Source organism: Streptomyces sp. NPDC058279 (assembly GCF_042881255.1).
In the GTDB taxonomy this organism is placed as follows: Bacteria; Actinomycetota; Actinomycetes; order Streptomycetales; family Streptomycetaceae; genus Streptomyces.
The window spans coordinates 223584-451949 of record NZ_JBHVYA010000004.1; the positions used below are offsets into that span (position 1 = coordinate 223584).

At 70.8% G+C, this 228366-nt stretch carries 199 protein-coding genes, 17 tRNA genes, 1 other RNA gene, 4 pseudogenes and 1 riboswitch (2 of these 222 running past the window's edge); of the genes and pseudogenes, 107 read left to right on the plus strand and 114 right to left on the minus strand.

The genetic code is table 11. The features are described 5' to 3' along the window. From ACFVXJ_RS10780 to ACFVXJ_RS10790, 3 genes are all read right to left on the minus strand, one after another. On the minus strand, positions 1-1663 hold the 5' portion of the coding sequence (locus ACFVXJ_RS10780; protein WP_389661570.1) for a sensor histidine kinase. Its footprint begins 2 nt before the window's first position; the window shows 1663 of its 1665 coding nt (coding positions 1-1663); it begins with the start codon at positions 1661-1663; its stop codon straddles the left edge of the window (only 1 of its three bases is visible, at position 1). A 28-nt stretch (positions 1664-1691) separates the two neighbouring features. Further along, the gene (locus ACFVXJ_RS10785) at positions 1692-2381 is read right to left on the minus strand and encodes a hypothetical protein (protein ID WP_389661371.1); all 690 of its coding nucleotides are present in this window, start codon (positions 2379-2381) and stop codon (positions 1692-1694) included. Positions 2382-2662: 281 nt separating this feature from the next. Next, a tRNA-Leu gene (locus ACFVXJ_RS10790) sits at positions 2663-2745 on the minus strand. Between the two features lie 292 nt (positions 2746-3037). Between ACFVXJ_RS10790 and ACFVXJ_RS10795 the strand changes: the two genes are divergently transcribed. From ACFVXJ_RS10795 to pknB, 6 genes are all read left to right on the plus strand, one after another. Then, a complete protein-coding gene (locus ACFVXJ_RS10795; RefSeq protein ID WP_389661373.1) occupies positions 3038-3874 on the plus strand; it encodes an FhaA domain-containing protein in 837 nt (278 codons plus the stop codon). A gap of 10 nt (positions 3875-3884) precedes the next feature. Then, positions 3885-4382, plus strand: coding sequence for an FHA domain-containing protein (locus ACFVXJ_RS10800; RefSeq protein WP_389661375.1), 498 nt, complete (start codon positions 3885-3887; stop codon positions 4380-4382). 144 nt (positions 4383-4526) lie between these two features. Beyond that, complete coding sequence (locus tag ACFVXJ_RS10805; protein ID WP_389661377.1) at positions 4527-5990, plus strand: PP2C family protein-serine/threonine phosphatase; 1464 nt, start codon at positions 4527-4529, stop codon at positions 5988-5990. A gap of 31 nt (positions 5991-6021) precedes the next feature. Further along, complete coding sequence (locus ACFVXJ_RS10810) at positions 6022-7446, plus strand: FtsW/RodA/SpoVE family cell cycle protein (RefSeq protein WP_389661379.1); 1425 nt, start codon at positions 6022-6024, stop codon at positions 7444-7446. Next, positions 7443-8903 (plus strand): peptidoglycan D,D-transpeptidase FtsI family protein, encoded by a 1461-nt coding sequence (locus ACFVXJ_RS10815; RefSeq protein WP_389661381.1) that lies wholly within the window; start codon positions 7443-7445, stop codon positions 8901-8903. The genes ACFVXJ_RS10810 and ACFVXJ_RS10815 overlap by 4 nt, the downstream gene beginning before the upstream one ends. A 155-nt stretch (positions 8904-9058) precedes the next feature. Next, the gene (pknB, locus tag ACFVXJ_RS10820) at positions 9059-11083 is read left to right on the plus strand and encodes a Stk1 family PASTA domain-containing Ser/Thr kinase (protein ID WP_389661383.1); all 2025 of its coding nucleotides are present in this window, start codon (positions 9059-9061) and stop codon (positions 11081-11083) included. A 77-nt stretch (positions 11084-11160) separates the two neighbouring features. On the opposite strand, the gene ACFVXJ_RS10825 is transcribed toward pknB, so the two are convergent. The 6 genes and pseudogenes from ACFVXJ_RS10825 to ACFVXJ_RS10850 form a co-directional block, all read right to left on the minus strand. Further along, the gene (locus tag ACFVXJ_RS10825; RefSeq protein ID WP_389661385.1) at positions 11161-11874 is read right to left on the minus strand and encodes a class E sortase; all 714 of its coding nucleotides are present in this window, start codon (positions 11872-11874) and stop codon (positions 11161-11163) included. A gap of 13 nt (positions 11875-11887) precedes the next feature. Then, a pseudogene (locus tag ACFVXJ_RS10830) lies at positions 11888-12571 on the minus strand (class E sortase); the annotation flags it as partial. A 137-nt stretch (positions 12572-12708) separates the two neighbouring features. Beyond that, entirely contained in the window at positions 12709-13347 is a 639-nt protein-coding gene (locus ACFVXJ_RS10835) for an aminodeoxychorismate/anthranilate synthase component II (protein ID WP_361312817.1), read from the minus strand. Beyond that, positions 13344-13520 (minus strand): hypothetical protein, encoded by a 177-nt coding sequence (locus ACFVXJ_RS10840; RefSeq protein WP_389661388.1) that lies wholly within the window; start codon positions 13518-13520, stop codon positions 13344-13346. The genes ACFVXJ_RS10835 and ACFVXJ_RS10840 overlap by 4 nt, the downstream gene beginning before the upstream one ends. A gap of 90 nt (positions 13521-13610) precedes the next feature. Continuing rightward, positions 13611-14372, minus strand: coding sequence for a class E sortase (locus tag ACFVXJ_RS10845; RefSeq protein WP_389661390.1), 762 nt, complete (start codon positions 14370-14372; stop codon positions 13611-13613). Further along, positions 14329-15117 carry a DUF881 domain-containing protein gene (locus ACFVXJ_RS10850; protein WP_389661392.1) on the minus strand — a complete coding sequence of 263 codons (789 nt, stop codon included), beginning with the start codon at positions 15115-15117 and terminating at the stop codon, positions 14329-14331. The genes ACFVXJ_RS10845 and ACFVXJ_RS10850 overlap by 44 nt, the downstream gene beginning before the upstream one ends. A gap of 91 nt (positions 15118-15208) precedes the next feature. Between ACFVXJ_RS10850 and crgA the strand changes: the two genes are divergently transcribed. Further along, positions 15209-15463, plus strand: coding sequence for a cell division protein CrgA (crgA, locus tag ACFVXJ_RS10855; protein WP_136210290.1), 255 nt, complete (start codon positions 15209-15211; stop codon positions 15461-15463). 162 nt (positions 15464-15625) lie between these two features. Here the strand turns inward: crgA and ACFVXJ_RS10860 are convergent, their stop codons facing one another. Both ACFVXJ_RS10860 and ACFVXJ_RS10865 read right to left on the minus strand, forming a co-directional pair. After that, on the minus strand, positions 15626-16507 hold the full coding sequence (locus tag ACFVXJ_RS10860; protein ID WP_389661395.1) for a rhomboid family intramembrane serine protease: 882 nt from the start codon (positions 16505-16507) through the stop codon (positions 15626-15628). A gap of 118 nt (positions 16508-16625) precedes the next feature. After that, a complete protein-coding gene (locus ACFVXJ_RS10865; RefSeq protein WP_389661397.1) occupies positions 16626-17153 on the minus strand; it encodes a peptidylprolyl isomerase in 528 nt (175 codons plus the stop codon). Between the two features lie 176 nt (positions 17154-17329). Between ACFVXJ_RS10865 and ACFVXJ_RS10870 the strand changes: the two genes are divergently transcribed. Further along, complete coding sequence (locus ACFVXJ_RS10870) at positions 17330-18022, plus strand: DUF5324 family protein (RefSeq protein WP_389661399.1); 693 nt, start codon at positions 17330-17332, stop codon at positions 18020-18022. 124 nt (positions 18023-18146) lie between these two features. On the opposite strand, the gene ACFVXJ_RS10875 is transcribed toward ACFVXJ_RS10870, so the two are convergent. After that, a complete protein-coding gene (locus ACFVXJ_RS10875) occupies positions 18147-18584 on the minus strand; it encodes a LysM peptidoglycan-binding domain-containing protein (RefSeq protein ID WP_389661401.1) in 438 nt (145 codons plus the stop codon). A gap of 274 nt (positions 18585-18858) precedes the next feature. Continuing rightward, positions 18859-18931 (minus strand) — tRNA-Ala (locus tag ACFVXJ_RS10880). 160 nt (positions 18932-19091) lie between these two features. Here ACFVXJ_RS10880 and ACFVXJ_RS10885 point away from each other — a divergent pair. Both ACFVXJ_RS10885 and ACFVXJ_RS10890 read left to right on the plus strand, forming a co-directional pair. Then, a complete protein-coding gene (locus tag ACFVXJ_RS10885) occupies positions 19092-19640 on the plus strand; it encodes a helix-turn-helix domain-containing protein (RefSeq protein ID WP_389661403.1) in 549 nt (182 codons plus the stop codon). 33 nt (positions 19641-19673) lie between these two features. Then, positions 19674-20858, plus strand: a complete 1185-nt coding sequence (locus ACFVXJ_RS10890) for a serine/threonine-protein kinase (protein WP_389661405.1) — start codon at positions 19674-19676, stop codon at positions 20856-20858. Positions 20859-20885: 27 nt separating this feature from the next. On the opposite strand, the gene ACFVXJ_RS10895 is transcribed toward ACFVXJ_RS10890, so the two are convergent. The 12 genes and pseudogenes from ACFVXJ_RS10895 to dnaA (ACFVXJ_RS10950) form a co-directional block, all read right to left on the minus strand. Further along, the gene (locus tag ACFVXJ_RS10895) at positions 20886-22199 is read right to left on the minus strand and encodes a hypothetical protein (RefSeq protein WP_389661406.1); all 1314 of its coding nucleotides are present in this window, start codon (positions 22197-22199) and stop codon (positions 20886-20888) included. A gap of 147 nt (positions 22200-22346) precedes the next feature. Next, entirely contained in the window at positions 22347-22481 is a 135-nt protein-coding gene (locus ACFVXJ_RS10900; protein WP_208809277.1) for a DLW-39 family protein, read from the minus strand. A gap of 198 nt (positions 22482-22679) precedes the next feature. Continuing rightward, a tRNA-Ile gene (locus ACFVXJ_RS10905) sits at positions 22680-22753 on the minus strand. Between the two features lie 93 nt (positions 22754-22846). Next, positions 22847-23479 (minus strand): DUF3566 domain-containing protein, encoded by a 633-nt coding sequence (locus tag ACFVXJ_RS10910; RefSeq protein ID WP_389661408.1) that lies wholly within the window; start codon positions 23477-23479, stop codon positions 22847-22849. A 3-nt stretch (positions 23480-23482) separates the two neighbouring features. Continuing rightward, entirely contained in the window at positions 23483-26104 is a 2622-nt protein-coding gene (gene gyrA / locus ACFVXJ_RS10915; protein ID WP_389661410.1) for a DNA gyrase subunit A, read from the minus strand. Between the two features lie 40 nt (positions 26105-26144). Next, on the minus strand, positions 26145-28205 hold the full coding sequence (gene gyrB / locus ACFVXJ_RS10920; protein WP_361312839.1) for a DNA topoisomerase (ATP-hydrolyzing) subunit B: 2061 nt from the start codon (positions 28203-28205) through the stop codon (positions 26145-26147). Between the two features lie 501 nt (positions 28206-28706). Then, on the minus strand, positions 28707-29234 hold the full coding sequence (locus ACFVXJ_RS10925) for a DUF721 domain-containing protein (protein WP_389661413.1): 528 nt from the start codon (positions 29232-29234) through the stop codon (positions 28707-28709). Further along, positions 29231-30367, minus strand: coding sequence for a DNA replication/repair protein RecF (gene recF / locus ACFVXJ_RS10930; RefSeq protein WP_389661415.1), 1137 nt, complete (start codon positions 30365-30367; stop codon positions 29231-29233). Before recF ends, ACFVXJ_RS10925 begins: the two co-directional genes overlap by 4 nt. Positions 30368-30463: 96 nt before the next feature. Continuing rightward, on the minus strand, positions 30464-31339 hold the full coding sequence (gene gnd, locus ACFVXJ_RS10935; RefSeq protein WP_136210316.1) for a phosphogluconate dehydrogenase (NAD(+)-dependent, decarboxylating): 876 nt from the start codon (positions 31337-31339) through the stop codon (positions 30464-30466). Between the two features lie 168 nt (positions 31340-31507). After that, positions 31508-32638 (minus strand): DNA polymerase III subunit beta, encoded by a 1131-nt coding sequence (gene dnaN, locus ACFVXJ_RS10940; RefSeq protein WP_136210318.1) that lies wholly within the window; start codon positions 32636-32638, stop codon positions 31508-31510. A 945-nt stretch (positions 32639-33583) separates the two neighbouring features. After that, positions 33584-34759 (minus strand): annotated as a pseudogene (gene dnaA / locus ACFVXJ_RS10945) (chromosomal replication initiator protein DnaA); the annotation flags it as partial. A gap of 107 nt (positions 34760-34866) precedes the next feature. Continuing rightward, positions 34867-35374, minus strand: a pseudogene (gene dnaA / locus ACFVXJ_RS10950) (chromosomal replication initiator protein DnaA); the annotation flags it as partial. A gap of 360 nt (positions 35375-35734) precedes the next feature. Between dnaA (ACFVXJ_RS10950) and rpmH the strand changes: the two are divergent. From rpmH to ACFVXJ_RS10995, 9 genes are all read left to right on the plus strand, one after another. Next, on the plus strand, positions 35735-35872 hold the full coding sequence (rpmH, locus tag ACFVXJ_RS10955) for a 50S ribosomal protein L34 (RefSeq protein ID WP_007265229.1): 138 nt from the start codon (positions 35735-35737) through the stop codon (positions 35870-35872). Between the two features lie 20 nt (positions 35873-35892). Then, positions 35893-36267 carry a ribonuclease P protein component gene (gene rnpA, locus ACFVXJ_RS10960; protein ID WP_389661416.1) on the plus strand — a complete coding sequence of 125 codons (375 nt, stop codon included), beginning with the start codon at positions 35893-35895 and terminating at the stop codon, positions 36265-36267. Next, entirely contained in the window at positions 36264-36545 is a 282-nt protein-coding gene (gene yidD, locus ACFVXJ_RS10965) for a membrane protein insertion efficiency factor YidD (RefSeq protein ID WP_389661417.1), read from the plus strand. The genes rnpA and yidD overlap by 4 nt, the downstream gene beginning before the upstream one ends. Positions 36546-36548: 3 nt before the next feature. Further along, positions 36549-37655, plus strand: coding sequence for a membrane protein insertase YidC (gene yidC / locus ACFVXJ_RS10970; protein WP_389661418.1), 1107 nt, complete (start codon positions 36549-36551; stop codon positions 37653-37655). A gap of 44 nt (positions 37656-37699) precedes the next feature. Beyond that, the gene (locus tag ACFVXJ_RS10975) at positions 37700-38212 is read left to right on the plus strand and encodes a R3H domain-containing nucleic acid-binding protein (RefSeq protein WP_136210325.1); all 513 of its coding nucleotides are present in this window, start codon (positions 37700-37702) and stop codon (positions 38210-38212) included. 108 nt (positions 38213-38320) lie between these two features. Beyond that, complete coding sequence (rsmG, locus tag ACFVXJ_RS10980; protein ID WP_136210327.1) at positions 38321-39037, plus strand: 16S rRNA (guanine(527)-N(7))-methyltransferase RsmG; 717 nt, start codon at positions 38321-38323, stop codon at positions 39035-39037. 265 nt (positions 39038-39302) lie between these two features. Continuing rightward, positions 39303-40412, plus strand: coding sequence for a ParA family protein (locus tag ACFVXJ_RS10985; RefSeq protein ID WP_389661419.1), 1110 nt, complete (start codon positions 39303-39305; stop codon positions 40410-40412). Continuing rightward, the gene (locus ACFVXJ_RS10990) at positions 40409-41497 is read left to right on the plus strand and encodes a ParB/RepB/Spo0J family partition protein (protein WP_389661420.1); all 1089 of its coding nucleotides are present in this window, start codon (positions 40409-40411) and stop codon (positions 41495-41497) included. Before ACFVXJ_RS10985 ends, ACFVXJ_RS10990 begins: the two co-directional genes overlap by 4 nt. A gap of 90 nt (positions 41498-41587) precedes the next feature. Further along, positions 41588-42211 (plus strand): GNAT family N-acetyltransferase, encoded by a 624-nt coding sequence (locus ACFVXJ_RS10995; protein WP_389661421.1) that lies wholly within the window; start codon positions 41588-41590, stop codon positions 42209-42211. 66 nt (positions 42212-42277) lie between these two features. Here the strand turns inward: ACFVXJ_RS10995 and trxA are convergent, their stop codons facing one another. From trxA to ACFVXJ_RS11030, 7 genes are all read right to left on the minus strand, one after another. Further along, positions 42278-42619: a thioredoxin gene (gene trxA, locus ACFVXJ_RS11000; protein ID WP_389661422.1), complete on the minus strand. Its 342-nt coding sequence runs from the start codon at positions 42617-42619 to the stop codon at positions 42278-42280. 55 nt (positions 42620-42674) lie between these two features. Beyond that, positions 42675-43634, minus strand: coding sequence for a thioredoxin-disulfide reductase (trxB, locus tag ACFVXJ_RS11005; protein ID WP_361312853.1), 960 nt, complete (start codon positions 43632-43634; stop codon positions 42675-42677). A gap of 125 nt (positions 43635-43759) precedes the next feature. After that, a complete protein-coding gene (locus ACFVXJ_RS11010) occupies positions 43760-44671 on the minus strand; it encodes a hypothetical protein (RefSeq protein WP_389661423.1) in 912 nt (303 codons plus the stop codon). Next, the gene (gene sigM / locus ACFVXJ_RS11015) at positions 44668-45369 is read right to left on the minus strand and encodes an RNA polymerase sigma factor SigM (RefSeq protein ID WP_389661424.1); all 702 of its coding nucleotides are present in this window, start codon (positions 45367-45369) and stop codon (positions 44668-44670) included. The genes ACFVXJ_RS11010 and sigM overlap by 4 nt, the downstream gene beginning before the upstream one ends. A 128-nt stretch (positions 45370-45497) precedes the next feature. Further along, a complete protein-coding gene (locus ACFVXJ_RS11020; RefSeq protein ID WP_389661425.1) occupies positions 45498-47240 on the minus strand; it encodes a protein kinase family protein in 1743 nt (580 codons plus the stop codon). A gap of 126 nt (positions 47241-47366) precedes the next feature. After that, positions 47367-49547 carry a murein biosynthesis integral membrane protein MurJ gene (murJ, locus tag ACFVXJ_RS11025; protein ID WP_389661426.1) on the minus strand — a complete coding sequence of 727 codons (2181 nt, stop codon included), beginning with the start codon at positions 49545-49547 and terminating at the stop codon, positions 47367-47369. Between the two features lie 47 nt (positions 49548-49594). Continuing rightward, complete coding sequence (locus tag ACFVXJ_RS11030) at positions 49595-51859, minus strand: DUF6049 family protein (RefSeq protein ID WP_389661427.1); 2265 nt, start codon at positions 51857-51859, stop codon at positions 49595-49597. Positions 51860-52046: 187 nt separating this feature from the next. On the opposite strand from ACFVXJ_RS11030, the gene ACFVXJ_RS11035 reads away from it, so the two are divergent. Then, positions 52047-53513, plus strand: coding sequence for a CCA tRNA nucleotidyltransferase (locus ACFVXJ_RS11035; protein ID WP_389661428.1), 1467 nt, complete (start codon positions 52047-52049; stop codon positions 53511-53513). A gap of 101 nt (positions 53514-53614) precedes the next feature. Here the strand turns inward: ACFVXJ_RS11035 and ACFVXJ_RS11040 are convergent, their stop codons facing one another. The 3 genes from ACFVXJ_RS11040 to ACFVXJ_RS11050 all read right to left on the minus strand — a co-directional run bounded on the left by ACFVXJ_RS11040 (position 53615) and on the right by ACFVXJ_RS11050 (position 56771). Then, positions 53615-54898 carry an MFS transporter gene (locus ACFVXJ_RS11040; protein ID WP_389661429.1) on the minus strand — a complete coding sequence of 428 codons (1284 nt, stop codon included), beginning with the start codon at positions 54896-54898 and terminating at the stop codon, positions 53615-53617. Positions 54899-55036: 138 nt separating this feature from the next. After that, positions 55037-56119, minus strand: a complete 1083-nt coding sequence (locus ACFVXJ_RS11045; RefSeq protein WP_389661430.1) for an inositol-3-phosphate synthase — start codon at positions 56117-56119, stop codon at positions 55037-55039. 49 nt (positions 56120-56168) lie between these two features. Continuing rightward, a complete protein-coding gene (locus ACFVXJ_RS11050; protein WP_358891489.1) occupies positions 56169-56771 on the minus strand; it encodes a helix-turn-helix transcriptional regulator in 603 nt (200 codons plus the stop codon). A gap of 272 nt (positions 56772-57043) precedes the next feature. Between ACFVXJ_RS11050 and ACFVXJ_RS11055 the strand changes: the two genes are divergently transcribed. Next, positions 57044-59617: a transglycosylase domain-containing protein gene (locus ACFVXJ_RS11055; RefSeq protein WP_389661431.1), complete on the plus strand. Its 2574-nt coding sequence runs from the start codon at positions 57044-57046 to the stop codon at positions 59615-59617. A gap of 88 nt (positions 59618-59705) precedes the next feature. After that, a complete protein-coding gene (locus ACFVXJ_RS11060) occupies positions 59706-61166 on the plus strand; it encodes a glycosyltransferase family 87 protein (protein WP_389661432.1) in 1461 nt (486 codons plus the stop codon). Between the two features lie 6 nt (positions 61167-61172). Here ACFVXJ_RS11060 and ACFVXJ_RS11065 read toward each other — a convergent pair whose 3' ends face one another. The 3 genes from ACFVXJ_RS11065 to ACFVXJ_RS11075 all read right to left on the minus strand — a co-directional run bounded on the left by ACFVXJ_RS11065 (position 61173) and on the right by ACFVXJ_RS11075 (position 63836). Further along, positions 61173-62204 carry an alanine racemase gene (locus ACFVXJ_RS11065; protein ID WP_389661433.1) on the minus strand — a complete coding sequence of 344 codons (1032 nt, stop codon included), beginning with the start codon at positions 62202-62204 and terminating at the stop codon, positions 61173-61175. 70 nt (positions 62205-62274) lie between these two features. Next, entirely contained in the window at positions 62275-63393 is a 1119-nt protein-coding gene (locus ACFVXJ_RS11070; protein WP_190185563.1) for a peptidoglycan bridge formation glycyltransferase FemA/FemB family protein, read from the minus strand. Positions 63394-63521: 128 nt separating this feature from the next. Then, positions 63522-63836 carry a hypothetical protein gene (locus ACFVXJ_RS11075; protein WP_361312873.1) on the minus strand — a complete coding sequence of 105 codons (315 nt, stop codon included), beginning with the start codon at positions 63834-63836 and terminating at the stop codon, positions 63522-63524. A 250-nt stretch (positions 63837-64086) separates the two neighbouring features. Between ACFVXJ_RS11075 and rpsF the strand changes: the two genes are divergently transcribed. From rpsF to rplI, 4 genes are all read left to right on the plus strand, one after another. Beyond that, entirely contained in the window at positions 64087-64377 is a 291-nt protein-coding gene (gene rpsF, locus ACFVXJ_RS11080) for a 30S ribosomal protein S6 (protein WP_004950685.1), read from the plus strand. 72 nt (positions 64378-64449) lie between these two features. Next, positions 64450-65049: a single-stranded DNA-binding protein gene (locus tag ACFVXJ_RS11085; protein WP_361312874.1), complete on the plus strand. Its 600-nt coding sequence runs from the start codon at positions 64450-64452 to the stop codon at positions 65047-65049. Positions 65050-65092: 43 nt separating this feature from the next. Continuing rightward, positions 65093-65329: a 30S ribosomal protein S18 gene (rpsR, locus tag ACFVXJ_RS11090; protein ID WP_005315025.1), complete on the plus strand. Its 237-nt coding sequence runs from the start codon at positions 65093-65095 to the stop codon at positions 65327-65329. 18 nt (positions 65330-65347) lie between these two features. Continuing rightward, on the plus strand, positions 65348-65794 hold the full coding sequence (gene rplI / locus ACFVXJ_RS11095; RefSeq protein ID WP_361312876.1) for a 50S ribosomal protein L9: 447 nt from the start codon (positions 65348-65350) through the stop codon (positions 65792-65794). Positions 65795-65912: 118 nt separating this feature from the next. Here rplI and ACFVXJ_RS11100 read toward each other — a convergent pair whose 3' ends face one another. Further along, positions 65913-67250: an MATE family efflux transporter gene (locus tag ACFVXJ_RS11100; protein ID WP_389661434.1), complete on the minus strand. Its 1338-nt coding sequence runs from the start codon at positions 67248-67250 to the stop codon at positions 65913-65915. Between the two features lie 440 nt (positions 67251-67690). Between ACFVXJ_RS11100 and dnaB the strand changes: the two genes are divergently transcribed. Then, positions 67691-69166: a replicative DNA helicase gene (gene dnaB, locus ACFVXJ_RS11105; protein ID WP_389661571.1), complete on the plus strand. Its 1476-nt coding sequence runs from the start codon at positions 67691-67693 to the stop codon at positions 69164-69166. Between the two features lie 9 nt (positions 69167-69175). Further along, entirely contained in the window at positions 69176-70561 is a 1386-nt protein-coding gene (locus ACFVXJ_RS11110) for a serine hydrolase domain-containing protein (RefSeq protein WP_389661435.1), read from the plus strand. A gap of 45 nt (positions 70562-70606) precedes the next feature. On the opposite strand, the gene ACFVXJ_RS11115 is transcribed toward ACFVXJ_RS11110, so the two are convergent. From ACFVXJ_RS11115 to ACFVXJ_RS11125, 3 genes are read right to left on the minus strand one after another with little or no spacing between them, the layout of a single operon-like run. Beyond that, on the minus strand, positions 70607-71782 hold the full coding sequence (locus tag ACFVXJ_RS11115) for a winged helix DNA-binding domain-containing protein (RefSeq protein WP_389661436.1): 1176 nt from the start codon (positions 71780-71782) through the stop codon (positions 70607-70609). A 54-nt stretch (positions 71783-71836) separates the two neighbouring features. After that, the gene (locus ACFVXJ_RS11120) at positions 71837-72298 is read right to left on the minus strand and encodes a GNAT family N-acetyltransferase (protein ID WP_389661437.1); all 462 of its coding nucleotides are present in this window, start codon (positions 72296-72298) and stop codon (positions 71837-71839) included. Between the two features lie 14 nt (positions 72299-72312). Then, positions 72313-73200: a GNAT family N-acetyltransferase gene (locus ACFVXJ_RS11125; RefSeq protein ID WP_389661438.1), complete on the minus strand. Its 888-nt coding sequence runs from the start codon at positions 73198-73200 to the stop codon at positions 72313-72315. A gap of 125 nt (positions 73201-73325) precedes the next feature. On the opposite strand from ACFVXJ_RS11125, the gene ACFVXJ_RS11130 reads away from it, so the two are divergent. Both ACFVXJ_RS11130 and ACFVXJ_RS11135 read left to right on the plus strand, forming a co-directional pair. After that, complete coding sequence (locus ACFVXJ_RS11130; protein ID WP_389661439.1) at positions 73326-73976, plus strand: HAD family hydrolase; 651 nt, start codon at positions 73326-73328, stop codon at positions 73974-73976. Between the two features lie 139 nt (positions 73977-74115). Further along, positions 74116-75300 carry a globin domain-containing protein gene (locus ACFVXJ_RS11135; protein WP_389661440.1) on the plus strand — a complete coding sequence of 395 codons (1185 nt, stop codon included), beginning with the start codon at positions 74116-74118 and terminating at the stop codon, positions 75298-75300. 33 nt (positions 75301-75333) lie between these two features. On the opposite strand, the gene ACFVXJ_RS11140 is transcribed toward ACFVXJ_RS11135, so the two are convergent. The 4 genes from ACFVXJ_RS11140 to ACFVXJ_RS11155 all read right to left on the minus strand — a co-directional run bounded on the left by ACFVXJ_RS11140 (position 75334) and on the right by ACFVXJ_RS11155 (position 78576). Then, positions 75334-75813: an NUDIX hydrolase gene (locus tag ACFVXJ_RS11140; RefSeq protein WP_361312890.1), complete on the minus strand. Its 480-nt coding sequence runs from the start codon at positions 75811-75813 to the stop codon at positions 75334-75336. 100 nt (positions 75814-75913) lie between these two features. Further along, the gene (locus ACFVXJ_RS11145) at positions 75914-76819 is read right to left on the minus strand and encodes a LysR family transcriptional regulator (protein WP_389661441.1); all 906 of its coding nucleotides are present in this window, start codon (positions 76817-76819) and stop codon (positions 75914-75916) included. 176 nt (positions 76820-76995) lie between these two features. Continuing rightward, entirely contained in the window at positions 76996-78153 is a 1158-nt protein-coding gene (locus ACFVXJ_RS11150) for a cystathionine gamma-lyase (RefSeq protein ID WP_389661442.1), read from the minus strand. 39 nt (positions 78154-78192) lie between these two features. Further along, positions 78193-78576: a phage holin family protein gene (locus ACFVXJ_RS11155; RefSeq protein WP_389661443.1), complete on the minus strand. Its 384-nt coding sequence runs from the start codon at positions 78574-78576 to the stop codon at positions 78193-78195. A gap of 86 nt (positions 78577-78662) precedes the next feature. Between ACFVXJ_RS11155 and ACFVXJ_RS11160 the strand changes: the two genes are divergently transcribed. The 4 genes from ACFVXJ_RS11160 (at position 78663) to ACFVXJ_RS11175 (ending at position 80905) form a co-directional block, all read left to right on the plus strand. After that, positions 78663-78980, plus strand: coding sequence for a cupin domain-containing protein (locus ACFVXJ_RS11160; RefSeq protein ID WP_389661444.1), 318 nt, complete (start codon positions 78663-78665; stop codon positions 78978-78980). A gap of 125 nt (positions 78981-79105) precedes the next feature. Next, positions 79106-79333, plus strand: a complete 228-nt coding sequence (locus tag ACFVXJ_RS11165; RefSeq protein WP_389661445.1) for a DUF5326 family protein — start codon at positions 79106-79108, stop codon at positions 79331-79333. A gap of 276 nt (positions 79334-79609) precedes the next feature. After that, positions 79610-80356, plus strand: coding sequence for an IclR family transcriptional regulator (locus tag ACFVXJ_RS11170; RefSeq protein ID WP_389661446.1), 747 nt, complete (start codon positions 79610-79612; stop codon positions 80354-80356). Positions 80357-80455: 99 nt separating this feature from the next. Then, a complete protein-coding gene (locus tag ACFVXJ_RS11175; protein ID WP_389661447.1) occupies positions 80456-80905 on the plus strand; it encodes an SsgA family sporulation/cell division regulator in 450 nt (149 codons plus the stop codon). 69 nt (positions 80906-80974) lie between these two features. On the opposite strand, the gene ACFVXJ_RS11180 is transcribed toward ACFVXJ_RS11175, so the two are convergent. Next, positions 80975-82381 carry a YibE/F family protein gene (locus tag ACFVXJ_RS11180; RefSeq protein ID WP_389661572.1) on the minus strand — a complete coding sequence of 469 codons (1407 nt, stop codon included), beginning with the start codon at positions 82379-82381 and terminating at the stop codon, positions 80975-80977. A gap of 82 nt (positions 82382-82463) precedes the next feature. Beyond that, positions 82464-82611: riboswitch (TPP riboswitch) on the plus strand. Here ACFVXJ_RS11180 and thiC point away from each other — a divergent pair. Next, on the plus strand, positions 82605-84392 hold the full coding sequence (gene thiC / locus ACFVXJ_RS11185; RefSeq protein WP_389661448.1) for a phosphomethylpyrimidine synthase ThiC: 1788 nt from the start codon (positions 82605-82607) through the stop codon (positions 84390-84392). It overlaps the preceding riboswitch by 7 nt. 121 nt (positions 84393-84513) lie before the next feature. Here thiC and ACFVXJ_RS11190 read toward each other — a convergent pair whose 3' ends face one another. The 3 genes from ACFVXJ_RS11190 to ACFVXJ_RS11200 form a co-directional block, all read right to left on the minus strand. Then, positions 84514-85335: a hypothetical protein gene (locus ACFVXJ_RS11190; RefSeq protein ID WP_389661449.1), complete on the minus strand. Its 822-nt coding sequence runs from the start codon at positions 85333-85335 to the stop codon at positions 84514-84516. Positions 85336-85483: 148 nt separating this feature from the next. Continuing rightward, entirely contained in the window at positions 85484-86722 is a 1239-nt protein-coding gene (locus ACFVXJ_RS11195) for a metallophosphoesterase (protein ID WP_389661573.1), read from the minus strand. Between the two features lie 232 nt (positions 86723-86954). After that, positions 86955-88070: a LacI family DNA-binding transcriptional regulator gene (locus ACFVXJ_RS11200; RefSeq protein ID WP_190185544.1), complete on the minus strand. Its 1116-nt coding sequence runs from the start codon at positions 88068-88070 to the stop codon at positions 86955-86957. A gap of 362 nt (positions 88071-88432) precedes the next feature. Here ACFVXJ_RS11200 and hisC point away from each other — a divergent pair, with 362 nt between their 5' ends. Beyond that, positions 88433-89515 carry a histidinol-phosphate transaminase gene (gene hisC / locus ACFVXJ_RS11205; RefSeq protein WP_389661450.1) on the plus strand — a complete coding sequence of 361 codons (1083 nt, stop codon included), beginning with the start codon at positions 88433-88435 and terminating at the stop codon, positions 89513-89515. An 80-nt stretch (positions 89516-89595) separates the two neighbouring features. Here hisC and ACFVXJ_RS11210 read toward each other — a convergent pair whose 3' ends face one another. After that, entirely contained in the window at positions 89596-89964 is a 369-nt protein-coding gene (locus ACFVXJ_RS11210) for a cyclophilin-like fold protein (protein WP_389661451.1), read from the minus strand. A gap of 194 nt (positions 89965-90158) precedes the next feature. Here ACFVXJ_RS11210 and ACFVXJ_RS11215 point away from each other — a divergent pair, with 194 nt between their 5' ends. The 4 genes from ACFVXJ_RS11215 (at position 90159) to ACFVXJ_RS11230 (ending at position 98106) form a co-directional block, all read left to right on the plus strand. Continuing rightward, positions 90159-91664, plus strand: coding sequence for a cytochrome ubiquinol oxidase subunit I (locus ACFVXJ_RS11215; protein WP_389661452.1), 1506 nt, complete (start codon positions 90159-90161; stop codon positions 91662-91664). 18 nt (positions 91665-91682) lie between these two features. Further along, positions 91683-92684: a cytochrome d ubiquinol oxidase subunit II gene (cydB, locus tag ACFVXJ_RS11220; protein ID WP_389661453.1), complete on the plus strand. Its 1002-nt coding sequence runs from the start codon at positions 91683-91685 to the stop codon at positions 92682-92684. 97 nt (positions 92685-92781) lie between these two features. Continuing rightward, positions 92782-96345, plus strand: coding sequence for a thiol reductant ABC exporter subunit CydD (cydD, locus tag ACFVXJ_RS11225; RefSeq protein ID WP_389661454.1), 3564 nt, complete (start codon positions 92782-92784; stop codon positions 96343-96345). Between the two features lie 24 nt (positions 96346-96369). Further along, positions 96370-98106: a GAF domain-containing sensor histidine kinase gene (locus ACFVXJ_RS11230; RefSeq protein WP_389661455.1), complete on the plus strand. Its 1737-nt coding sequence runs from the start codon at positions 96370-96372 to the stop codon at positions 98104-98106. Between the two features lie 83 nt (positions 98107-98189). Here the strand turns inward: ACFVXJ_RS11230 and ACFVXJ_RS11235 are convergent, their stop codons facing one another. After that, complete coding sequence (locus ACFVXJ_RS11235) at positions 98190-99068, minus strand: Cof-type HAD-IIB family hydrolase (protein ID WP_389661574.1); 879 nt, start codon at positions 99066-99068, stop codon at positions 98190-98192. A 179-nt stretch (positions 99069-99247) separates the two neighbouring features. On the opposite strand from ACFVXJ_RS11235, the gene ACFVXJ_RS11240 reads away from it, so the two are divergent. Further along, the gene (locus ACFVXJ_RS11240) at positions 99248-100153 is read left to right on the plus strand and encodes an LLM class flavin-dependent oxidoreductase (protein ID WP_389661456.1); all 906 of its coding nucleotides are present in this window, start codon (positions 99248-99250) and stop codon (positions 100151-100153) included. A 96-nt stretch (positions 100154-100249) separates the two neighbouring features. Here the strand turns inward: ACFVXJ_RS11240 and ACFVXJ_RS11245 are convergent, their stop codons facing one another. The 3 genes from ACFVXJ_RS11245 to ACFVXJ_RS11255 form a co-directional block, all read right to left on the minus strand. Further along, a complete protein-coding gene (locus ACFVXJ_RS11245) occupies positions 100250-103339 on the minus strand; it encodes a tetratricopeptide repeat protein (RefSeq protein ID WP_389661457.1) in 3090 nt (1029 codons plus the stop codon). Then, a complete protein-coding gene (locus ACFVXJ_RS11250) occupies positions 103336-105222 on the minus strand; it encodes an HSP90 family protein (protein ID WP_389661458.1) in 1887 nt (628 codons plus the stop codon). The genes ACFVXJ_RS11245 and ACFVXJ_RS11250 overlap by 4 nt, the downstream gene beginning before the upstream one ends. Positions 105223-105332: 110 nt before the next feature. Next, entirely contained in the window at positions 105333-105884 is a 552-nt protein-coding gene (locus tag ACFVXJ_RS11255) for an RNA 2'-phosphotransferase (RefSeq protein ID WP_389661459.1), read from the minus strand. Between the two features lie 134 nt (positions 105885-106018). Between ACFVXJ_RS11255 and ACFVXJ_RS11260 the strand changes: the two genes are divergently transcribed. Beyond that, a complete protein-coding gene (locus tag ACFVXJ_RS11260) occupies positions 106019-106936 on the plus strand; it encodes an aquaporin (RefSeq protein ID WP_389661460.1) in 918 nt (305 codons plus the stop codon). Between the two features lie 104 nt (positions 106937-107040). Here ACFVXJ_RS11260 and ACFVXJ_RS11265 read toward each other — a convergent pair whose 3' ends face one another. From ACFVXJ_RS11265 to ACFVXJ_RS11275, 3 genes are all read right to left on the minus strand, one after another. Then, complete coding sequence (locus tag ACFVXJ_RS11265) at positions 107041-107958, minus strand: MerR family transcriptional regulator (protein ID WP_389661461.1); 918 nt, start codon at positions 107956-107958, stop codon at positions 107041-107043. 183 nt (positions 107959-108141) lie between these two features. Next, entirely contained in the window at positions 108142-109914 is a 1773-nt protein-coding gene (locus ACFVXJ_RS11270; RefSeq protein ID WP_389661575.1) for an SDR family oxidoreductase, read from the minus strand. A gap of 14 nt (positions 109915-109928) precedes the next feature. Beyond that, positions 109929-110819, minus strand: a complete 891-nt coding sequence (locus tag ACFVXJ_RS11275) for a M24 family metallopeptidase (protein WP_389661462.1) — start codon at positions 110817-110819, stop codon at positions 109929-109931. A 244-nt stretch (positions 110820-111063) separates the two neighbouring features. Between ACFVXJ_RS11275 and ACFVXJ_RS11280 the strand changes: the two genes are divergently transcribed. From ACFVXJ_RS11280 to ACFVXJ_RS11300, 5 genes are all read left to right on the plus strand, one after another. Then, positions 111064-112050 (plus strand): ABC transporter ATP-binding protein, encoded by a 987-nt coding sequence (locus ACFVXJ_RS11280; protein ID WP_389661463.1) that lies wholly within the window; start codon positions 111064-111066, stop codon positions 112048-112050. Further along, positions 112040-112927 (plus strand): ABC transporter permease subunit, encoded by an 888-nt coding sequence (locus tag ACFVXJ_RS11285; protein ID WP_389661464.1) that lies wholly within the window; start codon positions 112040-112042, stop codon positions 112925-112927. Before ACFVXJ_RS11280 ends, ACFVXJ_RS11285 begins: the two co-directional genes overlap by 11 nt. Next, positions 112924-113835: an ABC transporter ATP-binding protein gene (locus tag ACFVXJ_RS11290; protein ID WP_389661465.1), complete on the plus strand. Its 912-nt coding sequence runs from the start codon at positions 112924-112926 to the stop codon at positions 113833-113835. Before ACFVXJ_RS11285 ends, ACFVXJ_RS11290 begins: the two co-directional genes overlap by 4 nt. Positions 113836-113848: 13 nt before the next feature. After that, positions 113849-114568 (plus strand): ABC transporter permease, encoded by a 720-nt coding sequence (locus ACFVXJ_RS11295; protein WP_389661466.1) that lies wholly within the window; start codon positions 113849-113851, stop codon positions 114566-114568. 80 nt (positions 114569-114648) lie between these two features. Next, positions 114649-115314 carry a rhomboid-like protein gene (locus tag ACFVXJ_RS11300; RefSeq protein ID WP_389661467.1) on the plus strand — a complete coding sequence of 222 codons (666 nt, stop codon included), beginning with the start codon at positions 114649-114651 and terminating at the stop codon, positions 115312-115314. 162 nt (positions 115315-115476) lie between these two features. Here the strand turns inward: ACFVXJ_RS11300 and ACFVXJ_RS11305 are convergent, their stop codons facing one another. From ACFVXJ_RS11305 to ACFVXJ_RS11345, 9 genes are all read right to left on the minus strand, one after another. Beyond that, positions 115477-116289, minus strand: a complete 813-nt coding sequence (locus ACFVXJ_RS11305; protein ID WP_389661468.1) for an HAD family hydrolase — start codon at positions 116287-116289, stop codon at positions 115477-115479. Next, on the minus strand, positions 116286-117563 hold the full coding sequence (gene serS, locus ACFVXJ_RS11310) for a serine--tRNA ligase (protein WP_361312933.1): 1278 nt from the start codon (positions 117561-117563) through the stop codon (positions 116286-116288). The genes ACFVXJ_RS11305 and serS overlap by 4 nt, the downstream gene beginning before the upstream one ends. Positions 117564-118097: 534 nt before the next feature. Beyond that, a complete protein-coding gene (gene pheA, locus ACFVXJ_RS11315) occupies positions 118098-119033 on the minus strand; it encodes a prephenate dehydratase (RefSeq protein ID WP_389661469.1) in 936 nt (311 codons plus the stop codon). A gap of 42 nt (positions 119034-119075) precedes the next feature. Continuing rightward, positions 119076-120362, minus strand: coding sequence for an iron uptake transporter deferrochelatase/peroxidase subunit (gene efeB, locus ACFVXJ_RS11320; RefSeq protein ID WP_389661470.1), 1287 nt, complete (start codon positions 120360-120362; stop codon positions 119076-119078). Between the two features lie 5 nt (positions 120363-120367). Next, positions 120368-122443 carry a copper resistance protein CopC gene (locus ACFVXJ_RS11325; protein ID WP_389661471.1) on the minus strand — a complete coding sequence of 692 codons (2076 nt, stop codon included), beginning with the start codon at positions 122441-122443 and terminating at the stop codon, positions 120368-120370. A gap of 22 nt (positions 122444-122465) precedes the next feature. Further along, positions 122466-122951 (minus strand): copper chaperone PCu(A)C, encoded by a 486-nt coding sequence (locus ACFVXJ_RS11330; RefSeq protein WP_389661472.1) that lies wholly within the window; start codon positions 122949-122951, stop codon positions 122466-122468. After that, positions 122948-123601, minus strand: a complete 654-nt coding sequence (locus tag ACFVXJ_RS11335) for an SCO family protein (RefSeq protein WP_389661473.1) — start codon at positions 123599-123601, stop codon at positions 122948-122950. Before ACFVXJ_RS11335 ends, ACFVXJ_RS11330 begins: the two co-directional genes overlap by 4 nt. Before the next feature lie 66 nt (positions 123602-123667). Continuing rightward, positions 123668-124378, minus strand: coding sequence for a YcnI family protein (locus ACFVXJ_RS11340; RefSeq protein ID WP_389661474.1), 711 nt, complete (start codon positions 124376-124378; stop codon positions 123668-123670). Positions 124379-124484: 106 nt separating this feature from the next. After that, a complete protein-coding gene (locus ACFVXJ_RS11345; RefSeq protein WP_389661475.1) occupies positions 124485-125276 on the minus strand; it encodes a hypothetical protein in 792 nt (263 codons plus the stop codon). 306 nt (positions 125277-125582) lie between these two features. Between ACFVXJ_RS11345 and ACFVXJ_RS11350 the strand changes: the two genes are divergently transcribed. After that, entirely contained in the window at positions 125583-126065 is a 483-nt protein-coding gene (locus tag ACFVXJ_RS11350; protein WP_389661476.1) for an ATP-binding protein, read from the plus strand. 85 nt (positions 126066-126150) lie between these two features. Here the strand turns inward: ACFVXJ_RS11350 and ACFVXJ_RS11355 are convergent, their stop codons facing one another. Together ACFVXJ_RS11355 and ACFVXJ_RS11360 are read right to left on the minus strand one after the other, a co-directional pair. Next, entirely contained in the window at positions 126151-127617 is a 1467-nt protein-coding gene (locus ACFVXJ_RS11355) for an aminopeptidase P family protein (protein WP_389661477.1), read from the minus strand. Positions 127618-127708: 91 nt separating this feature from the next. Next, positions 127709-129325: a PP2C family protein-serine/threonine phosphatase gene (locus tag ACFVXJ_RS11360; protein WP_389661478.1), complete on the minus strand. Its 1617-nt coding sequence runs from the start codon at positions 129323-129325 to the stop codon at positions 127709-127711. Positions 129326-129754: 429 nt separating this feature from the next. On the opposite strand from ACFVXJ_RS11360, the gene ACFVXJ_RS11365 reads away from it, so the two are divergent. Together ACFVXJ_RS11365 and ACFVXJ_RS11370 are read left to right on the plus strand one after the other, a co-directional pair. After that, positions 129755-130471, plus strand: a complete 717-nt coding sequence (locus ACFVXJ_RS11365; protein ID WP_389661479.1) for a bifunctional DNA primase/polymerase — start codon at positions 129755-129757, stop codon at positions 130469-130471. Positions 130472-130593: 122 nt separating this feature from the next. Next, positions 130594-131163: a hypothetical protein gene (locus ACFVXJ_RS11370; protein WP_389661480.1), complete on the plus strand. Its 570-nt coding sequence runs from the start codon at positions 130594-130596 to the stop codon at positions 131161-131163. 185 nt (positions 131164-131348) lie between these two features. Here ACFVXJ_RS11370 and ACFVXJ_RS11375 read toward each other — a convergent pair whose 3' ends face one another. The 3 genes from ACFVXJ_RS11375 to ACFVXJ_RS11385 all read right to left on the minus strand — a co-directional run bounded on the left by ACFVXJ_RS11375 (position 131349) and on the right by ACFVXJ_RS11385 (position 134012). Continuing rightward, entirely contained in the window at positions 131349-132323 is a 975-nt protein-coding gene (locus ACFVXJ_RS11375; RefSeq protein WP_389661481.1) for a DUF5926 family protein, read from the minus strand. Positions 132324-132523: 200 nt separating this feature from the next. Further along, positions 132524-133126: an ATP-binding protein gene (locus ACFVXJ_RS11380; RefSeq protein WP_389661482.1), complete on the minus strand. Its 603-nt coding sequence runs from the start codon at positions 133124-133126 to the stop codon at positions 132524-132526. 85 nt (positions 133127-133211) lie between these two features. Continuing rightward, positions 133212-134012 (minus strand): glycerophosphodiester phosphodiesterase, encoded by an 801-nt coding sequence (locus ACFVXJ_RS11385; RefSeq protein WP_389661483.1) that lies wholly within the window; start codon positions 134010-134012, stop codon positions 133212-133214. Between the two features lie 235 nt (positions 134013-134247). Between ACFVXJ_RS11385 and ACFVXJ_RS11390 the strand changes: the two genes are divergently transcribed. The 14 genes from ACFVXJ_RS11390 (at position 134248) to ACFVXJ_RS11455 (ending at position 147578) form a co-directional block, all read left to right on the plus strand. Beyond that, positions 134248-135798: a S1C family serine protease gene (locus ACFVXJ_RS11390; RefSeq protein ID WP_389661484.1), complete on the plus strand. Its 1551-nt coding sequence runs from the start codon at positions 134248-134250 to the stop codon at positions 135796-135798. 114 nt (positions 135799-135912) lie between these two features. Beyond that, positions 135913-136818 carry a LysR family transcriptional regulator gene (locus tag ACFVXJ_RS11395; protein ID WP_389661485.1) on the plus strand — a complete coding sequence of 302 codons (906 nt, stop codon included), beginning with the start codon at positions 135913-135915 and terminating at the stop codon, positions 136816-136818. A gap of 99 nt (positions 136819-136917) precedes the next feature. Then, positions 136918-137472: a cysteine dioxygenase gene (locus tag ACFVXJ_RS11400; protein ID WP_389661486.1), complete on the plus strand. Its 555-nt coding sequence runs from the start codon at positions 136918-136920 to the stop codon at positions 137470-137472. A gap of 119 nt (positions 137473-137591) precedes the next feature. Then, positions 137592-138563, plus strand: coding sequence for a YeiH family protein (locus ACFVXJ_RS11405; RefSeq protein WP_389661487.1), 972 nt, complete (start codon positions 137592-137594; stop codon positions 138561-138563). Positions 138564-138647: 84 nt separating this feature from the next. Then, a tRNA-Ser gene (locus tag ACFVXJ_RS11410) sits at positions 138648-138732 on the plus strand. 201 nt (positions 138733-138933) lie between these two features. Next, positions 138934-139353, plus strand: a complete 420-nt coding sequence (locus ACFVXJ_RS11415) for a DUF6344 domain-containing protein (protein ID WP_389661488.1) — start codon at positions 138934-138936, stop codon at positions 139351-139353. A 479-nt stretch (positions 139354-139832) separates the two neighbouring features. Next, positions 139833-140144: a hypothetical protein gene (locus ACFVXJ_RS11420; RefSeq protein WP_389661489.1), complete on the plus strand. Its 312-nt coding sequence runs from the start codon at positions 139833-139835 to the stop codon at positions 140142-140144. Positions 140145-140302: 158 nt separating this feature from the next. Next, positions 140303-141463: an acyl-CoA dehydrogenase family protein gene (locus ACFVXJ_RS11425; RefSeq protein WP_389661490.1), complete on the plus strand. Its 1161-nt coding sequence runs from the start codon at positions 140303-140305 to the stop codon at positions 141461-141463. Continuing rightward, positions 141460-142395, plus strand: coding sequence for a bifunctional MaoC family dehydratase N-terminal/OB-fold nucleic acid binding domain-containing protein (locus ACFVXJ_RS11430; RefSeq protein ID WP_389661491.1), 936 nt, complete (start codon positions 141460-141462; stop codon positions 142393-142395). Before ACFVXJ_RS11425 ends, ACFVXJ_RS11430 begins: the two co-directional genes overlap by 4 nt. Beyond that, a complete protein-coding gene (locus ACFVXJ_RS11435) occupies positions 142395-143519 on the plus strand; it encodes an acyl-CoA dehydrogenase family protein (RefSeq protein WP_389661492.1) in 1125 nt (374 codons plus the stop codon). The genes ACFVXJ_RS11430 and ACFVXJ_RS11435 overlap by 1 nt, the downstream gene beginning before the upstream one ends. Further along, a complete protein-coding gene (locus ACFVXJ_RS11440) occupies positions 143506-143904 on the plus strand; it encodes a MaoC family dehydratase (RefSeq protein WP_389661493.1) in 399 nt (132 codons plus the stop codon). Before ACFVXJ_RS11435 ends, ACFVXJ_RS11440 begins: the two co-directional genes overlap by 14 nt. Beyond that, on the plus strand, positions 143901-145067 hold the full coding sequence (locus tag ACFVXJ_RS11445) for a lipid-transfer protein (protein ID WP_389661494.1): 1167 nt from the start codon (positions 143901-143903) through the stop codon (positions 145065-145067). Before ACFVXJ_RS11440 ends, ACFVXJ_RS11445 begins: the two co-directional genes overlap by 4 nt. A 133-nt stretch (positions 145068-145200) precedes the next feature. Then, on the plus strand, positions 145201-145734 hold the full coding sequence (locus ACFVXJ_RS11450) for a SigE family RNA polymerase sigma factor (protein WP_389661495.1): 534 nt from the start codon (positions 145201-145203) through the stop codon (positions 145732-145734). 194 nt (positions 145735-145928) lie between these two features. Next, on the plus strand, positions 145929-147578 hold the full coding sequence (locus ACFVXJ_RS11455) for a long-chain fatty acid--CoA ligase (RefSeq protein ID WP_389661496.1): 1650 nt from the start codon (positions 145929-145931) through the stop codon (positions 147576-147578). 19 nt (positions 147579-147597) lie between these two features. On the opposite strand, the gene ACFVXJ_RS11460 is transcribed toward ACFVXJ_RS11455, so the two are convergent. The 3 genes from ACFVXJ_RS11460 to ACFVXJ_RS11470 form a co-directional block, all read right to left on the minus strand. After that, a complete protein-coding gene (locus tag ACFVXJ_RS11460) occupies positions 147598-148173 on the minus strand; it encodes an antibiotic biosynthesis monooxygenase (protein ID WP_389661497.1) in 576 nt (191 codons plus the stop codon). A 13-nt stretch (positions 148174-148186) separates the two neighbouring features. Beyond that, a complete protein-coding gene (locus tag ACFVXJ_RS11465) occupies positions 148187-151669 on the minus strand; it encodes a PAS domain-containing protein (RefSeq protein ID WP_389661498.1) in 3483 nt (1160 codons plus the stop codon). Positions 151670-151788: 119 nt separating this feature from the next. Further along, complete coding sequence (locus tag ACFVXJ_RS11470) at positions 151789-152214, minus strand: SSI family serine proteinase inhibitor (RefSeq protein ID WP_389661499.1); 426 nt, start codon at positions 152212-152214, stop codon at positions 151789-151791. Positions 152215-152486: 272 nt separating this feature from the next. Between ACFVXJ_RS11470 and ACFVXJ_RS11475 the strand changes: the two genes are divergently transcribed. Both ACFVXJ_RS11475 and ACFVXJ_RS11480 read left to right on the plus strand, forming a co-directional pair. Then, positions 152487-152577 (plus strand) — tRNA-Ser (locus tag ACFVXJ_RS11475). Positions 152578-152808: 231 nt separating this feature from the next. Next, positions 152809-152881, plus strand: a tRNA-Arg gene (locus tag ACFVXJ_RS11480). A gap of 55 nt (positions 152882-152936) precedes the next feature. Here the strand turns inward: ACFVXJ_RS11480 and ACFVXJ_RS11485 are convergent. After that, positions 152937-153854, minus strand: a complete 918-nt coding sequence (locus ACFVXJ_RS11485) for an SMP-30/gluconolactonase/LRE family protein (protein WP_389661500.1) — start codon at positions 153852-153854, stop codon at positions 152937-152939. A gap of 108 nt (positions 153855-153962) precedes the next feature. Here ACFVXJ_RS11485 and ACFVXJ_RS11490 point away from each other — a divergent pair, with 108 nt between their 5' ends. The 9 genes from ACFVXJ_RS11490 (at position 153963) to ACFVXJ_RS11530 (ending at position 163188) form a co-directional block, all read left to right on the plus strand. Then, complete coding sequence (locus ACFVXJ_RS11490) at positions 153963-154397, plus strand: Lrp/AsnC family transcriptional regulator (protein WP_389661501.1); 435 nt, start codon at positions 153963-153965, stop codon at positions 154395-154397. Further along, on the plus strand, positions 154394-155275 hold the full coding sequence (locus tag ACFVXJ_RS11495; RefSeq protein ID WP_389661502.1) for a DUF2797 domain-containing protein: 882 nt from the start codon (positions 154394-154396) through the stop codon (positions 155273-155275). Before ACFVXJ_RS11490 ends, ACFVXJ_RS11495 begins: the two co-directional genes overlap by 4 nt. 183 nt (positions 155276-155458) lie before the next feature. Beyond that, entirely contained in the window at positions 155459-155800 is a 342-nt protein-coding gene (locus ACFVXJ_RS11500) for an antibiotic biosynthesis monooxygenase family protein (protein WP_389661503.1), read from the plus strand. Next, positions 155781-156662: an amidohydrolase family protein gene (locus ACFVXJ_RS11505; RefSeq protein ID WP_389661504.1), complete on the plus strand. Its 882-nt coding sequence runs from the start codon at positions 155781-155783 to the stop codon at positions 156660-156662. Before ACFVXJ_RS11500 ends, ACFVXJ_RS11505 begins: the two co-directional genes overlap by 20 nt. A 92-nt stretch (positions 156663-156754) precedes the next feature. Continuing rightward, entirely contained in the window at positions 156755-157522 is a 768-nt protein-coding gene (locus tag ACFVXJ_RS11510) for a response regulator transcription factor (protein ID WP_389661505.1), read from the plus strand. After that, on the plus strand, positions 157522-159117 hold the full coding sequence (locus tag ACFVXJ_RS11515; protein WP_389661506.1) for a sensor histidine kinase: 1596 nt from the start codon (positions 157522-157524) through the stop codon (positions 159115-159117). The genes ACFVXJ_RS11510 and ACFVXJ_RS11515 overlap by 1 nt, the downstream gene beginning before the upstream one ends. A 25-nt stretch (positions 159118-159142) precedes the next feature. Further along, a complete protein-coding gene (locus tag ACFVXJ_RS11520; RefSeq protein ID WP_389661507.1) occupies positions 159143-160435 on the plus strand; it encodes a glycosyltransferase in 1293 nt (430 codons plus the stop codon). Then, positions 160432-162588, plus strand: coding sequence for an ArnT family glycosyltransferase (locus ACFVXJ_RS11525; RefSeq protein ID WP_389661508.1), 2157 nt, complete (start codon positions 160432-160434; stop codon positions 162586-162588). Before ACFVXJ_RS11520 ends, ACFVXJ_RS11525 begins: the two co-directional genes overlap by 4 nt. A gap of 372 nt (positions 162589-162960) precedes the next feature. Then, complete coding sequence (locus ACFVXJ_RS11530) at positions 162961-163188, plus strand: hypothetical protein (protein ID WP_389661509.1); 228 nt, start codon at positions 162961-162963, stop codon at positions 163186-163188. A 44-nt stretch (positions 163189-163232) separates the two neighbouring features. Here ACFVXJ_RS11530 and ACFVXJ_RS11535 read toward each other — a convergent pair whose 3' ends face one another. The 10 genes from ACFVXJ_RS11535 to ACFVXJ_RS11580 form a co-directional block, all read right to left on the minus strand. Continuing rightward, on the minus strand, positions 163233-164039 hold the full coding sequence (locus tag ACFVXJ_RS11535; RefSeq protein WP_389661510.1) for a hypothetical protein: 807 nt from the start codon (positions 164037-164039) through the stop codon (positions 163233-163235). A 60-nt stretch (positions 164040-164099) separates the two neighbouring features. Then, complete coding sequence (locus ACFVXJ_RS11540) at positions 164100-164939, minus strand: RNA polymerase sigma factor SigF (protein WP_190185484.1); 840 nt, start codon at positions 164937-164939, stop codon at positions 164100-164102. Positions 164940-165163: 224 nt separating this feature from the next. After that, positions 165164-166195, minus strand: a complete 1032-nt coding sequence (locus tag ACFVXJ_RS11545; RefSeq protein WP_389661511.1) for an RNA polymerase sigma factor SigF — start codon at positions 166193-166195, stop codon at positions 165164-165166. 216 nt (positions 166196-166411) lie between these two features. Beyond that, a complete protein-coding gene (locus tag ACFVXJ_RS11550) occupies positions 166412-166573 on the minus strand; it encodes a hypothetical protein (RefSeq protein ID WP_361317311.1) in 162 nt (53 codons plus the stop codon). 436 nt (positions 166574-167009) lie between these two features. Further along, on the minus strand, positions 167010-167297 hold the full coding sequence (locus ACFVXJ_RS11555; protein WP_389661512.1) for a hypothetical protein: 288 nt from the start codon (positions 167295-167297) through the stop codon (positions 167010-167012). Between the two features lie 343 nt (positions 167298-167640). After that, a tRNA-Ser gene (locus ACFVXJ_RS11560) sits at positions 167641-167727 on the minus strand. Positions 167728-167804: 77 nt separating this feature from the next. Further along, entirely contained in the window at positions 167805-168233 is a 429-nt protein-coding gene (tadA, locus tag ACFVXJ_RS11565) for a tRNA adenosine(34) deaminase TadA (protein WP_389661576.1), read from the minus strand. Between the two features lie 65 nt (positions 168234-168298). Beyond that, the gene (locus ACFVXJ_RS11570) at positions 168299-168847 is read right to left on the minus strand and encodes a hypothetical protein (protein WP_389661513.1); all 549 of its coding nucleotides are present in this window, start codon (positions 168845-168847) and stop codon (positions 168299-168301) included. A 578-nt stretch (positions 168848-169425) separates the two neighbouring features. Continuing rightward, positions 169426-169638 (minus strand): hypothetical protein, encoded by a 213-nt coding sequence (locus tag ACFVXJ_RS11575; RefSeq protein WP_389661514.1) that lies wholly within the window; start codon positions 169636-169638, stop codon positions 169426-169428. An 86-nt stretch (positions 169639-169724) separates the two neighbouring features. Beyond that, on the minus strand, positions 169725-170711 hold the full coding sequence (locus tag ACFVXJ_RS11580; protein WP_389661515.1) for a universal stress protein: 987 nt from the start codon (positions 170709-170711) through the stop codon (positions 169725-169727). A 188-nt stretch (positions 170712-170899) separates the two neighbouring features. Here ACFVXJ_RS11580 and upp point away from each other — a divergent pair, with 188 nt between their 5' ends. Further along, positions 170900-171535, plus strand: a complete 636-nt coding sequence (gene upp / locus ACFVXJ_RS11585) for a uracil phosphoribosyltransferase (protein WP_389661516.1) — start codon at positions 170900-170902, stop codon at positions 171533-171535. A 79-nt stretch (positions 171536-171614) separates the two neighbouring features. Here upp and ACFVXJ_RS11590 read toward each other — a convergent pair whose 3' ends face one another. Next, positions 171615-172259 (minus strand): LytR C-terminal domain-containing protein, encoded by a 645-nt coding sequence (locus tag ACFVXJ_RS11590; protein WP_389661517.1) that lies wholly within the window; start codon positions 172257-172259, stop codon positions 171615-171617. A 123-nt stretch (positions 172260-172382) separates the two neighbouring features. Then, a complete protein-coding gene (locus ACFVXJ_RS11595) occupies positions 172383-172679 on the minus strand; it encodes a type II toxin-antitoxin system VapB family antitoxin (RefSeq protein ID WP_008740979.1) in 297 nt (98 codons plus the stop codon). A 122-nt stretch (positions 172680-172801) separates the two neighbouring features. On the opposite strand from ACFVXJ_RS11595, the gene ACFVXJ_RS11600 reads away from it, so the two are divergent. Continuing rightward, the gene (locus tag ACFVXJ_RS11600) at positions 172802-174415 is read left to right on the plus strand and encodes a helicase HerA-like domain-containing protein (RefSeq protein ID WP_389661518.1); all 1614 of its coding nucleotides are present in this window, start codon (positions 172802-172804) and stop codon (positions 174413-174415) included. 86 nt (positions 174416-174501) lie between these two features. Then, positions 174502-175434: a glucose-6-phosphate dehydrogenase assembly protein OpcA gene (opcA, locus tag ACFVXJ_RS11605; RefSeq protein WP_389661519.1), complete on the plus strand. Its 933-nt coding sequence runs from the start codon at positions 174502-174504 to the stop codon at positions 175432-175434. Here the strand turns inward: opcA and ACFVXJ_RS11610 are convergent. Further along, complete coding sequence (locus ACFVXJ_RS11610) at positions 175383-175856, minus strand: cupin domain-containing protein (protein WP_389661520.1); 474 nt, start codon at positions 175854-175856, stop codon at positions 175383-175385. The genes opcA and ACFVXJ_RS11610 overlap by 52 nt on opposite strands. A gap of 55 nt (positions 175857-175911) precedes the next feature. Further along, positions 175912-176565, minus strand: a complete 654-nt coding sequence (locus ACFVXJ_RS11615; protein ID WP_389661521.1) for an HhH-GPD-type base excision DNA repair protein — start codon at positions 176563-176565, stop codon at positions 175912-175914. Positions 176566-176726: 161 nt separating this feature from the next. Here ACFVXJ_RS11615 and ACFVXJ_RS11620 point away from each other — a divergent pair, with 161 nt between their 5' ends. Together ACFVXJ_RS11620 and ACFVXJ_RS11625 are read left to right on the plus strand one after the other, a co-directional pair. After that, positions 176727-177539 (plus strand): VOC family protein, encoded by an 813-nt coding sequence (locus ACFVXJ_RS11620; protein ID WP_389661522.1) that lies wholly within the window; start codon positions 176727-176729, stop codon positions 177537-177539. Positions 177540-177832: 293 nt separating this feature from the next. Continuing rightward, positions 177833-178252 (plus strand): molybdopterin-binding protein, encoded by a 420-nt coding sequence (locus ACFVXJ_RS11625; protein ID WP_389661523.1) that lies wholly within the window; start codon positions 177833-177835, stop codon positions 178250-178252. 100 nt (positions 178253-178352) lie between these two features. Here the strand turns inward: ACFVXJ_RS11625 and ACFVXJ_RS11630 are convergent, their stop codons facing one another. The 4 genes and pseudogenes from ACFVXJ_RS11630 to ACFVXJ_RS11645 form a co-directional block, all read right to left on the minus strand. Further along, positions 178353-179099: a hypothetical protein gene (locus ACFVXJ_RS11630; protein ID WP_389661524.1), complete on the minus strand. Its 747-nt coding sequence runs from the start codon at positions 179097-179099 to the stop codon at positions 178353-178355. Between the two features lie 55 nt (positions 179100-179154). Further along, a complete protein-coding gene (locus tag ACFVXJ_RS11635; protein WP_389661577.1) occupies positions 179155-180000 on the minus strand; it encodes an ATP-grasp domain-containing protein in 846 nt (281 codons plus the stop codon). Positions 180001-180081: 81 nt separating this feature from the next. Beyond that, a pseudogene (locus tag ACFVXJ_RS11640) lies at positions 180082-180550 on the minus strand (HNH endonuclease); the annotation flags it as partial. A 91-nt stretch (positions 180551-180641) separates the two neighbouring features. Continuing rightward, a tRNA-Ser gene (locus ACFVXJ_RS11645) sits at positions 180642-180729 on the minus strand. A gap of 108 nt (positions 180730-180837) precedes the next feature. Here ACFVXJ_RS11645 and ffs point away from each other — a divergent pair. From ffs to ACFVXJ_RS11675, 6 genes are all read left to right on the plus strand, one after another. After that, an RNA gene (gene ffs / locus ACFVXJ_RS11650) (signal recognition particle sRNA small type) lies at positions 180838-180936 on the plus strand. A gap of 65 nt (positions 180937-181001) precedes the next feature. Beyond that, positions 181002-183230, plus strand: a complete 2229-nt coding sequence (locus ACFVXJ_RS11655; RefSeq protein ID WP_389661525.1) for a DNA polymerase III subunit gamma and tau — start codon at positions 181002-181004, stop codon at positions 183228-183230. 60 nt (positions 183231-183290) lie between these two features. After that, positions 183291-184544, plus strand: coding sequence for a phosphoribosylamine--glycine ligase (gene purD, locus ACFVXJ_RS11660; protein WP_389661526.1), 1254 nt, complete (start codon positions 183291-183293; stop codon positions 184542-184544). Positions 184545-184822: 278 nt separating this feature from the next. Then, positions 184823-186496, plus strand: coding sequence for a hypothetical protein (locus ACFVXJ_RS11665; protein WP_389661527.1), 1674 nt, complete (start codon positions 184823-184825; stop codon positions 186494-186496). A gap of 177 nt (positions 186497-186673) precedes the next feature. Continuing rightward, the gene (locus tag ACFVXJ_RS11670; RefSeq protein WP_389661528.1) at positions 186674-188149 is read left to right on the plus strand and encodes a N,N-dimethylformamidase beta subunit family domain-containing protein; all 1476 of its coding nucleotides are present in this window, start codon (positions 186674-186676) and stop codon (positions 188147-188149) included. Between the two features lie 138 nt (positions 188150-188287). Next, positions 188288-189232 carry a phosphoribosylaminoimidazolesuccinocarboxamide synthase gene (locus ACFVXJ_RS11675; protein WP_389661529.1) on the plus strand — a complete coding sequence of 315 codons (945 nt, stop codon included), beginning with the start codon at positions 188288-188290 and terminating at the stop codon, positions 189230-189232. A 47-nt stretch (positions 189233-189279) separates the two neighbouring features. Here the strand turns inward: ACFVXJ_RS11675 and ACFVXJ_RS11680 are convergent. From ACFVXJ_RS11680 to ACFVXJ_RS11705, 6 genes are all read right to left on the minus strand, one after another. Beyond that, positions 189280-189352: transfer RNA gene (locus ACFVXJ_RS11680), tRNA-Gly, on the minus strand. A 22-nt stretch (positions 189353-189374) separates the two neighbouring features. After that, positions 189375-189986, minus strand: coding sequence for a response regulator (locus ACFVXJ_RS11685; RefSeq protein WP_389661530.1), 612 nt, complete (start codon positions 189984-189986; stop codon positions 189375-189377). Next, positions 189983-191230 (minus strand): sensor histidine kinase, encoded by a 1248-nt coding sequence (locus ACFVXJ_RS11690; RefSeq protein WP_389661531.1) that lies wholly within the window; start codon positions 191228-191230, stop codon positions 189983-189985. The genes ACFVXJ_RS11685 and ACFVXJ_RS11690 overlap by 4 nt, the downstream gene beginning before the upstream one ends. A 112-nt stretch (positions 191231-191342) precedes the next feature. Next, positions 191343-191415 (minus strand) — tRNA-Gly (locus ACFVXJ_RS11695). An 81-nt stretch (positions 191416-191496) separates the two neighbouring features. After that, a tRNA-Gly gene (locus tag ACFVXJ_RS11700) sits at positions 191497-191568 on the minus strand. Positions 191569-191656: 88 nt separating this feature from the next. After that, on the minus strand, positions 191657-191974 hold the full coding sequence (locus tag ACFVXJ_RS11705; RefSeq protein WP_389661532.1) for an Lsr2 family protein: 318 nt from the start codon (positions 191972-191974) through the stop codon (positions 191657-191659). A 327-nt stretch (positions 191975-192301) separates the two neighbouring features. Here ACFVXJ_RS11705 and purS point away from each other — a divergent pair, with 327 nt between their 5' ends. The 5 genes from purS to ACFVXJ_RS11730 all read left to right on the plus strand — a co-directional run bounded on the left by purS (position 192302) and on the right by ACFVXJ_RS11730 (position 196928). Further along, on the plus strand, positions 192302-192547 hold the full coding sequence (gene purS, locus ACFVXJ_RS11710; protein ID WP_389661533.1) for a phosphoribosylformylglycinamidine synthase subunit PurS: 246 nt from the start codon (positions 192302-192304) through the stop codon (positions 192545-192547). 2 nt (positions 192548-192549) lie between these two features. Continuing rightward, positions 192550-193230: a phosphoribosylformylglycinamidine synthase subunit PurQ gene (purQ, locus tag ACFVXJ_RS11715; RefSeq protein WP_389661534.1), complete on the plus strand. Its 681-nt coding sequence runs from the start codon at positions 192550-192552 to the stop codon at positions 193228-193230. Continuing rightward, a complete protein-coding gene (gene purL / locus ACFVXJ_RS11720; protein WP_389661535.1) occupies positions 193227-195476 on the plus strand; it encodes a phosphoribosylformylglycinamidine synthase subunit PurL in 2250 nt (749 codons plus the stop codon). Before purQ ends, purL begins: the two co-directional genes overlap by 4 nt. 81 nt (positions 195477-195557) lie before the next feature. Further along, entirely contained in the window at positions 195558-196349 is a 792-nt protein-coding gene (locus ACFVXJ_RS11725; RefSeq protein ID WP_389661536.1) for a sterol carrier family protein, read from the plus strand. Between the two features lie 60 nt (positions 196350-196409). Further along, a complete protein-coding gene (locus ACFVXJ_RS11730; protein WP_389661537.1) occupies positions 196410-196928 on the plus strand; it encodes an META domain-containing protein in 519 nt (172 codons plus the stop codon). A 4-nt stretch (positions 196929-196932) separates the two neighbouring features. Here ACFVXJ_RS11730 and ACFVXJ_RS11735 read toward each other — a convergent pair whose 3' ends face one another. Next, positions 196933-198378, minus strand: coding sequence for a sulfatase-like hydrolase/transferase (locus ACFVXJ_RS11735; RefSeq protein WP_389661538.1), 1446 nt, complete (start codon positions 198376-198378; stop codon positions 196933-196935). Between the two features lie 164 nt (positions 198379-198542). Then, positions 198543-198638 carry a putative leader peptide gene (locus tag ACFVXJ_RS11740; RefSeq protein ID WP_324617183.1) on the minus strand — a complete coding sequence of 32 codons (96 nt, stop codon included), beginning with the start codon at positions 198636-198638 and terminating at the stop codon, positions 198543-198545. Positions 198639-198785: 147 nt separating this feature from the next. Between ACFVXJ_RS11740 and purF the strand changes: the two genes are divergently transcribed. Both purF and purM read left to right on the plus strand, forming a co-directional pair. Beyond that, positions 198786-200303, plus strand: a complete 1518-nt coding sequence (purF, locus tag ACFVXJ_RS11745) for an amidophosphoribosyltransferase (protein ID WP_136210585.1) — start codon at positions 198786-198788, stop codon at positions 200301-200303. 142 nt (positions 200304-200445) lie between these two features. Next, positions 200446-201516, plus strand: a complete 1071-nt coding sequence (purM, locus tag ACFVXJ_RS11750; protein WP_389661539.1) for a phosphoribosylformylglycinamidine cyclo-ligase — start codon at positions 200446-200448, stop codon at positions 201514-201516. A gap of 96 nt (positions 201517-201612) precedes the next feature. Here the strand turns inward: purM and ACFVXJ_RS11755 are convergent, their stop codons facing one another. Continuing rightward, a complete protein-coding gene (locus ACFVXJ_RS11755; protein ID WP_136210589.1) occupies positions 201613-201876 on the minus strand; it encodes a DUF3073 domain-containing protein in 264 nt (87 codons plus the stop codon). Positions 201877-202186: 310 nt separating this feature from the next. Further along, positions 202187-203296, minus strand: coding sequence for a Leu/Phe/Val dehydrogenase (locus tag ACFVXJ_RS11760; RefSeq protein ID WP_389661540.1), 1110 nt, complete (start codon positions 203294-203296; stop codon positions 202187-202189). A gap of 195 nt (positions 203297-203491) precedes the next feature. Here ACFVXJ_RS11760 and ACFVXJ_RS11765 point away from each other — a divergent pair, with 195 nt between their 5' ends. Together ACFVXJ_RS11765 and bldC are read left to right on the plus strand one after the other, a co-directional pair. Next, the gene (locus ACFVXJ_RS11765) at positions 203492-204346 is read left to right on the plus strand and encodes a hypothetical protein (protein WP_389661541.1); all 855 of its coding nucleotides are present in this window, start codon (positions 203492-203494) and stop codon (positions 204344-204346) included. A gap of 660 nt (positions 204347-205006) precedes the next feature. After that, positions 205007-205213, plus strand: a complete 207-nt coding sequence (gene bldC / locus ACFVXJ_RS11770; protein WP_003949541.1) for a developmental transcriptional regulator BldC — start codon at positions 205007-205009, stop codon at positions 205211-205213. Positions 205214-205874: 661 nt separating this feature from the next. Here the strand turns inward: bldC and ACFVXJ_RS11775 are convergent. Continuing rightward, positions 205875-205948 (minus strand) — tRNA-Asp (locus ACFVXJ_RS11775). A 70-nt stretch (positions 205949-206018) separates the two neighbouring features. After that, positions 206019-209942, minus strand: a complete 3924-nt coding sequence (gene hrpA, locus ACFVXJ_RS11780; RefSeq protein ID WP_389661542.1) for an ATP-dependent RNA helicase HrpA — start codon at positions 209940-209942, stop codon at positions 206019-206021. A gap of 118 nt (positions 209943-210060) precedes the next feature. Here hrpA and ACFVXJ_RS11785 point away from each other — a divergent pair, with 118 nt between their 5' ends. Genes ACFVXJ_RS11785 through ACFVXJ_RS11795 form a run of 3 tightly spaced genes read left to right on the plus strand, consistent with a single transcriptional unit; the run spans position 210061 to position 212099 of the window. Continuing rightward, a complete protein-coding gene (locus tag ACFVXJ_RS11785) occupies positions 210061-210468 on the plus strand; it encodes a hypothetical protein (RefSeq protein WP_389661543.1) in 408 nt (135 codons plus the stop codon). 60 nt (positions 210469-210528) lie between these two features. Further along, on the plus strand, positions 210529-211254 hold the full coding sequence (locus ACFVXJ_RS11790) for a DsbA family protein (RefSeq protein ID WP_389661544.1): 726 nt from the start codon (positions 210529-210531) through the stop codon (positions 211252-211254). Beyond that, on the plus strand, positions 211251-212099 hold the full coding sequence (locus ACFVXJ_RS11795) for a cytochrome c biogenesis CcdA family protein (RefSeq protein WP_389661545.1): 849 nt from the start codon (positions 211251-211253) through the stop codon (positions 212097-212099). Before ACFVXJ_RS11790 ends, ACFVXJ_RS11795 begins: the two co-directional genes overlap by 4 nt. 36 nt (positions 212100-212135) lie before the next feature. Here ACFVXJ_RS11795 and ACFVXJ_RS11800 read toward each other — a convergent pair. The 3 genes from ACFVXJ_RS11800 to ACFVXJ_RS11810 all read right to left on the minus strand — a co-directional run bounded on the left by ACFVXJ_RS11800 (position 212136) and on the right by ACFVXJ_RS11810 (position 212419). Then, positions 212136-212212 (minus strand) — tRNA-Phe (locus ACFVXJ_RS11800). A gap of 22 nt (positions 212213-212234) precedes the next feature. Next, positions 212235-212308: transfer RNA gene (locus tag ACFVXJ_RS11805), tRNA-Asp, on the minus strand. Between the two features lie 38 nt (positions 212309-212346). Beyond that, positions 212347-212419 (minus strand) — tRNA-Glu (locus ACFVXJ_RS11810). A gap of 111 nt (positions 212420-212530) precedes the next feature. On the opposite strand from ACFVXJ_RS11810, the gene ACFVXJ_RS11815 reads away from it, so the two are divergent. From ACFVXJ_RS11815 to ACFVXJ_RS11835, 5 genes are all read left to right on the plus strand, one after another. Further along, positions 212531-212881, plus strand: coding sequence for a metallopeptidase family protein (locus ACFVXJ_RS11815; RefSeq protein ID WP_030012899.1), 351 nt, complete (start codon positions 212531-212533; stop codon positions 212879-212881). Further along, positions 212878-213351, plus strand: coding sequence for a CrcB family protein (locus tag ACFVXJ_RS11820; protein ID WP_389661546.1), 474 nt, complete (start codon positions 212878-212880; stop codon positions 213349-213351). The genes ACFVXJ_RS11815 and ACFVXJ_RS11820 overlap by 4 nt, the downstream gene beginning before the upstream one ends. After that, on the plus strand, positions 213348-213722 hold the full coding sequence (gene crcB, locus ACFVXJ_RS11825) for a fluoride efflux transporter CrcB (RefSeq protein WP_389661547.1): 375 nt from the start codon (positions 213348-213350) through the stop codon (positions 213720-213722). The genes ACFVXJ_RS11820 and crcB overlap by 4 nt, the downstream gene beginning before the upstream one ends. Positions 213723-213812: 90 nt before the next feature. Further along, entirely contained in the window at positions 213813-214409 is a 597-nt protein-coding gene (locus ACFVXJ_RS11830; RefSeq protein WP_389661548.1) for a hypothetical protein, read from the plus strand. Positions 214410-214680: 271 nt separating this feature from the next. Continuing rightward, positions 214681-217014, plus strand: a complete 2334-nt coding sequence (locus ACFVXJ_RS11835) for a DEAD/DEAH box helicase (protein WP_389661549.1) — start codon at positions 214681-214683, stop codon at positions 217012-217014. A gap of 183 nt (positions 217015-217197) precedes the next feature. On the opposite strand, the gene ACFVXJ_RS11840 is transcribed toward ACFVXJ_RS11835, so the two are convergent. Continuing rightward, positions 217198-217270, minus strand: a tRNA-Lys gene (locus ACFVXJ_RS11840). A gap of 324 nt (positions 217271-217594) precedes the next feature. Between ACFVXJ_RS11840 and ACFVXJ_RS11845 the strand changes: the two genes are divergently transcribed. The 3 genes from ACFVXJ_RS11845 (at position 217595) to ACFVXJ_RS11855 (ending at position 220454) form a co-directional block, all read left to right on the plus strand. Further along, a tRNA-Met gene (locus ACFVXJ_RS11845) sits at positions 217595-217668 on the plus strand. Positions 217669-217847: 179 nt separating this feature from the next. Then, positions 217848-219020, plus strand: coding sequence for a PP2C family protein-serine/threonine phosphatase (locus tag ACFVXJ_RS11850; RefSeq protein ID WP_389661550.1), 1173 nt, complete (start codon positions 217848-217850; stop codon positions 219018-219020). A gap of 330 nt (positions 219021-219350) precedes the next feature. Then, a complete protein-coding gene (locus tag ACFVXJ_RS11855; protein WP_389661551.1) occupies positions 219351-220454 on the plus strand; it encodes a M23 family metallopeptidase in 1104 nt (367 codons plus the stop codon). Here ACFVXJ_RS11855 and ACFVXJ_RS11860 read toward each other — a convergent pair. The 4 genes from ACFVXJ_RS11860 to ACFVXJ_RS11875 all read right to left on the minus strand — a co-directional run bounded on the left by ACFVXJ_RS11860 (position 220444) and on the right by ACFVXJ_RS11875 (position 225964). Continuing rightward, positions 220444-221781, minus strand: coding sequence for a PrsW family intramembrane metalloprotease (locus ACFVXJ_RS11860; RefSeq protein WP_389661552.1), 1338 nt, complete (start codon positions 221779-221781; stop codon positions 220444-220446). The two genes, ACFVXJ_RS11855 and ACFVXJ_RS11860, sit on opposite strands and share 11 nt — an antisense overlap. 43 nt (positions 221782-221824) lie before the next feature. Next, entirely contained in the window at positions 221825-222637 is an 813-nt protein-coding gene (gene trmB / locus ACFVXJ_RS11865; protein ID WP_389661553.1) for a tRNA (guanosine(46)-N7)-methyltransferase TrmB, read from the minus strand. A 404-nt stretch (positions 222638-223041) separates the two neighbouring features. Next, complete coding sequence (gene lhgO, locus ACFVXJ_RS11870; RefSeq protein WP_389661578.1) at positions 223042-224244, minus strand: L-2-hydroxyglutarate oxidase; 1203 nt, start codon at positions 224242-224244, stop codon at positions 223042-223044. 67 nt (positions 224245-224311) lie between these two features. Then, the gene (locus ACFVXJ_RS11875; protein WP_389661554.1) at positions 224312-225964 is read right to left on the minus strand and encodes a sporulation protein; all 1653 of its coding nucleotides are present in this window, start codon (positions 225962-225964) and stop codon (positions 224312-224314) included. 655 nt (positions 225965-226619) lie between these two features. On the opposite strand from ACFVXJ_RS11875, the gene ACFVXJ_RS11880 reads away from it, so the two are divergent. Continuing rightward, a protein-coding gene (locus ACFVXJ_RS11880; RefSeq protein ID WP_389661555.1) for an asparagine synthase-related protein crosses the window boundary here: on the plus strand, positions 226620-228366 show its 5' portion. 524 nt of this gene lie beyond the right edge of the window; the window shows 1747 of its 2271 coding nt (coding positions 1-1747); it begins with the start codon at positions 226620-226622; the stop codon falls past the right edge of the window.

Genomic DNA, 228366 nt, shown 5'->3' on the forward strand with positions numbered 1-228366 from the left:
ACTGTTCGACCTCGTACGCCTGCTTGTCGACGAGCTTGCCGTCCTTGAAGCAGAACCGGAAAGCGGTATCGGTCGTCAGGTGTGAATCCTCCTCGGACAGGAGGACCAGGCAGTGGCTGTCCTCCGGCCGCGGCGGGCCCTTCTGTTCCATGCCCGAGGTCACGAAGTTCTGCCCGTCCGGCAACCGGTCGCGGACCGCCTGCTCCGACTCGCCCACGCGCACCGCGTCGAAGTCGGCGCGGCTGATCATCGCGTCCGTCGCCGAACCCACCACGAGCGCCACGCCGGCCCCGATGACGATGACGAGCGACACCACGGCCGCGAAGGCGATACCGCACCCGAGGGCGACACCCCCGGTGCGGCTGCGGCCACGCACCTCCAACTCGCGGTCCACCGCCGCCCAGTCCAGCTCCGGCGCGGCCTGCGACGCCGGTGGACGGGCCTGTTGGCCGAAGTCGTCGGCGACTTCCTCCGCCCCCGCCGGCTCCGCCCCGTACGGCAGCACACCGGCCACCCGGAACCCCCCGCCGTCGGCGGCGCCCGCGTAGACCATTCCGCCGACCAGCCGGGCCCGCTCCCGCAACCCCGTCAGCCCCTGCCCGCCCGACACCACCTCGGCGCCGCCCGCTCCGGCCGCCGGTCCGTTGGCGATCTCCACCACCAGCGAGTCGTCCTCGTACCGCAGCTCCACCGTGATCCGCGCGCCCGGGGCGTGCTTGTAGGCGTTGGTCAGCGCCTCCTGCACGATCCTGTACGCCGCGTGGTCGCAGGCCGCCGCCAACGGCCTCGGCTGGCCCGAGGTGGTCAGCCGTACGTCGGTCCCGGCGCCCCGGGCCGCCTCCACGATCCCGGCGATGCCCGCCACCCCGCGCGCCGCGGGCTGCGCCACCTCCTCGACCGGGACCGGGGCCTCGACCCCGTCGCGGAGGATGCCGACGACCTCGCGCAATTCATGCATCGCCGCGACCGAGGCGTTCCGCAGCACGCCCACCGCCTCGCGCTGGCGGTCGGTGAGCTTCGGGTCCACCTCCAGCGCTCCCGTGTGCACCGAGATCAACACCAGATGGTGCCCCAGGCTGTCGTGCATGTCCTGCGCGATGCGCTGCCGTTCCCGCAGCCGGGCCTGCCCGGCGACCATCGCCCGCTCGCGCAGCAACTGCCCGTTGCGTTCCTGTAGGGCGCGCAGCAGGGTGCGGCGCTGCGACCAGTAGCGGCCGGCCAGGCCCGGCATCACGGTGGTCGCCAGGAACACCAACGTCGAGAAGACGATCACCAGCAACGGCCGCATGGACGCCCCTTGCCGCACCACGCTCAGGCCGACCTCCGCGACGAAGGCCGCGGTGAAGGCGCCCAGGGCCCGGCCCACCCCGACGATCCTGCGTCCCGCCGACCAACCCAGCAGGCTCGTCACCAACAGGGTTCCGGGCAGGAACGGGGACACGGCCGCCGCCACGACCAAGGTCGCCACCGGCAGCCGGCGCCGCAGCAGCACCAGCAGCGCCACGACGAGGGCGCCGGCCACCATCCGCCGCGGGGAGCCGTGGTCGAGTTCCTCCACCCCGAGGCCGAGCACCACCAGCACTCCCACGAGCGCCAGATCCACCGCCAGGGTGCGCCGGGTCCACGGCTCGGGCCCCTTCAACCAGTCCCGGGCCGCCCGCATTCTCGCCGTCGCATCCACGCGCCCGACCCTAGACACCCCGGCGCTCCGCAGACCGTCCTCTTTCGTCGCGCGCCGCACGCCGAAAGTCGAGGCCGCCCGGACCGGCCACCCGCGCCACCTCCGCCGCGATCAGGCGGGCGGCCTCCGCCGGCCGGTCGGCGGTGAACCGGACCCGACGGGCCATGACGGGCCCACCCCGCCGCAACCGCACCTCCACCGGCGCCGCCAGGACGAGGAGCACGGTGGTGGCGCTGCTCACCGAGCACGCCACCGCCTCGACGTCGTCCGGCGACCGCCGCAGTCCGTGTCCGACCGTCAATCCGTGCTCGACCCGTACGCTCACCACCTCCGCCAGCGGAAGGGTCAGCGCCCGAAAGGGTCCGGTCCGCAGCCGCAACACCCGCCCGTCCAGGAGGTGGGGAGTACGGGCGGTCATCGCGCACACCCCCACACAGAGCACGAACGCGCACCCGACCCACAGCAGGTGGAACACCCGCAGCGCCGCCGGTACCACCGCGTCGACGACGGCTTCGACGACGAGGTCCACCCCGGTCACCGCCCAGATCGCCAGGCGCGCGTCCGCGGAATGGGAGATCGCCCGACCCCCCTCGGGCACCGGCACCGGCGCCCGTCGCAGCCAACCCGCCAGATCCCTCAACAGGGTCGCCGCCCACATCACGGCCGGTCTTCCCGCCGTACCCCCACAGTCCGCGCTCATGCGCCCAGCCTGCCCGCGGCGCCACCGGGCCCGGGGTCACGCATGTCACCGATTTCCGTGGGAATCGCACGGCGCCCTCCATGACGTACGTCACCGGCGCCCGCGCCTGACGCACCCTCATGGAAGCGGTCGGGAACGCGGGCGCCCCACGCGGCCGGTGAGGGCGAAAACCCCGCGAGGGCGAAGCGAAACGAAACGGGCAAAGCGAAACGGCCGCCATCGCTTTCGCGATGACGACCGTTTCGTCGTTGCCAAGAACACCGTTTCATCGGCGTTCTCAGTGGGCGAGGGGGGATTTGAACCCCCACGTCCCGAAGGACACTGGCACCTGAAGCCAGCGCGTCTGCCGTTCCGCCACTCGCCCGAGCAGCTCCCCAGCGGTTCTTCCCTTTCGGGCCGTTCCCCTGGCGACGTCGAAACATTAGCACGTCGGACGGGGTGGAATCACATCGCTTTCCGACCGCCCCCGACCACCGCCACGACGGTCCCCTCCCGCACTCCGCTCCCGGTGCGGGACACTGTTCCCGGAGCGCCCCTACGATCCTTGTGAGCACCAACACTCCTGGGCACAGGACCGGAGGGGAACCACCCGAATCCGCCACGCGTGGATACGATCAGTAAGCAGTACAGGGCGACAACGACGGAGGAGGTGCCCCATGGGAGTTCTGAAGCGGTTCGAGCAGCGACTCGAAGGTCTGGTGAACGGCACCTTCGCCAAGGTCTTCAAGTCCGAAGTACAGCCGGTGGAGATCGCCGGCGCCCTCCAGCGCGAGTGCGACAACAACGCCACGATCTGGAACCGCGAGCGGACCGTCGTCCCCAACGACTTCATCGTGGAACTCAGCACCGGTGACTACGACCGCCTGAGCCCCTACTCCGGCCAGCTCGGCGACGAGCTCGCGGGCCTCGTCCGCGACTACGCCAAGCAGCAGCGCTACAGCTTCATGGGCCCCATCAAGGTGCACCTGGAGAAGGCCGACGACCTGGACACCGGTCTCTACCGCGTCCGCAGTCGCACCCTCGCCTCCAGCACCTCCCAGCCGGGCGCCCCGCAGGGGCAAGGGCAGGGGCAGGCTCCCCAGAGCCCGCAGCAGGGCGGATACGGGTACCCCCCGGTCGCCGCCCCGCCCATGCCCAGCGCCCCGCCGCCCGGCGGTCCCGCCGCACGCCGGGGCGGGCCCGGAGCCGGTCCCGGAGCGGGCGCACCCGGCACCACGCGCCGCTGGATCGAGATCAACGGCACCCGCCACCAGATCTCGCGCCCCACGCTCGTACTCGGCCGAAGCACCGAGGCCGATGTGCGGATCGACGACCCCGGCGTATCGCGCCGGCACTGTGAGATCCGGACCGGAACACCCCCGACGATCCAGGATCTCGGGTCCACCAACGGCATCGTGGTGGACGGGCAGCACACCACCCGCGCTACGCTCCGCGACGGCTCGCGGATCGTCGTGGGCAGCACCACCATCATTTACCGGCAAGCCGAAGGGTGAAGCGGGGGCAATGTCAGAGCTGACCCTGACGGTCATGCGGTTGGGTTTCCTGGCCGTTCTGTGGCTGTTCGTCATCGTGGCCGTCCAGGTCATCCGTAGTGACCTCTTCGGTACGAGAGTCACGCAACGCGGCTCGCGCCGCGGCGGCGCGGGCGGTGCCCCGCAGCAGACGGGGCGCCCCACCGCGCCCCCGCAGCAGCGGCAGCGCCGCGGGGCGCCGACCAAACTCGTCGTGTCCGAGGGCACCCTCACGGGAACCACGGTCGCCCTCTCGGGGCAGACGATCACCCTGGGCCGCGCCCACGACTCCACGATCGTGCTGGACGACGACTACGCGTCCAGCCGTCATGCCAGGATCTACCCCGACACGGACGGCCAGTGGATCGTCGAGGATCTCGGGTCCACCAACGGCACCTATCTCGACCGGACCCGGCTGACCACCCCGACGCCCATCCCGCCGGGCGCCCCGATCCGCATCGGCAAGACCGTCATCGAGCTGCGGAAGTAGTACGAGAATGAGCGAGCGGAGCGAGCGAGCCGCGGCGGTCCGTCCCATCGGGGACACGGAACCGAGCGCGCTCCCGACCGGAGGGTGGGCAGTGTGGCTCGAGACCGGTTGTACCCGGAGGCAGCGTCGACAGGGCAGGTGCGCATGAGTCTGTCCCTGCGGTTCGCCGCCGGATCGCACAAGGGCATGATCCGCGAGGGCAACGAGGACTCCGGTTACGCCGGCCCCCGCCTGCTCGCGATCGCCGACGGCATGGGTGGCCAGGCCGCCGGCGAGGTCGCCAGCTCCGAGGTGATCTCCACCCTCGTGCAGCTCGACGACGACGTCCCGGGCTCCGACATCCTCACCGCCCTCAGCGTCGCCGTGCAGCGCGCCAACGACCAGTTGCGCGTCATGGTCGAGGAGGACCCACAGCTCGAAGGCATGGGCACCACCCTGACCGCCCTGCTGTGGACCGGCCAGCGCCTCGGCCTCGTCCACGTCGGCGACTCCCGTGCCTACCTGCTGCGCGACGGCGTCCTCACGCAGATCACCCAGGACCACACCTGGGTGCAGCGCCTCGTCGACGAGGGCCGCATCACGGAAGAGGAAGCCACCACCCACCCGCAGCGCTCGCTGCTCATGCGGGCCCTCGGCAGCGGCGACATCGTCGAACCGGACCTCTCCATCCGCGAGGTCCGACCCGGCGACCGCTACCTGATCTGCTCCGACGGGCTGTCCGGCGTCGTCTCCCACCAGACGCTGGAGGAGACCCTCGCCGACTACCACGGTCCGCACGAGACCGTGCAGTCCCTGATCCAGCTCGCCCTGCGCGGCGGCGGCCCCGACAACATCACCTGCATCGTGGCCGACGTCCTCGACACCGACAGCGGCGACACCCTCGCCGCCCAGCTCAACGACACCCCGGTCGTCGTCGGCGCGGTCGCCGAGAACCAGCACCAGCTCTTCGACGGCAACGCCATGCAGACCCCGGCCGGCCGCGCCTCCGGGCTCGGCCGCCCGGCCGCACCGCCCGCCGGCGCCTTCGGGCCGCCCGGCAGCGGCGACCACCCCGGCTACGGATACCCCGACCAGGGCCAGGGCGGCGGGTACGGCGGTTTCGGCGACGCCGACAGCGGCGCCTACGACTCCGACTCCGGCTACGAGGACACGTACGACAAGCCCCGCAGGCGCCGCGGCAAAGGGCGCAAGTGGACCACCAGGACCCTGCTCCTGCTCCTCGTCGCGGGTGTGATCGGCGGCGGCGTGTACGCCGGACACCGCTGGACCCAGACCCAGTTCTACGTCGGCGTCAAGGACGAGCACGTCGCGCTGTACCGCGGCATCAGCCAGAATCTCGCCTGGATCCACCTCTCGCAGGTGGAGACCGACCACCCCGACATCGAACTGAAGTACCTGCCGTCCTTCAAGCGCAAGCAGGTCGAGGCCACCATCGGCGAAGGCAGCCTCGACACGGCCCGCAAGAAGATCGACGAGCTCGGCGCCCAGGTGTCCGCCTGCAAGAAGGACGAAGCCCGCCGCGCCGCCGAGGCGCAGAACAGCCCGACACCCGGCCCCAGCCTGACTCCGGCGGAGCAGCAGCTGGCCGCCCAGTGCGAAAAGCCGTAGCCACACGCGGGCGCAGGGGGCCTGCCACACCATGAGCGTTGTCACCAACACGACCACCATCGGCGCGATCGAGCTGCCGAGCCGGCGGAACACCGAGCTCCTGCTGCTCGCCTTCGCCGTGGTCATCCCGATCTTCGCCTACGCCAACGTGGGCCTGTCGATCCACGGCGAGCTGCCCCCGGGCATGCTCACCTACGGGCTCGGCCTCGGCGTGCTCGCCGGTCTGGCGCACCTCGTCGTACGCCGCTACGCCAAGTACGCCGACCCGTTGCTGCTGCCGATCGCCACGCTGCTCAACGGACTCGGGCTCGTGATCATCTACCGGCTCGACCAGTCCGAGCGGCTCCAGAACCTCGCCAAGCGCCAGTTCGGCACGTTCACCGAGTCCGCGCCCCGGCAGATGATGTACACGGCGCTCGCCCTCGCCCTCTTCGCGGTGGTGCTGCTGGTCCTGAAGGACCACCGCGTGCTCCAGCGGTTCACGTACATCTCCATGGCCGCCTCGCTGGTCCTGCTGATCCTGCCCGTCGTCCCGGGCCTGGGCGCCGATGTCTTCGGCGCCAAGATCTGGATCAGCGTCGGCGGTTTCTCCATCCAGCCCGGCGAGTTCGCGAAGATCGTGATCGCGATCTTCTTCGCCGGCTACCTGATGGTGAAGCGCGACGCCCTGGCCCTGGCCAGCCGCCGCTTCATGGGTCTCTACCTGCCGCGTGGCCGCGACCTCGGACCGATCCTGATGATCTGGGCGATGAGCCTGCTCGTCCTGATCTTCGAGAACGACCTGGGTACGTCGCTGCTCTTCTTCGGCATGTTCGTGATCATGCTGTACGTGGCCACCGAGCGCACCAGTTGGATCGTGATCGGTCTGCTCATGTCGGTCGGCGGCGCCGTCGTCGTCGGCACCACCGCCAGCCACGTCAAGGTCCGCGTCACCGCCTGGCTCGACCCGTTCGCCTGCTACAGCAAGTCCGGCGCCTGCGAGCAGGTCGGCCAGTCGATCATGAGCTTCGGTTCCGGTGGGGTCCTCGGCACCGGCTGGGGACAGGGCAACTCGGACCTGATCGGCTTCGCCGCCAACTCCGACTTCATCTTCTCCACCGTCGGCGAGGAGCTCGGGCTCTGTGGCGTCATGGCCTTCCTCCTGCTCTACGGCCTGATCATCGAGCGCGGTGTCCGCACCGCCCTCGCCGCCCGCGACCCGTTCGGCAAGCTGTTCGCCATCGGCCTCTCCGGCGCTTTCTCCCTGCAGATCTTCGTCGTCGCAGGCGGAGTCATGGGCCTCATCCCCCTCACCGGCATGACCATGCCCTTCCTCGCCTCCGGCGGTTCCTCCGTCCTCGCGAACTGGGTGCTCATCGCCATCCTGATCCGGATCAGCGACACCGCGCGCCGCCCGGCCCCGGCTCCCGCCCCGTCCCCCGACTCCGAGATGACCCAGGTGGTCCGCCCGTCATGAACAAGCCCCTGCGCCGCATCTCGCTGTTCTGCGGGCTGCTCGTCCTCGCGCTGCTGATCCGAACGAACTGGCTGCAGTACGTCCAGGCCGAGGAACTCAGCACCCGCAAGGAAAACCGCCGGGTCCAGATCGCCCAGTACGCCACCGAACGCGGCAACATCATCGTCCAGGGCCAGCCCATCACCGGCTCCAAGGTCACCGACGGCAGCGACTTCAAGTTCAAGCGGACCTACACCGACGGCCCCCTCTGGGCGCCGGTCACCGGCTACGCCTCGCAGGCGTTCGGCTCGACGCAGCTGGAGAACATCGACGACGGCATCCTCACCGGCAACGACGACCGGCTCTTCTTCGACCGCACCGTCGGCATGTTCACCGGCGAGAAGAAGCAGGGCGGCAACGTCGTCACCACCCTGAACGCCGCCGCCCAGAAGGCCGCGTACGAGCAGCTCGGCACCAAGAAGGGCGCCGTCGCGGCGATCGACCCGCGGACCGGCGCCATCCTGGCCCTGGTCAGCACGCCGTCCTACGACCCGTCCAAGTTCGCCGGGTTCTCGAAGGACGACGGCAAGGCCTGGCGCGAGCTCAATGACAGCGAGGACAAGAACCTCGTCAACCGCGCCCTGCGCGAGACCTACCCGCCGGGCTCCACCTTCAAGGTCGTCACGGCCTCCGCCGCGCTGGAGAACGGCGTCGTCACCGACATCGACGCGCCCACGGACACCCCCGAGCCGTACATCCTGCCGGGCACCAAGACCCCGATGGTCAACCACGCCAGCGGCTGCGAGAAGTCAAGCCTGAACAACGCGCTGCGGGTCTCCTGCAACTCGGTCTTCGCGAACATGGGCGACAAGGTCGGCCGCGACAAGATGGTCGACATGGCCCAGAAGTTCGGGTTCAACAGCACCATCGACACCCCCGTGCGCGCCTTCGCCAGCGTGTACGACAAGACCATGGGCCGGGACGGCAACGCACAGAGCTCCATCGGTCAGTTCAACACCGCCGCCACCCCGCTCCAGATGGCCATGGTGACCGCGGCCGTCGCCAACGACGGCAAGCTGATGAAGCCGTACATGGTCGACCAGCTGACCGCGCCGAACCTGGACGTGATCGAGAAGCACGAGCCGCAGGAGATGAGCCGGCCCCTCTCCGCCGCCAACGCGCAGAAGGTCCAGCAGATGATGGTCAACGTCGTCGAGAACGGAACCGGCACCCCGGCCAAGATCCCGGGCGTGATCGTCGGCGGCAAGACCGGGACCGCCCAGCACGGCGAGAAGAACGCCAAGCGCCCGTACGCCTGGTTCATCTCCTACGCCAAGCTCCCGGACGGTTCCTCCCCCGTCGCCGTCGCCGTCGTCATCGAGGACAGCGCCGCCGACCGTGAGGACATCACCGGTGGCGGCCTGGCGGCGCCGGTCGCCAAGGCGGTCATGGAAGCCATCGTGAAGAGCAAGGGATGAGAAGCGGAGACAGGATCCGAGCGCTCGGTACCGGTCTCGTATCAGCCTGTGGTCACGAGACGATCACCTCCGATCGGCCGGTAGCCTTTGCGCGAACAGCACACCGCCGGACCACACACAGGTGCGGTCGGGACTGACGGAGAGGGCTGCAAGTTATGGAAGAGCCGCGTCGCCTCGGCGGCCGGTACGAGCTGAGCCACGTGCTCGGCCGTGGTGGCATGGCCGAGGTCTACCTCGGTCACGACACCCGGCTCGGCCGTACCGTCGCCGTCAAGACCCTGCGCGCCGACCTCGCCCGCGACCCGTCCTTCCAGGCCCGGTTCCGCCGCGAGGCCCAGTCGGCCGCGTCGCTCAACCACCCGGCGATCGTCGCCGTCTACGACACCGGCGAGGACTACGTAGACAACATCTCCATCCCGTACATCGTGATGGAGTACGTCGACGGGTCCACCCTGCGCGAACTGCTGCACTCCGGGCGCAAGCTGCTGCCCGAGCGCACCCTGGAAATGACCATCGGCATCCTCCAGGCCCTCGAGTACTCGCACCGCGCCGGCATCGTGCACCGCGACATCAAGCCCGCCAACGTGATGCTGACCCGCACCGGCCAGGTCAAGGTCATGGACTTCGGCATCGCCCGCGCCATGGGCGACTCCGGCATGACCATGACGCAGACCGCCGCCGTCATCGGCACCGCCCAGTACCTCTCCCCCGAGCAGGCCAAGGGCGAGCAGGTCGACGCGCGCTCCGACCTCTACTCCGCCGGCTGCCTGCTCTACGAGCTCCTCTGTGTCCGGCCGCCGTTCGTGGGCGACTCCCCGGTCGCCGTCGCCTACCAGCACGTGCGCGAGGAACCGCAGCCGCCGTCCAACTTCGACCCCGAGATCACGCCGGTGATGGACGCCATCGTCCTCAAGGCGCTGGTCAAGGACCCCGACTACCGCTACCAGTCCGCCGACGAGATGCGCGCCGACATCGAGGCGTGCCTCGACGGGCAGCCCGTCGCCGCGACCGCCGCCATGGGCGCCGTCGGCTACGGCTACGGCGACCAGGGCCACGGGTACGGCCCCCAGGGCTACGACCAGCCCACCACCGCCCTGCGCAGCCCCGACCCCGGCCAGACCTCGATGATGCCCCCGACGGCCCCCGGCGACGGCGGCTACGGGTACGGCGACCAGGGCCACGGCGGCTACGACCAGGGCGGCCACGGCCGGCGACCGCAGAAGAAGAGCCGCGCCTCGACGGTCCTGCTGGCCGTCGCCGCCGTCCTCGTCCTGGTCGGCGCCATCCTCATCGGCCGCACCCTGTTCACCGGTGGCGCCGACAACCGGCCCTCCGTCCCGAAGCTGACCGGCGAGACCTTGGCCTCGGCCCAGGAGCGGGGCAAGAACGTCGGTCTCTCGGTGGTCCAGGACGGCGAAATGGAGTGTGCCGACCAGCCCAAGGGGCGCGTCTGCCAACAGAGCCCGGCGCCGGACACCAAGGTCGACAAGAACTCCCCGGTCAAGGTCAAGATCTCCTCGGGCGCGCCCAAGGTGGGGGTCCCGGACGTCCTGCGGCTCAAGGTCGAGGTCGCCGAGTCCATGTTGACGGGCAAGGGCTTCCAGGTCGACAAGAAGCTCGTCGAGTCCGACCAGTCGCCCGGCATCGTCATGGACCAGGACCCCAAGTCCGACGTCTCGGCGGAGAAGGGTTCGGTCGTCACCCTGACCGTCTCGAAGGAGATCGCGAAGGGCACCGTCCCGGACCTCACCGGCAAGACGCAGGACGTGGCGGCCAAGCTGCTCTCCGACGCCAAGCTCAAGCTCGGCAGCGTCACCGAGGTCGACGCTCCCGCCGGCACGGCGCCGAAGACGATCGTGCAGCAGCAGTACGCGCCGGGCCAGGAGCTGGCCAAGGGCACCACGGTCAACGTCAGCATCGCCAAGGCCGCCCCGGCGACGCCGACGGTGGTGCCGCCGCTGACCGGTCAGACCGTGGCCCAGGCCAAGCTGACCCTCCAGGCGAGCGGCCTCGCATTCGGCTCGGTCCTGGCCGGTCCGACGGACGACAACGCGGTGGTCCTGGACTCGAACCCGGCGGTCGGCGCTCCGGTCCCCACCGGCACGGTGGTCAACGTCCGCACCGCCAAGGGCCAGGACGGGGGCTTCTTCGGCGGCCTCACGGGCGGTACCCGCCGCTGAGCCCGGCCCCGGGCGCCGGCCCGGTTCCACGACAACGGCCCGGTCCTCCCCCTCGGGGGAGGACCGGGCCGTTCCCGTCAGCGCAGTTCCGCGGGCGGGGTGCGCCCGGCGTCCACCTTCTCCGTGCGCACCAGCTCGCCCCACACCACGTACCGGTACTTCGAGGTGTAGACGGGCGTGCAGGTCGTCAGCGTGACGTAGCGTCCCGGGGCGGTCTTGCCCGACTCCTTGGGGACCGGATTGATCACGTCCACGTCGTACTTCGAGGTCTGCCGCAGCTCCGCGAAGACCTTGTAGACGTACCAGGTGTCGCGCGTCTCGAAGACGATCGCGTCGCCGTTCTTCACCTTGTCGATGTCGTGGAACTTCGCGCCGTGTCCGTCGCGGTGCGCCGCCAGCGTGAAGTTGCCCTTCTCCTCCCACGGCAGCGCCGCCTTCACCGGCTCCGTGTAGTACCCGGCGACCCCGTCGTTGAGGACCTCCGGCGAGGTGCCCGGTTTGACCAGCACCTCGCCGTTGTCCATCGCCGGTACGTGCAGGAACCCGACGCCCCCCTGGGTGTCCAGCGCCCCCGGCGCCTCGGGCCCGTTCGTCCCCGGGGCGGTCTGCCACTGCCGGCGGATCTCGTCGGCGCGGGCCGAAGCCTGCCGGTCCGCGAGCACGTTCGTCCACCACAGGGAGTACGCCACGAACAGGCCCAGCACCAGGCCCACGGTGATCAGGAGCTCGCCCAGCAGGCTCAGGAACCCGGCGAGCACACTGCGGCTCTGGGGCGGCGCGGCACGTGACACTGCTTGTTCGTCCTTACGGGCTGGTCAGCGCGGGCGGAGCACCCTTGCTGCGGGGGCGTTCGTCGGTCATCCTGCCCCATACGATCATCCGGTAGGTGCTGGTGAACTCCGGCGTGCAGGTCGTCAGCGTGATGTACCGGCCGGGTCCGGTGAACCCCGAACCCTGGGGGACCGGCTTGATCACCGACACATTGGCCGGCGAGGTCTGCGGCAGCGCGGAGGTCATCTCGTAGGTGTAGTACGCGTCCCGGGTCTCCACCACGATCGGGTCACCCGGCACCAGCCGGTTGATGAAGCGGAACGGTTCGCCGTGGGTGTTGCGGTGACCGGCCAGCGCGAAGTTGCCCTGTGCGTCGGACGGCATCGCCGTTTTCAGCGGCCCCTCGCCGTAGTGACCGACCATCCCCTTGTCGAGCACCTGTGTCTTGCTGACGCCCTCCGCCACCGGCACCTTCACGTCCAGCTTCGGGATGTGCAGGATCGCGAAGCCCTGGCCGGGCTCGAAGGCCGCCGGCGGCGGCGCGGCCGACCCGGCGGGCGCGTGTTCCCAGTTCTGCCGCAGCGAGCCCGCGGCCCCGTCCGCCGTCCGCCCCGCCAGTACGTTGGTGTACCAGAGCTGGTAGGTGACGAACAGCAGCATCACCACCCCGACGGTGATGAACAGCTCCCCGAAGGCCCGGCTCAGCACCACCAGCGGACCGCCCGAGCGCGGGCGCCCGCGGCGACGTCCGCCGCCCCCCTTGCGCGCCCGCGCGTGCGTACGCTTCGCGGCCGCCTGTGCCGCCTTGCGCCGCGCGGCCCGGCCCCCCGTGGGGGCGGACGGCGCGACGGTCGTCACGCGACGGCCTTGCCCACCACCGGGGCCAGCCCCACCGACCGCTCGACGGCGCCGGCGTCACCGCAGCGCACGAGCCAGTTCGCGAGCATCCGGTGACCCCACTCCGTGAGCACGGACTCGGGATGGAACTGGACGCCCTCGACGTCGTGTTCCCGGTGCCGCAGCCCCATGATGATGCCGTCCTCGGTGCGTGCGGTGACCTCCAGCGCGTCGGGCAGGGTCAGCGGCTCGGCCGCGAGCGAGTGGTAGCGGGTCGCGGTGAACGGCGAGGGCAGCCCCGCGAACACGCCGAGCCCCTCGTGCACCACGGGCGAGGTCTTGCCGTGCAGCAGCTCGGGCGCCCGACCGACGACCCCTCCGTAGGCGACGGCCATCGACTGCATGCCGAGGCAGACACCGAAGACCGGGACGCCCGTACCGGCGCAGTGCCGCACCATGTCGACGCAGACGCCCGCCTCCTCCGGGGTTCCCGGGCCGGGCGACAGCAGCACGCCGTCGAAGCCGTCCTGGGCGTGGGCGAGCTCCACCTCGTCGTTGCGCAGGACCTCGCACTCGGCGCCGAGCTGGTAGAGGTACTGGACCAGATTGAAGACAAAGCTGTCGTAGTTGTCGACAACCAGAATGCGCGCGCTCACGGAGCAGCTCCCGATCCCTCGTCCACCGTCACGTCGTTGAACGGAAGGAGCGGCTCGGCCCACGGGAAGACGTACTGGAACAGTACGAACACCACCGCGAGGACCAGTACGAGCGAGATCAGCGCGCGCACCAATGCGTTGCCGGGCAGGTGCCGCCAGATCCAGCCGTACATCGCGCCTGCTTCCCTCTCGTTCCACGTTCCTCCCACGCACCGCGGGAGCGGTACCGCAACAGACTAAAGCCAGCGGCCGTAAGAGGGGGGTCACCTCGGTAATCCCTCCGGCGGCCCCTGGCCGGCCGGCCGGGCCCCGGTGAGCTCCGCCCACACCACCAGGCGGTGGCTGTGGCCCCATTCCGGCTCGCAGGTGGTCAGCGTCAGGTACCGGCCGGGGGCGGTGAAGGGGGAACCGCCCGGCACCGGGTCGATCACCCCGGTCTCGGTGGGCAGGATGCGCAGTGGCTCCACCCGGACGGTGTACGTGTACCAGGCCGCGGAGTCCTTGACGATCACGGCGTCGCCGGGGCGGAGCTCCGGCACGTCCTTGAAGGGGTCTCCGTACGTCCGCCGGTGCCCGGCCACCGAGAAGTTCCCGGTCTCCCCGGGGCGGGCCGTGCCCGGGTAGTGGCCGAGGCCCTTCTTGAGGGTGTCCGGGCCGGTGCCCTCCAGCACGGGCTTGTTCCAGTCCGCGCCGAAGCGGGGGACGTACATCTCGGCGAAGGGCCGCCCGTCGGTCAGCGGCGACCGGGCGGCGGGCGTGGGTGGTGCGGCGGGTGCGGGGGCGGGTGCGGACGGCGCCGCGTGCCCGGCGGGCCGTTCGGGGGCCGACCAGCTCTCGCGCAACCGGGCCATCTCGCCGTCCATGGCACGATCGGCCCGGACGCCCGTCCACAGCAGCAGGTACGCCACGAACAGCACGATCAGCGTGCCGACCGTCAGGCACACCTCGCTGAACGTCCGTACGAGCAGGCGCAGTACGGCGTCAGGGCGTCGGCGTGGACGTGGCGGGTTCCACCGGCTTCGCATAGTGGAGGTCCACTGTGCCGGAGTAGCCGGGCAGTGTCAGTGCCTTGTGCTCGTCCACTTTCCAGCCGAGGCCGTACGCGGTGACGTACAGCTGGTAGTTCTGCAGGGCCGGCGAGGCCGCCAGCGCCTTGCGCAACGCGCCCGGGTCGCCGACCGCCGAGACCTTGTACGGGGGCGAATAGACCCGACCCTGGAGGATCAGCGTGTTGCCGACGCAGCGCACGGCGCTGGTGGCGATCAGGCGCTGGTCCATGATCTGGATGCCCGTCGCGCCACCCTGCCACAGCGCGTTCACCACGGCCTGGAGGTCCTGCTGGTGGATGACCAGGTCGTTGGGCTGGGGATCGGGCACATTGGGGATGCGGGGGGCGGCGTTCGGGGGAGCGTCGTTGAGGGTGACCGTCAGCCCCTTGCCGGAGATCTCCTCGGTGCCGGAGGCGGCGCGCAGGGCGGCCAGTTTGGCGTCCTCGGCCTTGGTGCTGCCGTCGTCGCGCTCGGCGAGGGCGTCCACCTGGGCCCGGACGGCCGCGGTCGTCTTCTCCAGCTCGCCGTTGTTCTGGCTGCGTTCGTGGATGAGGTCGGAGAGTTTGAGGAGCGAGGCGTCCGTGCGGATGTTCGTACCCTTGGACGTGTTGAAGCTGGTGACGAAGATGAGGCCCGCGAGGGCGAAAACGGCGGCGGTCAGCAGCCGGACCGGCCGGAGCCGGCGGCGGGGACCCGCGGAGGAGTCGTCGGAATCGCTCAACGTACCCTTCTCCTTCAACGCCACAGGTCCACTACGCTAACGGACGCCCGGGGCAGGCAAGGTCCCCAGCGCATCGACAGGAGAGCCCCTCGTGCCGAAGTCACGTATCCGCAAGAAGGACGACTACACGCCGCCGCCGACGCGGCAGCCGCAGGCGATCAGGTTGACGAACCGCAGCTGGGTCGCCCCGGTCATGCTGGCCTTCTTCCTCATCGGCCTCGCCTGGATCGTCGTCTTCTATGTGACCGACACCCAGTTGCCCGTCGAATCACTGGGCAACTGGAACATCGTGGTCGGTTTCGGCTTCATCGCGGCGGGCTTCGGCGTCTCGACGCAGTGGAAGTAGCCCGGCGGGCATAGCGCACTTCCGCCACCGAAGGAAGCTCTCCCCATGAGTTATCCACAGCGTCATCCACACCTGAGGAAAAGGCAGAAGATCTGTGGATAACTCTGTGGAGAGTTGACGCCGGTGTGATCAGGTGAGCGGCTCCGGCAGGTCGGGCGGCGCTCAGCCGAGCGCTGTCAGCTGGGCCGTTCTGATCACGATCAGCAGCACTGCCAGCAGGAACACCGCGGCGCAGCTCCCCCACTGGACGAGGGCCCGCTTGCGGCCGGCGGCCGGCGCGAGCAGCCCCAGGGTGACCAGCGCCCCGGTCACCAGGCCGCCCACGTGCGCCTGCCAGGACACGCTCATGCCGCCGATCCGGACGAAGGTCAGCACCAGCATCAGGGCGACCATGACGAGCACCGGTCGCATCTCGTACCGCATCCGCCGCGCGAGGACGGCCGTGGCGCCGAGCAGGCCGAAGACGGCGCCCGACGCGCCCAGCGTCGCCGTGTTCGGGGCGGTCAGCAGATAGACGAGGGCACTGCCGCCCACCCCCGACAGCAGGTACACGGCCAGGTAGCGGGCCCGGCCCAGGGCCGCCTCCAGCGGGCCGCCGAGCACCCACAGACCGATCATGTTGCCGATCAGGTGCCACCACTCGGTGTGCAGGAACACCGACGTCAGCAGCCGGTGGTACTCGCCGGTCGACACCCCCTCCAGGGGGGCTCCGTAGAACTCCACGTAGCGGCCGAGAAGCTCCAGCCGTAGGGGCAGGCCGGGGACCAGTTGCGCGAGGAGGAACACCGCGACGTTGAGGCCGATCAGGATCTTGGTGACCAGGTGCGGATCGGCGGCGACCGCGCCGCCCGCCAGGGTCCGCGGCGCGTTCGCGGCGGGACGGTGACCGGTGCCCGAACCCTCCCGGACGCACTCGGGGCACTGGAAGCCGACCGAGGCGCTGATCATGCACTCCGGGCAGATCGGGCGCTCGCAGCGGACACAGCGAATCCCCGTGTCGCGATCCGGGTGGCGATAACAGCCCGGCAGGCGGTCGGTGTCCATCGATCCCCTCGGTCTTCGGCGGGACCGGCGCGGGCGCCGCCCCACCGGTCCGGTCACGGTACGTATCGAGGACGGACGGGCGGGGCGGAAAGGTTCCCGACGCGGCGCCGGGGCGGGGTCAGCGCTTCTCGACGACCACACTGCGGATGATCACGTCGTCCTGCGGCCGCTCGGTGCGCGGGTTGGTCGGCAGGGCGGCGATCTCGTCCACGACCTTCCGGCTGGCCTTGTCGGTGACCTCGCCGAAGATGGTGTGCTTGCGGGTCAGCCAGGCGGTGGGCGCGACGGTGATGAAGAACTGCGAGCCGTTGGTGCCCGGGCCGGCGTTGGCCATGGCGACCAGGTACGGCTTGGTGAAGGCCAGGTCCGGATGGAACTCGTCGGCGAACTGGTAGCCGGGGCCTCCGGTGCCGTTGCCGAGCGGGTCGCCGCCCTGGATCATGAAGCCGCTGATGATGCGGTGGAACACCGTGCCGTCGTACAGCGGGTCCGTGGTCTTCTGACCGTCCGTCGGCCTGGTCCACTCGCGCTCGCCGGTGGCCAGCTCCACGAAGTTCCGTACGGTCTTCGGAGCGAAGTTCGCCAGCAGCTCGATCTCGATGTCGCCGTGGTTCGTCTTCAACGTGGCGTAGAGCTTCTCGGCCAACGGGATCTGCCTTCCCTCGTGCTCACTGTGGTTCCCGATCCTCCCACGGTGCGGCCCGGCGCACAGAAACCCTCCACCCGTATGCCCTGTCACACATGCCCGTTGGTGTCGGGGCAGGCATGATCCGACAAAGGGTGGAAAGGTGAACTGTGTCCGCCACCGAGGAGGAGGATCCCGTGACCCGCAAGGACAGCGTGCGCCTGGCAGCCGAGAACGCCAGGGAGAGCATGCGGCACGCAGCGGAAGTGGTGGCGCCGTACGCAGGAACCGCCAAGGACGCGGCTGTGCAATACGCGCACGAGGCGAACGAGCGGCTGGCGCCGAAGGTCTCGTACGCGGCCGGTGAGGCCGCACGCCAGGCCCGCACGACCTACGACAGCCATCTGCACCCGCGGCTCAAGGCAGCGCGGGCGCACGTGCCGCCGCCGGTCGACCGCGCCGCCTCGACCGCGGTGCACCAGACGCGCCGGGTGGCGCGCCAGGCCGCCGACTACACGCAGCCCCGACTGGAAAGCGCGCTCGCGGCCGCCCAACCCATGGCGGAGGAGGCCGCGTCACGTTCCGCGGCGGCGTTCGCGGCGCTGCGCGGCCAGGTGACGGCCGAGGAGGTGCGGCGGCTGGTGCGCAAGCACGAGCGACGGGCACGCGCGGGCCGACTGCTCAAGGGCCTCGCGGTGGCCGGTGTCCTCGCGGGCGCCGCCTACGCGGCATGGAGGTGGTGGGACCAGCAGTCCAACCCGGACTGGCTGGTGGAGCCGCCGGCCGCCACGGAGCTGTCGGGGCGCGACGCGGAACCGGCCGACTTCGACGACGAACTGGCGGCCAAGGAGAACGAGGCGAACTCGAACGGCGAGTCGCAGCAGCCGTAGCCGACCACCCGAGCACGGTGAAGGGGCCCGGATCCAGCCGATCCGGGTCCCTTCACCGTGTCCGCGGGCCCTGCTGTTCCCGGGTCCCGCCCCGCCCCCTCGGCTCAGCTCGGCTCGGCTCAGCTCAGCTCGGGAGCATGAGCACCATGCCCGGACGGATCATGTCCGGGTTCGGGCCGACGACCGACTTGTTCATGGCGTAGAGCTCGCGCCAGCGCCCCTCGTTGCCCAGCTCCCGCCGGGCGATCGCGGAGAGGGAGTCGCCCGTCTTGACGATGTAGGTGCGCTGCGCCTCGGACGGCGGCTTCGGCGCCGCCGGAACCGCCTTGTGCGCGGCCGAGGCCGGAGTCGGCGTCTTGTGCTGCACGTGCCCGGGCGCCGGCTTCGGCGGCGCCGGTGCGGCCGCCGCCCTGGCGGACGAAGCGGCGTCGGTGTACTTCCCGCCCATGTCGTTGGGGCCCGTCGGCCTGGCCGGGGTCTGCTGCTCGACCTGCTCCTTCGCCTTCTCGGCGGCCTCTTCCTGCCTCTTCTTGTCGGACTTCAGGAAGTCGAAGATTCCCATGGTGTGTGCGCCTCCGGCGTGGTTTCGCCCCCCTGCTCACAGTGCCTCACCCCACTCTCGGCCACCATCCGCGCCCCGGCCCGATGACTGCCCCGTCCGGGCGACGCGGCCGCCCGCGCGGAGCGGTCCGCGAAGCCCGCCTCCCGGCCCGGGCGATGTTTCACGTGAAACAGCCGCCCGGGCGGCTGCGCCCGCCGCCGGACGGTACCCGCCCACAGCGACAAAAAGACCCCCTTGACCAGCGTTTCCGCAGGTCAAGAGGGTCTTCTAAAGGTGGAGCCTAGGAGATTCGAACTCCTGACATCTGCCTTGCAAAGGCAGCGCTCTACCAACTGAGCTAAGGCCCCGAAAACGGATACGCCCGTCCCCCGGTGAAGGAGTGGTCGTTCCGCAGAACAGAGTACCGGGTGTACCCCCTCATCCCGCAAAATGATAGGGACTCCCGCCCCGCGACCACGCTCCGTAAGATGCTCGCGAGGTTCGCACCAGCGAAGGGGAGTTGTCAGCGTGGACGCAGTACAGCAAGAGGCCACCGCCAGAGCCAGGGAGCTCCAGCGCAGTTGGTACGGCGAGCCTCTGGGAGCGCTCTTCCGCCGGCTCATAGACGACCTGGGGCTGAACCAGGCCCGCCTCGCTGCCGTTCTCGGCCTGTCGGCCCCGATGTTGTCCCAGTTGATGAGCGGCCAGCGCGCCAAGATCGGAAATCCGGCCGTGGTCCAGCGGGTCCAGGCGCTCCAGGACCTCGCCGGCCAGGTCGCCGACGGCAGCGTCAGCGCGGCCGAGGCCACCGACCGCATGGACGAGATCAAGCGGACCCAGGGGGGCTCCGTGCTCAGCAACAGCGGTCAGACGACCACCGGTTCGGGCGCTCCCACGGTCAAGCGGGTCGTGCGCGAGATCCAGTCCCTGCTGCGGTCGGTGTCCGCGGCCGGCGACATCATCGACGCGGCGGACACGCTCGCCGCCAGCCATCCGGAACTCGCCGAGTTCCTCCGGGTCTACGGAGCCGGCCGCACCTCCGACGCGGTCGCCCACTACGAGGCCCACCAGAACTGACCGCGCGAGCGACGACGGGGGACGGGCACAGCGATGGGTGAGGTCTTCGCCGGCCGGTACGAACTGGTCGACCCGATCGGACGGGGCGGCGCCGGCGCCGTCTGGCGGACCTGGGACCACCGCCGTCGCCGGTACGTCGCCGCGAAGGTCCTCCTCCAGGGTGACGCCCACACCCTGCTGCGCTTCGTGCGCGAGCAGGCCCTGCGGATCGATCACCCCCACGTCCTGGCCCCGGCCAGTTGGGCGGCGGACGACGACAAGGTCCTGTTCACCATGGACCTCGTCGGCGGCGGTTCCCTGGCCCATGTGATCGGGGACTACGGACCGCTGCCGCCCCGCTTCGTGTGCACCCTGCTCGACCAGCTCCTCTCGGGGCTGGCGGCGGTGCACGCGGAGGGCGTCGTCCACCGCGACATCAAACCGGCCAACATCCTGATGGAGGCGACCGGGACGGGCCGACCCCACCTGCGGCTGTCCGACTTCGGTATCTCGATGCGCAAGGGTGAGCCCCGCCTCACCGACACCCACGTCGTCGTGGGAACGCCGGGGTACTTCGCCCCCGAGCAAATGCTGGGCGCCGAGCCGGACTTCCCCGCCGACCTCTTCGCCGTCGGTCTGGTCGCGCTGTACTTGCTGCAAGGGAGCAGGCCCGATGCCCGGGAGCTCGTCGAGCACTTCCTGACCCGGGGAACACCCGTCGCACCCGAGGGCGTCCCCGCAGCCCTGTGGGGCGTCATCGCGAACCTCCTGCACCCGAACCCGGAGAAGCGGTTCCGGACCGCCACAGGGGCCCGCAAGGCCCTTGCCGAGGCCGTCGAGCTGCTGCCGCCGGCTCCGCCGGACGAAGAACCCGTCGACGTGTTCGACCAACTCGGGCCGCTCCCGGCCGGTTTCGGCCCCCTCGGGCCCGAAACCCCCCAGAGTCCGGGAGCGCCCCACACTCCACAGACACCGCGGACCGCGCCGCCCCCGGTCGCCGTCACCCCCGAAGCCGCCCCGACCCCGACCCCTGCCCCGCCGCACCCGGTGTTCGGACCCCCGGTGGGCTACGGCCCCTCGGAGACCGGGAGCTTCCACCTCCCCCCGCCCGCCGCGCCACCTCAACCGCCGCGGGGCCGCCGCGGGATCACCCCGCCCCCGCGCCGCGTCACGGCCGCCGTTCTCACCGCAGCCCTGCTCTGCTTCGCGGTCGGCACCTGGGCACTGACCCGGATCTAGCGGGTGTCCGACGAGAGAGGTCCACCACTAGCCGCCGGGCCTCGCGGCACCGCTGCGCCGGGCCAGCAGGAACCAGCCTCCGAGCCCGAGCAGCAGCAGCGCCCCGGTGCCGAAGCCCGCGCCCGCCACCACCCGCAGCACCGAGCGGTCGGCCTCCGCCGCGACGGCCTCCGGACCGGTGAGCCCCTCCTTCGCGGCGCTCCGGTCGGCGGGTCCCACCCCGAACCCGGCCGCGTCCAGGCTCTCCCGGTACGCGGGCGCCTTCCCCGGGGCGCCGATGACGTCCATCCGCAGCGTCAGCGGCACCGGCGTCGCGTCCCGCGTGAACTCCGCCACCTTCCCGCCCAGCGTGACCGCGAGGTAGTACCAGCCGGCCACTCCCGTCCCGCGCTCCTCGGCGTCGTCCGCGTAGCGGTTCTCGTACGCCACCGGCGCCGTCTTCGGAAGCGTGACGGCCGCCTGCTTCCCGTCGTAGGAGGTGTCCTTGGAGTCGACGAGGCCCCGGTACGGGGTGTACAGCGAGACGGTGAGCCCGCCGGCGGCGGAGCCGTACGGCTTGGTCATCTCGGCGGCCGCGATCTCCGCGCCGATCCCCAACTGCTGTCCCCAGTCAAGCGGGACGCGGTAGTACCGGGTCTGCCCGGGCCGCAGGTCGTCGCGCCACACCCCGCTGCCCACGGCGCGCGCGTCGTTGAAGCCGGTCCCGCCGGTACGGGCCACCGCTTCCGTACCCGGCAGCGTCGGCGAGGCCGAGGGCCACACACTGGGCGCGACCGTGGGCGCGGCGCCGCCCAGGCCGGGCTCGCGTCGGACCAGGAGTTCCACCGGCCAGGGCCCCTGGGCGGAGTCCTTGGCCGCGGTCCGGGTCACCTTGGCGTAGTAGATGCCGGCCGCCTGGCAATCGGCGTCCTCCCGGACCCGGCGGACGGCCGCCGCCGCGATCGGGACGGGGTCGTAACCGAAGCCCGCGCGGCCCGGGTTGGGGCAGCGCCGGCCCTCCTTCGTCATGACCTCGACCTCGATGCCGTCGCTGTTGCCCACCTTGGCGCCCTTGGCGGGCCGGACCACGGCGGAGACGTAGACATCGGACGTGTCGTCGAGGGTCAGCCGGTAGAAGCGTTCGCCGGGGGAGACGGTGTCCTCGTAGAACGTCCCGGGCTCCAGCAGCGGGGCGTCCGCGCTGGAGGGTTTGCCCCGCACGGTCCGGGCCCCGTCGGCCGCGCGGTACTCCGGCAGCGGCCCCGGCGCGGCTCCGGCCGCGAACGCGGCCCCCGACGCCCCGATCCCGATCCCCGGCGCCGCCCCGACCGCCAACCCCACGGCCACCGCCCCGACCAGCACCGTTCTCCGTACCCGGCCCCTCACGCGCACCCACACCCCGGATTCACTCCCGCAAGCCCGAACTTTGCGTACCGCAACTTTTCCCCCCGGAACAGCACAAAGCCCCGGCAGCAGCGGCAGCCGGGGCCTTATGGGAAACGGTGGGTCTCACACGCCGGAACCAGAAGGCACGGAGTCGGTTGCCTCCGTCCACAGGTCCTGCTCGGCGCGGTCCGCCTGGATCTGGCGGTACACGAGGAGCCCGCCGATGGCGGCCAGTGCGACCAGGAGCAGCTTCTTCACCGCGCGACCTCGTCTTTCGTTGACGTTGGGTACTTCTGACGGCCAACAATACACACCGACCGATACCGATCGGTTATCTGAGGTCCCTCCTCCGGCGTCACCCGACCGGCCCAACGAGGAGGCCCCCGGCGCACCCGAAGCCCCGGCCGCACAACGCGAAGACCCCCGACCGTGATCGGTCGGGGGTCTTCCACACTGTGGGGCTAACAGGATTTGAACCTGTGGCCTCATCCTTATCAGGGATGCGCTCTAACCAACTGAGCTATAGCCCCATCCGCGCTGCGCGCTGACTCCTGAAGGTTAGCGCACAGACCCGGCAGGTCCCAAATCCGTTCCGCAGGGGCGTCCCCGCAGGTCAGTCAGGCTCACTCGTCCTCGGCGAGCGTGAGCTCCACACCGCCCACGAACCCGGCGGAGACGTTGTAGATGAACGCGCCCAGCGTCGCGAGCGCCGTCGCGAGCACCACGTCGATCACCGCGATCACCGAAGTGAAGATCAGTACGCGCGGCAGCGACAGGAACGACTGGAGGTCGAAGCCGTTGCTCTCGTTGGACCCGGTCGCCTCGCTGATCGTGCCGCCGACGGTCGAGAAGACGCCCATCGCGTCCATGACCATCCACAGCACCACGGCCGCCACGACCGTGCAGATGCCCAGCGCGATCGACAGCAGGAAGCTGACCTTCATCACCGACCAGGGGTCGGCCTTCGCCACCCGCAGCCGCGCCTTGCGCGTGCGGGGCGCCGTACGGACCCCCGGGCGCGCCGTCCGCTGCGCGCCCGGACCGGTGGGCGCCGTGTACGCCGCCGGCGGCTTGTACGGCTGCGCGCCCGGATCCTGGCCCGCGCCGCCCTTCGGCTTGGGCTTCGGCCCTCGGGTGTCCGTCACCGTGCTCCCCCTGCCCTTCGCGGCGGCGCCTCCGCCTTCCGAGTCCGCGGCGGGGCCACGGGCACCGTTCGCTCCAGTCTTGGCCGGTCCGGCGCCCGTGGCTCCACTCACGACTTACTCCTCGTGCTCCCCAGCCGAAGGCTGCGTGCCCTCGGCGGCCTCAACGGCCTGTCCTTCGGCTTCCTCGGTCACCGACGGGTTCTCGTCGTCGACCTCGTCGGCATCCTGACCGGCCTCGGCGTTGCGCGCGATACCCACCACGGCGTCCCGCTTGCCCAGGTTGATCAGCTGGACGCCCATGGTGTCACGGCCGGTCTCCCGGACTTCATTGACGCGCGTACGAATCACACCACCGCTGAGCGTGATCGCGAGAATCTCGTCCGTTTCGTCGACCACCAGCGCGCCGACGAGCGAACCGCGGTCCTCCACGATCTTCGCCGCCTTGATGCCCAGACCACCACGGCCCTGGACGCGGTACTCGTCCACCGGCGTCCGCTTGGCGTAGCCGCCGTCGGTCGCGGTGAAGACGAAGGTACCCGGCCGGACCACGCTCATGGAGAGCAGTTCGTCGCCTCCGCGGAAGCTCATGCCCTTCACACCGGAGGTGGCACGGCCCATCGGACGCAGCGCCTCGTCGGTCGCGGTGAAGCGGATCGACTGCGCCTTCTTGCTGATGAGCAGCAGGTCGTCCTCGGCGGACACCAACTCGGCCCCGATCAGCTCGTCGGCGGTACCGTCGCCGCCGTCGGCGCCCGTCTCACGGAGGTTGATGGCGATGACACCACCCGAACGGGGGGAGTCGTAGTCCTTGAGCGCCGTCTTCTTCACCAGGCCGCCCTTGGTGGCCAGGATCAGGTACGGCGCCGCCTCGTAGTCGCGGATCGCGAGGATCTGGGCGATCTTCTCGTCCGGCTGGAAGGCCAGCAGGTTCGCGACGTGCTGACCGCGCGCGTCGCGACCGGCGTCCGGGAGCTCGTACGCCTTGGACCGGTAGACCCGGCCCTTGTTGGTGAAGAACAGCAGCCAGTGGTGCGTGGTGGACACGAAGAAGTGGTCGACCAGGTCGTCCTGCTTCAGCTTCGTGCCGCGCACGCCCTTGCCGCCGCGCTTCTGCGAGCGGTAGTCCTCGGTCTTGGTGCGCTTGACGTAACCGCCGTGCGTGATCGTGACGACGATGTCCTCTTCGGCGATCAGGTCCTCGATGGACATGTCACCGTCGAAGGGCACCAGCTTGGAGCGCCGGTCGTCGCCGAACTTCTCGACGATGGCCGCCAGTTCCTCGCTGACGATGGAGCGCTGACGCGACTCGGAGGCGAGGATCGCGTTGTACTCGTTGATCTTCGCCTGGAGCTCGTCGTGCTCGGCGACGATCTTCTGCCGCTCCAGCGCGGCGAGGCGGCGCAGCTGCATCTCCAGGATCGCGTTCGCCTGGATCTCGTCGATCTCCAGCAGGCCCATCAGGCCCTCGCGCGCGATCTCGACCGTGTTGCTGCGCCGGATCAGCGCGATGACCTCGTCGATCGCGTCCAGCGCCTTGAGCAGACCGCGCAGGATGTGCGCGCGCTCCTCCGCCTTGCGCAGGCGGAAACGGGTGCGCCGGACGATGACCTCGATCTGGTGCTGCACCCAGTGGCGGATGAACGCGTCGATCGACAGGGTGCGCGGCACCCCGTCCACCAGCGCCAGCATGTTCGCGCCGAAGTTCGTCTGGAGGTCGGTGTGCTTGTACAGGTTGTTCAGCACGACCTTGGCGACCGCGTCCCGCTTGAGGACGATGACCAGACGCTGGCCGGTCCGCGAGGAGGTCTCGTCGCGGACGTCGGCGATACCGCCGACCTTTCCGTCCTTGACCAGGTCGGCGATCTTCTGCGCGAGGTTGTCGGGGTTGGTCTGGTACGGGAGTTCGGTGACCACCAGGCACTGGCGGTTCTGGATCTCCTCGACCTCGACCACCGCGCGCATCGTGATGGAGCCGCGACCGGTCCGGTACGCCTCCTCGATGCCCTTGCGGCCCACGACGAGGGCGCCGGACGGGAAGTCGGGGCCCTTGATCCGCTCGATGAGAGCGTCCTGGAGCTCCTCGTGCGAGGCGTCCGGGTGTTCCAGCGCCCACTGGGCGCCGGCCGCGACCTCGCGCAGGTTGTGCGGCGGGATGTTGGTCGCCATGCCGACCGCGATCCCGGCGCTGCCGTTGACCAGCAGGTTCGGGAAGCGGGCCGGGAGGACCGTCGGCTCCTGGTTGCGGCCGTCGTAGTTGTCCGTGAAGTCGACGGTCTCCTCGTCGATGTCCCGGAGCATCTCCATGGCCTGCGGCATCAGCTTGCACTCGGTGTAGCGCATGGCCGCGGCCGGGTCGTTGCCCGGCGAGCCGAAGTTGCCGTTGCTGTCCACCAGCGGCATCCGCATCGACCACGGTTGGGCCAGGCGGACCAGGGCGTCGTAGATCGAGGAGTCGCCGTGCGGGTGGTAGGTGCCCATGACGTCGCCGACGACGCGGGCGCACTTGTAGAAGCCCTTCTCGGGCCGGTAGCCGCCGTCGTACATCGCGTACAGCACGCGACGGTGGACGGGCTTGAGTCCGTCCCGTACGTCGGGCAGGGCGCGGGAGACGATGACGGACATCGCGTAGTCGAGGTAGGAGCGCTGCATCTCCGTCTCGAGCCCGACGGGCTCGATGCGCAGCTGCTGGTCTTCCTCTTCGGTGTTCTCGGCGGTCGGGGTGGTTTCGTCGGCCATTGCTGGTCAGAAGTCCTTTCAGGCAGTCAGCTGAGCCGACTCAGATGTCGAGGAAGCGGACGTCCTTGGCGTTGCGCTGGATGAAGGAGCGTCGGGCTTCGACGTCCTCACCCATCAGCACCGAGAACAGGTCGTCGGCCTGCGCGGCGTCGTCCAGGGTGACCTGGCCGAGCACGCGGTGGTCCACGTCCATGGTGGTGACGCGCAGTTCCTCGGCGTTCATCTCGCCCAGACCCTTGAAGCGCTGGATGGAGTCTTCCTTGATCCGCTTGCCCTGCCCCTTGCCGTGCTCGACCAGGGCGTCGCGCTCGCGGTCCGAGTAGGCGTACTCGAAGTCGTCCCGACCCCACTTGATCTTGTACAGCGGGGGACGCGACAGGTAGACGTGCCCGGCCTCGACCAGCGGACGCATGAAGCGGAAGAGGAAGGTCAGCAGCAGGGTGTTGATGTGCTGGCCGTCGACGTCGGCGTCCGCCATCAGGATGATCTTGTGATAGCGGAGCTTCTCGATGTCGAAGTCCTCGTGCACACCGGTTCCGAAGGCACTGATCAGCGCCTGGACCTCGGTGTTCTGGAGGATCTTGTCGATACGGGCCTTCTCGACGTTCAGGATCTTGCCGCGGATCGGCAGGATGGCCTGGTACATCGGGTTGCGGCCGGACTTCGCGGAGCCGCCGGCCGAGTCGCCCTCGACGATGAAGATCTCGCACTTGGTCGGGTCGTTCGACTGGCAGTCGGACAGCTTGCCGGGCAGCGAGGCGCTCTCCAGCAGGCCCTTGCGACGGGTGAGGTCGCGGGCCTTGCGGGCCGCGACGCGGGCCGTGGCCGCCTGGATCGACTTGCGGATGATGTCCGCCGCCTCGACCGGGTTGCGGTCGAACCAGTCGTTCAGGTGCTCGTGGACGACCTTCTGGACGAAGGTCTTCGCCTCGGTGTTGCCCAGCTTGGTCTTCGTCTGGCCCTCGAACTGGGGCTCGCCCAGCTTGACCGAGATGATCGCCGTCAGACCCTCGCGGATGTCCTCGCCGGCGAGGTTGTCGTCCTTCTCGCGCAGCAGCTTCTTGTCGCGGGCGTAACGGTTGACCAGACCCGTCAGCGCGGCGCGGAAGCCCTCTTCGTGGGTACCGCCCTCGTGCGTGTGGATCGTGTTCGCGAAGGAGTAGACACCCTCGGTGTACTGCGAGTTCCACTGCATCGCGATCTCGACCGAGAGCATGCGCTCCTTGTCCTCGGCCTCGACGTCGATGACGGTCGGGTGGATCAGCTCGCCCTTGCGCGAGTTGAGGTACTTCACGAAGTCGACGATGCCGCCCTCGTAGTAGTACTTCACCGTGCGCGCCGTCGGCTCGGCCGCGTCCGCCTCCGGGTCGTCCGCGCCGACCGTCGCCTTGGCGGACTCGCGCTCGTCGGTCAGCGTCAGGGTCAGGCCCTTGTTGAGGAAGGCCATCTCCTGGAAGCGCCGTGAGAGCGTCTCGAAGGAGTACTCGGTCGTCTCGAAGATGTCCGGGTCGGCCCAGAAGGTGACCGACGTACCGTGCTGGTCGGTCTCCTCGTTCTTGGCGAGCGGGGCCGTCGGGGCGCCGAGCTTGTAGTCCTGGCTCCAGCGGAAGCCGTCCCGCTTGACCTCGACCGCGACCTTCGTCGACAGCGCGTTCACGACGGAGACGCCGACGCCGTGCAGACCGCCGGAGACGGCGTAGCCGCCGCCGCCGAACTTGCCGCCCGCGTGCAGGACCGTCAGCACGACCTCCAGCGCCGGCTTGCCCTCGGAGGGCACGATGTCGACGGGGATGCCGCGGCCGTTGTCGACCACGCGCACGCCGCCGTCGGCGAGGATCGTGACGTCGATGGTGTCCGCGTGCCCGGCCAGGGCCTCGTCGACGGAGTTGTCGACGACCTCGTAGACGAGGTGGTGCAGGCCACGCTCACCGGTCGAGCCGATGTACATGCCGGGCCGCTTGCGGACCGCGTCCAGACCTTCGAGGACCTGGATGTTGCTGCCGGTGTAAGAGGACTCACCGGCCTCGCCGCCGGCGGTGGACTCGTTCTTCTCGTTGGGGTTGCCGGAATCGGCCACGAAGCGCCCTTTCTGGCACAGCACAGGCCGTACTCCGGGCCAGCAGGCATGCAAGCAGGAGCGGCTGCGTCGATCTGCGTTGTCAGCGTTTGTCAGCGGATCCCGCAAGCGGGCGGGATTCGCTTCAGTCTACCGGTACCACGGACATGAATGGGGGTTTGCCGGTACCTGAGTCCGCATGTGCCGCCCTGAACCTCCTCTCTCCGACTCCCCATATCCGGGGAGGGGCCCAAAGAGGCTCACACGGGCATTGAGCGCTTCGGCCTGTCAACCTCTCACTACCGTGAGGGACACCACCCGCGGCGGCGCACCGGGGCGGGGCCGCGACCCGGCCGAAACCGTCCCGTCGCCGGCCCGTGATCAACATGCCGCAGGGCGGGCGCGACGCACCGCTCAGCGGGCGTGCGGGAGCGCGTCCGGGAGGGGACGGGAGGGGCGAGGAGGGTTTCCGGCGCGGTTCCGGAAGGGTCCGGAGGGATCGGGGGGACTTCGGGGACTTCGGGGGGATCCGGAGGTCCGGGGGAGTCAGCCGTACGTATCGCCCGGGCCGGTGCCGCCCGGCACCCGCCACGGCCCGTACTGCTTCGGCCGGCCGCCGGGGCCGTGCACCTTGATCATCTGTACGGTGCCCTGCCCCAGCTCCGCGTTCAGCCGGGCGACCAGCTGCGGCGCCAGCAGTTTCAGCTGCGCCGCCCACGCCGAGGAATCGCACCGGACCACCAGCTCGCGGTCCTCGTAGCGCTCGGGCACGCAGTGCGTGGCGATCTCCGGGCCGACGATCTCGGGCCAGCGCTCCATCACGCCGGCCACCGCCATCGGCATCTCCCAGCCGTGCTCCGTCCGCAGCCGGGCCAGCGCCGCCATCAGCGGCATCGGGTCCCGGCCGTCGGCGCGTGCGCCGGACCGCAGCCCCGGCTGCCGGTGCTTCTTGCCCGGCGCCGCGTTGCCCCGCGCCCGGGCCTGCTCACGCGCCGCCGCCAACGCCTGTCGTGCCAGGTCCACCCCGGACAGCGGCGGGGCCTTGCGCTCCGGGTGCTCGTCTCGATCGCTCACAGCAGGGTCACCTCACCGCCGGACACCCCGAACCGCACCCCCGCCAACACGTCCGGAACGTCATCGTCCACAGCCGCCGTCACCAGCACCTGCTCTCCCGGGGCCACCAGCTCCGCCAGCCGTTCCCGGCGCCGCGCGTCCAGTTCCGCGAACACGTCGTCCAGGATCAGCACCGGCTCGTCGCCCTCCGCGCGCAGCAGCTCGTACGAGGCCAGCCGCAGCGCGAGCGCGTACGACCAGGACTCGCCGTGGCTCGCGTACCCCTTGGCCGGCAGCTCGCCGAGCCGCAGCAGCACGTCGTCGCGGTGCGGGCCCACCAGCGTCACGCCCCGCTCGATCTCCTGCTTGCGGACCTCCGCCAGGGCCGCCAGCAGCACCTCGTACAGCGCCTCCCGGGTGCGCGCCGCTCCGCTGTCCACGGCCTCGCCCGCCGAGGACCGGTACGCCAGCCCCAGCGGGCCACCGCCCGGCGCGAGTTGCTCGTACGCCTTGTCCGCCAGCGGCAGCAGGGTCGCGATCAGGTCCAGCCGCTGCGCCAGCAGCTCCGCGCCCGCCCGCGCGAGGTGTTGGTCCCATACGTCGAGGGTCGAGAGGTCCATGGAACGTCCGCCGTGCCGGCGGGCCATCGCCGCCGACTTCAGCAGGGTGTTGCGCTGCTTGAGGACCCGCTCGTAGTCCGAGCGGACCGCGGCCATCCGCGGTGAGCGGGCCGTGACGAGCTCGTCCAGGAAGCGGCGCCGCTCACCCGGGTCGCCCTTCACCAGCGCCAGGTCCTCCGGCGCGAACAGCACCGTACGGACGATGCCCAGCACGTCGCGCGGTCTGACCTGCGAGGACCGGTTGATCCGGGCGCGGTTCGCACGCCCGGGGTTCAGCTCCAGCTCGATGAGCTGCCGGCGTTCGCCCTGCGCCACGGCCGCGCGGATGATCGCCCGGTCGGCGCCCATCCGCACCAGCGGGGCGTCCGAGGAGACCCGGTGGCTGCCCAGCGTCGCAAGGTAGCCGATCGCCTCGACGAGGTTGGTCTTGCCCTGGCCGTTGGGGCCCACGAACGCGGTGACGCCCGGACCGAGGGGAACCTCGGCCCGGGCGTACGAGCGGAAGTCGGCCAGTGAGAGATGCGAGACGTGCATTCGGCGCCGACCTCCCCCGGCTTCCTGCTGCTTGCTGTGGTGCTGGTGTGTTGCTGCGGTGCTGTCTTGCGGGGTGCCTGTGGCGCCGTGTGCGGGTTACTTCTTCTCGACCGCGTGGCCGCCGAACTGGTTGCGCAGCGCGGCGATCATCTTCATCTGCGGGGAGTCGTCCTGGCGGGACGCGAACCGGGCGAACAGCGAGGCGGTGATGGCGGGCAGCGGAACGGCGTTGTCGATCGCCGCCTCGACCGTCCAGCGGCCCTCGCCCGAGTCCTGCGCGAAGCCGCGCAGCTTCTCCAGGTGCTCGTCCTCGTCCAGCGCGTTCACGGCGAGGTCCAGCAGCCAGGAACGGATGACCGTGCCCTCCTGCCAGGACCGGAACACCTCGCGGACGTCGGTGACCGAGTCGACCTTCTCCAGCAGCTCCCAGCCCTCGGCGTACGCCTGCATCATGGCGTACTCGATGCCGTTGTGGACCATCTTCGCGAAGTGGCCGGCGCCCACCTTGCCCGCGTGCACGGCGCCGAACTCGCCCTCCGGCTTGAGGGCGTCGAAGATCGGCTGCACGGCGGCGACGTGCTCCTTCTCACCGCCGTACATCAGCGCATAGCCGTTCTCCAGGCCCCACACGCCGCCCGAGACACCGCAGTCGACGAAGCCGATGCCCTTGGCGGCCAGCTCCTCGGCGTGCTTCTCGTCATCGGTCCAGCGCGAGTTGCCGCCGTCGACGACGATGTCGCCGGGCGAGAGCAACTCGCCCAACTCGTCGACGGTGGACTGCGTCGCCGCACCGGCCGGGACCATCACCCACACCACGCGGGGGGCCTGCAGGCCGTCCACAAGTTCCCGCAGGCTGTGGACATCCGCGAGGTCCGGGTTGCGGTCGTATCCGATGACGGTGTGGCCTGCGCGGCGGATGCGCTCGCGCATGTTGCCGCCCATCTTGCCGAGACCGATGAGACCAAGCTCCATCAGGTGCTTCCTTAAGCGTTGTGGCCGTCTGTGCCGGGCTCCCCGGGATCCGGGGCCGTCCCCGGATCCGAGCCTACGCCGGGCCGTCGGGCGGTACCCCACCCAACGTGCCGGGTACGCCGTCGGGCCCGGTCCGCGCGCTCGCGAGACCGGGCCCGACGGGACGGCTCAGCCGGACAGGCGCACCGGCATGATCAGGTACTTGTAGGCCTCGTCCGCCTCGGCGTCCACCGCGGGACGGCCGCTGAGCAGTGCGGGCTTGGTGGAGGTGGTGAAGCTCAGCTGGGCGGCGGGCGAGTCGATCGCGCTGAGGCCGTCGAGCAGGAACGTGGGGTTGAAGGCGATCGAGATGTCGTCGCCCTCCAGCTTCGCGTCGACGCGTTCCACAGCCTGTGCATCGTCGCTGGAGCCGGCTTCCAGGATCAGCACGCCCTGCTCGAAGCTCAGGCGGACCGGGGTGTTGCGCTCGGCGACGAGGGCCACGCGCTTGACGGCCTCGACGAACGGGGCGGTCTCGATCACGGCGATGGAGTTGAACTCCGTCGGGAAGAGCGTGCGGTACTTGGGCAGGTCGCCTTCGAGCAGGCGGGTCGTGGTGCGGCGGCCCGCGCCCTCGAAGCCGATGAGGCCCTCGCCCGCGCCGGAGCCGGAGAGCGCGAGGGTGACGGTGTCACCGCTGGTCAGGGACTTGGCGGTGTCCAGGAGCGTCTTCGCGGGGACCAGGGCCACGGCGGAGGCGTCGGGGTTCTCCGGCTTCCACAGGAACTCGCGGACCGCGAAGCGGTAGCGGTCGGTGGAGGCGAGGGTGACCCGGTCGCCCTCGATCTCGATGCGGACGCCGGTCAGCACGGGCAGGGTGTCGTCACGGCCGGCGGCGATGGCGACCTGGGCGGCGGCGGACGCGAAGACCTCGCCGGGAACGGTGCCGGTCGCGGTCGGCATCTGCGGCAGCGCCGGGTACTCCTCCACAGGCAGGGTGTGGAGGGTGAAGCGGGAGGAGCCGCAGACCACGGTCGCCCGTACACCGTCTGTGGAAATCTCCACCGGGCGGTTGGGGAGGGCGCGGCAGATGTCGGCGAGGAGCCGGCCGGAGACGAGGACCGTGCCGTCCTCCTCGACATCGGCCTCGACGGAGACGCGGGCCGAGACCTCGTAGTCGAAGCCGGAGAGGGACAGCGTGCCGTCCTCGGCCTTGAGCAGCAGGCCCGCGAGCACGGGCACCGGCGGCCGGGCCGGGAGGCTGCGGGCAGCCCAGGCCACCGCCTCCGCGAGTACGTCGCGCTCCACCCGGATCTTCACCGGAACCGCCTCCTGCTGTTGCTCGCTCGTCTGCCGGCTTTCGTCGTCGGCTCCCGGCCCGGGTTCTCGACGGACCGAGGCCGCGGTGCCGGGAACCAGTCTGACGTACGGCGCCGACAGTCGGTGCTGCCGGCGGTCAAGTCGGGAGCACGGCGTCGGGGCGGCCGGACGACGAGTTGTGCACAGGACCTGCTTGAAAACCGAATCCGGCCTAAATCTCTATGGGGGTAGTAGTAGGGCCTGTGGAAACGGTGGATAAGCCCGTCTTCGCAGGTCAGCCCCGGTTTTTTATCCCCACACCCTGTGGGCGGCACCGGTGGACAACACGGTGTCTCTGTGGAGAACGAAAAGTTCTGCACAGGCCGTCCCCAGACGACCCCCACTACTCCACAGGTGTGTCCCCAGCTTTTCCCCAGTACTCCACAGACCAAACATCGGTCTGCGTGTGACGGCTTTCACTCGGGGCGGTGATGGAGGTGTCCGGGTTGCCGAACAGTGGACAACGGTGTGGAGAAGTCAGCGCATCCTGTGCACAGGATGCGGGAACCTGTGAGTGGGCGGTGGACAGAGCGGTGGACGGCCCTGTGGACGATTTTTCTGTCCACAGGCTGTGGACAGCAGTTGTGCACAATTCCACAGGCGCCTGAACTGGCCTGATGACCTCTCACCCGGCACACCTGTGGACAGATTGTGGGCGACCGAACCCTTCCCCAGGGTGTGGACGGAAGAAAGTGGCCCAATCTGTGGATGAGTTGGCCCGCAGGGGGCGTATTCGAACAGAGCAACAGCGCGCGCACGAAGAAGGGCGCCCCCGGTTCGAGCCGGAAGCGCCCCTGTAGACGAGCGTGGGAGGGCCGTGAGAGGGCGTGGCAGGGTGTGCCAAGGCGTGCCGAGGCCCCGAAGTGCCTTCCTCGGGGCGGCCACACACGGGCCCGGAAGCCCGGCTCAGCCGTTCTTGATGCGGTTGGTGAGTTCCGTGACCTGGTTGTAGATCGAGCGCCGTTCCGCCATCAGGGCCCGGATCTTGCGGTCCGCGTGCATGACGGTGGTGTGGTCCCGGCCGCCGAACTGGGCCCCGATCTTCGGCAGGGAGAGGTCCGTGAGCTCCCGGCACAGGTACATGGCGATCTGCCGGGCCGTGACCAGGACGCGGCTGCGCGAGGAGCCGCACAGGTCGTCCACGGTGAGACCGAAGTAGTCGGCGGTGGCGGCCATGATGTCCGAGGCGGTGATCTCCGGCGCGCTGTCCTCGCCGCCGGGGATCAGGTTCTTCAGCACGTCCTCCGTCAGACCGAGGTCCACCGGCTGCCGGTTGAGGCTCGCGAACGCCGTGACGCGGATCAGCGCCCCCTCCAACTCGCGGATGTTGCGCGAGATGCGGGAGGCGATGAACTCCAGTACCTCCGGCGGGGCGTTGAGCTGCTCCTGGACCGCCTTCTTGCGCAGGATCGCGATCCTGGTCTCCAACTCGGGCGGCTGGACGTCGGTGATCAGACCCCACTCGAAGCGGTTGCGGAGCCGGTCCTCCAGGGTGACGAGCTGCTTGGGCGGCCGGTCGGAGGACAGCACGATCTGCTTGTTGGCGTTGTGGAGGGTGTTGAAGGTGTGGAAGAACTCCTCCTGCGTCGACTCCTTGCTCGCCAGGAACTGGATGTCGTCGACGAGCAGGATGTCCATCTCGCGGTAACGCTTGCGGAACGCGTCGCCCTTGCCGTCGCGGATCGAGTTGATGAACTCGTTGGTGAACTCCTCGGAGCTCACGTACCGCACCCGGGTGCCCGGGTAGAGGCTGCGCGCGTAATGCCCGATGGCGTGCAGCAGGTGCGTCTTGCCGAGGCCCGACTCCCCGTAGATGAAGAGGGGGTTGTACGCCTTGGCCGGTGCCTCGGCGACGGCCACCGCGGCGGCGTGTGCGAAGCGGTTCGAGGCACCGATGACGAAGGTGTCGAAGAGGTACTTGGGGTTCAGCCGGGCGGTCGGCTCCAGCGGGCCCGAGGTCGAGCCGCCGGACGGGGCCGGGGGCGCGGGGCGGTGGGGGGCCGGCCGCGGGGCGGGCTGGTCGTACTGCTGCTGCTCGTATTGGTGCTGCTGGTGTTGCTGCTTCTCGTACGGGGACTGCTCGTACTGCTGCTGGTCGAAGGAGCCCTGCTCGTAGGAACCCTTCTCGTAACCGCCCGGCTCCGACTGCTGGAGGTAGCCGGGCTGCGGGGAGGCGTAGGGGTCCCGCTCCGGGAAACCGCCGAGACGCTGCTGCTGCCAGCCGTAGTCGTCCTGCTGGCCGCCGCGGGGCCAGGAGCCGGGCTCGGGACGCTGTTGCTGGTAGTCCGGGTAGGCGGGGCGCGCCGTGGGCAGCCGTTCGTCGTCGGCGCCGCCGGGCCCGGTGTGCCCGCCGGGCCGCTGGCCGCCGTAGGGCTCGTAGGACTCGCGCTGCTGCCCGGAGGGCGCCGGCGGCGTCGGCTCACCCGCGGAGTCGTCCACGGTGATCGCGATCCGGATGGGCCGGCCGCACTCGCGGCTGAGCGCGTCGCTGATCAGCGGGGCGAGCCGGCCCTCCAGGACGCGCTTGCCCCATTCATTGGGGACGGCGAGCAGAGCGGTGTCCGCGACGAGGGCCAGGGGCTGGCAGCGCTCGACCCATTGCTTGTCCTTGGGCTCGATGCCCGGCTGCCCCTCCCCCAGGAGTACGTCGAGCACGCGTGGCCACACTGCGGCAAGATCGGCAGGTACGTCAGCCACAGAGCACGCTCTCTCACAGGTCCCGGTTCCACGAATGTGTGGTTCTTTGGGACGGTCGGGACAAAAAATCCGGGATCAGACAACGGTAGTCAGGCCGGTGGGTACGGTTCAAGTCGTTGTCCACAGCCTGTGCACAGTGTGCGGCAGCGAGAGCTCGGTTTGACCGGATGGCGTAGCCGCGCGTACCGTAACGAGGTCGAGTTGTCGATGGCTGCTGCCGCCTGCCTACCGATGGGCGAAGATCACTGGTTGTGATCATGTAGCGGTGCCACTCGGGCGAACACGCGAGTTTCCTTCGTGGGCGCACGGTGACAGCCAGGCGATGTCCCGCCACAACGATTCATTCTCTGGAGCCCCCGAGTGAGCAAGCGCACCTTCCAGCCGAACAACCGCCGTCGTGCCAAGACCCACGGCTTCCGCCTGCGGATGCGTACCCGCGCCGGTCGCGCCATCCTGGCGAACCGCCGCAGCAAGGGCCGCAGCGCCCTGTCCGCGTAACACGCGCGGGTCGTGACGTCGTGCTGTCTCCCGAAAATCGGCTGAGGCGGCGCGAGGACTTCGCGAGCGCGGTACGACGAGGGCGCCGGGCCGGTCGCCCGCTCCTCGTCGTCCACCTACGTACAAGCGGTGCAACGGACCCGCACGAGCCGGGGGAGATCGATCCCTCGACGCGTGCGGGTTTCGTCGTCAGCAAGGCTGTCGGCAACGCCGTCGTACGGAACCGGGTCAAGCGCCGTCTGCGCCATCTCGTCCGGGAGCGGCTGTCCCGCCTGCCCGCCGGTAGCCTGGTGGTGGTGCGGGCTTTGCCCGGTGCGGGTGACGCCGGCCTCGACGAGCTGGCCCGTGACCTGGACGTCGCTCTGGAGCGGCTCCTGGGAGGCGCGGCTCGATGAAGTACCCGCTGCTCGCTTTGATCAAGCTGTACCAGTGGACGATCAGTCCGCTGCTCGGACCGGTGTGCCGGTACTACCCGTCGTGCTCGCACTACGGGTACACGGCCATCGACCGGCATGGTGCGGTGAAGGGGACGGTTCTTACCGCTTGGCGGATCCTGCGGTGCAATCCGTGGACCCCGGGCGGTGTGGATCATGTCCCACCCCGGAAACGCCCGCGTTGGCACGAGCAGCTGCGCAGTGCGTTGCGTAGATCTCGCAATGCTCAAGGAGCCTGATTAGTGGACACGATTGCCAGTCTGTTCAGTTTCATCACCACACCCGTCTCGTGGGTCATCGTCCAGTTCCACTCGCTGTACGGCGCGATCTTCGGCCCGAACAGCGGATGGGCCTGGGGCCTGTCCATCGTGTCCCTGGTGGTCTTGATCCGCATCTGCTTGATCCCGCTCTTCGTGAAGCAGATCAAGGCGACGCGTGGCATGCAGGCGCTCCAGCCGAAGATGAAGGCGATCCAGGAGCGCTACAAGAACGACAAGCAGCGCCAGTCCGAAGAGATGATGAAGCTGTACAAGGAGACGGGTACCAACCCGCTCTCCTCGTGCCTGCCCATCCTGGCGCAGTCCCCGTTCTTCTTCGCGCTGTACCACGTGCTCTCGGCCATCGCCAACGGCAAGACGATCGGCGTCATCAACCAGTCGCTGCTGGAGAGCGCGCGGCAGGCGCACATCTTCGGTGCCCCGCTGGCCGCGAAGTTCACGGACAGCTCGGAAAAGGTCGCCGCGCTCGGCGCCTCCCTGACCGACGTCCGCGTCGTGACCGCGGTCATGATCGTCATGATGTCGCTGTCGCAGTTCTACACGCAGCGCCAGCTGATGCAGAAGAACGTCGACCTCTCGGTCAAGACGCCGTTCATGCAGCAGCAGAAGATGCTGATGTACATCTTCCCGCTGATCTTCGCCTTCATGGGCATCAACTTCCCCGTCGGCGTCCTCGTCTACTGGCTGACCACCAACGTGTGGACCATGGGCCAGCAGATGTACGTGATCAACCAGAACCCGACGCCGGGCAGCAAGGCCCAGGACCAGTACCTGACCCGTTTGCTCAAGCACGTCAGCACGCACGGTGAGCTCAAGGGCCGGGGCAAGAAGAAGATCGTCGCGGCGATCGTCGCCAAGGGCCCGGACCGCAACGACAACGAGCGGAAGTTCATCACCGCGCTGACGAAGCAGGGCATGGCCGCGCAGCCGGACGGCTCCGTGATCAGCAGTGTCGAGGCGACGGCCGACGCGGACGCGGCGAGCGGCGGTGTCGCCACCAAGCGGCAGCAGCCGAAGCGGCAGACGAAGGCGAAGCGTCAGACGCCTCCCAGCAAGCCCACCAAGAAGTAGCCCTCTCTCCAAGACCCTCCAAGAAGCAAGAAGGAGCCCCTCCCGTGACGGAAGGCACCACCACCGCCGCCGCTGAGGGCGGCGACACCTTGACCCGCCTCGAGCAGGAGGGCGAGATCGCGGCCGACTACCTTGAGGGCCTGCTGGACATCGCCGACCTGGATGGCGACATCGACATGGACGTCGAGGCCGACCGGGCCGCGGTGTCGATCGTCAGTGACTCCGCCGGTCGTGACCTGCAGAAGCTCGTGGGTCGCGACGGTGAGGTCCTGGAGGCTCTGCAGGAGCTGACGCGCCTCGCCGTGCACCGCGAGACCGGGGACCGCAGCCGGCTGATGCTGGACATCGCCGGATTCCGCGCCAAAAAGCGTGAGGAACTGGCGGCACTGGGCGCCCAGGCGGCGGCCGATGTGAAGGCCTCGGGCGAGCCGCTGAAGCTCGCGCCGATGACGCCCTTCGAGCGGAAGGTCGTCCACGACGCCGTGGCGGCCGCCGGTCTCAAGAGCGAGTCGGAGGGCGAGGAGCCGCAGCGCTTCGTCGTTGTGCTCCCCGCCTGACCGGAAGAGCGTGTGGTCGGCCCCGTCTGTCTCGCAGGCGGGGCCGATGTTTGTAAGCCTGGCAGTGCCCGTTGTATGAAAAGTGTTCTGTACGGAAGGACGGTCCCCGTGACGGAGGCAGCAGAGCTTCCCCCGGCGCCTGAAGAGGCGCGCGCGGTATTCGGCGAATTTTTCCCGGAAGCCGTGCGGTACGCGGAGCTGCTGGCGGACGCGGGGGTCAAGCGCGGTCTGATCGGCCCGCGCGAGGTGCCGCGGCTCTGGGAGAGGCACCTGCTGAATTGCGCGGTGCTGTCCGAGGCGGTGCCGGAAGGCGTCTCGGTGTGCGATGTGGGCTCGGGTGCCGGGCTGCCGGGCATTCCGCTGGCCCTGGTGCGCAGGGATCTCAAGATCACCTTGCTGGAGCCCCTGCTTCGGCGCACCAATTTCCTCCAGGAGGCCGTGGAGCTGCTGGGCCTGGACCATGTGACGGTGGTGCGCGGTCGGGCCGAAGAGGTGCTCGGCAAGCTCCAGCCCGTCCATGTGGTGACGGCGCGCGCGGTGGCTCCGTTGGACCGGCTGGCCGGCTGGGGCGTGCCGCTCCTGCGTCCCTACGGTGAGATGCTCGCGCTCAAGGGCGACACCGCCGATGAGGAGCTGGTGGCGGCCAAGGCCGCGCTGACGAAGCTCGGTGTGGTGAAGACCTCGGTGCTCCATGTCGGAGAGGGTGTGGTGGACCCGCTGACCACGGTGGTGCGCGTGGAGGTGGGCGAGAGCCCCGGCGGGGTGCGGTTCGCGGCCAAGCGGGCGAAGGCGGCCCGAGTGGGGCGGACCCGGCGCCGCCGCTGATGATCGTCCTTTTGGGTCCGGACCCGGCTGTTTCAGGCGTGTTCGGCCCTATAGGTATGGATTTCGGAGTGTCGTAGCGGGCGGAAGTCTGTGTCCGGGCATCGTGTTTCACGTGAAACGTCGCTCCCTGCTGCACGGAATCATCAGCCGCGGTCGTGCGGCCGCGTCCCCCCGCCCGCGTGACGGCGTGGGGGTGACGGAGTTGTCCACATCGGTGGATTCATCCACAGGAGTTCGGGCCCCGCTGGTTCGTGACCCCGGTGACATGGCAGGCTCTGTTCATCGCGAGCCTGATGTCGAGGAGAGTGACACCGTGCGGTCCGACGCCAACCTCGCGGGGCCGATGGCCGACCCGGTCCCCGGTCCCCGCTCTGAATCGCCGGGCGAGGATGTCTCTCCCCCAGCCACCGCTGGGGGAGAAGCAGCACCTCCGCCCCTGGTGGACAACGACGACACCCCCATCGGCCGAGCCACCCGGCCGGCGGTCGACGCCCTGGGACACGCCGGTGGACCGCTGCCGCGGCCGGCGCAGACCCGGGTGATGGTGGTGGCCAACCAGAAGGGCGGCGTCGGGAAGACCACGACGACCGTGAACCTGGCGGCGTCACTGGCCCTGCACGGGGCCAAGGTCCTGGTGATCGACCTCGATCCGCAGGGCAACGCCTCCACGGCACTCGGCATCGACCACCACGCGGACGTGCCCTCCATCTACGACGTGCTCGTGGACAGTCGACCGCTGCTGGAGGTCGTCCAGCCGGTGGTGGACGTGGAGGGGCTCTTCTGCGCCCCGGCCACGATCGACCTGGCGGGCGCGGAGATCGAGCTGGTCTCGCTCGTGGCCCGGGAGAGCCGGCTCCAGCGGGCGATCCAGGCCTACGAGCAGCCGCTCGACTACATCCTGATCGACTGCCCGCCGTCGCTGGGGCTGCTCACGGTGAACGCTCTGGTGGCGGGCGCGGAGGTGCTGATCCCGATCCAGTGCGAGTATTACGCGCTGGAGGGGCTGGGTCAGCTGCTGCGCAACGTCGATCTGGTGCGGGCCCATCTGAACCAGTCGCTGCATGTGTCCACGATCCTGCTGACGATGTACGACGGCAGGACCCGATTGGCCTCGCAGGTGGCGGAAGAGGTTCGCACGCACTTCGGCAAGGAAGTGCTGCGGACTAGCATTCCGCGCTCGGTGCGCATCTCGGAGGCGCCCAGCTACGGGCAGACGGTGCTCACCTATGACCCGGGTTCCAGCGGCTCCCTCTCCTACCTGGAAGCCGCGCGGGAGATCGCGCTGCGGGGGGCCGGAATCCATTACGACGGCCGGCACGCCCATCTGGGCGCCGGCATGAACAGCACGCAGAGTATGGCGGAGGGGATCCAGTGAGTGAGCGACGTAGGGGTCTGGGGCGGGGGCTCGGCGCGCTGATTCCCGCCGCTCCCCAGGAGAAGACGCCCGCGGTGAGTGCCGGGTCGACGTCACCGTCGGCGGTGCCGGTGCTGACGGCGGAGCGCGGTATCGCCGCGGCGAAGCTGGCGGCGCTGGCGCAGGCGGACGGCTCGCTCGAGGCGCCCCAGGCGGTCGCCCCGGTGGGCGTGCCGGAACCGGTGGCGCCGGCGGCCGAAGGGGTGGCAGGGGCGACGTTCGCCGAGCTCCCCATGGACGCGATCACGCCGAACCCGCGGCAGCCCCGTGAGGTGTTCGACGAGGACGCGCTGGCGGAGCTGGTGACCTCCATCAAGGAGGTGGGTCTGCTCCAGCCGGTCGTGGTGCGCCAGTCCGGGCCGGGACGCTATGAGCTGATCATGGGTGAGCGCCGCTGGCGGGCGTGCCGTGAGGCCGGGCTGGACCGGATTCCGGCAATCATCCGGGCGACGGACGACGAGAAGCTGCTGCTGGACGCCCTCTTGGAGAACCTGCACCGGGCACAGCTCAACCCGCTGGAGGAGGCAGCCGCCTACGACCAGCTGTTGCAGGACTTCAACTGCACGCACGATCAGCTGGCGGACCGGATCGGGCGGTCGCGTCCGCAGGTGTCGAACACCCTGCGGCTGCTGAGGCTGTCCGCGCCGGTGCAGCGCCGGGTGGCCGCGGGCGTGCTCTCGGCGGGTCACGCCCGTGCCCTGCTGTCGGTGGAGGATTCCGAGGCGCAGGATCGGCTGGCGCACCGGATCGTGGCCGAGGGGTTGTCGGTGCGCGCGGTCGAGGAGATCGTGTCGCTGATGGGTTCGGAGCCGGAGAGCCCGGTGAAGCCGAAGGGTCCTCGGGCGGGTGCTCGGGTGGCTCCGGCGCTCAGTGAGCTGGCGACGCGGCTTTCGGACCGGTTCGAGACCCGCGTGAAGGTGGATCTCGGTCAGAAGAAGGGCAAGATCACCGTCGAGTTCGCCTCGATGGAGGATCTGGAACGGATCCTCGGGACGCTGGCGCCGGGCGAGGGTCGGGTGCTGGAACAGGGTCTGTCCGGGGAGTGACCCGGGAGTCCGACCGGAAAGCCGGGAGGCGGGTCGTACGGCGTGAGCCGGTACGGCTCGCCTCTTTGTCGTAGCGGATACGATGCGTGTATGGGTCGTCGGTTGGTACCGCTCACGCTGGACAACCTCCAGGACCTGCCCCGGCGTTGCCGGACCTGTGTGTTCTGGGAGCTGGATCCGGTCAGTGGTGAGGCCGCCGTGCAGGCGGGAAACGCTGAGCTGGAGAAAGAGGCGTGGATCTCCGCCGTCCTGTTGGAGTGGGGATCGTGCGGCCGGATCGTCTATGTCGACGACGTTCCCGTGGGTTTCGTGCTGTACGCGCCGCCTGCCTACGTGCCGCGTGCGACGGCGTTCCCGACCAGCCCGGTCTCTCCTGACGCGGTCCAGCTCATCACGGCGTGGATCATGCCGGGCTATCAGGGGCAGGGCCTGGGACGCGTGATGGTCCAGACGGTGGCGAAGGACCTGTTGCGGCGGGGGTTCCGGGCGATCGAGGCGTTCGGCGACGCGCGATGGGAGCGACCGGCCTGTCTGCTTCCGGCGGACCATCTACTGTCGGTGGGCTTCAAGACGGTCCGGCCGCATCCGGTGCACCCCCGGCTCCGGTTGGAACTGCGCTCGACGCTGTCCTGGAAGGAAGATGTGGAACTCGCCTTGGACCGCCTGCTGGGCGGGGCACGGGCGCGCAAGGAGCCGGCGCTGCGTCCGCTGTGAGGCAGGGCCGTCGGATATGCGAACGGGGCCGCTCCCGGTGGGAGCGGCCCCGTTTCACGTGAAACGTCAGACGGTCTTGGCTACGACGAAGCCGTCCAGGTCACGCAGGATGGCGGCCTTCGGCTTGGCACCGACGATGGTCTTGACGACCTCGCCGCCCTGGTAGACGTTCAGCGTCGGGATGGACATGACGCCGTACTTGGCGGCCGTGTCCGGGTTCTCGTCGATGTTGAGCTTGACGATCTCGATCTGGTCGCCGTACTCGGCCGCGATGGCTTCCAGGGACGGGGCGATCTGGCGGCACGGGCCGCACCAAGCCGCCCAGAAGTCAACCAGGACCGGCTTGTCGGCGGCGAGGACGTCGGCGTCGAAGCTGGCGTCGGTTACGTTCTTGAGGGTGCCGGCCACAGCGGCCTCCTTTTTCCTGCGGGGTGTGGGTGAAGGGGTGGGGGTGGTGCGAGGGTCAGACGGTCGCGTGCGCCTGCTCGGCGTCCGCGAGGGCGGCGAGATAGCGCTCCGCGTCGAGGGCGGCGGAGCAGCCCGTGCCGGCGGCGGTGATCGCCTGACGGTAGGTGTGGTCCACGACGTCGCCCGCACCGAAGACGCCGGTGAGGTTGGTACGCGTGGAGGGGGCGTCGACCTTGAGGTAGCCCTCGTCGTCCAGGTCCAGCTGGCCGGTGAACAGCTCGGTGCGCGGGTCGTGTCCGACGGCGATGAAGAGGCCGGTCACGGGCAGCTCGGAGGTCTCGCCGGTCTTGGTGTTGCGCAGGGTGAGACCGGAGAGCTTCTGCTCGCCGTGGATCTCGGCGACCTCACTGTCCCAGGCGATCGAGATCTTCGGGTCGGCGAAGGCGCGGTCCTGCATGGCCTTCGAGGCGCGCAGGCTGTCACGGCGGTGGACGATGGTGACCGACTTGGCGAACCGGGAGAGGAAGGTCGCTTCCTCCATCGCGGTGTCGCCGCCGCCGACGACGGCGATGTCCTGGTCCTTGAAGAAGAACCCGTCGCAGGTGGCGCACCAGGAGACGCCGCGTCCGGAGAGGGCGTCCTCGTTGGGCAGGCCGAGCTTGCGGTGCTGGGAACCGGTGGTCACGATCACGGCCTTGGCGCGGTGCACGGTGCCGGCGGTGTCGGTGACGGTCTTGATCTCACCGGTGAGGTCCACGGCCACGACATCGTCGGGGACGAGCTCCGCGCCGAAGCGCTCGGCCTGACCCCGCATGTTGTCCATGAGGTCGGGGCCCATGATGCCGTCCTGGAACCCGGGGAAGTTCTCGACCTCGGTGGTGTTCATCAGCGCACCACCGGCGGTGACGGCACCCTCGAAGACGAGGGGGTTGAGCGAAGCGCGTGCGGTGTACAGGGCGGCCGTGTAACCGGCCGGCCCGGAGCCGATGATGATCACGTTTCGGACGTCGCTCACGGGTTCGTTCCTCGTCTCTGCGGACTGCGTGCTGCTTACCGGGGGGCCGGTGTGGACTCTCACCCCACCCAACGGATCCTACGGCGCGCGCATTCCCGGCCGGGTGCGGCTCGGACCTGAACGAGTCAAGGACGGGCGTACGTACCGCTGAGCAGTGGTGTGCCCGGGGCCGTCGAAGGGGTGTCGGCGCAGCCGCTCGGAACGACGAGGGCGTCCACTCGGGCGGGGTCCCCGGCGTGTGGGAAGACGACGAGATAGACGTCGGTGCCCTGGTAGGTGCTGTGTTCGGCGGCGAGCGGGGCGTCGGCGCGGCCGGTGGCCCGCTGGACGCAGGGCGGAACGGGAGGGGCCCGCCGGTCGTCGGGGGCGATGTTGGGGGAGACGTTCTGTGTCCCCTCCGTGTTGTTCCTCTCTTCCGGCTTGCTCTGCGGCTTCGCGCCGGACGCGAGGAGGCGCTGGACGCTGTCCTGGAGCCCTTGGGCGGAGAGAGCGTCGTCGGAGGGGCGGGGGCCGGTGGTGGCCGAGGTGCCGGTGCGGGCGGCGGTGTCGTGGTGCGAGCTGCCGTCCAGGGCGCCGGACAGGAAGAGTCCCACGGCGCAGGCGGCGGCTCCGACGAGACCGCCGAGCACCGCGATCCGTCGCCGGGCCCGGCGACGGCCCGGCCCGGTGGGGCCGGTCGGGTGACCCACGGGTCGGACGGGGGCCGACGGCGATGTTTCACGTGAAACATCGCGCTGCGGGGGCGCGGGCGCCGGCGCGGTACGTCGGGAGGTGGAGTCCAAGAGGGCCTCGGCGGCGAGAGCGGCGTCGATACGGCCCGCGATGTCGGAGGGCATCCGGCTCGGCCCGGGCAGGGTGCCGAGCAGGGCGCGGATCTCCTGGAGGGAGGTGAGGACGTCGGCGCACAGGGGACAGCCGTCGACGTGGCCGCGTACGGCGGCGGTGCGGGCCGGGGAGAGCAGCCCCTCGGTCAGGTCGGAGATCTCCGCGACGTCCGGGTGCCGGGTCGTGCCAGTCGTGCCGGTTGTGGGGCTCACGGTCGTCCACCTCCGCCCTTCAATGCGTCTGGGTCTGACTGCCTGGCTGCTGCCGCTGGTGGGACGGATGGCCCCGGCGTCCGGTTCCTTCCCCGCTCGGCGGCGGTGTTATCCACGGCATTCGAGCGCAGATGAGTGAGCAGCGGGAGCAGTTTCGCCCGGCCGCGCGCACAGCGGCTCTTGACCGTCCCCACGGCGACGTCGAGGACGCGCGCGGCTTCGGCGACGGGATATCCCTGCATGTCGACCAGGACGAGCGCGGCCCGCTGCTCGGTCGGGAGGGTGGCGAGGGCGGCCAGTAGCTGGCGGTGGAGGTCTTGGCGTTCGGCGGGAGCCTCGGCGGACTCGTGGGGCTCCAGGAGCCGCTCCAGCCGGTCTGTGTCATCGAGGGGCGCCGTCCGGCGGGAGGCCGCTTTACGGGCCCGGTCGAGGCAGGCGTTGACGGTGATCCGGTGCAGCCAGGTGGTGACGGCGGAGTCGCCGCGGAACGTGTGCGCGGCCCGGTAGGCGGAGACGAGCGCGTCCTGTACGGCATCGGCGGCCTCCTCCCGGTCCCCGAGCGTGCGCAGCGCCACGGCCCACAACCGATCGCGGTGCCGGCGCACGAGTTCGCCGAAGGCATCGGGGTCCCCCGCGACGTGTGCTGCCAACAGCTCTCGGTCCTCGGCCCGCTCGGGGTCGTCAGCCGCAGGCTTCATGTTCCCCTCCTGGTGGGAGCCGTGCCCAGAGTGAAGCGTGTGGAGCAGGCGTTGCGGTACGGCACGCTAGCGGACAGGACCGCGAGGGGGGTCGCCCTCACGGTCCTGTCCGCGCACCCGGGTCCGGGTCAGGAGCTTTTGGGCCCGGAAAGGACGACGTTGGTGATGGCCTGCTTGTAGCCGGCGCCACTGTATTCGTACGCCCCCGACTTCGGCATGGCGGTGATCCACAGGAGCACGTAACGCGTCTTGACCGGGGCCTCGGCGTTGAGGGTGAGCTGGGTGCCGGACGTCGTACCGCCGGCGATCTTGTGCATGGACTTGAGCGGAGTCGACGAGGACATGTTCGGTGCCGCGTAGATCGCGGCAGTGGTGTGGTCGCCACCGAACTTGAACGCTATCGAGGCGACGCTGACCTGCTGCTCGGACCCGAGGTCGTAGACGAGGCCGACGCCCGCCTTGTACGACCCCAGATCGGGGCCGTCGTTGAACGCCTTGGTGCGCCAGTACGAGGAAGGGTCGCCGTCGTAACTGTTCCCGGCGCCGTCCGTGTTCTGGGGGAAGCCGTCCGGGTAGTACTCCTCGGCGGTCTTGATCTGCAGCGGGACGGGGTCGGGGTTCTTCTTGGTGTCGCCCGTCCCGGACGACTGCGAATTGCCGGTGCTGCCGCCGTTGCCGCCCTGGTTGCCGCGGTGGTCCAGGAGGGTGTCGGCGAGCTGCCAGCTGCCGAGGCCGAGGGCGGCGATGAGCAGCGCCGCGACACCCCACTTGAGGGCGCGGCCCGTACGGCTCTGCAACGGTGGCGGGGGCGTGACGGGGAGGCTCTGCACGGTCGGCAGGCCGGTCGCCGGGTGCCGGCCGTAGCTGCCCTGCTGATAGGTGGTGTGCTGGTACTCGGGCGGGGCCGTGAAGGCGGGCTCCGGCGGCCGGATGCGGGGCATCGCGGCGACGGCCTTGGCCAGCTCCTCCGGGGTGGTGCAGGCGGGTTCCTGGCGCGAGGCGGTGGCCCCGTCATTGGCCAGGGCGCGCATGGCCAGTTCCCCCAGACCCCGGTGCACTCCGGCGCGCACCTGGTCGGGGGCGATCAGGCCGACGCCCTTGGGCAGGCCGGTGAGACCGTAGGCGTCCGTCTCGTACGGCCAGCGCTGGGTGAGGGACGCGTACAGCAGTGCGCCGATCGCCTCCGTGTCCGCCTGTTGCGGGGTGTCGCTGGTGATGCCCCGCAAGGCGGCGTTCACGGCGAGGCCGCGGATGCGGTACTGGCCGGTGGAGGTGCGCAGTATCGCGCTGGGGGTCAGGCGCAGGTGCGCCAACCCTTCGCGGTGGGCCGCCGCCATGGCCTGCGACACCTGGCTGACGAGTTGGTACGCCTCGTGGGGCTCCAGGGGCCCCACGGCGAGGATGGCGGTGAGTTCGGTGGCATCGGGCAGCCACTCGTGCACGACGTAGACGAGGTCGTTCTCCTCCACGGCGTCGAGGACCTGGACGAACCGGGGGTCGCCGAGCAGTGCCGAGGAGCGGGCCGCGGCCAGGACGGCCCGGGCGCGGGGGTGGTCGGCGGGCAGCAGATGGACTCCGACGGCACGACGCAGCTTCTCGTCCATCGCACGCCAGCTGCTGAATCCGTCCAGACGGGTGACGCACTCCTCGAGGCGGTAGCGCCGGGCGAGCTTGTGGCCGCTGTGCAGTTCGGGCGCTGCCACGGGAGCGGCTGTTCTGCGTTCGCCGTCCGTTTCGCGCATGGATCCGTCCGCGGCTCGGTCGTTCTGGGTGTCCACCCCGTCGGCCGTGGCCTTGCCCGCTTCCGCGGTCAGCGGCTCATCGCCGCTGTTGTCGGCCACGTCGACGGCAGCTGTGCTACGTTCCGCCACCGTCGTCCCTGCCTCCCCATCCGTTGCGCGCTGTCGGCCAGTCTGCGAAGCCATGCCAATTGTGCCCACAGTCCGGCGCTCCGCACGACACGCGAAGGAGGGTCGGACCGCCGGCGGCTCTGCGCATCAGCGCCCCAGACGTCCCCGGACCATACCGACCATCGCGTTGAGTTCCTCCACGCGCATGCGCTTGGCGGCGGCGAGGAAAACGGCCGCCAAGGCGATGAAGCCGGCCACGAGGGCGGCGAGCGACCCGATGGCGCCGCTGCCCAGCCACTGGGTGACCCCGTACGCGGCCGCGCCCGCCACGACCGCGGCCGGGACACAAGCGCCGATCAGACGGGTGTAGGTGCGCATCACGTGCGCCCCGTCCAGGTCACCGCCGAGGCGGGCGCGCAGCCGCCGCCAGGCGACGCCGACACCGACGGTGTATCCGAGACCGTAGGCGGCGCCCATGCCGACGACGGCCCAACGCTCGGGGAGGACGAAGAAGGCCAGGGCCGAGACGCCCGCGTTGACGGCGGCGACGATCACGGTGTTGTAGAAGGGCGTCCGGGTGTCCTCGTAGGCGTAGAAGCCGCGCAGGACGACGTACTGCACGGAGTACGGGATCAACCCGAGGCCGAAGGCCATCAGGATGTAGCCGATGTTCTGGGCCGTCGCCGCGCCGGACCCGGCGTAGAGCAGGGTGGACATCGGGACGCCCAGCGCCAGGAACGCGAAGGCGCAGGGCACGATCGCGACGGCAGAGGTGCGCAGGCCGTAGGAGATGTCGTCGCGGACGGCGGCGACGTCGCCGTCGTGGGCCGAGCGGGAGATACGGGGCAGGACCGCCGTCATGACCGAGACGGTGATGATGGCCTGGGGCATCTGCCACAGCAGCAGCGCGTAGTTGTAGGCGGCGATGCCGGTGCCGTCATGGCCCTGGGAGTGGGCGACGTCGCCCGCCCAGGTCGCGAGCTGGGTGACCACGATGAGGCCCAGCTGGTTGGCCAGGACGAAGAAGAACGTCCACTTGGCAAGACCGGCGGCCTTGCCGAGTCCGTGCCCCTTCCAGTCGAAGCGCAGGCGCGGCTTGAATCCGGCGTCACGCAGGTAGGGGATCATCGCCAGGGACTGGACGGTGAGGCCGAGCAGGGTGCCCAGGCCGAGCAGCCGGACGCCCTCGGGGGTGATGCTCGCCTCGTCGATGCCGGTGCTGGTGAAGCCGCCGAACGCCCAGATGAACGCTCCGAACGTGGCGATGACGACGATGTTGTTGAGGACGGGGGTCCACATCATCGCGCCGAAACGGCCGCGAGCGTTGAGGATCTGACCGAGCACCACGTGCACGCCCATGAAGAACATGGTGGGCAGGCAGTAATGGGCGAAGGCGACCGCCACCTCCATCCGGTGCGGGTCGTCGGCGATCTTCTGCGACATCATGCCGATGAACAGCGGGGCGGCGAGCACACAGACCGTGGTGACCGCGCCGAGCAACACCACGACCAGCGTCAGGAGCCGGTTGGCGTACGCCTCGCCGCCGTCGTCGTCGTTCTTCATCGCCCGGACCAGCTGCGGGATGAAGACGGCGTTCAGCGCGCCGCCGCCGACCAGCACGTAGATCATCGTCGGCAGCGTGTTGGCGACCTGGTAGCTGTCGTTGAGGGTGGTGACACCGATCGCGGTGCCGATCACGAGCGTGCGCAGGAAGCCGGTGATGCGGGACACGATCGTGCCGGCGGCCATCAGGGCGCTGGACTTCAGCAGGCCGGAAGCCTTCCCGGCCGGCTTGGCGGGCGCCGGGACGGCGACGGGGGGCTCCTCCGCGGGGATCTGCGGGGCCGCCTCCTGGTCCCGGTAGAGGTGTGCGAAGGCATCCGGTGCCGGCTGCTCGTCGGCGGCCTTGGTCACCAGGGAGTCCACCCCGACGAACTCGGTCGTCGTGGGGCGGTCGCCGTAGGGCAGGTGGCGGGACGGGCCGTCCGGCTCGGGCGGCGGGGTCTGGGCCCAGACGCGCGCGTCCGGACCGCCGTACGAGGGCGGCTGGGGAGCGGCGTAGAGGGGCCCCGGCTCGCGGTAGGTGCCCGGCGGCGGCGGGGGGTGCGCGGCCCGGTCGTACAGGACCTCCGCCACCGGGTCCTGAGCCGACAGGTCCTGCGACCGGTACGGGTCGTAGTCGTAGGCGTCCTGGACATACGGGTCGTGATCCGGCGCGGACGCCGGCGCTGACGCCTGCCCGGGTACCGGGGCGCCCGGCGCGGTGCCCTGGGAGGGCGCCGGCCCACCAGTGCCCTGCGCGCGGTCACCGTCGTACGGCGCGTTCATCGAAACCCCACCTCATCGTCCCCAGGCCGACCGGCCACGGCATCGCTTTAACGGTCCACTGTCTCACCCGTGCCGGACCCGCTTGTGCTTTGCGGTCCGGTGTCCGGGGACTCGTCACTCGGCTGCGTGCTCTCCTCGGTCGCCGCCCGGGCCGCCGCGCGCTTGCGGCTCGCGTACATCTTGATGCCCGCGAGTACGAGGAGGAGAACGCCGCCCGCGATGACGAGCATGACGGTGGGAGTGACCTCGGTGGCCTCCACGGTGAACTTCTGTTCCTTGCCGTAGGGGACGCCGTCCTTCGTGAACAACTGCGCGGTGACCTCGACGGGACCACTCGCGGTGGCGTTCGCGGGGAACTTCAGGGTCTGACTGTGATCCGCCTGGACGGTCACGTCCTGCTCGGACACTCCGCTGTCACCGAACATCAGGCGGGTGGGATTGGCCGACTTCACCCGCAGGACCAGGTTGTGGACGTCCTGCACGAGGCTGTTCTGGACGCTGACCGGGATGATCGCGCTGTGCCCGGACAAGGTGGCGTCGGACTTGGGCACGACCTTGACCTTCTCGGTGAGCCCGATCAGGTAGTCCTGCACCTGGTCGCGATAGCGCTCGGCCTCGTCGGGCCGGCCGCGCCAGGAGGTGGACATCTCCCGGTTCGTGGTGTTGCCGAAGGGGATCTCGACGCGCTCGGGCGCGGCGAGGATCACCTTGAAGCGGTCGAGGGTGTCCTGTGTGGTCCGGATCTTCTCGAACGCCGACACCGGGAGTTCCTGACGGCTCAGGGCCTCCGGGTACTGGCCGGCGCCCGGTACCTGCGTGGCCGCGCCGGGGTCGGGCTTGGCGGAGGCCGCGGCCTCCAGGTCGGCGGGCTGGGTCCAGCGGCCGCCTTGGAGGCCCCGGAGGGCGGCTGCCATGGAGTCGGCCTGGCTGGCGGTCGGCATCCGCTGCGGGGTGACGACGAAGCTGCGCTGCTCGTCACCGCCCTGGAGGTTGAGGGCGAGACTGTGGGCCAGGAACCTCTGCACGGCGAGCGTGGAGTCCCTCGCGTTGAGCATGTCGCCTTCGAAAGCCGTCGACAGTTCGGCGTCGGCGACGATCGCGGTCGCGCCCGCGCCGATGGGACGGGCGGCCGTCGGGGTGTATCCGAGGGCGCCCGTCTCCTGCAGGCTGTCGCTGCGGGTGAGGACGTTGTGGGCGCCGGCAGAGGTGGCGACATTGACGATCGACGGGTCGATCGCACCGTTCACCGGCCAGGAGAAGTCGGTGGACGGGGTGACGTGCAGGACCGTCTCCACGGCCTGCTTCGCCTTGTCGGTGGCGGGTCGAAGCTGGCCGAGGGTGCCCGAGACGTCCTTGCCGTGGTGGGCGAGGGACGCCAGGTCGGGGTCGGCGTAGGGCAGCGCGACGACCTTCTTGCCCTGGACCGCGGTTTCCAGGGCGCTCAGCCACTGCTCGGCCACGGCCCTGCTCCTGCCGGGCAGGGGCTTTCCATCGGGGTCGGGGTTGCGGACCCGGTAGCCCTTGGCCATGGCGTCGACCGTGTAGAGCAGGTCCGGATCGATGACCCAGGTGATCGGCAGGTCCTTGCCGAGGGAGACCATTCGCTCCAGGCGGCCTCCCGGCGCCAGCTCCTTGGCCAGGGAGTCGTCGAGGAAGACGGGCGTCTGCGACTCGTCGGAGCCGGTTTCCGCCGTGACCCTGGTGGTGGAGATCAGGGGCCACACGTAGGTGAGGGAGGAACGCTTCGCGGCGGCCTCGGGCTGCCACGGCAGGAACGTCCGCCGGATACCGAGCACCTGCTCGTACGGTCGGCTGTCGGTCTCACCCGACAGTGAGACGCCCAGCTGGTACACGCCGTCCGTGCCCAGGTCCAGCTTGGCGACCGGGACGCTGATGGTGAACTGCCGGCCGGCCTTCGAGGGCAATGAGTCGATCTTGACCGCGTATGCCGGGTCGATCTCCCCCGGATCCACGCCGGCCCGGAAGCCGGTACGGTCCGCCACCTCGTCGATGGACGCCCGGTCACCCACGACGGGACCGACGCGCAGTCCGACGTGTGCGCCCTTGATCGCCTCGCGGCTGTTGTTGACCACGCTGCCGGAGATGGTGAGGGTGTCGCTCTTCACAGGAGCGTTGGGTGACACCTCGAGCAGTTGGACGTCGACGGGGGAGTCGGCGGCCTGGGCCGGCGGGGCGGGGGCATAGACCAGTGCGGCGAGAACCGGCGTGCCGGCGAGCAGGACGACTGCCCGCCGCAGCCAGCGGCGCCGGGCAGGGGCGGCTGCCCCCTGGATGTCTGCCGCCTCGGCCACGCGTTCGCCCGTCCCTCGAAGTGTCAGTGGTCGTCGGTTGTGCGTCCACGCATGGTAACGAGACGCGCTGTGCGCGAGTGCCGCGCCTTGCTCCACATGATCGGCTCCGGGGCGTGGGCGAGGTGGGGCGGGGTGGCCGCAAAAACGCGGCGGCCCGCGCCGGGCGGGCCACGTACCCTTTTCTGTTGTGCCGAACGCCAATGAAGACACCCCCAGTGCCCTGAGTCAGGTGCAGCGCCGAGCGGTCAGTGAACTGCTGCGCGTCGCCCCTGTCGCCGACGAGCTCGGCCGCCGCTTCCAAGAGGCCGGATTCCGCCTCGCCCTGGTCGGTGGCTCCGTACGCGACGCGCTGCTCGGGCGTCTCGGCAACGACCTCGACTTCACCACGGACGCCCGCCCCGAGGATGTGCTGAGGATCATGCGGCCCTGGGCCGACTCGGTGTGGGACGTGGGTATCGCCTTCGGCACGGTCGGTGCGCAGAAGCTGGCCCGCGTCGAGGACACCGACCGGAACTTCCAGATCGAGGTGACCACGTACCGCTCGGAGTCGTACGACCGCACCTCGCGCAAGCCGGAGGTGTCCTACGGCGACTCCATCGAGGAGGATCTGGTTCGCCGCGACTTCACGGTGAACGCGATGGCCGTCGCGCTGCCGGAGAAGGAGTTCGTGGACCCGCACGGTGGCCTGGAGGACCTCCGGGAAGGCGTCCTGCGCACTCCCGGCACCCCCGAGGACTCCTTCTCGGACGACCCGCTGCGGATGCTGCGCGCGGCCCGCTTCGCCGCGCAGCTCGACTTCGAGGTCGCCCCGGAGGTCGTGACGGCGATGAAGGCGATGTCCGAGCGGATCGAGATCGTCTCGGCGGAGCGGGTGCAGGGCGAGCTGAACAAGCTCCTGCTCTCGGCGCACCCCCGCAAGGGCCTCGGGCTGCTGGTGGACACCGGTCTGGCGGACCGGGTACTGCCCGAGCTGCCGGCCCTGCGGCTGGAGAGTGACGAGCACCACCGGCACAAGGACGTGTACGAGCACTCCTTGACGGTGCTGGAGCAGGCGATCGACCTGGAGGAGGACGGGCCGGACCTCGTGCTGCGCCTCGCCGCCCTGTTCCACGACATCGGCAAGCCCCGGACCCGCAGGTTCGAGAGCGACGGCCGGGTCTCGTTCCACCACCACGAGGTGGTGGGGGCGAAGATGACCAAGAAGCGCATGACCGCCCTGAAGTACTCCAACGACATGGTCAAGGACGTGTCCCGGCTGGTGGAGCTGCACCTGCGCTTCCACGGGTACGGCGACGGGGAGTGGACCGACTCGGCGGTGCGCCGCTATGTCCGTGACGCGGGTCCGCTGCTGGAGCGCCTGCACAAGCTCACCCGGTCCGACTGCACCACGCGCAACAAGCGCAAGGCCGGAGCGCTCTCCCGGACATACGACGGCCTTGAGGAGCGGATCGCGCAGCTCCAGGAGCAGGAGGAGCTGGATGCGATCCGGCCCGACCTGAACGGCAACGAGATCCAGCAGGTGCTGGGTGTCGGCCCCGGCCCGGTGATCGGCAAGGCGTACGCGTTCTTGCTGGAGCTGCGGTTGGAGAACGGGCCGATGGGACATGACGCGGCGGTGGCGGCACTGAAGGAGTGGTGGGCCTCGCAGTCGTGAGGCGGTGTCCGGACCGATGTTTCACGTGAAACGGCGGATGTTTCACGTGAAACATCGCGACCGTTTCACGTGAAACATCGGGCGACCCCGTTCCCTCGTGGCTACTGGGGAGCGCCCGGGGCGGGGCGTCGGCCCTGCCGCAGGAGAAGCACCGCCGTGGCGGCGTAGAGGGCCGCCACACCCACCACCAGGGGAACGGACCGGCCGTCGGCGGGGAGCATCAGTGACGCGACCGCTGCCGCCGCCACGAACGCGGCGTTGAACAGCACGTCGTAGACGGAGAAGACCCGGCCTCGGAACTCGTCGTCGACCTGGAACTGCACGACGGTGTCGGTGGAGATCTTGGCGCCCTGGGTCGCGATGCCCAGGGCGAAGGCGGCGACGAGCATCGGTCCGGGTGCGAAGAACAGGCCGAGCGTCGGGACCAGGAAGGCCGCGCCTCCGGCGCAGAGGGTCATCCAGCCGCGGGTGCCCAGCCGGTTCACCATCCACGGCGTGACGACGGCGGCGGCGAAGAACCCCGCGCCCGAGGCGCCGATCGCGACGCCCAGCAGCGCCAACCCGGTGGACTCGTCGTCCGACCAGGAGTAGCGGCAGAGCATGAGCAGGGTGACGAGCAGCGCCCCGTAGCAGAACCGCATCAAGGTCATCGCGGTGAGCGCCTGGGATGCTTCACGGCGGCCGGCCAGGTGCCGGAGTCCTTCGGCCATGCCCCGCACGGTGAGGGTCACTGCCTGGGCGAGCGAGGGGTGTGACCTGCCAGGGGGGTGATCGGGGCCGAGGAGACCGACGGCCAGGCGTAGCGAGACGAGCGCGGCGCACAGGTACAGCACGGCGCCGAACAGTACGACCAGCGCGTCGGAGTCGGCGGCCAGGAGTCTGATCAGGAAGGCCAGTCCCCCGCCCGCTGTCGCGGCCAGGGTTCCCGCGGTGGGCGAGAGGGCGTTCGCGGTCACCAACTGACCGGACCCGACGACGCGGGGCAACGAGGCGGCCAGCCCGGCGAGCACGAAGCGGTTGACGGCGGTCACGGACAGGGCCGACGCGTAGAACAGCCAATCGGGGACGTGGGCGACGATCAGCATGCCGGTGACGCAGGCGAGAAAGGCCCGCAGGAGGTTGCCGTAGAGGAAGACCTGTCTGCGGCGCCAGCGGTCCAGCAGCACTCCGGCGAACGGCCCGATGACGGAGTAGGGCAGGAGCAGCACCGCCATCGCGGAGGCGATGGCCGCGGGTGAGGTCTGCTTCTCCGGCGAGAACACCACGTAGGTGGCGAGCGCGACCTGGTAGACACCGTCGGCGGCCTGGGAGAGCAGCCGTACGGTCAACAGATTGCGGAAGTCCCTCAGGCGCAGGAGTACGCGCAGATCACCTACGACAGGCATGAGGGCAAGGGTCACACACGCCGAGGGTCCCCGGGCACAATTGCCCGGGGACCCTCGGCGGAAGAACAGTCGACGACCAGGGGTCCCGGAGGAGTCGGACGTCGCGTGCTCCTTGTGAACGCGTGGGGCCGCAGCCGGTTAGCGCTCGACCTCGCCCTTGATGAACTTCTCGACGTTGGCGTACGCCTCGTCGTCGAAGTACTGCACCGGCGGCGACTTCATGAAGTAGCTCGACGCGGACAGGATCGGGCCACCGATGCCGCGGTCCTTGGCGATCTTCGCGGCGCGCAGGGCGTCGATGATGACACCGGCGGAGTTCGGGGAGTCCCACACCTCGAGCTTGTACTCGAGGTTCAGCGGGACGTCGCCGAAGGCACGGCCTTCGAGGCGGACGTAGGCCCACTTGCGGTCGTCGAGCCAGGCGACGTAGTCGGACGGGCCGATGTGGACGTTCTTCTCGCCGAGCTCACGGTCGGGGATCTGCGAGGTGACGGCCTGCGTCTTGGAGATCTTCTTCGACTCGAGGCGGTCGCGCTCGAGCATGTTCTTGAAGTCCATGTTGCCGCCGACGTTGAGCTGCATGGTGCGCTCGAGACGGACACCGCGGTCTTCGAACAGCTTCGCCATCACGCGGTGCGTGATGGTGGCGCCGACCTGGGACTTGATGTCGTCGCCGACGATCGGGACACCGGCCTCGGTGAACTTGTCCGCCCACTCCTTGGTGCCGGCGATGAAGACCGGGAGGGCGTTGACGAAGGCGACCTTGGCGTCGATGGCGCACTGGGCGTAGAACTTCGCCGCGTCCTCGGAGCCGACGGGCAGGTAGCAGATCAGGACATCGACCTGGCGGTCCTTGAGGATCTGGACCACGTCGACCGGAGCCTCGGCGGACTCCTCGATGGTCAGGCGGTAGTACTTGCCCAGACCGTCCAGGGTGTGGCCGCGCTGCACGGTGACGCCCGTGTTCGGGACGTCACAGATCTTGATGGTGTTGTTCTCGCTGGCGCCGATGGCGTCCGAAAGGTCGAGGCCGACCTTCTTCGCGTCGACGTCGAACGCGGCGACGAACTCGATGTCACTCACGTGGTAGTCGCCGAACTGGACGTGCATCAGACCGGGGACCTTGGCCGCCGGGTCGGCGTCCTTGTAGTACTCGACGCCCTGCACCAGCGAGGCGGCGCAGTTGCCCACGCCGACGATGGCTACGCGAACCGAACCCATTCCGGTTGCTCCCTGTTTGTTCTCGGACGAGGTCTGCGAGATGCAGACCTCACTTTGCAGTTTCGTCGGGCGGCCCGGGTCGTCTCTGATCCCGTCCCGCCCGCTCGCTCTCGATGAGCTCGTTCAGCCAGCGCACTTCGCGCTCCACGGATTCCATTCCGTGCCGCTGCAGCTCAAGGGTGTAGTCGTCGAGCCGCTCCCGCGTGCGTGCGAGCGAGGCGCGCATCTTCTCCAGACGCTCTTCCAGCCGGCTGCGGCGGCCCTCCAGCACGCGCATGCGCACTTCCCGCTCGGTTTGACCGAAGAAGGCGAACCGGGCGGCGAAGGACTCGTCTTCCCAGGTGTCCGGGCCGGTGTGGGAAAGGAGCTCCTCGAAGTGCTCCTTGCCCGCGGCCGTCAACCGGTAGACGATCTTGGCGCGGCGGCCCGCGAGCGAAGCGGCGAGCGCGTCTTCCGGGGCGTTGCCCGGTTCCTCGATCAACCAGCCGTTGGCGACCAGCGTCTTGAGGCAGGGGTAGAGCGTCCCGTAGCTGAACGCTCTGAAGACTCCCAGCGAGGTGTTGAGCCGCTTGCGCAGCTCGTAACCGTGCATGGGGGACTCGCGGAGCAGGCCGAGGACGGCGAACTCGAGGATGCCTGAGCGCCTGCTCATCCCGCCTGCCCTCCTCCGGCTCCGAGTTTATGTCGAGCTGATGTATCGACTCGATACATCCAGACGATAGAGCGGGCGGCTCGCGGCGACAAGTGGTGGGGTGGTGACCGGCGTCACATCACCAATTCGTACGATGCAAGTTGCCGGATTTGGGGTGAACTTCGGCACTGATTGGGTTTTGACCCTGCGTACTCTTTGCCGCATGACACCGGGGGAACCGGAATGTAACCGCCGCTTCCAGGCCACTCGCCTGCCCGAGGAGTAGTCGTTCGATGAGCGAGCACCGCCGCAAACCGCCGCAGCAGCCCCAAGGCGGCGGGCGTGCCGCGTCCCGCCGGGCCGCGCAGCAGCGCCCGGGCCATGGTCCCGCGGCCGGACGTGACGTCCCCATGGCCTCACGCAGTGGCCCAAACGGAGGAGCCCAGCCTCCCCACGGCAGCCGGGCCGACGCGCGCAGAGCCACCCAGAGAGGGCCCGCGGGCCGCGGGCGTGCGGGAGGCAAGGGACGGCCGGACAAGCGGCTCGTCAACTACCCACGCTCCGACAAGGACGGCTGGCTGCGCTTCATGCCGTCCTGGAAGTTGGTGAGCGGTACGATCCTCGGCTTCTTCGCGGTGATCATCGCCGGCGCCGGCATCGGTATCGCCATGGTCAACACCCCTGACGAGAACAAGGCGGCGCAGGCACAGAACAACGTCTTCTACTGGGAGGACAACTCCCAGATGGTCGCCACCGGCGGCTCGATGAACCGCCAGATCGTCACCATCGATCAGATCCCCCTCGCGATGCGCAACGCCGTGATCGCGGCGGAGAACGAGACCTTCGAGACGGACAAGGGCGTCGACCCGATGGGTATCGCCCGCGCCGTGGTGAACATGGCCAAGGGCGGCGCGACCCAGGGTGGGTCGACCATCACCCAGCAGTACGTCAAGAACACCTACCTCAGCTCGGACCAGACGCTGAAACGAAAGGTGACCGAGCTCTTCATCGCGATAAAGCTCGGTGTGACGGTGGACAAGAACAAGGTCCTCGCGGGATACCTCAACACCGCCTACTACGGCCGGGACGCCTACGGCATCCAGGCCGCCGCCCGCGCGTACTTCGGTAAGGACAGCGAGCGGCTGGACCCCTCGGAATGCGCGTTCCTGGCCTCGATGCTCAAGGGGCCCAACCTCTACAACCCGGACGGCGGCATCGGCTCGGCTGCCACCCCGGAGCTGAACGAGAAGCGCGCCCGGCAGCGCTGGGCCTGGGTGCTGGACCGTGAGGTCGCGGTGGGCCGGATGGACCCGACCGAGCGGGCCAAGTACACGACGTTCCCCCAGCGTGTCGAAGCCGAGCAGGTCCGCAGCCTGTCCGGCCAGACCGGTTATCTGGTCGACACGGCCAAGCAGTACGTCATGAAGACGCTGAACATCGGTGCCGACGAACTGGCCCGCGGTGGTTACCAGATCCACACCACCTTCGAGAAGCCGAAGGTGGACGCCCTGGCCAAGGCGGTCGAGGACACCCGCAACGGTTTCATCGACGAGAAGGCACGGCCCCAGACGGACACCTTCGTCCAGTTCGGCGCCGCTTCCGTCGACGTGAACACCGGGGCCATCGTGGCCCTGTACGGCGGCCCCGGCATGGACAAGAAGTACTTCAACAACAACGCCAACACCAGCGGTGTGCCGGTCGGCTCGACCTTCAAGCCGTACGTGCTGGCGGCGGCGATGGAGTACGGCACGAAGAAGTCCAAGGGCGTGGGCATCTCGGCCGACAGCAAGTACAACGCCGATGACAAGACGGTGATCAACGACCGGGACGGCAAGCCCCTGCTCGGTAAGGACGGCACACCGTTCCGGCAGAAGAACGAGAGCGAGACGGCCTTCGGCTACGTCACGCTGAACGAGGCGATGGAGAGGTCCATCAACGTCCCCTTCGCCCAGCTCGTCTTCGACGTCGGCCACAGCAAGGTGCGGGAAGTGGCGGCCTCCACCGGCATCCTCAAGGAGTCGATGGACCCGAACGACAACGCCTCCTTCGCCCTCGGTACCTCCACCCCCAGTGCCATCCGGATGGCCGACTCGTACGCCACCTTCGCCGCGTCGGGGACCCACCACGAGCCCTACTCGGTCACCAAGGTCGAGAAGAACGGCACGGTCCTGCCGGGGTTCGAGGCCTCCAAGCCGCAGCGCGCCATGGACAACTCCATCGCGGACAACATCACCAAGGTGCTCAAGAACGTCGTCGAGAGTCCCGAGGGAACCGGTAACAAGGCGAAGAAGCTGGGACGGCCCGTGGCCGGCAAGACCGGTACGACCGACAAGAACAAGTCGGCCTGGTTCGTCGGCTACACCCCGCAGCTCTCCACCGCGGTCACCCTGTTCCGCAGCGACCCGAGCAAGCCCGACCAGGGGCTGCAGTCCATGAACGGCGTCGGTGGCATCGACTCCATCCACGGTGGTGACATCCCCGCCACCATCTGGACCGAGTACATGAAGGAAGCGCTCAAGGGGAAGCCCGTCAAGGACTTCCCTGAGGCCGATGACATCGGCGTGGTCGCGGACGCGCCGGGCGCCCCCACCGCCACTCCGGCGGCGCCCACCCCCTCGCCCTCCGCGTCCCAGTCCACGCCCCCGGCAAGCCCCTCGGCCTCGGTCTCTCCGTCCCCCTCGAAGGGCGGCAAGCCGACCTGCCAGCCGTGGAAGCTGTGCCCGCCGGATCCCAGCGGAGGCACCGACACGGGAACCAGCAGCGGCGCCGACGGAGGTACCTCCGGGTCGCCGTCGCCGCCCGCCACCGGCAAACCGGGTCGCCCGGGCGGCACCAGTTGGGGCACCAGTCTCGGCACCGGGGGCTGATCCACCCCGCGCTCCGCTCGACGAGGGCCGTCGCACACCGTGCGGCGGCCCTCGTGCGTGCCCGGCGTGGTACGGCAGGATGAGCCCCATGACGAAGGTGCACGAGGACCGGCCCGTTCTGCCGACCCAGCAGGACGAGGTCGCCGCCGCCGGCAGTGAGCTCATCGGCGGGCCGTTCGGCCGCCATGCCCGGCTGGGCGGCCACTGGCTGACGCCCGTGCGCGTCGTGGTCCTCGTCGCGCTCGGCATGTTCGCGCTCGGCATGGTCCAGAAGGTGCCGTGCTACGACTGGGCGTGGTTCCGGGGAGCCGGCTCCCAGTACACCCACGCCTGCTACTCCGACATCCCGCACCTGTACGTCGTGCGGGGCTTCGCCGACGGCCTGACTCCCTACTGGGACCGGCTCCCGGGTGACATGGAGTACCTGGAGTACCCGGTGCTCACCGGGCTCTTCATGCAGATCGCCTCCTGGCTGACCCCCGGCAGCGGCTCGATGCAGCACCGCGAGCAGATGTACTGGATGGTCAACGCGGGGATGCTGATGATCTGCGCCGCCGTCATCGCCGTGTGTGTCGCCCGCACTCACCGCCGACGGCCGTGGGACGCCCTGCTGCTCGCCCTGGCACCCGCGTTCGCGCTCACCGCGACGATCAACTGGGACCTGTTGGCCCTCGCCCTGACCGCCGTCGCGATGCTGATGTGGTCCCGTGGTCGCACGGTGCTCTTCGGCGTCTTCGTCGGGCTGGCCACAGCGGCCAAGCTCTATCCGGTACTGCTGCTCGGCGTGCTCTTCGTCCTGTGCCTGCGGGCCGGGAAATGGCGGGCGTTCGGGGCGGCCGCGGCGGGCACGGCCGGCGCGTGGCTCGTGGTGAACCTGCCGGTCATGTACTTCGCCTGGGACGGCTGGAAGAAGTTCTACACCTTCAGCCAGGAACGGCCCATCGACTTCGGTTCGGTGTGGTTGCTGATCTCCCAGCGCTCGGGCAACCCCCTGACCGGCGCGAACACCTACGCCACCTGCCTCACGCTGCTGCTCTGCGCCGGCATCGCGCTGCTCACCCTCAAGGCGCCCCGCAGGCCGCGCTTCGCGCAACTGGCCTTCCTCGTCGTCGCGGCCTTCATCCTGGCCAACAAGGTGTACTCGCCGCAGTACGTGCTGTGGCTCGTCCCCCTGGCGGCGCTCGCCCGTCCGCGCTGGCGGGACTTCCTGATCTGGCAGGCCGGTGAGGTCCTGTACTTCCTCGGGATCTGGTTCTACCTGGCCTACACGACCAGCGGAGAAAAGCACCAGGGCCTGCCGGTCGAGGGGTACCAGCTGGCGATCGTCCTCCACCTGCTGGCGACCCTCTACCTCTGCGCGGTGGTCGTACGGGACATCCTGCTGCCCGAGCGGGACGTCGTACGGCGCGACGGCTCGGACGACCCGTCCGGCGGGGTCCTGGACGGGGCACCCGACGTCTTCACGCTGTCCGACGCGGCGAGGGCGCCGCGTGACGCGACGCCCCCGGAGGCACGAAGGGTGGAGTGGGGCGTCGGGCCCCGGCTCTGAGCGGGCTTACGCGTCGACCACCCGGTCGAACTGCGTGGTCGTGTGGCGCAGGTGTGCCACCAGCTCGTCACCGACCTTGGGCTCCGTGGCGTCGGAGGGCACGAACAGGATCGACACCTGCATGTGCGGGGGCTCGGCGAACCAGCGCTGCTTGCCCGCCCAGACGAACGGCGACAGGTTGCGGTTGACGGTCGCCAGGCCGGCCCGTGCGACGCCCTTGGCCCGCGGCATCACCCCGTGCAGGGCCTTGGGGGCCTCCAGACCCACCCCGTGCGAGGTACCGCCGGCGACCACGACGAGCCAGCCGTCGGAGGCGGCCTTCTGCTGGCGGTAGCCGAACCGGTCCCCCTTGGCCACGCGCGTGACGTCCAGGACGGCGCCGCGGTACTGGGTCGCCTCGTGGTCGCCCAGCCACAGCCGGGTACCGATGCGGGCCCGGAACCGGGTCTGCGGGAACTGCTGCTGGAGCCGGGCCAGTTCCTCGACCCGCAGGTGGCTGACGAACATGGTGTGCAGCGGGAGGCGCGCCGCGCGCAGCCGGTCCATCCAGCCGATGACCTCCTCGACGGCATCGGAACCGTCGGGGCGGTCGAGCGGGAGGTGCAGGGCGAAGCCCTCCAGGCGCACGTCCTCGATCGCCGACTGGAGCAGTCCCAGGTCTTGCTCCGAAACACCGTGGCGACGCATCGAGCTCATGCATTCGATGACCACGCGGGCACCGACCAGGCCGCGGACGCCGTCCACCGAGGACACCGACCGGATCACGCGGTCCGGCAGCGGCACCGGCTCCTCGCCCCGCCGGAACGGGGTGAGGACGAGCAGGTCGCCGCCGAACCAGTCCTTGATGCTCGCGGCCTCGTACGTCGTGCCGACGGCCAGGATGTCGGCGCCCATGCGGGTCGCCTCCTCGCACAGCCGCTCGTGGCCGAAGCCGTAGCCGTTGCCCTTGCAGACCGGGATCAAGCCGGGGAACTGGTCCGCGATCTGCTTCTGGTGCGCACGCCAGCGCGCGGTGTCGACGTAGAGCGTGAGCGCCATGCCCGTCCGGAACCTCTCCGATAAGCCGCTGGGTGCGGCGGTGCTGTGTATGTGGATGGGGCGGGTGCCGTCAGCGGCGCGACATGTAGATGTCGAGCGCCTTGTGCAGCACCTTGTTCAGCGGGAAGTCCCACTCGCCCACGTACTCGACCGCCTCGCCGCCGGTGCCGACCTTGAACTGGATCAGACCGAACAGGTGATCGTTCTCGTCCAGGGTGTCACTGATTCCGCGCAGGTCGTAGACGCTCGCGCCGAGTGCGTACGAATCGCGCAGCATGCGCCACTGCATCGCGTTCGAGGGACGGACCTCGCGCTTGTGGTTGGCGGAGGCGCCGTAGGAGTACCAGACGTGCTGGCCCACGGTGAGCATCGTGGCGGCGGCCAGCGGCTCCCCCTCGTGGGTGGCGATGTACAGCCGCATGCGGTTCGGGTCCTCGGAGTTGAGGGCCGTCCACTGGCGCTGGAAGTAGCTGAGCGGGCGCGGACGGAACTTGTCGCGCTCCGCCGTGATCTCGTAGAGGTGCTGCCAGGTCGGCAGGTCGTCATAGCCGCCCTGGACGACCTCGACACCGGCCTTCTCGGCCTTCTTGATGTTGCGGCGCCACAGCTGGTTGAAGCCCTTGAGGACATCGTCCAGCGAGCGGTTCGCCAGCGGCACCTGGAAGACGTAGCGGGGCTGGACGTCTCCGAAGCCGGCGCCCCCGTCCTCGGCCTGCTGCCAGCCCATCCGGCGCAGCTTGTCGGACACCTCGAAGGCGCGGGGCTCGATGACCGATGCCTCCACGTCCCGCAGCCGCTTGACGTCCGGGTCCTGGATACCGGCCTTGATGGCGGCCGCGTTCCAGCGGCGGATGACGACGGGAGGGCCCATCTTCACCGTGAAGGCGCCCTGCTGCTTGAGGTGGGCCAGCATCGGCTGGAGCCACTCCTCCAGGTTCGGGGCGAACCAGTTGATGACAGGGCCCTCTGGCAGGTAGGCGAGGTACCGCTTCACCTTGGGCAGCTGGCGGTACAACACGAGCGCGGCACCGACCAGTTCGCCGGACGCGTCGAACCAACCGAGGTTCTCCGACCGCCACTCGTTCTTGACGTCGGCCCACGCCGGGACCTGGCAGTGGCTAGCCGAGGGCAGGCTCTGGAGGTAACCCAGATGCTGCTCTCGGCTGATGGTCCTCAGGGACAGGCTCATGCGGGGTGCTCCTCCGGCGGCTTCGCTGGCTATGGCGCGAAGCCTACTGCGACGGGGGCGCCGCCCCACTGGGGGACGGGTGGCGCTCGCCCCGTGCCGGGCGGCGCCCTGTCGCGGAGGTACCCCGGTCAGCCCAGCCAGCCGCCGAAGAGGCCGCCGTGCGCCATGCCGAGGAAGAAGCCCACGGCTGCGGCGCCAAGCCCGATGATCAGCGCGAAGCGCTCGCGTGTCGTCTCGGAGATGAACTGTCCGTACGCGCCGGTCAGGATCCCGATCAGCCCCGTCCAGGAGCTGAGCAGGTGCAGGTTGTGGAAGAACCCCGTGACGAACGCCACGACGCCGAGGATCACGGTGACCGCCATCAGGGTGTCCTGGAGCGGGTGGGGCTTGCCGTCGGTCGCGAAGAGCGAGATGGAGGACTGAGGTCGCATTGCCTGTGCCATCGGAAGGCACCTCCTGGCTGCCGCAGAGCGGTGCAACGGGGCCGCCTCCGGGGAGCCGGGGGCATAGCACCGTGCACACCCGATGGATACAGAGTGTGGCCTTCTCCTGCCGGATTTCAACCGGAAGGAGTCGAGCAGGTAGTCTGTACGGTCTGCGCGGTGTCTGCTCTGTGGACGCCGTGCGCACGCATCACGACCCTCCTGCCACGGAACGACCGTGGCCGCTGAGTCCAAAGGAGGTGGGTTCCACATGCGTCACTACGAAGTGATGGTCATCCTCGACCCCGATCTCGAGGAGCGCGCTGTCTCCCCGCTGATCGAGAACTTCCTCTCCGTCGTCCGTGAGGGCAACGGAAAGGTCGAGAAGGTCGACACCTGGGGCCGTCGTCGTCTCGCTTACGAGATCAAGAAGAAGCCCGAGGGCATCTACTCGGTCATCGACCTTCAGGCCGAGCCTGCGGTCGTCAAGGAGCTTGACCGACAGATGAACCTGAACGAGTCGGTTCTCCGGACCAAGGTCCTTCGCCCCGAGACCCACTGAACTTCGGTTCAGCGGTAATCGGGAACGAGTAGCACAGCAGCCCAGCAGCAATCCCCGCCGAGAGGTTCATCCATGGCAGGCGAGACCGTCATCACGGTCGTCGGCAATCTCGTCGACGACCCCGAGCTGCGCTTCACCCCCTCGGGTGCGGCGGTCGCGAAGTTCCGTGTCGCGTCCACCCCCCGCACCTTCGACCGTCAGACCAATGAGTGGAAGGACGGCGAGAGCCTGTTCCTGACCTGCTCGGTGTGGCGGCAGGCGGCGGAGAACGTCGCCGAGTCCCTCCAGCGAGGCATGCGCGTCATCGTGCAGGGCCGGCTGAGGCAGCGGTCGTACGAGGACCGTGAGGGTGTCAAGCGCACGGTCTACGAGCTGGACGTCGAGGAAGTCGGCCCCAGCTTGAAGAACGCCACGGCCAAGGTCGCCAAGACCACGGGTCGCGGTGGCCAGGGTGGGTACGGCGGCGGACAGCCGCAGGGTGGCGGCGGCAACTGGGGCGGAGCCCCCAGTGGCGGCGCGCCTCAGGGCGGCGGAGCACCCTCCGACGACCCGTGGGCGTCCAGCGCGCCGGCCGGTGGCCAGCCGCAGGGCGGCGGCGGGGGCGGTTGGGGCGGAAGCTCCGGCGGCTCCGGCGGCTCCGGCGGTGGCTACTCGGACGAGCCGCCCTTCTAGGGCAGCTCGCATCCCCACTTCTTGATCACACAGGAGAGACACAATGGCGAAGCCGCCTGTGCGCAAGCCTAAGAAGAAGGTCTGCGCGTTCTGCAAGGACAAGACCGCTTACGTGGACTACAAGGACACGAACATGCTGCGGAAGTTCATTTCCGACCGTGGCAAGATCCGTGCCCGCCGCGTTACCGGCAACTGCACGCAGCACCAGCGTGACGTCGCCACGGCCGTGAAGAACAGCCGTGAGATGGCGCTGCTGCCCTACACGTCCACCGCGCGATAAGGAAAGGGTGACCGACTAATGAAGATCATCCTGACCCACGAGGTCAATGGCCTCGGTGCCGCCGGCGACGTTGTCGACGTCAAGGACGGATACGCCCGCAACTACCTGATCCCGCGTCGCTTCGCGATCCGCTGGACCAAGGGTGGCGAGCAGGACGTGGCGCAGATCCGCCGCGCCCGCAAGATCCACGAGATCGCGACCATCGAGCAGGCCAACGAGATCAAGGCCAAGCTCGAAGGCGTCAAGGTGCGCCTGGCCACCCGCTCGGGTGACGCCGGCCGTCTCTTCGGTTCCGTCACGCAGTCCGACATCGCTTCGGCGATCGAGGCTTCCGGTGGCCCGAAGGTCGACAAGCGCCGCGTTGAGCTCGGCTCGCCGATCAAGACCCTCGGTTCGTACCAGGTCTCCGTGCGTCTGCACGCCGACGTCCTGGCGAACGTGGGTGTCGAGGTCGTCGCCGCCTAAGTGCTGCGCATGAAGGGCCGCACCCCGCTGGGGTGCGGCCCTTCGTCGTTGGGGGGGTTCTGGGACGTGTTTCACGTGAAACGGAGCGATGTTTCACGTGAAACGACGTCCTGCCGTATCAGCGGGTCGCTCCGGCCACCAACCATCGGCCCGAGCGGGCGCGCAGCCGGAGGGTCGCCATGCGGACCATCATCATCAGGGTCATGGCCCACCAGAGGGCGGTCAAACCGCCTCCGAGCGTCGGCAGGAGCAGCGCCGCCGGAGTGAAGACGGCCAACGTCAGCAGCATCGCCCAGGCGAGGTAGCGGCCGTCACCCGCCCCCATCAGGACCCCGTCGAGAACGAAGACGATGCCGCAGACCGGCTGGGAAACGGCGAGGACGAGCAGGGCGGGCAGCAATGTGTCCTCCACCACGGGATCACTGGTGAAGAGTGGTACGAAAACGGGGCGTGCGAGGACGACGAGCAGCCCCAGCACGAGGCCGCCGATGATCCCCCACCGCACCATCCGGCGGCACAGGGCCGTGGCCCCTTCGGTGTCCCCGGCGCCCAGGTAGCGGCCGATGATGGCCTGGCCGGCGATGGCGATCGCGTCCAACGCGAACGCCAGCAGCGTCCACAGCGAGAGAAGGATCTGGTGGGCGGCGATGTCCGCGTCCCCCAACCGGGCGGCTACCGCAGTCGCGATCATCAAAATGGCGCGCAGGGACAAGGTACGCACCAACAGCGGGGCGCCGGCCTGTGCGCAGGCGCGTATGCCCGCACTGTCGGGCCGCAGCGTGGCGCTGTTCCTGCGGGCGCCGCGGACGACCACGGCGAGGTAGACGGCGGCCATGGCGTACTGGGCGAGGACGGTGCCCCACGCGGAGCCGGCGATGCCGAGGCCGGCGCCGTAGACGAGCGCGAGGTTCAGGGCTCCGTTGAGGGTGAAGCCGCCGATGGCGACGTAGAGCGGGGTGCGGGTGTCCTGGAGACCGCGGATGACGCCCGTGGCGGCCAGCACCATGAGCATGGCCGGGATGCCCAGGGCGGAGATCCTCAGATAGGTGACCGCGTAGGGGGCGGCGGTGTCAGAGGCCCCGAAGAGGGAGATCAGGCACGGCGCGGTGGGTAGGAAGACGGCGACGACGGCGACGCCGAGCAACAACGCCAGCCAGATCCCGTCCATCCCCTGGCGGATGGCCGCTTGGAGGTCGCCCGCGCCGACTCGTCGGGCGACTGCCGCCGTGGTGGCGTAGGCGAGGAAGACGAAAACGCTCACCGCGGTGGTGAGCAGGGCGGCCGCGATGCCCAAGCCGGCCAGCTGAGGGGTGCCGAGGTGCCCGACGATGGCGCTGTCGGCCATCACGAAGAGCGGTTCGGCTACGAGCGCGCCGAAGGCCGGAAGGGCGAGCGCGAGGATCTCGCGGTCGTGCCGTCTCGGGCTCGCTTCGGGTGCTGTGGAGACCACTTTCATACGCCCAATCTAATCTTCCACAGGTAATGGACGCAATCCATCTGTGATCCTTACTGGTCGCCTGACTTGGGGGTTCTCCGCACCCCTTTGGAGGCGATCTTGAGACAGTGGCCAAGATTTTTCCCCGGCGCGCCTTGCGAACGGTGAAAGCGCAGGTCAGGGGGGTAACGGGGGCGGCCGGGTGATTTTGTCCACAGCGTCGTCCCCCGGTCCGTGCACAGCTTCGGGGGACTTACCCACAGCATTGGAGCCGTCATCCACATCTCATCCACACAGCCTGTGGATAACAAGATTGGCTGACGTCGCCTCCGGCCCTACCGTTGTGCGTTGCCCCGGTGCGCCGACAGTCGATACGGGGTCCCCGAATGTCAGAGCCGTGCCCTAGAAAGAGTGGCACGGCGAGGTCCGCGTTGCGGACGGGAGGAGGCGGCCCGGTGAGTATGCCCGAGCCCATGGACGACCCCTGGGCCGACAGCGGTCCCGGTGACCGTCTGCCCACCCGTTCGCGCCGGGGCGGTGACGGCCGCGGCCGCGGCGACGACCCGCAGGACCGTGGGCGCGAGGGGGGCTCCTGGGACGGCGGTGGTGGTGGGTTCGAGCGGGTCCCGCCGCAGGACCTCGATGCCGAGCAGTCCGTCCTCGGCGGCATGCTGCTGTCCAAGGACGCCATCGCCGACGTGGTCGAGGTGCTCAAGGGGCACGACTTCTACCGGCCCTCACACGAAACGATCTACCAGGCCATCCTCGACCTGTACGCCAAGGGCGAGCCCGCCGACCCGATCACCGTCGGAGCCGAGCTGACCCGACGCGGCGAGATCAGCAAGGTGGGCGGTGCGGCCTATCTGCACACCTTGGTGCAGTCCGTGCCGACGGCGGCCAACGCCGAGTACTACGCGGAGATCGTCCACGAGAGAGCCGTCCTGCGCCGTCTCGTCGCCGCCGGTACGAAGATCACGCAGATGGGATACGCGGCCGACGGCGATGTCGACGAGATCGTCAACAGCGCCCAGGCCGAGATCTACGCGGTCACCGAACAGCGGACGTCGGAGGACTACCTGCCGCTGGGCGACATCATGGAGGGCGCCCTCGACGAGATCGAGGCGATCGGCTCGCGCAGCGGCCAGATGTCCGGGGTCCCCACCGGCTTCACGGACCTGGACTCCCTGACCAATGGTCTGCACCCGGGTCAGATGATCGTCATCGCGGCCCGACCCGCCATGGGAAAGTCGACCCTCGCCCTCGACTTCGCCCGCGCCTGCTCCATCAAGAGCAATCTGCCCAGCGTCATCTTCTCCCTCGAAATGGGCCGCAACGAGATCGCGATGCGCCTCCTCTCGGCTGAGGCCAGGGTCGCGCTGCACCACATGCGTTCCGGCACCATGACGGACGACGACTGGACCCGGCTGGCCCGCCGCATGCCCGATGTTTCCGCCGCACCTCTCTACATCGACGACTCCCCCAACCTGTCGATGATGGAGATCCGAGCGAAGTGCCGCCGGCTCAAGCAGCGCAACGACCTCTCCCTCGTCGTCATCGACTACCTCCAGCTGATGCAGTCGGGCGGCTCGCGCCGGCCCGAAAGCCGCCAGCAAGAGGTCTCGGACATGTCCCGAAACCTCAAGCTGTTGGCGAAGGAGCTGGAGGTACCGGTGATCGCGCTGTCCCAGCTGAACCGTGGACCCGAGCAGCGCACCGACAAGAAGCCGATGGTCTCCGACCTGCGTGAGTCGGGCTCGATCGAGCAGGACGCGGACATGGTGATCCTGCTGCACCGCGAGGACGCGTACGAGAAGGAGTCGCCCCGTGCGGGCGAGGCCGACCTCATCGTGGCCAAGCACCGTAACGGTCCGACGGCGACGATCACCGTCGCCTTCCAGGGCCATTATTCGCGGTTCGTGGACATGGCCAACACGTAGCATTCGATCATGACTTCCGCATCCGAGGATCACGACCTGCTCCCCGCCACCCGTCGCGCTCTGCGGCACCGGATCGCCGTGGCACAGAGCGAGGGACGTGCGCCGTCCGTCGTCGCTGCCGTCGTCCGTGGCGGAGAGGTGGTCTGGGAAGGGTCCCGGACCTCGGTCGACGGGCACGGCCCGGACGGCAACGTGCAGTACCGGATCGGGTCGATCACCAAGACGTTCACCGCCGTACTGGTGATGCGGCTGCGGGACGAAGGGTTGCTGGACCTCGGCGACCGGCTGGAGAAGCACCTGCCGGGCACGGCCGCCGGTGAGGTGACCGTCCGGCAGCTCCTGGCGCACACCGGCGGCCTTGCGGCCGAGACGCCGGGCGAGTGGTGGGAGCGGAGTCCGGCCGGGCTGCGGCCGGCGCTCGCAGACGTGCTGGGAGAGGAGCCGTTCCGGTTCGAGCCGGGATTGCGGCACCACTACTCCAATCCGGGCTACACCCTTCTGGGCGCGCTGGTCGAGGCGTTGCGCGGCAAGCCCTGGGAGGAGGCGCTCGGGGCAGAGATCCTGGAGCCCCTGGGACTGGACCGTACGACGGTGGGTCCACAGGCCCCGCACGCCGGCGGCTGGGCGGTGCACCCCTGGGCGGACCTGATGATGCCGGAGCCTGCCGAGGATCTGGGGATCATGGCGGCGGCGGGCCAACTGTGGTCGACTACCACGGATTTGGCCCGGTTCGCGGCGTTCCTCGTACGGGGCGACGCCCGCGTGCTGAGTGCGGAATCGCTACGGGAGATGAGGACGCCGGCGGTGGCTCCCGAACCGGGCGCGATCGCGAACGGCTACGGCCTCGGGCTGCAAGTGCTGGACCACGACGGGCGTTCGCTGGCCGGGCACGGCGGATCGCTTCCCGGTTTCGTCGCGGGACTGTGGCTCAGCGAGGCGGACGACGTGGCCGCGGTGGTGCTGGCGAACTGCACCTCGGGACTGCCGGCCACCGCGGTCGCCGTTGACCTGGTCGGGATCGTCGCGGAGGCCGAGCCGCGCATCCCCGAGCCTTGGCGGCCCTTCCTGGGTTCGGACCGGGTAGCGCTCGACCTGTGCGGTCCTTGGTACTGGGGCACGGCGGCGCAGGTGGTGCGGCTGACGTCGGACGGGCTGTTGGAGCTGGGCCCGATGGGTCCGACGGGCCGCACGGCCAGGTTCCGCGCCGAGCAGGACGGTACGTGGACCGGCCTGAACGGCTACTACGCAGGAGAGACGCTGCGCCCGATCCGGCGGCCGGACGGCTCCGTGAGCCGGCTCGACCTCGGTTCTTTTGTGTTCACCCGGGAGCCGTACGACGCCGCGGCGGCGATTCCCGGTGGCGTCGACCCCCAGGGCTGGCGCGGCATCGGCTAGTACGCCGACCGGTCACCCGGTGGGACAGGTTCCGGGCAGCGCTTCTCAGGCGACCAGCTCGCGCTCCAGTGGGGTGCGGAAGCGGGGGGTGATCCTGGCGTCCCCGATCCACTCGGCGAGACGGGCTGCTTCGGCGCTCACGGCGCGCTCGACCGTCCGGTCCCGGCTGCCCAGGAGCCGCCAGACGATCCGACCGTCCGCGCGCTGAGCCCAGCCGCCGACGACCTCGCCGTTCCACCACACGGTGGGGCCGACGTTGCCGGCGTAGTCGAACAGGGCGCCCCTGTACTCCGGGTCCAGGTGGAAGCCGCGGTCGGCCCATCCCATCGCGCTGGGGTCCAGCGCCGGTAGCAACGCGGCCCACGGCTCCGGGGGCGCCTCGGGAAGGGTGTCGCCCGGACCGACGAGGGCGGTCACGCCGCTTTCGAGGCGTACCTGTTCCGCACCCGTGGCGGCCAGTGCCTTGCGCGCCTCGGTCAGGGTCCAGCCGGTCCACCACTTGAAGTCGGCCTCCGTGGCCGGACCGTACGCACGCAGCCACCGACGGGCGATTTCGGCGCGGGCCTCGGCGACGGGCACGACCGGCCAGGGCTCGGTGTGGACCCAGCGGTACTGGCTGGAGGTCCACGCCCCGCGCGGGCGGTCGCGCCGGATCCGCCCATCGGCCGCCAGCAGGCGGATGACGCGGGTCGCGACACCCGTTTCCGCCTCGTACTTCTTGCCCCGACCCACGGTGATCTTCCGACGCAGCGCGGGTACGGCAGCGGACAACTGGCCACCGGTGGAGGGACCCAGGGTGTCGAGCGCGTCGAGTGCTACCCGCTCCGCCTCGGCCAGCCAGCCGGCGTCCAGGCCTTGGCCGTCTTCTTCGAGATGCTTGAGGAGACTCCGGCGTTCTTTGACCGCGATGGCCCGGGCCGTGGACGAATCGACGTAGGGCGCGAGGTCGGTGGAGACGGCGAACAGCGTATTGCGCATGCTCAGCAACCGGACCAGGCTCACGTCCTCGTAGAGGGCCTGCTCGATCATGGTCGGGTCGCTTGCGGTGAGCCGTGCGCGGACGGAGAGGAAAACGGTCGCGGCGTCGGTGGCGTGCAGGGCGACGACGGCGTCGGCCGCCTGGGGGACGGTGGCCATGCGCGCCGAAGGAGCCAAGCCGTGCCGGTGGCCGAGCCGGTGGCGGCGCTCGGCTTGGGTGATGAGAGGGAGGGTGAGACTCACCCTCCCGATCGTAGGCCGGGCCACGGACAGCGGCCCGGCCTTCGATGAGTTCGGTCAGAGCGCGAGTTTGAATCCGACGTGTGAGGCGGTGAAACCGAGCCGTTCATAGAAACGGTGCGCGTCGGTCCGTGAGACGTCCGAGGTCAGTTGGACCAGCACACAGTTCTCCCGGCGGGACCGCTCGATCGCCCACTCGATGAATCGGGTGCCCAGGCCGCTGCCGCGTTCGTCCGCGTGCACCCGAACTCCTTCGATGATGGAGCGGGTGGCTCCCTTGCGGGAGAGGCCGGCGATGATGGTGAGCTGGAGGGTGCCCACGACCCGCTCACCGCGCACGGCCACCATCATGTGCTGGTGGGGGTCGTCCGTGAGGGACCGGAGAGCCTTCAGGTAGGGAGGGAGATCCTCCGGGGATTCACGGGTCGCCCCGAGCGGATCGTCGGCGAGCATGCGGACGATCTCGGGCAGGTCGCCCTCGGTCGCGGGGCGGATGGTGAGGTCGGTGGCGTCGACCATTGGCGTTGCCTTTCTCAGCCTGCGGCGACGGTGATCGGGGCCCAGCGGCGTGTCCAGTCGCCCGGGAGGGTGGAGAGGTTCCTGGTCATCACGGCGCTGACCCCCAGCGAGCCGAGATTGCGACCCTTGAGCCATGCGCGGAGTTCCTCGTGCCGTACGTCGACATCGGTGCGCAGCGGTCGTTCGGTGGTAGCGGCGAGCGCGGTGACCAGCGCCTGGGCGGTGAGCGTGTCCGGTGCGACCAGCGGGCCGATGACATGGGTTTCCATGTTGGGCCAGAGGGCGGCGTAGCCGGTGAGTTCGCCGGAGTCGTCCTCGGAGACGAACAACCTGTCCGCGAAGGCGGGCAGCCGCGTGATCATGTGCATGCGGTCGGTGCCGAACACCTCCGTGTCCAAGCGGACGATCCTGGGGAGGTCATCGGCGGTGGCCCGCCTCACGAGCGCGGCCTCGGCCGCGGCCGGCGAGGAGTCGGGCCGGAAGCTTCCCTGCAGCATTTCCGCGCCACCGACCGCGTCGAAGCCGAGGTCCTCGTAGAGCGGCTGTCCGAAGGGCGTGGCATGAAGGGTGAGCGGGATGCCTTTGAGGATCTCGTCGCAGACGTAGGTCATGAGGCGACGTCCCAGGCCCTGTCGGGCGTAGCGTTCGGCGACGAGGACCATTCCGATCGCGGCGAGCTCGGGATCCGCATGTGGCCGGCCGTATCGGGTGACGACGCACACTGCGGCGAGTCCTTCGCCGTCGGGAGCGTCGATGCCGTACCCGTCTCCGGCGGCGAGGAGGAATCCCCACTTGTGATCCTCGCGGGGCCAGCCGCGATCCTCGGAGAGGTCGGCGCAGTGGCGGAGATCTTTCAGGGCCAGCGAGCGGATCGGTGAGTCGGTGAGATCTGGTGCGGTCACCGCTTCAGCCTGGATCATGACGCGGAGGGCGTCCAGGGGATTTGGCAGACCCGCTGCCCGGCGCGGCGATGTTTCACGTGAAACACGCTGTTTCACGTGAAACATCGCGGCTAGCCTCGATGACCATGACGCGTCTGCACCTCTTCGACCTCGATGGCACCCTGATGTACGGATCGGCCGCACCCGTCGAGATCTCCCGGCAGCTCGGTGTCAGTCGAGAAATCGCCGAGCTGGAACGAGCCTTCGCGGCGAGGGAGATCGATCCACACGAGTTCTCGGTGGCGGCGCACGCGTTGTGGTCGGACCTGACTGTCGCTCATGTCAGGGCGGCCTTCGACGGTGCCCCATGGCTTGAGGGCATCCGAGAGGTGTGGCAGGAGATCAGAGAACGCGGCGATCTCTGCGCGGTGATCTCGCTGTCTCCCTCGTTCTTCGTCGAGTTGCTCTTGGAATGGGGCGCGGACGCGGCGCACGGCTCTGTCTACCCCGCAGTGCCCTTCACCGGCCCCCTCGACGTGACCGGCATCCTCACTCCCGAGGGGAAGGTCGATGTCGCGGATCGTCTGTGCGCCCGGTTCGGAGTAAGCCGGGACGACTGTGTCGCGTACGGGGACTCCCTGACCGATTCGGTGCTCTTCGAGGCGGTGCCGACCTCGGTAGCGGTCAACGCACGGCCGTACCTCGCCGACCGGGCCACCTACGTCTACCAGGGCAGAGACCTTCGCGAGGCATACCAGCTCCTCGGGTCGGCACGCCCGGAAGTCGTCGCATCTTAGGGGGAAGGGGGGATGCGAGCGCCGAGTTTCCCCAATCGCCCCCGGGGCACACGGTCCGCTGGCACGCTGTAAAACCCGGAACCACGGATTCGACCGTGGTGTGTGCAGACCGACCCAGATGCTCTAAGCGAGGCACCGCATGGACGCTCCGCCCACCAGACCGGCAAGACGGGGGACGGGGATACCCCCCGGCGCCGGGGCGATCGAGCCTTCCCCCGATGCCGTACTCATCCGCAAGACACTCGCGGAGATCACGCCGATCGCCGACAAGGTCACTTCGTACTTCTACGCCCTGATATTCACGCGGCACCCCGAGGTGCGGGACATGTTTCCCGTGGCCATGGACACACAGCGCGACCGATTGCTGAAGGCGCTCCTCACGGCCGCCGAACACATCGACGATCCCGAGCTGCTCAACCCTTATCTGCGCCGCCTCGGCACCGGGCACCGCAAGTACGGCACCATGGCCGGCCACTACCCGGTGGTGGGCGAGGCGCTGATGGGTGCGCTGGCCCGGTACGCGGAACTGACGTGGGGGCCGGAAGCCGAGGCCGCTTGGGTGCGGGCGTACACGACGATCTCCCAGGTCATGATCGACGCGGCGGCCGAGGACGAGGCCAAGGCGCCGGCATGGTGGCAGGCGGAGGTGGTCGCCCACGATCTGCGGACACCGGACATCGCGGTGCTGACGGTGCGCCCGGACCGGCCGTACGCCTTCCTGGCGGGCCAGTACACCAGCCTTGAGACTCCTTGGTGGCCGCGCGTCTGGCGGCATTACTCCTTCGCCTCCGCCCCGCGCGGTGACGGGTTGCTGTCCTTCCACGTCAAGGCCGTTCCGGCCGGTTGGGTCTCCAACGCCCTGGTGCGGCACGCGAGGCCGGGCGATGTCCTGCGCCTGGGCCCGCCGGCCGGATCGATGGTGGTGGACCACAGCACGGACAACGGCATGCTGTGCCTCGGCGGCGGGACGGGCATCGCCCCGATCAAGGCGTTGATCGAGGACGTGGCCGAGCACGGCGAGCGGCGCCGGATGGAAGTGTTCTTCGGGGCGCGCAGCGACGACGACCTGTACGACAAGGACACACTGCTGGGGCTTCAGCGCTCGCATCCGTGGCTGTCGGTGCGCCCGGTGGTGGGAGAAGGGCTTGCGGGGCAGCTGCCCCAGGCGGTCGGAGTCAACGGGCCGTGGAGTTCGTACGACGCCTTCATCTCGGGGCCGCCGGCGATGATCCGCAGCGGTGTGGACGCGCTCAAGCGGATCGGCATCCCGGGGGAGCGCATCCGCTTCGACTCGGTCGAGGAGCTGGTGGGCGTCGCCGGGTGACCCCGGCGACCGCCTGATGGCTCCTCGGACGGATCAGCCGAGGTCGGAGGCGTGCATGGCTCGTACGCCCTCGATGTTCCCGTCCAGGTAGTGGCGCAGGGACAGCGGGACGAGGTGAACGGCCGCGATGCCGACCCGGCTGAACGGCACGCGGACGATCTCGTACTCGCCCTCGGGTTCGTCGATCTCGGGGCCGTGGCGTTGGGCGGGGTCCATGGATTCGAGACGGCAGACGAAGAAGTGCTGCACCTTGACGCCGGTCACTCCGCCATCGGCGATGTGCTCGACGGTGTCCACGAAGCAGGGCACCACATCGGTGATCTTGGCGCCGAGTTCTTCGTGTACCTCCCGGTGCAGGGCGTCGACAACGGTCGCGTCCGTGGACTCCACTCCCCCGCCGGGGGTGAGCCAGTACGGGTCGACGCCGGGCTTGGTGCGCTTGATGAGGATCAGGTCGTCACCGTCGAGCAGGATCGCGCGGGCGGTGCGTTTGACCACGGGACGTTCGGTCATGGGTGAAGAGTGGCCCACTCTTCCGCTTCTGAAACGCCTGGCCGCGAAACGCACGGCGTCCGAGACTACCTCGCGAGGACGGGGCGCCGGTATCGGCCGATCACCAGTCCGCGGCGGCGCGCAACAGCCGGTCGTGGGCTCGGGCGAGGTGGGCCAGCGCCAGACTGCCGGTCCGTACGACGACGAACCAGGTACGCAGCGGTGGTACCGCGGGCTCCAGCAGAGAGACGATCTGGCCCCGGTCGATGGCGTCCTGGCAGAGGTAACGGGGCAGGACGGCGAGCCCGGCACCGGCTCGGACGCAGTCACGTACGGCCCTGAGGTCGGGCACGACCACGGTGGCGGCGGCTTCCGGCAGCGCGTCGAAGACGGCGGCCCAGTAGCGCGTGACGAGCGGGAGGCTCTCGTGCACCTCCACGACCGGTATCCCGTCGAGAGCCGCCGCGCTGCCGGGGCCCTTGTCACGGAGGAGGTCCTGGTCGACGAGGGCGGCCCAGTAGGGCGCGGCGACCAGGACCTGTTCCTCGTCGCACAGGGGTGTGGCGGTGACCGGCCCGCCGCGTGGCCGACCGGTGGTGACCACGAGGTCGTGCTGCCCGGAGGACAGTCCGTCCAAGACCTCCTCGGCGTCCGCCGTGAGAGCGGTGCGCAGGGTCTGGCCTTGGCCGATCAGCGGGGCCAAGGCGGGCAGCACGCGCCGGCACACGAACTCGGGGGGTCCGGCGATGTGCAGCGTGCGTAACGCGCCGGCGGCCTCCCGCTCCGTCTCGGCGATGCGCAGCAACGCGTCGAGGTGTGGGGCGGCTTTGTGGGCGAGTTCGTCGCCGATGGCGGTGGGCGTCACCCCCCGGGCCCGGCGGTGGAAGAGCGGCCGGCCCAGTTGCCGTTCGAGGGTACGGATCTGCGAGGTGACGGCGGGCTGGGACAGCCCGAGGAGTGCGGCGGCCCGGGTGAACGAGCCGGCCCGGTGCACCGCGACGAAGGTACGCAGCAGGGCCAGGTCCATGGCGGCCCCTCTCGTTGGGGGCCTTCAACTATAAATATGCCGATAGGCCCCTGTCGCTACCGTGATTGGACTCTGACGCTGAGTCAACTAGCCTTGTCAACGTGGTTCTTCGCCAAGGGAACCCGGGGGCGGTCCGAGCCAAGAGGGGGAGGCTCGGACCGCCCCGTTGCGTCCGGTCAGCCCTCCCGCCCCGCCGAATCAAGCGCCCGCAGAACGTCCGCGACCAGGTCGACGGTGTCCTCGGCGCCCGCCGAGAAGCGGATGAAGCCCTCCGGCACCGCGTCCCCGCCCCATCGTCCGCGCCGCTCGGCGGTGGACCGTACGCCACCGAAGCTCGTGGCGTCCTCCACCAGACGAAGAGCGCTCATGAAGCGTTCCGCGTGCGACCGGTCGGTCAGGGTGAACGAGACCACCGAGCCGAAGCCGCTCATCTGCAGGGTGGCGGTCTTGTGCGACGGGTCCGAGGGAAGTCCCGGGTAGCGCAGCCCGGTGACATCGACGCGTTCGCGCAGTGCCTCCGCGACGGCCAGGGCGTTGCTCCACTGGCGCTGCGCCCGTAGCTGGATCGTGGCCAGGGAGCGGTGGGCCAGCCAGGCTTCCATCGGGCCGGGGATGGCTCCGACGATCTTGCGCCAGCGGCGGACGCCGGCGGCCAGTTCCGGGTCGCGGCAGGCGACGTAGCCGATCAGCAGGTCACCATGACCGGTGAGTCCCTTGGTGCCGCTGGCGACGGAGAAGTCCGCGCCGAGTTCCAGCGGTCGCTGTCCGAGGGGTGTGGCGAGGGTGTTGTCGACGGCGACCAGGGTGGAGCCGGCGTGGGCGGCCGTGACGAGGCGCCGTACGTCACACACGTCGAGGCCGGGGTTGGAGGGCGTCTCGATCCACAGCAGCCGGGCTCCGTCGAGTTCCGTGAGCTGGGCGTCGCCGCCGGTCGGGGCGGTTCGGACATGGATTCCGTACGTTTCCAACTGCTCCCGGAGCAGTGGCAGCGCCTGGTAGCCGTCGGAGGGGAGCGTGACGGTATCGCCCGCGCGTGCCTGCGACAGGAGGACCGCTGAGACGGCGGCCATCCCGGAGGCGAAGACGACGGTCTCCACGTCGTCCTGTCCGGGTGCTTCCAACTCGCTGATGGCCCGTTCCAGCAGCGTCCAGGTCGGGTTGCTGTCCCGGGCGTAGGCGTACGGGCCCTCGACCTCGCCGGGCAGGTGAAAGTGGGCGGCGAAGACGGGCCCCGGCAGCGGTGGTTCGTTCTTCGCGGGCTCCGGCAACCCGGCGCGGACGGCCCGGGTCCCGTCGCCGTACCGGTCCGCCGACGAGGTGGGGTGATCGTTCACGGGGTGGGCTCCTTCAGCACACGCGGTACGGGTCGCCGCTCAGTTCTTGTCGGGCAGGGCGAGGTTCGCGGCCCAGGAGACGACGGAGATGATCAGAGCGCCGATGGCCGCGGTCCAGAAGCCGTCGACGTGGAAGCTGAGGTCGAACTGCTCGGCCAGCCATGAGGTCAGCAGCAGCATCAGGGCGTTCACCACGAGCGTGAAGAGGCCGAGAGTGAGGATGAAGAGCGGGAAGGAGAACAGCTTCACCACGGGCTTGACGATGAGGTTGACCAGGCCGAAGACCAGGGCGACCAGGATCAGGGTGAGGACCCGCCTGCCGGTGCTGTTCCCGTCCTCGTCGAGCGTGATGCCCGCGACCAGCCAGATGGCCACGGCCAGAGCCGCCACGTTGGCGAGCGTCTTGACTACGAAATTCGTCATGGGTCCGATCGTTGCAGAGAAGATCCTGGTGGGACATCGTCAGATCAGCGGATTCCACGCGCTACGCAGTAAGGGGTAGGACCAGGATGAAAGCCTTCCGGTTGGACGAGCTCGAAGCGGAACGGGCTGCCAACGACGGCGCGTACCTGCAGTTCCTGAGAGAGCGCAACATGTCCGTCGGGCTCTACGCGCTCGACGCCGGACAGAGCGATCCTCAGCAACCGCATCGTCAGGACGAGGTGTACTTCGTGGTGAGCGGCCGAGCGTCGATCACGGTCGGCGAGGAGACGACGACGGTGGCGAACGGGAGCGTCATCTACGTACCGGCCGGTGTGCCGCACAAGTTCCACCACATCACAGAGCCGCTGAAGGTGTTGGTGGTGTTCTCACCGCCCGAGGGCTGAGGGTCGGGCCCCTGATCCCCCTAGGGGTCGGATCAGGGGGTTCCGAGGGCTCGCCGACCCCCGGAGGGGAACGGGGCCTCCTAGCATCGAAGCAGGAAGTCACAGACGAGGAAAAGGTTGTGGACATGGACGGGATCCGAGCGATGTTCGAGGGCATGCCCTGGTGGGTCAAGTGGGTCGCCGTTCCGCTGCTGGCGCTGTTCGTCTTCGGAGGCGTCATCACCAGCATCCTCGGGACACTGATCGCCTTCGTCTTCAAACTGCTGCTCTTCGTGGCCCTCGTCGGCGGACTGATCTTCGTGGTGAAGAAGTTCACCCGCAGCGGATCGAAGTCCTCCGCCGGTGAGTGGTAAGCCGCGCACCGGGCGGTACTCGGATTAAGCCGGCCGAGGGAACGTGAGGTACGAAACCTCTCACACGGCCGGAACCGGCGGATAGAGTGCCAATCTGGGCCGTCCCTGGGTACCGCTAGCGGTATCACCGTTCTGACCCGCGGTTATCTTCATGGTTGGCGAGCGCGACCCCCAGGATCCACGGCATACGCGGGGGCGGCCCCCGCAGGGCGGGCCACCCCTTGAGCCCGCTGTGACGCCTGGGGGTGAGCTTTGTCCGCAGTCCATAATCCCGGTGTGCCGACGTTGATCGCTTCGGTGCAGCGGGCGCTGAGACTGCTCGAAGCGGTTGGTTCCCACAGTGAGGGAGCTCCGGCGAAGCAACTGGCGCGGGAAGCCGGACTTCCGCTTCCCACCGCCTACCACCTGCTGCGCACTCTCACCCATGAGGGCTATCTGCGCCGTGCGGGCGGCGTCTTCGTCCTGGGCGACGCCGCTTGGCGCCTGGCGAGCGGTGGACTCCAGCAGAAACGTCGCAGCATGATCGTCGACTCCCTCGCGCACTTTCGCGACGTGGTCGGGGCCCCCGTCTACTTCGCGGTCTACCGCGAGGGTGAAATCGAGGTGGTCGGCGTATCGGACACCCCGGCCGCTCCGGCGTGCGAGGAGTGGGCCGACTTCCGCGCGACCGGCCACGCGCACGCCATCGGCCAATGCCTGCTCGGGCAGCTCGACGAGAAGACGCGCAGAGATCATTACGACCGTCATCCGGTCGGCCCTGTCACGCCTTACACGATCCGGAACGAACGCGCTCTGGAGCAACGCCTCGGCTCCCTGCAACACATGGAGTTGATTACGGAGCGTCAGGAATATGTATTGGGCACGGTGTGTGCGGCGATCCCTATTGCGGTGGGAGATACTGCTGCAACCATGGCGATTTCGTTCCCTTTGCACCAAGAACACCGATTGCGCTATGCAGTTGAGCGACTGCGGAGTGAAGTAGGCGCGCTGTTGAGCACCCTCTCGTTCTCTATCAGTATCTGAAATCTCACTCCTTGTGATCTGCTAGCGCTTCCACCACTCTTGTCAAGAGGGCCCATGGGGGGACCATTCCTGGCCACTTCCACAACATCGGGGTAGGCAATGCGCGAGTCGGTACAGGCAGAGGTCATGATGAGCTTTCTCGTCTCCGAGGAGCTCTCCTTCCGGATCCCGGTGGAACTCCGGTACGACGCTCACGACCCCTACGCGGTGCGACTGACCTTCCACCTTCCCGGCGACGCGCCTGTGACGTGGGCGTTCGGTCGGGAGCTCCTCCTCGATGGCATCAACAAGCCCTGCGGCGACGGCGACGTGCACATCGCCCCGTCCCACCCGGACGAGCTGTCGGACGTCCACATCCGCCTGCAGGTCGGCGGCGAGCGAGCCTTGTTCCGCGCGGGAGCGGCGCCGTTGGTCGCCTTCCTCGACCGCACCGACCGGCTCGTTCCGCTCGGTCAGGAGCGCAACCTCGGGGCCTTCGAAGGGACACTGGACGAGGCGCTCGACAGAATCCTCGCCGAGTCCCGGCAGAACGAGCAGAACGCCGGCTGACGGGACTGACTCCGACCGCCCCCACCCGGCCCCCTCACGCCGGCCCGGCTCGGCTCCGCTCGGCTCCGGTCAGCGCTTGCGCCGACGCCCTCGGCCACCGCGTGAGGGCTTCGCGGCCGGGGTGGTGCTCGGGTCCCCCGGCCGGTCGGCGGAAACCACCAGCGCCGCCAGGGCGGTGGTCACCGGTACGGAGGCCACGAGCCCGATGGAGCCGACCAATGTCCTGACGATCTCCTCGGCGACCAACTCACTGTTGGCCACCGCACCCATGCTGCTGTTCGCGATGGAGAAGAGAAGGAGCAAGGGGAGCGCCGCGCCGGCGTAGGCGAGCACCAGGGTGTTGACCACGGAGGCGATGTGGTCGCGTCCGATCCTGATGGCGGCTCGGTACAAGGCACGTGATCCCATGGTGGGATCGGCTTGGTGCAGCTCCCAGACCGCCGACGTCTGGGTGACCGTCACGTCGTCGAGCACGCCGAGGGATCCGATGATCACCCCCGCCAGCAACAGACCGCTCAGGTCGATGTCGGGATACAGGCCGTGGATCAGTCCCGTGTTGTCATCGGTGTTGCCACTGAGGAACCCCCATCCGATGAAGAGCGAACCCAACAGACCGATCAGCACCAGCGACGCCAGCGTGCCGAGAACGGCGACCGAGGTGCGTGCCGTCAGGCCGTGACACATGTAGAGCGCGATCAGCATGATCGCGCTGGCCCCGATGACGGCTACGACCAGCGGATTGGAGCCCTGCAGGATCGCCGGGAGGATGAACAGCGTCAGCACGCCGAAGCTGACGACCAGTGCCACCAGGGCGAACACGCCGCGCATCCGGCCGACCACGACGACGGCGATGGCGAAGATACCGGCCAGCAAGGCCAACGGGAGCTTCCGGTTCAGGTCGATGACCGAGTACTGGAGGTCCCGTGGGGCGTCCGGCGCGTAGGCCACCACCACCTCTTGGCCGTTCGACAACTGCCGCGGGGCTCCCGGCTGGACGATCTCCACGAAGGTGCGGCCCTTGTCCGGGCCGGTACCGACCTCGACGGTCGCCTTTTTGCACGCACCGGTCTGTTCCGCCGTGGCCTCGCGCCCCGAAGGGGTCGACGTGTCGCCCGTGGGTGGAACCTGCGAGGCGTTGACGGACTTGCAGTCCACACTCGCCAACGAGACGACCTTGCCCTGTTGGGTTTGCCGGTCGAACCCGACACCGGTCCGCTCGTGCGCGGGGGCTCCGCCCGGCCAGAGCACCACCATCCCGACGAAGACGGCGGCCGCGAAGGGGATCAATACGGCGGCGATGACCTTGCGCAGGTGCAGGGAGACAGGAGCCGCCGGGCCGTGCCCATGGCTGTGGGAATGGCCGTGCGCGGACCGGGGGGAGGGCGCGTGTGCGGATTCGTCGGCATGTCCGTGGTGCGTGTGTCCGTGGTCGGTGTGACCCGGGGGCTCGGGGGGACTGATGGGAGGTTGCGGCAAGGACGTCACCGACCGATCATCGCAAGAGATGAGGGGGGCCCACTGTTCAGCACGCCACAGATGACGCTAGCGTGGGGGCTACTTTGCACAACGCGGGAGCTCGGAGCACCGGGCTGAGAGGGCGCTGATCACCGTACGCACGCCGAAACGGCGGGTACGGGAGGAGGCTGCGTCGACCGCCGAACCTGTTACCGGGTAATGCCGGCGTAGGGAGATAGGTCTCATGACCATTCAGGATGCACGCACGCCTGCCGTCAGCCAGGACGCCGACGGCCAGACCGGGCGCGAGCCGGGCTGGCACAAGGGATATGTGGCGGGCTCCCGGCCCGACATCCGGGTGCCGGTCCGCCAGGTCCACCTCACCAACGGCAAGGACGTGACGCTCTACGACACGTCCGGTCCGTACACCGACCCGCAGATCGAGACCGACGTCCGCCGGGGTCTTCCCGCGCTCCGGGAGAACTGGATCATCGGGCGGGGGGACACCGAGGAGTACGCGGGCCGTCCCGTGCGCCCCGAGGACGACGGCATCAAGCACACCTCGCCGCGCGGTGGCCTCAAGAACCTCGACGCGGTCTTCCCGGGTCGCCCGCGCCAGCCCCGCCGCGGCCGGGGCGGCGCGGCGGTCACCCAGCTCGCGTACGCCCGCCGGGGCGAGATCACCCCGGAAATGGAGTACGTGGCGATCCGCGAGAACGTCTCCCCGGAGGTCGTCCGCGAGGAGATCGCCGCAGGTCGCGCCGTGCTTCCGGCCAACGTCAACCACCCGGAGATCGAGCCGATGATCATCGGCAAGCGGTTCCTGGTGAAGGTCAACGCCAACATCGGCAACTCCGCGGTCACCTCCTCCATCGAGGAGGAGGTCGACAAGATGACCTGGGCGACCAAGTGGGGCGCCGACACGGTCATGGACCTCTCCACCGGTCGCAACATCCACACGACGCGCGAGTGGGTGCTCCGCAACTCCCCGGTCCCGATCGGCACCGTTCCCCTCTACCAGGCGCTCGAAAAGGTCGACGGCCGCGCCGAAGAGCTGACGTGGGAGATCTACAAGGACACGGTCATCGAGCAGGCCGAGCAGGGCGTCGACTACATGACGGTGCACGCCGGCGTGCTGTTGCCGTACGTCCCGCTGACTGCCCGGCGCAAGACCGGCATCGTCTCCCGCGGCGGCTCGATCATGGCCGCGTGGTGCCTCGCCCACCACAAGGAGAACTTCCTCTACACGAACTTCGAGGAGCTCTGCGAGATCCTCGCGACGTACGACGTCACCTACTCGCTGGGCGACGGACTGCGCCCCGGTTCCATCGCCGACGCCAACGACGCCGCGCAGTTCGCGGAGTTGAAGACGCTGGGCGAGCTGAACACGATCGCCAAGCGGCACAACGTCCAGACGATGATCGAGGGCCCGGGCCACGTCCCGATGCACAAGATCAAGGAGAACATCGACCTCCAGCAGGAGATCTGCGAGGAGGCGCCGTTCTACACCCTCGGGCCGCTGACCACGGACGTCGCACCCGCGTACGACCACATCACCTCGGGCATCGGCGCGGCGATGATCGCCTGGTGGGGCACCGCGATGCTCTGCTACGTCACGCCCAAGGAGCATCTGGGTCTGCCCAACCGGGACGACGTGAAGACCGGCGTCATCACTTACAAGATCGCGGCGCACGCTGCTGACCTGGCGAAAGGCCACCCCGGAGCTCAGGAGTGGGACGACGCCCTGTCGGACGCCCGGTTCGAGTTCCGCTGGGAGGACCAGTTCAACCTGGCCCTCGACCCGGACACCGCCCGCGAGTTCCACGACGAGACCCTGCCGGCCGAGCCGGCCAAGACCGCGCACTTCTGCTCCATGTGCGGTCCGAAGTTCTGCTCGATGAAGATCTCCCAGGACATCCGTCGTGAACACGGTGGAGACCTCAAGGCCGAGGAGATCGAGGCCGGCATGGCGGAGAAGTCCGCGGAGTTCGCGGCCTCGGGCAACCGGGTCTACCTGCCGCTCGCCGACTGAGGCTGCACCGCGTACGGAGCGCACCCGCGACCCATGGGGGGAGTCGCGGGCCCGTTCCACGAGGGTGTTCCACGCTCCACTCGGATGTTTCACGTGAAACGCGTCTGTTTCACGTGAAACATCACTCCCGTTCGGGCTCCGAACCGCCGAAGTCGGGGCTCGTGAAGTCCGGTGGGGCGTAGTCGGGACGTGGGCTTTGGGAGGCGGAGGTGGCTCCGGGGCTGGTGAAGTCCGGCCGGCTGTATCCCAGGCTGGGTATGCGTCCGGCATGCGGAGTGCGCGGGGTCGGATAGCCGGGGCCGGCGCTCGGATCGGCCAGTGCGTCCCGGAGGAACGGCATGATGCCGCGTTCCAGCAGGGCGTTGCGCCATGCCTCTCGGGCACGCGAGAGCTCGTCGGGTACGGCCGCCGCCTCCTCGGCCGCGACCTCCGTGGAACTGTTGCGGACGGCGGTCACGAGCAACCCGATCACCGCGAAGAGCAGTGCGGCCACGGTGAGCCCACCGAAGAGCCATCCCGCCGTCAGCATGGTCCGGGCAAAGGCAGGCTCGGGATCGATCATCTTGAGGCTGTAGCCCACCAACAGGAAGATCAGCATGGCGGTACCGGCCAGGACCGGCGCGAGAACCGCGACCACGGCGCTCACGCCCACACCGCCGGCCTGTCCATCCCCGTCGTGTTCGCCCGTCGTACCCGGGGCCGACAGACGCTCGTCGCGCAATTGCGCGCGGACTTTGACGTAGTGGTCGTATTCGGCCGCGGCCGCGGCCGTCAGCAAGGCGGTGGCACTCATGGCCATGGTGCGCAATTGTTCGGCGTTCAGTCGTTCGCCCAGGGAAGCGAGTTCCGGCCGTTCGTTCGCCGTGCGCAGCGCCTCGTCGAGGAGCCGATCGAACTCCGGTCGGTCTTCGGTGAGCAGGTGCGGAGCGCTGGTCATGTGCATCCCCCGATGCTCCGTACAAGCCGGTATGCCCGCGTAGATTCGGGCGCCGGCACAAACGGAGGAGAGCCTGCTACGGATAGAGCGATGGTAGAGCGCCCATGCCACGAGGTGACAGGGGCTTTCCGGAAATACCCCGCTCGGTGAAAGCTCAGTCGCTGAGCGGTAGTTGAACGACAAGCAGCTTGCCGGCCATGGTCACGCCGCCGTCCATCGCGATGGCCAGGCCGTCCGCGTACACGTGCGGGCCGTCCACCGCCTCCGGTCCGTGGGAGTCGTCGCCGTCCTCCGTGCCCACCTCGCCGAGCAGGTAGGGGATCGGGCTGTGACCGTGCACGACACGGCCGCCGCCGTAGGTTCCGAGGAGCTCCCGTACGGCCTGCGGGCCCGTCTCCTCGTCCCGGAAGGCGAACCGCTTGGTGAACTTCCGGAACAGGTCCCAGGTGATGTCGGCGTCGTTGCGGGTGAGGAGCTCGTGGATGGTGTCGTTGACGTCCTCGATGGAGTCGCCGTAGTCGAGGTACGCGGTGGTGTCCGAGTGCAACAGCAGGTGCCCGTCTTCCAGCGTGGCGGCGTCGAGCCGCGACATCCACTGGAGGTGCACGTCCTGGAGGCGTTCCATGTCGGTGCGCTGACCGCCGTTGAGCAGCCAGGCGGCTTGGAAGGTAGCGGTTCCGGCCCCGGACACGACCGGGGTGTCGCCGAAGCGCTTGGCGCCGATGAGCAGCAGTTCGTGGTTGCCCATCAGGGCCTTGCAGTAACCGCCGGCGGCGGCGGCCTCCGCGGAGAGCCGCATGACGAGGTCGATGACGCCGATGCCGTCGGGGCCCCGGTCGGTGAAGTCGCCGAGGAACCAGAGCCGGGCGTTGCCGGCGGACCAGTGGCCCTCGGCGTCGATCAGCCCCTGCGCCCGGAGTTCGGTGACGAGTTCGTCGAGGTATCCGTGGACGTCTCCCACGACGTACAGCGGGCCCGGGCCGGTGGGCACGGACTCCTGGGGGACGTAGTGGACCTGGACGGTGTCACCGGGGCCTTCGGCCGCTCCGCGACCGATGACGGGCAGGTCGCGCTGCGTGGGTGTGTAGCCGTCGGGGTCCGCGTCCTCGCCGGACGGGGGCGCGGCCGCGGGAGTGGCGTCGGGCCCGGTCGCGGGAGGCGGGGCGGCCTCGGGGGCGTAGGCGGGCCGAGGGGGCACCGGAGTGCCTTCCTCGTAGTACGCCGGGTATTCGCCGTAGACGGGAGCCTCACCGTAGACGGGAGCCTCGCCGGGCACGCCGACGGACGCGGTGTACGGGGCGGGTTCGGTGACGGGAACCCGGAAGTCCCGCAGCGTGTCCGTCCGCATCGCGGGTCCCTGACCGGCCCCCTGAGTCATCGACCCCTCCACCACCGTCGCACTGCCGTACACCTGCGGACCCTCTGACCTCCGTGGGGGAGGGTCCGTGATGTCGTGCGCCCATCATAGGAATGCGGCTCGCGCTCTGTGACGCACCAGGGGTGGTGAATCCTGGCCGGAGCCGTTCCTTCCTGCCGCTTTCTCCCGATTTCGGTGATTGTTGACGTCTCCGGCGGGGCCGTCGGCTCCGCCGGAGTGGCGCCAAGTCCCCCTCGCGGGTGGGTGATCAGTCCTGGGCGGGTGAGCGTGGCGGGCTGACCGTCGTACGGGGCTGCCTGCGTTGCGAGGAGGTGCGGATGATGAGTTCCGTCGGGACCACCTGCTCGACGGGTCGGCCGGTGTCGACTCCCTCGATGGCGTCGATCAGGAGCTGGACCACGGCCGTGCCGATGCGGCGCGGCTTGAGGGAGAGCGTGGTGATGGGCGGTTCGGTGTTGGCGTAGACGGTCGATTCGCTGCAGCAGACGAGCAGCAGGTCCTCGGGGACGCGCAGGCCGTAGCGCCGGGCGGCGGCGAGCAGATCGGTGCCGTTCGGGTCGAAGAGCCCGTACACGGCGTCGGGCCGGTCCGGGCGCGCGAGCAGCCGATCCGCGGCGACGGCGCCTGCGCACGGGTCGTGGGCCGGGTAGGACTCGTAGACGGGGTCTTGGCCGACGCGCTCGCACCAGCTGAGGTACGCGGTGGTCGAGAGGCGGGTGTAGGTGTCGGTGGTGGTGCCGGTGAGGAGCCCGATCCTGCGGGCTCCGGCGGCGGCGAGGTGGTCGAGGAGGTTGAGGACGGCGGCCTCGTGATCGTTGTCGACCCAGGCGGTGACGGGTAGGGACCCGGCCGGACGGCCGTCCGAGACCACGGGGAGGCCCTGGCGGACTAGCTCGCTGACGACGGGATCGTGGTCGGAGGGGTCGATGACGACGGTGCCGTCGAGTGCGACGTTGGACCACACGTCGTGGCGGGAGGTGGCGGGGAGGATGACCAGGGCGTAGCCGCGGGCGAGCGCGGCGGACGTGGCGGCCCGGGCCATCTCGGCGAAGTAGGCGAATTCCGTGAAGGTGAAAGGTTCATCCCCGTACGTCGTCACGGTCAGGCCGATGAGGCCGGACTTGCCGGTACGGAGGGTGCGTGCGGCGGCGGACGGCCGGTAGCCCAGCCGGTCGGCGACTTCGCGAACGTGGCGGCGGGTGGCGTCGGGCAGCCGTCCCTTGCCATTGAGCGCGTCGGAGACGGTTGTGATGGAGACGCCCGCCGCGGCGGCGACGTCCCTGATGCCGGCCCGGCCCTGTCGGCCGCCGACCCGCCGGGTGGTCTCGGTCCGGCTCACCTGATGCTTCCCTGCTGCTGTCATGGCGAGCCGATCCTAGGGCTCGATGGGGTGGTTGGCCCGGCTGCATATGCACCCGTTGGCAGGCACGATTCTGCATGGTTCGCCACCCCCAATGACCTTGGAATTAAAGGCAATTGGGGAGTGGGTGCGGGTGAGGCGTTAGTCGGCGACGACGGGCCCGCCAAAATGGTGGGCTCCCGGGCGGTTCTCAACTCACCTGCACGAGGGACGCGCGCCACGGCGCAGGCCACCAGCGCGCGCATATATGCGCGCGCTCCCCCTGTGATCCTGGCGCCCGCCATTCTCTGATCGGCGGAATCCTCATAAGGTGAGCAGTATTGAGTCGACGGCGACGTCGACGGGACGGTCGAGGAGGACCTGCGGTGAGCGAGAAGAGCCCGAAGCTGCGCCCCGAGCTGGACGGCATCCCCACGTACAAGCCGGGCAAGCCCGCGGCGGCGGACGGGCGCGTGGCGTTCAAGCTGTCCTCCAACGAGAACCCGTACCCGCCGCTGCCGGGCGTGCTGGAGACCGCGGTCGCGGCGGCCGGCCACTTCAACCGCTACCCGGACATGGGCTGCACGGGCCTGGTCAACGAGCTGGCCGAGCGCTTCGGGGTTCCGGTCGAGCACATCGCGACGGGCACCGGCTCGGTGGGCGTGGCCCAGTCGCTGATCCAGTCGACGGCCGGCCCGGGCGACGAGGTCATCTACGCTTGGCGCTCCTTCGAGGCTTACCCGATCATCACGCAGATCTCGGGCGCGACGTCCGTGCAGGTCCCGCTCACCGACGGGGACGTGCACGACCTGGACGCGATGGCGGAGGCGATCACCGAGCGGACCCGGCTGATTTTCGTCTGCAACCCCAACAACCCCACTGGTACCGCGGTGCGCCGGGCCGAGTTGGAGCGCTTCCTGGACCGGGTGCCGTCGGACGTGCTGGTGGTGCTGGACGAGGCGTACCGGGAGTTCGTGCGCGACACGGACGTCCCGGACGGCATCGAGCTCTACCGCAGCCGCCCGAACGTGTGCGTGCTCCGTACGTTCTCCAAGGCGTACGGCCTGGCCGGGCTGCGGGTCGGATTCGCGGTGGCGCACGAGCCGGTGGCCGCGGCGTTGCGCAAGACGGCGGTGCCCTTCGGTGTCAGCCAGCTCGCGCAGGACGCGGCGGTCGCCTCGCTGCGGGCCGAGGACGAGCTGCTCGGGCGGGTCGGCTCGCTGGTGTGCGAGCGCAAGCGGGTCTACGACACGCTGCTCGCCCAGGGCTGGAGCGTGGTCCCCGACACGCAGGCGAACTTCGTCTGGATGCGGCTGGGGGAGCGGACCGCGGAGTTCGCGGCGGCGTGCGAGAAGGCCGGTGTGGTGGTCCGGCCGTTCCCGGGCGAGGGCCTGCGGGTCACGATCGGTGAGTCCGAGGCGAATGACATCTTCCTGCACACGGCGGGAGCCTTCTTCAAGGAGATGTAGCCGTACCGCGGAAGGCAGGATTTGTGACGCGGGACCCGTGGTGTGGGGCCCGTAACGCGGGACCCGTACCGAGGAACCCGTTACGCGAGCTCTACGCGGATCGGGTCGCCGTCGCGGACGGTGGCCAGCAGGCGGGGGTCGCCGTCGAACGAGCCGAGCACATTGCACGGGCTCGCGAGGCGGCTCTCGCCGGCGCGCGAGATGGGCGTGGGGCCGTAGGGCAGCGCGAGCGCGTCGCCTTCGGTCCAGAACGCGACGGTGCCCGGCTCGACGACCTGCCGCGCGTCGTGCTCCAGCGCGACGGAGACGCCGGTGTCGAAGTAGACCTCCTCGCCCCACGTGTTCGCGGAGGCGGAGATCGGGAGGACGGCCGCCAGGGCCTTGCTGGTCGGCGTCTCTTCCAGGGATGCGGTGAGCTGGCCGGCGGGCCAGGAGATTCGAATCTTCATGAGCCGCATTCAACAATCTGTTGAATCTCTTGGCTAGGGGTACCCCCCGATTGAAAGATCGAAAACCCGGTGCGCCATAATGCTTGTGAATGTGAACGCGTTCACAAGCTCGGCGGTTTTGTCCCGCGTCGCGTGGGATGTGACAGGCGGAGTGAGGCTTTGACGACCCACGGCGACCCGAAGGAGATGACGACGTGGACTTGGCTCTGGCGCCGGAGACTCTGGCGCGATGGCAGTTCGGTATCACCACCGTCTACCACTTCCTTTTCGTCCCCCTGACGATCTCGCTCGCCGCGCTTGTCGCGATCCTGCAGACCGCCTGGGTGCGCACCGAGAAGGAGAAGTACCTCAAGGCGACCAAGTTCTGGGGCAAGCTGTTCCTGATCAACATCGCGATGGGTGTCGTCACCGGCATCGTCCAGGAATTCCAGTTCGGCATGAACTGGTCCGACTACTCGCGCTTCGTCGGTGACATCTTCGGGGCCCCGCTGGCTTTCGAAGCCCTGATCGCCTTCTTCTTCGAGTCCACCTTCATCGGGCTGTGGATCTTCGGCTGGGACAAGCTCCCCAAGAAGATCCACCTCGCCTGCATCTGGATGGTCTCGATCGGCACCATCCTCTCGGCGTACTTCATCCTCGCCGCCAACTCCTGGATGCAGCACCCGGTCGGCTACCGGATGAACAAGGAGACCGGGCGAGCCGAGCTGACCGACTTCCTCCAGGTCCTCACCCAGAACACGGCCGTCGCCCAGGTCTTCCACACCCTCACGGCGGCCGCGCTGACCGGCGGCGCGTTCATGGTCGGCATCGCCTCCTACCATCTGCTGCGCAAGAAGCACATCCCCGTGATGCGCACCTCGCTGCGGCTCGGCCTGATCGCCGTGGTCATCGGCGGCCTGCTGACGGCGATCAGCGGTGACACGCTCGCCAAGGTCATGTTCAAGCAGCAGCCGATGAAGATGGCCGCGGCCGAGGCGCTCTGGGACGGGGAGAAGAGCGCCCCCTTTTCCGTCTTCGCCGTCGGTGACGTCGACAAGGGCCACAACAAGGTCGCCGTGGAACTGCCCGGTCTGCTGTCCTTCCTCGCCGACAGCGACTTCGGCTCCTTCGTGCCCGGCATCAACGACGTCAACAAGTCCGAGCAGGCGAAGTACGGCCCCGGCGACTACCGGCCCGCGATCCCCGTCGCCTACTGGGGCTTCCGGTGGATGATCGGCTTCGGTATGGCGTCCTTCGGCATCGGCGCCCTGGGGCTGTGGCTGACCCGGCGCAGGTTCCTGCTGCCGGCCGCCCTGCGCACCGGCGACGACGAACGCCCGCACCTCGTCCTGTTCAGGACCGCCCTGAATCCGCGTCTCACCCGCCTGTACTGGCTGACCGCCATCGGGACGCTCGGCTTCCCGCTGATCGCCAACTCCTGGGGCTGGATCTTCACCGAGATGGGCCGCCAGCCGTGGGTCGTCTACGGAGTCCTGCGCACCCGTGACGCGGTGTCCCCCAGTGTCACGCAGGGCGAGGTGATCACGTCCATGCTCGTCTTCACCGCTCTCTACGCCGTGCTCGCCGTGATCGAGGTCCGGCTGCTCGTGAAGTACGTGAAGGCCGGACCTCCCGAACTCACCGAGGCCGACCTCAACCCGCCCTCCAGGATCGGCGGGGACGACAACCATTCCGACCGGCCGATGGCCTTCTCGTACTGAGGCTGAGGAGACCACACCATGCAACTCCACGACGTCTGGTTCGTACTCATCGCCGTCCTGTGGACCGGCTACTTCTTCCTGGAGGGCTTCGACTTCGGGATCGGGGTACTGACCAAGCTGCTCGCCCGTGACCGGCACGAAAAGCGGGTCCTGATCAATACGATCGGGCCCGTCTGGGACGGCAACGAGGTTTGGCTGCTCACCGCCGGCGGGGCCACCTTCGCGGCCTTCCCGGAGTGGTACGCCACCCTCTTCTCCGGCTTCTACCTGCCGCTGCTGATCATCCTGGTCTGCCTCATCGTCCGCGGTGTCGCCTTCGAGTACCGGCACAAGCGCCCCGAGGACAGGTGGCAGACCAACTGGGAGCACGCGATCTTCTGGGCCTCCCTGATTCCCGCCTTCCTGTGGGGTGTGGCCTTCGCGAACATCGTCCGCGGCGTCAAGATCGACCAGCACAAGGAGTACGTCGGCACCTTCCTCGACCTGCTCAACGGGTACGCGCTCCTCGGCGGTCTCGTCACGCTCACCCTGTTCACCTTCCACGGCGCCGTTTTCGCGTCCCTGAAGACGGTCGGTGACATCCGGGAGCGGGCACGCCGGCTCGCGACCCGGTTGGGTGTCCTCACCGCCGTCCTGGGGCTGGTCTTCCTGCTCTGGACCCAGTTCTCGCGCGGTGACGGCGCGAGCCTGATCGCCATGGTCATCGCGATCGTGGCCCTGGTCGCGGCCGTGGGCTTCAACGTGGCGGGCCGCGAGGGCTGGTCGTTCGCACTCTCCGGGATCACCATCGCGGCAACCGTCGCGATGCTCTTCCTGACGCTCTTCCCGAACGTCATGCCCTCCTCGCTGAACGACGGCTGGAACCTCACGGTCACCAACGCCTCCTCCAGCCCCTACACGCTCAAGATCATGACCTGGTGCGCGGCGGTGGCCACCCCGGTCGTCCTGCTCTACCAGGGCTGGACGTACTGGGTGTTCCGCAAGCGGATCGGGACCCAGCACATCGTCGACGCGCACTGATCCGGCCCGCGCTGACCCGACTGACCGACCCGGCCGGGGCTGTCTCGCCCGGCGCCGGCCGACTCTCCCGCTTGACCCTCCCGAGGGGATGTTTCACGTGAAACCGATCGACCCGCGCCTGCTGCGCTACGCCCGTTCCACCCGCCTCTTCCTGGCCGCGGTGGTGGCCCTCGGGCTTGCCGGGGCGGGGCTGGTCGTCGGACAGGCGATGCTCATCGCCGAGATCGTGGTCGGTGCCTTCGAGAAGGGGGTGGGAGCCGGGACGCTCCGGACGCCACTGCTGCTGCTCGCGGCAGTGGCGCTGGGGCGGGCGCTGATCGCCTGGCTCACGGAACGTGCCGCGCACCGGGCCGGCGCGGCGGTCAAGTCGGAGCTACGGGGCCGGCTGCTGGACCGGGCCGCGGACCTCGGGCCCGGATGGCTGAGCGGGCAGCGGACCGGTTCGCTGGTGGCCTTGGCCACCCGCGGCGTGGACGCGCTCGACGACTACTTCTCCCGCTACCTTCCCCAATTGGGGCTCGCGGTGGTCGTGCCCGTGGCAGTGCTCGCCCGCATCGTCACCGAGGACTGGGTCTCGGCGGCCATCATCGTGGGCACGTTGCCGTTGATCCCCCTGTTCATGGTCCTGATCGGCATGGCGACGCAGTCGCGGATGGACCGGCAGTGGCGGCTGTTGTCCCGTTTGTCCGGGCATTTCCTGGACGTGGTGGCGGGGCTCCCGACGCTCAAGGTGTTCGGCCGGGCCAAGGCCCAGGCCGAGTCCATCCGCAAGATCACCGACGATTACCGCCAAGCCACGATGCGGACCCTGCGCATCGCCTTCCTGTCCTCGTTCGCCCTGGAACTGCTGGCCACGCTGTCGGTGGCCCTGGTGGCGGTGACCATCGGCATGCGACTCGTCCACGGGGACCTGGACCTGTATACCGGCCTGGTCATCCTGATCCTGGCGCCGGAGGCATACCTGCCGCTGCGCCAGGTGGGGGCGCAATACCACGCGGCAGCGGAGGGGCTGTCGGCCGCAGAGGAGATCTTCGAGGTCCTGGAGGAGCCGACGACCGCTTCGGGCGGGACCGGCGAAGTGCCGCAGCGCGGGTTGCGGATCGAGTTCGACGCGGTGACGGTCCGGTACCCCGGACGAGGTGCGGACTCTCCGGGCCCCGTTTCATTGACCGTCGAACCGGGAGAGTGCGTCGCCCTCACCGGGCCGAGCGGCTCGGGGAAGTCCACCCTGCTGCATGTCCTGCTGGGCTTCGTGACGCCAACGGCCGGGCGGGTACGGGTCCAGGGAACGGACCTGGCGGAACTGGCTCCGGAGCAGTGGCGGGAGCGGATCGCGTGGGTGCCGCAGCGGCCACACCTGTTCGCGGGGACCATCGCCGAGAACGTACGGCTGGCCCGGCCCGCCGCCCCTGACGACGCGGTGGCCCAAGCACTCAGGGACGCCGGGGCGTGGGAGTTCGTGGCAGGGCTCCCCCACGGTCTGGACACACCGCTGGGTGAGGGCGGAGTCGGACTGTCCGCCGGTCAGCGCCAGCGGCTGGCGCTCGCGCGGGCGTTCCTGGCCGACCGGTCGGTGCTGCTGCTCGACGAGCCGACCGCGGCGCTGGACGGCGAGACCGAAGCGGGCATCGTGGACGCGGTCCGGCGTCTCGCGGTGGGTCGGACCGTACTGCTGGTCGTGCACCGCCCGGCCCTGCTCACGGCCGCGGACCGGGTGGTGCGGCTTCCTGCGGCCGATCCGGCGGCGGCCGGCGGGGGTCCGGCTCACGGATCGGCCCAGACGGCCGGGCGGGAGGTCGGGCGGCAGACCGTGCGGGGCGGTGCCGAACCGTCCGGTCCCGGGGAATGGATCCTCGGCACGGCGCCCGAACGAACCGGCAACGGGCAGGGACGGAGCACGGGTGGTGAGCACCCGCTGGCCCGGGTCCGGGCCGTCGCCAAAGCCTGGCAAGGGCGGTTCCGTCTCGGTCTGCTGCTCGGCGCGTTGGCAGTGGGGTGCAGCGTCGGACTGATGGCCGTGTCCGGCTGGCTGATCTCGCGGGCCTCCGAGCAGCCGCCCGTGCTCTATCTGATGGTGGCCGTCACCGCCACCCGCACCTTCGGCATCGGCCGGGCCGTCTTCCGCTACGCGGAGCGGCTCGTCTCACACGACGCGGTGTTGCGGATGCTGGCCGACCTACGGGTTTCCGTGTACGGACGACTGGAACGGATCGCTCCCGCCGGACTGCGCGAACAGCGACGAGGAGATCTGCTGTCCCGGCTGGTGGCCGACGCGGACGTCCTTCAGGACTACTGGCTGCGTTGGCTTTTGCCGGTCGGCACCGCCGTCCTGGTCGGATCCGGTTCGGTCGCCTTCACCGCCTGGCTCCTGCCCGAGGCCGGGGCGGTGCTGGCCCTCGGACTGCTCGTGGCGGGTGTGGGAGTGCCGCTGGTGAGTGGCGCCGTGGCCCGCCGCGCGGAGCGCCGGCTCGCGCCCGCCCGGGGCGAACTCGCCACCCGTGTGGCCGATCTGCTCACCGGGACCGCGGAGCTGACCGTGGCCGGCGCGCTGGAGAGGCGGAAGGACGCCGCCAAGCGGAGCGACCGGAATCTGACCGCGATCGCCTCGCGGGGCGCGGCGGCGACCGGACTGGGCAGCGGTCTGTCCACCCTGGTGTGCGGGCTGACCGTGGTGTGCGCCGCGGCCCTGGGTGCCGAGGCGGTGGCCGGCGGCCGACTGGCGGGGGTGGCGATGGCCGTGGTCGTGTTGACACCGCTCGCCGCGTTCGAGGCCGTCACCGGACTTCCGCAGGCCGTCCAGTACCGGCAGCGCGTGCGCCGGAGCGCCGAGCGGATCTACGAGGTCATCGACGCGCCCATGCCGGTCAGTGAGCCGGAGCAGGCCGCCGGATGTCCCGCCTCGCCGTTCCCCCTGAGGCTCACGGGCATCGCGGCGCGGCATCCGGGACAGGAACAGGACGCCCTGCACGGGCTGGACCTGACCCTCGAAGCGGGCCGCCGCATCGCCGTCGTGGGGCCCTCCGGCTCGGGCAAGACGACACTGGCGCAGGTTCTGCTGCGGTTCCTGGACCCGCGCGAAGGCTCGTACACCCTCGGCGACACCGAAACGCGCACCCTCGACAGCGACGGTGTCCGTAGCCTCGTCGGGCTGTGCGCCCAGGACGCGCACCTCTTCGACAGCTCGGTCCGGGAGAACCTGCGACTGGCCCGAACCGACGCGAGTGACGCCCGGCTGCGGGACGCGCTCGCGGCGGCCAGGCTGTCGGAATGGGTCGACGGTCTCCCGGACGGACTGGACACCCTGGTCGGAGAGCACGGCGAGCGGATCTCCGGAGGACAGCGCCAACGGCTGGCCCTGGCCCGGGCGCTGCTCGCGGACTTCCCGGTACTCGTTCTGGACGAACCGGCCGAGCACTTGGACCTGCCGACCGCGGACGCGCTGACAGCGGACCTGTTGACCGCCACCGAGGGTCGCACCACCGTCTTGATCACGCACCGGCTCGCGGGCCTCGACGCGGTGGACGAGGTGCTCGTACTGGACCGGGGACATGTCGTACAGCGCGGCGCGTACGAGGAGCTGGCCACGGTCGAAGGACCGCTGCGACGTCTCCTGGAGCGTGAACGGGCGACCGAGGGGACGTTGGCCGACTTTCCCAGCTAATCGGGACTAACTAGGCTCAAGGGCATGTCAGCGGAGCAGTCTCAGGAATCGCCGGAGCCGTCACGCGCGTCGCCGGACCCGCTGGAGGCCGCCGCTCATGCGACCCGCGGTCTCCAGGGGCTGTCCACCGAACTCACCGCCCGGGTGCCGCAACTGCTGGAGGCCATGCGCTCGGTCGGCACCGGCCTGGAACTGCATTCCACGCTCGACCGCATCTGTGAGACGGCCGCCGAACTGGCCCATGCCCACTACGCGGCCATCGGTGTGGTCGATACCGACCGCCGCGGCCTGTCCGATTTCGTCACCTTCGGCCTCAGTGAGGCGCTGGCGCGCAAGATCGGGCACCGTCCGGACGGGAAACGAGGCCTGCTCGGGGCGTTGATCTCGCACGCCGACACGGTGCGGCTCCCGGATCTGAGGAAGGACCCGCGTGCCGCCGGCTTCCCGGCTCACCACCCGCCCATGAAGTCGTTTCTCGGTGTGCCCATCCGGGTTCAGGGAGAGATCTTCGGCAACCTCTACCTGGCCGAGAAGAACGGTGGAGGCGAGTTCAACGACTACGACGTCCACATGGTCCGCGTCCTGGCCACGGAGGCGGGCATCGCCATCGGCAACGCCCGGCTGTACGAGGCCGCCACTCAGCGCGAGCGGTGGATCGACGGCTCGGTGGCCGTTACCACGGCCCTGTTGTCCGGAGGGGACGCGGACGACGCCCTCGCCGTGGTCGCCGAGCAGGCCCGCCGACTCGCTGATTCGGCCGCCGGGATCGTGATGCTGCCGGCAGAGGAGGGCGGAATGGAGATCGTCGCCGTCTCCTCCGACAACCCGGCGACCTCGCTCGGTGTGGTGATCCCGCCCGAGAGCCCCGTGGTGAACGAACTGCTGCGGGGAGAACCGGTCTTCGTCGAGGACGCCGCGGCGGATGCCCGCATGATCAGCCGGCTCACCAGCCAGTACGGACCCTGCATGATGCTGCCCCTGCAGAGCGGTGGGCGGGTGCTGGGCGCGTTGGTGACCCCCAGGGCGCGGGGCGGCCGCCCGTTCAGTGAGGCCGAACGCACCTTGGCCACGCAATTCGCCTCACAGGCGGCGTTGGCGCTGATGATGGCCGAGGCTCAGCGCGACCGGGAACGGTTGGCGGTCTTCGAGGACCGTGACCGGATTGCCCGCGACCTGCACGATCTTGTGATCCAGCGGCTGTTCGCGACGGGGATGATGTTGGAGGGCGCGCAGCGCCGGTCCATCGTTCCGGAGGTTCGTGACGGTATCGGCAAAGCGGTGGACGAGCTGGACGTGACGATCCAGGAGATCCGTACGGCGATCTTCGCGTTGCAGCAGGGACCGGCGGAGGCCCCTTCGGGGCTGCGTACCCGGGTGTTGCGCGAGATCAACATGGCCGCCGTACCGCTGGGGTTCAAGCCCGCGCACCGGTTCATCGGCCCGATCGACGCGGCGATCGACGAGCTGGTCGGCAAGAACCTGATCGCGGCCCTGCGCGAGGCGCTGTCGAACGCGTTCCGCCACGCGGAGGCATCCCGGATCGAAGTCCTGCTGGACTCCACGGTCCATCTGGCCGACGGGCGGCCGGGGGTACGGCTGGAGGTCGCCGACGACGGCGTGGGTATCGCGGAGGGCGGTCGGCGCAGCGGTCTGCGGAACCTGCGCCGACGGGCCGAGTCGCTGGGGGGCGCGAGCTGGTACGGCCCCGGCCTCGCCGAGAACGGCGGCGGGACCACCGTCGTGTGGGAAGCCCCGCTCTAGGGATGCCGTGTGCCTGCGCCCTCGAGTCCCTGGGCCTTCGTGTCCCTGTGCCCTCGTGCCCTGTGCCCTGGTGAGATGCCCGCCTACCGGGCGACGCCTGCGCTCAGAATGCGTTCGATGACGAGGGCCACCCCGTCCTCGTTGTTGGCGACCGTGCGGTCGGAAGCACTCGCGAGCACGTCCGGGTGTGCATTGCCCATCGCGTATGAGGTGCCGGCCCAGGTCAGCATCTCCAGGTCGTTCGGCATGTCGCCGAAGGCGACGACCTCAGCCGGTGAAATGCCACGTTCGGCACAGCACAGTGCCAGGGTGCTCGCCTTGGACACTCCGGGGCCGCTGATTTCCAACAGCGACGTAGGGCTGGAGCGCGTGATGGAGGCGTACGCGCCCGCGGCGGAGCGGGCCAGGGCGAGGAAATCGTCCGGCGCCAGTTCGGAGTGGTGGGCCAGCAGTTTCAGTACGGGAGCCGCGGTGTCGTCGAGCTCCTCACTCAGGAGCTTCTCGGCGATGGCGATCGTGGCGTTGGGGTCCTGGAAGGTCGGCGGATAGGCCGGCTCGTAATTGATACCCGTGGTCAGTTCGACGGCGAACGACGTGCCGGGCGCGGCAGCCCGGAGCGTGTCCACGACCGTCTGTGCGGCGGCCCGGGGCAGCGGCCTGACCTGGACGAACTCGCCGCCTGCGTGGAGGTCGACCACGGCGGCCCCGTTCGCGCAGATGGCCAGGCCGTGGCCGTGGACGTGATCGCTCACCACACCCATCCAGCGGGCCGGGCGACCGGTGACGAAGAACACCTCGATACCGGCCTGCTCGGCGGCGGCGAGCGCGGCGACCGTGCGGGCGGAAACGGTCTTGTCGTCGCGCAGCAGGGTGCCGTCGAGATCGGTGGCGATGAGCCGGGGAGCGGAGTTTGGCCCATCCGGGCGCTGAGGAGCCGAGGTCACCGCTCCATCTTCACTCATGGGACCAAGCCCCCAGACCAAGATCAGCCAAGCCATCAGCACGGCGATGTTTCACGTGAAACCGCGTGCTTCGTTTCACGTGAAACAAGGCGGGGTCTGATGTTTCACGTGAAACATCAGACGGGCCGCCGTGCTCCGAGGTGCGCGGTCGTCACGTGGGGCACCGTACGCTCGAACGCATGAGCCTGCGTTTGAGCACTGTGATCCTCCCGGTACGGCCTTGGCACGAAGGAGGCCGTGACCAGTGGGTCCGGGCCGAGCGGCTCGGGTTCCACGCCGCCTACACCTACGACCACCTGTCCTGGCGGACCTTCCGGGACGGCCCGTGGTTCGGTGCGGTCCCCACGCTGACCGCAGCCGCTGCCGTCACCGACCGGCTGCGCTTGGGCACCCTCGTCACCTCGCCGAATTTCCGGCACCCTGTGACGCTCGCCAAGGACCTCATGTCGCTGGACGACATCTCCGGCGGCCGTATCACCCTGGGCATCGGTGCCGGCGGTAACGGCTTCGACGCGACGGCGCTGGGCCAGGAGCCGTGGACGCCGCGAGAGCGGGCCGACCGCCTGGCCGAGTTCGTGCCGCTCCTCGACCGGCTGCTTACCGAGGGGGCCGTCACACACCACGGCACCTTCTACTCCGCCGAGGAGGCCCGGAACATTCCGGGCTGTGTCCAGCGGCCACGTCTGCCCTTCGCGGTCGCGGCGACCGGCCCGCGGGGCATGAGGCTTGCCGTCCGGCACGGCCAGGCGTGGGTGACGACCGGCGATCCGAAGCTCGCAGAGGACGGGACGCCCGAGCAGTCCCGGGAGGCCCTGCGGGGTCAGCTGGAGAAGCTGGACAAGGCACTCGCCGAGATCGGACGGGATTCCGCCTCCATGGAGAAGATCCTGCTCACCGGCTTCACCCCGGAGGGCGGTGGGGTACTGGACTCCGTCGACGCGTTCGTGGACTTCGCGGGCCGCCACCGGGAGCTCGGTTTCACCGAGCTGGTCATCCATGCGCCGATTCCGCACTCCGACTTCGCGGCCGACGAGGCCGTCTTCGAGCGGATCGCCACCGAGGCACCCGCCCAGCTGAACGGCTGATCAAGAAAGGTCGCCTGCCGCTCCCGGCCGTCTGCCCCTGCCGATGGGCGGCGGGGGCAGACGGAGCAGGACAGACGTCAGGACGCAGGAAACAAGTCAGGACAGCAGGCCGGCCACGATCCGTTCGGCCTGCGGCAGCACCCACTCCGGTACCGCCCCTTCGGGGAGGGCCCGAATCTCCTCGATCAGCGCCGAGATCCGCGCGGCGCCCGCTTGCGGGCGGTCCAGCTCGTGCTCGGTCCAAGCGGCGTTGTTCAGGCACTGGAGGCGGTCCTGGATGTGCTCGGGGCCCAGCTCGGCGTAGAGGCCGGCCGCCTGCTCCCACAGCAGGATCTCCTCCAGGCGCAGTGCCTCGATCTCGGCTCCGCCCTCCCGCGGTGCGCCGGTAGCCGAAGCCCCGGTGGCCGGAGCGCCGTCGGTGCCGCCCGCTTCTCCGGCGGTCTCCTCCCGCGACGTCACCCAACGGTCCAGCACCTGCGCCGTCTGGTGCCAGGTCTGGGCGAGCTCCGACCGCAGTTCCCGGGACCGAGGGTCATGGGCGAGCGCCGATGCCAGTACGTCGGCCGCCTCGTCCATCCGGGTCCGCGCCGCCGTCACGACCGCCTCCGTCATGTCGGAACGCAGTCCCAGCCAGGCCAGCGAACGCAGGATGCGCACCTCGGCGACCGGTGCGCCGCCCGCCTCCCGGTGCAGCTTAAGGGCCCGCTCGTAGGCGGCGACCGCTTCGACCACCAGTCCCGCCGTGGAGAGCTGATCGGCGGCCGACTGGGCGAATGCCGCCTGCGGACGCGGGTCCTCCCAGCCCCGGGTAATCTCCGCCGCCCGCAGGTACTGCTCGGCCGATGGCCGCCATTCCCGCAACTCGCGCAGAAGATCACCCAGGAACTCGTGGGCGGCGACGGCTTGACCCTCCCCGTGCTCCAGCAGATCCGGCAGGGCCGACTGCAGCACTTCCGCCGCGTCGGCGGTCCGGCCGGTGCGGGCGTACGCCCGGGCGAGCAACAGCCGGGCTTGGGCGCCGGCGTCGGCGCTCAGGCCGGCCTGGTCGAACCAGTGGGCCGCGGTGAGCGCGTGCTCGGCCGCCTCTTCCGCCCCGTCCGTGCGGGGGCCCTCGGCACCGTCGTCCGGAGTGTGCGCGCGGCGCAGGAGGATGTCGGCGAGGGTGAGTCGTACGACGCCCTGGGTTTCGGCGTCGACCACCTCCGTGACGTGCCGACAGGCGGAACGCGCGGCTTCCTCGGCCTCTTCGGGCCTACCGAGCGACGACAGCACCCCGGCCCGCAGGACCAGTGGATCCACCGCGTTCCAGGGACGGCCCGCGTCGATCCCGCGCGCAGCGGCGGAGCCCAGGAGGGACAGGGCACGCTCCGGGTCTCCGTGGGCCAGCGTCGCTCGGCCCAGTAGCTCCTCCGCCTCCGCCGCCACGTCGGGAAGCGGCTGCGCGTAGGCGTCGATGAAATCCGTGAGCTCGGCGGACATCTCAGCGTGCCCGTGCTCCTCACCGTGCCCGTGCCCGTGCCCGTCTCCTGCTCCGTGGGCGTGCCCGGTGGCCTGCGCGGGCTCTTGGACCGAGCGCAAGTACGAGTCCACGCGGATCGACGCCAGTTCCGCGAGGGCGATCCGGCGGGTTCGCAGGGGGTCCGCCGGGTCCAGGGACTCGGCGTCCCGCACGGCCACTCGCAGCAGCTTCCTGATCTCGGCCGGATCGGCCCCCGACTGCGCGGCGACGGTCGCCAACCGCAGCTGAGCGAGGGCCGCCCGTTCCGCCTGCCCGAGAGCCCGGTACGTGTCACGAACGGCAGTCAGCAGTTCCGCCGCGTCGGCGGCCCCACCGCGCGCGGCCGTCAGCGCCCGGTGATCCGCGACATCGGCCGAGATCAGCGGGTCCACCTCGTCCGCGCGGAACCCTTCCAGCCGTGCGGCCGCCTCGGTCCACAACGCGTCCGCGGCCGGATGCCCCTGATCGCGTGCCGCCCGGGCCCGGCCGACAAGCTCGGTGAGGTCACTCGACCCGGTCTGGACCGGGGCCGCCACAGGCGCCGGCGCGGGGCCGCCCGATGGGGTGGACGGCAGGGCGTGGCTGCGCACGCCCAGCGGAAGCATCCCGACCAATGGCTCCCGCTCGATCCGGGCGAGGAACCGGTCGGAGATCCGCGTCGTGCCGTTGCGTACGTCGAAGCGCCGGGCGCTGTCGAGCGCGCCGGCGAGCAGGGTGTCGTACAGCTCGGACACGCTGTGCGGTACGCCGTTGTAGGGGACGGCCGGGCTCTGACCATGGCCCAGCTCCCTCAGCCGGCGCAGCAGCACGAGGACACCGCCGTGGAAGACCAACTGGTCGCGGTCGTCGACCGGCGGGCCCATGTGGGGAGCGTGCTCGGCGAGGATCTCCAGACCGCGCGACTCGTTGCCGGTCAGCGCGCAGAACTCGATGTGCTTGCCGACCGAGGGCAGCAGACTTTCGTTGCCCCGGACCAGGCGGTAGCCGCGCAGGTGATGGGAGCGGGCCTCATCGAACCGGCCGAGCCGCAACAACGGAAGCAACGAGGCGGCGAGGACCCGGTGTGGCTCCTCGGCGCAGAGGCGCTGTCCTTCCAGCACGGGCTTCCAGGCGTCCAGGGCTTGGGCGTCGTCACCGCGCAGAGCCGCGTACTGGCCCTGACTGTTGTCCTCGCAGGCGTGGCAGTCACTCATCCCGTCGCGTTCGGCGCCGCGCCAGGCGTCGAAGGCGCGTTCGGCCCGCTCGTCGTCACCGGTCACGTCGGCGAGCCACATCTCGGCCTCGCGCACGGGCCGCTCGCTGTACCCCGCGATCCGGTAGCGGCGCTCCATGTCGTCCAACCAGCCGACCGCGGACTCCAGCGGAATGTCGGGCGAGTTGTTGATGGCCGTGGCCACCCACTTGAACTGCCAGAACAGCGAGTGGGTGGCGCTCTCGGAGAAGGAGCCCGGGTCCTTGTCGTACTCCTGGAGCAGCCGGGCGAAGGGCACCAGCAGCTTGGGGGACTCGGCGCTGTAGAGGTAGGCGTTGATGAGGTTGTCCAACGCCGCCCGGAACAGGTTCGGGTCACCGCTCACCTCGGCCGCGCCCGCCAGCGCCTCGGCGTGCGCGTTGCGGGCGGCACCGCCGGGTGCGCGTCGGTTCTCCGCCAGACCGTGCTCGATCTCCTCGCGCGTCAGCGTCGTCATTTCCGGCCCTCCTGGGCGTCGTGGGAGTGGGTCGCCCATTCCAGGAGACCGAGGAACGCCCGGTTGAGCAGCGCCGAGTCGGCGGGGCGCAGCGGCCGCTGGGACATCAGGAGCGCCTGCCCGTACAGCGACTCGACGGCAGTACCGGTGAGCGTCTCGTCGGGGAGGCCGGCGATCCGGCGGATCAGCGGATTGTTGTGGTTCAGGACGAGGCGGGCACGTGGTGCGGAGCCGCGGAGGGCACCGAGGATCCCGGTCCAGAGGGAGTCGGCGCTGTCCAGGGCCGCGCTGCGGTCGCGCTCCTGACGTGCCTGGCGGTCGTCCAGGTAGAGCGCGGGGACGGCGACGGGCTGGAAGGCACGCAGCACCACGTCGCAGCCCTGCGGTTCGAGTCGGGTGCGCGCGGTGGAGAGGAAGGCCGCGAGGGCGAGTTCGACAGTGTTCGGGACGGGGTCGAGACGCTCGGTGACGGCTCCCGCGTCCAGTTCCGTGACCTTGAGTTCGGGTCGTACGGCGGGCAACAGGGCCAAGAGGTCGGCGTCGTACGTGTAGCCGGCGTTGATGACGCCGAGGCCGTGGGCCGCCGCGATCGGGGCGATCTGGCGGAACTCCTCGACGGTGCGCGTGAAGTGGATGTCACGGTGCGCGGCGGCGAACTCCTCCAGGCTCATCGAGCCGTCGCTGGTCTCGAACGGCAGCCAGGGCAGCATCAGGCCGAGCAGTTCGGCGTCGTGCCGGGCCAGCGACTTCACCCCGAGGTGGTGGACGCTCAGGAAAGCGGCCAGCCGTTCGGGCTCGCCGGCGGCCAGCTCGGCGAGCCAGGTCCGGATGCGGGAGCCCAGCGCTTCCCGCACGGCGGCCAAGGTCTCGTCGTCGTACAGGTTCTCGCGGGAGGCGGTGGGACGCAGGGTGTCGGTGTCCAGGACGACGCGGACGAAGAACGCCCAGTCGGGCAGCAGGTTGTGCGCCTGGTCGGTGAGCAGCATGCCCTTGAGGTGGACGCGGTGGCCGGACCGGTGGGCGGGGCTGGTCGGTTCGGGCAGGACGTACGCGACGCCGCGCACACCGGCGACGGGCAGGTCGAGGTCGATGCTGTCCAGGGGGGTGAATCCGAAGATCCGGGCGCAGTGGCCGGCCAGCGCGACCCGGCGTGCCGTCGGGGTCGGATGGGGGCGGTCCCACACGGCCGGTCGGTCGGTGATGGAGCGCGGCGCGTCATCCGGTCCGGCCTGGAAGGTGATGTCATGGGGCAGCAGAGAGCCGTAGTCACGTGCGAGCTCCTCGACCTTGGCCGGGACCATCCACTCTTCGGCTCCGGGTCGGGCGCGCAGCAGGACGGTGGTGCCGGGTTCGGGCCGGGCCGCGTGGTCCAGCTCGCGGACGGTGTACGAGCCGTCGTCCGTGGCCAGCCACTCGACGGGGCGCGCGGTGAGATCGCGGGCGGATCGGGTGATGACACGGATCTCGGTGGCCACGACGAAGCAGGCCAGCAGACCGATGCCGAACTGCCCGAGGAACTCCTTGCGCGCCGTCTCCAGGCCGTGTTCGCCCCCGCGCTTCGAGCTCCTGCCGATGGTGGCGAGCAGGGAGTGCGCCTCGGCGGCGGTCAGTCCGATGCCGCTGTCCGAGATGCCGACCTTTCCGGGCTCGGCCCACATCCGGATTCGGATGTCCGCGTCCGGTTCGATGGCCCGGCGTGCGGTGATGGCGTCCACGGCGTTCTGCATCAACTCGCGCACGTAGACGCGCGGGCTGGAGTAGAGGTGGTGGGAGAGGAGGTCCACGAGCCCGCGCAGGTCGACCTGGAAGCTGTTGGTGTCCGGTTCGGGCCGGGCCGTCGATGCGGACCGGGCCGTCGATTCCGGTGGGGTCGTGGACGTCATGCGGCGTCACCTCGTCTGGTCGCGTGAGTGGTTCGGCGATCGCGAGGTGCCCCCCTCACCGATCCCGGAATTGAGGAACAGGGTAGGGGGATGATCTGACAATCTCCGCGTCAATTCCCGGACTGCCGGAAGCGCAGGAACCGCGGCGGCACCGCGTCGACCAGCCAGACACCGTTGGCGCTGATCCGGAAGACGTGTCCGGCCGCGCGCATCGCGGCGGCGTCCACGGCGAGCACGACCGGCCGGCCGCGCCGGGCGCCCACCCGGGTCGCGGTGTCCCGGTCGGCGGAGAGGTGGACGTGGTGGCGAGCCATCGGCCGCAGCCCTTCGGAGCGGATCGAGTCCAGGGCGGGGGCCACGGTGCCGTGGTAGAGGTACGCCGGCGGTTCGGCTTCCGGCAAATCGAGGTCCACCGCGACGGTGTGGCCCTGGTTGGCTCTGATCCTGGTTCCCTCGACGGCGAAGCGCTGTTTGTCGTTCGTGGCGACGACGTGGTCGAGCTCGGCCCGGCCTAGTGGGAATCCGTGGGCCGCGGCCGCTTCGAGCAGCTCGTCGATCTCCACCCAACCCTGCGGATCGAGCACCAGTCCGATCCGTTCCGGCTGATGCCGCAGGTGTTTCGAGACATATCGGGACACCTTCACGGTGCGTCTGTCGTCCATCGTCCCAGGGTGCCGCCTGGAAGGCGGTGAGAGCAGCGATTTTGCGCCGGGCCTTTGAACCCCGACGACCCCTATCGCGTTTCCAAGATACGGAATACATTTTCCGATTAATCGCTTCCCAGGGGGGAGAATCCATGACAATCGATGCTTCGCTGCCGCGCCGTGCCGCCGCCGAGCTCATCGGCACGGCCGGACTGCTCGTGGTGGTGATCGGCTCCGGGATTCAGGCCTCGGCCCTCAGCCGTGACACCGGTGTCGCACTCATCGCCAACTCGCTCGCCTCCGCCATCGGTCTGGGTCTGATCATCACCCTCTTCGGCCCGCTCTCCGGCGCCCACCTCAACCCGGTGGTCACCCTCACCTCCTGGTGGGGGCGGCGGTCCGGTGGCGTCGGGGTGGCCGGCCGGGACGCCCTCGTCTACGCCATGGCCCAGACGGCCGGGGCCATCGGCGGGGCCGTCCTCGCCGAGGTCATGTTCGGCCGCGTACCGGGAACCTTCGCCACCCAGGTCCGCGGCGGTGGGCACCTGCTGATCGGTGAGATCGTCGCCACGGCGGGGCTGGTCCTGGTCATCCAGGGCCTCGGCCGTATCGGCCGCCCACGGCTGATCCCGGCGGCGGTGGCCCTCTACATAGCGGCGGCGATCTGGTTCACGTCCTCGGGATCCTTCGCGAACCCGGCCGGCACTGTCGGGCGTGCCTTCAGCAACTCGTTCACCGGGATCGCCCCGCAGTCGCTGCCAGGTTTCGTCGGAGCGCAGTTGCTCGGCGGGGCCCTCGGCCTCGCGCTCGCCGGGTTGCTCTACGGCGCCGAGCGCGGAAGCCGGCGCGGCGGCGTCGAAGCACCGCTTCGGAAGCCCGCCATGCATCATCCGGAGCCTGCCGTGCACCATCCGGCCCCCGTCCCGAACCATCCGGAGCCCGCCCCGAACCACCCCGGCGCTGCCCTCGATCCGGCGGTGGCCACTTCGGGCCCCGCAAGTGCCCCTGAATCGGCCACGCCAGTGGCTGATAACCGCCACCCGAACCCGGCGGACACGGTCTGGCTGTGAGCCCCGGACCCGGTTGCCCACAGGTACGGTCGAGTTGTCCACAGCCGGTTCGGCGGGTTTTGGCGGCAAGAGCGTGATTCGCCCTGTGGACTACCGATCGAGCACTACCGGCCGCCACCCCGGCCGACCAGCTCGTTCATCGTCCGGGCCTGGAGCTCCCGCTCCGTGGCGGCCCGGATGAACTCCGCGACGTGCTCGGGACCCACCAGGTCCCGCACCGCCCGCACCGTCTCGGCCGGCAGCGGCACCGGCGAGGGCCCCGCGGCCTGTGCCGTTCCGGCCGCACCCAGGTGCTGCTGCAGGTGCCGGGTCGCGAAGAGCCGCATTGCCCGGGCGAGTTCGGCATCCACCGTCTGCTGGGCCAGCGGCCGCAGTCTGCGTACCATCGTCGCCGCCTCGGCGGCATCCGCGTCCGTGGGCGGGACGGGGCTCAGGTAGCGGGCGAAGACGTGCTCGGTGGTGAACTCCAGGAACCGCGAGGCGATGTGTTCCACCTGACCGCGCAACTCCCGCAGGTGCCCCGTGATCGCCGGCAGCGGCACGCCCGCCGCGTACAGCTCGGCGGCGACGGCCAGCTCCTGCGGGGAGGGAACGAGGAACTCGTCGGGCCGCCCCGGGATCCGCTCCAGCACCCCCAGCTCGCACGCCTCCCCCACCGCGTCGTCGTCGGGCCGGCCCCCGAACCGCTCGTTGAGTTCGGCCCGGCTGATCCGCGCGGCCTCCTCGTCGGTCCACGGCCCGTGCACCTCGGCGACCAGACCCAGTACGCCGCCCAGCCCGCGCCCCGCGTCCCACGCCTCCAGCAACTCCTTGATCGAGGCCAGCGTGTAGCCGCGGTCCAGCAGGTCCGCGATCTGCCGCAGCCGCGCCAAATGCGTGTCGCGGTAGACATTGGAGCGGCCACGCCGCTCCGGCTTCGGCAACAACCCGCGGTCCTGGTAGGCGCGGATCGTGCGGACCGTCGCCCCGCTGTGATGCGCCAGATCCTCGATCCGGTACTCGGCCAGCGCCTGATCGGACAATCCCGGCTCCCTACGACATGGCGGCTCGGCCGGCCGCGCCCGCCGCGGCCCGGGCGGCAGGTGGTGCCACCAGATGCTCGACCGCCGTACGCGGCGAGCCCTCCTGCGAGGGATGGTACGACCGCCGCAGTTCGCCGGATATGGCCGTGCCGGGCTCTCTCCGGCGAGGCGGACCGGCCCGGCTCACAACCTCGGCTCCAGCCTCGCGATGCGCCGCAGGGTCCGCGGTGCGAAGCGGGACATCCACAGCGCGCCCTTGGACTCCGGGGTCACCGGCACCACGGCCTGATTTCTCACCACGGCGAGCAGGATCGCGTCGGCGACCTTCTCCGGCGGGAAGTTGCGCAGCCCGTACAGCCGGGAGGAACGCTCCTGGCGGCGTTTCTCCTCGGTAGCGTCCACTCCGGCGAACCGCGACGTGGCGGTGATGTTGGTGTTCACGATGCCGGGGCAGATCGCCGAGACACCGATCGACTTCGACGCCAGCTCGGCGCGCAGGCACTCGCTCAGCATCAGGACCGCCGCCTTAGACGTGCTGTAGGCGGGCAGCGTCTTGGATGGCAGATAGGCGGCGGCGGAGGCGGTGTTGACGATATGACCGCCCTGGCCGCGTTCGGCCATCTGCTTCCCGAAGATCCGGCAGCCGTGGATGACGCCCCACAGATTGACGTCGAGGACCTTCTTCCAGTCCTCCGCGGTGGTGTCGAGGAAGGGGCCGGAGAGCCCGATCCCCGCGTTGTTGACCAGGACGTCCACGACCCCGTACTCGGTGGCCGTCTTCGCCGCCAGCTTCTCCATCGCCTGCTCGTCGCTGACGTCGACGCACTCGCCCCAGGCTTCCGGAGCGCCGACCAGGCGGGCCATTTCGGCGGTGCGCGCCGCACCCTCGCCGTCCCGGTCCACACACACGACCCGCGCCCCTGCCTCGGCGAACGCGAAGGCGGTGGCCCGCCCGATGCCGCTGGCGGCGCCGGTGACCAGCACCAACTGCCCGCCGAACCGGTCGGCGTACGCGCCCGGCGCCTTCCGCTCCGGCGCCCGTGTCGCGGGCTCCTCCGTGGCGGTGACGAATTCGCCGATCCAGGCGGCGAGCTGGTCGGGACGGGTCCGGGGCACCCAGTGCTTCGCGGGCAGTGTCCGCCGCACGAGGTCGGGGGCCCACCGTTCGAGATCGTCGTAGAGCCGCTCCGAGAGGAACACGTCCCCGGTCGGGGTGATCAACTGGACCGGTACGTGGGCGTACGCGTCGGCGCGCGGGTGGCGCAGACGCGACCGTACGTTGTCGCGGTAGAGCCAGGCCCCGTGCGCCGCGTCCGAGGTCAGGGAGGCGGTCGGGTAGTCGTCCGTCGGGACGTCCTCGACACGCCGGAGGATCCCGGGCCACCGCTTGCCGAGCGGTCCGCGCCAGGCGAGCTCCGGCAGCACGGGGGTGTGCAACATGTACACGTACCAGGACTTGCGGCCCTGGTTCACCAGTTGGGCGACTCGGCGCGGGGTGGGGCGGGTCGTCCGCTTCTTGATCCAGTGCCCGAAGTGGTCGAGGGAGGGCCCCGACATGGAGGTGAAGGAGGCGATCCGGCCTTCGGTACGGGCGACCGTCGCGAACTCCCAGCCCTGGACCGAACCCCAGTCGTGTCCCACCAGGTGCACCGGCCGATCCGGGCTGACCGCGTCCGCCACCGCCAGGAAGTCGTCCGTCAGCTTCTCCAGGGTGAAACCGCCACGCAGCGGGACGGGGGCGGAGGAGTGCCCGTGGCCCCGTACGTCGTACAGCACCACGTGGAAGCGCGTCGCCAGCCGTTCGGCGACCTGCGACCAGACCTCCTTGCTGTCCGGATAGCCGTGGACGAGCACCACCGTGGGCCGGTCCGGCTCGCCCAACTCGACTACGCAGAGCTCGATACCGCCGGTGCGTACCCGGCGCTCGCGTGCGCCCGCGAGGCCCGCTGCGCTCATGCCGCTCATGCAGTTCATGCCGCCTTCTCCTCAGCCCAGCGCCGCACGTGCGGCAGATCGTCGTCCAGCCAGAAGGCGCTCTCGTCGGGGTCCCGGGAGTCGGTGACGACCAGGATCTCCTCGAATTTCGCGCCGGTGCCCCGGAAGCCCAGATGCGGCTCCACCGCCCACAGTCCCGGTCGCGGTGGGTGGTCGGAGAAGTGGTACGGGCTCCACAGCGGCGACCAGCCCTCCCGGTGCCCGTGCAGGGCGTCGCTCGCCAGACCCCTGAGGGACTGGCTGCCGAACCCGAAGGCGGTGGGTGACCAGCGCCGCTCCTTGACCCGGCCTATCTTGTGCGCGATCACGCCGAACGGATAGGCGCGGTGCCGGTTGGCGTAGCCCTGGCGGGTCATAAGGCGCTCGACGTTCTCGTAGATCTCGCGCAGCGGGCGACGCTCGCGCACTTGCTGCAAGATCAGCTCACGGTGGGGTCGCAGATCGGTCATCAGCCGGTCCTGGACGGGATTGAGCCCGAGGCTGCCCGAATAGCCGATGTCGGCCGCGTACCCCTGGTAGACCGGGGCCATGTCGAGGATGAACGGCATCCCCGGCTCCAGCCGCCGGTTCGTCGGGAAGAATTGGAGGGGGATCTTGAAGTTCACGAAGGCGGTGCGGTCCCCGAACCACGCGAACGGCAGATGGAACCAGTCCCGCACCCCTCGCTCGCGCAGCCACTCCCGCTGCATGCGCGCCGCCTCGCGTTCGGTCACCCCCGCGCGCAGTTGCGCGGCGACCGTCTCGGCGCACTCGTAGGCCAGGCGCTGGACCTCCCGGAACCCGCGCAGTTCGGCGGAAGGCGTGAGCGACGAGCGTGCGGTGCGTGTGGTGCCCTGACCCGTGCGTTGCGTGGTGTCCCCAGCCATGCCAGCCGTCCGTCCGTATAGCCGTACGCGCCCGTAACTTGACACTGATGAATGTGACAATGACCGGAGGTCACGTCAAGGGCCGTGCACAGACCTGTGGATAAAGTTCGCCGGTCGCGGCAGGACGCGCCGGCGGCTCTCGGCCGTGTAAGCCTTCTGTCAGGGTCCGTAGTCCTCAAGGCGGAGACGGGATCCCGCTCCAGGTCTGACGATCGACGGGTCCGACGCCACTAACGTCGAAGCCGTGACTGTCATCGCGACCGAAAGCCTGAGCAAGCGGTACCCCCGAGTGACCGCTCTCGACCGGCTCTCCCTGGACATCGGGCCCGGCGTTACCGGCCTGGTGGGCGCCAACGGAGCCGGCAAGTCCACGCTGATCAAAATTCTGCTGGGACTGTCCCCCGCCACCGAGGGCCGCGCCGCCGTACTCGGACTGGACGTCGCCACGCACGGCAGCGCCATCCGCGAACGCGTCGGCTACATGCCCGAACACGACTGCCTTCCCCCCGACGTCTCGGCCACCGAGTTCGTGGTGCACATGGCACGCATGTCCGGACTGCCGCCGACCGCCGCGCGGGAGCGGACCGCCGACACGCTGCGCCACGTGGGCCTGTACGAGGAGCGCTACCGCCCGATCGGCGGCTACTCCACGGGCATGAAGCAGCGGGTCAAGCTCGCCCAAGCACTCGTCCACGACCCCCAATTGGTCCTCCTGGACGAGCCCACCAACGGCCTCGACCCCGTCGGCCGCGACGAGATGCTCGGCCTGATCCGCCGGGTCCACACCGACTTCGGCATCTCGGTCCTCGTCACCTCCCATCTCCTCGGGGAACTGGAGCGGACCTGCGACCACGTCGTCGTGGTCGACGGGGGCAAGCTGCTGCGCTCCAGCTCCACCAGCGACTTCACACAGAGCACCGCGACGCTGGCGGTGGAGGTCACCGACTCCGACGCCCACCCGGAGGGCAGCGCCGCGCTGCGCAAGGCACTCACCGAGGCAGGCCTGATCCTGCACGCGGCCGACGAACAGGGCCTGCCGGGAGCGGGTCACATCCTCCTCGTGGAGGCGACGGGCGAGGAGACGTACGACCAGGTCCGCGACACCGTCGCCGACCTCGGTATCGGCCTGGTCCGCATGGAGCAGCGCCGCCACCACATCGCGGAGGTCTTCCGCGACAACGGCCAGAGCGACATCCCCCAGCGGAAGGGAGCCGGTTCCGATGGCGCCTGACACCTCGACCCAGATCCACAACATCGGCTACCGGTCCTACGACGGGGCCCGACTCGGCCGTGCCTACGCCCGCACGTCGCTGTTCTCGCAGTCCCTGCGCGGTGCCTACGGGCTCGGCCGGTCGGCCAAGTCCAAGGTGTTGCCGATGATCCTCTTCGCGGTGATGTGCGTTCCCGCGCTGATCCTCGTCGCCGTCGCCATCGCGGTGCCCGGCTCCACCGACCTTCCGGTCAAGTACACGACGTACGCCCTGACCACGCAGGTGGTGATCGGCCTCTACCTCGCCTCCCAGGCGCCGCAGTCGGTCTCCCGGGACCTGCGCTTCAAGACGGTGCCGCTCTACTTCTCGCGGCCCATCGAGCGCGTCGACTACGTCGTCGCCAAGTACGCGGCCATGGCCTCGGCGCTGTTCATCCTCACCGCCACCCCGCTGTTGATCATGTACATCGGCTCGCTGCTGGCGAAGTTCGACTTCGGGGACCAGACCAAGGGATTCGGGCAGGGACTGGTGTCCGTACTGCTGCTGTCGCTCCTGTTCGCCGGTGTGGGCCTGGTCATGGCCGCTCTCACCCCGCGCCGCGGATTCGGTGTCGCCGCGATCATCGCCGTGCTCCTGATCCCGTACGGCGCGGTGACCGCCGTACAGGGCATCGCCTACAACACCGGCTCCGCCGGCGCCATCGAGTGGATGGGCCTGTTCTCCCCGATCACCCTGATCGACGGCTTCCAGACGGCCTTCCTCGGCGCGACGTCCGCCTTCCCCGGCGGTGAGGGCCCTTCCGCCGGAGTCGGCGCCGTCTACCTGCTCGTCATCCTCGCCCTCATCGCCGGCTCCTACGCCGCCCTGATGGCCCGCTACCGGAAGGCCGGGCTGTGACCATCATCGACATCGACCACACCTCCCGCTGGTTCGGGAACGTCGTCGCCGTCAACGACGTGACCATGCGCATCGGTCCGGGCGTCACCGGACTGCTCGGCCCCAACGGCGCCGGGAAGTCGACCCTCATCAACATGATGGGCGGCTTCCTCGCGCCCTCCACGGGCAGCGTCACCCTCGACGGCACGCCGATCTGGCGCAACGAGCAGGTCTACAAGCAGGTCGGCGTCGTGCCGGAGCGCGAAGCCATGTACGACTTCCTCACCGGCCGCGAGTTCGTCGTCGCCAACGCGGAACTGCACGGGCTCGACGACGGGGCCGCCCGGCGGGCACTGGCCACCGTCGAGATGGAGTACGCGCAGGACCGCAAGATCTCCACCTACTCCAAGGGCATGCGCCAGCGCGTGAAGATGGCGTCCGCCCTCGTCCACGAACCGTCCGTGCTGCTCCTCGACGAGCCGTTCAACGGGATGGACCCGCGTCAGCGCATGCAGCTGATGGAGCTGCTGCGGCGGATGGGAGACGAAGGCCGCACGGTGCTGTTCTCCTCCCACATCCTGGAGGAGGTCGAGCAGCTCGCCTCGCACATCGAGGTCGTCGTCGCCGGCCGGCACGCCGCGTCCGGCGACTTCCGCAAGATCCGTCGTCTGATGACGGACCGCCCGCACCGCTACCTCATCCGCTCCTCCGACGACCGGGCGCTCGCAGCCGCCCTCATCGCCGATCCGTCCACCGCCGGCATCGAGGTAGACCTCAAGGAAGGCGCCTTGCGCATCCAGGCCGTCGACTTCGGCCGTTTCACCGAACTGTTGCCGCGGGTCGCCCGCGCGCACGGCATCCGGCTCCTGACGGTCTCCCCTTCCGACGAGTCCCTCGAGTCGGTCTTCTCCTACCTCGTCACGGCCTGAGGAGCTGGCTTCCATGTACAACCCCACCGTCGCCCGGCTCACCTACCGGGCTCTGCTGGGCAAGCGGCGCGCGCTGATCCTCTTCGCGCTGCCCGCCCTGTTGATCGTCATCTCCGTGGCCGTCCGTGCCCTCACCGGCGTTGACGACAAGGTCGCGGCGGACCTGCTGGGCGGCTTCGCCCTCGCGACGATGGTCCCGCTTATCGGCGTCATCGCCGGAACCGGTGCCATCGGCCCCGAGATCGACGACGGCTCGATCGTCTACCTGCTCTCCAAGCCGGTGAAGCGACCCACGATCATCATGACCAAGCTGATCGTCGCGATCGCCGTCACCATGGCGTTCTCCGCGATCCCCACGCTGATCGCCGGATTCATCCTCAACGGCAACGGCCAGCAGATCGCCGTCGCCTACACCGTCGCCGCCCTGGTCGCGTCGATCGCCTACAGCGCGCTGTTCCTGCTCCTGGGCACGGTCAGCCGTCACGCGGTCGTCTTCGGCCTGGTCTACGCCCTGATCTGGGAGTCGCTCTTCGGCAGCCTCGTCTCGGGTGCGAAGACGCTGAGCGTGCAGCAGTGGTCCCTGTCGCTGGCGGAGAAGATCGCCGGAGAAGGGTACGTCGACGCCACCGTGGCCCTGCCGACCGCCGCCGTCCTGCTCGTCGTGGTCACCGTGGGAGCCACCGTCTACGCGGGCCAGAAGCTGCGCCGGCTGACCTTGGCGGGCGAGGAGTAACCCTCGCCCACTCTCCCCACTCGTGCCCCGCCCGGCCCACCGGCCGGGCGGGGCACAAGCATGCCGGGCATCATCGGGACATGACGCCCCACCCCGAGGCCGAGCCGTCCAGGCCCGTGTGGTCCTGGATACGTTCCGCGCCCGGTACGCACATCTGGCTGCTGATCATCGCCATCACCAGCGTCATCGTCGTGGTCGCGCCCGACCGCCTGGAGCACGTCCTGCTCCACCGCAACAGCAGCAACATCCACGAGCTCACCCGGCACCCGGTGCGGGCCCTGGTTTCCAGTGCCTTCTGGATCGAGAACCCCGCCTCGCTCGCCCAGTACGCCGTGCTCTTCGAGGTCTTCCATGCCTCCGTCGAGCGCTGGCTGGGCACGCTGCGCTGGTTGGTGATCGTGGCGACCGCCCACATCACCGCCACCCTGATCAGCCAGAAGATGGTCCTCATGGCCATCCAGGACCATCGGGCCCCTCGGAGCATGGTCCATGTCGTCGACATCGGCGTGAGCTACGGGCTCGCGGCTGCCGCCGGGGTCCTCACATACCGGCTGCCCGGCCCCTGGAGATGGCTCTACCTCGCGGGAACCGTCGCGTTCTTCGGGATCCCGCTCATCACGGGGGGCACCTTCACCGACCTCGGACACGCGATCTCGCTCGCCGTGGGCCTTCTCGCCTGGCCGTTGACCCGCCATCCGAAGGGCAGGGCACACCGTCCTGCCGTGCATGTTTCACGTGAAACATGAGCCGGTCCCGCTGCGGAAAATCACTGGTACGAGGCATGCGGGAGCGGCAGAGTGAGGCGTGCGGGGAGTAACAAAAGGTCCGGAACGGCCACTTCGAGCGCGTCCCGGGACGCGGGCCGTTCCGGACCTTCCCGATGTGGGCGGGACCGTGGCGGAGCGCCGTCAGACAGCGCCCAGGAGACGTTCCAGGACCACGGCGATCCCGTCTTCCTCGTGGGACGTCGTCACCTCGTCGGCCACGGCCTTCAGTTCCGAATGGGCGTTGGCCATCGCGACCCCGTGGGCCGCCCAAGCGAACATCGGGATGTCATTGGGCATGTCACCGAAAGCAATGGTCTCCGCGGCCTTCACCCCCAGCCGGCGTGCGGCCAACGAGAGGCCGGTGGCCTTCGTCAGCCCCAGGGGCAGGATCTCCACTATCCCGGGTCCGGCCATCACCACGTCCACCAGGCTGCCCACGATCTCCCTGGCGACCTTGACGAGGGTGTCGTCGTCCATCCCCGGATGCTGGATGTACAGCTTGTTCAGCGGCGCGCTCCACACGGCGGAGGTGTCCTCCAGGTACAGCGCGGGCAGGCCCTCCTGCACCTGGTAACCGGGACCGAACAGCACGTCGCCGTCCACTCCGTCCCGGCTGGCGGCGAGGGCCAACGGACCCACCTCGGCCTCGAGCTTGGACAGGGCCAGCCCCGCCAGTTGCCGGTCGAGTGTCACCGAGGTCAGCAGGCGGTGCGCACCGGCGTCGTAGACCTGGGCGCCCTGCCCGCACACGGCGATCCCCGTGTAGCCGAGATCGTCCAGTACCTTCCGGGTCCAGGGAACGGCCCGACCGGTCACGATGATGTGCGCCGCGCCCGCTGCGGTGACCGCGGCGAGCGCTTCACGGGTGCGTTCCGAGACGGTGTCGTCGCCGCGGAGCAGAGTGCCGTCGAGGTCCGTCGCGACGAGCTTGTACGGGAACGGGACCGGGCTCACTTGGTGATCGGCTCCAGGACTTCACGACCGCCCAGGTAGGGGCGGAGCACCGGCGGCACCCGCACGGAGCCGTCGGCCTGCTGGTGGTTCTCCAGGATGGCCACGATCGTGCGGGGGACCGCGCACAGCGTGCCGTTGAGCGTGGAGAGAGGCTGGGTCTTCTTGCCGTCGCGGTAGCGGATCGACAGGCGACGGGCCTGGAATCCGTCACAGTTCGAGGCGGAGGTCAGTTCGCGGTACTTGCCCTGGGTCGGGATCCACGCCTCGCAGTCGAACTTGCGGGAGGCCGAGGCGCCCAGGTCTCCGGTGGCGACATCGATCACCTGGAAGGGGAGTTCCAGGCTGGTCAGCCACTGCTTCTCCCATTCCAGGAGCCGCTTGTGCTCGGCCTCGGCCTCCTCAGGTGCGACGTAGGAGAACATCTCGACCTTGTCGAACTGGTGGACGCGGAAGATGCCGCGGGTGTCCTTGCCGTACGTGCCGGCCTCGCGGCGGAAGCACGGCGAGAAGCCGGCGTAGCGCAGCGGCAGCTTGTCCGCGTCGATGATCTCGTCCATGTGGTACGCGGCGAGCGGTACCTCGGAGGTGCCGACCAGGTAATAGTCGTCCTTCTCCAAGTGGTAGACGTTCTCCGCGGCCTGGCCGAGGAAGCCGGTGCCCTCCATGGCGCGCGGGCGGACCAGCGCGGGGGTCAGCATCGGGATGAAGCCGGCCTCGGTGGCCTGCGCGATCGCCGCGTTGACCAGGGCCAGCTCCAGCAGGGCGCCGACGCCGGTGAGGTAGTAGAAGCGGGAGCCCGACACCTTCGCGCCGCGCTCGACGTCGATGGCGCCGAGGGACTCGCCGAGTTCGAGGTGGTCCTTGGGCTCGAAGCCCTCGGCTCCGAAATCACGGATGGTGCCGTGCGTCTCCAGGACGGTGAAGTCCTCTTCGCCGCCGACCGGCACGTCGCTGTGGACGATGTTGCCGAGCTGGAGGAGGAGCTGCTTGGCCGCCTCGTCCGCCTCGTTCTGTTCGGCCTCGGCCGCCTTGACGTCAGCCTTGAGCTGTTCGGCCTTCTTCAGCAGCTCGGCCCGCTCCTCGGCGGATGCCTTGGGGATCAGCTTGCCGAGCGACTTCTGCTCGTTGCGCAGTTCGTCGAAGCGCATGCCGGAGGACCTGCGGCGCTCATCGGCGGAGAGCAGCGCGTCGACGAGGCCGACGTCCTCTCCACGGGCGCGCTGCGAGGCGCGGACACGGTCAGGGTCTTCACGGAGCAGCCGGAGGTCAATCACCCCTCCAGGCTACCGGGCTGGGGTTCCGGGGATCACATCGATATCACGCTGCGTGTCGCTATGTCCCAATTGAGGCGAATGCAAAACTGTTGTCCTTCTGCCGCGGAGTGTTCCGCAGGAGCGCTTCCAGGCTGCTCGTAAAAGCGGGGCCTTTCCCCGAAAGGGGTCACCGGCTCGGACGGGTGCGGCGTCTGAGCAGGGCGGAGGGCCTCTCTTGTCCACAGGAATTGGCCCGGGGACCGTCTTATCCACAGGCTGTGCGCCCGATCTGTGGACACGGGAATAGATCATTCCCGGCCGGTTGGCGCTCCACGGTAAACAGGGCTCAAACCGCCCTCACACACTCATTCGGGTGGGAATGGCTCGCCCCAAAGAGTTGATCGGCGATACGTGGGTGACGCCGTTCACCTTGCGCCCGCTTGCGGGAAACCTGAGGGGCTCGGCCGATATGTCGACCTTGTCGCGCCGCACTGTCGACTTGTCCCCAGGCCCGCCTCTCGACCTGTGGATAACTCTGTGGACAGTGGGAGAACGCTACGATCGGCCGTCGAGACAGCGGGCCAACCAGTCCGACGCGTCGGTGAAGTCGCCGTCGGAGGTGCCGGGCCGCGCGACGCGTACGTCACTCACCGCGACGCCGGCACGCGGGTAGGAGCCGAGGAAACGGACCTGGGGACACGTGCGCTTGAGACCCATCAGCGCCTCACTGACCCGACGGTCGGAGATGTGTCCCTCGGCGTCGACCGCGAAGCAGTAGTTGCCGATGCCCGCGCCCGTCGGCCGTGACTGGATCAACATGAGGTTGACCCCGCGTACGGCGAACTCCTGCAGCAGTTCCAGCAGCGCACCCGGGTGGTCGTCCCCCAGCCACAGCACGACCGAGGTCTTGTCCGCACCTGTCGGAGCGGCCGGCCGTGCCGGACGACCCACGAGCACGAACCGGGTCTCGGCGTTCTCCGCATCGTGGATCTCGGTGACCAGCGGTTCCAGCCCGTACGTGGCCGCGGCGAACTCCCCGGCGAAAGCCGCGTCGAAGCGGCCCTCCTGGACCAGCCGGGCACCGTCGGCGTTCGAAGCGGCCGACTCCCACACCGCGTCGGGCAGGTGGGCACGCAGCCAATTGCGGACCTGTGGCTGCGCCACCGGGTGCCCGGTCACTGTCTTGACGTCCGAGAGCTTGGTCCCCGGCCGGGCGAGCAGCGCGAACGCGATGGGCAGCAGCACCTCGCGGTAGATCATCAGCGGCTCACCCGACGCCAGCTCGTCCAGGGTGGCGGTCACCCCGCCCTCCACCGAGTTCTCGATCGGCACCAGCGCGGCAGCGGCTTCACCGTTGCGCACGGCGTCCAGGGCGGCCGGGACCGACACCATCGGGACGAGCTCCCTGGTGGCGGCTTCCGGCAGCGTGCGCAGGGCGGCTTCGGTGAAGGTGCCCTCGGGACCGAGATAGGTGAAGCGGGTGGCCGACATGCGATCAGCCTAATGCCGGGACGACCGCGCCCGGCGGCATGTTCACCCTTCGAGCAACCGCTGTCCGACGTACTCCCCGGGACGCGGGCCGGGCGGGACGGCGTACAGCCCACTGGACTCGTGCCGGATGAACTCGGACAGCGCGTCGCCCCGGTCCAGCTTGCGCTGGACGGGCACGAAGCCGCGCAGCGGATCCGCCTGCCAGCAGATGAACAGCAGCCCGGCGTCGGGAGAGCCGTCTGGTGCGATGCCGTCGTGGAAGGAGAAGGGCCGTCGGAGCATGGCCGCCCCACCGTTCTGCTCCGGCGCCGAGATCCGCGCGTGCGCGTTCGCCGGGATCACCGGCTTGCCGTCCGCGCCGAGCTTCGCCAGATCCAACTTCGTGGTCTCGTTCCCGCCGGTCAGAGGCGCGCCCGTGGCCTTCGTACGGCCGATGACCTGCTCCTGCTGGGCGAGCGACTGCTTGTCCCAGTCGTCGAGCAGCATGCGGATCCGGCGCACGACGGCGTACGAGCCCCCCGCCATCCACGCGTGCTCGGCCGGTCCGGGACCCGCGGCCGGCACGAAGATCCGCTTGTCGAAGTCGGGTTCCGCCGGCTTCGGGTTGCCGGTGCCGTCCACCTGGCCCATCAGATTCCGTGCGGTCATCGGGGCGCCCGTGGCTCCGGGGGACCGGTTGAAGCCGTTCATCTGCCAGCGGACCCGGGCGGCTTCCCCGGCGTCCTTCTGTAGGGCCCGTAGCGCGTGGAAGGCGACGAGGCCGTCGTTCGCGCCGATCTGGATCCAGAGATCACCGTTGCTGCGCTGGAGATCGAGTCGGTCGGACGAGAAGTCGGGGAGTGGGTCGAGGGCGGACGGGCGGCGCGAGGCCAGCCCGGTGCGCTCGAAGAAGGAGTGCCCGAACCCGAAGGTGACCGTCAGGGACGAGGGCCCCGCGTCCAAGGCGATCCCGGTGTCGGCGGTCGGGGCGGTCTCACCGGCCATCAGCCGCCGCGCCGTGTCGGACCAGCGGCGCAGCAGGGCGGCGGCTTCCGTACGCCCGGCACCCGGCGCGAGGTCGAACGCCAGGACGTGTCCCTTGGCCTGGAGCGGGGTGGTGATGCCGGCCTGATGGTCCCCGTGGAAGGCGACCGCGGTGGAACCGAGCGAGGCGAGGGTTCCGGCGCCGCCCTTCGTCGTGGACTGCGGGGATTCGGCGAGCGCGGAGTGCGTCAGCGCACCACCGGTCGCGCCGAGTGCCAGGCCGGCGGCGCCTGCGGCGCCCACCGTGCCCAGCAGACGGCGCCGCGAGATCTCGATGTCGGGGTTGCTCTCGGTGCTGTCGGTCACGCTGGTCAGCCGATCTTCACGTTCTTCTGGACGGTCGTCTGGTCGATGTCGGAGGTCCGTACGGTGATGTCGATACGCCATTCGCCCGGGAGCGGCAGTTGTACGCCGTCCGCGCTCCAGTGCCCGGGAGCCGCGCGCTCCGGGAGGACCGGCAGGGGGCCGATCTCCTTGGCCGAGAGGGTGAAGGAGATCTTCACCTCGGGAAGGTCGAGGGGCTGTCCATCGGCATTCTCCGCCCACAGGTGCAGGCCGTTGGCGCCGACCCGCCCCGGGGCAAGCTCCAGTCGGACGGTGCCCTTGCCCTGAGGGCCGCCCGTGTCGAAGGGCAGGGTGATCTTGACGGGTCGGTTGGGGACGGCGGTACTCGCCGCCGATCCGCGACCGGTCTCCAGTTCCGCGGTGCGCCCCGGCTCGGTACTGGTCAGGACCGTGGTGACAGCCAGCAGTGCGACCGCGACCGCGGCCTCCGCGAGGACGGACCGCCGCAGTCCGGCCCGTCCGGGGTCGGCGTCCCGAACCTGCTTGGACCGGGCGTTGTCCGTGGCGGCACGCTGTCGGGCCAACTGGGCGGCGCGCTTGGGGTCGGCCGGTACCGTCACCAGCGCCGCTCCCTCAAGTACCACCTCACGCTCGGATGTTTCACGTGAAACGTCCGCTGTTTCACGTGAAACGTCCTCCTCTGTTTCACGTGAGACATCCGCCTGTGCCGGCTCCGCCCGGCTGTCGGAGAGCCGAGCGGTCCATGACCGGGAGAGGTAGGCGATACCGACGAGGACGGCCACGAGGGCGACCTTGATCAGCAGGAGTCGCCCGTAACTGGTGCCGGTCAGAGCGGACCAACTGCCCAGCTGACGCCAGGACTGATAGACACCGGTGACGACCAGCACCACGACGCTGATGAACGCGACCTTCGAGAAGCGTCGGACGGCCTCGCGCTCGATCCCGGGAACCTTGTAGAGAGCGACCAGCAGCGCGGCCAGACCGCCGAGCCAGGTGGCGACGGCGAGCAGGTGCAGAATGTCGACCGGCATCGCGATCGTGGGCTGGATACCGGTGGAGGCATGCTCGGACAGGGCCCAGGTGGCGGCGATACCGGCGGCCACGACGGCCCCTCCGACCCCGAGCCCGAAGGCGAGATCGCTCGTGTCCTTGCGTTCGGCCACCACATCGTCGGCGGCGTCCGCTCCGTCGACGTCGAGCGGCCCTGCGGCCCCGTCGAGGCCAAGAGGCCCGGTGCTCCCGCCGTCCGCCCCGGCACCCTGCTGCCGGCGCGCGTAGGCGCCGAAGAGCACGGCCACGAAGAGCGCCGCCGCCCCGAGGAGCAACAGCCTGGACACGAGCGAGGCACCGGCCTTGGTGTCCAGGACGGCCTTGAGCCCGCCGAGGTCGAAGACGTCGGCGAATTTGCCCGACCCCGTGTACGGGCCGCGGAGCACCAGCATCGCCAGGGTGGAGGCGGTCAGCAGCACCCACCCCCGCAGCACCAGCTTCTGCAACGGTCGCTCGGTCGAGCCACGGCGCCAGCACAGCAGGATGAAGGCGGCGCCCCCGATGAGGACGGTGAAGCCGATGTAGGCGGCGTACCGGGCGATGCCGTACGCGACGCCGACGGGCCCGCCCCCGGCCTTCTGGGTGGGAAGGGTGACCCGCGTGGCCGAGGGGGCGCCGACGGAGAAGGTGAAGGCGCCGGAGACCGGGTGGCTGTCGGCGGAGACGGCCTGCCAGGCCACCGTGTAGGTGCCGTTGGGCAGCCCGGAGTGCAGGGCGGTGCCGTACCGGATGGTGGATCCGCTGCACATGTCGCGCAGTTCACCGGTGTCGACGCGCTTGCCTGTGGGGTCCATCACGCGGATGGAGTCGTCACCCATGGCGACCTGCTCCGAGAAGGAGAGGGTGACCTGGGCCGGCGCCGTGGCGACCACCGCCCCGTCCTTCGGGTCGCTCGCGGTGAGTGCGGCGTGCGCCGCGGCCGGTCCGGCCGCGGTGAACAAGGTTGCCAGCAGGGCTGCGAGGACCAGCGTGAGCCGCGGCAGGAGTGCCGTGGCGCGGACGCGGGCCGGGGTGGGGGCGGTGGCCGTCATGGCGTGTCAGTTCCTCGGTCCGTCAGTGGGCGCTGGAGCTCTGCCCGGTGTACGTACGGTCCTTCACGTCCAGCTCGATCGTGATGGGGTCGGCCTTCTCGAACTTGAGCTCGACCTTGACCTTGTCGCCGACCTTCGGCTTGCTCTTGAGTCCCATGAACATGACGTGACTGCCTCCGCGCTCCAGGCTGAGCCGGCCGTTCGCGGGCACGTTCAGCGAGGAGACCTGCCGCATCTTCTGGTCCTTGGACTCGTGGATCTGGAGATCGTCCGAGAGCGGGCTGGTCAGGCCGGTGAGCTTGTCGGGCGTCTTCGAGTCGTTGGTGACGATCATGAAGGCGCCGGCCATCTTGTCGTCGACGGGCTCGGGCATGAACGCCCCGCTGACCGTCAGCGTCGGCTTGGCGGAGTCCGGCGCGCCCCCCGACTCCGAGGAGCAGCCGGATATCGCGAGCACCGCCGTCAGGGAGAGCGTGGCGGCGAGGGAGCGGGTGGTGCGGGCGTTCACGGGTTCTCTCCCTTGACGATCTTCGGCAGGTCCTTGGAATAGTCATCGACGGTCGTGCTCTCGCCGTAGAGGAGGTAGCCCTCATCGGTCTTGGGAGAGAACGCGATGACCTGGGCGCCGTGCATGGAGACGACGCTGCCGTCGGCCTCCTTCTTGGGGGCCTCGATACCGATGCCGAGAGACCGGGCAGCTGCCTGGATGGTGGCGAAGTCCCCGGTCAGTCCGATGAAGGACGGGTCCTGGGCCTTGAGCCACGTGCCGAGGGATTCGGGGGTGTCCCGTTCGGGGTCGGTGGTGACGAAGACGACCTGGAGCTTGTCCTGGTCCTCCTTCGGCAGTGCCTTCCTGGCGACCGCGATGTTGCTCATGGTCAGGGGGCACACGTCGGGGCAGTTGGTGTAGCCGAAGTAGATGAGCGTCGGCCGGCCCTTGGTCTGCTCGCGCAGGTTCCACGGTTTGCCGGAGGTGTCCGTGAGGACGAGGTCCGGCTTCTGGAAGGGACGGTCGAGGACGGTCGCCGATCCGGCCTTGGTGGTGCCGGTGATCTGGGTGACCGAACCGCTGGACTTGGCCGGCTCACCGCCGCAGGCGGTGAGGGCGAGTGCGGCCGCCGCGACGAAGGCGGCGACCGTCACACGTGTGGTGCGCATGGGGTGGAATCCCTGGGGATCGGGGTTTCGGATGGTCTCGATGACAGGGCCCGTGGGGCCCGACGGTCAGGAGGCGCGGCGGCGCGAGACGAAGCCGAACGCGACGCCACCGAGACCCAGCACGATGCCGGCGATACCGAGGGCGCGCGCGGTGGTGTCGGAGCCGCTCGCGGCGGCCTTGTCGTGGCCGTCCGTGTGGCCCTTGGCGTCGTCGGCCTTCGTGGCGTCGTCATCGTGGTGGTCGTCGGAGGCCGCCGCCGTCAGCTTGAGGACGGGCGCCGGGTTCTGCGGCTCCGGGGCGCCGGCCTTGGTCTCTTCGATCCAGCGCACGACCTCGTTGTTGTCGTAGGTCTGGATCGCCTTGAAGACCATCTGGTCCGCGTTGTCGGGCAGCTTGCCGATGGAGAGCGGGAACTGCTGGAAGTGGCCGGGCTCGATCTTGCCACCGCTCCACGTCACCTTGGTGACGGCTTCGTTGACCTGCTTGCCGTGCACGGTGAGCGGCTTGTCGAGCTTGCTCTTCTCGACGCTCACGGTCCAGCCGGGGATGTCCTGCGGCATGACCGAGGTGAGCGGCTGGTCGATCGGGAAGTTCACCTCGAGCTGCGTGGTCGAGGCGTTGTCACGCTCGTTGGGGACCTTGAAGTTGATCACCGCGTAGCCGCCCTTGGCGGCCTCGCCCGGCTGGACGCCGACATGGGCGGACGCGGAACCGGAGAGAACGAGGACGGCGCCGGCGGCGAGAGCGGCGGCGAAGGAGACGCGAGAGATCTTCATGACAGGAACACTCCACGGGAAACAGTGATGGCACGGCGCCGCGTGCGGGCGCGCGCGAGGTTCACGGCACCGGTGTCCCGTGATGTCCCGGGGTGGAGGTGCCGTGTCAGGCTGCGAGGGTGAGGGTCGCCATCGGCGGCCCGCGCCTGATCACTGTGTGTTGGAGCGCTCCACGACCGGTGGAGACGTCCGGGGCAGCAGCTCCCCGAGGAGTCCGTGCCAGGCGTCCCGGCCCGTCCGGCAGACCGGAGACGAGGGCTCGAACCAGAGCCAGGGCGGTACGCAGCGGACGTACCGGGTCGGCCTCGGCGGACAGCCGGGACAGCTCGACGAGCCGGAACAGTGCCGCGTCGCCGCGCCCGAGCAACCAGCCCGCGGCGAGCGCGGCCAACAGGTGGCCGATCAGCATGGCGGGGCTGAACAGGGCGGTCTGCGGGGCGTGGGCCATGTGCGCGTGGGCCATGTGCCCATGCGCGGCCATGACGGCCGGATCCAGTCCGGCGGTCTCCAGGATCAGCCGGGCGTCTTGCGGGCTGAGCGGTACGGAGTTGCCCCCGCAGACCAACTGCGCGGCGAGCGCGGCCAAAGAGGAATCCGAGGCGTCGGCGGCGGTCGGTGCCGCGACGCCGTGCTGACCGAGGCCGAACACCGCGTGCAGTGTCACCTGGCCGACGGCGAGCCCGGCGGCGATGCCGGGCAGTGAACGCCTGCGACCCGCGAGCGGGGCGGCGATCGCGAAGAGGGCGAGGAAGCCCAGTCCGAGGGTCCACCACGGCACGGTGGCGCAGGACGCCACGGCGTGCCCGACCGCGGACAACACGACGCAGACCGCGGTGAACACCGCGGCCCGTGTCATCCGGAGACCCGCTCCGGCCCGCGTCGTGTGGGGGGCAGTCATGGCCGGGCCATCATCGCACTGCCCCCGGGACGGCCATACGGCAGGTCCGGAAGATCCCATCCGTCCCCACGGGCGCCCGAGCGGGGTTCAAGCGGTCGACCCGCGTTCGCCCGGGGTCGACCCGGGTTCGCCCGCGTTCGCCCGCGGTCGACCCGCGGACATCCCGCGTTCGGCCCGTCGCGCCGACCGCCTGCCGCTCCCTCACGACCCCATACACCGGCGGTCGGGAGAGCCGCATCGGCCGAATGAGGGCTCCGAAGGCCGCCGGGCGCTTACAGGTGACCGAGGGCGGCAATAGGTAACCGTATGAGCATCTGGTGGTCTCTCCACTTGAGGCGCGAAGCCGCGAGCGTGCCGCTCGCCAGGCGACTTCTGCTCGGGACGATGGAGACCGCGGGGGTGGACCCGGACATCTGTTTCGACCTGTCGGTGGCGCTGAGCGAGGCGTGTGCGAACGCGGTCGAGCACGGCGGCCCGGTCGCCGACACGCCACGCGTCGGGATGCCGGACCCGGCGGTCTGCGCCGAGTACCGGGTGACGGCCTATCTGGACGGCGACCATTGCCGCATCGAGGTGACCGACTCGGGTCCGGGCTTCCCGCCCTCGACGGTCGCCGGGCACAGACCCAGGCCCGCCGGACCGTCCGAGAAGGAACACGGCCGGGGCCTGGGGCTGATCGCGGAGCTCTCCGACCACCTCCGCCTGCGCAACCGCCCGGGCCGGGGCGCGGTGGTCAGTTTCGACAAGGTCCTCAAGTGGCGCGAGGGCGCGCTGCTCAAGGTTTCCTAGACGCCGGCGGGCGGGCCCCGAAGGGGACCCGCCCGCGCGAGGGTGCGTGACCTACGCGTAGGACGTACGCCGGCCGATCGGCCGATCAGCCCTTGAGGCGCGCCATCCACGCCTCGACCTCGCCCGAGGCGCGGGGCAGGCCGGCCGACATGTTCCGGTTGCCGTCCTCGGTGACGAGGATGTCGTCCTCGATCCGCACGCCGATGCCGCGGTACTCCTCCGGCACGGTCAGGTCGTCGGCCTGGAAGTACAGACCGGGCTCGACGGTCAGGCACATGCCGGGCTCCAGAGTGCCGTCGACGTACGCCTCGGTGCGCGCGGCGGCGCAGTCGTGGACGTCCATGCCGAGCATGTGGCCCGTGCCGTGCAGCGTCCAACGCCGCTGGAGACCGAGTTCCAGCACCCGCTCGACCGGGCCCTCCAGCAGACCCCACTCGACGAGCTTCTCCGCCAGCACGTGCTGCGAGGCGTCGTGGAAGTCGCGGAACTTGGCGCCAGGCTTCACTGCGGCGATGCCGGCTTCCTGGGACTCGTAGACCGCGTCGTAGATCTTGCGCTGGATGTCGGTGTACGTGCCGTTGATCGGCAGGGTGCGCGTGACGTCGGCGGTGTAGAGGGAGTGGGTCTCCACGCCGGCGTCGAGCAGGAGCAGGTCGCCGGAGCGGACGTCGCCGTCGTTGCGGACCCAGTGCAGGGTGCAGGCGTGCGGACCGGCGGCGCAGATGGAGCCGTAGCCGACGTCGTTGCCCTCGACCCGGGCGCGCAGGAAGAAGGTGCCCTCGATGTAGCGCTCGGAGGTCGCCTCCGCCTTGTCGAGGACCTTCACCACGTCCTCGAAACCGCGGACGGTGGAGTCGACGGCCTTCTGCAGCTCGCCGATCTCGAACTCGTCCTTCACGGCGCGGGCCTCGGACAGGTAGACGCGCAGCTCTTCGTCGCGCTCGGCGGTGACCTTGTCGGTCAGTGCCTTCTCGATGACGGCGTCGTGGCCGCGCAGGAAGCGGACCGGACCGGTGGCCTCGGCGAGGGCCTCGGGCAGCTCGCGGACGTCCTTCGCCGGGAGGCCCAGGAGCTGCTCGGCCTCGGCGAGGGAGTGGCGGCGGCCGACCCACAGCTCGCCCTGGCCGGACAGCCAGAACTCGCCGTTCTCTCGGTCGGAGCGGGGCAGCAGGTAGACGGTCGCGGTGTGGCCGGTCTCGCCCGTGGGCTCCAGCACCAGGACGCCGTTCTCGGCCTGGTCGCCCGTGAGGTACGCGTACTCGGTCGACGCCCGGAAGGGGTACTCGGTGTCGTTCGAGCGGGTCTTCAACCGGCCCGCGGGCACGACCAGCCGCTCGCCGGGGAAGCGTGCGGACAGGGCGGCGCGGCGCGCGGCGGTGTGGGCGGCCTGGGCGATCGGCTCCAGCCCGCGCAGCTCCGTGTCGGCCCAGCCGGTGCGCATGTTCTCCGCGAGTTCCTCGCTGACGCCCGGGTACAGCGCGTTCTTCCGCTGCTTGTGCTTCTTCTGGGGCTGCTCTTCTTCCGGGGTCTCCGGGGTGAGCTCGTCAGCCACGTCTTCTCCTCAGCTACGACAGAACGGACCGGGTGTGGACCTCATCCATCGTATGGGTGAGCGGAAGACCCGCGCCGGGCCATGTGACAAATCAGTCAAATCGGGCCGCGAGCAGAACGATGTCCTCGGCCTGGTCGCCGCCGCCCGCACCGCCTGCACCGCCTGCACCGCCCGCACTGGTCGCACCGCCCGGGTTGACGCCTTCCCCCTCGACGCCGTCCGCCTGCGGGAACACCGTGCGCAGGATGTGGTCGCAGATGGCAGCCGGGTCGTCCCGGGCACTGCGCGGCACCCCCGCGGCCGCCGCGTGCAGCCGCGCGTACGCCCGGTCCATGGGGTCGCCGGTCCGCCGAAGCAGCCCGTCGGTGTACAGCAGCACCGTTTCTCCGGGCGCGGGTTCGATCTCCACGCTCGGCGCCTCCCAGCAGGCCAACATGCCGAGCGGCGCCGACAGCGAGGTCTCCACGTACTCCGTGCGCCGCTCACCGATGAGCAGCGGCGGGGCGTGGCCCGCTCCGGCCAGGATCATCTTGCGGGAACCCGGCTCGCAGTAGGCGAACAGGGCGGTCGCCGAGCGCGCGGGCTCGGTCAGCCGCAGCAGCAGTTCGAGGTCGGACAACACGGCGACCGGGTCCTCGCCCTCCATGACCGCGTACGCGCGCAGCGAGGCCCGCATGCGCCCCATCGCCGCGACCGCGCTCGGCCCCGAGCCGCTGACGGAGCCGACGGCCAGCCCCATGGCGCCCTCGGGCAGCGGCAGCGCGTCGTACCAGTCGCCCCCGCCGAGCGGCCCGGTGTGGTGCCGGGCGGCGAGCTGCACCCCGGCGATCCGGGGCAGACGGCTGGGCAACAACTCCTCGGCGACGGTGGCCAGCCGCGAACGGGAGCGCTCGACCTCCATCATCCGGGCCAGGTGCTCGGCGGCGTGCCGGACGTAGAGCCCGGCGAGATCGCGTTGGCGTTCGCTCGGTTCGGCCTGCTCGTCGTAGAGCCAGACGGCCGCGCCGAGCCGGCCGGTGGCCTCGGCGGCCAGCGGCAGGGCGTAGCTGGCGGCGTAGCCCAGCCGGGCGGCGACCTCGCGGTGGCGGGGATCGACGGGAGTGGCGAACGCGCCCGTCCCCGGTGCGACGCCGGGTTCCGGCAGCACGTCGGAGCCGCCCCGCGCGTCCGGCAGCCCGTCGAGGATGCGGCCGTAGGAGGTGGCGCTGCGCGGCACGGTTTCGATGTGGCCGAGGTCCGCGCGGCCGAGTCCGAGACCGATGGTGGTGCTGGGCCCCAGCCCGTCGGACGGCTCCAGGACGACCAGGCCGCGGCGGGCCCCGACGAGTGCCGCGCCGGCCCGCACGAATTCGCGCAGGGAAGCGTCGAGATCGACGGCCCGCGCGAGGCGTTCGGTCAGCTCGTGGAGGGTGGTCAGGTCGGAGACCATGCCCGCCAGCCGGTCCTGGATGACGGTGCTCGCGGCGGGCGGCACGGTCGGGGCGGGGGCGGTGGTGCGTGCGGGTGCGGCGGCGGTGGGCGCCGCAGTGTGCGGTGACGCGGTAACGGCCGGATCGATTCCAGCCACTTTCGGCAGATGCGAGGCGCTCATGGCGTCCGCCTTTCCACCTGGTGCGATTCGCCATATAGCATCGCAAACCCCCAGATCGTGCTGCGCCGCCATCAATGGCTCCACATCTACACGCACACGAGGATCGATGTCCAGCATTGCCCAGCTGGGAATCCTGGTGTCCGCGGATTCACAACTCGCTGTCCGGCCAAGGTTAAAACTTGGCCGGAAAAAGCCGGAAGCAGACGGTTTTTGCGATCGACTGAGCGGGCGTCCCAGCGGGTCCGGGTACGTAAACGGTGGTGCCCGGGGTCAGTTGACGCCCCCCGGCATCCGCCGGGAACCGCCCGGCGCCCGCCGTCGTCCTTAGCGGCGGCGGCCGGTCCCGATATCGGTGCCGGCCGGTTTCGGTTACCGGTGGGGGTCGCGCTCGGCCCCGCCGTACGTTGGATGGACCCGTAAGAAAACTGCACGAACCGTGTGAACCTGCTTCCGGCGGACAGTGACGCGAAACGTGTACGTGTGGTGAAACACCGCTTACGTGGTGTGATGTGGCCCTCGGCGTTCAACGGAAAGGAACGAGCGCTCATGCGCGAGATCCTCGGAAGGCGTCTCCAGCGGCTCCGCGATCGCTTGACATTCCGATTCCCGACCTCTCCCGCCGCCCGGAACCCGGACGGCGGCGCCGCTTCCCTGCTCGACGCGGCGCTGACCTGCGCGACCGTACGGCGGTGGCCCGTGCTGCCCGGTGTGGGCCGGGCCGGTGCCGACAGCGCCCGGTGCGCCTGCCCCGACCCCGACTGCGTGGTGCCCGGCGCGCACCCCTTCGACCCCGGGCTGCTCGCGGCGACCACCGACCCCAAGATGGTGGCCTGGTGGTGGTCCGGACGGCCGGCCGCCCCGGTCCTGATGGCCACCGGCGGCGCGGCGCCGTGCGCGGTCAGCCTCCCGGCCGGCGCGGCCGCGCGTGCCGTCGTACGGCTGGACGCGCAGGGCATGCGGCTGGGCCCCATCGTCGCGACGCCCACCCGGTGGTCGCTCCTGGTGGCTCCGTATTCGCTGGAGCGGCTCGGCGAGCTCCTCTACGCCAAGGATCACGTGCCCTCCTCGCTCCGCTTCCACGGCGAGGGCGGCTACCTGCTCCTGCCGCCCTCCCCCGCCTCCGGTGGCGGAGAGGTCCGCTGGGAGCGCGAGCCGTCCACCGGGTCGCAGGGCCTGTGGCTGCCGGAGGTCGAGGAGCTCGTGCACGCGTTGGTGGAGGCGAGCAGCGGAGCGCCGGGCGGCGGGAGCCGGCTCGCGTACTGACGGCCCCTTACTGCTGCCGCGCGCTCGACGGATCACTCTTTCGGGTGTTGGCGGGACCGGTTTGCAGGGGAATTGGGCGCGGGGATCTCCGTGCCCCATTCCCGCGTCGCTATCTTCGGCGAATGAATCTCCGCCTGATCGGTATCGGCGCCGGTGTGCTGATCATCTTGTCGCTTCCCCTTGCCGGAGCGATCGCCGGGCCGGATTTCGCCGGTCAGGACGACGGAAAGGCGGGCGGGTTGCTCTCCTCGCTCGGCCTTTCCGACTCTTCGCGTACGTCGGACACGGCGCGGGGCGTCGCGCACCCCGCCCGCCCCGCCCAGCCGGGGCCGCCGGAGCAACCCCGTACAGACTCGCGGTGCGGCCCCGAACTCACCTCGCCGCAGGGCCTGGAGGCCCAGACCTGCGTCCTGGCGAGCGAGGGCAGTACATGGGGTCGCAGCTACTACCGCAACACCAGCGGCCGCCCCCTTGACGCCGTGCTGACGGTGATGGGGCCGGCGGGACGCACGGTGCAGATTCGCTGCGCGGTGGGAGCGGGGGACGAGCCGGGACTGTGCGAGACGCCGAAGGAGGCGTCGGCGGGTACCGCGAGTGGTTACTCGGCCGTAGCGGAGTTTGCAGTTCCGGATGATGAAGGTGCGCTGCTGCTGCGGTCCGGGAGCAACGCACCGGCACCGAAGGGTGGTTGAGCACCACGAGAAATGGAAGGGCCCGGTCGCTGGCGACGGGGGATGCACCAGCGACCGGGCTACAAGAACCGTAACAAGAGATCGCCTGTTCGCAAATTCGATCTCTGATATTCAGACAGCGATTTGCAGGCGGCGAGCGGGAGTTGTGACTCCGGTCACCGGGCCCCCCCGGGGGCGCGGCGAGGTCAGCTGAGGGTCACCTGACGGTTGGTGAGCCCCCCGCGCGCCCGGCGCTCCTCGGGGGTCAGCGGGGCATCCGTCGCCAGGGCCGCTGCCAGGCGCTCCGCGAGCTCTGCGGCGGGCTTCTCCACGTCGTCCGCCGAGACGCCGGTGGGCAGGTCCCACACGGGGACCATCAGGCCGTGGGCGCGGAACGACCCGACGAGCTTGGTGCCTTCGCCCAGCGAGGAGGTGCCGGCCGCGTGCAGCCGCGCCAGGGCGTCCAGCAGCTTCTCCTCGGGGTGCGGCATGACCCACCGCAGGTGGTTCTTCTCGGGGGTCTCGCACCAGTAGGCGGCGTCCACGCCGGTCAGCTTGACCGTCGGGATGGCCGCGGCGTTGGCCCGCTCCAGCGAGGCGGCGACCTCCGGGGAGGCGTTCTGAGCGCTCTCCGCTTCCGGAATCCAGAATTCGAAGCCACTGTGCACAACCGGCTCGAAAACGCCGTCGGCGTCCAGGAGATCCTGAAGTCGAGGACCCTCGGGCGGCACGCGTCGCGCCGGAACCGGAGACCCCGGCTCCGCCGTCAGCGCGCGCTCCAGCGTGTCCGCCATGTCCCGGGCCAGGTCCCCGGTGGTCGAGTCGTTCTGGAGGGCGAGCAGGACGGAACCGTCCTCGCGGCGCAGGGCCGGCCACGCCATCGGCAGTACGGTGACCAGCGTGACGGAAGGGACGCCCTCGGGCAGGCCGCCCGTGAGGGTCAGCGGCACGGTGGCCGCGGGGACGAGCTCGCGCAGCGCCACCCAGTCGCACTCGCCCGGCAGACCCTCGAAGGGGCGCCGCACGTGTTCGGTGACGGCGTGCGCGGCCGCGGCGCCGTGGCATGCCTTGTAGCGGCGCCCGGAGCCGCAGGGACAGGGCTCCCGCGCACCCACCACCGGGATTTCCCCGTTGTCGAGCTGCGGCTTCGCGGTCTTCGCTGCGGGGCGCTTCTTTGCCATCGTGGGTGTCTCCCGGTTGCGGCGGTACGGCGGTTCTGGGCGCGAGCCTAGCCGTTGGTACCGCCGGAACCGGTGGGATGCGGCCGGGAGCACGGTCGGCGTGCGCTCCCGGACGGCCGCCCTCCGCCGTCCGCCGGGATTCCGCGAACGGGCCCGCGGACGGGCCTCGTGAACGGGCTTCCCGAGGGCCCGCGGACTCCTCAGGTATCGAGGTCGTCGAAGGCCGTACCGAAGTCGATCGCCGGGGACGCGACGCGCGTAGCGAAATCCTCGTGCCGGGTCCCACAGGCGACGATCACCCACACGGTGACCTCACCCGCCGCTCCGTCCCGAACACCCCAGTCCTGGGCCAGGGCGCTGATGATGTTCAGCCCCCGACCGCCCCGTGCGGTCACCGAAGGAGTGGCCGGGACCGGGCGGGTGGGCCCGCCGCCGTCCGTGACCTCGACCGTCAGTCGTCCTGCCTTGTCGACGCCCCACGCGGCGCGTATCTCCCCGTCGCCGACTTCCCGCGCGCCCAGTGGCCGGCCGTGTCGGCAAGCGTTGCTGAGCAGTTCGGAAAGGATCAGAACAGCGTCGTCCACGACCGATTCGGACACCCCGCCGATACGCAACTCCTCGCGCATCCGGTGCCTCGCCTCGCCCACGCCCGCAGGACCATGGCGTACGCCCATGCACGACGACGTGGGCACTTCCTGTGCCATCACCAACGCCACCCCCGGAACCTCCTTAGCCCCACGCCATGGTCTGGATGCCCCCTTGGCCTGGACCGGAAACCGCCATGGCGGAGGCCGCTGACGCATTCACGACGGACGAATACGGAACGGATGCGCCGGTGCACACCCTGTTACGGGTGGGGCGGGGGCGGCGGGTGTGCAAAACGGGACGTCAGCGGCCCAGCTGTGACAGAACCTGGCGCGGTCTGTTCGTGATGATCGCTTCTACGCCCAAATCAGCGCAGAGCTGAACGTCGTGGGGCTCGTTTACGGTCCATACGTGTACGGGATGACCCGCTGCCTGGAGCCTGCGGACATAGCCGGGGTGGTTGCGCACGATCCGCAGTCCCGGCCCGGCGATGCTCACCCCGGCCGGCAGTCGCCCGTCCCGCATGCGCGGCGAGATGAACTGCATCAGGTAGACGGTCGGAATCGTCGGAGCGGCCACACGCACCCGGTGCAGGGAACGGGGGGAGAAGCTCATGACCCGGACGGGGTGCGGCCCCTCGGTGGCCGGTGCGTCCAGCCCGAAGCGCTTGAGCAGGAAGAGGAGGCGTTCTTCCACCTGTCCGGCCCAGCGGGTGGGGTGTTTCGTCTCGATCGCCAGTTGCACCGGGCGGCCGGCGTCGGAGACCAGCTCCAGCAGCCGCTCCAGGGTGAGCACGGAGGTGCGTTCGGGGTCGGCGTCCCAGTCGGGCGACTCCTCGCGGTCCTTCCACGACCCGAAGTCGAGGGCGGCGAGGTCGGCCAGTTCCAGGGCGGAGACGGCGCCGCGGCCGTTGGAGGTGCGGTTGACCCGACGGTCGTGGACGAGCACGAGGTGGCCGTCGGCGGTGAGCCGGACATCGCATTCGAGTCCGTCGGCGCCGTCTTCGATGGCTCTCCGGTATGCGGCCAGCGTGTGCTCGGGGGCATCCTCCGAGGCGCCCCGGTGGGCGACGACCTGAATGGGGTGCGGCGTTGCATGGGTCACCGGGTCATGGTGCCACCGAGGGGGCCTCACGCGTCGGGGTGACTACTACTGATGTGTGCGAAATGTCCGATATAAAGAATGGACGGAGATGCACAGGTCCGGCTTACAGTGCTCTGACGGGTCATGGGAAAGGCTCTGTACTGGAACTTGTGCGGCACGTCGAACGTTCAGTCGGACCGGTATCGCCAGATATTCCAGGACCAGTAGCCGTGTGTGTGAACGAGGAGAGAGCGCTGTGAGCACCGAGAACGAGGGCACCGCGGCCCCGACGCCCCCCGCGGCCCCGTCCGCACCCCCTGTGCCCGTCGCCGCTTCGTCCACCAGCGAGTCCGCCTCGGCCGCCGAGACGGGTGCCGCGCCCTCCGACGGGACCCCGGTGCAGCATCCGGCGCACCCGACCGGTACCGAGCCGACCCAGCAGATCCCGGCGGGGCCGCCGGCGGCCCCGGCCGCCGCCCCCGGCTACGGGCAGACGCCCCCGGGTGCGCAGAACCCGTACGGGCAGGCGCCGCAGGGCCAGGTACCGCACGAGCACGCTCCCGCCCCGGCGGCGCACGGCGCCGAGGGGTGGCCTCCGCCGCCGCCCACCGTCCCGGCGTACGGCGGTGACGGCGGGCACGGCGGTGGCACCTGGGGAGCCCCGCAGACCGCGCACGGCGCCCCCAAGCCCAAGGGTCGGGGCGGCCTGATCGCGGCCGTGCTCGTCTCGGCGCTCCTCGCCGGCGGTGTCGGCGGTGGCGTCGGCTACTGGGCGGCGGAGCGCGGCAACGACGGTTCCGTCTCGACCACGATCACCGCCAGCACGCCGAAGGACCTCAAGCGCGAGCCGGGCTCGGTCGCGGGCCTGGCGGCCGGATCGCTCCCCAGCGTGGTCACCATCGAGGCGTCGGCCGGGGACGGCGAAGGCGGCACGGGCACCGGCTTCGTCTACGACGAAGAGGGCCACATCCTCACCAACAACCACGTCGTCGCCTCTGCCGCCAACGGCGGCAAGCTGACCGCGACCTTCTCCAACGGCAAGAAGTACGATGCCGAGGTGGTCGGGCGGGCGCAGGGCTACGACGTGGCCGTGATCAAGCTCAAGAACGCGCCGGCCGGACTCAAGCCGCTTCCGCTGGGCGACTCCGACAAGGTCGCCGTCGGCGATTCGACGATCGCCATCGGTGCCCCGTTCGGCCTGTCCAACACGGTCACCACCGGCATCATCAGCGCCAAGAACCGCCCGGTGGCCTCCGGTGACGGCTCCGGGGGCAAGAACTCGTACATGAGCGCGCTGCAGACCGATGCCTCGATCAACCCGGGCAACTCGGGCGGCCCGCTCCTCGACGGCCGCGGCGCGGTCATCGGCATCAACTCGGCGATCCAGTCGGCCGGCAACGGCGGGTTCGGCGGCGGCCAGGCCGGCTCCATCGGCCTCGGTTTCGCCATCCCGATCAACCAGGCCAAGAACGTCGCCCAGTCGCTGATCAAGACCGGCAAGCCGGTCTATCCGATCATCTCGGTGTCGGTGGATCTCCAGGCCAAGGTCGAAGGAGCCAAGATCTCCGAGCAGGGCGCGTCCGCCAACGAGCTGGTCGACCCCAACGGTCCGGCCGGCAAGGCGGGCCTCAAGCCCGGCGACATCATCACCCAGTTCGGCGGCAAGCCGATCGACAGCGGCCCGACCCTGATCAGCGAGATCTGGACGTACAAGCCGGGCGACACGGTGAAGCTCACCTACCTGCGCGACGGCAAGCCGAACACGGTGGACATCACGCTCGGCTCCCGGGTGGGCGACAAACCCTGACCGGGGCACGAGACCGGCGGGCGCTCAACGCGCGCTGGTCAATGGCTTGATGGAGAGGGGCCGTGGGCGGGATTCCGCCTACGGCCCCTCCCAACGTCCGCTTATGCTTCCCCCGTGTTCGATTCTCGGCACATACGGACATTCCATGAAGTGGTCGCCTCCGGGTCCTACTCGGCGGCCGCGCGAGCCCTGGGCTACACCCAGCCCGCGATCACCCAGCAGATGAAGGCGCTGGAGCGCGCCGTCGGCACACCGCTCTTCACCCGGGTCGGCCGGACGATGCAGCTCACCGAGGCCGGGGAGTCCCTGGCCCGGCACGCCGAATCCATCCTCGGCAGCCTCTCCGCGGCCGAGGCGCAGCTGAAGGCGTACGCACGGCTGCGCACCGGGCGGGTCCGGCTCTGCGGGTTCCCCAGCGCCAACGTCACCCTCGTGCCCGAGGCGCTCAGCGGCCTGGCGAAACAGCACCCGGGCATCCAGGTCGAGCTGCTGGAGGGGGAACCACCGGAGTCCTTGCGGCGGCTGCAACGCGGGGAGTGCGACATCACGCTGGCCTTCACCTATCCCGGGCTGCACGAGGAGATACCGGAGGAGGTCGCGGAGATCAAGCTGCTGGAGGACCAACTGACGGTGCTCCTGCCGACCGGACATCCCTTGGCCAGGCGCCGGGCCGTCCACCTCGCCGACCTGGCCGGGGAACGATGGATCGCGGGCTGCCCGCGCTGCCGGGCCAACCTGCTCCACGAGTGTGCGGAGCTCGGCTTCGTGCCCGACATCAGGTTCGCCACCGACGACAACCTCGTGGTGCAGAGCCTCGTCGCACAGGGTTTGGGCGTGGCGATGATGCCCGCCTTGGTGCTTCCCTCGCTATCGCTGACCAAGGTCTGCGGCAGGCCGTTCCAGCCGGCCGCCCGCCGCCACATCGCCGCGTACGTGTACCGGGACCACCTGAGGATCCCGGCGACGGCGGTGGTCCTGGAGGAGCTGAAACGGGTCGCGGACAACCGCGTCGGCTGCTGACCCGGGGCGCCGCGACCCGCCGATCCATAAACGCGGCTTGGGTTTTCGGGTCGAAACTGTCGTTGGACGTGATGGGTGGGCTGCCCGGACGCTCCCTGTATGACCACCACCACACCGGCCCGCACGACCACGAGCATGGCCGCCCTCGTCAGTGAGATCCGCGCCGTCGTGGAGCGTGGCCTCGTACCCGACCTGACCGCCCACCTCGTCGGTGAGCGGCTCGCCCCCTACCTGCACAGGGATGATCTCCTCACACCCGAGCAGCGGGAGGGGCATGCGGACCGGTACCGCCAGCACGTGCTGCACGCCGAGCCGGACGGCAGCTTCTCGGTGGTGGCGCTGGTGTGGTTACCGGGTCAGGAGACCGCGATCCATGACCACGTCGCGTGGTGCGTGGCGGGCGTCTACGAAGGTGCCGAGAGCGAACTCCGCTATCGGCTGGCCCCGGCCACGGCCACGACGGGCGCCCGCCTGGTTCCGACGGAGGAAGTGGTCAACGGACCCGGTGACGTCTGTGGCTTCGCCCCGCCCGGCGACATCCACAAGGTTCGCAACTCCTGTCGTACGACGGCGATATCCCTCCACGTGTACGGCGCCGACGTCATCCGCCTGGGCAGCAGCGTCCGCCGCGTCTACACGATCCCGGCCGGCTGATGGCCCTGCTGAACCGGCCCACCCACCATCCGCTGTGGGGTCGGCTGCGCCATGTTTCACGTGAAACAACCCCAGCCGCCCGTGTTTCACGTGAAACATCCCCTCCTTCTTGGCCCGGAATGGCGCTCGCCGCCTTCGGCGCCCTCCTGGCCTGGTGCGTGCATCTGGTGGTGCCGGCTGTGCCGATGTTGACCGCGTCGGTGGTCCTGGGCATCTCCGTCGCCCACCTCCCGGCCACTCGGACGGTTGTACGAGGACCCGCGCGCCCGGGACTGTCCCTGGCGGGCCGGAGGTTGATGCGGATCGGCATCGTCCTGCTCGGGTTGGGCTTGGGCTTGGACCAGGTGCTCCGGCTGGGCTGGTCGACGGTGGTGATGGTCGGCGGGGTGGTCGCGGCCACCTTTTTCGGCACCCTGTGGCTGGGCCGTCGCCTGGGGCTGCCAGGAGACCAGCCGTTGTTGATCGCCACCGGGTACTCGATCTGCGGGGCCTCGGCGATCGGCGCGGTGAGCGAGGTGTCCGGAAGTGACGAGGAAGATGTGGCCTCGTCGGTCGCCCTGGTGACTCTGTGTGGAACCTTGGCCATTGCTGTACTCCCGCTCCTCCAAGGCCCCTTGGGCCTGTCCGACGTGGAATTCGGCCGGTGGGTGGGCGCGAGCGTCCACGATGTCGGCCAAGTGGTGGCGACCGCTCAGACCGCGGGACCCGGCGCCCTCGGCGAGGCGGTGCTCGTCAAGCTCATGCGGGTGGCGCTCCTGGCCCCGCTCGTCGCGGCCGTGGCGTTCTCGGTACGGGCCCGGCGACGGGGAGTGCGTACCGCCTCGGGACGGCGCCCCGCCCCGGTGCCCCTTTTCGTGGTCGGCTTCCTGCTGGCGGCCGCGCTGCGCGCCACCGGAGTCCTGCCCCACGCGGCCCTGGACTGGGCGCACACCGCTCAGGAGGCACTGCTGGCCGCAGCCCTGTTCGGCCTGGGCACCGCCGTCCACCTCCCCACCCTGGCCCGCACCGGCGGCCGAGCGGCGGCGCTGGGCCTCGGCGCCTGGGTGGTGGTGGCCGGAGTGTCCTACGGGGGCGTCCTGCTCACCGTGTGAGGCCGGGGCGATGCCTACGACCAGCCCCAATCCGCCTGACCCAGCCCCCACCCACCCTCACTGCCCGGTACTCTGTACCGGCCAGGTGGGTTGCCCGAGCGGCCTAAGGGAACGGTCTTGAAAACCGTCGTGGCGCGAGTCACCGTGGGTTCAAATCCCACACCCACCGCAGCTGATCGGCCCCTGACCAAGAGACTTGGTCAGGGGCCGTTCTGCTGCCCGGAGGCGCGTGTCTCTTCACCGGTTGGTTCTTATGGGTGGTGTTTGTCGGAAGATCGGCGCGCGTGGTGGGGTTCGTCCGGTTGCGGAAACATCATGGCGAATGTATTCAGATCCGCCCTTCGGAACATCGCGAAATGAGGGACCCGTCATGGCTCTCCGCAGCACCGTCTCGTCGTTCTGGACCGTCGTCCTCGCCGCGGTCGTGGCACTGCTCGCCGCGCTCGGCTTCGGGGCGAAGGCCGCTGCCGCCGCTCCCTCCGGCGAGGCCGCTCCCGCGACCACGGCGGTTCGGCGCCGGCCGGCCCCGGTGGCGCGGCGGACGTGGCGGGCGATGATGCGCGGCGGGTCGCTGCCGCCCACGATCAAGCAGCGGATCCGGGCCGAGGCGCACGGCAAGACCCCCTCGGTCCGGCGCTCGACCACGGCCCTCGCCGCCGGTGGGTCCGCGGGAGCCGTCGGGCAGCCGACCGTGTCACCCCTCACCGGTGGAACCGCCCAGCAGGCCGCGGCCGTCGTCCCTGGTGGGCACGCCCGAGTCGGTGTGCGGCAGTGGGGACTCGCCGCATAGGCCCGGGCACGGCACGACGCAGAAGAACAGCGGGCGCTGGAGCCCGGCCGGTCACGGCCGCGGATCGCGTCCAAGGCGCCCCCCGGCGGGGTGCGAGGGAATGAGCCCCGGCGGCGCCGGGGCGCACAGGGGGCGCGAAGCACGACATCGCAGGGTCGCAGGCCCGGGAGACAGCGGGATTCCCGGAGGATGCGGCCCTTTTTGGCATGTCCGGACTGGCGGAATTGGAGAAACGATCCTCTTCGGTTGGGGCAGGAGTGTCGGGCGATTCAGGGGTGCTGATGTGGGGCCAGGGGGGCGCAAATCAGGTTTATCCGATGTTGCTCATGCTTGCGGGGGAATCGTGCGCTCCGTGATGGTTCGCCGGGGATTCGGTGGGCAGCTCTGATCTCGCGACGTCGGCACCACCCACAACGACCGAGGCGGTCGGCCAACTGCCTTGGAAATCAGCCCACTTCGGTTCTCTGGAGGATTCAGACATGGCAAGCACCCGTACCGCTCGCGTCATCGCCACCGTCGCCGCACTACCGCTCGCCGTCGCCCTGTTCGGCGGCGTGGCCTCGGCGGACAACGGGGCCTTCGCGAACTCCGGGTCGAACGCGAGCGTCGCGAGCATTCTCGGCAGCGGCGTGGGCGGCAACAACCACGGCAACTCCTCCACCTCGCAGCAGGTGGCCACCGGCGCCGGAGCGTCCAACCAGAACAACACCGCGCAGGTCAACGGGTCGGCTTGGACCGCGATCCAGCAGCACAACGCCAATGTGGCGGTGAACTTCTTCCCGTGGCGGTGACCCCGCCTGACCACGGCTGACTGATCGGGGCGCCCGTGTGACCGGACCGGCTGGGGTCCGGTAGCGCGGGCGCCCCCGTGCGTCGGCACCTTGACATCGAGCACAAATCTGACGGACAGTCAGATCTATTCGTCGATGTGAAGCCGGGAGGCCCGCGCGTGCACCTCGCCCCGACCGGACGCCAAGTGCGGCTCCGCTCCGAACTGCGGGAGTACTTCCGCGAGCTGCTGCCCGACGGGCCGCCGAAAGACCCGGCCGAGCAGCGTGCGGTGCTGCGGCGGATCGGGACCGACGGACTGCTCGGCCTCGGCTGGCCCGTCGAGTACGGCGGCCAAGGACGCGGCGCTGACGATCAGTTCCTGTTCTTCGACGAGGCGTACCGGGCCGGCGCCCCCGTCTCCATGGTCACCCTCAACACCGTCGGGCCGACCTTGATGAAATACGGGACGCAGACGCAGAAGGACCACTTCCTCCCTCGCATCCTCACGGGTGAACTCGTCTTCGCCATCGGCTACTCGGAACCGGAGGCCGGCACCGACCTCGCCTCGCTGCGCACCCGCGCCGTCCGCCAGGGCGGTCCGGAGGGGGACTGGTTGATCGACGGGCAGAAGATCTTCACTTCCAACGCCCAGAACGCCGACTGGATCTGGCTCGCCTGTCGCACCGATCCCCAGGCCCCCAAACACAGGGGCATTTCGATCATCCTCGTGCCCACCGACACACCGGGCTTCGGCTGGACCCCGATCGAAACGGTCGGCGGACTGACCACCACGGCCACGTACTACGACTCCGTCCGTGTGCCCGCCGGCCACCTCGTCGGCCCCGAACACGGCGGCTGGGGACTGATCACCAACCAGCTCAACCACGAGCGGGTGGCCCTGGCCGCGATAGGCATGCAGGCCGAGGACTTCTACGAGCGCGCCCTCGGCCACGCCCGCACGCCGGATGCCGTCACCGGCGAGCGCCCGGCGGACCACCCCTGGGTACGGTCCCGCCTCGCCGAGGCCCACGCACGGCTGGCCGCGGTGCGCCTCCTGAACTGGCGCCTCGTCCAGGACGTCGGCAGCGGAACCCTGGCTCCCGGAGACGCCGCAGGCGTCAAGTTCCTGGGCACCGAATCCGCCGTCGAGGTGTACCGGATGTGCCAGGAGGCGGTGGGCGACGAGGCCCTCGTACGCGGCCCGGCGGGTTTTGCGGGTGGTGAACTGGAGCGGATGAACCGGGCCGCCCAGATCAACACCTTCGGCGGTGGGGTCAGCGAGGTCCAGCGGGAGATCGTCGCCATGATGCGGCTCGGCATGAAGGGGAGGAAGCGATGAGCACGGAGCCGCCCGGGGACGTCCATGAGGCGGCCCGCTTCCACGCGCTGCTGAAGGGCTTCGAGGGGCGCCCCGCCGCCTCGGGAGGACGCGCCAAGGACGCGGTCAACGCGACGATGATCCGCCACTGGTGCGAGGCCATGGGCGACAACAACCCCGCCTACACCGGTCCGGACGCCATCGCGCCGCCCACCATGCTCCAAGCGTGGACGATGGGCGGCCTCTCCGGCCACAGCGACCGCTCCTCCGCCTACGACGAGTTGTTCGCCCTCCTGGACGGCGCGGGATGCACCTCCGTCGTCGCCACCGACTGCGAGCAGGAGTACCTCCGCCCGCTGCGCCCGGGCGACGCCGTCACCTTCGACGCCGTGATCGAGTCGGTCTCGCCGCGCAAGACGACGAAGCTCGGCACCGGCCACTTCGTGACGACCCGGATGGACATCCGCGCGAACGGGGAACCCGCGGGCACCCACCGCTTCCGCATCCTGAAGTTCGCGCCGACCCGGCGGGCAGCGCCGAAGCCACCAGCCGCGGCGCGCCGACCCCGGCCGGTGATCAACCGTGACAACCAGGGCTTCTGGGACGGCGTGCGCGCACACACCCTGCTGATCCAACGCTGCACCGCCTGCGCCACCCTCCGCTTCCCCTGGCTCCCCGGCTGCCACGCCTGCGCGAGCCCCGACTGGGACACCGTCGAGGCGAGCGGGGCCGGCACCGTCTTCAGCCACGTCGTCATGCACCACCCGCCCTTCCCGGCGTTCGACCCTCCGTACGCGGTCGCGCTCGTGGAACTCGCCGAAGGAGTCCGGATCATCAGCAACATCACCGGGGTCCCCTACGACAAGGTGCGCATCGGTCTCCCCGTCCGGCTGGAGTTCCTGCGCGTGGACGAGGACCTGGAACTGCCGGTCTTCCGAGGGGGCGAGGGCTGATGGACTTCCGGCCCACCGAGGAGCAGACCGCCGCGGCCGGCCTCGCCGCCCACATCTTCCGCGACCTCGCCACGCACGAGCGCTCGGCGGCCGCCGGTTCCGGCAGCGACGCCGAACTGTGGAAGGCCCTCACGACCGCCGGACTGACCGCCGCCGTGGCCGACGTCGGCCTGCTCGGCCTGGTGCTCCTGCTGGAGGAACAGGGCCGTACGACCGCGCAGGTCCCGTACGCCGCCACCTGCGCCTACGGCATCCTCCCGGTGGCCCGGCACGGCAGCGCGGAGCAGCGCGCCCGGCTGCTGCCCGCCCTCGGGACGGGTGAGGCGGTGGCCACGGGGGCGTTCCCCGGGCGGGCCGGGATCACCGCCACACCGGACGGGCGGCTCACCGGCACCGCCCCGGTCGTGCCCTGGCTGCGCGACGCCACGCACGTCCTGGTCCCGGACGCGCAACGCGCCCTGTGGCTCGTACGGACCGACCTGCCCGGTGTCGACACGTCGGCGGTGGAGACCACCGCGCCGTGGGCCGCGGGCCGGCTGACCCTTTCCGGGGCACGGGGGGAACGGCTCGGGCAGGGCCCGGAGGTCTACGAGGACGTCCTCGCCGTGGCCCGGACCGCCTTCGCGGGGCTCCAGGCGGGCGTCTGCGCGGGCTCGCTGGCCCGCGCCGTGGAGTACACCTCCACCCGCGAACAGTTCGGCCGGCCGCTCTCCACCAACCAGGCGGTCATGCTCCGGGCGGCCGACGCACACATGGACACGGAAGCCATCCGGGTCACCACCTACGAGGCGGCCTGGCGCGTCGACGAGGGTCTGCCCGCGCGCGAGCACGCGCTGACGGCGGCCTGGTGGGCCTCGGAAGCGGGCAAGCGGGTCGTGCACTCCGGTCAACACCTGCACGGCGGCATGGGCGCCGACCTGGACCACCCCGTCCACCGCCACTTCCTGTGGGGACGCCAGTTGGACGCCTACCTGGGTTGCGGCAGCGAGTTGTTGGCCGAGCTCGGCGCGCTCCTGGCGGAGGAGCCGCCGCAGCCGCCGGGTGCCCCCGAGTCACCCGTATCCCTGACGTCCACGGTGGGGACGACCACCGCCACGGAGCGGAGGACACATGAAGGTCGGTGACGCACTCCCGCCCCTGGAGATCCCGGTCACCCGCACGCTCATCGTCGCGGGCGCCATCGCCTCCCGTGACTACCAGGACGTGCACCACGACGCCGAGCTCGCGCGGGAGAAGGGCTCCCCGGACATCTTCATGAACATCCTGACCACCAACGGTCTGGTGGGTCGGTACATCACCGATCACCTCGGGCCCGCCGCCACCCTCCACAAGGTGGCCATCCGTCTCGGCGCCCCGAACTACCCCGGCGACACCATGACCCTCACCGGGACCGTCACCGCCCTCGACGGGGACACCGCCGAGATCCGGGTGGTCGGCACCAACGGCATCGGGCACCACGTCACCGGCACCGTCACGGTGTCCATGGGGGCCGGGGAGGCCGCAGAGTGAGCGTCCGCCGCCGGGACGAGCTGGGCGGCCGGGCCGCCATCGTCGGCATCGGCGCGACCGAGTTCTCCAAGGACTCCGGTCGCAGCGAGCTCAAGCTCGCGGTCGAAGCCGTCCACGCCGCCCTCGACGACGCCGGGCTGACCCCCGCCGATGTCGACGGCATGGTCACCTTCACGATGGACACCAGCCCCGAGATCACCGTCGCGCAGGCGGCCGGCATCGGGGAACTGTCCTTCTTCTCCCGGGTCCACTACGGCGGCGGCGCGGCCTGTGCCACCGTCCAACAGGCCGCCCTCGCCGTCGCCACCGGGGTCGCCGAGGTCGTGGTCTGCTACCGCGCCTTCAACGAGCGCTCCGGGCGCCGCTTCGGCTCCGGGGTCCAGCAGCGCGAACCCTCGGCCGAAGGCGCGGCCCTCGGCTGGTCACTGCCCTGGGGACTGCTCACCCCCGCGTCCTGGGTGGCCATGGCCGCCCAGCGCTACCTGCACGCGTACCACCTGACCGCCGAGGCGTTCGGGCACGTCGCCGTCACCGGCCGCCGGTACGCCGCGAACAACCCCGCCGCCTACTTCCACGGCAAGCCCATCACCCTCGCCGACCACGCCGCCTCACGCTGGATCGTCGAGCCCCTGCGACTCCTGGACTGCTGCCAGGAGACGGACGGCGGCCAGGCCCTGATCGTCACCAGTACCGAGCGGGCCCGCTCGCTGCGGCGGGCACCGGCCGTGATCACGGCGGCGGCGCAGGGAGCCGGGCGCCGCCAGGAGGCCATGACCTCCTTCTACCGCGACGACCTGACCGGGCTGCCGGAAATGGACGTCGTCGCACGCCAACTGTGGCGGACCAGTGGACTGCGCCCGTCGGACATCGACGTAGGCATCCTCTACGACCACTTCTCCCCCTTCGTCCTCATGCAACTGGAAGAGTTCGGATTCTGCGCGCCCGGGGAGGCCGCCGACTTCGTGGCCGCCGACGCACTGCCGCTCAACACCCACGGTGGCCAGCTCGGAGAGGCGTACCTGCACGGCATGAACGGCATCGCCGAGGCCGTCCGACAGCTTCGCGGTACCTCCGTCAACCAGGTCGCGGGCGCCCGGCACAGCCTGGTCACGGCCGGTACGGGCGTACCCACATCCGGCCTGATCCTCAGCTCCGACGACTGACTCGGGTCCCCGCCCGCGACGGGCCTCCACCTTCAGGAGGTGCGGGCGGGGCCGGCCCTACAACCTGAGACGGATCCCGCTTCGGCACCTGCGACCGATCCCAGGGCGGTCCGGCGGCTTCTAGCGTGGGGGCATGACCACGCCTGTCTGCACGCTCGCCTCGAACCCGACGCCGTACCCGTCGTTCTCGGCGTACGTCAGGACCCGAGGCACGTCCCTGATGCGCACCGCGCGCTCGCTCACCGCCAACACCTGCGACGCCGAGGACCTGCTGCAGACGGCCCTCGCCAAGACCTACGCCGCCTGGGACCGCATCGAGGACCACCGGGCACTGGACGGCTACGTCCGGCGCGCCCTGGTCAACACCCGCACCTCCCAGTGGCGCAAGCGCAAGGTCGACGAATTCTGCTGCGAGGAGCTACCGGAGGCGGAGCAGGCGCCGTTCACGGACGCCGCGGAGGCCCAGGCGCTGCGCGACGCGATGTGGCGCGCGGTGACTCGGCTGCCCGACCGGCAACGCGCGATGGTGGTCCTGCGCTACTACGAGGACCTCAGCGAGGCACAGACCGCCGAGCTGCTCGGGGTCTCCGTGGGCACGGTCAAGAGCGCCGTCTCCCGGGCCCTGGGCAAGCTCCGTGAGGACCCGGAGTTGGCCCCCGTCCGCTGAGCCGCCCCGAACGGCGCCATGTTTCACGTGAAACAGCGCGGCAGCACACCGCGGCGGCCGGCTGTTTCACGTGAAACATCCCCGTCGCCCGGCGCGCTTTCTACCCCCGGGTAGTGACATACCGCGTGGTACGTGCGCAGAATCGGCAGCATCCGTAGCCGCCGTAGCGCCGCAGCGCCCACCGGGAGGACGCTTTGCTGAGCACCATGCAGGACGTACCACTTCTCGTCACCCGCATCCTGCACCACGGGATGACGATCCACGGGAAGTCCCAGGTCACGACCTGGACCGGCGAGGCCGAGCCGCACCGCCGCAGCTTCGCCGACATCGGTGCCCGCGCCACCCGCCTGGCGAACGCCCTGCGCGACGAGCTGGGCGTCCGACAGGACGACCGGGTCGCCACCCTCATGTGGAACAACGCCGAGCACGTGGAGGCGTACTTCGCCATCCCCTCCATGGGCGCCGTCCTGCACACGCTCAACCTGCGCCTCCCTCCCGAGCAACTGGTCTTCATCGTCAACCACGCCGCGGACCGGGTGGTGCTGGTCAACGGCACCCTGCTGCCGCTCCTCGCGCCGCTGCTGCCGCACCTGCCCACCATCGACCACGTGGTCGTCTCGGGTATCGGTGACCGATCCGTGCTCGACGGTCTCGACGTGCGCGTCCACGACTACGAGGAACTCCTCACCGGCCGCTCCGACCACTACGACTGGCCCGAGCTGGACGAACGCCAAGCCGCGGCCATGTGCTACACGTCGGGCACCACCGGCGACCCCAAGGGCGTCATCTACTCCCACCGCTCCATCTACCTGCACTCCATGCAGGTCAACATGACCGAGTCGATGGGACTGACCGACCGGGACACGTCCCTGGTCGTGGTCCCGCAGTTCCACGTGAACGCCTGGGGCCTGCCCCATGCCACCTTCATGACCGGCATCAACCTGCTGATGCCGGACCGCTTCCTCCAGCCCGCCCCGCTCGCCGAGATGATCGAGCGGGAGAAGCCGACCCACGCCGCCGCCGTCCCCACCATCTGGCAGGGGCTCCTCGCCGAGGTCACCGCGCACCCCCGCGACCTCACCTCGATGAAGCAGGTCACCATCGGCGGCGCCGCCTGCCCGCCGTCCCTGATGGAGGCGTACGAGAAGCTCGGCGTCCGTCTGTGTCACGCGTGGGGCATGACGGAGACCTCCCCGCTCGGCACGATGGCGCACCCGCCGGCGGGTCTGAGCGCCGAGGAGGAGTGGCCGTACCGGATCACCCAGGGCCGCTTCCCGGCGGGTGTCGAAGCCCGCCTGATCGGCCCGGGCGGCGACCGCCTGCCGTGGGACGGCGAGTCGGCGGGCGAACTGGAGGTGCGCGGCGCCTGGATCGCGGGCGCCTACTACGGTGGCGCGTCCGGCGAACCGCTTCGCCCGTCGGACAAGTTCAGTGCGGACGGTTGGCTCAAGACCGGCGATGTCGGCGTCATCAGCGCGGACGGTTACCTGACGCTGACCGACCGGGCCAAGGACGTCATCAAGTCGGGCGGCGAGTGGATCTCCAGCGTCGAGCTGGAAAACGCGCTGATGGCGCACCCGGAGGTGGCCGAGGCGGCGGTCGTCGCCGTACCCGACGACAAGTGGGGCGAGCGTCCGTTGGCGACTGTCGTCCTCAAGGAGAACGCGACCGTGGACTACACCGGGCTGCGCGCGTTCCTGGGGCAGTCGATCGCCAAGTGGCAGTTGCCCGAACGCTGGACGTTCATCGAGACCGTGCCCAAGACCAGCGTCGGCAAGTTCGACAAGAAAGTGATCCGCAGGCAGTACGCGGACGGCGAGCTGGACGTGACGCGGCTCGACTGACCCCGGCGGGCCGGAAGCCTCAGCCGCGCGTGAGCCAGGACCGCAGCAGCCTGCTGACCGCGGGCATGGCCACGTAGGTCATCAGGGTGCTGAAGACCACCGTGAAGGCGGCGGTCCGCAGCACGAAGGGCAGGTCCACCAGGTACGGCCCGAGCACCGCGTTGCCGAGCAGCGAGATCGGGAAGATGGCCAGCCCCGAGCTGATCGCCATCTTCCAACGCGGAGGCGCGGGCCGGGTCGTACCCGGCTTCGCGAACCAGGTCTCCATCCCGTGCAGTTCGCGCCGCGCTATCTCGTGGTGGTGATGGCCTTGGCAGTTGGCGAAGAACGCGGCGCGCTCCGGCGACTTCTGCCACGCCTCGAAGGCGGCCTGATGACGGAAGCGGTGCACCAGGAACCAGGGGGCGCCCTCCGCCGCCGGCCGGAACAGCCCGTACCCGAGGTGGTCGGGGAAGCCCGCGGCGGTCTCCAGGATGCCGCGGGCCCATGCCTCGAAGTCCTCCTCGTGGCCCGGCTCGACCTGCCGGGCGATGAGGAGGCTCACCTCACCGTTGTCGGCGGGAACGCTGTGCTCGGTCGTGTCGATGATGGCCATCGGGCCAGGATGACTAGTTGGTGCCGATCTTGGCCAGCAGGTCCACGATGCGGCCCTGCACATCGGCGGTCGTGGCCCGCTCGGCGAGGAACAGCACGCTCTCGCCGGAGGCCAGCCGCGGCAGTTCGGCGGGGTCGATGCCGGTCGCCGTGTAGACGACGAGCGGCGTGCGGTTCAGCTGCCCGTTGGCACGCAGCCAGTCCACGATCCCGGCCCGCCGCCGGCGCACCTGCATCAGGTCCATGACGACGAGATTGGGCCGCAGCCGGGTGGCGAGTTCCACCGCGTCGGTGTCGGCACCCGCCCGCGCGACCTGCATGCCGCGCCGTTCCAGGGCGGCGGTGAGCGCGGTGGCGATCTCGTCGTGCTCCTCGATCAGCAGGACCCGCGAGGGGTGCTGCTCGCTGTCGCGCGGCGCGAGCGCCTTGAGCAGGACGGCCGGGTCGGCGCCGTACGCGGCTTCCCGCGTGGCGTGCCCCAGTCCGGCCGTGACCAGGACGGGCACCTCCGCCGCCACGGCGGCCTGACGCAACGACTGGAGGGCGGTGCGGGTGATGGGACCGGTCAGCGGGTCCACGAACAAGGCGGCGGGGAACGCGGCGATCTGGGCGTCCACCTCCTCGCGGGAGTGGACGATCACCGGGCGGTAGCCGCGGTCGCTGAGCGCCTGTTGGGTCTGGGCGTCGGGCGCGGGCCACACCAGCAGCCGGCGCGGGTTGTCCAGCGGCTCCGGCGGAAGCTCGTCGTCCACGGGCGGCGGTACGGCCCGGTTGACCACCTCGACCGCGCCACCGGGGCCGTCGAGCGGCTCGGGCCCCTCGTCGGACCCCGCCTCGGGGGCCCCTATGGCGAAGGCGCGGCCCTGCGGCGCGGGCTCGGACAGCCGGCGGCGACGGCCGGAGCCGCCCGCGTCGACCGAGATGCCCTGGCCCAGGGTGCCGAGAGCGCGCACGCTGATCGGCTGCGAGGTCTCGGGCGGAGCGTCTTGAGGCTGCCGGGCACCGGGTACGGGTACGGGCCCGGCCGCGGGCTCCCCGTCCTCGGAAGCGGTACGGGCCGCGGGCACCGGCCAGGCGGGGGTCTCGGGCAGGGCGCGGCGCCGCCCGGTCGGCGGCACCGGTCCGGGCGCCCCCGGGGCGGTCGCGGGCGCGGCCTCGGAAGCGTCGGCTGAGGGTGCGCCGAGCACCCGGCGTCCACGGCGGCCCACCGGAGCGTCGGCGTCGGCCTCGGTGGGAGCGACCGCCCCGGCGCCCTGGGCGGGAGTCGGTCCGGCGGGCAGGGCGAAGCCGCCCTCGGGAGCGATGGGGCGTTGCGGAACGGGGGGCACGAGCCCGGCCGCCGGAACCGGACCGCCCGGCTGCGCGAACGGCCCCGCTGCCGGGCCTGTCGTCGGACCCGCCGCCGGGCCTGCCGGCGCGGCCGGGCCCAACGCGCGGCGGCGGCCCGCCGGATGCTCGGTCAACGGAACGGGCGGCACCGCGGGCACGGGCGGCAGCGCCGGCATCCCGGTCCCTCGCGGGGGCACGGGCTGCTGCGGTCCGGCCTGCTGCGGCCCGGCCTGAGCCGGCAGCGGTTGAGCGGGCCCGGCCTGAGCGGGCAGCGGTTGGCCCGGCCCGGCCTGAGCGGGTACGTGCGGGGGCCCACCGGGGCGCCGGGAAGCACCGGCTGCGCCGGAAGCACCGGCCCCGCCGATGCCGCCGGAACCGCCGTCACCATCGGAACTGCCGTCACCGTCCCGGCCGCGCCTGCGCCCGGTACCCAGCCCCGCCGGGTTCACCGGGGACTGGGCGAGCTCGGGGCCGTTCGGACCCGGGCCGTCGATCGTGCCGTCCGCACGGCGCCGCCCGGACGACAGCGCGAGCGCGCCCCCGCCCTCCTGCGGCGCCTTCGCCTCGTCGGCGGCATCGTCCAGGAACGCGTCCACCCCGCGCCGGGCCCGCCGGCCGCCGGACTCGCCCCTGGCGGCGCCGCCGTCCTTGGCGTTCGGCTTCGCCTCCACCTCGGCGGCCGCGGGCTCCTTCGGCTCCGGCAGCGTCACCGTCCCGGCTCCCGCACCCAGCGGCAGCTCCAGTACGTACGTACCGCCCGGCGCGCCGGGTACCTCGACGGTCTGGAGGACACCGCCGTGCGCCGCCACGATGCCCCGGACGATCGGCTCGTGCACCGGATTACCGCCTTCGTACGGCCCGCGCACCTCGATCCGTACGACGTCACCGCGCTGCGCGGCGGCCACGACGATCGTCGAGTCGCCGTACCCACTGCCCTGGCGGGTCTTGCCCGTGGCGTCCACCCCGGCGACATCCGCGACCAGGTGCGCCAGGGCGGTCGCGATCCGCTCCCCGTCCACCTCGGCCTCGATCGTCGGCGCGTGCACGGCGAACTGCGCCCGGCCCGGCCCGATCAACTCCACCGCGCCGTCGACACCGGCCGCGACGACCTTGTTGATCAGCGTCTTTTCCTTGGCGAGCTTGTCGCTGCCCGCGTCCAGCCGCTGATAGCCCAGCACGTTGTCCACGAGCGTGGTCATCCGCGAGTAGCCGGCCGCCAGGTGGTGCAGCAACTGGTTCGCCTCGGGCCAGAGCTGGCCCGCGTCATCGGCGGCCAGCGTCGCCAGCTCCCCGCGCAGCTCCTCCAACGGCCCGCGCAGCGACTCGCCGAGCACCGCCAGCAACTGGGCGTGCCGGGCCGCGAGGGCATCGTAGGGACGCCGGTCGGTGAAGGTCATGACGGCGCCGACGAGCAGCTCGCCGTCCCGTACGGGCGAGGTCGTCAGGTCGACGGAGACCGGCTGCCCGGCCTTGTTCCACAGCACCTGGCTGCGGACCCGGTGCTTGCGACCGCTGCGCAGGGTGTCGGCGAGCGGGGACTCCTCGAAGGGGAACGGCGAACCGTCCGCGCGCGAGTGCTGGATCAGTCCGTGCAGCTCGCGATTGCCGAGATCGGTGGCCCGGTAGCCGAGGATCTGCGCGGCGGCCGGGTTGACGAGGACGACCCTGCCGTCGGTGTCCGTGCCCACCACGCCCTCGGCGGCGGCGCGCAGGATCATCTCGGTCTGTCGCTGCGAGCGGGCGAGCTCGGCCTCGGTGTCCAGGGTCTGGGACAGGTCCCGTACGACGAGCATCAGCAGCTCGTCGCCGGTGTACGCGGGCTGCGGCTCGCGGTAGGCGTCGCGGCCGTCGAGGTGCGCGGCGGTGACCTCGACGGGGAACTCGCTGCCGTCGGTGCGCCGGGCCGTCATCCTCTTGGGCTTCGGCCGGCCACCCTCGTCGTCTCCGGGCCGGCGCATCGAGCCGGGGATGAGCTTCGAGTCGAACTCGGGCAGGAGGTCCAGTACCCCGCGGCCGACGAGGCCGGTGCCGGGACTTTCCATGATCTCCAGCGCGATCGAATTCGCGTTGACCACTGTGCCGTTGGCGTTGACGAGCAACAGCGCGTCGGGAAGTGCGTCGAGTATTGCTGCGAGGCGAGCAGCGCCTCGGGATGGCCTGCTGCTCACGACGAGCTTCCTCCCTGACCACGACTACCGGCATGTCACGGGAGGAGTCTAAGGGCACCGCCCCGCGGCGGGATGGCCGATGCGGGGCGTATACCGCACATCCTTCACATCCTCCCAGGTCAGGAACGCCCACTCGGAAGCACAGGTTCCAGGGTCTTCCACCGGGCGATGTCGCATCCGTTCCTCCGCCGGAACGTGGCGTCCACCTTTTTGCCGTGCCACGATCCCGTGATCCGGGCGGTGGCCGGGCCGCCGTCGACCATGGTGCACATCTGCCGATCGGCCGTGGGGGCGAAGGGGTCCTTGCCCTCCTTCGCGAGGGCGTCGAGGCGGGCGCAGGCGTCCTCCGCCTTGGGGTGGTTCCCGCCGACCGGGTCGCACTCCAGCCGGTACTCGCCGTCGGTGCGCGGGTTGCCGGTGTCGGACACGGCGATGGTGAGCCGGTCGGGCGTCGACAGCAACCGCTCCAACGGCAGGGGTGGGAGCGGCCCGGCGGCCGCGGCGGCCAGGGCGGAGGTGACGGCGAAGGCGGCGAGACGCAGCATGGGGCACTCCAGGTCGTCCGTACGTCGTACGCCTGACCAACGACCCGCGCGCCCCGACGTTGCGTGCGGGGGGACGCGTGCGCGTGTACGGCCGGCACCCGGCGGCGCGTACCGTGCCGCGTCGCGCCTCCGGGTGCGTCGACGCGTCGGCTGGTGGGTGCCCTTAAGGCTTTGCCCCGGGGCCGACGTTCCTTGTACCGTGGGAGCGGATTGGTGACCGGCCCCGCGCCTGTGTCATCATCTGCACGCACCCTCGTACGCGAGGGTGTGCTGGAGGCGTCGCCTAGTCCGGTCTATGGCGCCGCACTGCTAATGCGGTTTGGGGCTTACCCCCCATCGAGGGTTCAAATCCCTCCGCCTCCGCACCTCACGAAGCCCCGGTCCTCACGGACCGGGGCTTCTGTGCGTTTCGAACGCCCCGAGAGGGGTACCGCGTCCGTCCTCCCGAAGCCGCGCGGAGCCTTCCGGATGATCTCCCTCCGGCCTGTTTCCGCAGGTCAGCACCGGTGGGGCTAATGGATTTCGCGTCCCGCCGAGGTCCATGTATTGTTGTTCTCGCAAGGCCAACGGGGCGCAAAACCCCGAACAGCCCAAGCACTCGTAGCTTAACGGATAGAGCATCTGACTACGGATCAGAAGGTTGCAGGTTCGAATCCTGCCGAGTGCACAGCCGAAGAGGCCCCCCGGTTCACCGGGGGGCCTCTTGCGTTGCGTGGTGGAGGTCAGGGGCGGTGGACGCGGGGGAGGCCGGTGACCGAGAGGACCAGGGAGTAGAGGGACGTGGTGGCGGTGATGAAGAGGCGGTTGTTCTTCGGGCCGCCGAAGGCGATGTTCGAGACCGGCTCGGGGACGCGGAGTCGGCCGATGAGGTCGCCGTCCGGCGCGTAGCAGCGGACGCCGTCCTGCATCGCGGCCGCCCACAGCCTGCCGCCGTCGTCGAAGCGGATGTTGTCGACCGAGGGGCAGGCGGCGAAGACGCGATCGTCCGTCAGGGTGCCCGTATCGGTGACCTTGAAGGCGCGGATGTGGCCGGCGCGGGTGTCCGCCGCGTAGAGCTCGCTCTCGTCGGCGGAGAAGACGAGGCCGTTCGGGCCGCGGAAGCCGTCGGCGACCAGACGGACCTCGCCCGTCGCCGGGTCGGCGCGGTAGAGGTTGCAGGCGTCGATCTCGCTCGGCGCGCGCCGGCCCTCGTAGTCGCTGGTGATGCCGAAGTCCGGGTCCGAGAACCAGATGGAGCCGTCGGAGCGGACCACCGCGTCGTTCGGGCTGTTGAGGCGCTTGCCTTCCCACCGGTCGGCGATGACGGTGAGGCTGCCGTCCGGCTCGGTGCGGGTGACGCGCCGGTTGCCCTGCTCGCAGGTGATCAGGCGGCCCTCGCGGTCGAGGGTGTTGCCGTTGGGATGTCCGGCGCCGGTACGGAACACGGATACGGCGCCCGTGACCTCGTCCCACCGCAGCATGCGGTCGTTGGGGATGTCGCTCCACAGGAGTTGTCGCCAGGCCGGCAGGTAGAGGGGACCCTCCGCCCAGCGGCAGTCGTCGTAGAGCCGCTCCAGGCGGGCGTCACCGTTGGCGCACCGGCCCGCGCGGAACCGATCGTCCAGGATCTCGTACAGCATCAGGTCCGCTATGGGTGACATGGTTCCCCCTATGGTCGAGTAGGCCGAATGCGATTCGGCGCAGGGATGAGATTGCCGGACCAGGTACTGTCTTCGCAAGGGTTGGCGGGTGGATGAGGGGAAGATCGGGTGGACGACATCGACCGGGCGCTGCTCCAGCGGCTCCAGCAGGACGCGGGCCAGTCCTACGCGGCCCTCGGCGCTGCCGTCGGGCTCTCGGCGGGGGCCACGCACGAACGCGTGCGGAAACTGCGCGAACGCGGGGTCATCCGGCGGACCACGGTCGACGTGGAACCGGCGGCCGTCGGGAGCGGGGTCCTGGCCTACGTGATGGTCGATTCGAATGCCTGGATGGGCGACTCCAGGGCCGCCTTCGAGGGCATCGCCGAGATCCAGGAGGCACACATCATCGCGGGCAGCGCCTCCGTGCTCGTCAAGGTGCGGACCGGCTCGACCGAGCAGCTGCAGGACGTACTGCGCCGCCTGTACGCCATCGACGGCGTCAGCGGAACGCAGGCCACCGTGGTCCTGGACACCTTCTTCGAGCGACCGCTCCCGCTGTGACCTGGTGGTGCACCGGCATCCGGTGGCAGGACGGCCGACCCCGCATCGGCTGGTACGGAGCCGACCGCGCGGAGCGCGACAGCCCGCTCGGCTACGGTCGACGACTGGCCTTCGTCGCCCGGGGCGAGCGGTACTGCCTCGGCGTGCGGCGGGCGGGGAAGCGCACGCCCTGTCCCGCGCGCCGGACGGTGCCGGGGCGGGCGGCGAACGCCCAGTGCCCCGAGTGCGCCCGGCTGGACCGGTCCTTCTCGGTGGCCGCCGACACCAATGCCGCCGATCCGCGGCCCTACCGGGTGTACCTCGCCTGGTTCGGGCCCGGTCTGATCAAGGTCGGCATCACCGCCGAGGAGCGCGGGCCGGCCCGGCTGCTGGAGCAAGGGGCCGTGACCTGGGCCTGGCTGGGACGCGGCCCGCTGATGGCCGCCCGGCGCACCGAGGAACTGCTGAGGGCGGCGCTCGGAGTGCCCGACCGGATCGCCTACGCCCGCAAGCGCGCGGTACGGGCCCACCTGCCGGCGCCGGCCGAACGCGCCGGGGAGGTCGTCGAGCTGCACGCCCGGGCCGTGGCGCTGCCGGGGTGGCCGGAATCGCTGGAGCCGGTGGGCTGTGAAGTCGTGGACCATGCGGCGGCCTTCGGCCTGGACGTGCTCCCGGCGCCGACGCGGGTGCTGACGGAGTTGGTGTCGGGCGGGGCGGTGGCCGGGCTGCTGGTCGGCGCGTCCGGGCCGGATCTGCACTTCGCGGACGGGCTGGTGGTGGACACCCGGCTGCTCGCCGGTTGGGAACTGGCGGCTCCGGCCGGCGACGCCGTCACGGACGTGCCGGTGGCGACGATCGCACCGCCCGCCGCGGACGCCGAGCAGGACGGGCTGTTCTGACCGCGCCCGGACCGGGCCCCTGTCCGGCCCCGCCGACCGCCCCCACCGGCCTCCGGACCCACCCCGGACCGGGCCGCGTCTGAGGCCGGACCAGGGGGTACCAAGGTCAAAACTTGGATCCCTTTGGCTCCCCGGCCCCCCTTCGGGTGGACATGCGAAAGGCCGCCCCGGAGGGTGGGCGTCATGAGCATCCAGCCCGCACCCGCGTACGAACCGCCGTACGTGATGGCCGTCTTCACCAACGTCCGCACCCCCGACGAGACCGACTACCCGGAGACCAACGCCCGGATGAACGAGATCGTCCGGGCCAACCCCGGCTTCCTCGGCTACGAGTCCGCGCGCACCCCGGGCGGCCTCGGCATCACCGTCGCCTACTTCCGCGACCACGACTCCCTCGCCGAGTGGCGGGAGAACCTGGAACACCAGGCCGCGATGGAGCACGGCCGCGCCCACTGGTACGAGAGCTACACGCTGCACGTCGCCACGGTCGAACGGAGCCACGGCTTTGTCCGAGACAACGGTTGAGGCACTCCGCGCCTTCCGTGAACGGCTGGGACTACCCGGGCTGGTCGACGTGCACACCCACTTCATGCCCGAGCGGGTCCTGGACAAGGTGTGGGACTACTTCGACGCCGTCGGCCCGCTGACCGGGGTCGAGTGGCCCATCACCTACCGGCACGAGGAGGAGCAGCGGGTCGCGCTGCTGCGCGCCTTCGGTGTACGGGCCTTCACCGCCATGCTCTACCCGCACAAGCCGGCGATGGCCGCCTGGCTCAACGCGTGGGCCGCGGACTTCGCCGCCCGGACCCCCGACTGCCTTCACACCGCGACCTTCTTCCCGGAGGAGGGCGTGGCGGAGTACGTCGGCCAGGCCGTGGAGGCAGGGGCGCGCATTTTCAAGGCGCACCTCCAGGTCGGGGCGTACGACCCGAACGACGAACGGCTCCGACCGGTCTGGGGGCTGCTGGCCGAGGCTGCCGTCCCGATCGTGATCCACTGTGGTTCGGGGCCGGTACCGGGCAAGCACACCGGGCCCGAGCCGATCGCCCGTCTACTGGCCCGCCACCCCCGGCTGCCCCTGGTCATCGCCCACATGGGCATGCCCGAGTACGTGGACTTCCTCGACCTGGCCGACCGCTACCCCGAGGTCCGCCTCGACACCACCATGGCCTTCACCGACTTCTCCGAGCAGTTCACCGGTTTCCCTGCGGACGACCTCGGCCGGCTGGCGGACCTCGGCGACCGGATCCTGCTCGGCACCGACTTCCCGAACATTCCGTATCCCTACGAGCACCAGCTTGCCGCCCTCGAACGGCTCGGCCTCGGGGACGAGTGGCTGCGGGCGGTCTGCCACGACAACGGCGCCCGCCTGTTCCGCCTGGCGTAAGCCACGAACGGGGGCCGCGCCGACTCCCGGTTCTCAGGAAATTCACAGGCAGGCGCAAGAACGCTCTCAGAGGTCGCGTCGAGCGTGTACGCATGACTGCGACGACCACCTCTCACGCGTCCACGTCCGCCGGCAAGCACACGGCCCTCCTGCGACCCGACGGCGGCCCGTGCCGGGTTCTCGTCGTCGACGACGAGGCCGCGCTCTCCGAACTCCTCTCCATGGCCCTGCGCTACGAGGGGTGCGAGGTCCGCAGCGCCGGCGACGGTGCGGGCGCGGTGCGGACGGCTCGGGAGTTCCGCCCGGACGTGGTGCTCCTCGACGTCATGCTTCCGGACATGGACGGCCTCGCCGTGCTCGGGCAGCTGCGGCGGGAGCTCCCGCACGTGCCCGTGCTGTTCCTGACCGCCAAGGACTCCGTGGAGGACCGCATCGCCGGACTCACGGCGGGCGGCGACGACTACGTCACCAAGCCGTTCAGCCTGGAGGAGGTCGTGGCCAGGCTGCGCGGCCTGGTCCGCCGCTCGGGCGCGGCTCAGGCGGCCCGCGGCGGCTCGGTCCTGGCCGTCGGTGACCTCCGGTTGGACGAGGACAGCCACGAGGTGACCCGCGGCGGCCGGGAGATCCACCTGACGGCCACCGAGTTCGAGCTGCTGCGCTATCTGATGCGCAACCCGCGCCGGGTGCTGAGCAAGGCGCAGATCCTGGACCGGGTGTGGTCCTACGACTTCGGCGGCCAGGCCAACGTGGTCGAGCTGTACATCTCCTACCTGCGGCGCAAGCTGGAGAGCGGCCCCGGACTGCCGCCGCTGATCCACACCCGACGGGGCGCCGGCTACCTGATCAAGCCGGCCGAGTAGTGGCCGTACGTCTTCCCGGGAGCCGGCGCCCGGGCCGCGCGGCGCGGCGCGGCCGGCGGCCCTGGTCGCTGCGGTCCCGACTCGTCCTGGCGGCGGTGGCGCTGATCGCGGTCGTCGGCGCGGCCATCGGCACCGTCACCACCTTCGCGCTGCGCCAGTACCTGGTCGAGCAACTGGACGACCAGCTGCGCACCTCCATCACGATGGCCACCCGAGGCCCTCGCGCCGGCAAGCCCGCCCGGGAGGCCGACCTCGGCTTCGTACTCGCCGGCACCCCGCCGGACGCCGCCGGGATCAGGCTCGACACGGACGGCAAGGTCATCGGCAGCGCCCGCAACGCAACGGTCGTCGGCCCCGAGTTCGACCCCCGCCCGCCCCTCACCGACGCCCAGACCACGGCTTTGCTGAGGGCCGTCCACAAGGCCGCTCAAGGCCGCCCCGGGCCGCTGGAGCTCGATCTGCCCGAGCTGGGGGGCTACCGCGTGCTCACCGCTCCTGACGGGAGCCTCGTCCTCGGCTTTCGGCTCGCCGAAGTCGACTCCACCGTGCGGACACTGATCGCGGTGGAGGTCTTCGCCACCCTGGCCGGCCTGATCGCGGCCTCCCTCGCCGGACAGGCGCTCGTCGGTGTGGCGCTGCGCCCGTTGCGGCGCGTGGCCGTCACCGCCACCCGCGTTTCCGAACTCCCCCTGCACAGCGGAGAACCCGCGCTGCACGAGCGGGTGCCGGACGCCGAGGCCGACCCCCGTACCGAGATCGGTCAGGTCGGAGCGGCTTTCAACCGGATGCTGGGCCATGTCTCCTCCGCCCTCACCGCGCGGCAGCAGAGCGAGACCCGGGTCCGTCAATTCGTGGCCGACGCCAGCCACGAGCTGCGTACCCCGTTGGCCTCGATCCGGGGCTACGCCGAGCTGACCCGTCGGAGCCACGAGGAGCCCGGCCCCGACACCCGCCATGCCCTGGGGCGCATCGAGTCCGAAGCCACCCGCATGACCGGCCTGGTCGAAGACCTCCTGCTGCTGGCCCGGCTGGACGCGGGCCGGCCGCTCGGCACCAGTGAGACCACCACCGATCTCGCTCCCCTCGTCGTCGACGCCGTCAGCGACGCGCGGGCCGCCGGGCCCGAACACCACTGGCGGCTGGAATTGCCGGACGAACCCGCCACCATCCGGGCCGACCCGGCCCGCATCCAACAAGTCCTGGTGAACCTCCTCGCCAACGCCCGCACCCATACCCCGCCCGGCACCACCGTCACCGCACATGTTTCACGTGAAACACACCCCGAAGCGTCCGGCGTTTCACGTGAAACATCGCTCGTTCGCCTGCGGGTCGAGGACAACGGGCCTGGTATACCGGCCGAATTGCTGCCGCACGTCTTCGAGCGGTTCGCCCGCGGTGACGCGTCCCGGTCCCGGGCGGCCGGGTCCACCGGCCTCGGGCTCGCCATCGTCCAGGCCGTGGTCACCGCCCACGGCGGCCGGGTCGAGGTCCGCAGCCGGCCCGGCAAAACCTGCTTCGAGGTCCTCCTGCCCCTCGCGCAGGCCTCGGAACGGGCCGACTCACAGACGGAGCACAGGCTCACCACACAGCGGTGACAGTTCACCCGACGAGGGTCGGAGCATGCCAACCGACACCTCTCCCGGCCTCGGAGCCCTTCCGGCCCGGGTGCACCTGGCACCCGTGCCCGGTGAGCCCGTACTCGACGTGGTGATCCCGGTGTTCAACGAGGAGAAGGACCTCGGCCCGTGCGTGCGCCGGCTGCACGATCACCTCACCAGAACCTTCCCGTACCCCTTCCGCATCACCATCGCCGACAACGCCAGCACGGACCGGACCCCGGCCGTCGCGGCCGCCCTCGCCGCCGCCGTGGCAGGGGTCCGCAGCACCCGGCTGGAGGAGAAGGGACGCGGCCGCGCCCTGCGCACCGTATGGTCGCGCTCCGAGGCTCCCGTCCTCGCCTACATGGACGTGGATCTCTCCACCGACCTGAACGCGCTGCTGCCCCTGGTCGCCCCGCTGATCTCCGGTCACTCGGACCTCGCCATCGGCACCCGGCTCGCGCGCTCCTCCCGCGTGGTGCGGGGAGCGAAGCGCGAGTTCGTCTCCCGGGCCTACAACCTGCTGCTGCGTTCCTCTCTCGCCGCCCGCTTCAGCGACGCGCAATGCGGGTTCAAAGCCATCCGCCGCGAGGTCGCCGAACGACTGCTGCCGCTCGTCGAGGACTCGGGCTGGTTCTTCGACACCGAGTTGCTGGTGCTGGCCGAGCGGGCGGGGCTCCGTATCCACGAAGTTCCGGTGGACTGGGTGGACGACCCCGACTCCACCGTCCACATCGCCCGTACCGCCGCCGAGGACCTCAAGGGCGTCTGGCGCGTCGGCCGGGCGCTCGCGGTCGGCGCACTGCCGCTCGACCGGCTGGCGCGTCCCTTCGGGGACGACCCGCGGGACCGGACGGCGCTGCCCGGCGTCCCCCGCGGGTTGGCCCGCCAGCTCCTCGGCTTCTGCGCGGTCGGGCTGCTCAGCACCCTGCTCTACCTGGCGCTGTACTCCGCCTTCCGGACCTCGGCCGGCCCACAGGTCGCCAACGCGACCGCCCTGCTGCTGTCGGCCTTGGCCAACACCGCCGCCAACCGCCGGCTCACCTTCGGGGTGAGGGGGCGTGCCCGCGTCGTGCGCCACCAGGCCCAGGGGCTGCTGGTCTTCGCCATCGGCCTCGCCCTGACCAGCGGTTCACTCGCCGCCCTGGACGCGGCCGGCACCGACACCGGCCACAGCACCGGCCCCGCCCACGGCACCGAACTCGCCGTACTCATCACGGCCAACCTCGCCGCCACCGTGCTGCGCTTCCTGCTCTTCCGCGCCTGGGTCTTCCCCGAGCGGCGCGGCAATCCCACGAAGGACGACATCCGATGACGACGGCAGCAGTGCCCCTGTTCCCACCCGCCCCACCGGTCACCACCACCGCGGCGGCGACCGACCGGCCCCGCTGGGAACACCCCGCGTACGTCGTGCTCCTGCTCCTCACGGCGGTCCTGCTGCTGTGGAACCTGGGTGCCTCCGGCTATGCGAACTCCTTCTACTCGGCCGCGGCCCAAGCGGGTTCCGAGAGCTGGAAAGCCTTCTTCTTCGGTTCCTCCGACGCCGGCAACTCCATCACCGTCGACAAACCCCCGGCCGCCCTGTGGCCGATGGCCCTGTCGGTGCGACTCTTCGGGCTGGGCGGCTGGCAGATCCTGATCCCGCAGGCCCTGATGGGCGTCGGCACCACCGCGGTGCTCCACGCCGCCGTCCGGCGTCAGTTCGGCCCCGTCGCCGCCCTGCTGAGCGGCGCGGTCTTCGCGCTGACCCCCGTGGCGGCCTTGATGTTCCGCTTCAACAACCCCGACGCGCTGCTCGCGCTGCTGATGACCGTCACGGTGCACTGCGTCCTGCGGGCGCTGGACGGAGCACGCACCGGCTGGCTGGTGGCGGCCGGCGCCGCGGTCGGGGCCGCCTTCCTGACGAAGACGCTCCAGGCCCTGGTCATCCTTCCTCCGCTGGCCGTGCTGTACGCGGTCTGCGCTCCGACGCGGCTGCGTGGGCGACTCGGTCAGTTGCTGCTCGCCGGATTCGTGATGGTGACCACGGGCGGCTGGTGGGTGGCCGTGGTGGAGCTGTGGCCGGCCGCGTCCCGCCCCTACATCGGGGGCTCGCAGAACAACTCCTTCCTGGAGCTGACCTTCGGCTACAACGGGCTGGGCCGGATCAACGGCGACGAGACCGGCAGCGTCGGCGGCGGTGGCCGCCCGGGCGGTGGTGGTGGAGGTTGGGGTGCCACCGGCATCGACCGGCTCTTCTCGACCGACATCGGCGGCCAGATCTCCTGGCTGCTCCCGGCGGCCCTGGTCATGCTCGTCGCCGGACTGGTGATCACCTGGCGGGCCCGCCGGGCCACGGATTCACTGGAGAGCATGGCCCGCGCGGCCTTCCTCGCCTGGGGCGGCTCCCTGCTGATCACCGGTCTGGTCTTCAGCTACATGCAGGGCATCTTCCACGAGTACTACACCGTGGCCCTCGCGCCCTTCGTGGCCGCGCTCGTCGGCATGGGCGTGGCCGTGCTCTGGGAGGAGCGGGGCAGCCGGGCCGCCTCCCTGACCCTCGCCGGAACCCTCGCGCTCACCGCGTACTGGGCGTTCGTACTGCTCGGCCGCGCCACCGGCTACCTGCCGTGGCTGCGCTGGACGGTGCTCGTGGCGGGTCTCGGCGCCGCCGCCGCGCTGCCTTTCGCCGCTCGGTTGGGCCGTGGGGTGGTCTTGGCGGTGGCGGCCGTCGGTCTCGGCGCGGCGTTGGCCGGCCCCCTCGCGTACTGCCTGACCACGGTGGACACCCCGCACGAGGGCTCCATCGTGACGGCCGGCCCGGCGGTGGCGGGCGGCGGTGGCCCGGGCGGACGCGGCATGCGCGCGTTCTACGGCCCCGGCGGCGCGATGCCGCCAGGCGCCCAGGGCGGCGGACCCCACATGCCGCCCGGCGGACGGCCCCCCGGCGCCCCGGGCACCAGGGCTCCCGGCGGCACCGGCCCGACCGGCCCGGCCGGTGCGATGGGGGTGCCCGGTGCGACCCGTCGCGCCGGCTCGCGGGGCAACGCAGGCGGCGGCCCCGGCGGGCTCCTGAACGGCACCAAGGCGAGCGCCGAGGCCACGGCCGCACTGCGGGCCGACGCCGCGCGCTACACGTGGGCGGCGGCGGCCATCGGCTCGCAGAACGCGGCGAGCTACCAACTGGCCTCCGGCGCACCCGTCATGGCGATCGGCGGCTTCAACGGCAGCGATCCCTCGCCGACACCGGAGCAGTTCAAGGCCTACGTGAAGGCCGGCCGCATCCACTGGTTCATCGCCCGGAGCGAGAGCCAGGCCCAGGCTCAAGGTCAGGGCGGGGAGGCCGGCACGGCCCGACGCGGGGCCGCCGGTCCGGGCGGGGGCACGAGCAGCGCCATCGAGAGCTGGGTGAAGGCCGGCTTCAAGGCCACCACGGTCGGCGGAGCCACCTTCTACGACCTGACCTCGCCCGCCACCGGCACGTCCTGACGTCGCCCGCGAGCTGCACGTCCTGACCCGGGCGGAATCCGGAACGGCAAGGTGCCGCAGACGAGGATCTCGTCTGCGGCACCTTGCCGTCCGGTCGGGGCGGCCGGGTCGGTGACTACTCGGCCCGGGCGACCGCCGGGGCCTCCTGGACGGTGCCCGCCGCGGCCGGGGCGGGCGACGCCGGATTCGACCTCAGGCAGCTTGTCCAGGTCGGGGCCAGGTTCTGCGTCATCATGCCGAGACCGGGACCGGTCAGCGCCCTGAAGACGGCGATGTGCCGGTACGGCCGCCGATCATCGGAGTTGCCACAGGCACATGGATGGGTGGGGGTAGGCGGTAAAGGAATGGGAAAACCCGCTAGGGTGCGGACCCATGGCTGCGAACCACAACTCACCCGGCCCCGAGGGCAACTACGACCCGGCGGGCAGTACCCAGATGTTCCGGGCGTTCGTCGAGGAGGTCGAGCCGGTACGTGCCACCGTGCCCGGAGCCCGTCGGCGTCGGCCGGCGAAGGAGGCCCCGAAGACCGGTCTGTGGATCGGCCTGGCCCTCGCCGCGCTCGTCGTGATCGCGGCGGTCGCCTGGCTCGCCCTCGGATAGTCCCGGGCCGCCCCCGCAGCCCTTCCTGCGCGGGGCGCCACGGGTCAGCTCCAGGTGGCGCTGACGTTCCGGGTCTCGACCCGCATGCCGAGGGGCACCCGCCAGGACTCGACGCAGACCGTGTAGGTCTGTGTCTTCGACGTCCCGCCGGCGATCGGAGCGGGCAGCGGCTGGGTCGTGGTGATCGTGGCCCAGTCGACGCCGAGCGCGCCGATGATGTGCGTGGCGAAGCTCACCGTGCCCGAACGGGCCGCGGTGCTGCCTGTGTTGGTGAAGGTGACCGTGACGCGCTCGCACCAGCGGTCGCCGGTCGCCGCCCGGAGGGGGGTGCCGACCGTCAGGCGCGCCGGGGTGGCCGGAGGTGGTGACGGGGTGCCCGGTTTGCCCGGCGTGGGCACGGGCGTGGACCCGGACGGCCCCGGTGAGCCGGACCCTGATCCCGAGCCTGAGGCGGTGCCCGAGCCGGTGCCCGAGCCCGGGTTTTCGGGGCTGTGGGGGGCGCCGGGGGTGGTGGTGGCGGGGTCGGCGTCCGGTGGGGCGCCAGGAGACGCGGAGCCGCCGGGGGAGGTGGACGTGGATCCGCCCCTGGCGGAGTCGGCCGAGGTCCCCGTGTCCCCCGCACCGGGCGACGTACCGCGTGCGGCCGATGGCGCACCGCCGCCCGCCGCCGGGGCTCCGAGCTGTTGGAGCTCCACCTCGCCGGCCGGCGGTACGTTCCCACCCGGGCCGGGGGCGGCCGCGCCCACAGCGGCGTAGCCGCCGCGGGCCGGACCGCCGCAGCCGCCCAGGGCCACGACGGCGACCGCGCCGCAGAGGGTGAGTGCTGCCGCCCGGCGGGTTCCCGTTCGCATCGCGCCAGTGTTACTGACGATCCGTCATTTCGGAAGCGAGCGGCAGCGCTTATCGGGTGGTCACTCGCCGATGAGGCCGACGCGCAACTGGGCGAGCGTGCGCGTGAGCAGCCGGGAGACGTGCATCTGGGAGATCCCGACCTCCTCGCCGATCTGCGACTGCGTCATGTTGGCGAAGAACCGCAGCATGATGATCTGCCGCTCCCGGGGCGGGAGCTTCGCCAGCAGTGGCTTGAGCGACTCCCGGTACTCGACCCCTTCGAGCGCGCTGTCCTCGTACCCCAGGCGATCGGCGAGGGAGCCCTCGCCGCCCTCGTCCTCGGGGGACGGCGAGTCCAGCGAGGAGGCGGTGTACGCGTTGCCCACGGCCAGGCCGTCGACCACGTCCTCCTCGGACACGCCGAGCACGGCGGCCAGCTCGGGCACGGTCGGGGACCGGTCCAGCTTCTGGGCCAGTTCGTCGCTGGCCTTGGTGAGGGCCAGGCGCAGCTCCTGGAGGCGGCGCGGGACGCGCACGGACCAGGACGTGTCCCTAAAGAATCGTTTGATCTCGCCCACGACCGTCGGCATGGCGAAGGTCGGGAACTCGACACCGCGTTCGCAGTCGAAGCGGTCGATCGCCTTGATGAGGCCGATGGTTCCCACCTGGACGATGTCTTCCATCGGCTCGTTACGGCTGCGGAAGCGGGCCGCCGCGTACCGCACCAGGGGGAGGTTCAGCTCGATCAGGGTGTCGCGTACGTACGCGCGTTCGGGGCTGTCCACGTCCAGGGCGGCAAGTCGCTGGAAGAGGGAGCGGGAGAGCGTGCGGGTGTCGATGGCTTCCGAGCGGTTGGACACTGCCGGCAGCTCACGCTTGACGAGCGTGAGCACCTTGGAGCTGCCCTGGTCTACGGACATGCCACCCCCTTGAGGTCGCGGACGGTCGCGCTTCTCTGCGCGCCCGTCGGAGGAACGCAGCCTCCACCTGAATACCGGAGGCGGGGCTGCGGCAAACGCGGTTCCAGCAGAATGTCACATGTCGGCAACACGCTGTAGCGCCTTGTCGACATGTATCTCCAGCGACAGACCGGAATGAGCCCGGTCTGTCGGGAAACGCGTCAGGTGATCTCCACCCGTTCCGGTTACGCCTCGATCCTGTTTGCGGATCGCAGGCGGGCGAAGCTCCGGGCGAGCAGCCGTGACACGTGCATCTGGGAAACCCCCAGCTCAGCACTGATCTGCGACTGCGTCAGATTGTTGTAGTACCGCAGCAGCAGGATCCGCTGTTCGCGCTCGGGCAGTTGTACGAGGAGGTGTCGGACGAGGTCGCGGTGCTCGACGCCGGCCAGTTCGGGGTCCTCGTAGCCGAGGCGGTCCAACAGGCCGGGCATTCCGTCACCCTCCTGGGCGGCTTCGAGCGAGGTTGCGTGGTAGCTCCGGCCGGCCTCGATGCAGGACAGCACCTCGTCCTCGGTGATGCGCAGTCGCTCGGCGATCTCGGGGGTGGTGGGGGTGCGTCCGTGCAGCGTGGTGAGGTCCTCGGTGGCCGCGTTGACCTGGACCCAGAGTTCGTGGAGGCGGCGCGGGACGTGGACGGTGCGCACGTTGTCGCGGAAGTACCGTTTGATCTCGCCGACCACCGTGGGCATCGCGAAGGTCGGGAACTGCACCCCGCGGTCGGGGTCGAAGCGGTCGATCGCGTTGATCAGACCGATCGTTCCGACCTGGACGACGTCCTCCATCGGTTCGTTGCGGCTGCGGAAGCGGGCGGCGGCGTAGCGGACGAGGGGAAGGTTGGCCTCGATGAGGGCCCCGCGGACCCGGGTGTGGTCGCGGCTTCCCGGCTGGAGGTTCTTGAGCTGCCCGAACAGCACCTGGGTCAGGGCTCGGGTGTCGGCGCCCCGGCTCTGCGGCCGGGGGGCGGCCGGGGGCTCCTCCGGGGGGGCCGGCGGGGACTCCTGCTGTGGAGATTCCTGCTGCGGGGACTCCTGCTGCGGGGGGACCTGGGGGTCGTGGGACGCCGGCCGGGCCGGTTCGGTCGGTTCCGGGGGTTCCTGCGCGCTCGGGGCGTTCGGGCCGTCCTCGGGACGCAGGGGGCTCGGCGGGCTCGGGGGGCTCTGCGGGCTCTGGGGGTCTTGCTGGGGTGGCACCTGAGGCGCAGTACTGGCCGGCACGGTCACGCCACCCCTTCAGTCAACTATCCGTCAAAAGCGGTCATAGCATCACAAGAGATGTGCACTGTGTGCAAGCACCTGATATAGCCGTGTTGAGGGTAGATTGGGCAGTTTGGGCATATCGGGATATTCGCCCGGAACACGGATAACACAAAAAGCCCCCCACCCGTCGGAGTGGGGGGCCGGTAAGTCCGGAATCCGCTTCAGCGTACGGGTTCAGCGCACCAGTTCGGTCATGAACTCGCCGATCGCATGGGCGGCATCCGAGATCCCTTGGAAGCCTATTTGGACCATATCGGCGGCTTTGACGGGTTGAGTGATGATCACGAAGAGTACGAAGACGACGAGCGCGCCCATGACGATCTTCTTGGTGTCCACGAGCGGTGTCGGCCTCCCCAACCGGTCCTGCTGAGTCGGGTGAGTCTAACCGGTCAGGTTTGGACACTCACCTGCCCTTTAAGGACCAAGGGCCCGTCGGTACGGGTCCTTGGTCGGTCACCGGGCGGGAGGGGAGGGCGCAGGATGGAGCACGAGCCCACCGGTTCTGGCAGGAAATCGGTGGGTGAGGGAAAGGGCCTCGCTGCGGGGTCCGGACCGCGGCCCTCCCCCCCGGCCGCGGCCCGGACCGGCAGGTTCGGTCTCATCGGGGGGAGCGGCTCGTCCCCCCGACGCCGCTCCCCCCGTCCACGTGTGAAGGTCCCGGCTTCGGCCGGGGCCTTCTTCGCGTGCGGGGCTCCCTCGGCCGGGGCCCGGACCTGGCAGGGGCCGGCGGGCGGACCGGTGGCCGGGTCGGTGGTCAGGCCGGCAAGGCCGGTCAGCCGATGGCGCCGGCGAGGTCGGTGAGGGGCTGGACGGGGGCGACCACCGGCGCGAGGTCGTTCGGGAGGTCCATCAGCCGGCCGAGCTGGTTGAGGGCGGTGAGCTTCTCGCCGATCTCCCGGACGGAGCCGGGCGTGGCCCCCTTCGGCATGCCCGGGGCGGCCTGCGGCAGGTCCGGCAGGGTGAGAGGGGCGATCGGCGCGGCGGAGGCGGCGGGTGCGGCGAGGCCCGCGGCGGCCCCCGCGAGGGCGAAGGCGGCGAGCATGCGCTGGGTCTTGGTCATGCCGTGACAACGGCCGAGCGGGCGGCCGGTCACGCGGATGCGCCCGGGAGGCGGCCGTACGGGGCGCTGCGCGTCGGGGCGCCGGACGTCTGGAACCTGCCCCGCCTGCCCTGCCTGCCTGCCCCGCCTGCTCGCCCTGCGTGGCCGGTACGACGGGGCCGGCCCGGACGGGCGTCTGATCGTCGGTCTCCGTGCTTCGGCCTCGGTACTACGGGCCGGGGAGGCGGGCCTCGGGCACCGGGGCGTATCGGGCCGAGGCGCAAGGGGACGGGAACGTCGAGGCGCATCGGCGGCGGGAACGCCGAGAGCCCCGACCCTTGCGGGGCGGGGCTCTCGATCAGAGCGGTAGCGGTGGGATTTGAACCCACGGATAGCTTGCACCATCACACGCTTTCGAGGCGTGCTCCTTCGGCCGCTCGGACACGCTACCGAGAGAGAGCTTAGCCCAAAGAGCGCCGTGCTCTGAAATCCGTATCCGGCGCCGCGCCACGAGCCGCCCCGGGAGGGTCACAGGTGGCGGAAGAAGTCCGTCAGTTGGGTGGCGCACTCGTCCGCGAGGACGCCACGGATCACCTCCGGACGGTGGTTGAGCCTGCGGTCCCGTACGAGGTCCCACAGCGACCCCGCCGCGCCCGCCTTCTCGTCGTCGGCGCCGTAGACGACCCGGGCCACCCGGGACTGCACCAGGGCGCCCGCGCACATCACGCACGGCTCCAGGGTCACCACCAGGGTGCATCCGGTCAGCCGCCACTCCCCGAGTTCGGCGGCGGCCCGGCGCAGCGCGAGCACCTCGGCGTGGGCCGTGGGGTCGCCGGTCGCCTCGCGCTCGTTGTGCCCGGTGGCGAGGAGCTCGCGGTCCGGACCGAGCAGGACGGCGCCGACCGGCACGTCGCCGGCCGGCACCGCCAGGGCGGCCTCCTGGAGGGCCAGGCGCATGGAGTCCCGCCAGGGGTCCCGTACGGGGTCGGGACCGGGGTGGTGCGTGTGGTGCTCGGTGATCACTAGCGGACGGCCTCCAGGACCTCGGTCGCACCGAGCGACTCGGCGATCTCCGAGAGGGCGTCTCCGTCGAGGGTCATCAGTTGCTTGTGGCTCACGCCGAGGTCGTCGAGCAGCCGCGGGTCGCCGAGCGGACCGGCCGGTACCGGCTCGGCACCGCCATGGACCCCTTCGTCCGCGTCGTCCTCCTCGGTGGTGAAGGCGGCGATGGCGTCCTCCTCGCCGTCCTCGGTGCCGTCCAGGTCGAGTTCGTCGAGTTCGTCGTCCTCCTCCTCATTGCCCAGCAGCTCTTTGGTCAGCATCGAGCCGTAGGAGCTGCGGTCGGCCGCGGAGGCGTTCGATACGAAGTACCGAGGGTCCTCCTCGCCGTCCACGCGGATGACGCCGAACCAGGCGTCCTCCTGCTCGATGAGGGCGACCACCGTGTCGTCGTCGACAGCGGCGGACCGGGCGAGATCGATCAGATCACTCAAGGACTCGACGTCGTCGAGTTCCATGTCGCTCGCTTCCCACCCGTCTTCGGTGCGCGCGAGCAGTGCGGCGAAGTACACCGTGACTCTCCCACTGGTCGTAGGCGTGCCGGTTGGAGGTCCCCCCGGCCTGAGGTTGGGGTCGCGACGGCCGTGTGCGAGCCGTTCGTACCCCGCCCCATCGGCATCGTGGCAGAAACAGCGGCTTTGCGAGAGGTCTTCCGCGCTTGCGTCGTCCCGTGCCGTGCGCTCCGCGGGTTGTGCGGGGGCGGCGTTGGGCTGCCGGGACCCGGCTGCGGGGGTGGGCGTGTCCCCCGTGTCCCCCGGGGCCGGGTACCGGGCCGGGGTGCTGCCGCGTCGAGCCGCGTCGAGTCGCGTGGGGCGTGGGGCGGCCGGGGCCGGCGGGGTCGGTGCGGCGGCGGGTCCCGGACGCCCCCCGAAACCGCGCTCGAACGCCGGCGGGGCCGTTCTCGGCGGGCGGCCCCGCCACGCATGGCCCCGCCACGCATGGCCCCGCCACGCATGGCCCCGCCACGCATGGCCCCGCCGCGCATAGCGCGTCGCGCGGGCCGGGCACCTCGAACGCCGGCGGGCTCTTCGTGCGGGATGGCTCTTCGTGCGGGTCCGGTAATGGGCGGGAGAGGCGGGAGGGGGCGGAGTTACCAGCGGAAGGTGCGCATGCGCATCTGTTGGCGCATGCGAGCCGCGCGGGCGCGCCTGGGTTGGACGCGGTCGCGCAGTTCGCGCGCCTCGTTCAAGTCGCGAAGGAACTGCGCGCGCCGAGCCCGGCGCTGCGCCGTACTCTCCGGCTCCCCCGGCTCCCCCGGCTCCCCCGGCTCCCCCGGCTCCCCCGGCTCTTTCTCTGGCACCATCGCCCACCGCCCCGGCTGCTCTTCTCCGGTTGTCCTACCCACCTTCCCCCGGATTTCCGCGTTGATGCCATCCAGGTCGTCCCAGCTCAGACAGGTTCGTCGTGGGTCGCCGGGACGACCGCCACCGGGCCGTGCGCGTGTTGGAGCACCGTGTTCGCGACGGACCCCATCATCAGGGCACCGAGGCTCCGCCTCGGGTGGTGACGGCCCACCACCACCAACGCCGCCGACCGTGAGGCCTCCACCAGCCGCTCCGCCGCCCCGCCCGGCACCGCCGCCTGCTCCACCGGCACCTCGGGATGCCGGTCGAGGAACGGCGCGAGGCGTTCCTGCTGGGCCCGCAGCGTGTCCCGCTCGGCCGGGGCGGTGTCACCGTCGTCCCCGACCAGTTCCTCGGGCGTGATCACCGTGAAGGGTGTGTCCAGGGGCGCGACCGCCGGTGAGGGCGGTACCGGGTACGCCGAGACCACCTGGACGGCCGTCCCCCGCGCGGCGGCCTCCGCGAACGCGAAGGCCAGTACGTCGTCGTGGGTCTCGGCGGTGTGCAGTCCGAGGACCACCGTCCCGCCGGTGCCGGTGCCGGTGCCGGTGCCGGTGCCGGTGCCGGCGCCCGCGCCCGCGCCGGGGGCCCGCTCGGCTCGCGGCACCACCACCACCGTGCACGGCGCGGTGGTGGCCACGGCGCGGCTGTTCGATCCGAGGAGCAGCGCGGCGAAGCCCCCGCGACCCCGGGAGCCCATCACCAGGGCCAGCGGCCGCGTCTCGGCCCCGATCACCCTCAGCGCCTCCGGGACGGACCCCTCAAGGGCCTCGTACCGCACCTCGGCCGGCCGCTCGGGCGCCGCGGCCAGGAGGTCCCGTACGCGGTCCCGCACCGGATCGGCGTACTCCAGTGGTTCCGAGGCGTCGTGCAGGGAGGAGCGTCGGCCCGCGTACAACTGGGCGCTGTCGGAGAGCACGTGCGCGACGAGCAGCCCGGCGCCGTGCCGCAGCGCCGCGCGTCGCGCCCATTCCAGGGCCTCCAGGCTGTGCTCGGATCCGTCGACCGCTGCGATCACCAGTCCGTTGCTCATCAATCCAGGGTGGTGGGCCCGTGTGTGGCCCGCAATACCGCGGCCGAGCAGCCCGGGGCGCCCCTTTCGACACGGGAGGGGCCGGCCAGCGCGTAGCCTTTTGCGTGTGGGTCGCACACCGCGGCCGTTTTCGCAGGTCGCAGGTCGAAACCCGGCAGCCGGCTGCAGTTGAGGTCTTGGAGGAAGTTGTGCGTTTGCAGGTCGTCGATCACCCCTTGGTGGCGCACAAACTGACCACCCTGCGCGACAAGCGCACCGACTCCCCCACCTTCCGCCGGCTCGCCGACGAGTTGGTGACCCTGCTGGCCTACGAGGCCACCCGCGACGTGCGCACCGAACAGGCCGCCATCGAGACCCCGGTCGCCGCGACCACCGGCGTGAAGCTCTCCTACCCGCGCCCGCTGGTCGTGCCGATCCTGCGCGCCGGTCTCGGCATGCTCGACGGCATGGTGCGGCTCCTGCCGACCGCCGAGGTGGGCTTCCTGGGCATGGTCCGCAACGAGGAGACCCTGGAGGCGTCCACGTACGCGACGCGCATGCCGGAGGACCTCTCCGGCCGCCAGGTCTACGTCGTCGACCCGATGCTGGCCACCGGCGGGACCCTGGTCGCCGCGATCCAGGAGCTCATCAAGCGCGGCGCCGACGACGTGACCGCCGTGGTGCTGCTGGCCGCGCCGGAGGGCGTGAAGGTCATGGAGCGAGAGCTGGCGGGCACGCCGGTGACCGTGGTGACGGCCGCGGTGGACGAGCGGCTCAACGAGCACGGCTACATCGTGCCGGGCCTGGGCGACGCGGGCGACCGCATGTACGGCTCGGCCGAATAACGCCCCGGCTGGGGAACGCCCCGGCCGGGAACGCCCGGGGCGCACGACGCCCCGGGCGCCGCGTGGCCTCAGGCGCGGATCAGCATTTTTTGACGGCGGGCGCGGGCTCGGGGTTGGCCAGTGCGGCCAGCGCCTTGTCCGCGTCCTCCTTCGTGCTCAGCTCCTTGAAGCCGTCCCCGAGGATCAGGTCGATGTCCGCGCCCTCGCGGGCGTCGGTGTGCTGCGTCATGCCGGCCAGTTGGGTGCCGAGTACGGAGTACGCCGCCTTGTCGGTCTTCGGCGAACCGAGCATTATCCCGGTGCCGGGGACCTTCTTGTCGAAGTCGGCGGGGGCGTTGCCGACCTGCCCGAGCACGAAGCCGCGTTTCTTCAACTCGTCCCCGACGGCCTTGGCGAGGCCGGCGCGCGGGGTCGCGTTGTAGACGTTGACCGTGATCTGGCCGGGCTGGGGCAGTACCACCGCGGGTTTGGACGGAGCCGCCGCCGGACCCGCCTCGGGGGCGCCGGTGGGGCAGTCCTTGGCCGCGGCCGTCTTGGGCTTGGTGTCGCCCCGGAAGACGTCCATGAGCTGCAGTGCCCCGTAGCCGAGCAGGGCCAGCACGAGGGCCGAGCCGAGCAGGGCGAGGATGATCCGGCGGCGTCGCCGCGGGCGGCTCATGCGGGGGAAGGCAGCTCCGGTGACGCGGTACTTTCCGCCCATGCCGGGGGGAGTGAGCATGCTCATGGGCGCAGCGTAGTGCCGTACCGGAACGATGCCTACTAAATGATCTATTGATCGGCGAAGGCCGACCCGAAAGGCGCAATCGGCCGGTCAGGACGGCTCGCGCCCTCCGTGCTGTGGGCCGGGTCAGTCCATTTCGAGGACGCGGGCGTGCAGCACCTGGCGTTGCTGGAGGGCGGCGCGCACGGCGCGGTGCAGCCCGTCCTCCAGGTACAGGTCGCCCTGCCACTTCACGACGTGCGCGAAGAGGTCCCCGTAGAAGGTGGAGTCCTCGGCGAGCAGTGTTTCGAGGTCCAGCTGCCCCTTGGTCGTCACGAGCTGGTCGAGCCGGACCGGGCGCGGGGCGACATCCGCCCACTGCCGGGTGGTTTCCCTGCCGTGGTCGGGGTACGGCCGCCCGCTTCCGATGCGCTTGAAGATCACACGGAAAGCCTACCGGGCCGCTGCCCGCGGGCGCAGCATCGTGACAGCGGTGCAAAAGTGGCAGACGAGGCCAATCCGGGAGCAAGGTCGAGCCGGAGGCAGGGCCAGTCCGGGAGGGACGTATGAGTGAGAGCACCGACCCCGTGTCCCCGGCCGTGTCCCCGGCCGACGAGATCGCCGCCGGGTACGCCTTCACCGGCCCCGCGCTCGATCTGGGGGCCCTGGTCTGGGACGGCCGGTGCATGCCGGACCGGCAGGTCCGCATTCCGCTGGCCGTGCTCAACCGGCACGGGCTGGTCGCCGGCGCCACCGGCACGGGCAAGACCAAGACGCTCCAGCTCATCGCCGAGCAGCTCTCGGCGGCGGGCGTGCCGGTCTTCCTCGCCGACATCAAGGGTGACGTCTCGGGAATTTCGGCGCCCGGCGTGCCGAACGACAAGGTCCGCGAGCGGGCCGGGGAAGTCGGCCAGGAATGGTCGGCCGCCGGCTGCCCCGCCGAGTTCTACTCCCTGGGCGGTATCGGGCCCGGTATCCCGCTCCGGGCCACGGTGACGAGTTTCGGTCCGGTGCTGCTGTCGAAGGTGCTCCAGCTCAACCCGACGCAGGAGCAGTCGCTCGGGCTGATCTTCCATTACGCCGACTCCAAGGGCCTGGAGCTGATCGACCTCAAGGACTTGCGCGCGGTCGTCGCCTTCCTCGTATCCGATGAGGGAAAGGCCGAGCTCAAGGGCATCGGCGGCCTTTCCACGGTGACGGCAGGGGTGATTCTGCGGGCGCTGACCGCCTTCGAACAGCAGGGAGCCGCGGATTTTTTCGGAGAACCCGAATTCGACACCGCCGAATTCCTCCGGACGGCCCCTGACGGGCGCGGGGTGGTCTCCGTACTGGAACTCCCGGCGGTACAGGACAAGCCGCGGCTGTTCTCCACCTTCCTGATGTGGCTGCTGGCCGACCTCTATGCCGATCTGCCGGAAGTGGGGGACCTGGAGCGGCCCAAACTCGTCTTCTTCTTCGACGAGGCGCACCTGCTGTTCCACGACGCCTCGAAGGCGTTCCTCGAATCCATCACCCAGACGGTCCGGCTCATCCGGTCCAAGGGCATCGGCGTGTTCTTCGTGACGCAAACGCCGAAGGACGTGCCGGGGGACGTGCTGGCGCAGCTCGGCAACCGGGTGCAGCACGCGCTGCGCGCCTTCACCCCCGACGACGCGAAGGCGCTCAAGGCGACCGTGAAGACCTTCCCCCACTCGGCCTACGACCTGGAAGAACTGCTGACACAGCTGGGGACGGGCGAGGCGGTGGTCACCGTGTTGAGCGAGAAGGGCGCCCCCACGCCCGTCGCCGCGACCAGGCTGCGCGCCCCGCGATCGCTGATGGGACCGGTCGACGCGGCCGTCCTCGAACAGGCGGTGACCTCCTCGTCCCTGTACCCCCGCTACGCCCAGCCGGTCGACCGCGAGTCGGCCTACGAGAAGATCAGCGCCGAGCAGGCGGCGGCCGAGGCCGCCGCGGAGCGGGCGGCAGCGGCGGAGGAGGCCGGGAAGGAGGGCCGACACGCGGAAGAGGAGAGGGGGAAGGCCGGGAAGGCGGACCACGGCGCGGCGCGGCCGGAGCCGTCCCTGGCACAGCAGGTGGTGGGAAGCGGACTGTTCCGTTCCCTGGCCCGTTCCGTCGGCACCCAGCTGGGCCGGGAGATCTCCCGCTCGCTCTTCGGCACGGCCCGCCGCCGACGCTGAACGAGCGCCGCCCCCACCCGGACGGTCCAGGCGGAATCCACTGAACCGGTTGCCATGTCCCCGGCCTTCGCTGACAGACTCGGACCATGCGGACAGACCTCACAGACACCACGTCCGGCAAGATCGACCGGGCCATCCTCGAAGCACGCCGAGCCGTCGGCAGCCCCGCCATGGGGCTGGTGCTCACGCTCGTCGTGGTCACCGACGAGGAGAACGCCTACGACGCGGTACGCGCGGCCTCGGAAGCCTCGCGCGAGCACCCCAGCCGCATCATCGCGGTGATCAAACGGACCGCCCGCGGTCCGCGCAAGACGCACCAGACCCGTTTGGACGCCGAGCTGCGCGTCGGTTCCGACGCCGGGTCGGGGGAGATCGTGCTCCTCCGGCTGCACGGCGAACTGACCGACCACGCCGGTTCGGTCGTACTGCCGCTGCTGGCCCCGGACGCGCCCGTCGTGGCGTGGTGGCCGGCCGACGCCCCCGCCGCACCCGCCCGCGACCCGCTGGGGGCGCTGGCGCAGCGCCGGATCACCGACGCCCAGGCGGCCGCCGACCCGGTGGGCGTACTGGACCAGCGGGCGGCCTCGTACACCCCCGGCGACACCGATCTCGCCTGGACCCGTCTCACGCCGTGGCGCTCACTGCTCACGGGCGCCCTGGACCAGGCGCCGCTGCCCGTGACGGGCGCGGCGGTGGAGAGCGAGGCCGGCAACGCGAGCGCCGAGCTGCTGGCGCGCTGGCTGGAGGTCCGGCTCGGGGTGCCGGTGGAGCGGGTGGTCACGGACGGGCCGGTGGTGACGCGGGTCCGGCTGGAGACGACCGGGGGCGAGATCCGGGTGGACCGGCCCGACGGGGTGTTGGCCACCCTGTCGCTGCCGGGTTGGCCGGACCGGAAGGTGGCCCTCAAGATCCGCAGCCTCGCCGAACTGATCGCGGAGGAGCTGCGGCGGCTCGACGCCGACGTGGTCTACGCCTCGGCGCTGCGCGGACGCCCGGCCCAGGCCTCGCTCTCCGCGTAGTGGTTGTCGTAGACGGGCTGGCTGTCGATGATGTCCTGCACGGTGGCCTCGCCCGCCCGCACCCGGCCCAGGAGGCGGTAGTAGTCGAAGCGCGCCATGCCGGGGGTGAAGCCGACGAACACCTCGGCGGTGTGCCCGGCCGCCGGGGCGAAGGCGTGCTTCACGCCGGGCGGGACGCTGAGGAAGTCGCCCTTGGCCAGGGTGTGCACCTCGTCGCCGACGAGTACGTCGAGCCGGCCGTCGATGACGTGGAAGAACTCGGTCGCCTTGGTGTGGAAGTGCACCGGGGCACCGGCCGCGCCGAGCTCGAAGGTGGCGGTGTTACAGGTGAGTTCGGGGGTGTCGGTGAGCAGCGTGATGGTGCTGCCCGGGCCGTCGGTGATGGATTCGGCGCCGGTCGCGCGGACGGGATTCAGGGTCATGGGGCGAGGGTAGGCGGGCGGCGGCCCCCGCCGGGGGCCCGTACGAAACGGTCCGTCACGTCGCCCCGCCCTTGCCGGTCCGCGTCGTACCGGACCTCTGCTTCGCCGGCCTCGCCTCGGCGGCCTTCGCGGCCTTCGCGGCGGCCTTGTGCTCCTGCTTGTACGCGCGCACCAGGGCCAGCGACTCCGGCCCGGTGATGTCCGCCGCCGAGCGGTGGACGCCCGCTTCCCCGTAGCCCCCGGCCGCCTCCCGCCATCCCTTCGGCCGCACCCCGAATCGTTTGCCGAGCAGGGCCAGGAAGATCTGGGCCTTCTGCTCGCCGAAGCCGGGCAGGTCCTTGAGCCGCCGCAGCAGTTCCGCGCCCGACCCCGCGTCCCGCCAGATGGCCTCCGCGTCCCCGTCGTAGTGCTCCACGAGGTACGCGCAGAGCTGCTGCACCCGCTTCGCCATCGAGCCCGGATAGCGGTGCACCGCCGGCTTCTCCGAGAGCAGGGCCGCGAAGGACTCGGGGTCGTAGGCGGCGATCGTGTGGGCGTCGAGATCGTCCGAGTCCATCCGGTGGGCGATCGTGTACGGACCCGAGAAGGCCCACTCCATCGGCACCTGCTGGTCCAGCAGCATCCCGACGAGCGCGGCGAGCGGGCTCCGGCCGAGCAGGGCGTCGGCCTCCGGCTGCTGGGCCAGCCGGATGGTGATGTCCTTGTCCATGGCTCCAGCCTCCCCCGTGGCCGTCCTCCGCGCGCGGGCGGCGCACCGGCCACCTAGCGTGTGAAGCGGGACGGGTCACCACGACGTACACGACACGGCGACGTACACGACACGGCGACGTACACGACGGACGACGTACACGACACGGGAGTCGATCGATCATGACTGAGTACCCGGAAGGCGCTCCTTGCTGGGTGGACGCGATGTTCGCCGATGTGGAGGGCGCCAAGAGCTTCTACTCCGATGTGCTGGGCTGGACGTTCGGCGACGCGTCGAGCGAGTACGGCAACTACACGCAGGCGTACTCGGACGGCAAGGCCGTCGCGGCCGTCGTGCCGCCGATGCCCGGCGCGGACGCCCCCTCCCAGTGGTGCCTGTACTTCGCCTCGCCGGACGCCGCCGTCACGGCCGAGAAGATCAGGTCGGCGGGCGGCGAGGTGGCGATGGGGCCGATGCAGGTCGGCAGCTTCGGCACGATGGTGATCGCCAAGGAGCCGAGCGGGGCGGTCTTCGGCATCTGGCAGCCCGGCGACCACAAGGGCTTCGAGAAGCGCGGCGAGCCCGGCTCGTTCGCCTGGGCGGAGGTCTTCACCCGGGACGTGGCGAAGGTGGACGCGTTCCTGCCGGAGGTCTTCCCGTACGAGGCCCGGCAGATGGATCTCGGCGACGACCCCGAGGCGGCGGGGATGGACTACAAGATGTTCAGCCTGGGCGGCCCGGAGAACCCCGTGCTGGGGCGGATGAACATGGGCGACGAGTTCCCGCCGGAGATCCCGCCCTACATCCAGGTGTTCTTCGCCGTCCCGAACTGCGACGAGGCCGTGGAGAAGGCACAGGCGCGGGGTGGCCGGATCCACTTCGGGCCGATCGACAGCCCCTTCGGGCGCTTCGCTGCGCTGACGGACCAGCAGGGCGCGGCGTTCGCGGCGATCGACATGTCGACACGGGTCGGCGAGATGCCGAAGTTCGCGTAACCCGCGCCGACGGCGGTGGCGAGCGCGAAGGCGGGCGCAGGAGTCGAGGCGTAGGAGGCGAGGGGGCGAGGGCAGGCGGTGCGCGCAGCAGCGAGCCGCACGGGTGGATCAGGCCGGCGGATGCGACGGGTCCAACCCTCGTCTTCGACCAGCGGGTTAGCGTCGATCTTGTGCGGTTGTCGGGGTTCGGGGTTCGGGGTCGTCGGGGTCGTCGTGGCCGTACGCGCTTACGGCGCTTCCTCGGCACGCCGTGCCATGCCCGTGTCTACGTCTAGGTAAGAGGTCGAACACCCATGAGCCTGAGCATCCGCAACCAGATCGCCGGTACCGTCGGCGACGTCACCACCGGCGCGGCCATGACCACGGTCAAGGTCCGGCTGGAGGGCGGCCAGGAGATCACCGCCGCCATCACCACCGACGCGGTGAAGGACCTCGGCATCGCCCCCGGCACCGCCGTGAACGCGCTGGTGAAGGCCACCGAGGTGGCCCTCGCCACGGACGCCGTCGACGGCATCAGCATCCGCAACCAGATCCGGGGCACCGTGTCGGGCATCGCCCGCGGCGGGGCCATGGCGTCCGTCAAGGTCCACGTCGACGGCGGCGGCCTGACCGCCGCCATCACCAACGACGCCGTCGAGGCGCTCGGCCTCGCCGAGGGTTCCCCCGTCGTCGCCCTGATCAAGTCCACGGAGATCAGCCTGGGCACCGCCTGAGCCCCGGCCCGGGGCCTCGCCCGGGTTCGGGTGCGGGCGCGGGCGCGGGCGCGGGCGCTCGCGTAGCGGCGTTCCCCCCGCCGGATCCGGCCGACCGGATCTAGCGGACGGCGGCGGCCGGCTCCAGGACGCGGGGCGCGAAGCCGTCGTTCGTCTTGCAGCCGAGGTTCTCGTAGGTGTTGACCTTCGTGTCCGGGTCGGTGGAGACGAGGTGGAACTTGCAGGCGCCCTTGATGTAGCGGCCTTCGACCCCGCCGGGGAAGTCGATCTCCTTGTTCCAGAGGTAGGGCGATTCGTAGTGGTTGAGGTGCGCGGTGGCGTTCACGTCGATGCCGCCGGGCGCCTCGATCTCGTAGACCCACCCCGTCTTGGCCGCGCCGTACGTGGCGAACTTCTGGGCCACCCACTTCTCGCAGCTGGTGCTGAGGTGGGCGCTGCTCTGCCCGCCGCCCTTGACGATGTACTCGGCCAGCGGGATCAGTTCGTCCCCGCGGGGTGCGAAGCCGGTCTTGAAGAGCTCGTCGACGGTCTCCCGGGTGTCCCCGCGCCAGAGGGTGTTGCTGTCGTCGCGCCACTGCCAGTTCTCGTCCAGGGCGGTGGCCGCGACGGCTTGGGCGATCAGCGGGTTCGTGGTCGTACGCCACCAGTCCGCGGCGCGGTACTCGGTGACGGGACCGCAGGGGGAGGTCAGGTCGGCGGCGGCCGTCGCGGCGGGCGCGGGCACCACCGCGGGTGCGGCGGGCGTGGCGGGCGCCGCGGTGGTGGCGGGGGTGGCGAGGGCGGGCGAGACGGCGACGGCGGAGACGACGGAGACGGCGGCGAGTACGCGCAGAGCGGCCTGCAACATGGTGGAACCCATCGGTAGGGCAACAGGACGGGCCCTTTATAGACGCGCCCCCTCCCTACTCGACCGACCCCGCCCCGCGGTCCACCCGCACGGGCGGAACAGTCGTACTGGCGAAAGGATTTGTCGTCCCGTCGCGTACGAACGGCAGGTCCCGGCCGGCCACCCGCGCCAGCGGTCCCGCGGACCGGAGCACCACGTCCAACACCCCCGCGATCGAGGCGGCGTAGCAGTTGGCGAACCAGGCCATGTTCGCCTCGACCACCGCCCAACGGCCGCCGGCGGTGAGCCCGACGTCCACGACGACCCCGCTGGGCAGGCCGATCCCTCCCAGGTCCGCCGCGAAACGCCGCACGGCGCCGGAGCGCGGATCGGTGTCGAGCGGAGCGCAGTCCAGCCGCCCGTACACGGCGTACCGGCTCCCGGCGGCGATCTCCCCGTCCAGCAGGAACAGCCGGTACTCGACGACGAACTCCACCACCTCGGACCGCAGCACCGGGGTCCGCTCGTCCGGCCCCGCGGGCAACCGGGACCCGTCCGGATACACGGCGGCCGGGAACGACTTCTCCCGCGGCGGTTTCACGAACGCGGGACCCGCCGACCCGCGCGCGGCGCCCAGGGTGGTGAGCTGGACGCGCCGCCTGATGAAACGTTCCGGCAACCGCACGAGCCAGTCGTCCGGCGGCTCCAGCAACCCGAGCCCCAGCCCCGCCCCGACCCGCCCTGCGGCCGCCGGGCCCCCGCGCCAGTACACCTGCCCCCGCGACCCCGACCCCCCGACGTCCCCACGCACTTCCATCCCCCGCCGCGCGGCCTCCGCGCACAACAACCCGGCGGTCCCACCGCGCCGTCCGGGCACCAAGAACACCGAACCTCCGACCATGCCCCCATTCTGGCGCCCCATCAGGAGCCGAACCCGGCCCGCGGCCGCCTTCACGCCAGGGCAGGGCGTGGCGCGCCGTGGAAGACCTGGCCGGTGTGCCGGGTGACCCTCGCCGGTACCGAGGACACCCTTGTCGAAGAGCTTGTGGTGCAGCGAACACAGGCTCAGGCGGTTGTCGACCTCGTCGGGACCGCCGAACGCCCACCAGTACACGTGTGCGGCCTCTAGACCGACCGGCACCGCCCCGATCCGCCCGCCGTGGCCGCAGATGGCGCACTGGTACTCGTACGCCGTGAGCACCAGCTCGCGCATCCGCCGGTCCCGCTGCGGCCGCTGTGACGATGTCCGTCCCGGCTCGGCCGGCTCCGGTTCCGGCTCCAGGCCGACCGCTTCGCACAGCTCGCTGTGGAGCGAGGGCGGAAGTGCCGGTCGAGCAGCAGGCGCGCCGTCCGCCCCGGCAGCGGGGCTCCCGCCACAAGGCCGCCCGCAGCTCCGGCACCGGTCGCCCCACGGCCCCGGACGCCCGCAGCTGCCCCACGACGGTTCCGGGGCTGCCGGGTCCGCGGTCCGTATCCGGCCCTCGGGGCCTGCGGGCCCGCCGCGGAACGCAGAAGGCCCCGGCCGGTTTCCCGGTCGGGGCCTTCAAGTGCCCGGTGAGGCACTGGCGGAGGATACGAGATTCGAACTCGTGAGGGGTTGCCCCCAACACGCTTTCCAAGCGTGCGCCCTAGGCCACTAGGCGAATCCTCCGCCGCAAACAATACAAGACGTTGAGGGGTGCTCGCGAACGTGATCGTCGGCCGGGGGATCCCGGAGGGGGCGGGTCGATTCCGGGGGGTTCCATCCGCTAGGGTGGGGCCCAGCCCCTCACGTGGCGCTATCTCACCCAACTCCCCCAGGGCCGGAAGGCAGCAAGGGTAAGTGGGCTCTGGCGGGTGCGTGGGGGGCGCTTTGCGTTCCGGGGCGGGGCCGTGGGGCCGGGCGGGCCGCCGTTGTCGGTGGGCCCGGATAACCTCGTAGACGTGTCGTCCCTTGCGCTGTACCGCCGCTACCGCCCCGAGTCGTTCGCCGAGGTCATCGGACAGGAGCATGTCACTGTCCCCCTGATGCAGGCCCTGCGGAACAACCGGGTCAATCACGCGTACCTGTTCAGCGGGCCGCGAGGCTGTGGCAAGACCACCAGCGCGCGCATCCTCGCCCGGTGCCTGAACTGTGAGCAAGGTCCCACTCCCGATCCCTGCGGGCAGTGCCAGTCCTGCCGCGACCTCGCGCGCAACGGCCCCGGGTCGATCGATGTCATCGAGATCGACGCCGCCTCGCACGGTGGCGTGGACGATGCCCGTGACCTGCGGGAAAAGGCTTTCTTCGGGCCGGCTGCCAGCCGCTACAAGATCTACATCATCGACGAGGCCCACATGGTCACCTCGGCGGGCTTCAACGCCCTGCTGAAGGTGGTCGAGGAGCCGCCGGAGCACCTCAAGTTCATCTTCGCCACCACCGAGCCGGAGAAGGTGATCGGGACGATCCGGTCCCGGACGCACCACTACCCCTTCCGGCTGGTGCCCCCCGGCACCCTGCGCGAGTACCTGGGCGAGGTCTGCGCGCGGGAGGGGGCCACCGTGGAGGACGGCGTGCTGCCGCTCGTGGTGCGGGCCGGCGCCGGCTCGGTGCGTGACTCGATGTCGGTGATGGACCAGCTCCTCGCGGGCGCCGCCGACCAGGGTGTGACGTACGCCATGGCGACCTCCCTGCTCGGTTACACCGACGGCTCGCTGTTGGACTCCGTCATCGACGCCTTCGCCGCCGGGGACGGGGCCGCGGCGTTCGAGGTCGTGGACCGCGTCGTGGAGGGCGGCAACGACCCGCGCCGGTTCGTCGCCGACCTGCTGGAGCGGCTGCGCGATCTGGTGATCCTGGCCGCCGTGCCCGATGCCGGGGAGAAGGGGCTCATCGACGCGCCCGCCGATGTCGTCGAGCGCATGCAGGCACAGGCGTCCGTGTTCGGCGCGGCCGAGCTGTCGCGGGCCGCCGACCTGGTCAACACCGGACTCACCGAGATGCGGGGGGCCACCTCGCCCCGGCTCCAGCTGGAGCTGATCTGTGCCCGGGTACTGCTGCCCGCCGCCTTCGATGACGAGCGGTCGTTCCAGGCCCGGCTCGACCGACTGGAGCGCAGCGGGTTCACCGCCGCCGCGCCCGCGGTGCTGCCGCCCGCGCCGAACGGGCCGGCGATGGCGTACGTGCCCGGCCCCGAGGCACACCCGATGGCTCCGGCCGGTCCCGCCGGGGGCGTCGCCGCCGCGCGCGCCGCCGCACGGTCACCGGAACCCGAGCCGCAGCCCGAGCCCCGGCAGCCGCAGCCCGCGCCCGCCCCCGTACAGCAGCAACCCGTACAGCAGCCCCCCGTACAGCCGCAGCCCGCGCCCGGCGCCTGGCCCGGGGCCGCGCAGCCGGGCGGTGGCACCGCCGCGCCCGGGGCCTGGCCGGGAGCCGCCACCCCCGCCGCACCGGCACCGGCACCGGCACCCGCGCCCGCCGCCCCGGCCGCCGGAGCCTGGCCCACCGCCGCGTCCGCCTCCGCCCAGGCCCCCGCGCCCACCCCGGCGCCCCAGGCCGCCGCTCCGGCGGCGTCCGCCGCGCCCTCTCCCGGGATGGCCGCCGGCGTCGGCCAGGTGCAGGCGATGTGGCCCGGCGTGCTGGAGGCAGTCAAGAACCGCCGCCGCTTCACTTGGATCCTGCTCAGCCAGAACGCCCAGGTCACCGGCTTCGACGGGACGACCCTCCAGCTCGGCTTCCCCAACATCGGGGCCCGCGACAACTTCGCGAGCAGTGGCAGCGAGGACGTCCTCAAGGCGGTCCTGGCCGAGCAGTTCCAGGTCCACTGGAAGATCGACGCGGTGGTGGGAGGCGGCGGAGGGCAGCCCACCGGATCGGCCCCGACCTCGTACACACCGCCCTCGGCCCCCGCGCAGCCGCCGGCGCAGCACCCTTCGGCGCCGCCGCAGCAGTCCGCCTACCAGCCGCAGCCCCAGCAGCACCAGCAGTCCCAGCAGGCTCAACAGAACCAACCGCACCAGCAGACGTCGCCCCCGCCGCAGCCTCCCGTGCGGCAGGCGCCGCCGCCGGTCGCCCCCGAGGACGACGTGCCCGAGGAGGACGATCCCGACCTCGTCGAGAGCGCGCTGACCGGACACGACCTGATCGTGCGCGAGCTCGGAGCCACCGTTATAGAGGAATACACGAACGAGTAGGGGCCGGTAATTGGGTGGCCGCACGAAGCCGGCCCGCCCGCCCCGGCTAGGCTGCATGACGTGAAGGTCCTCGTCATCGGCGGCGGCGCCCGCGAACACGCCCTGTGCCGCTCTCTGTCCCTCGACCCCGACGTCAACGCGCTGTACTGCGCTCCCGGCAACGCCGGCATCTCCGAGGTGGCCGAGCTGCGCCCGGTCGACGCCCTCGACGGCGAGGCGGTGGCCCGCCTGGCCACCGAACTCGGTGCCGACCTGGTCGTCATCGGCCCGGAGGCCCCGCTGGTCGCCGGTGTCGCCGACGCCGTCCGCGCCGTCGGCATCCCCGTCTTCGGCCCGTCCGGCGAGGCGGCGCAGCTGGAGGGCTCCAAGGCGTTCGCCAAGGACGTGATGGCCGCGGCCGGGGTCCCGACCGCGCGCAGCTACGTCTGCACCACCCCGGAAGAGGTGGACGCCGCCCTCGACGCCTTCGGCGCGCCGTACGTGGTCAAGGACGACGGGCTCGCGGCGGGCAAGGGCGTCGTGGTCACCGAGGACCGCGCCGCGGCCCGCGCGCACGCGCTCGCCTGCGACCGCGTCGTCATCGAGGAGTTCCTCGACGGCCCGGAGGTCTCCCTCTTCGCCATCACCGACGGCGTGACGGTGCTGCCGCTCCAGCCCGCCCAGGACTTCAAGCGCGCGCTCGACGGTGACCGGGGCCCCAACACCGGAGGCATGGGGGCGTACTCCCCGCTGCCCTGGGCCGACCCCAAGCTGGTCGACGAGGTCATGGAGAGCGTGCTCCAGCCGACCGTGAACGAGCTGCGCCACCGCGGTACGCCCTTCTCCGGGCTGCTCTACGCCGGGCTCGCGATCACCTCGCGCGGCGTCCGCGTCATCGAGTTCAACGCCCGCTTCGGCGACCCCGAGACCCAGGTGGTCCTGGCCCGGCTGCGCACCCCGCTCGCGAGCGTGCTGCTGAACGCCGCCCAGGGCACCCTGCACGCGGAGCCGCCGCTCAGCTGGCGCGAGGACGCGGCCGTCACGGTCGTCATCGCCTCGCACAACTACCCGGACACCCCGCGCACCGGCGACCCGATCGAGGGCCTGGCCGAGGTGGCCGCCGAGGACGCCCCCGAGGCGTACGTCCTGCACGCCGGGACCCGCCGCGAGGGCGACGCCGTCGTCAGCGCGGGCGGTCGCGTGCTGTCGGTGACGGCGACCGGTTCCGATCTGGCGCAGGCGCGCGAGCGGGCGTATAAGGCCGTCGCGCGGATCAGGCTCGACGGATCGCAGCACCGTACGGATATCGCGGCCAAGGCGGCCGAAGGGCGCTGAGCAGCGGATTCACGTTCCCCGCGGGCCCGGACGCGCACAGCGCGCCCGGGCCCGCGCGTGCGAGTGCATCCAGCCGCGTTCGAACGCGGCCAGCTTTACCCAAAGCCATTCCATCGGGTGATCGTGCCGCGGTCTGCCTGACGTCCGGCCCCGCCCCAACTAGGGTGCGGCGCAAGCATTCCGGCACATGGCCCACCGGCATTGCGATGTCAGTGGCGGGTGTCACAGTGGGGGAGTGAGCAAAGCAGCCGCAGGGGCAGAGGGGGTGAGGTCCGGCCGTGTCCGGAATCGGTTCGATCGCTGAAGTGGGCGTGCCGTCCGCGCGTTCCCGCGCCCTCGCCGTGCTGCGCGTGCGCAGCAGGGCGCTGGCCGTCGGGCTGCTCCCGACGGCCGTCGCCGTCGTGCTCGTGGCCGCCCGGACGACGGGCCGACTGGTCGGCGATCCCTGGCCCGTCGTGACCCTGGTCGTCTGCGTGGTCGCCGCGCTGGTGCTGCTCGTCGGCGGGATCTTCGCCGCGGTGGTGCTGCGCGCGGGGCCGGCCCTGACACCGACGGTGCCGCTGTCGGAGGCGGCCGCGCCCGATCTCTACCGGCTGGTGCGGGACCTCGCCGACCGGATGGACGTCCCCGCGCCCTCCGCGATAGCCCTGACCCCGGATTGCGACAGCTGGCTGGAGGACCGCACGCACCCGGCCCACCGCCGGGCCGGCGTCGCGGCGGGCCGGCCGGAGTCCGAGCCCGGCGCCGCCCCCGTGCTGGTGATCGGCTCGCCGTTCCTGTGGTGGATGCGGGTGGCGGAGCTCCGTGCCGTGCTGGCGCCCGTCATCGCCGGTACGGGGCCTTCCGCGCATCCGGACATAGCCGACGCGCGCGGCTTCGTGCGCGGGCTGGACGCCGCGGTGGACGTCGGCTCCAGGCGCGGGCTCGGCTGGATCGCCCGGCCGGCAAGACTGTTGCTGCGGCTGTGCCGGGTGGACGCGGCGGAGATGGAGCGCGGGGTGGCGGCCGCCGCCTCGGACCGCGCCCAGGACGTGGACTACGGACTGCGCATCATGGCCCAGGAGCAGGTCGGGCTCGCCTACGCGGGCTGGGACCGGCTTCTGACGCGGGTGGCGCTGCCCGCCTGGCGGATGGGGCGATGGCCCGCCCGGCTCGACGCCGGGGTCGTCTCCGCCCTGACCGAGCTGTCCCGGCGGGACCGGCTGGCCGAGGGGTTCACCTCCCGGTTGGGCGAGCGCCCCGCCTGCGACCTGCTTGAGCAGCCCGGCGCGGTGGACGAGGCCGCTTCGCTGCTGGCCGCGCGGCTGTTCCACGGCGGTCCGGCCGAGGCGGGCCCCCAGTGGTCGCCCGTGGACTGGGCGGAGTACCCGGAGCAGGTCGTGGACCGCAAGTGGCGCCTGGAGGCGGCGCGACTGCACACGGCCCTGGACGCACTGGCCGTGCCGGCGGGGCCGCCGGTCGAACGGGTCCTCGGCTTCCTCACCGGCACGGGCACGGGCACCGGCAGCGGTACCGGTACCGGTACCGGGCCCGGCACGGACACGGGCGCGGGCGCCGATGGCCAGGGCGCGCAGGCGGCGGCGCGCGGCGAGTCGCTGGCCGGGTATCTGGCCCGGGAGGAACGGTCCTCCGCATACGGTTCGGAGCAGGCCGAGGGCAAGGCGCGGGCCGCCGACGCGGTGCCGCTGTTCCCGCTCCAGGCGCCGAGGAGCGGACGCGACCTGCTGGCCGACCACGTCACGGCGCTGGTGTGCTGCGCCGCCGTGGATTCCGCCGGGGCGGAGCCGGCCTTGGACTGGCTGGACGGCCCGGTGCTGCGCGTGGCGGGCGAGCGGCGCTCCGACCTCGCGCCGAGCGTGCTCTGCCTGGTGGAGGACGGCGACCCGGAGCCCCTGCGGGCCTGGCTCGCCAAGATCGGCGTACGCCCCGAGAAACCGGTCCGGCTCGTCTAGTGCTGTGGCCGGGAAGGCCCACCGCCCCCGCCGGCGGCCCCGGACGGTCAGCAATCCCTCACAAATTGGTTTCGCAAAGGTCTTTTCGCGACGAACGGTGACGGAGTGCGTGCTTTATGTGATGTGCTGGGAAGCCGTGGATATGCGTTCGGGGGAGTGAGGGAGGGGAGCAACGGTATGGCTACGGACCAGATCCGGCGGTGGGAGTCGGGTGCGCTCGCGCACGCGGTGACGGACCCCTTCGGCCAGGGCCCGCTGCCCTGGTTCCGGGGCAGCGAGCTGTACTTCGACGACACCGGCCACGTCGTGCCCTGGTACGTCGACCCGGCCGTCGCCCCCGGACAGATCCCCCGCGCCCGCAGCAACGGCCCCCGCACCGCCGACGACGTGCACCGGCAGATCAAGGGCTTCGCCTCCACGGGAGCCGTCGCCCCCGGTGAGGCCATCGACTTCCACATCACCGTCGACCCGCCCCAGCAGTTCTCCGTCGACATCTACCGCATCGGCCACTACGGCGGCGACGGCGCGAGCAAGATCCATTCGAGCCCCCGCCTCTCCGGCATCGTCCAGCCGGCCCCGCTCACCGCCGACCGGACGGTTTCCTGTCACCACTGGTGGCTGTCGTGGCGGCTGCAAGTGCCCTCGTACTGGACTCTCGGCGCGTACGTCGCCGTCCTCACCACCGTCGACGGCTACCGGTCCCACATCCCCTTCACGGTCCGCGACGACCACCGCGCCGACCTGCTCCTGCTGCTCCCCGACATCACCTGGCAGGCGTACAACCTCTACCCGGAGGACGGGCGCACCGGCGCGAGCCTCTACCACGCCTGGGACGAGGAAGGCCGGCTGCTGGGCGAACAGGACGCGGCGACCACCGTGTCCTTCGACCGCCCGTACGCGGGCGCCGGCCTGCCCCTCCACGTGGGCCACGCCTACGACTTCATCCGCTGGGCCGAGCGCTACGGCTACGACCTCGCCTACGCCGACACCCGCGACCTCCACGCCGGCCGCGTCGACCCCACCCGCTACCGGGGCCTCGTCTTCCCCGGCCACGACGAGTACTGGTCGGCCCCCATGCGCCGCACCGTCGAGCGCGCCCGCGAACACGGCACCTCCCTCGTGTTCCTCTCCGCCAACACCATGTACTGGCAGGTGGAACTCGGCCCGTCCCCCTCCGGGGTGCCCGACCGCCTCCTCACCTGCCGAAAGCGCCGGGGCCCCGGCCGCGCCGGCCTGTGGCGGGAGGTGGACCGCCCGGAGCAGCAACTGCTCGGCATCCAGTACGCGGGCCGGGTCCCCGAACCCGCGCCGCTCGTCGTGCGCAACGCCGGCCACTGGCTGTGGGACTCCACCGGCGCCGCCGAGAACGACGAACTCGACGGCCTGGTCGCCGGCGAGGCCGACCGGTACTTCCCGCGTACGCAACTGCCGGAGCACCAGGACCGGATCCTCCTGGCGCACTCCCCGTACCGCGACAGCGAGGGCGCCAAGCGCCACCAGGAGACGTCCCTCTACCGGGCGCCCAGCGGAGCCCTCGTCTTCGCCTCGGGCACCTTCGCCTGGTCCCCCGCGCTCGACCGCCCGGGCCATGTCGACGAGCGCGTGCAGCGCGCCACCGCCAATCTCCTCGACCGGATCTGCAAACACGACTGACGCGCGCCCCCTCGGGCTCGGAGTCACCCAGCACGCCCCGCCGTCCGCCGCGCGCCCGGCCCCGCGCCCCCGCGTCGGGCCGCCGGCCCGGGTACGGGACAATGGGGGTGCGCTCGTACAGAACCACAGGGAGACCCCGTGTCCGGATTCGTCGAAAAGCCCGAGCCGGTTCAGGTGCCCGGCCTCGTCCACCTCCACACCGGCAAGGTCCGCGACCTCTACCGCGACGAGGACGGCAACCTCGTCATGGTCGCCAGCGACCGGATGTCCGCCTTCGACTGGGTGCTGCCCACCGAGATCCCGGACAAGGGCCGCGTCCTCACCCAGCTCTCCCTGTGGTGGTTCGACCAGCTCGCGGACCTCGTCCCGAACCACGTGATCAGCACCGACCTGCCCGCCGGCGCCCCCGCCGACTGGGCCGGCCGCACCATGATCTGCCGCAACCTCGACATGGTCCCCGTCGAGTGCGTGGCCCGCGGCTACCTCACCGGCTCCGGCCTCGCCGAGTACAAGGAGACCCGCACCGTCTGCGGACTCGCCCTCCCCGAGGGGCTCGTCGACGGCTCCGAGCTGCCCGCCCCGATCTTCACCCCGGCCGCCAAGGCCGAGGTCGGCGAGCACGACGAGAACGTCTCCTACGAGGAGGTCGCACGCACCGTCGGCGCCGAGACGGCGGCGGCCCTGCGCCAGCTCACCCTGGCCGTCTACAGCCGTGCCCGCGACATCGCCCGTGACCGCGGGATCATCCTCGCCGACACCAAGTTCGAGTTCGGGCACGCGGCGGACGGCACGCTCGTCGCCGCCGACGAGGTGCTGACCCCGGACTCCTCGCGGTTCTGGCCCGCCGACCAGTGGCAGCCGGGCCGCACGCAGTTCTCGTACGACAAGCAGTACGTGCGGAACTGGCTGAACTCCCCCGAGTCCGGCTGGGACCCCAAGGGCGAGCTTCCGCCGCCGGCGCTGCCGCGCGAGGTCGTCGAGCAGACCCGGGCGAAGTACATCGAGGCGTACGAGCGGCTCACCGGCCTGAACTGGGCCGCCCACCACGGCGCCGCCACGCGGCCCGCGCCCACCGAGTCCTGAACACGCAGAAGCCCCCCGGTCCGAGGACCGGGGGGCTTCTCACGCTGAGCGGACAACGCGACTCGAACGCGCGACATCCACCTTGGCAAGGTGGTGCTCTACCAACTGAGCTATGTCCGCATGCGCCGTAGCGCGGTGCCTACTATACCCAACCTCGCTCCCGCGCGAGACGCACCGCCGTGTGCCGGTTCTCCGCCCCCAGCTTCGTCGCCGCCGAGGACAGGTAGTTCCGTACCGTCCCCGGCGACAAGGACGCCCGCTCGGCGATCTCCGCGATGGGCGCCCCGTCCCCGGCGAGCTCCAGGACCTCCGCCTCGCGGGCGGTCAGCGGTGAGTCCCCGGCACTGATCGCGTCGGCCGCCAACTCCGGGTCCACATAACGCCCTCCGGCCTGCACGGTCCGGATCAGTTCCGCCAGCCGCTGCGCCGAGACGGTCTTCGGCACGAAGGCCCGCGCACCGGCCGCGAGGGCCCGCTTGAGATGGCCCGGACGGCCGTGGCTCGTCACGATCATGACCTTGCAGTCGGGGAGTTCCGCCCGCAGCGATGTGGCCACACTCACACCGTCCGCCCCCGGCATCCGCAGGTCCAGGACCGCTACGTCCGGCCGATGGGCGCGGGCCATGGCCAGCGCCTCCGGCCCCGAGGCCGCCTCGGCGACGACCAGCAGGTCGTCCTCCAGGGCCAGCAGCGCCGCCAGCGCCCCGCGGATCAGGTGCTCGTCGTCGGCCAGCAGCACGCGTACGGGGCTCACGCGTCCACCTCCGCCTTCCGGGTGCGCGGGCCGGGGATCTCCGCGACCAGCCGGAACCGGCCGCCCTCCACGGGCCCGGCCCGCAGGGCGCCGTCCACGACCGCGAGCCGCTCGCGCAGCCCGGCGAGCCCCGACCCGGGCGGCCCGCCGGGAACCCCGGCGCGGGCGCCGTCGTTCTCCACCAGCAGGGTCAGCGCACCCTCCGGCTCCTCCCCGGCGGTCAGCCGGATCAGACAGCTGCGGGCGTCCCCGTGCCGCAGGACGTTGGTGGTCGCCTCCCGGACCACCCAGCCCAGCGCGGACTGCACCTCGGCCGGCAGTGTCCGCCCGGCGTCGAACTCGACGCGGCAGTCCATCCCGGCGGCGCTCAGCACCCCGCGCGCACCCTCCAGTTCGACCGCCAAGTCCGCTTCCCGGTACCCGCGCACCACGTCCCGTACCTCCCGCTGGGACTCGCGCGCGATCCGCTGCACCTCGATCATCTGCTCCACCGCCTCCGGACGTTCGCGTCGGGCCAACTGCACGGCCAGCTCGCTCTTGAGGGCGATCACCGCGAGATTGCGGCCCATCACGTCGTGCAGGTCCCGCCCGAACCGCAACCGCTCCTCGGCCACCGCCAGCCGCGCCTGGTACTCCCGCGAGCGGTCCAGTTCGCGCACGGTCTGCAACAGCCACGCGGAGAACCCGCAGGCGACGCTGAGGAAGAGCCCGGTGGCCAGCACCCCGATGGCGCAGCCGAGGGCGAGGCCCGCCGGGAGGCCCGTGGCGAGCGTCGCCCCGCCGACGAGGACGGCCGCGCCGAGCGGCGCGTAGGTCATGTGCCGGACCCGTTTGACGCACAGGACGAACGATCCGCAGGCGAAGCCCGTCATGCCCATCACCGGGGCCGGGACCACGGCCGCGTCCACCTGACCCGTCCGCACCAGGACCAGGGCGGTCAGGCAGGCGGCGCCGGTGAACAGGGCCGTCGTGGCCGCGAGCCGGACCGGGCGCTCCCGGCGCTCCATGAGCCAGTCCAGGGCCCGGGAGGAGAGGAACCCGACGAGGATCGCCTGGACGCACACCAGCACGAACAGTGCGATCGCGATCGGCCAGCGGGACCGGGTGGGGTCCTCCCCGGCCGCCGACGCGAGCGCGCCCAGCCCGAACCCGAGGACCTGGAGCACGACGAAGGAGTGGAACGACCAGCGCGTGTACAGCTCGACCTTGCCCGCGGCGCCGCGGTTCCGCCACCGTCGGATCATCTCCGGCCCCCGCTCGTCCTCGGCACGTCCGGCCCTCCGACGTCCCGCACGTCCCGCACGTCCCGCACATACGACAAAGGCCCCGATCGATGATCAGGGCCTTTGTTCTCTGAGCGGACGACGAGACTCGAACTCGCGACATCCACCTTGGCAAGGTGGTGCTCTACCAACTGAGCTACGTCCGCACGCTCGCTGCGACTTGCTTGCCGCGTCGAGATGCGAGCATCACTGTACCTGATCCACAACCGTGGACGGTAAGTGTGCAGAGCGGGTGACAGGGATTGCACACTGCGCCTCCCCCCTGGAAGGGGGGTGTTCTGCTACTGAACTACACCCGCACGACCTTCGGGGCTTTGACCTGCGGTCTGGCCCCTCGGCGTGATCCACACACTAGCCGATCAGAGGGGGTGGATGGCAAATCCGGGGTCAGTGGGCAGCGTTGTACGCCTCGTAGACCCGCTTCGGGATGCGGCCCCGCGGCGGCACGTCGTGGTCGTTCGACCGGGCCCAGGCGCGGACGACGGCCGGGTCGGGGGCGATGCTGGTGTGCCGGTACGCCTTGCCCGAGCGGGCCTGCCGGCGGCCGGCGGCGACGTAAGGCGCCAGGCTCTTCCGCAGTTTCTTTGCGTTCGCCGGATTGAGGTCGATCTCGTACGTCTTACCGTCCAGGGCGAACGAGACCGTTTCCGCCGCCGCTCCGCCGTCGATGTCATCGGAGAGCGTGACCACTACGCGCTGCGCCACGGATATCGGTCCCTTCGTGCGAGGTCACCACGTGTTGACGTGCGGTGATGTCGCCTGTGTGGATGTTTCGGAGCAATGCGTCAATCGGCCGGAATCTTGACCGATTCCTTTGTACCGCGATTCCCATTGAATTGCGAAGCCCAGTTAATTATCTCCGCGTGTCCGGCCGCAATGGCAGGCGAGTGGTTTTCCGGTGGATTTTGCGAAGCGTTGGTGAAGCCGAAACGGCGTCCCGCCGGGGCCCCGAAGATATCTACCCGCGTAGAAATTTCGGGCGGGTACGCTGGAGGAACCGCCTTCGCACCAACCACCACACGGGAGTGCCCGATGGCACGCGTCGTAGTCGACGTCATGCTCAAGCCGGAGATCCTCGACCCCCAGGGCCAGGCGGTGCAGCGTGCACTGCCGCGCCTGGGCTTCGACGGGATCGCCGACGTCCGCCAGGGGAAGCGCTTCGAACTGGAGGTGGAGGGACCGGTCGACCAGACCGCCCTCGACCGCATCCACAAGATGGCCGAAACGTTCCTCGCCAACACCGTCATCGAAGACTTCACCGTGAAGGTCGAGGCCTGACGGTGACCACTCGCATCGGAGTCGTCACGTTCCCCGGAACGCTGGACGACCGTGACTCGCTGCGCGCCGTGCGCCTCGCCGGGGCCGAGCCCGTCTCGCTGTGGCACCGCGACAAGGACCTCCACCAGGTCGACGCGGTCGTCCTCGCGGGCGGCTTCTCCTACGGCGACTACCTGCGCGCCGGGGCCATCTCCCGCTTCTCGCCGGTGATGGAGACCGTCATCGAGCAGGCCAAGGCGGGCATGCCCGTCCTCGGCATCTGCAACGGCTTCCAGGTCCTCACGGAGGCCCACCTGCTGCCGGGGGCGATGCTCCGCAACAACCACCTGCACTTCATCTGCCGCGAGCAGAAGCTGCGCGTGGAGAACGCGGAGAGCGCGTGGACCGGCGACTACGACGCCGGCCAGGAGATCTCCATCCCGCTCAAGAACATGGACGGCCGCTACACCGCCGACGAGCGCACGCTCGACGAACTGGAGGCCGAAGGCCGAGTGGCCTTCCGGTACCTCGACGGGAACCCGAACGGCTCGCTCCGCGACATCGCCGGCATCACCAACGCCGCCGGCAACGTCCTCGGCCTCATGCCGCACCCCGAGCACGCGGTCGAGCCGCTGGTCGGAACCGGCCGCACCGACGGCCTCCCGTTCTTCACGTCGGTCCTGAAGAAGCTGGTTTCCGCATGACCCTCGATACCGTCAAGAACGCCACCGGTACCCCGGACGCCGCGCAGCCCTGGAAGGAACTCGGCCTCAAGGAGGACGAGTACGCCCGCATCCGGGAGATCCTCGGCCGCCGCCCCACGGGCGCCGAGCTCGCCATGTACTCCGTCATGTGGTCCGAGCACTGCTCCTACAAGAGCAGCAAGGTCCACCTGAAGCAGTTCGGCGAGAAGGCCCCCGAGAACACGGCCATGCTCGTCGGCATCGGCGAGAACGCCGGCGTCGTGGACGTCGGCCAGGGGTACGCGGTCACCTTCAAGGTCGAGTCGCACAACCACCCCTCGTACATCGAGCCCTACCAGGGCGCGGCCACCGGCGTGGGCGGCATCGTCCGCGACATCCTCGCCATGGGCGCCCGCCCGGTCGCCGTCGTGGACCCGCTGCGCTTCGGCGCGGCCGACCACCCGGACACCAAGCGCGTCCTGCCGGGCGTGGTCGCGGGCATCGGCGGCTACGGCAACTGCCTGGGCCTGCCGAACATCGGTGGCGAGGTCGTCTTCGACGCCTGCTACCAGGGCAACCCGCTGGTCAACGCCGGCTGCATCGGTGTGATGAAGCACGAGGACATCCACCTCGCCAAGGCGTCCGGCCCCGGCAACAAGGTCATCCTCTACGGTGCCCGCACCGGCGGCGACGGCATCGGCGGCGTGTCCGTGCTGGCCTCGGAGACCTTCGACGACAGCAAGCCCACCAAGCGCCCCGCCGTGCAGGTCGGCGACCCCTTCCAGGAGAAGCTCCTCATCGAGTGCACCCTGGAGATCTTCAAGGAGAAGCTGGTCGCGGGCATCCAGGACCTCGGCGGCGCCGGGCTCTCCTGCGCCACCAGCGAGCTGGCCTCCGCCGGTTCCGGCGGCATGCGCGTCGAGCTGGACACCGTGCCGCTGCGCGACGCGACGCTCTCGCCCGAGGAAATCCTCATGAGCGAGTCGCAGGAGCGCATGTGCGCGATCGTCGAGCCGCAGCACGTCGACCGCTTCATGGAGATCTGCGAGAAGTGGGACGTCATCGCCACCGTCATCGGTGAGGTCACCGACGGCGAACGGCTGGAGATCTTCTGGCACGGCGAGCAGATCGTGGACGTGCCCCCGGGCACCGTCGCCCACGAGGGCCCGGTCTACCACCGCCCGTACGCCCGCCCCGAGTGGCAGGACGCGCTCCAGGCGGACGACGCGGGCAAGCTGCCCCGGCCGCAGACCTCCGAGGAGCTGCGCGCGCAGGTCCTGGCGCTGGTCTCGTCCCCGAACCAGGCGTCGAAGTCCTGGGTCACCGACCAGTACGACCGGTTCGTGCAGGGCAACACGGTGCTCGCGCAGCCCGAGGACGCCGGCATGGTCCGCATCGACGAGGAGACCAACCTCGGCGTCGCGATGGCCACCGACGGCAACGGCCGCTTCGCGAAGCTCGACCCGTACACGGGCGCGCAGCTCGCGCTGGCCGAGGCGTACCGCAACGTCGCCGCGACCGGTGCCAAGCCGCTCGCGATCTCCGACTGCCTGAACTTCGGCTCCCCCGAGGACCCGGGCGTCATGTGGCAGTTCGCGGAGGCCACCCGCGGTCTGGCGGACGGCTGTCTGGAGCTGGGCACCCCGGTGACCGGCGGCAACGTCTCGCTGTACAACCAGACCGGTGACATCGCGATCCACCCGACCCCGGTCGTGGCGGTCCTCGGTGTGATCGACGACGTCAACCGCCGTACGCCGATGGCGTTCACGGAGGCCGGCCAGCTGCTGTACCTGCTCGGCGACACGGCCGAGGAGTTCGGCGGCTCGGCGTGGTCGCAGGTCGTCCACGACCACCTCGGCGGCATGCCGCCCAAGGTGGACCTCGGCCGCGAGAAGCTGCTCGGCGAGATCCTGATCTCGGCCTCGCGCGACGGCATGATCGACGCCGCGCACGACCTGTCGGACGGCGGCGTGATCCAGGCGCTCACCGAGTCCTGCCTGCGCGGTGGCAACGGCGCGCGGGTGGTGGTCCCGGACGGTCTGGACGCGTTCACCTTCCTCTTCTCCGAGTCCGCGGGCCGCGCCATCGTGGCGGTCCCGCGCAGCGAGGAGCTCCGCTTCACCGACATGTGCGGTGCGCGGGGCCTGCCGGCGACCCGCATCGGCGTGGTCGACGGCGAGGAGATCGAGGTCCAGGGCGAGTTCACGATCCCGCTGACCGAACTCCGCGAAGCCCACGAGGCGACGATCCCGGCGCTCCTGGCCTGATCCGTCCCCCGCTTCACGAGCCCCCGCCCGGCACGTCCGGGCGGGGGCTCGCGCGTGCGGGCGCCCGAGTAGGGTCGGGCCATGCCGCCCGCCAAGAGGAAAACGCGCAGCTACGACTCCGCCAAGATCCGTGCCGCCGTCACGGCCCAGTTCGGCCATGTCGCGGACGCCGTACGGGAGCTGACGCCCGAGCAGCTGGCCCGGCCCACCGGGCTCGGGCAGTGGACGGTCGGGGACCTGGCGGCGCACATCGCGTGGATCGCGGACTCGCTGGCCGCCGGTCTCGCCCGGCCGCCCGCCGCCGTCCCGGAGCTGACCGCCGTCGAGTGGCCCTTCGCCACCGCGTCGCTCGCCGGGAAGATCGCCGAGGCGGCGAAGGAGACCCTGGTCGGCGCGCCGTTGCCCGAGCTGTACGAGCGCGCGGGGGCGCGGCTGGCCGAGGGGCTCGCGGCGAACCCCGACCGCCGGGTGCTGAACCTGTGGATCGGGGCCATGACCCTGGGGGACTTCCTGGTCACCCGGACCGTGGAGCTGGTGGTGCACACCGACGACCTGAACCGGGCCGCCGGGCTGGACGTCCCGATCGAGCGGCAGGCCCTCGCCGCCTGCACCCGGCTGCTCGCCGACGCCCTCGCCGTGACCGCGCCCGGCGGCTCGCTGGAGGTACGGATCCCGCCCTTCGCGGTGGTCCAATGCGTCGAGGGGCCCCGCCATACCCGCGGGACCCCGCCGAACGTGGTCGAGACCGACCCGCTGACCTGGGTCCGGCTGGCGACGGGCCGCACCGGCTGGGCCGAGGCGGTGCGGGAGGCCCACGTACGGGCCAGTGGCGAGCGGGCCGACCTGTCGGCGCTGCTGCCCCTGATGAGCTGAGCGGCGGCCGAGCGGGAGCCGAGCGGGGAACCGGCCGGGCGAGCCGCCCGTCACAGGGTCATGCGTACCCCCCGCCCCGTGCTGCCCGCCGCCGCCCTGACCGCCGTCCTCGCGCTGGTCGGCGCCACCGCCTGCGGCGCACAGGACGCCCCGCCCCGGCCCGTCCACTCCGGCACCGTCGACGCCCAGCCCTCCCCGCGACCCGTACCCGACGCGCCGCTCACCGTCACCGAGTGGACCGTCACCGCCCTGGGCCGGGACGGAACGGCCTCCGCCGTGCCCGCCGATGTCGCGGGCCAGGCCCGTTTCGCCGTCGCCCGCGACGGCTCGGCGAGCGGCGGACTCGGCTGCAACCGGTTCACGGCCGAGGCCGGCGTCGCCGGTGCCTCGCTCACCTTCGGGCCGCCCGCCACGACCCGGAAGGCCTGCGAGGGCCCGGCGGGCGAGGTCGAGCGGGCCCTGACCACCGTGTTGTTCGAAAGCGGCCCCCTCACCTGGCGGATCAAGGGCCGGACGTTGACCCTGACCGGCGCGGACGGCGCGGGCCTGACCGCCGAGGCGGCCTCCGCGGCGGAGTGAGCCCTCACGCCGGGTAGGGCAGCAGTCCCGCGTTCGTCTTCTCCCACGCCGCCCGCAACTGTGCCAGCCGGGCCGGTTCCAGGGCCGCCTTGTCGGCCTGCTCGCGCACGTCCCCGGCCAGGTTGAAGAGCTGGTCCCGGCCGCTCTTGCCCTGGTAGTACTTCCAGTCCCCGCGGCGCAGCGCCCGCTCCCCGCGGACCCGCCAGAACAGGTCCCGCTCCGCGAGCCGCTCCCCGCGCAGCAGGTACCCGGCGAGGCTCACCCCGTCCAGCGGGTACGCCGGGTGCGGCCGGGTACCGGCCAGCTCCAGCAGCGTCGCCGTCCAGTCCGGGCTGAACACCGGGACGTGGCTGACCTGGCCGGCGTCCAGCCGGGCGGGCCAGCGCACGAGCGTCGGCACCCGGATGCCGCCCTCCTGCAAGGACGCCTTGTTGCCCGAGAGCGGCCAGTTGTAGGAGAAGCGCTCACCGCCGTTGTCGCTGGCGAAGACGACCAGGGTGTCCTCCGCCTGCCCGGACCGTTCCAGGGCCTTCAACACCTCGCCGACCGAGCGGTCGAGGTCCTCCACCATCTGCTTGTACTTCTCCACCGACCCGCCGTCCTGGTGCCACAGCGCCCGGCCGTCGCCGGCCTTGATCCGCCGGACGATCTCGGCACTCTCCGCCGTGTCCCCGTCCGCGATCCACGGCCAGTGCGGGGTGGTGAAGTTGAGGTTCAGCAGCCAGGGCTTGCCGTGGTGGTCGCGGGAGACGTACTCGCTCGCCCGCTCGGTGATGATCCGCGTGTAGTAGCGCAGGTCCTTGTACTCGGCGTCGCCCTCGTACAGGTCGTACTCGCCGGCCAGGCCCAGCTTGGAGTAGTACTCCAGGGCCCCGCCGAAGTTGCCGAAGAACTCGTCCCAACCCGAGCGGGTCGGGCTGTAGTCCGGCAGGTAGCCGCAGTGCCACTTGCCGATCAGCGCCGTCGCGTAGCCGGAGTCGCGCAGCAGGGAGGCCAGCGTCGGGTGGGTGGGCTCCAACCCGGCCGACTTGTCGGCGATCGGCTCGGCGAGGCCGCCCTTCGTCCGGCCCGGGTAGCGGCCCGTGTAGAGGCTGAACCGGGTCGGGGAGCAGGTCGCGGAGCCCGAGTAGGCGTCGGTGAAGCGGACGCCCTGGCGGCCCAGTCGGTCCAGGTTGGGGGTCTTGATGTGCGGGGAGCCGTACGCGGACAGGTCGGCCCAGCCGAGGTCGTCACCCAGGATGAACAGGACGTTCGGGCGCCGGGAGTGACGCCCCCGGGCCGCCCGGAACTCCCGCTCGCCGGGGCCGGCCGCTTGGGCCGGGGCGGCGGCGGGCTCCTGCTGTCGGGCGGCGGCGGGCGTCGCGCCCAGCCCCACCGCGGCGGCGGCCGCGCTCACGCCGACCGCGCCGCCGAAGGCGCGCCGGGACAGGGGGGATTCGGACGAGGTCACAGGTACTCCAGGGCACGGCCCGCCGGCCCGGCTCCGGGCGGCGCGGGACGGCGCACGGCACGGCGGAGCAGGCTCGGACGGGAAGCAGGAAAAGGGGAGCGCGCTACGGAGCGCGCGACACGGCGCGCGACGGAGCGCGAAAGGCGTGGGAAAGCGGCGTGTGACTACGCGGAACAGCGACAGATGGCGCTCGCGACACGGACCAGGTCCACGTGCCGGCGCTCGACGAGGGTGACGGTGCGGTCACCGAGGGGCTGCATGGGGCGAGAGCCTGTCGAATGCCCGCGTACCTGTCAACAATGGGTTCCGGATACCGAGACGGAAGCGTCCCGTCACCCTGCGTGCTGTGACATTTCCCGGCCGTCCCCAATTCGGACCAGTGGTCGATCTCGCCTACACTCGGAAGCGTGCCTCGTGGTGATGGACGACTCAACCACGACCTGCTCCCCGGCGAAAAGGGCCCCCAGGACGCTTGCGGCGTCTTCGGTGTCTGGGCTCCGGGTGAAGAGGTCGCCAAGCTCACCTACTTCGGACTGTATGCGCTACAGCACCGCGGACAAGAGTCCGCGGGAATCGCTGTGAGCAACGGTTCCCAGATCCTCGTCTTCAAGGACATGGGCCTCGTTTCCCAAGTCTTCGACGAAACCTCTCTCGGCTCGCTCCAGGGTCATATCGCGGTCGGTCACGCCCGCTATTCGACCACCGGAGCCTCCGTCTGGGAGAACGCGCAGCCCACTTTCCGCGCGACCGCCCACGGCTCCATCGCCCTGGGTCACAACGGCAACCTGGTGAACACCGCCGAGCTCGCCGAGATGGTCGCCGACCTCCCCCGTCAGGACGGCCGCGCCACGCAGGTGGCGGCCACCAACGACACCGATCTGGTCACCGCCCTGCTGGCCGGCCAGACCGACGACGAGGGCAAGCCCCTGACCATCGAGGAGTCGGCCGCCAAGGTCCTGCCTCAGGTCAAGGGCGCGTTCTCGCTGGTCTTCATGGACGAGGGAACCCTCTACACCGCCCGCGACCCGCAGGGCATCCGCCCGCTGGTCCTCGGCCGCCTGGAGCGCGGCTGGGTGGTGGCGAGCGAGACCGCCGCCCTCGACATCTGCGGCGCCAGCTTCGTCCGCGAGGTCGAGCCGGGCGAACTCATCGCGATCGACGAGAACGGTCTGCGGACCTCCCGATTCGCGGAAGCGAAGCCCAAGGGCTGTGTCTTCGAGTACGTCTACCTGGCGCGCCCGGACACCGACATCGCCGGCCGGAACGTCTACCTCTCGCGCGTCGAGATGGGCCGGCGCCTGGCCAAGGAAGCCCCGGTCGAAGCGGACCTGGTGATAGCGACGCCGGAGTCCGGCACGCCCGCCGCGGTCGGCTACGCCGAGGCCAGCGGCATCCCGTACGGCTCCGGCCTGGTCAAGAACGCCTACGTGGGACGGACGTTCATCCAGCCCTCGCAGACGATCCGCCAGCTCGGCATCCGGCTCAAGCTCAACCCCCTCAAGGAAGTCATCCGGGGCAAGCGCCTGGTGGTCGTGGACGACTCGATCGTCCGCGGCAACACCCAGCGCGCCCTGGTCAAGATGCTCCGCGAGGCCGGCGCGGCCGAGGTCCACATCCGGATCTCCTCCCCGCCGGTGAAGTGGCCGTGCTTCTTCGGCATCGACTTCGCCACCCGGGCCGAGCTGATCGCCAACGGCATGACGGTCGACGAGATCGCCACGTCGCTCGGCGCGGACTCGCTCTCGTACATCTCGCTCGACGCGATGGTCGAGGCGACCACCATCCAGAAGCCCAACCTCTGCCGTGCCTGCTTCGACGGCGAGTACCCGATGGAGCTGCCCGACCCGCAGCTGCTCGGCAAGCAGCTCCTGGAGACCGAGCTCGCGGGCGGCACCGACGCCGCCGACGCGCTCCGGCGCCCGTAGGACGCACCGGACCCGTCCCCCCGGGACGGGTCCGCTCCGCCCCGCCTCCGCCCCCCGTTCAACCTGCGCCCGGCCCTGTCTTTCAGGCTTTTCCCAGGGCCGTGCACCACCCGCAGTAACGACACGAAAGCTCTCTCCTGTCATGACAGAGAAGACCACCGGTGCCAGCTACGCAGCAGCAGGTGTCGACATCGAAGCGGGAGACCGCGCCGTCGAGCTCATGAAGGAGTGGGTGAAGAAGACGCAGCGCCCCGAGGTCCTCGGCGGCCTCGGCGGGTTCGCCGGCCTCTTCGACGCCTCCGCCCTCAAGCGGTACGAGCGCCCCCTGCTCGCCTCCGCCACCGACGGCGTCGGCACCAAGGTGGACGTCGCCCGCCGGCTCGGCGTGTACGACACCATCGGCCACGACCTGGTCGCGATGGTCATGGACGACATCGTCGTCTGCGGCGCCGAACCGCTCTTCATGACCGACTACATCTGCGTCGGCAAGGTGCACCCCGAGCGTGTCGCGGCCATCGTCAAGGGCATCGCCGAGGGTTGTGTCCTCGCCGGCTGCGCCCTGGTGGGCGGCGAGACCGCCGAGCACCCCGGCCTGCTGGGCCCGGACGACTTCGACGTGGCGGGCGCGGGCACCGGTGTGGTCGAGTACGACCGGCTGCTGGGCGCGGATCGCATCCGTACGGGTGACGCCGTCATCGCGATGGCGTCGTCCGGCCTTCACTCGAACGGGTACTCGCTGGTCCGCCACGTGCTCCTCGACCAGGCGAAGATGCCGCTGGAGCAGCACGTCGACGAGCTCGGCCGGACCCTCGGCGAGGAACTGCTCGAACCCACCAAGATCTACTCGCTGGACTGCATGGCCCTCACCCGCACGGCCGAGGTCCACGCGTACTCGCACATCACGGGCGGCGGCCTCGCGGCCAACCTCGCCCGGGTGATCCCGGACCACCTGCACGCCACGGTCGACCGCTCGACCTGGGCCCCCGGCGCCATCTTCGACCTGGTCGGCAAGACCGGTCGGGTGGAGCGGCTGGAGCTGGAGAAGACCCTGAACATGGGCGTCGGCATGATGGCCGTCGTCCCGCAGGAGTCGGTGGACGTGGCCCTGACCGCGCTGGCCGACCGGGGCGTCGACGCCTGGGTCGCGGGCGAGATCCTGGACCGCGGCGACCACACCGAGGGCGCGACCCTCACCGGTTCCTACGCGAGCTGAGCAGCACTGAAACCCGGTCCGGGGCCATGCCCTGGACCGGGTTTCACTACTTCGAGTCGCTCAAGACTCTGAGCGGGTGCAGACGCGGTGTAAGCGTCAAGCGCCGCGACGGTGCGCCGACGGACCGGACTCCTCGTCCTCGTCCTCGTCGTCATCGCTGTTGTACAGCTCCGCGTACTTGGCGTACGGGTCGTCGTCGTCCAGATCGTCATCGACTTCGACCGGCGCGCTGATAGGCAGCGGCTCTGTCGGCGATGCGCCCAGCTCATTGGCCAGACGCGAGAGGTCAGTCCCGCCGCTGTTGTACTTCAGCTGGCGGGCGACCTTTGTCTGCTTGGCCTTGGCCCGGCCGCGCCCCATGGCTCGACCCCCTCGGTGACGGGGCTCGACGGCCCCAGAGTCTGACACGCGTTCATGGTTCGGAGCGGGCTCTCCGTGGAGAGACCGTCCGTAGGGGTTCAACGGTACCTGCTTCCGCGGCCATACGGTACGCCGCCCGCATGACGCGCCCCGGTGCAGGACCAACGAGACACCCCGTACTCGCTGGTCAGCAGCGATTTTAACCCTTTCCCGACCGGCGACCCGCCGAAGCGCAGTGAGTTCCGTCTCCCTGCGCCCGGAGGGACCCTTCCGGCGGTGCGAAAGGGTCCCTCCGGTCTCGCGGAACGGATCAGACAGTGCGCGCGGCGCGGGCGTCCGACATCCGCTGCTCGGCGATCCGGTCGGCCGCCGCGGCCGGCGGGATACCGTCTGCCTTCGCACGTGCGAATATGGCCAGCGTGGTGTCGAAGATCTTCGCCGCCTTCGCCTTGCACCGGTCGAAGTCGAAGCCGTGCAGCTCGTCGGCGACCTGGATGACACCGCCCGCGTTCACCACGTAGTCGGGCGCGTAGAGGATCCCGCGGTCCGCGAGGTCCTTCTCCACACCCGGGTGCGCGAGCTGGTTGTTCGCGGCGCCGCACACCACCTTCGCGGTCAGGACCGGCACCGACTCGTCGTTCAGCGCACCGCCCAGCGCGCAGGGCGCGTAGATGTCCAGGCCCTCGACGCGGATCAGCGCGTCCGTGCCGGCGACGGCGGTGACCCGGCCCGCGTACTTGCCGGTGGCGTGCTTGTCGAGGATCGCCTGCACCGACTCCTGGCGGACATCGGTGATCACGACCTCGGCGCCGTCCTCCAGCAGGTGTTCGACCAGGTGCTTGCCGACCTTGCCGACACCCGCGACGGCGACCTTGCGGCCGCGCAGCGTCGGGTCGCCCCACAGGTGCTGGGCGCTCGCGCGCATGCCCTGGAACACACCGAAGGAGGTGAGCACCGAGGAGTCGCCGGCGCCGCCGTTCTCGGGGGAGCGGCCGGTCGCCCAGCGGGTCGCGCGGGCCACCACGTCCATGTCGGCGACGTACGTGCCGACGTCGCAGGCGGTCACGTAGCGACCACCGAGGGAGTCCACGAACCGGCCGTAGGCCAGCAGGAGTTCCTCGCTCTTGAGGGTGTCCGGGTCGCCGATGATGACGGCCTTGCCGCCGCCGTGGTCGAGACCGGCGAGGGCGTTCTTGTACGACATGCCGCGCGAGAGGTTCAGCGCGTCACGGACGGCTTCCTCGTCCGAGGCGTACGCGTGGAAGCGCGTACCGCCGAGGGCGGGGCCCAGGGCGGTGGAGTGGACGGCGATGACGGCCTTGAGGCCCGTGGCTCGGTCCTGGCACAGCACGACTTGCTCGTGGCCGCCCTGCTCCGTACGGAACAGGGTGTGCAGGACGCCGTCGGTCATTTCGGTCACGGTGGTGACTCCCATGGAAGAGATGCGGCGGAAAGACGCCCGCCCTGCGGGTGGGGGAGGGCGCGCTGGGAGCAGCGTAAGACCTGGGAGGCGGATGGGAACTCCCTGTCCGTAGATCGGAACACTCCCGGGTTACCGGGGATGCGGGGACCCTCGTCCGGAGTACGGCCGGGCGGGGCGGGGGAGTACCAGAGCGTGAACGAATCCGCCGACCGCCGACTGCCCTCCGCGCGCACCGGGCCGACCGTCCCGTACGCCTCCTACCTGCGAGTCTACGAGCCCCTGGCGGCGTTCCCGAAGGCCGAGCGGGCGCACTGGGCGGGCTATGCCCGGCGCGGGGACGCCCCCACCGCCCAGGACGAACTGCGCCGGTCGCTGGCGGACTTGGTCCGGGTGCCCGTGGTCGGGGTGCCGGCGCACGAGAGCGGGGACGCGTTCACGGCGGAGCTGGACGGGGCGCTGCTGGTCTGCCCGTGGCGCACCAGGCTGCGCGGCTGGCTGGCGCTGCGGGAACTGGAGGCCGACTTCCCGCGCCCGGTCCTCGACGCGGCCCTGCCGCCCTCGGCCCGCCGGTCGGCGACGGAGGCGTACGAGGCGTGGCGGGAGCGGAACCCGGACGGGCGCCCCTGGATCCGCACCGCGGTGTGGCAGGTCCCGCTGCGCTGGTTCGTGCTGGTGGCGGACGAGGAGCGGGAGTACCTGCCGGGCGAGCGGCTGCGCTACCGGACGCCGATGGTGCAGGCCCGTCGGCGCTTGGCGCGCGGGCTGCGGACGCTGCGGGCCGCCGAGGGGTACGGGCCGCTCGCGGAGGGGCTGGTGGAGGTCGGGAGCTGGCTGGAGGAGTTCCACCCGCGCTCGATGGTCGAGCTGGACTACGGCGGGCTGCCGCACGCGCTGCCGGAGACCGGCCTGGCCGGGGACCGTTCGGCCCGCGACATGGCGGCGGCCCTCGCGGCGCTGCGGGCGGGGGACACCGACGGCGCGGCCGAGGCGTTCGCGGACCTGGCGGAACGCTGGCGGGCGGTCCGTGAGCGGTTGTTCGCGAACTAGTGGGGCTCGCTCCGAGCACCCGACCCCCGGGGCCGCTCAAGGGTCGGCGGTCGCGCCGGCGGGGGTCCCGGTACGGCCCGGGAACGGCGTGCCGGGGCGGCATCCGCCGAACCGGCCCGGATTGTCCCTGGCGGAGGCCGCCGGGTCCCCGTATCGTCCGATCGGCCGTAAAACGCAGATCAGGGCCTTGATCGCGGCATTTGGGTCTTTGTTCCAGGACCTACGTCCCGATCCGGGCCATTGACTCAAGCGTGACGGACCGCACTAACCACACCCTTGCGTCCTTCCCCTACCCTCGTGCCAAAATAGGACAAGGAGTCCGGGGAGGGTTCCTTCCACCCAACTTTGGGCGGAATGCTCGGTATTGCACTCTACGGGGGGTCTGACGACTCCTGATCGCTCTGTGACTGATCGTCACAGTGGGGTGACTGTCCGTTATGGGATGGTCCATCGGCTTCCGCCGCTGATGAACACCTCGGAGGGCAATTCCATCGGTTTGGCCGTCGAGGCTGGACGGATGGTGTAGTTGTAGTGCCGAGGACAAGCCGTTCGTCCTATAACCGACTCGGCCTGCGTATGTCCATTTCGGGCAACGTGGGCCAAGGTGCAGAATTTAGAGGAAAGAACCGAGATGGTTCGGTTCTCCCGAGGAGGCCGCTCATGACCGCTCGCACCCCTGATGCCGAGCCGCTGCTGACCCCGGCTGAGGTTGCCACGATGTTCCGCGTGGACCCGAAGACGGTCACCCGCTGGGCCAAGGCTGGCAAGCTCACGTCCATCCGCACCCTGGGTGGACACCGCCGTTATCGCGAGGCTGAGGTCCGCGCACTGCTCGCGGGAATTCCGCAGCAGCGCAGCGAGGCCTGAGGCTCGCCGCACCACCCCATTTTTTTTGGGGACGCTCCCGGCTGACGGCCGGGGGAGGGCATGAACCGGATCCCCCAATCCGATGAAACCCACAAGGCTTCAAACGGCGGGACCTGCCCCAACAGGTTCTCGCTGTTCGATCGCGCTGGACTCCGCCGGGTCCAGCGCGATCTTTTTTATGCCCGGAAGGGGACCCGAATCGCCGGCGTTCGCAGCGCCCCTCCCGACAGGTGCCATTGCACATATTAAATCGAGTCGCTATATGGGTGCGATAAATGTGTGGCTCACGAAAACCCGTGGGGTGACACCCGTCACAGTTGATGTCTCTCGTACATCCGGCAATGTGCCCGCAAGCGGACGGGTCACCCCGTCCGCCTCACGCGAAGGGGCGATTCGGGTGCACGGCCACGGCCGACCGCCCCCGGCGCGCGACGGCGGCCACAGGAGGTCCCGTACGCGCCCCGGAGCCCGCCGGGGGATCTCCGGCCGCCCCGGACGGCCCGAGCGGACCGGCCCGGCGTCTCCACGGCCACGGCGGGCGGGTGTCGACCCCGCGACGCGGTCCGTCCGAGCCGGCGACGCGACCCACCTGGCGACGCGATCGACCCGACAACGCGTCAGGGCCCGCATCCCCTGGGGGATACGGGCCCTGACGTTTCTGCGAACCTGACGGGACTTGAACCCGCGACCTCCACCTTGACAGGGTGGCGAGCTAACCAACTGCTCCACAGGTCCTCGGTGCGCCACCCACCGGGCGGCTGCGAGTCAGACTCTACAGCAGCTCAGGGGGTGCAGTCGAACCGGATCACGGAGCCGCTGCGTCCACCGCCTTCACGATCCGCTTGTCGGAGATCGGGTACGCCGTGCCGAGCGCGTGCGCGAAGTAACTGACGCGCAGTTCCTCGATCATCCAGCGGATCTCGGTGACCGCCTCCGGCACCGGACGGCCCTTCGGCAACTGCTCCAGCAGCCACAGGTACTCGTCCCGCATCTCGTGGACCTTCTCCATACGGGTCGTGTCCCGCTGGACGGCCGTCGGCATCTGCTGGAGCCGCCGGTCGATCGCCACCAGGTACCGCATCAGGTCCGGCAGCCGCCGCAGCCCCGTCGACGTGACGAAGTCGGCCGGCATCAGCTCCGCCAGTTGCGCCTGCACGTCCCGCACGTTCGCCATCAGGGCCAGGCTGTTGGTGGCCTTCACGCGCCGCTCGCACGCCTGCCAGGCGGCCAGGACCTGCTGCACCTGCCCGACGGTCCGTACGGTCAGGTCCACCAGATCGGCCCGCACCGCGTCGAACAGCTTCCGGAACGCGGCCTCGTCCCAGGCCGGACCGCCGTGGTCGGCGATCAGCTTGTCCGTCGCCGCCGTCGCGCAGTCCTCGAACAGTGCCTGGACCGAACCGTGCGGGTTGCGGGACAGGGCCAGCTTCTGCTGGTTGGTCAGCTTGTCCGAGGCGAACTTCGCCGGGTTCACCGGGATGTTGAGCAGGATCAGCTTCCGGGTGCCGAGCCACATCGCCCGCTGCTGCTCGGCCTCGGTGTCGAAGAGCCGCACGGACACGCTGTCGCCGGCGTCGACCAGTGCCGGGTACGCCTTCACCGGCTGTCCGGCGCGCCGGGTCTCGAAGACCTTGCCGAGCGTGCCGATCGTCCAGTCCGTCAGCCCGGTCCGCTCCACCGACTCCCCGCCCGCCCGCTCGGCGGTGGCCGCGGCGGCCTGGGACAGGGCCTGGCGGGCCTTCGGCTTCAGCCGGAGGCGCAGCGCCTCCAGGTCCTTGGCCTCGGCCAGCTTCTTGCGCCGCTCGTCGACGATCCGGAAGGTGATCTTCAGATGGTCCGGGATACGGCCCAGGTCGAAGTCCTCGGCCGAGACCGGCACCCCGACCATTCGGTGCAGCTCGCGCGCCAGCGTCACGTGCAGCGGCTCCTGGAGGGGCTGGGCCGTCGCCAGGAAACGGGCCGCGAAGTTCGGCGCGGGCACGTAGTGACGGCGGATCGGCTTGGGCAGCGAGCGGATCAGCTCGGTGACGACCTCTTCCCGCAGGCCCGGGATCTGCCAGTCGAAGCCCTCGTCGGTGACCTGGTTCAGCACCTGGAGCGGGATGTGCACGGTCACGCCGTCCGCGTCCGCGCCCGGTTCGAACTGGTAGGTCACCCGGAACTTCAGCGGCCCCTGCCGCCAGGTGTCCGGGTAGTCGGCCTTGGTGACCCCGGCCGCCTTCTCGGTGAGCAGCATCTCGCGCTCGAAGTCGAGGAGTTCGGGCTCCTCGCGCTTCTTGTGCTTCCACCACGAGTCGAAGTGCGCCCCCGACACCACGTGCTCGGGGATGCGCTGGTCGTAGAAGTCGAACAGGGTCTCGTCGTCCACGACGATGTCCCGGCGCCGGGCCCGGTTCTCCAGCTCCTCCACCTCGGTGAGGAGCTTGCGGTTGTCGGCGTAGAACTTGTGGTGGGTCCGCCAGTCGCCCTCGACGAGCGCGTTGCGGATGAACAGCTCCCGCGAGACCTCGGGGTCGATCCGGCCGTAGTTGATCTTCCGCTGGGCGACGATCGGTACGCCGTACAGCGTCACCTTCTCGTACGCCATCACGGCGGCCTGGTCCTTCTCCCAGTGCGGCTCGCTGTACGTGCGCTTGATCAGGTGCTCCGCGAGCGGCTCCACCCACTCCGGCTCGACCTTGGCGTTCACCCGGGCCCACAGCCGCGAGGTCTCCACCAGCTCCGCCGACATCAGGAACTTCGGCTGCTTCTTGAACAGCGACGAGCCCGGGAAGATCGCGAACTTGGCGCCCCGGGCACCGAGGTACTCGTTCTTGTCGGTGTCCTTGAGCCCGATGTGCGAGAGCAGACCCGCCAGCAGCGAGACGTGCACGTTCTGCTCGGGGGCGTCCGCGTCGTTGACGTGGATGCCCATCGTCTTGGCGACCGTCCGCAGCTGCGAATAGATGTCCTGCCACTCGCGGATGCGCAGGAAGTTCAGGTACTCCTGCTTGCACATCCGGCGGAAGGAGGACGAACCGCGCTCCTTCTGCTGCTCGCGGATGTACCGCCACATGTTCAGGAACGACAGGAAGTCGCTCGTCTCGTCCTTGAAACGCGCGTGGTTCTGATCGGCCTGCGTCTGCTTGTCCGAGGGCCGCTCGCGGGGGTCCTGGATGGACAGGGCCGCCGCGATGACCATGACCTCGCGGACGCAGTTGTTCTTGTCCGCCTCGACGACCATGCGGGCCAGGCGTGGGTCGACCGGAAGCTGGGAGAGCTGTCGACCCATCGGCGTGAGCCGCTTGCGCGCGTCCTTCTCCGACGGGTCCAGTGCGCCGAGCTCCTGCAGGAGCTGTACGCCGTCGCGGATGTTGCGGTGGTCCGGCGGGTCGATGAAGGGGAACTTCTCGATCTCGCCGAGGCCGGCCGCGGTCATCTGCAGGATGACGGAGGCCAGGTTGGTGCGCAGGATCTCCGCGTCGGTGAACTCCGGACGGGCGTTGAAGTCGTCCTCGGAGTACAGCCGGATGCAGATGCCGTCGCTGGTTCGGCCGCAGCGGCCCTTGCGCTGGTTGGCGCTGGCCTGCGAGATCCGCTCGATGGGCAGCCGCTGCACCTTGGTGCGGTGGCTGTACCGGGAGATCCGGGCGGTGCCCGGGTCGATCACGTACTTGATGCCCGGAACGGTCAGCGAGGTCTCCGCGACGTTCGTCGCGAGGACGATCCGGCGGCCCGTGTGCTGCTGGAAGACGCGGTGCTGCTCGGCGTGCGAGAGGCGCGCGTAAAGGGGGAGCACCTCGGTGAATCTCAGGTTCCGCTTGTTCAGCGCGTCCGCCGTGTCGCGGATCTCGCGCTCGCCGGAGAGGAACACCAGGACGTCGCCCGGACCCTCCGCCTGGAGCTCGTCCACCGCCTCGCAGATCGCCGTGATCTGGTCGCGGTCGCTGTCGTCGCCCTCCTCCTCCAGCAGGGGCCGGTAGCGCACCTCCACCGGGTACGTCCGGCCGCTGACCTCGACGATCGGCGCGTCCCCGAAGTGCCGGGAGAACCGCTGCGGGTCGATGGTCGCCGAGGTGATCACGACCTTGAGGTCGGGGCGCTTCGGCAGCAGCTGGGACAAGTAGCCCAGCAGGAAGTCGATGTTCAGGGACCGCTCGTGCGCCTCGTCGATGATGATCGTGTCGTACGCGCGCAGCTCGCGGTCCGTCTGGATCTCGGCGAGCAGGATGCCGTCCGTCATCAGCTTCACGAAGGTGGCGTCCTGGTCCACCTGGTCGGTGAAACGGACCTTCCAACCGACGGTCTGCCCGATCTCGGACTTCAGCTCCTCGGCGATGCGCTCCGCGACCGTGCGGGCGGCGATCCGGCGCGGCTGGGTGTGGCCGATCATGCCCCGCACCCCGCGGCCGAGCTCCATACAGATCTTGGGGATCTGCGTGGTCTTGCCGGAGCCGGTCTCGCCCGCGACGATCACGACCTGGTGGTCGCGTATCGCCTCGGCGATCTCGTCCTTCTTCTGGCTGACGGGCAGGTTCTCGGGATACGTGACCGTAGGCATGCGGGAGGCGCGGCCGGCCAGACGCGCGGCGGCCTTCTCGGCCTCCGCGGCGATCTCGTCGAGCACGGCCTGCTTGGCCTCGGGCTTGCGGATACGGCGGGCGCCTTCGAGGCGGCGGCCGAGGCGGTGCGCGTCACGGAGGGAGATCTCACCGAGAAGCGTCTGCAGGGCGGCGAAGGAAGTAGACATACCTGATCGAGGATCTCACCCGGGAGCGTCGGGTGGCGAACGCATTTGTCGCACCTACCCGTACCATTTCGGGACGAGATCACCTGAAACCCACCGTCCCGTGAGTGAGAGGCCCGCCATGTCCCGCGCCCGTGGAGTGTGGTGGCTGCTGCTCGGCGCCGTCCTCGCGGTGCTGCCGGCGGGCCCGGCTCAAGCGGCCCCCGCCGCTGCCTCGGCCGCCGCCGCTGCCTCGGCCGCCTCGGCCCCCGCCGCCGCCGAAGCGGCCGTCGCGGGTCACGGCGCGGGTCTCAAGGCCACCGCCGTGGCGTACGAGGGCCGGGGGCCGGCCTGCTCGCCCGGCGCGGGGGACCACGGTCAGGCCCCCGCCGTACCGCCCCGCGACGGGCGCGACCACGCCTGCGCCCCGGCGGTCCGGCTGCCGGCCGATCCCGATCCGGCCGGCCGGGCGGTGCCGGCGGGCGTGCGCGTACGGGGGCCGGACCGGCCGGCCCCGGGACCGCTGGAGCTGTCCGTGATGCGGGTGTAGCGGACCGGCCTTCCCGCCGGTCTCGTCACTTCTTCCGCATCACCGCCCTGGAGCACCCGTATGCCTTCCGCCCCCTCCCGCAAGCCCCTGCTGTACGCCGCCGCGACCGCCCTCGCCGCGATCACCCTCGGGATCGTCTCCTGGCAGGCCACCGCGCCCCGGGAGCACACCGCCGCCTCCTTCGCCTCCTCCGCCTCCGCGCCCGAGGCCGCCGCGGCCCCGGACCCGCTGGCGGCCCTCGCCCGCCGCGATCCCGCCGACAAGCTCGCCGTCGGGCGAGCCGACGCCCCCGTGGTGCTGATCGAGTACTCCGACTTCAAGTGCGGCTACTGCGGCAAGTTCGCCCGCGACACCGAACCCGAACTGATGCGGAAGTACGTGGCGGACGGCACCCTGCGCATCGAATGGCGCAACTTCCCGATCTTCGGAGCCGAGTCCGAAACCGCCGCGAAGGCCGCCTGGGCCGCCGGCCGGCAGGACCGGTTCGCCCGGTTCCACGAGGCCGCGTACGCCGAGGGAGCCAAGGAGAAGGGGTTCGGCGAGGAACGCCTGACCGAGCTGGCACGCCAGGCCGAGGTACCCGACCTCGACCGCTTCCGGCGGGACATGGCCGGCGCGGAAGCCACCGCCGCGCTGCGGAAGGACCAGGAGGAGGGCTACCGCATCGGGGTGACCTCCACCCCGTCCTTCCTGATCAACGGACAACCCCTGGCCGGCGCGCAGCCGCCCGCCGCCTTCGAAGCCGCGATCGCCCGGGCCAAGGCGCGGGCGGGGGCAGCGAAGTGACCGGCATCGGATACCTCGCCGCCCTGCTGGGCGGCCTGCTGGCGCTGCTCAGCCCGTGCAGCGCGCTGCTGTTGCCCGCCTTCTTCGCGTACTCGATCGATTCCGCCTCCCGGCTGCTGGCCCGCACCGGGATCTTCTACGTCGGCCTCGCGAGCACCCTCGTACCGCTGGGCGCGGCCGGTTCGTACGCGGGCCGGTTCTTCCACGGCCACCGCGACGGGCTCGTCCTGGCGGGCGGCTGGCTGATCATCGCGCTCGGTCTCGCGCAGCTCCTCGGTCTGGGCTTCGCCTCCCGGCGGGCCGCGGAACTCTCGGGGCGGATCCGTCCGACCACCGCCCTGTCGGTGTACGCGCTCGGCGCGCTCTACGGGCTGGCCGGCTTCTGCGCCGGGCCGATCCTGGGCAGCGTGCTGACGGTGGCGGCGGTCAGCGGCAGCCCGGTCTACGGCGGGCTGCTGCTGGCGGTGTACGCGCTGGGCATGGCCGTGCCGCTGCTCCTGCTGGCGCTGCTGTGGGAGCGCTTCGACCTGGGCCGGAGGCGCTGGCTGCGCGGCCGGACCGTCCGCGTCGGCCGGCTCGGGCTGCACACCACCTCGCTGCTGTCCGGCCTGTTCTTCGTCACCCTGGGCGCGCTGTTCCTGCTCTACGACGGGGCGAGCGCCCTGCCCGGGTTGCTGGACGTGGACGACTCGTTCGCCGTCGAGCGGTGGGTCCAGTCGGTGACGCGGGTCGTGCCGGACTGGGCGGTGCTGGCGCTGGTCGCCGTGGGAGCACCCGTGGTGGCCCTGGCGCGGTGGCGCCGCAAGGCCCGGGAAGCGGACGCGACGGAGGCGACGAGCGGGTAACGCGGAAGGCCCCGTCCGAGGGACGGGGCCTTCCTGTGGTGGCTGGGGCCGGGGTCGAACCGGCGACCTATCGCTTTTCAGGCGATCGCTCGTACCAACTGAGCTACCCAGCCACGAGACTGTTTCCAGCCTCAGCGATCCTGACGGGACTTGAACCCGCGACCTCCACCTTGACAGGGTGGCGAGCTAACCAACTGCTCCACAGGACCTGGTTTGTGCAAGAACAAGTCTTGCACATGGTGTTGCGTACCCCCAACGGGATTCGAACCCGTGCTACCGCCTTGAAAGGGCGGCGTCCTGGGCCACTAGACGATGAGGGCTAAAGGCCCGCCGGGCACTTTTCAGCGCGTCGGGGACGTGAGAAGCATATGGGATGTCGGGACCTATCGCCAAAACGGTTTCCGCGAGTGTCCCGGAGGGACAATGACCGGGTGCTGGAGATGACGCGCGAGGAGTTCGAGGAGCTCGTCGCAGAGGCCCTGGACCGGATCCCGCCGGAGCTCACCCGACTGATGGACAACGTGGCGGTCTTCGTCGAGGACGAGCCGCCCGCCGATGACCCGGAGCTGCTCGGTCTCTACGAGGGAACCCCCCTGACCGACCGCGGCGAGTGGTACGCCGGGGTCCTCCCCGACCGCATCACGATCTACCGCAACCCCACCTTGCGCATGTGCGAGGACCGGGAGAGCGTGGTCGCGGAGACGGAGGTCACCGTCGTGCACGAGATCGCCCACCACTTCGGGATCGACGACGAGCGGCTCCACGCCCTGGGCTACGGATGACCCGGCCGGTCCGCGCCGCCGAGGCCATCGACCCGGACGTCGACCTCCATGTGCCGCAGCAGCGCGCCGAACCGCAGGGGCGGGTGCTCGCCGCGGTCGCCGCGGGCGGGGCGGTCGGCGCCTCGGCGCGGTACGGGCTCGCCCTGCTCTGGCCGGCCGGCCCCGGCGCGTTCCCGTGGGCGACCTTCTGGACCAACGTGGTGGGCTGCGCGCTGATCGGCGTGCTCATGGTGCTCATCAGCGAGGGCGGCCGGACGGCGCCGCACCCGCTGGTCCGGCCCTTCGTGGGCGTGGGCGTGCTGGGCGGGTTCACCACCTTCTCCACCTACGCGGTCGACTTCTCGCGGCTGCTGGACGAGGGGGCGGCCGGCGCCGCGCTGGGGTACGCGGGTCTGACGGTGGTCGCGGCGCTGGGGGCGGTCTGGGCGGCGGCGTCCGTGACCCGGTTCGCGGTGCGGGGGCGCGGGTGAACTGGCTGCTCGTGGTCGTGGGCGCGGTGGTCGGGGCGCCGCTGCGCTACCTCACCGACCGGGCGGTACAGGCCCGGCACGACTCGGTGTTCCCGTGGGGCACCTTCGTGGTCAACGCCGTCGCCTGCCTGGTGCTGGGCATGCTGACGGGGGCGCTGTTGGTCGGGGCGGCCCCCTCGCGGCTCGGCCCGCTGCTCGGTACGGGGCTGTGCGGGGCGCTCAGCACGTACTCGACGTTCTCCTACGAGACGCTGCGGTTGGCCGAGCGCGGTTGGCGGTTCCTGGCCGTCGCGAACGTGGCGGCTTCGGTCCTGGTCGGGCTGGGCTCCGTACACCTCGGGTCCCAGGTGGCGCGAGCGCTGTTCGCCTGAGGGCGTGTCTCTTACGGGGTAAAGGGAGTTGGGCACATTGACCCGCCCGGTGCGGGCCGCGCTCCCCGTCCCCTTCCGGAGGTGCCACCCGTGCGCCAGTTGTCCGCTTCCCTCCGATTGGCCGCTGCCGCGCTCGCGGTCGCGGCGTCGGCCGGCTGCATGAGCGTCGGCGAGGACGCCGCCAAGCCCGGTCCCTCCTCCTCGGTGGGCGACAAGGGCGCCGCCGCCGTCGGGGGCGGCACCTCCGGCCGGGGATCGGGGGTGCACGGTGACGGCCACGGGACGAAGGACGCGGCCGGCAACCCGGCCGGCAAGTCCGGAGAGGCCGGCAAGGCCGGTGGTGGGGCCGTCGCCTCGCCCAGCCCCGGCGCGCCGGCCGGGCGGCCCGGTGTCCCCTCGCCCTCGGCCGGGCCGGGTGGCGGGGCGGGCGGCCAGGGGTCCCAGGTGCCGTCGGGCGGCGGGTCCGGCTCCGGTGGCGGTTCGGGTTCGGGGTCCGGTTCGGGTTCCGGCGGTTCGGGCTCGGGTTCGGGGTCCGGTTCGGGTTCGGGTTCCGGTGGCGGCTCGGGGGCCGGTGGGCCCGGCGCCTCGCCCAGCGCGCAGCCGACCGGGCAGCCGCCTGTGACGGATCCCACGCCGACGCCCACGACCCCGCCGCAGCCCGAGCCGAGCACCCCCGCAGGGGCGTAAGGCCGGACACGGGCCGCACTCACGCACCGCCGCACGCACCCCGCCCTCGGGCATCGCCGCAGGTCAGAACCTTTCTTCGGAGAGAACTTGCCAGACCCGGGGGAGGGTGCGTATGGTTATAGATCGTTTGATCCCATTGCCCGGCGCCGAATCCGAAGAGCGCCGTGTGGCGCGTACTCTCCCTAGCCGTGGCTGACCGCATTGAGGCGGTCGATTTGCGATTCACGGAGTTTGGGCGCGTGCCGAGACTCCGGAAGGTTTCGCATTTCGCATGTCCATTTCCAGTTCTGACCGTGCCGTCATGCCCGAGAACGACTCCAACGAGATCGTCGACGCCGTTGAGGCCCTTGTGGTCACCGAGGCCATCGAGGCCGCCGAGGCGAACGACATCATCGAGGCTCTTGAGGCCGATGTGACGACCGACCAGTCCACCGACGCCGCCTCCGACGAGGCCGACGCCGAGCCCGGCATCACCTTCGGCGACCTCGGTCTGCCCGACGGCATCGTCCGCAAGCTCGCGCAGAACGGCGTCACCGCCCCCTTCCCGATCCAGGCCGCGACCATCCCGGACGCCCTGGCCGGCAAGGACATCCTCGGCCGTGGCCGCACCGGCTCCGGCAAGACCCTCTCCTTCGGTCTGCCGACCCTGGCCTCGCTGGCCGGCGGGCACACCGAGAAGAAGAAGCCCCGCGCGATCATCCTCACGCCGACGCGTGAGCTGGCGATGCAGGTCGCGGACGCCCTCCAGCCCTACGGCGACGTCCTCGGCCTGAAGATGAAGGTCGTCTGCGGCGGTACCTCCATGGGCAACCAGATCTACGCCCTGGAGCGCGGTGTCGACGTCCTCGTCGCCACCCCGGGCCGGCTGCGCGACATCATCAACCGCGGCGCCTGCTCCCTGGAGAACGTCAAGATCGCGGTCCTCGACGAGGCCGACCAGATGGCCGACCTGGGCTTCCTGCCCGAGGTCACCGAGCTGCTCGACCAGATCCCCGGCGGCGGCCAGCGCATGCTCTTCTCCGCCACCATGGAGAACGAGATCGGCACCCTGGTCAAGCGCTACCTGTCCAACCCCGTCACGCACGAGGTCGACAGCGCGCAGGGCAACGTCACGACCATGACGCACCACGTGCTCGTCGTGAAGCCGAAGGACAAGGCGCCGGTCACGGCCGCCATCGCCGCCCGCAAGGGCCGCACCATCATCTTCGTCCGCACCCAGCTGGGCGCCGACCGCATCGCCGAGCAGCTCATCGAGGCCGGCGTGAAGGCCGACGCGCTGCACGGCGGCATGACGCAGGGCGCCCGTACCCGCGTCCTCGCCGACTTCAAGGACGGCTACGTCAACGCGCTCGTCGCCACCGACGTCGCCGCCCGCGGCATCCACGTCGACGGCATCGACCTGGTCCTGAACGTCGACCCGGCCGGTGACCACAAGGACTACCTGCACCGCTCGGGCCGCACCGCCCGCGCCGGCAAGTCCGGTGTCGTCGTGTCACTGGCGCTCCCGCACCAGCGCCGCCAGATCTTCCGCCTGATGGAGGACGCGGGCGTCGACGCCTCGCGCCACATCGTCCAGGGCGTCGGCGCCTTCGACCCCGAGGTCGCCGAGATCACCGGCGCGCGTTCGCTGACGCAGGTCCAGGCCGACTCCGCGAACAACGCCGCCAAGCAGGCCGAGCGCGAGGTCGCCGACCTCACCAAGCAGCTGGAGCGCGCGACCCGTCGCGCCGCGGAGCTGCGCGAGGAGGCCGACCGCCTCGTCGCCCGTTCCGCCCGTGAGCGCGGCGAGGACCCGGAGGCCGCTGTCGCCGAGGTGGCCGAGGCCGCTGTCGCCGAGGTCGCGGCCGCCGTCGCGGCCGAGCCGGTCGTCGAGGAGCGCCCGGCGTTCCAGAGCCGTGACGAGCGGGGCAACTACGAGCGCCGCGACAACCGTCGCGACGACCGCGGTGGCGACCGTGGCGGTGACCGTGGCGGCTTCCGCCGTGACGACCGTCCGTCCGGTGGGTTCCGTCGGGACGACCGCGGTGGCGACAACCGTGGCGGTGGCTTCCGTCGCGATGACCGTCCCTCGGGTGGTTTCAACCGTGACGACCGCGGTGGTGACCGTGGCGGCTTCCGCCGTGACGACCGCCCGTCCGGTGGGTTCCGCTCCGGTGGTGACCGTCCGTCCGGTGGTTTCCGTCGCGATGACCGCCCGTCGGGTGGTTTCAACCGTGACGACCGTGGTGGCGACCGTGGCGGCTTCCGCCGCGATGACCGCCCGTCCGGTGGCTTCCGTCGGGACGACCGCGGTGGTGACCGTCCGTCCGGTGGCTTCCGTCGCGATGACCGCCCGTCGGGTGGTTTCAACCGTGACGACCGCGGTGGTGACCGTGGCGGCTTCCGCCGTGACGACCGCCCGTCCGGTGGGTTCCGCTCCGGTGGCGACCGTCCGTCCGGTGGCTTCCGCTCCGGTGGCGACCGTCCGTCCGGTGGCTTCCGCTCCGGCGGCGGCGACCGCCCGTACGGCCGTCGTGACGACAACCGCCCCTCCGGCTCCGGTTCGACCGGTTCCTCCTTCGGCGGCCGTCGTGACGACAAGCCGCGCTGGAAGCGCAACGGCTGACGGCTGACCGCCCGCTGACGAAGACTCGGCCCCCACGGCACTCCGGTGCGGTGGGGGCCGAGCCCGTTCCCCGGCCGGGCACCGCGTCGGCCGTACAGGCCCTGTCGGCCCTGTGGGCCCGCTCGCCGCGGGAATGACGAACGCCCCGTCCGGTTCCCACCGGGCGGGGCGTTCGTCGAGCAGTAGGCCATGTCGGACTCGAACCGACAACCAACGGATTAAAAGTCCGCTGCTCTGCCAATTGAGCTAATGGCCCTCGGCGTGCTCACCCCAGAGCATAGCCGCAGAGGGGCGCGAGGCCGATCGGGTATCGACCGGAGTGGCCCCCGTGGTGTGCGGCCGGGGGCGTCGGCGGCGGCGCCGGGGTGGTCGAAGTGCGGTTCGGGGCGGGAACTTCCACCGTGGGGACAGGTGTTCGGCGCGCTGTGCGTCGTCGCGGGCGGGGGCGGACGGAGGCCGTAACTGGCCCTGCGGAACCTTTCTCCACCACTCTGACCTGCGGTGATGGTGGGTCGAGGGGGATGCGGGGGGTTAATTGGCAAGAGCCCTCCCCCGAATGACGTAGAGTTGTGTTTACCGACGCGGGGTGGAGCAGCTCGGTAGCTCGCTGGGCTCATAACCCAGAGGTCGTAGGTTCAAATCCTGCCCCCGCTACTCAGTACGAAGGCCCGGTTCCCTTTGGGGAGCCGGGCCTTCGTCGTTCTCCGCGTCCTGTGCCGGCGTCACCCGGACGGCCTTGGCCGGGTCGCCGTACGGGCCCGGCCGGCGGGAGCCTTGGGGGGCGAGGCGGCAGCGGGCCCGCATCCCGCGAGGACCGGGCGGCAGGAGACAGCGTGGTGGGGCGGAGCCGGCAGGACAGCGACGATGACGTGACGGGCGCTGGTGACGGGGCGGCCCGGCGGGTCGTCCGGACGCTGCCGTTCGTGCTGATCGTCCTGGGCTTCGTCTTCGACCTGACGTCACCCCCGAGCTTCACCGGATCGCCGTTCTTCTCCGCCGCCCCGCTGATCGCCGCCCCGCTCTACTCCCTCCGGGCGACCGCGCTGACCGGGTGCGCCGCCTCGCTCGCGGTGGTCGTGCTGCGCGCCTACGCCGATACCGGGCGGCGGGCCGAGGCGCTGACCGAGCTGGCGACCGTGGTCACCGTGTCCGGGATGGCGTTGCTGATCAACCGGGTCGTGCGGCGCAGCGGGGAGCGGCTCGCCTCGGCGCGCGAGATCGCCGAGGCCGCCCAACGGGCCGTGCTGCCGACGCCGGCCGAGCGGATCGCGGGGTTGCACGTCGCCGCCCGGTACGAGGCCGCCCGGGCCGACGCCTTCATCGGCGGGGACCTCTACGCGGTGCAGGACACCCCGTACGGGGTGCGGCTGGTGGTGGGTGACGTACGGGGGAAGGGGCTGGGGGCGGTGGAGGCCGTCGCGGTGGTGCTGGGCGCGTTCCGGGAGGCGGCGGAGACCGAGCCGACCCTGGAGGCGCTCGCGCAGCGGCTGGAGCGGGCCTTGGCGCGGGAGGGCGTGCGGCGGGACAGCCTCGACGCGGTGGAGGGATTCACGACCTGTGTGCTCGCCGAGGTCCCGGCGGACGCGGAGGTCCTGCGGATCGTCAACCGCGGCCACCCCGAGCCGCTGCTGTTGCATTCGGACGGCCGGTTGGTGGTGCTCGCGCCGGGCGAACCCGCGCTGCCCCTGGGCATGGGCGAGTTGGGTGCCTGGCCCGACCGGGCGGAGGAGGGGCCCTTCCCGCCGGGCAGCACGCTGCTGCTGTATACGGACGGGCTGACGGAGGCGCGGGACGCGGCGGGGGAGTTCTACGACCCGGCGGCCCGGCTCCGGGGGCGGGTCTTCCCGGGGCCGGACGCGTTGTTGGACGCGCTCACCAGCGATGTGCGCAGACACACGGGCGGCGGTGCCACGGACGACATGGCACTGCTGGCCGTGGGCCGTCCGGTGCGGGGACAGCCGGACCGCCGCCGTACGGTGCCGGTGGTGCGGCGCGGGGGCGCGTAGGCCTTGGGGTCCGATCGCGCCGGCATCGACGAGAGTCACTCACGGTGCCCGGGTGGCGCCCTTGGGTGAGGTGGAGCGTGGGGGGCGCGGTTCGGCCGGGGTGGCGTGAAGTAGGGGGTCCCGGGCCGAGTTTTGTCGGGCATGGACGCCAATGGTCGAAATGCTCCGGCCAAAGCTGTGCAGGGGGTGGCCGATTGGGGTTAACGATCAATCGCTACAGCTTGGAATCACTCCCTCGCGTCTATTACCGTTCGATAACGCAGCGCGGTCGTCCCAGCCGTCGCAAGAGACGGCGCCGTGCGCGTTCCCGCCCATGAGGAGTGTGCCCCCGTGGCCTCCAACTCGCCTGCCCACGAAGGCACCGACATCCAGGAAACGCCCACCGCCGGCGCCTGGGGCGAGTGGAACCCGACCGAGGACTCGGCCCGGCCGGTGCGCGGCAAGCACCGGGTGCCCAAGCCGCGCGGTGGACTGGCCCGCAGCTCGACCGTGCTCGGCGTCGGCGTCATCGCGGCGGTCGGCGCGGGCGGCATCGCCACCGCCCAGGACCGGCCGCAAACCGCCATATCCCTGCCCTCGTTCCCGGATCTGTCGGGCGGCGGGGGTGCGGACGCGGACACGGGCGCCGGGCACACGGTCGGAGCAGCCGCCGCGGCGCCGGCCGCCCCGGCGGGGGAACAGAGCCAGGGGACGGTCCTCGGGCACGTCGACGCCGGTGAGGCGCTGCGCCACCGGATCCTCCAGCAGGCCGAGTCGCAGCAGGACGCCGCCGAGGGCCGGGCCCGGGCGGATGCCGAGCGGGTGGCGCGCGAAGCCGCCGCCCAAGAGGCCAAGGCACAGCGGGAAGCGGCGCGGAAGGCGGCCGAGGAGGCCCGCGCGGCGGCGGAAGCCCGGACGGCCGCCGAGCAGGAAGCCGCGGAGAACGCGGCCGCCGAGCAGCAGGCGGCGGGCCAAGCGGGGCAGGCGGCAGCGGCCCAGGCAGGGCACGCCGGAGCGGCCCACGCGGCGGAAGCGGGAACGGTCGCGGCGAGGACGGCCGGCGGCTACGCGCTGCCGACCTCCGCGTACACCCTCACCTCCCACTACGGGGACTCCGGTTCCATGTGGTCCTCCGGCCACCACACCGGTCTCGACTTCGCCGCGCCCACCGGTACGCCGGTCAAGGCCGTGGCCGGCGGGACCGTCGTCTCGGCGGGCTGGTCCGGCGCCTACGGCTACCGGATCGTGCTCCGCCTCGATGACGGCACGGAGATCTGGTACTGCCACCTGTCGTCCATGTCGGTGACCTCCGGCGCGGTCGGCGCCGGGGACACCATCGGCCGGGTCGGCGCGACCGGCAACGTCACCGGCGCCCACCTGCACCTGGAAGTACGCCGGGGCGGCGCCACGGTGGACCCGCTGGCATGGCTGACGTCCAAGGGGCTCAACGTCTAGCGTCCGCGGCCCCGGCGGGCGAGGCGTCGGTGTGTGCGGCGTGGCCGTGGGAGGCACCGGTGTCGGGAGTCCCGGCCCGCGCCGGTCGGGGGCCCGGTACGACGACCGGTCGGGCCGGTACCGGGACGGGGTCGAACCACGGCGGCAGGAGTTCCTCCAGCACCGCGGCCCGGGCGAGGGCGGGTCCGGCGGTCGCCCGGCGCAGCCACAGGCCGCGCAGCAACTCCCGCTCGTGCAGCGCGAAGTCCCGCTCCCGGGCCGGGCCGCCGCGGCGGGCGCGGTGGCGTAGCAGGGCCAGGGCGGCGGCGTCCGCCTCGTACAGCGCGACGGCTCTGCCCGCGGCCCGGCCACCGGTACGCCGGGCCAGGGAACGGGCCAGCGACCGGGCCGGCATCGAGGCCAGGGCCGGCACCTCCGCCGGACCGAGCCAACCCGCGGCGGCGTACACCGCCAACTCGGCTCCGACGGCCCGCAGTCGGCGCTGGCGTATCCGCACCGCCAGCAACAGCAGCAACCCGAACGCCGGAACCATCACGCAGCCGTAGACCACGTAGAACCCGTACTCGCCGAACCGGGAGGAGCTGTTCCACAGCGCGTGCAGACACATGGCGGCGGCCAGCCCGAGCAACGGCGGTCCGATCCGGCTCCGCCGGCGCCGGCCCAACGCGGCCATGCCGAAGCCGAGTCCGGTGAGCACCGTGAACAGCGGGTGCGCGAACGGCGACAGCACTATCCGCACGAAGAAGGTCGCCGCCGTGACGGAGTCGAGCACGCCGGTGCCGTCCGCCACGTCCTCGTCGAAGGCGTTGCCCAGATAAAGGATGTTCTCGGTGAAGGCGAAGCCGGTGGCGGTGAACCCGGCGAGGACGAAACCGTCGGCGGGCCCGGCCAGCCTCCGTCTGCGGAACACGAACACCAGCAGCAGGGCCGCCGCTTTGGCGCTCTCCTCGACCACGGGGGCGATCACCACCGAGCCGAGCTGATCGGCGTCGGAGGGGTCGGCGGTGGCCGCGGCTATCCACTGGGTGGCGAAACTGTTGGCCACTATGGCGATCAGCGCCGCGGCGCAGGCCCCCCAGCCGCAGCAGAACAGCAACTGCCGCCAGGGGCCGGGCGCGGCCCGTCCGAGCCACCGGAACGCCGCCATGAGCGGCGGCACCGGCAGCACGGCCAAGCCGAGACCCACGCAGAACCCGGCCGTGCCGGTCTGCTGCCGTACGAGTTCGAGGATCGCGACGCCGGGCGCGGCGAGCAGGACGACGAGCACGCGCGTCCGGACCGGGTCCGACGGACGTGCGAGCACACCTGAGAGCGCTCGATACTCCACGTCATCACCCTAGCGAGCCGGTCTGACACGGGGAGTGACGTTGTCAGTTCTCCGTGCGACGGAAGAGCAAGTCGTGTACCACGTGCCCCTTGTCGAGACCCTGACCCTCGAAGCGGGTGAGGGGACGGAAATCGGGGCGGGGCGCGTAGCCGCCACCGGGCACCGTGTTCTCGAACCGCGGGTGCTCGGTGAGCACTTCCAGCATCTGTTCGGCGTACGGTTCCCAGTCGGTCGCGCAGTGCAGGACCGCGCCCGGAGCCAGCCGGGTGGCGGCCAGGTCGAGGAACTCCGGCTGGATCAGGCGACGTTTGTGGTGGCGGGCCTTGGGCCAGGGGTCCGGGAAGTAGACGCGCAGCCCGGCGAGGGAGTCCGGCGGCAGCATCTCGCGGAGCAGGATGATGGCGTCGCCGTTGGCGACGCGGACGTTGGTCAGCCCGTTCCGCTCGGCGAGGGCGAGGAGGTTGCCCTGGCCGGGGGTGTGCACGTCGGCCGCGAGGATGCCGGTGCCGGGGTCGGCGGCGGCCATCTGGGCGGTGGCCTCGCCCATGCCGAAGCCGATCTCCAGGACGACCGGGAGTCCGTCGAACATCGCCTTGAGGTCGATGACCTCGTGCCCGTCGATGTCCAGGCCCCAGGTGCCCCAGAGCCGCTTGAGGGCTTCGCCCTGCCCCGTGGTCACCCGGCTGCGCCGGGGCTGGAAGCTGCGGATGCGGCGCTCGTGGTGCGAGCCGGCCGGGTCGGGGGCGGGCCCGTCGGGGAAGCGGGGCTCGGTGCGCCACTTCGGGGGCGTGTACGAGGCGGCGCCCTCTGCGGGGGCGCCGGCGCTCGGCGGCTCGGGGTTCAGGGACTCAGACACAATGTGCCGATTCTACGGCCCGGCCCCCCGCCCCCTCCGCGCGGCTGCCCCCGCCCCCCCGGCCGTACGGGGGCAGCCGCGCGGCCGGGCCGGGCGCCCGGGCCGCCCGCGCCGGGAGCGGGGCGGTCCTCGGGAGGAGGGTCCTGCGGCTCGGCAGGGCCGCCGCCGGGGCGGCGGTACAGGCGGGTCGGGCTTCCCGGCAAGGCGGGGTTGCCCGCTTCCGGAGCGGGGCCCCGACGGGCTGCCCCAACGCGGCCCCTCCGGCCCGAGCCCGACGCCCGGGCCGGGGGCGGTACGGGAGACAGGCGGCATCGCCGTTCACTGCGGTCGGCGGGGCCCATGACGGGCGCGCCGCGCGCCGGGTACCGGCCGGGCCGGCCCGCGCCGGGTCAGCCCGCGCCGGGTCAGCCCGCGGCGAGGGACGACAGGGCGCGGCGGGCGATCTCGCGGCCGATCGGCAGCGAGGCCGTCGCCGCCGGTGACGGGGCGTTCAGGACGTGCACCGTGCGCGGTGCCTCCCGGATCAGGAAGTCGTCCACCAGCGTGCCGTCCCGCAGCACGGCCTGCGCCCGCACCCCGGCCCGCGCCGGCACCAGGTCCGCTGCCGAGACCTCGGGCAGCAGCCGCCGCACCGCCTCGGTGAAGGCCCGCTTCGACAGCGAACGCCGGATCTCGCCGGCCCCGTACCGCCAGTGCCGCGCGGCCATCCGCCAGGACCCCGGCCAGGCCAGCTCGTCGGCGAGGTCCCGCGGCGAGGCCGTGCCCCAGCCGTACCCCTCCCGCGCCAGCGCCGGCACCGCGTTCGGCCCGACATGGACCCCGCCCCCGATGCCCCGGGTCAGATGGACCCCGAGGAAGGGGAACGCCGGGTCCGGCACCGGGTAGACCAGCCCGCGCACCAGCGACGGCCGGGCCAGGTCGTAGTACTCGCCGCGGAACGGGACGATCCGCATCCCGGGTTCGTCACCGGCGAGGCGGGCGATCCGGTCGCACTGCAGCCCCGCGCAGTTCACCAGCACCCGGGCGCGCACCACCGTCCCGGCCGTCGTGCGGACCGCCACCCCGGTCGGGCGGCGCGAGATGAGGTCCACCGCCCCGCCGTAGACGATCTCGGCGCCCGAGGACTCCGCCAACTGCGCCGCGACCCGTCCGTAGTCCACGATCCCGGTCGTGCCGACATGGATCGCGGCCAGGCCCCGCACCTCCGGCTCGTACTCCGCGATCTGCGCCGGGCCCAGCTCCCGCACCGGAATGCCGTTCTCCCGGCCCCGTTGGACCAGCGCGTGCAGCCGCGGCAGCTCGTCCCGCTCCGTGGCGACGATGAGCTTCCCGGTCACCTCGTGGGCGATGTCGTGCTCCGCGCAGAACTTGACCATCTCGGCGGCCCCGCGCACCGCGAACCGCGCCTTCAGCGAGCCCGGGCGGTAGTAGATCCCGCTGTGGATCACCCCGCTGTTGCGGCCCGTCTGGTGCCGGGCGGGACCGGCCTCCTTCTCCAGGACGGTCACCCGGGTGCCCGGGGCCAGGCGCGACAAGGCATGCGCTGTCGACAGACCGACGATCCCGCCGCCGATCACCAGCACGTCACAGTCCACGCCCACGCCCATGCCCACGCCGCCGCCCAAGCCGACACCTCCCACCCCTGCATACTGCACCCCGCCACCGACAACGCGGCTACGCGGGTGTCACCAGCAGCGGCCGGGCCCGTTCGCGCAGTTCCGCGACGCGCGGTTCGTCCCCGTACGGCTCCAACCGGTGCAGGAGGTCCCGTACGTACTCGTTCGTCCGGGCCGAGGAGATCCGGCCCGCGACCTCCACCGCCCGGGTGCCCGCCGCGCACGCCGCGTCGAGGTTGCCCGACTCCAGCTCGGCGACCGCGCTCACGACCAGGCGCAGCCCGTGCGAGCGCACGTACTCCTCGGTCGGGCGGGAGAGCGCCTGCTCGGTGAAGCGGCGCACCTGCCTGGGGAGTTTGAGGTCTCGGTAACATTCCGCCGCATCCGCCGCGAAACGGTCGTACGAGTAGAAACCCAGCCAGGTCGGGTCGGGGTCGCCGTCCCGGGCCCGCTCCAGCCAGCCCTCCGCGGCCCGCAACGCGGAACCGGCCGCCGCCGAATCGCCCGCCTTGGCGTGCGCCCGTGCCTCCACGAGCCGGAAGAAGCTCATGGTGCGGGCGGTGGCCAGGCCGCGGTTGCGCTCCACGGCCGCCTGGGCGAGGTCGACGCCCTCGTCGGGGAAGTCCCGGTAGGTGGCCTGGAGGGACATGGAGGCGAGCACGTACCCGCCGAGCGGTACGTCGGCGGCCGCGCGGGCGAGCCGCAGCGCCTGGATGTAATAGCGCTGGGCGGCCTCCTGCTGGCCGGTGTCGAACGCCATCCACCCGGCCAGCCGGGTCAGCTCGGCGGTCGCCCCGAACAGCGCGCGGCCCACCTCGTCCGTATAGGAACCGAGCAGCAGCGGCGCCGCGTCCACCCGCAGGCACTCCGGCACCATCGAGGAACGCCAGTCCCCGCCGCCGTATTTGGAGTCCCAGCGGCGGGCGTCCTCGGCGGCCTCGCGCAACTTCGTCACATCGCTGTGCCCGACGCGCTGCGCGGAGGCGTCCGGGAACCCGCCGCCGCGCGAAGCCGCCGTCCAGGCGCCCCCGACCGCCGCCCCCGAGCCCATCGAGCCCGCCATGGCCCCGCCCGTTGCCGCTTCGACGCCCGGTTCGCGCGGGGCATGCGGGGTACGCGGGCCCTGCCGGGCCGGCGCCGACGACCCGGCCGCCACGACGGGCTCCGCCGTGGGGGTGGGCTCTGCCGAGGGGGTGGGTCCTACCGCCGCGTCCCGCGCCGGTCCCGCACCGCCCGGCTCCCGCGCCACCGAACTGTCGGCAGGCGATATCAGCCAACGCGAAGCGGGCGTCGCGTACGCCGACACGGCGAACGAACCGGCGAGCGACTGCCAGATCCCCCCGCCCCCGCGCCGCCCCGCCAGGTCCAGCCGGTACAGATCGGTGGCCGATCGCACCGCCGCCCCCACGTCGCGCGGGAAGGACAGCCCGACCTCCGGCGCCGGGTCCGCGTCCGCCAGGCCGATCTCGTGCAGCGGCACCGGACGCCCCAACTTCGCGCCGATGGCGGCGGCGATCAGATGGGGCGCCGCGCCCTGCGGCACCATCCCCTTCGACACCCACCGGGCCACGGACGTCTTGTCGTACCGGAGCATCAGGCCGCGCTGCGCGCCGAGGTCGTTCACCCGCCGGGCCAGCCCGGCGTTGCTGATGCCCGCCAGGGCGAGCACGGCGCCGAGCTTCTCATTGGGCTCGCGGAGCTCCCTGGACATGCGCCACCCCTCGTCACACGCGGAACGCAGACGCCGCCGGGGCATAGGCGCCCGGCATTTCGTAAACCCAGCGTAGTTCCCCGCCTCCCAAGCGTTAAGGCCCAGACTTCCGTATGGCGAGATTGTTGTCCGCACGCACAGTCGGGAGGGGGCCCGTGGTCGGGGCGCACGCGTCAGCGCGTGCTCCGGCCGTGGTGCCGTGCGCCCGGCCGTGCGCTCTGGTTGCCCGCCGGGCCCGACGATTCGATGTCCGGTGCGTGGGTCGGCCCGCCGCGCGGATCCCGTGGGACCCGGGTGGGCCGGGGGATGCCGCTGCCTCAATCCCCGCGGGTGGCGGAACGGCACGGGGGGCGGAACGCGCCCCCCGGGCCGCGCCCCGCCGACGGTCCGTACGGGCCGTCGCGGGCCGTCACGGCCCCTCAGTACGGCCGAAGAATGGCCGAAACCGACCTATGGGACGGTGGGAACGGAACGCCAAATACCGTGTGCCGGGGGCGTGTTCGTTTGCATGTGCGCCCCCCGAACCCCTCTCGCACGCCATGTCTCGTGGCAGCATGGACCCCGAGCCACCCGGGGCCCCGGACGGTCGCGCCCGCACGCCGACCGCACTGCCCGTGCCCCGGTCATGTGCCCACAGGCTGGGGAGGCGGCGGCGTTGCGCTGGTTGGTCGGGTGGAGCAGTATCGCCGCGAGCTTCGGCACGGCCGGAAGGGTCTCCGGCCAGGGCGTTTCCGGCCCCGGGTCCGCGTCCGGGTCGGTGTACGGGACCCCGGGCGGATCCCCTTACGGCTCGGCGGCCCACACCTCCACGGCGTACGGCTCCACCGCCGGGACCCCTTACTCGGACACCCCCCGCGGCGGCCTCGCGGACGCCGCCTACCCCGACGACCCGGCCGCCCAGGACGCCGAGCGCACCGTCCACCCCGTCGGGGCCCAACTCCTGTGGGGCGACCCCGACCCGCTCTGGGCCGTCGGCGACTGGCGCCCCGACGAGATCCGCACCATCACCGCCGACCCCGCCGACCCCTTCACCCGGCTCGCCGTCCTCGGCTGCTGCGGCGCCACCGACGCCGAGCTGCGCCGCGCGCTGTACGCCGCCCGGGGCGGGGCACTGCGCCACCTCACCCAGTGGTCCGGCAGCTACACCGCGGTCGTCCAGGCCGGCCGCCGGATCACCGTGCTCGGCGACCTCGCCGGCGCCCGGCCCGTCTTCTACACGCCCTGGGCGGGCGGCACCGCGTACGCGACCGCCGCCCTCCCGCTTGCCGACCTCATCGAGGCGCAGCTCGACATCGGCCATCTCGCGGCCCTCCTGGCCTGCCCCGACAGTCCCGAGGCGCTGGGCGACGGCACACCGTACGTCGGCGTCCGCCGCATCCCGCCCGGCCACACGCTGATCCTGCGCGAGGGCTCCCGGGAGATCACCGGGTACGAGCCGGTCGCCTCCCTCGCCGTCGCCGCACCCGAGAGCGACCCCGAGCGCGCGGTGGAGGGCGTACGGGAAGCTTTGGTCGACGCGGTGCGCGCCCGGCTCACGGCTCCCCGGCATGCTCCCGACACGCCGGCTCCCGACCCCGGACCGGTGCCCGGAATGGGCCCCGCCGACCGGCGCGCGGCCCGCGGCGCCCCCGCCCCGGTGCCCGGAGTCGGCGCCGACCTCTCCGGCGGCAGCGCCTCCGCGACCCTGGCCCTCCTCGCCGCCGGCCTGCCCGGCGTACCCGGGACCCTGCCCGGAACCGGCTCACGGCTCCTCGCCGTCACCTTCAACGACCTCGCCACACCCCGGGGGCGCGAGGCCGAACTGGAACGCGCCCACGCCATCGCGACCGACCCGCGCCTGCACCACGTCGTGGTGGCCGCCGCCGAGGAAGCCCTCCCGTACGCGGAACTCGACGGGCCGCTCACCGACGAACCCGGCCCCTCGCTCGTCTTCGCCGCTCGCGAGCGGCGCCGGCTGGCCGCCGGTTCCGCCGACCACTTCACCGGGCACGGCGCCCGCCAGGTCCTCGACGCGCACCCGGCCCGACTGGCCGACCTCCTGATGGACCGCCGCAGACGCCACCTGCTGCGCCCGGTCGCCGCGCTCGCCCGCACCGCGTCCGGCGACTCCCACTCGCTGCTGGTGCCGCTGACCGTCTACGCCGCCGCCCGCCGGCTCGCCCGTACGTCGTACCGGGCGGGCATGGAGGCCGCCGCCGGCCGGCTCCGCGAAGGGGCGGTCGCGGCGGCCTCCGGCGGGCCGGTGGACGCCTCGCTTGCCGCCCTGACCTGGTCCCGGCCGGGCCCGGCGGCGGGCTGGCTGACCGGCGAAGCCCTGGCGGAAGTATCGATCCGGCTGGCCACCGCCGCGGGCCGGCCACCGCTGTCCCTGCGCCCGGGCGAGGCCCGGGCCCGCGCCGCCC

What these genes read in the sequence shown, in the direction of transcription:
- ACFVXJ_RS10785 (WP_389661371.1), bottom strand. Translation starts at nt 2,381, where the DNA reads ATGAGCGCGGACTGTGGGGGTACGGCGGGAAGACCGGCCGTGATGTGG.
- ACFVXJ_RS10795 (WP_389661373.1), top strand. Translation starts at nt 3,038, where the DNA reads ATGGGAGTTCTGAAGCGGTTCGAGCAGCGACTCGAAGGTCTGGTGAAC.
- ACFVXJ_RS10800 (WP_389661375.1), top strand. Translation starts at nt 3,885, where the DNA reads ATGTCAGAGCTGACCCTGACGGTCATGCGGTTGGGTTTCCTGGCCGTT.
- ACFVXJ_RS10805 (WP_389661377.1), top strand. Translation starts at nt 4,527, where the DNA reads ATGAGTCTGTCCCTGCGGTTCGCCGCCGGATCGCACAAGGGCATGATC.
- ACFVXJ_RS10810 (WP_389661379.1), top strand. Translation starts at nt 6,022, where the DNA reads ATGAGCGTTGTCACCAACACGACCACCATCGGCGCGATCGAGCTGCCG.
- ACFVXJ_RS10815 (WP_389661381.1), top strand. Translation starts at nt 7,443, where the DNA reads ATGAACAAGCCCCTGCGCCGCATCTCGCTGTTCTGCGGGCTGCTCGTC.
- pknB (WP_389661383.1), top strand. Translation starts at nt 9,059, where the DNA reads ATGGAAGAGCCGCGTCGCCTCGGCGGCCGGTACGAGCTGAGCCACGTG.
- ACFVXJ_RS10840 (WP_389661388.1), bottom strand. Translation starts at nt 13,520, where the DNA reads ATGTACGGCTGGATCTGGCGGCACCTGCCCGGCAACGCATTGGTGCGC.
- ACFVXJ_RS10845 (WP_389661390.1), bottom strand. Translation starts at nt 14,372, where the DNA reads ATGCGAAGCCGGTGGAACCCGCCACGTCCACGCCGACGCCCTGACGCC.
- ACFVXJ_RS10860 (WP_389661395.1), bottom strand. Translation starts at nt 16,507, where the DNA reads ATGGACACCGACCGCCTGCCGGGCTGTTATCGCCACCCGGATCGCGAC.
- ACFVXJ_RS10875 (WP_389661401.1), bottom strand. Translation starts at nt 18,584, where the DNA reads ATGGGAATCTTCGACTTCCTGAAGTCCGACAAGAAGAGGCAGGAAGAG.
- ACFVXJ_RS10890 (WP_389661405.1), top strand. Translation starts at nt 19,674, where the DNA reads ATGGGTGAGGTCTTCGCCGGCCGGTACGAACTGGTCGACCCGATCGGA.
- gyrA (WP_389661410.1), bottom strand. Translation starts at nt 26,104, where the DNA reads ATGGCCGACGAAACCACCCCGACCGCCGAGAACACCGAAGAGGAAGAC.
- recF (WP_389661415.1), bottom strand. Translation starts at nt 30,367, where the DNA reads ATGCACGTCTCGCATCTCTCACTGGCCGACTTCCGCTCGTACGCCCGG.
- gnd (WP_136210316.1), bottom strand. Translation starts at nt 31,339, where the DNA reads ATGGAGCTTGGTCTCATCGGTCTCGGCAAGATGGGCGGCAACATGCGC.
- yidD (WP_389661417.1), top strand. Translation starts at nt 36,264, where the DNA reads ATGAAGTACCCGCTGCTCGCTTTGATCAAGCTGTACCAGTGGACGATC.
- ACFVXJ_RS10985 (WP_389661419.1), top strand. Translation starts at nt 39,303, where the DNA reads ATGGCAGGCTCTGTTCATCGCGAGCCTGATGTCGAGGAGAGTGACACC.
- ACFVXJ_RS10995 (WP_389661421.1), top strand. Translation starts at nt 41,588, where the DNA reads ATGGGTCGTCGGTTGGTACCGCTCACGCTGGACAACCTCCAGGACCTG.
- sigM (WP_389661424.1), bottom strand. Translation starts at nt 45,369, where the DNA reads ATGAAGCCTGCGGCTGACGACCCCGAGCGGGCCGAGGACCGAGAGCTG.
- murJ (WP_389661426.1), bottom strand. Translation starts at nt 49,547, where the DNA reads ATGAACGCGCCGTACGACGGTGACCGCGCGCAGGGCACTGGTGGGCCG.
- ACFVXJ_RS11040 (WP_389661429.1), bottom strand. Translation starts at nt 54,898, where the DNA reads ATGCCTGTCGTAGGTGATCTGCGCGTACTCCTGCGCCTGAGGGACTTC.
- ACFVXJ_RS11045 (WP_389661430.1), bottom strand. Translation starts at nt 56,119, where the DNA reads ATGGGTTCGGTTCGCGTAGCCATCGTCGGCGTGGGCAACTGCGCCGCC.
- ACFVXJ_RS11050 (WP_358891489.1), bottom strand. Translation starts at nt 56,771, where the DNA reads ATGAGCAGGCGCTCAGGCATCCTCGAGTTCGCCGTCCTCGGCCTGCTC.
- ACFVXJ_RS11055 (WP_389661431.1), top strand. Translation starts at nt 57,044, where the DNA reads ATGAGCGAGCACCGCCGCAAACCGCCGCAGCAGCCCCAAGGCGGCGGG.
- ACFVXJ_RS11060 (WP_389661432.1), top strand. Translation starts at nt 59,706, where the DNA reads ATGACGAAGGTGCACGAGGACCGGCCCGTTCTGCCGACCCAGCAGGAC.
- ACFVXJ_RS11065 (WP_389661433.1), bottom strand. Translation starts at nt 62,204, where the DNA reads ATGGCGCTCACGCTCTACGTCGACACCGCGCGCTGGCGTGCGCACCAG.
- ACFVXJ_RS11070 (WP_190185563.1), bottom strand. Translation starts at nt 63,393, where the DNA reads ATGAGCCTGTCCCTGAGGACCATCAGCCGAGAGCAGCATCTGGGTTAC.
- ACFVXJ_RS11075 (WP_361312873.1), bottom strand. Translation starts at nt 63,836, where the DNA reads ATGGCACAGGCAATGCGACCTCAGTCCTCCATCTCGCTCTTCGCGACC.
- rpsF (WP_004950685.1), top strand. Translation starts at nt 64,087, where the DNA reads ATGCGTCACTACGAAGTGATGGTCATCCTCGACCCCGATCTCGAGGAG.
- ACFVXJ_RS11085 (WP_361312874.1), top strand. Translation starts at nt 64,450, where the DNA reads ATGGCAGGCGAGACCGTCATCACGGTCGTCGGCAATCTCGTCGACGAC.
- rpsR (WP_005315025.1), top strand. Translation starts at nt 65,093, where the DNA reads ATGGCGAAGCCGCCTGTGCGCAAGCCTAAGAAGAAGGTCTGCGCGTTC.
- rplI (WP_361312876.1), top strand. Translation starts at nt 65,348, where the DNA reads ATGAAGATCATCCTGACCCACGAGGTCAATGGCCTCGGTGCCGCCGGC.
- ACFVXJ_RS11100 (WP_389661434.1), bottom strand. Translation starts at nt 67,250, where the DNA reads ATGAAAGTGGTCTCCACAGCACCCGAAGCGAGCCCGAGACGGCACGAC.
- dnaB (WP_389661571.1), top strand. Translation starts at nt 67,691, where the DNA reads ATGCCCGAGCCCATGGACGACCCCTGGGCCGACAGCGGTCCCGGTGAC.
- ACFVXJ_RS11110 (WP_389661435.1), top strand. Translation starts at nt 69,176, where the DNA reads ATGACTTCCGCATCCGAGGATCACGACCTGCTCCCCGCCACCCGTCGC.
- ACFVXJ_RS11120 (WP_389661437.1), bottom strand. Translation starts at nt 72,298, where the DNA reads ATGGTCGACGCCACCGACCTCACCATCCGCCCCGCGACCGAGGGCGAC.
- ACFVXJ_RS11130 (WP_389661439.1), top strand. Translation starts at nt 73,326, where the DNA reads ATGACGCGTCTGCACCTCTTCGACCTCGATGGCACCCTGATGTACGGA.
- ACFVXJ_RS11135 (WP_389661440.1), top strand. Translation starts at nt 74,116, where the DNA reads ATGGACGCTCCGCCCACCAGACCGGCAAGACGGGGGACGGGGATACCC.
- ACFVXJ_RS11140 (WP_361312890.1), bottom strand. Translation starts at nt 75,813, where the DNA reads ATGACCGAACGTCCCGTGGTCAAACGCACCGCCCGCGCGATCCTGCTC.
- ACFVXJ_RS11145 (WP_389661441.1), bottom strand. Translation starts at nt 76,819, where the DNA reads ATGGACCTGGCCCTGCTGCGTACCTTCGTCGCGGTGCACCGGGCCGGC.
- ACFVXJ_RS11155 (WP_389661443.1), bottom strand. Translation starts at nt 78,576, where the DNA reads ATGACGAATTTCGTAGTCAAGACGCTCGCCAACGTGGCGGCTCTGGCC.
- ACFVXJ_RS11160 (WP_389661444.1), top strand. Translation starts at nt 78,663, where the DNA reads ATGAAAGCCTTCCGGTTGGACGAGCTCGAAGCGGAACGGGCTGCCAAC.
- ACFVXJ_RS11165 (WP_389661445.1), top strand. Translation starts at nt 79,106, where the DNA reads ATGGACGGGATCCGAGCGATGTTCGAGGGCATGCCCTGGTGGGTCAAG.
- ACFVXJ_RS11175 (WP_389661447.1), top strand. Translation starts at nt 80,456, where the DNA reads ATGCGCGAGTCGGTACAGGCAGAGGTCATGATGAGCTTTCTCGTCTCC.
- thiC (WP_389661448.1), top strand. Translation starts at nt 82,605, where the DNA reads ATGACCATTCAGGATGCACGCACGCCTGCCGTCAGCCAGGACGCCGAC.
- ACFVXJ_RS11190 (WP_389661449.1), bottom strand. Translation starts at nt 85,335, where the DNA reads ATGCACATGACCAGCGCTCCGCACCTGCTCACCGAAGACCGACCGGAG.
- ACFVXJ_RS11200 (WP_190185544.1), bottom strand. Translation starts at nt 88,070, where the DNA reads ATGACAGCAGCAGGGAAGCATCAGGTGAGCCGGACCGAGACCACCCGG.
- ACFVXJ_RS11210 (WP_389661451.1), bottom strand. Translation starts at nt 89,964, where the DNA reads ATGAAGATTCGAATCTCCTGGCCCGCCGGCCAGCTCACCGCATCCCTG.
- cydB (WP_389661453.1), top strand. Translation starts at nt 91,683, where the DNA reads ATGCAACTCCACGACGTCTGGTTCGTACTCATCGCCGTCCTGTGGACC.
- ACFVXJ_RS11230 (WP_389661455.1), top strand. Translation starts at nt 96,370, where the DNA reads ATGTCAGCGGAGCAGTCTCAGGAATCGCCGGAGCCGTCACGCGCGTCG.
- ACFVXJ_RS11235 (WP_389661574.1), bottom strand. Translation starts at nt 99,068, where the DNA reads ATGAGTGAAGATGGAGCGGTGACCTCGGCTCCTCAGCGCCCGGATGGG.
- ACFVXJ_RS11240 (WP_389661456.1), top strand. Translation starts at nt 99,248, where the DNA reads ATGAGCCTGCGTTTGAGCACTGTGATCCTCCCGGTACGGCCTTGGCAC.
- ACFVXJ_RS11245 (WP_389661457.1), bottom strand. Translation starts at nt 103,339, where the DNA reads ATGACGACGCTGACGCGCGAGGAGATCGAGCACGGTCTGGCGGAGAAC.
- ACFVXJ_RS11250 (WP_389661458.1), bottom strand. Translation starts at nt 105,222, where the DNA reads ATGACGTCCACGACCCCACCGGAATCGACGGCCCGGTCCGCATCGACG.
- ACFVXJ_RS11255 (WP_389661459.1), bottom strand. Translation starts at nt 105,884, where the DNA reads ATGGACGACAGACGCACCGTGAAGGTGTCCCGATATGTCTCGAAACAC.
- ACFVXJ_RS11260 (WP_389661460.1), top strand. Translation starts at nt 106,019, where the DNA reads ATGACAATCGATGCTTCGCTGCCGCGCCGTGCCGCCGCCGAGCTCATC.
- ACFVXJ_RS11270 (WP_389661575.1), bottom strand. Translation starts at nt 109,914, where the DNA reads ATGAGCGCAGCGGGCCTCGCGGGCGCACGCGAGCGCCGGGTACGCACC.
- ACFVXJ_RS11275 (WP_389661462.1), bottom strand. Translation starts at nt 110,819, where the DNA reads ATGGCTGGGGACACCACGCAACGCACGGGTCAGGGCACCACACGCACC.
- ACFVXJ_RS11285 (WP_389661464.1), top strand. Translation starts at nt 112,040, where the DNA reads ATGGCGCCTGACACCTCGACCCAGATCCACAACATCGGCTACCGGTCC.
- ACFVXJ_RS11295 (WP_389661466.1), top strand. Translation starts at nt 113,849, where the DNA reads ATGTACAACCCCACCGTCGCCCGGCTCACCTACCGGGCTCTGCTGGGC.
- ACFVXJ_RS11300 (WP_389661467.1), top strand. Translation starts at nt 114,649, where the DNA reads ATGACGCCCCACCCCGAGGCCGAGCCGTCCAGGCCCGTGTGGTCCTGG.
- pheA (WP_389661469.1), bottom strand. Translation starts at nt 119,033, where the DNA reads ATGTCGGCCACCCGCTTCACCTATCTCGGTCCCGAGGGCACCTTCACC.
- ACFVXJ_RS11325 (WP_389661471.1), bottom strand. Translation starts at nt 122,443, where the DNA reads ATGACGGCCACCGCCCCCACCCCGGCCCGCGTCCGCGCCACGGCACTC.
- ACFVXJ_RS11335 (WP_389661473.1), bottom strand. Translation starts at nt 123,601, where the DNA reads ATGCGCACCACACGTGTGACGGTCGCCGCCTTCGTCGCGGCGGCCGCA.
- ACFVXJ_RS11340 (WP_389661474.1), bottom strand. Translation starts at nt 124,378, where the DNA reads ATGAAGATCTCTCGCGTCTCCTTCGCCGCCGCTCTCGCCGCCGGCGCC.
- ACFVXJ_RS11345 (WP_389661475.1), bottom strand. Translation starts at nt 125,276, where the DNA reads ATGACTGCCCCCCACACGACGCGGGCCGGAGCGGGTCTCCGGATGACA.
- ACFVXJ_RS11350 (WP_389661476.1), top strand. Translation starts at nt 125,583, where the DNA reads ATGAGCATCTGGTGGTCTCTCCACTTGAGGCGCGAAGCCGCGAGCGTG.
- ACFVXJ_RS11360 (WP_389661478.1), bottom strand. Translation starts at nt 129,325, where the DNA reads ATGCTGGACATCGATCCTCGTGTGCGTGTAGATGTGGAGCCATTGATG.
- ACFVXJ_RS11365 (WP_389661479.1), top strand. Translation starts at nt 129,755, where the DNA reads ATGCGCGAGATCCTCGGAAGGCGTCTCCAGCGGCTCCGCGATCGCTTG.
- ACFVXJ_RS11370 (WP_389661480.1), top strand. Translation starts at nt 130,594, where the DNA reads ATGAATCTCCGCCTGATCGGTATCGGCGCCGGTGTGCTGATCATCTTG.
- ACFVXJ_RS11375 (WP_389661481.1), bottom strand. Translation starts at nt 132,323, where the DNA reads ATGGCAAAGAAGCGCCCCGCAGCGAAGACCGCGAAGCCGCAGCTCGAC.
- ACFVXJ_RS11380 (WP_389661482.1), bottom strand. Translation starts at nt 133,126, where the DNA reads ATGCGTCAGCGGCCTCCGCCATGGCGGTTTCCGGTCCAGGCCAAGGGG.
- ACFVXJ_RS11400 (WP_389661486.1), top strand. Translation starts at nt 136,918, where the DNA reads ATGACCACCACCACACCGGCCCGCACGACCACGAGCATGGCCGCCCTC.
- ACFVXJ_RS11405 (WP_389661487.1), top strand. Translation starts at nt 137,592, where the DNA reads ATGGCGCTCGCCGCCTTCGGCGCCCTCCTGGCCTGGTGCGTGCATCTG.
- ACFVXJ_RS11415 (WP_389661488.1), top strand. Translation starts at nt 138,934, where the DNA reads ATGGCTCTCCGCAGCACCGTCTCGTCGTTCTGGACCGTCGTCCTCGCC.
- ACFVXJ_RS11420 (WP_389661489.1), top strand. Translation starts at nt 139,833, where the DNA reads ATGGCAAGCACCCGTACCGCTCGCGTCATCGCCACCGTCGCCGCACTA.
- ACFVXJ_RS11430 (WP_389661491.1), top strand. Translation starts at nt 141,460, where the DNA reads ATGAGCACGGAGCCGCCCGGGGACGTCCATGAGGCGGCCCGCTTCCAC.
- ACFVXJ_RS11435 (WP_389661492.1), top strand. Translation starts at nt 142,395, where the DNA reads ATGGACTTCCGGCCCACCGAGGAGCAGACCGCCGCGGCCGGCCTCGCC.
- ACFVXJ_RS11440 (WP_389661493.1), top strand. Translation starts at nt 143,506, where the DNA reads ATGAAGGTCGGTGACGCACTCCCGCCCCTGGAGATCCCGGTCACCCGC.
- ACFVXJ_RS11450 (WP_389661495.1), top strand. Translation starts at nt 145,201, where the DNA reads ATGACCACGCCTGTCTGCACGCTCGCCTCGAACCCGACGCCGTACCCG.
- ACFVXJ_RS11460 (WP_389661497.1), bottom strand. Translation starts at nt 148,173, where the DNA reads ATGGCCATCATCGACACGACCGAGCACAGCGTTCCCGCCGACAACGGT.
- ACFVXJ_RS11470 (WP_389661499.1), bottom strand. Translation starts at nt 152,214, where the DNA reads ATGCTGCGTCTCGCCGCCTTCGCCGTCACCTCCGCCCTGGCCGCCGCG.
- ACFVXJ_RS11485 (WP_389661500.1), bottom strand. Translation starts at nt 153,854, where the DNA reads ATGTCACCCATAGCGGACCTGATGCTGTACGAGATCCTGGACGATCGG.
- ACFVXJ_RS11500 (WP_389661503.1), top strand. Translation starts at nt 155,459, where the DNA reads ATGAGCATCCAGCCCGCACCCGCGTACGAACCGCCGTACGTGATGGCC.
- ACFVXJ_RS11510 (WP_389661505.1), top strand. Translation starts at nt 156,755, where the DNA reads ATGACTGCGACGACCACCTCTCACGCGTCCACGTCCGCCGGCAAGCAC.
- ACFVXJ_RS11520 (WP_389661507.1), top strand. Translation starts at nt 159,143, where the DNA reads ATGCCAACCGACACCTCTCCCGGCCTCGGAGCCCTTCCGGCCCGGGTG.
- ACFVXJ_RS11525 (WP_389661508.1), top strand. Translation starts at nt 160,432, where the DNA reads ATGACGACGGCAGCAGTGCCCCTGTTCCCACCCGCCCCACCGGTCACC.
- ACFVXJ_RS11530 (WP_389661509.1), top strand. Translation starts at nt 162,961, where the DNA reads ATGGCTGCGAACCACAACTCACCCGGCCCCGAGGGCAACTACGACCCG.
- ACFVXJ_RS11535 (WP_389661510.1), bottom strand. Translation starts at nt 164,039, where the DNA reads ATGCGAACGGGAACCCGCCGGGCGGCAGCACTCACCCTCTGCGGCGCG.
- ACFVXJ_RS11540 (WP_190185484.1), bottom strand. Translation starts at nt 164,939, where the DNA reads ATGTCCGTAGACCAGGGCAGCTCCAAGGTGCTCACGCTCGTCAAGCGT.
- ACFVXJ_RS11555 (WP_389661512.1), bottom strand. Translation starts at nt 167,297, where the DNA reads ATGACCAAGACCCAGCGCATGCTCGCCGCCTTCGCCCTCGCGGGGGCC.
- tadA (WP_389661576.1), bottom strand. Translation starts at nt 168,233, where the DNA reads ATGCGCCTGGCCCTCCAGGAGGCCGCCCTGGCGGTGCCGGCCGGCGAC.
- ACFVXJ_RS11575 (WP_389661514.1), bottom strand. Translation starts at nt 169,638, where the DNA reads ATGGTGCCAGAGAAAGAGCCGGGGGAGCCGGGGGAGCCGGGGGAGCCG.
- ACFVXJ_RS11580 (WP_389661515.1), bottom strand. Translation starts at nt 170,711, where the DNA reads ATGAGCAACGGACTGGTGATCGCAGCGGTCGACGGATCCGAGCACAGC.
- ACFVXJ_RS11590 (WP_389661517.1), bottom strand. Translation starts at nt 172,259, where the DNA reads ATGAGCATGCTCACTCCCCCCGGCATGGGCGGAAAGTACCGCGTCACC.
- ACFVXJ_RS11600 (WP_389661518.1), top strand. Translation starts at nt 172,802, where the DNA reads ATGAGTGAGAGCACCGACCCCGTGTCCCCGGCCGTGTCCCCGGCCGAC.
- opcA (WP_389661519.1), top strand. Translation starts at nt 174,502, where the DNA reads ATGCGGACAGACCTCACAGACACCACGTCCGGCAAGATCGACCGGGCC.
- ACFVXJ_RS11610 (WP_389661520.1), bottom strand. Translation starts at nt 175,856, where the DNA reads ATGACCCTGAATCCCGTCCGCGCGACCGGCGCCGAATCCATCACCGAC.
- ACFVXJ_RS11615 (WP_389661521.1), bottom strand. Translation starts at nt 176,565, where the DNA reads ATGGACAAGGACATCACCATCCGGCTGGCCCAGCAGCCGGAGGCCGAC.
- ACFVXJ_RS11620 (WP_389661522.1), top strand. Translation starts at nt 176,727, where the DNA reads ATGACTGAGTACCCGGAAGGCGCTCCTTGCTGGGTGGACGCGATGTTC.
- ACFVXJ_RS11625 (WP_389661523.1), top strand. Translation starts at nt 177,833, where the DNA reads ATGAGCCTGAGCATCCGCAACCAGATCGCCGGTACCGTCGGCGACGTC.
- ACFVXJ_RS11630 (WP_389661524.1), bottom strand. Translation starts at nt 179,099, where the DNA reads ATGTTGCAGGCCGCTCTGCGCGTACTCGCCGCCGTCTCCGTCGTCTCC.
- ACFVXJ_RS11635 (WP_389661577.1), bottom strand. Translation starts at nt 180,000, where the DNA reads ATGGGGCGCCAGAATGGGGGCATGGTCGGAGGTTCGGTGTTCTTGGTG.
- ACFVXJ_RS11670 (WP_389661528.1), top strand. Translation starts at nt 186,674, where the DNA reads ATGGCTACGGACCAGATCCGGCGGTGGGAGTCGGGTGCGCTCGCGCAC.
- ACFVXJ_RS11690 (WP_389661531.1), bottom strand. Translation starts at nt 191,230, where the DNA reads ATGATCCGACGGTGGCGGAACCGCGGCGCCGCGGGCAAGGTCGAGCTG.
- purS (WP_389661533.1), top strand. Translation starts at nt 192,302, where the DNA reads ATGGCACGCGTCGTAGTCGACGTCATGCTCAAGCCGGAGATCCTCGAC.
- purL (WP_389661535.1), top strand. Translation starts at nt 193,227, where the DNA reads ATGACCCTCGATACCGTCAAGAACGCCACCGGTACCCCGGACGCCGCG.
- ACFVXJ_RS11725 (WP_389661536.1), top strand. Translation starts at nt 195,558, where the DNA reads ATGCCGCCCGCCAAGAGGAAAACGCGCAGCTACGACTCCGCCAAGATC.
- ACFVXJ_RS11730 (WP_389661537.1), top strand. Translation starts at nt 196,410, where the DNA reads ATGCGTACCCCCCGCCCCGTGCTGCCCGCCGCCGCCCTGACCGCCGTC.
- ACFVXJ_RS11740 (WP_324617183.1), bottom strand. Translation starts at nt 198,638, where the DNA reads ATGCAGCCCCTCGGTGACCGCACCGTCACCCTCGTCGAGCGCCGGCAC.
- purM (WP_389661539.1), top strand. Translation starts at nt 200,446, where the DNA reads ATGACAGAGAAGACCACCGGTGCCAGCTACGCAGCAGCAGGTGTCGAC.
- ACFVXJ_RS11755 (WP_136210589.1), bottom strand. Translation starts at nt 201,876, where the DNA reads ATGGGGCGCGGCCGGGCCAAGGCCAAGCAGACAAAGGTCGCCCGCCAG.
- bldC (WP_003949541.1), top strand. Translation starts at nt 205,007, where the DNA reads ATGACCGCTCGCACCCCTGATGCCGAGCCGCTGCTGACCCCGGCTGAG.
- hrpA (WP_389661542.1), bottom strand. Translation starts at nt 209,942, where the DNA reads ATGTCTACTTCCTTCGCCGCCCTGCAGACGCTTCTCGGTGAGATCTCC.
- ACFVXJ_RS11785 (WP_389661543.1), top strand. Translation starts at nt 210,061, where the DNA reads ATGTCCCGCGCCCGTGGAGTGTGGTGGCTGCTGCTCGGCGCCGTCCTC.
- ACFVXJ_RS11790 (WP_389661544.1), top strand. Translation starts at nt 210,529, where the DNA reads ATGCCTTCCGCCCCCTCCCGCAAGCCCCTGCTGTACGCCGCCGCGACC.
- ACFVXJ_RS11820 (WP_389661546.1), top strand. Translation starts at nt 212,878, where the DNA reads ATGACCCGGCCGGTCCGCGCCGCCGAGGCCATCGACCCGGACGTCGAC.
- ACFVXJ_RS11835 (WP_389661549.1), top strand. Translation starts at nt 214,681, where the DNA reads ATGTCCATTTCCAGTTCTGACCGTGCCGTCATGCCCGAGAACGACTCC.
- lhgO (WP_389661578.1), bottom strand. Translation starts at nt 224,244, where the DNA reads ATGGGCGTGGGCGTGGACTGTGACGTGCTGGTGATCGGCGGCGGGATC.
- ACFVXJ_RS11875 (WP_389661554.1), bottom strand. Translation starts at nt 225,964, where the DNA reads ATGTCCAGGGAGCTCCGCGAGCCCAATGAGAAGCTCGGCGCCGTGCTC.